The sequence below is a fragment of the Pseudomonas sp. B19(2017) genome (genome assembly GCF_002113165.1).
GTDB lineage: Bacteria > Pseudomonadota > Gammaproteobacteria > Pseudomonadales > Pseudomonadaceae > Aquipseudomonas.
This window is the reverse complement of record NZ_NEJR01000005.1, coordinates 1-229,322: the sequence shown is the minus strand read 5'-3', so window position 1 is coordinate 229,322 and position 229,322 is coordinate 1. Positions and strand designations below refer to the sequence as shown.

General features: G+C 64.0%; 200 protein-coding genes, 1 pseudogene and 2 riboswitches (1 of these 203 running past the window's edge). Of the genes and pseudogenes, 99 read left to right on the top strand and 102 right to left on the bottom strand.

Going from position 1 to position 229,322, the window contains the following annotated elements:
* From CAF70_RS10240 to CAF70_RS10220, 5 genes are all read right to left on the bottom strand, one after another.
* Nucleotides 1-298: the beginning of an MFS transporter gene (locus CAF70_RS10240; protein ID WP_085624607.1), read on the bottom strand. It extends 893 nt beyond the left edge of the window; the window shows 298 of its 1,191 coding nt (coding positions 1-298); its start codon is at nt 296-298; its stop codon lies off the left edge, out of view.
* Nucleotides 295-1,248 carry a TIGR03571 family LLM class oxidoreductase gene (locus CAF70_RS10235; RefSeq protein WP_085624605.1) on the bottom strand — a complete coding sequence of 318 codons (954 nt, stop codon included), beginning with the start codon at nt 1,246-1,248 and terminating at the stop codon, nt 295-297. Before CAF70_RS10235 ends, CAF70_RS10240 begins: the two co-directional genes overlap by 4 nt.
* Before the next feature lie 4 nt (nt 1,249-1,252).
* A complete protein-coding gene (gene dkgB / locus CAF70_RS10230) occupies nt 1,253-2,056 on the bottom strand; it encodes a 2,5-didehydrogluconate reductase DkgB (protein WP_085624603.1) in 804 nt (267 codons plus the stop codon).
* A gap of 353 nt (nt 2,057-2,409) precedes the next feature.
* Complete coding sequence (locus CAF70_RS10225) at nt 2,410-2,904, bottom strand: DUF934 domain-containing protein (protein WP_063914061.1); 495 nt, start codon at nt 2,902-2,904, stop codon at nt 2,410-2,412.
* On the bottom strand, nt 2,888-4,540 hold the full coding sequence (locus CAF70_RS10220; protein WP_085624601.1) for a nitrite/sulfite reductase: 1,653 nt from the start codon (nt 4,538-4,540) through the stop codon (nt 2,888-2,890). Before CAF70_RS10220 ends, CAF70_RS10225 begins: the two co-directional genes overlap by 17 nt.
* A 213-nt stretch (nt 4,541-4,753) precedes the next feature.
* Here CAF70_RS10220 and CAF70_RS10215 point away from each other — a divergent pair, with 213 nt between their 5' ends.
* A complete protein-coding gene (locus CAF70_RS10215; protein ID WP_085624599.1) occupies nt 4,754-5,830 on the top strand; it encodes an ABC transporter substrate-binding protein in 1,077 nt (358 codons plus the stop codon).
* A 277-nt stretch (nt 5,831-6,107) separates the two neighbouring features.
* Here CAF70_RS10215 and CAF70_RS10210 read toward each other — a convergent pair whose 3' ends face one another.
* Together CAF70_RS10210 and metH are read right to left on the bottom strand one after the other, a co-directional pair.
* Nucleotides 6,108-6,323 (bottom strand): DUF2970 domain-containing protein, encoded by a 216-nt coding sequence (locus CAF70_RS10210; RefSeq protein ID WP_085624597.1) that lies wholly within the window; start codon nt 6,321-6,323, stop codon nt 6,108-6,110.
* Nucleotides 6,324-6,489: 166 nt separating this feature from the next.
* On the bottom strand, nt 6,490-10,197 hold the full coding sequence (gene metH, locus CAF70_RS10205; protein ID WP_085624595.1) for a methionine synthase: 3,708 nt from the start codon (nt 10,195-10,197) through the stop codon (nt 6,490-6,492).
* A 179-nt stretch (nt 10,198-10,376) separates the two neighbouring features.
* Here metH and CAF70_RS10195 point away from each other — a divergent pair, with 179 nt between their 5' ends.
* The 5 genes from CAF70_RS10195 to CAF70_RS10175 all read left to right on the top strand — a co-directional run bounded on the left by CAF70_RS10195 (nt 10,377) and on the right by CAF70_RS10175 (nt 15,996).
* The gene (locus CAF70_RS10195; protein WP_085624591.1) at nt 10,377-12,677 is read left to right on the top strand and encodes a fatty acid cis/trans isomerase; all 2,301 of its coding nucleotides are present in this window, start codon (nt 10,377-10,379) and stop codon (nt 12,675-12,677) included.
* 209 nt (nt 12,678-12,886) lie between these two features.
* Entirely contained in the window at nt 12,887-13,921 is a 1,035-nt protein-coding gene (locus tag CAF70_RS10190; protein ID WP_085624588.1) for an acyltransferase, read from the top strand.
* A gap of 58 nt (nt 13,922-13,979) precedes the next feature.
* Nucleotides 13,980-14,564: a Fe-S biogenesis protein NfuA gene (gene nfuA / locus CAF70_RS10185; RefSeq protein ID WP_003250416.1), complete on the top strand. Its 585-nt coding sequence runs from the start codon at nt 13,980-13,982 to the stop codon at nt 14,562-14,564.
* A 340-nt stretch (nt 14,565-14,904) separates the two neighbouring features.
* Nucleotides 14,905-15,513 carry an SCO family protein gene (locus CAF70_RS10180; RefSeq protein ID WP_085624586.1) on the top strand — a complete coding sequence of 203 codons (609 nt, stop codon included), beginning with the start codon at nt 14,905-14,907 and terminating at the stop codon, nt 15,511-15,513.
* Entirely contained in the window at nt 15,514-15,996 is a 483-nt protein-coding gene (locus CAF70_RS10175; protein ID WP_085624583.1) for a copper chaperone PCu(A)C, read from the top strand.
* A 126-nt stretch (nt 15,997-16,122) separates the two neighbouring features.
* Here CAF70_RS10175 and CAF70_RS10170 read toward each other — a convergent pair whose 3' ends face one another.
* A complete protein-coding gene (locus tag CAF70_RS10170; protein WP_003250422.1) occupies nt 16,123-16,350 on the bottom strand; it encodes a hypothetical protein in 228 nt (75 codons plus the stop codon).
* A 506-nt stretch (nt 16,351-16,856) separates the two neighbouring features.
* Between CAF70_RS10170 and CAF70_RS10165 the strand changes: the two genes are divergently transcribed.
* The gene (locus CAF70_RS10165) at nt 16,857-18,074 is read left to right on the top strand and encodes an MFS transporter (protein ID WP_085624581.1); all 1,218 of its coding nucleotides are present in this window, start codon (nt 16,857-16,859) and stop codon (nt 18,072-18,074) included.
* A gap of 50 nt (nt 18,075-18,124) precedes the next feature.
* Here CAF70_RS10165 and CAF70_RS10160 read toward each other — a convergent pair whose 3' ends face one another.
* The 7 genes from CAF70_RS10160 to CAF70_RS10130 form a co-directional block, all read right to left on the bottom strand.
* Nucleotides 18,125-19,009, bottom strand: coding sequence for an AraC family transcriptional regulator (locus tag CAF70_RS10160; RefSeq protein WP_085624579.1), 885 nt, complete (start codon nt 19,007-19,009; stop codon nt 18,125-18,127).
* Entirely contained in the window at nt 19,006-19,320 is a 315-nt protein-coding gene (locus CAF70_RS10155; RefSeq protein WP_085624578.1) for an AzlD domain-containing protein, read from the bottom strand. Before CAF70_RS10155 ends, CAF70_RS10160 begins: the two co-directional genes overlap by 4 nt.
* Nucleotides 19,317-20,009: an AzlC family ABC transporter permease gene (locus CAF70_RS10150; RefSeq protein WP_085624755.1), complete on the bottom strand. Its 693-nt coding sequence runs from the start codon at nt 20,007-20,009 to the stop codon at nt 19,317-19,319. Before CAF70_RS10150 ends, CAF70_RS10155 begins: the two co-directional genes overlap by 4 nt.
* A gap of 232 nt (nt 20,010-20,241) precedes the next feature.
* A complete protein-coding gene (locus CAF70_RS10145; protein WP_371915945.1) occupies nt 20,242-20,928 on the bottom strand; it encodes a sel1 repeat family protein in 687 nt (228 codons plus the stop codon).
* Nucleotides 20,929-21,074: 146 nt separating this feature from the next.
* Nucleotides 21,075-22,157 carry a hypothetical protein gene (locus CAF70_RS10140; RefSeq protein ID WP_085624574.1) on the bottom strand — a complete coding sequence of 361 codons (1,083 nt, stop codon included), beginning with the start codon at nt 22,155-22,157 and terminating at the stop codon, nt 21,075-21,077.
* A 40-nt stretch (nt 22,158-22,197) separates the two neighbouring features.
* Entirely contained in the window at nt 22,198-22,824 is a 627-nt protein-coding gene (locus tag CAF70_RS10135; protein WP_085624572.1) for a LysE family translocator, read from the bottom strand.
* 2 nt (nt 22,825-22,826) lie between these two features.
* The gene (locus tag CAF70_RS10130) at nt 22,827-23,615 is read right to left on the bottom strand and encodes a YqcI/YcgG family protein (RefSeq protein WP_085624570.1); all 789 of its coding nucleotides are present in this window, start codon (nt 23,613-23,615) and stop codon (nt 22,827-22,829) included.
* A gap of 159 nt (nt 23,616-23,774) precedes the next feature.
* Between CAF70_RS10130 and CAF70_RS10125 the strand changes: the two genes are divergently transcribed.
* From CAF70_RS10125 to CAF70_RS10095, 7 genes are all read left to right on the top strand, one after another.
* Nucleotides 23,775-24,695 carry a LysR substrate-binding domain-containing protein gene (locus tag CAF70_RS10125; RefSeq protein ID WP_085624568.1) on the top strand — a complete coding sequence of 307 codons (921 nt, stop codon included), beginning with the start codon at nt 23,775-23,777 and terminating at the stop codon, nt 24,693-24,695.
* A 154-nt stretch (nt 24,696-24,849) separates the two neighbouring features.
* A complete protein-coding gene (locus CAF70_RS10120) occupies nt 24,850-27,210 on the top strand; it encodes a DNA polymerase II (protein WP_085624566.1) in 2,361 nt (786 codons plus the stop codon).
* An 81-nt stretch (nt 27,211-27,291) separates the two neighbouring features.
* Entirely contained in the window at nt 27,292-31,779 is a 4,488-nt protein-coding gene (locus tag CAF70_RS10115; protein ID WP_085624564.1) for an NEL-type E3 ubiquitin ligase domain-containing protein, read from the top strand.
* 195 nt (nt 31,780-31,974) lie between these two features.
* Nucleotides 31,975-32,529, top strand: a complete 555-nt coding sequence (locus CAF70_RS10110) for a DUF4174 domain-containing protein (protein WP_085624562.1) — start codon at nt 31,975-31,977, stop codon at nt 32,527-32,529.
* Nucleotides 32,530-32,692: 163 nt separating this feature from the next.
* Nucleotides 32,693-33,184 (top strand): hypothetical protein, encoded by a 492-nt coding sequence (locus CAF70_RS10105; protein WP_013971966.1) that lies wholly within the window; start codon nt 32,693-32,695, stop codon nt 33,182-33,184.
* A 76-nt stretch (nt 33,185-33,260) separates the two neighbouring features.
* Complete coding sequence (locus CAF70_RS10100) at nt 33,261-34,109, top strand: DUF692 domain-containing protein (protein WP_143491580.1); 849 nt, start codon at nt 33,261-33,263, stop codon at nt 34,107-34,109.
* Nucleotides 34,102-34,800: a DUF2063 domain-containing protein gene (locus CAF70_RS10095; protein ID WP_085624558.1), complete on the top strand. Its 699-nt coding sequence runs from the start codon at nt 34,102-34,104 to the stop codon at nt 34,798-34,800. Before CAF70_RS10100 ends, CAF70_RS10095 begins: the two co-directional genes overlap by 8 nt.
* A gap of 52 nt (nt 34,801-34,852) precedes the next feature.
* On the opposite strand, the gene CAF70_RS10090 is transcribed toward CAF70_RS10095, so the two are convergent.
* The 4 genes from CAF70_RS10090 to CAF70_RS10075 all read right to left on the bottom strand — a co-directional run bounded on the left by CAF70_RS10090 (nt 34,853) and on the right by CAF70_RS10075 (nt 38,245).
* Nucleotides 34,853-35,341, bottom strand: a complete 489-nt coding sequence (locus CAF70_RS10090; RefSeq protein WP_085624556.1) for a DoxX family protein — start codon at nt 35,339-35,341, stop codon at nt 34,853-34,855.
* Nucleotides 35,338-35,973, bottom strand: a complete 636-nt coding sequence (locus CAF70_RS10085; protein ID WP_085624554.1) for a ferric reductase-like transmembrane domain-containing protein — start codon at nt 35,971-35,973, stop codon at nt 35,338-35,340. Before CAF70_RS10085 ends, CAF70_RS10090 begins: the two co-directional genes overlap by 4 nt.
* Nucleotides 35,974-36,221: 248 nt before the next feature.
* Nucleotides 36,222-37,508, bottom strand: a complete 1,287-nt coding sequence (locus CAF70_RS10080) for a HAMP domain-containing sensor histidine kinase (protein ID WP_085624552.1) — start codon at nt 37,506-37,508, stop codon at nt 36,222-36,224.
* Complete coding sequence (locus tag CAF70_RS10075; protein ID WP_085624550.1) at nt 37,505-38,245, bottom strand: response regulator; 741 nt, start codon at nt 38,243-38,245, stop codon at nt 37,505-37,507. The genes CAF70_RS10080 and CAF70_RS10075 overlap by 4 nt, the downstream gene beginning before the upstream one ends.
* Nucleotides 38,246-38,727: 482 nt before the next feature.
* Here CAF70_RS10075 and CAF70_RS10070 point away from each other — a divergent pair, with 482 nt between their 5' ends.
* The 4 genes from CAF70_RS10070 (at nt 38,728) to CAF70_RS10055 (ending at nt 40,469) form a co-directional block, all read left to right on the top strand.
* The gene (locus CAF70_RS10070) at nt 38,728-38,985 is read left to right on the top strand and encodes a hypothetical protein (protein ID WP_085624548.1); all 258 of its coding nucleotides are present in this window, start codon (nt 38,728-38,730) and stop codon (nt 38,983-38,985) included.
* Nucleotides 38,986-39,036: 51 nt separating this feature from the next.
* Nucleotides 39,037-39,318, top strand: coding sequence for a hypothetical protein (locus CAF70_RS10065; RefSeq protein ID WP_085624546.1), 282 nt, complete (start codon nt 39,037-39,039; stop codon nt 39,316-39,318).
* A gap of 349 nt (nt 39,319-39,667) precedes the next feature.
* A complete protein-coding gene (locus CAF70_RS10060; RefSeq protein WP_085624544.1) occupies nt 39,668-39,943 on the top strand; it encodes a DUF2790 domain-containing protein in 276 nt (91 codons plus the stop codon).
* Complete coding sequence (locus CAF70_RS10055; protein ID WP_178076369.1) at nt 39,933-40,469, top strand: thioredoxin family protein; 537 nt, start codon at nt 39,933-39,935, stop codon at nt 40,467-40,469. The genes CAF70_RS10060 and CAF70_RS10055 overlap by 11 nt, the downstream gene beginning before the upstream one ends.
* Before the next feature lie 98 nt (nt 40,470-40,567).
* On the opposite strand, the gene CAF70_RS10050 is transcribed toward CAF70_RS10055, so the two are convergent.
* Nucleotides 40,568-41,416, bottom strand: coding sequence for a shikimate dehydrogenase (locus CAF70_RS10050; protein ID WP_085624542.1), 849 nt, complete (start codon nt 41,414-41,416; stop codon nt 40,568-40,570).
* The gene (gene aroQ, locus CAF70_RS10045) at nt 41,413-41,862 is read right to left on the bottom strand and encodes a type II 3-dehydroquinate dehydratase (protein ID WP_085624540.1); all 450 of its coding nucleotides are present in this window, start codon (nt 41,860-41,862) and stop codon (nt 41,413-41,415) included. Before aroQ ends, CAF70_RS10050 begins: the two co-directional genes overlap by 4 nt.
* A gap of 225 nt (nt 41,863-42,087) precedes the next feature.
* Between aroQ and CAF70_RS10040 the strand changes: the two genes are divergently transcribed.
* From CAF70_RS10040 to CAF70_RS10030, 3 genes are read left to right on the top strand one after another with little or no spacing between them, the layout of a single operon-like run.
* On the top strand, nt 42,088-43,341 hold the full coding sequence (locus CAF70_RS10040) for a TolC family protein (protein WP_085624538.1): 1,254 nt from the start codon (nt 42,088-42,090) through the stop codon (nt 43,339-43,341).
* Nucleotides 43,334-44,530: an efflux RND transporter periplasmic adaptor subunit gene (locus CAF70_RS10035; RefSeq protein WP_085624536.1), complete on the top strand. Its 1,197-nt coding sequence runs from the start codon at nt 43,334-43,336 to the stop codon at nt 44,528-44,530. The genes CAF70_RS10040 and CAF70_RS10035 overlap by 8 nt, the downstream gene beginning before the upstream one ends.
* Nucleotides 44,531-44,546: 16 nt before the next feature.
* Nucleotides 44,547-47,693: an efflux RND transporter permease subunit gene (locus tag CAF70_RS10030; RefSeq protein WP_085624534.1), complete on the top strand. Its 3,147-nt coding sequence runs from the start codon at nt 44,547-44,549 to the stop codon at nt 47,691-47,693.
* A 131-nt stretch (nt 47,694-47,824) separates the two neighbouring features.
* Here CAF70_RS10030 and CAF70_RS10025 read toward each other — a convergent pair whose 3' ends face one another.
* From CAF70_RS10025 to CAF70_RS10005, 5 genes are all read right to left on the bottom strand, one after another.
* Complete coding sequence (locus tag CAF70_RS10025; protein ID WP_085624532.1) at nt 47,825-49,162, bottom strand: MFS transporter; 1,338 nt, start codon at nt 49,160-49,162, stop codon at nt 47,825-47,827.
* 263 nt (nt 49,163-49,425) lie between these two features.
* On the bottom strand, nt 49,426-51,576 hold the full coding sequence (locus tag CAF70_RS10020; protein ID WP_085624530.1) for a TonB-dependent siderophore receptor: 2,151 nt from the start codon (nt 51,574-51,576) through the stop codon (nt 49,426-49,428).
* Nucleotides 51,577-51,644: 68 nt separating this feature from the next.
* Nucleotides 51,645-52,055 (bottom strand): DUF2946 family protein, encoded by a 411-nt coding sequence (locus tag CAF70_RS10015; protein WP_085624528.1) that lies wholly within the window; start codon nt 52,053-52,055, stop codon nt 51,645-51,647.
* A gap of 185 nt (nt 52,056-52,240) precedes the next feature.
* Nucleotides 52,241-53,812, bottom strand: a complete 1,572-nt coding sequence (locus CAF70_RS10010) for a sensor domain-containing diguanylate cyclase (protein WP_085624526.1) — start codon at nt 53,810-53,812, stop codon at nt 52,241-52,243.
* A gap of 78 nt (nt 53,813-53,890) precedes the next feature.
* Nucleotides 53,891-54,370 (bottom strand): hypothetical protein, encoded by a 480-nt coding sequence (locus CAF70_RS10005; protein ID WP_085624524.1) that lies wholly within the window; start codon nt 54,368-54,370, stop codon nt 53,891-53,893.
* A 188-nt stretch (nt 54,371-54,558) separates the two neighbouring features.
* Between CAF70_RS10005 and CAF70_RS10000 the strand changes: the two genes are divergently transcribed.
* On the top strand, nt 54,559-54,882 hold the full coding sequence (locus CAF70_RS10000) for a hypothetical protein (RefSeq protein ID WP_085624522.1): 324 nt from the start codon (nt 54,559-54,561) through the stop codon (nt 54,880-54,882).
* A 52-nt stretch (nt 54,883-54,934) separates the two neighbouring features.
* Here CAF70_RS10000 and CAF70_RS09995 read toward each other — a convergent pair whose 3' ends face one another.
* The 9 genes from CAF70_RS09995 to lpxO all read right to left on the bottom strand — a co-directional run bounded on the left by CAF70_RS09995 (nt 54,935) and on the right by lpxO (nt 65,437).
* Complete coding sequence (locus CAF70_RS09995; protein WP_085624520.1) at nt 54,935-56,275, bottom strand: OprD family porin; 1,341 nt, start codon at nt 56,273-56,275, stop codon at nt 54,935-54,937.
* A 16-nt stretch (nt 56,276-56,291) separates the two neighbouring features.
* Nucleotides 56,292-57,080 (bottom strand): ABC transporter ATP-binding protein, encoded by a 789-nt coding sequence (locus CAF70_RS09990; protein ID WP_085624518.1) that lies wholly within the window; start codon nt 57,078-57,080, stop codon nt 56,292-56,294.
* Nucleotides 57,077-58,093: an iron ABC transporter permease gene (locus tag CAF70_RS09985; RefSeq protein ID WP_085624516.1), complete on the bottom strand. Its 1,017-nt coding sequence runs from the start codon at nt 58,091-58,093 to the stop codon at nt 57,077-57,079. The genes CAF70_RS09990 and CAF70_RS09985 overlap by 4 nt, the downstream gene beginning before the upstream one ends.
* On the bottom strand, nt 58,093-59,103 hold the full coding sequence (locus tag CAF70_RS09980; RefSeq protein WP_085624514.1) for an ABC transporter substrate-binding protein: 1,011 nt from the start codon (nt 59,101-59,103) through the stop codon (nt 58,093-58,095). Before CAF70_RS09980 ends, CAF70_RS09985 begins: the two co-directional genes overlap by 1 nt.
* A gap of 109 nt (nt 59,104-59,212) precedes the next feature.
* Nucleotides 59,213-59,411: riboswitch (cobalamin riboswitch) on the bottom strand.
* Between the two features lie 28 nt (nt 59,412-59,439).
* Nucleotides 59,440-60,606 carry a DUF1624 domain-containing protein gene (locus tag CAF70_RS09975; protein WP_085624512.1) on the bottom strand — a complete coding sequence of 389 codons (1,167 nt, stop codon included), beginning with the start codon at nt 60,604-60,606 and terminating at the stop codon, nt 59,440-59,442.
* 203 nt (nt 60,607-60,809) lie between these two features.
* Nucleotides 60,810-62,936 (bottom strand): TonB-dependent siderophore receptor, encoded by a 2,127-nt coding sequence (locus CAF70_RS09970; protein ID WP_085624510.1) that lies wholly within the window; start codon nt 62,934-62,936, stop codon nt 60,810-60,812.
* Nucleotides 62,937-63,043: 107 nt separating this feature from the next.
* Nucleotides 63,044-63,252: riboswitch (cobalamin riboswitch) on the bottom strand.
* Between the two features lie 173 nt (nt 63,253-63,425).
* Entirely contained in the window at nt 63,426-63,995 is a 570-nt protein-coding gene (locus CAF70_RS09965) for a GNAT family N-acetyltransferase (RefSeq protein ID WP_085624508.1), read from the bottom strand.
* A gap of 78 nt (nt 63,996-64,073) precedes the next feature.
* Nucleotides 64,074-64,418 carry a carboxymuconolactone decarboxylase family protein gene (locus CAF70_RS09960; protein WP_013973174.1) on the bottom strand — a complete coding sequence of 115 codons (345 nt, stop codon included), beginning with the start codon at nt 64,416-64,418 and terminating at the stop codon, nt 64,074-64,076.
* A gap of 119 nt (nt 64,419-64,537) precedes the next feature.
* Complete coding sequence (lpxO, locus tag CAF70_RS09955; protein WP_085624505.1) at nt 64,538-65,437, bottom strand: lipid A hydroxylase LpxO; 900 nt, start codon at nt 65,435-65,437, stop codon at nt 64,538-64,540.
* Between the two features lie 158 nt (nt 65,438-65,595).
* Here lpxO and thpR point away from each other — a divergent pair, with 158 nt between their 5' ends.
* Nucleotides 65,596-66,141: an RNA 2',3'-cyclic phosphodiesterase gene (thpR, locus tag CAF70_RS09950; protein ID WP_085624503.1), complete on the top strand. Its 546-nt coding sequence runs from the start codon at nt 65,596-65,598 to the stop codon at nt 66,139-66,141.
* 118 nt (nt 66,142-66,259) lie between these two features.
* Here thpR and CAF70_RS09945 read toward each other — a convergent pair whose 3' ends face one another.
* Nucleotides 66,260-67,165, bottom strand: coding sequence for an AraC family transcriptional regulator (locus CAF70_RS09945; protein ID WP_085624501.1), 906 nt, complete (start codon nt 67,163-67,165; stop codon nt 66,260-66,262).
* Between the two features lie 180 nt (nt 67,166-67,345).
* On the opposite strand from CAF70_RS09945, the gene calA reads away from it, so the two are divergent.
* On the top strand, nt 67,346-68,398 hold the full coding sequence (calA, locus tag CAF70_RS09940; protein WP_085624499.1) for a vanillin reductase: 1,053 nt from the start codon (nt 67,346-67,348) through the stop codon (nt 68,396-68,398).
* Nucleotides 68,399-68,535: 137 nt separating this feature from the next.
* On the opposite strand, the gene CAF70_RS09935 is transcribed toward calA, so the two are convergent.
* Nucleotides 68,536-69,852: a hypothetical protein gene (locus CAF70_RS09935; RefSeq protein ID WP_085624497.1), complete on the bottom strand. Its 1,317-nt coding sequence runs from the start codon at nt 69,850-69,852 to the stop codon at nt 68,536-68,538.
* 207 nt (nt 69,853-70,059) lie between these two features.
* Between CAF70_RS09935 and CAF70_RS09930 the strand changes: the two genes are divergently transcribed.
* Nucleotides 70,060-71,274 carry a sugar transporter gene (locus tag CAF70_RS09930; RefSeq protein WP_085624495.1) on the top strand — a complete coding sequence of 405 codons (1,215 nt, stop codon included), beginning with the start codon at nt 70,060-70,062 and terminating at the stop codon, nt 71,272-71,274.
* Between the two features lie 155 nt (nt 71,275-71,429).
* On the opposite strand, the gene CAF70_RS09925 is transcribed toward CAF70_RS09930, so the two are convergent.
* On the bottom strand, nt 71,430-72,353 hold the full coding sequence (locus CAF70_RS09925; RefSeq protein ID WP_085624493.1) for a LysR family transcriptional regulator: 924 nt from the start codon (nt 72,351-72,353) through the stop codon (nt 71,430-71,432).
* A gap of 104 nt (nt 72,354-72,457) precedes the next feature.
* On the opposite strand from CAF70_RS09925, the gene nfsB reads away from it, so the two are divergent.
* The 3 genes from nfsB (at nt 72,458) to CAF70_RS09910 (ending at nt 74,117) form a co-directional block, all read left to right on the top strand.
* Nucleotides 72,458-73,111 (top strand): oxygen-insensitive NAD(P)H nitroreductase, encoded by a 654-nt coding sequence (gene nfsB / locus CAF70_RS09920; RefSeq protein WP_085624491.1) that lies wholly within the window; start codon nt 72,458-72,460, stop codon nt 73,109-73,111.
* 122 nt (nt 73,112-73,233) lie between these two features.
* Nucleotides 73,234-73,683, top strand: a complete 450-nt coding sequence (locus CAF70_RS09915) for an antitoxin Xre/MbcA/ParS toxin-binding domain-containing protein (RefSeq protein ID WP_013973163.1) — start codon at nt 73,234-73,236, stop codon at nt 73,681-73,683.
* Complete coding sequence (locus CAF70_RS09910) at nt 73,680-74,117, top strand: RES family NAD+ phosphorylase (protein WP_085624489.1); 438 nt, start codon at nt 73,680-73,682, stop codon at nt 74,115-74,117. The genes CAF70_RS09915 and CAF70_RS09910 overlap by 4 nt, the downstream gene beginning before the upstream one ends.
* A gap of 7 nt (nt 74,118-74,124) precedes the next feature.
* Here CAF70_RS09910 and CAF70_RS09905 read toward each other — a convergent pair whose 3' ends face one another.
* Nucleotides 74,125-75,279 carry a cysteine desulfurase family protein gene (locus CAF70_RS09905; RefSeq protein ID WP_085624487.1) on the bottom strand — a complete coding sequence of 385 codons (1,155 nt, stop codon included), beginning with the start codon at nt 75,277-75,279 and terminating at the stop codon, nt 74,125-74,127.
* A 193-nt stretch (nt 75,280-75,472) separates the two neighbouring features.
* A complete protein-coding gene (locus CAF70_RS09900) occupies nt 75,473-76,399 on the bottom strand; it encodes a LysR family transcriptional regulator (protein WP_085624485.1) in 927 nt (308 codons plus the stop codon).
* 140 nt (nt 76,400-76,539) lie between these two features.
* Here CAF70_RS09900 and CAF70_RS09895 point away from each other — a divergent pair, with 140 nt between their 5' ends.
* The 3 genes from CAF70_RS09895 (at nt 76,540) to CAF70_RS26575 (ending at nt 79,913) form a co-directional block, all read left to right on the top strand.
* The gene (locus tag CAF70_RS09895) at nt 76,540-77,769 is read left to right on the top strand and encodes an acyl-CoA dehydrogenase (protein WP_085624483.1); all 1,230 of its coding nucleotides are present in this window, start codon (nt 76,540-76,542) and stop codon (nt 77,767-77,769) included.
* Between the two features lie 358 nt (nt 77,770-78,127).
* Nucleotides 78,128-79,528 carry a PAAR domain-containing protein gene (locus tag CAF70_RS09885; protein WP_085624481.1) on the top strand — a complete coding sequence of 467 codons (1,401 nt, stop codon included), beginning with the start codon at nt 78,128-78,130 and terminating at the stop codon, nt 79,526-79,528.
* A complete protein-coding gene (locus tag CAF70_RS26575) occupies nt 79,521-79,913 on the top strand; it encodes a hypothetical protein (protein ID WP_133295872.1) in 393 nt (130 codons plus the stop codon). The genes CAF70_RS09885 and CAF70_RS26575 overlap by 8 nt, the downstream gene beginning before the upstream one ends.
* Nucleotides 79,914-79,918: 5 nt before the next feature.
* Here the strand turns inward: CAF70_RS26575 and CAF70_RS09880 are convergent, their stop codons facing one another.
* From CAF70_RS09880 to ribBA, 7 genes are all read right to left on the bottom strand, one after another.
* Entirely contained in the window at nt 79,919-80,983 is a 1,065-nt protein-coding gene (locus CAF70_RS09880; RefSeq protein ID WP_085624479.1) for a TerC family protein, read from the bottom strand.
* 293 nt (nt 80,984-81,276) lie between these two features.
* A complete protein-coding gene (locus tag CAF70_RS09875) occupies nt 81,277-82,584 on the bottom strand; it encodes a substrate-binding domain-containing protein (RefSeq protein WP_085624477.1) in 1,308 nt (435 codons plus the stop codon).
* A gap of 139 nt (nt 82,585-82,723) precedes the next feature.
* Complete coding sequence (locus CAF70_RS09870) at nt 82,724-83,872, bottom strand: ABC transporter ATP-binding protein (protein WP_085624475.1); 1,149 nt, start codon at nt 83,870-83,872, stop codon at nt 82,724-82,726.
* A gap of 17 nt (nt 83,873-83,889) precedes the next feature.
* On the bottom strand, nt 83,890-84,696 hold the full coding sequence (locus CAF70_RS09865; protein ID WP_085624473.1) for an ABC transporter permease: 807 nt from the start codon (nt 84,694-84,696) through the stop codon (nt 83,890-83,892).
* A 6-nt stretch (nt 84,697-84,702) separates the two neighbouring features.
* Nucleotides 84,703-85,620: an ABC transporter permease gene (locus tag CAF70_RS09860; protein WP_085624471.1), complete on the bottom strand. Its 918-nt coding sequence runs from the start codon at nt 85,618-85,620 to the stop codon at nt 84,703-84,705.
* A complete protein-coding gene (locus CAF70_RS09855; protein WP_085624469.1) occupies nt 85,617-86,642 on the bottom strand; it encodes a polyamine ABC transporter substrate-binding protein in 1,026 nt (341 codons plus the stop codon). Before CAF70_RS09855 ends, CAF70_RS09860 begins: the two co-directional genes overlap by 4 nt.
* Nucleotides 86,643-87,012: 370 nt before the next feature.
* Entirely contained in the window at nt 87,013-88,134 is a 1,122-nt protein-coding gene (gene ribBA, locus CAF70_RS09850) for a bifunctional 3,4-dihydroxy-2-butanone-4-phosphate synthase/GTP cyclohydrolase II (RefSeq protein WP_085624467.1), read from the bottom strand.
* A 78-nt stretch (nt 88,135-88,212) separates the two neighbouring features.
* Between ribBA and CAF70_RS09845 the strand changes: the two genes are divergently transcribed.
* Entirely contained in the window at nt 88,213-88,506 is a 294-nt protein-coding gene (locus tag CAF70_RS09845; RefSeq protein WP_085624465.1) for a DUF1330 domain-containing protein, read from the top strand.
* A gap of 126 nt (nt 88,507-88,632) precedes the next feature.
* Here CAF70_RS09845 and CAF70_RS09840 read toward each other — a convergent pair whose 3' ends face one another.
* Nucleotides 88,633-89,355 (bottom strand): pirin family protein, encoded by a 723-nt coding sequence (locus CAF70_RS09840; RefSeq protein WP_085624463.1) that lies wholly within the window; start codon nt 89,353-89,355, stop codon nt 88,633-88,635.
* Nucleotides 89,356-89,579: 224 nt separating this feature from the next.
* On the opposite strand from CAF70_RS09840, the gene CAF70_RS09835 reads away from it, so the two are divergent.
* Entirely contained in the window at nt 89,580-90,641 is a 1,062-nt protein-coding gene (locus tag CAF70_RS09835; RefSeq protein WP_085624461.1) for a polymorphic toxin type 44 domain-containing protein, read from the top strand.
* Nucleotides 90,625-91,017: a hypothetical protein gene (locus CAF70_RS09830; RefSeq protein ID WP_256573281.1), complete on the top strand. Its 393-nt coding sequence runs from the start codon at nt 90,625-90,627 to the stop codon at nt 91,015-91,017. Before CAF70_RS09835 ends, CAF70_RS09830 begins: the two co-directional genes overlap by 17 nt.
* A 40-nt stretch (nt 91,018-91,057) precedes the next feature.
* Here CAF70_RS09830 and CAF70_RS09825 read toward each other — a convergent pair whose 3' ends face one another.
* Nucleotides 91,058-92,077 (bottom strand): alpha/beta hydrolase, encoded by a 1,020-nt coding sequence (locus CAF70_RS09825; RefSeq protein WP_085624459.1) that lies wholly within the window; start codon nt 92,075-92,077, stop codon nt 91,058-91,060.
* A gap of 146 nt (nt 92,078-92,223) precedes the next feature.
* Here CAF70_RS09825 and CAF70_RS09820 point away from each other — a divergent pair, with 146 nt between their 5' ends.
* The 6 genes from CAF70_RS09820 (at nt 92,224) to CAF70_RS09795 (ending at nt 96,262) form a co-directional block, all read left to right on the top strand.
* Nucleotides 92,224-93,108, top strand: a complete 885-nt coding sequence (locus tag CAF70_RS09820) for a LysR family transcriptional regulator (RefSeq protein ID WP_085624457.1) — start codon at nt 92,224-92,226, stop codon at nt 93,106-93,108.
* A 26-nt stretch (nt 93,109-93,134) separates the two neighbouring features.
* A complete protein-coding gene (locus CAF70_RS09815; protein WP_085624455.1) occupies nt 93,135-93,536 on the top strand; it encodes a hypothetical protein in 402 nt (133 codons plus the stop codon).
* Between the two features lie 100 nt (nt 93,537-93,636).
* Nucleotides 93,637-93,858 (top strand): MbtH family protein, encoded by a 222-nt coding sequence (locus tag CAF70_RS09810; RefSeq protein WP_016711157.1) that lies wholly within the window; start codon nt 93,637-93,639, stop codon nt 93,856-93,858.
* A complete protein-coding gene (locus CAF70_RS09805) occupies nt 93,855-94,574 on the top strand; it encodes a thioesterase II family protein (protein ID WP_085624453.1) in 720 nt (239 codons plus the stop codon). Before CAF70_RS09810 ends, CAF70_RS09805 begins: the two co-directional genes overlap by 4 nt.
* 57 nt (nt 94,575-94,631) lie before the next feature.
* Nucleotides 94,632-95,183, top strand: a complete 552-nt coding sequence (locus tag CAF70_RS09800; RefSeq protein WP_085624450.1) for a hydrolase — start codon at nt 94,632-94,634, stop codon at nt 95,181-95,183.
* A gap of 26 nt (nt 95,184-95,209) precedes the next feature.
* Nucleotides 95,210-96,262 carry a DUF1615 domain-containing protein gene (locus tag CAF70_RS09795; protein WP_085624448.1) on the top strand — a complete coding sequence of 351 codons (1,053 nt, stop codon included), beginning with the start codon at nt 95,210-95,212 and terminating at the stop codon, nt 96,260-96,262.
* 302 nt (nt 96,263-96,564) lie between these two features.
* On the opposite strand, the gene CAF70_RS09790 is transcribed toward CAF70_RS09795, so the two are convergent.
* The 9 genes from CAF70_RS09790 to CAF70_RS09750 form a co-directional block, all read right to left on the bottom strand.
* Nucleotides 96,565-97,428 (bottom strand): metal ABC transporter solute-binding protein, Zn/Mn family, encoded by an 864-nt coding sequence (locus tag CAF70_RS09790; RefSeq protein WP_085624446.1) that lies wholly within the window; start codon nt 97,426-97,428, stop codon nt 96,565-96,567.
* A complete protein-coding gene (locus tag CAF70_RS09785; protein WP_085624444.1) occupies nt 97,425-98,324 on the bottom strand; it encodes a metal ABC transporter permease in 900 nt (299 codons plus the stop codon). The genes CAF70_RS09790 and CAF70_RS09785 overlap by 4 nt, the downstream gene beginning before the upstream one ends.
* Complete coding sequence (locus tag CAF70_RS09780; protein WP_085624442.1) at nt 98,324-99,070, bottom strand: metal ABC transporter ATP-binding protein; 747 nt, start codon at nt 99,068-99,070, stop codon at nt 98,324-98,326. Before CAF70_RS09780 ends, CAF70_RS09785 begins: the two co-directional genes overlap by 1 nt.
* A complete protein-coding gene (locus CAF70_RS09775; protein WP_085624440.1) occupies nt 99,067-99,969 on the bottom strand; it encodes a metal ABC transporter substrate-binding protein in 903 nt (300 codons plus the stop codon). Before CAF70_RS09775 ends, CAF70_RS09780 begins: the two co-directional genes overlap by 4 nt.
* Before the next feature lie 16 nt (nt 99,970-99,985).
* On the bottom strand, nt 99,986-100,555 hold the full coding sequence (locus CAF70_RS09770; protein ID WP_085624438.1) for a DUF6162 family protein: 570 nt from the start codon (nt 100,553-100,555) through the stop codon (nt 99,986-99,988).
* A complete protein-coding gene (locus tag CAF70_RS09765; RefSeq protein WP_085624436.1) occupies nt 100,552-100,872 on the bottom strand; it encodes a hypothetical protein in 321 nt (106 codons plus the stop codon). The genes CAF70_RS09770 and CAF70_RS09765 overlap by 4 nt, the downstream gene beginning before the upstream one ends.
* Complete coding sequence (locus CAF70_RS09760) at nt 100,869-101,408, bottom strand: thiamine pyrophosphate-binding protein (RefSeq protein ID WP_085624434.1); 540 nt, start codon at nt 101,406-101,408, stop codon at nt 100,869-100,871. The genes CAF70_RS09765 and CAF70_RS09760 overlap by 4 nt, the downstream gene beginning before the upstream one ends.
* On the bottom strand, nt 101,405-102,598 hold the full coding sequence (locus tag CAF70_RS09755; protein WP_085624432.1) for a PepSY domain-containing protein: 1,194 nt from the start codon (nt 102,596-102,598) through the stop codon (nt 101,405-101,407). Before CAF70_RS09755 ends, CAF70_RS09760 begins: the two co-directional genes overlap by 4 nt.
* Before the next feature lie 260 nt (nt 102,599-102,858).
* Nucleotides 102,859-104,193 (bottom strand): lysine N(6)-hydroxylase/L-ornithine N(5)-oxygenase family protein, encoded by a 1,335-nt coding sequence (locus CAF70_RS09750; protein ID WP_085624430.1) that lies wholly within the window; start codon nt 104,191-104,193, stop codon nt 102,859-102,861.
* A gap of 172 nt (nt 104,194-104,365) precedes the next feature.
* On the opposite strand from CAF70_RS09750, the gene CAF70_RS09745 reads away from it, so the two are divergent.
* Complete coding sequence (locus CAF70_RS09745) at nt 104,366-104,809, top strand: hypothetical protein (RefSeq protein ID WP_085624428.1); 444 nt, start codon at nt 104,366-104,368, stop codon at nt 104,807-104,809.
* A gap of 144 nt (nt 104,810-104,953) precedes the next feature.
* Here the strand turns inward: CAF70_RS09745 and pbpG are convergent, their stop codons facing one another.
* The 3 genes from pbpG to CAF70_RS09730 all read right to left on the bottom strand — a co-directional run bounded on the left by pbpG (nt 104,954) and on the right by CAF70_RS09730 (nt 108,002).
* On the bottom strand, nt 104,954-105,880 hold the full coding sequence (gene pbpG, locus CAF70_RS09740) for a D-alanyl-D-alanine endopeptidase (protein WP_063915020.1): 927 nt from the start codon (nt 105,878-105,880) through the stop codon (nt 104,954-104,956).
* A gap of 159 nt (nt 105,881-106,039) precedes the next feature.
* Entirely contained in the window at nt 106,040-107,170 is a 1,131-nt protein-coding gene (locus CAF70_RS09735; protein WP_085624426.1) for a sensor histidine kinase KdpD, read from the bottom strand.
* A gap of 157 nt (nt 107,171-107,327) precedes the next feature.
* A complete protein-coding gene (locus CAF70_RS09730) occupies nt 107,328-108,002 on the bottom strand; it encodes a polysaccharide lyase family 7 protein (RefSeq protein WP_085624424.1) in 675 nt (224 codons plus the stop codon).
* 231 nt (nt 108,003-108,233) lie between these two features.
* Here CAF70_RS09730 and CAF70_RS09725 point away from each other — a divergent pair, with 231 nt between their 5' ends.
* Nucleotides 108,234-108,557 (top strand): DUF1654 domain-containing protein, encoded by a 324-nt coding sequence (locus CAF70_RS09725; RefSeq protein ID WP_085624422.1) that lies wholly within the window; start codon nt 108,234-108,236, stop codon nt 108,555-108,557.
* Nucleotides 108,558-108,594: 37 nt separating this feature from the next.
* Here CAF70_RS09725 and CAF70_RS09720 read toward each other — a convergent pair whose 3' ends face one another.
* On the bottom strand, nt 108,595-109,419 hold the full coding sequence (locus CAF70_RS09720; protein WP_085624420.1) for a S24 family peptidase: 825 nt from the start codon (nt 109,417-109,419) through the stop codon (nt 108,595-108,597).
* A gap of 162 nt (nt 109,420-109,581) precedes the next feature.
* On the opposite strand from CAF70_RS09720, the gene CAF70_RS09715 reads away from it, so the two are divergent.
* The gene (locus CAF70_RS09715) at nt 109,582-109,947 is read left to right on the top strand and encodes a chemotaxis protein (RefSeq protein WP_085624418.1); all 366 of its coding nucleotides are present in this window, start codon (nt 109,582-109,584) and stop codon (nt 109,945-109,947) included.
* A 62-nt stretch (nt 109,948-110,009) separates the two neighbouring features.
* A complete protein-coding gene (locus CAF70_RS09710) occupies nt 110,010-110,495 on the top strand; it encodes a glycoside hydrolase family protein (RefSeq protein WP_085624416.1) in 486 nt (161 codons plus the stop codon).
* A gap of 75 nt (nt 110,496-110,570) precedes the next feature.
* Here the strand turns inward: CAF70_RS09710 and CAF70_RS09705 are convergent, their stop codons facing one another.
* The gene (locus CAF70_RS09705) at nt 110,571-110,753 is read right to left on the bottom strand and encodes a hypothetical protein (protein WP_085624414.1); all 183 of its coding nucleotides are present in this window, start codon (nt 110,751-110,753) and stop codon (nt 110,571-110,573) included.
* Between the two features lie 287 nt (nt 110,754-111,040).
* Between CAF70_RS09705 and CAF70_RS09700 the strand changes: the two genes are divergently transcribed.
* Nucleotides 111,041-111,862, top strand: coding sequence for a shikimate 5-dehydrogenase (locus CAF70_RS09700; protein ID WP_085624411.1), 822 nt, complete (start codon nt 111,041-111,043; stop codon nt 111,860-111,862).
* Nucleotides 111,863-111,979: 117 nt separating this feature from the next.
* Here CAF70_RS09700 and CAF70_RS09695 read toward each other — a convergent pair whose 3' ends face one another.
* The 3 genes from CAF70_RS09695 to CAF70_RS09685 all read right to left on the bottom strand — a co-directional run bounded on the left by CAF70_RS09695 (nt 111,980) and on the right by CAF70_RS09685 (nt 113,432).
* Nucleotides 111,980-112,222 carry a hypothetical protein gene (locus CAF70_RS09695; RefSeq protein ID WP_063914904.1) on the bottom strand — a complete coding sequence of 81 codons (243 nt, stop codon included), beginning with the start codon at nt 112,220-112,222 and terminating at the stop codon, nt 111,980-111,982.
* Nucleotides 112,223-112,319: 97 nt separating this feature from the next.
* The gene (gloA, locus tag CAF70_RS09690; RefSeq protein WP_085624409.1) at nt 112,320-112,847 is read right to left on the bottom strand and encodes a lactoylglutathione lyase; all 528 of its coding nucleotides are present in this window, start codon (nt 112,845-112,847) and stop codon (nt 112,320-112,322) included.
* A gap of 225 nt (nt 112,848-113,072) precedes the next feature.
* Nucleotides 113,073-113,432, bottom strand: coding sequence for a histone-like nucleoid-structuring protein, MvaT/MvaU family (locus CAF70_RS09685; protein ID WP_085624407.1), 360 nt, complete (start codon nt 113,430-113,432; stop codon nt 113,073-113,075).
* A 361-nt stretch (nt 113,433-113,793) separates the two neighbouring features.
* On the opposite strand from CAF70_RS09685, the gene CAF70_RS09680 reads away from it, so the two are divergent.
* Both CAF70_RS09680 and cobF read left to right on the top strand, forming a co-directional pair.
* Entirely contained in the window at nt 113,794-115,083 is a 1,290-nt protein-coding gene (locus CAF70_RS09680) for an OprD family porin (protein WP_085624405.1), read from the top strand.
* A 67-nt stretch (nt 115,084-115,150) separates the two neighbouring features.
* Nucleotides 115,151-115,900 (top strand): precorrin-6A synthase (deacetylating), encoded by a 750-nt coding sequence (gene cobF / locus CAF70_RS09675; protein WP_085624403.1) that lies wholly within the window; start codon nt 115,151-115,153, stop codon nt 115,898-115,900.
* Nucleotides 115,901-116,022: 122 nt separating this feature from the next.
* On the opposite strand, the gene CAF70_RS09670 is transcribed toward cobF, so the two are convergent.
* Complete coding sequence (locus CAF70_RS09670; protein WP_085624401.1) at nt 116,023-116,373, bottom strand: response regulator; 351 nt, start codon at nt 116,371-116,373, stop codon at nt 116,023-116,025.
* A 248-nt stretch (nt 116,374-116,621) separates the two neighbouring features.
* Between CAF70_RS09670 and CAF70_RS09665 the strand changes: the two genes are divergently transcribed.
* Genes CAF70_RS09665 through CAF70_RS09645 form a run of 5 tightly spaced genes read left to right on the top strand, consistent with a single transcriptional unit; the run spans nt 116,622 to nt 123,121 of the window.
* A complete protein-coding gene (locus tag CAF70_RS09665; RefSeq protein WP_085624399.1) occupies nt 116,622-120,089 on the top strand; it encodes a response regulator in 3,468 nt (1,155 codons plus the stop codon).
* Entirely contained in the window at nt 120,086-120,907 is an 822-nt protein-coding gene (locus CAF70_RS09660) for a protein-glutamate O-methyltransferase CheR (protein ID WP_085624397.1), read from the top strand. The genes CAF70_RS09665 and CAF70_RS09660 overlap by 4 nt, the downstream gene beginning before the upstream one ends.
* Nucleotides 120,904-121,479, top strand: a complete 576-nt coding sequence (locus CAF70_RS09655; protein WP_085624395.1) for a chemotaxis protein CheB — start codon at nt 120,904-120,906, stop codon at nt 121,477-121,479. Before CAF70_RS09660 ends, CAF70_RS09655 begins: the two co-directional genes overlap by 4 nt.
* On the top strand, nt 121,473-122,699 hold the full coding sequence (locus CAF70_RS09650; protein WP_085624393.1) for a hybrid sensor histidine kinase/response regulator: 1,227 nt from the start codon (nt 121,473-121,475) through the stop codon (nt 122,697-122,699). Before CAF70_RS09655 ends, CAF70_RS09650 begins: the two co-directional genes overlap by 7 nt.
* Before the next feature lie 44 nt (nt 122,700-122,743).
* Nucleotides 122,744-123,121, top strand: a complete 378-nt coding sequence (locus tag CAF70_RS09645; RefSeq protein ID WP_003256176.1) for a response regulator — start codon at nt 122,744-122,746, stop codon at nt 123,119-123,121.
* Nucleotides 123,122-123,230: 109 nt separating this feature from the next.
* On the opposite strand, the gene CAF70_RS09640 is transcribed toward CAF70_RS09645, so the two are convergent.
* The 3 genes from CAF70_RS09640 to CAF70_RS09630 are packed head-to-tail and all read right to left on the bottom strand — an operon-like array spanning nt 123,231 to nt 125,871.
* Entirely contained in the window at nt 123,231-123,812 is a 582-nt protein-coding gene (locus tag CAF70_RS09640) for a TetR/AcrR family transcriptional regulator (RefSeq protein WP_013973110.1), read from the bottom strand.
* Nucleotides 123,813-123,824: 12 nt separating this feature from the next.
* A complete protein-coding gene (locus CAF70_RS09635) occupies nt 123,825-124,673 on the bottom strand; it encodes a 3-hydroxybutyryl-CoA dehydrogenase (protein ID WP_085624391.1) in 849 nt (282 codons plus the stop codon).
* A gap of 13 nt (nt 124,674-124,686) precedes the next feature.
* Complete coding sequence (locus CAF70_RS09630; RefSeq protein ID WP_085624389.1) at nt 124,687-125,871, bottom strand: acetyl-CoA C-acyltransferase family protein; 1,185 nt, start codon at nt 125,869-125,871, stop codon at nt 124,687-124,689.
* Nucleotides 125,872-126,039: 168 nt separating this feature from the next.
* Between CAF70_RS09630 and CAF70_RS09625 the strand changes: the two genes are divergently transcribed.
* A complete protein-coding gene (locus CAF70_RS09625; protein ID WP_085624387.1) occupies nt 126,040-127,050 on the top strand; it encodes an AraC family transcriptional regulator in 1,011 nt (336 codons plus the stop codon).
* A gap of 130 nt (nt 127,051-127,180) precedes the next feature.
* Here the strand turns inward: CAF70_RS09625 and CAF70_RS09620 are convergent, their stop codons facing one another.
* Nucleotides 127,181-127,618 (bottom strand): carboxymuconolactone decarboxylase family protein, encoded by a 438-nt coding sequence (locus tag CAF70_RS09620; RefSeq protein ID WP_085624384.1) that lies wholly within the window; start codon nt 127,616-127,618, stop codon nt 127,181-127,183.
* A 198-nt stretch (nt 127,619-127,816) separates the two neighbouring features.
* Here CAF70_RS09620 and CAF70_RS09615 point away from each other — a divergent pair, with 198 nt between their 5' ends.
* Nucleotides 127,817-128,275 (top strand): nucleoside deaminase, encoded by a 459-nt coding sequence (locus CAF70_RS09615; RefSeq protein WP_085624382.1) that lies wholly within the window; start codon nt 127,817-127,819, stop codon nt 128,273-128,275.
* A complete protein-coding gene (locus CAF70_RS09610) occupies nt 128,272-129,468 on the top strand; it encodes a cyanate transporter (RefSeq protein WP_085624380.1) in 1,197 nt (398 codons plus the stop codon). Before CAF70_RS09615 ends, CAF70_RS09610 begins: the two co-directional genes overlap by 4 nt.
* On the opposite strand, the gene CAF70_RS09605 is transcribed toward CAF70_RS09610, so the two are convergent.
* From CAF70_RS09605 to glcD, 7 genes are all read right to left on the bottom strand, one after another.
* A complete protein-coding gene (locus CAF70_RS09605) occupies nt 129,461-130,894 on the bottom strand; it encodes a PLP-dependent aminotransferase family protein (protein ID WP_085624378.1) in 1,434 nt (477 codons plus the stop codon). The genes CAF70_RS09610 and CAF70_RS09605 overlap by 8 nt on opposite strands.
* Before the next feature lie 93 nt (nt 130,895-130,987).
* Nucleotides 130,988-131,326, bottom strand: a complete 339-nt coding sequence (locus CAF70_RS09600; RefSeq protein ID WP_085624376.1) for a hypothetical protein — start codon at nt 131,324-131,326, stop codon at nt 130,988-130,990.
* Between the two features lie 168 nt (nt 131,327-131,494).
* The gene (locus CAF70_RS09595; protein ID WP_085624374.1) at nt 131,495-133,666 is read right to left on the bottom strand and encodes a malate synthase G; all 2,172 of its coding nucleotides are present in this window, start codon (nt 133,664-133,666) and stop codon (nt 131,495-131,497) included.
* 152 nt (nt 133,667-133,818) lie between these two features.
* A complete protein-coding gene (locus CAF70_RS09585; RefSeq protein ID WP_085624372.1) occupies nt 133,819-134,217 on the bottom strand; it encodes a heme-binding protein in 399 nt (132 codons plus the stop codon).
* Nucleotides 134,210-135,445, bottom strand: a complete 1,236-nt coding sequence (glcF, locus tag CAF70_RS09580; RefSeq protein WP_085624370.1) for a glycolate oxidase subunit GlcF — start codon at nt 135,443-135,445, stop codon at nt 134,210-134,212. Before glcF ends, CAF70_RS09585 begins: the two co-directional genes overlap by 8 nt.
* A 9-nt stretch (nt 135,446-135,454) precedes the next feature.
* The gene (glcE, locus tag CAF70_RS09575) at nt 135,455-136,507 is read right to left on the bottom strand and encodes a glycolate oxidase subunit GlcE (protein WP_085624368.1); all 1,053 of its coding nucleotides are present in this window, start codon (nt 136,505-136,507) and stop codon (nt 135,455-135,457) included.
* On the bottom strand, nt 136,507-138,006 hold the full coding sequence (glcD, locus tag CAF70_RS09570; RefSeq protein WP_085624365.1) for a glycolate oxidase subunit GlcD: 1,500 nt from the start codon (nt 138,004-138,006) through the stop codon (nt 136,507-136,509). The genes glcE and glcD overlap by 1 nt, the downstream gene beginning before the upstream one ends.
* Before the next feature lie 195 nt (nt 138,007-138,201).
* Here glcD and glcC point away from each other — a divergent pair, with 195 nt between their 5' ends.
* Complete coding sequence (glcC, locus tag CAF70_RS09565; protein ID WP_085624364.1) at nt 138,202-138,966, top strand: transcriptional regulator GlcC; 765 nt, start codon at nt 138,202-138,204, stop codon at nt 138,964-138,966.
* A gap of 127 nt (nt 138,967-139,093) precedes the next feature.
* Here the strand turns inward: glcC and CAF70_RS09560 are convergent, their stop codons facing one another.
* Nucleotides 139,094-139,411 carry a DUF2388 domain-containing protein gene (locus CAF70_RS09560; protein WP_003260922.1) on the bottom strand — a complete coding sequence of 106 codons (318 nt, stop codon included), beginning with the start codon at nt 139,409-139,411 and terminating at the stop codon, nt 139,094-139,096.
* A gap of 178 nt (nt 139,412-139,589) precedes the next feature.
* Here CAF70_RS09560 and CAF70_RS09555 point away from each other — a divergent pair, with 178 nt between their 5' ends.
* Nucleotides 139,590-140,216 carry a glutathione S-transferase family protein gene (locus CAF70_RS09555; RefSeq protein WP_085624362.1) on the top strand — a complete coding sequence of 209 codons (627 nt, stop codon included), beginning with the start codon at nt 139,590-139,592 and terminating at the stop codon, nt 140,214-140,216.
* Nucleotides 140,217-140,358: 142 nt separating this feature from the next.
* Here CAF70_RS09555 and sfnR read toward each other — a convergent pair whose 3' ends face one another.
* From sfnR to mrdA, 4 genes are all read right to left on the bottom strand, one after another.
* Nucleotides 140,359-141,459, bottom strand: coding sequence for a sigma54-dependent transcriptional activator SfnR (gene sfnR / locus CAF70_RS09550; RefSeq protein WP_085624360.1), 1,101 nt, complete (start codon nt 141,457-141,459; stop codon nt 140,359-140,361).
* 9 nt (nt 141,460-141,468) lie between these two features.
* Nucleotides 141,469-142,656 (bottom strand): acyl-CoA dehydrogenase family protein, encoded by a 1,188-nt coding sequence (locus CAF70_RS09545; protein ID WP_085624358.1) that lies wholly within the window; start codon nt 142,654-142,656, stop codon nt 141,469-141,471.
* A 9-nt stretch (nt 142,657-142,665) separates the two neighbouring features.
* On the bottom strand, nt 142,666-143,226 hold the full coding sequence (gene msuE / locus CAF70_RS09540) for an FMN reductase (protein ID WP_085624356.1): 561 nt from the start codon (nt 143,224-143,226) through the stop codon (nt 142,666-142,668).
* 381 nt (nt 143,227-143,607) lie between these two features.
* On the bottom strand, nt 143,608-145,503 hold the full coding sequence (gene mrdA, locus CAF70_RS09535) for a penicillin-binding protein 2 (RefSeq protein ID WP_085624354.1): 1,896 nt from the start codon (nt 145,501-145,503) through the stop codon (nt 143,608-143,610).
* Nucleotides 145,504-146,062: 559 nt separating this feature from the next.
* Here mrdA and CAF70_RS09530 point away from each other — a divergent pair.
* The 3 genes and pseudogenes from CAF70_RS09530 to CAF70_RS09520 all read left to right on the top strand — a co-directional run bounded on the left by CAF70_RS09530 (nt 146,063) and on the right by CAF70_RS09520 (nt 149,754).
* Nucleotides 146,063-147,459 (top strand): annotated as a pseudogene (locus CAF70_RS09530) (MFS transporter).
* A gap of 103 nt (nt 147,460-147,562) precedes the next feature.
* A complete protein-coding gene (locus CAF70_RS09525) occupies nt 147,563-148,816 on the top strand; it encodes an OprD family porin (protein WP_178076368.1) in 1,254 nt (417 codons plus the stop codon).
* Nucleotides 148,817-149,040: 224 nt separating this feature from the next.
* Complete coding sequence (locus CAF70_RS09520; protein ID WP_085624351.1) at nt 149,041-149,754, top strand: GntR family transcriptional regulator; 714 nt, start codon at nt 149,041-149,043, stop codon at nt 149,752-149,754.
* A 6-nt stretch (nt 149,755-149,760) separates the two neighbouring features.
* Here the strand turns inward: CAF70_RS09520 and CAF70_RS09515 are convergent, their stop codons facing one another.
* The gene (locus CAF70_RS09515) at nt 149,761-150,711 is read right to left on the bottom strand and encodes a PDR/VanB family oxidoreductase (RefSeq protein WP_085624349.1); all 951 of its coding nucleotides are present in this window, start codon (nt 150,709-150,711) and stop codon (nt 149,761-149,763) included.
* A gap of 12 nt (nt 150,712-150,723) precedes the next feature.
* Entirely contained in the window at nt 150,724-151,791 is a 1,068-nt protein-coding gene (locus CAF70_RS09510) for an aromatic ring-hydroxylating dioxygenase subunit alpha (RefSeq protein ID WP_085624347.1), read from the bottom strand.
* 209 nt (nt 151,792-152,000) lie between these two features.
* On the opposite strand from CAF70_RS09510, the gene CAF70_RS09505 reads away from it, so the two are divergent.
* From CAF70_RS09505 to CAF70_RS09495, 3 genes are read left to right on the top strand one after another with little or no spacing between them, the layout of a single operon-like run.
* Complete coding sequence (locus tag CAF70_RS09505) at nt 152,001-152,666, top strand: ABC transporter ATP-binding protein (RefSeq protein WP_085624345.1); 666 nt, start codon at nt 152,001-152,003, stop codon at nt 152,664-152,666.
* Nucleotides 152,666-155,128 (top strand): ABC transporter permease, encoded by a 2,463-nt coding sequence (locus CAF70_RS09500; RefSeq protein ID WP_085624342.1) that lies wholly within the window; start codon nt 152,666-152,668, stop codon nt 155,126-155,128. Before CAF70_RS09505 ends, CAF70_RS09500 begins: the two co-directional genes overlap by 1 nt.
* A complete protein-coding gene (locus CAF70_RS09495) occupies nt 155,118-156,173 on the top strand; it encodes a lipocalin-like domain-containing protein (RefSeq protein WP_085624340.1) in 1,056 nt (351 codons plus the stop codon). The genes CAF70_RS09500 and CAF70_RS09495 overlap by 11 nt, the downstream gene beginning before the upstream one ends.
* 193 nt (nt 156,174-156,366) lie before the next feature.
* On the opposite strand, the gene CAF70_RS09490 is transcribed toward CAF70_RS09495, so the two are convergent.
* Entirely contained in the window at nt 156,367-157,113 is a 747-nt protein-coding gene (locus CAF70_RS09490; RefSeq protein WP_085624338.1) for an enoyl-CoA hydratase, read from the bottom strand.
* 102 nt (nt 157,114-157,215) lie between these two features.
* Between CAF70_RS09490 and CAF70_RS09485 the strand changes: the two genes are divergently transcribed.
* The 16 genes from CAF70_RS09485 (at nt 157,216) to CAF70_RS09410 (ending at nt 177,564) form a co-directional block, all read left to right on the top strand.
* Nucleotides 157,216-157,860 carry a TetR family transcriptional regulator C-terminal domain-containing protein gene (locus CAF70_RS09485; protein WP_085624336.1) on the top strand — a complete coding sequence of 215 codons (645 nt, stop codon included), beginning with the start codon at nt 157,216-157,218 and terminating at the stop codon, nt 157,858-157,860.
* Between the two features lie 74 nt (nt 157,861-157,934).
* Nucleotides 157,935-158,651 carry a response regulator gene (locus CAF70_RS09480; protein ID WP_085624334.1) on the top strand — a complete coding sequence of 239 codons (717 nt, stop codon included), beginning with the start codon at nt 157,935-157,937 and terminating at the stop codon, nt 158,649-158,651.
* The gene (locus CAF70_RS09475) at nt 158,648-159,424 is read left to right on the top strand and encodes an ABC transporter substrate-binding protein (protein WP_085624332.1); all 777 of its coding nucleotides are present in this window, start codon (nt 158,648-158,650) and stop codon (nt 159,422-159,424) included. The genes CAF70_RS09480 and CAF70_RS09475 overlap by 4 nt, the downstream gene beginning before the upstream one ends.
* A complete protein-coding gene (locus CAF70_RS09470) occupies nt 159,421-161,676 on the top strand; it encodes an ATP-binding protein (protein WP_085624330.1) in 2,256 nt (751 codons plus the stop codon). Before CAF70_RS09475 ends, CAF70_RS09470 begins: the two co-directional genes overlap by 4 nt.
* Nucleotides 161,677-161,893: 217 nt before the next feature.
* Entirely contained in the window at nt 161,894-163,300 is a 1,407-nt protein-coding gene (locus CAF70_RS09465) for an amino acid permease (RefSeq protein WP_085624328.1), read from the top strand.
* A 240-nt stretch (nt 163,301-163,540) separates the two neighbouring features.
* Nucleotides 163,541-164,335, top strand: a complete 795-nt coding sequence (locus CAF70_RS09460; protein WP_085624326.1) for an enoyl-CoA hydratase/isomerase family protein — start codon at nt 163,541-163,543, stop codon at nt 164,333-164,335.
* A 33-nt stretch (nt 164,336-164,368) separates the two neighbouring features.
* The gene (locus tag CAF70_RS09455) at nt 164,369-165,529 is read left to right on the top strand and encodes an acyl-CoA dehydrogenase family protein (protein WP_085624324.1); all 1,161 of its coding nucleotides are present in this window, start codon (nt 164,369-164,371) and stop codon (nt 165,527-165,529) included.
* A 17-nt stretch (nt 165,530-165,546) separates the two neighbouring features.
* Nucleotides 165,547-167,664: an acetate--CoA ligase family protein gene (locus CAF70_RS09450; RefSeq protein ID WP_085624322.1), complete on the top strand. Its 2,118-nt coding sequence runs from the start codon at nt 165,547-165,549 to the stop codon at nt 167,662-167,664.
* The gene (locus CAF70_RS09445) at nt 167,657-169,264 is read left to right on the top strand and encodes a 5-guanidino-2-oxopentanoate decarboxylase (protein WP_085624319.1); all 1,608 of its coding nucleotides are present in this window, start codon (nt 167,657-167,659) and stop codon (nt 169,262-169,264) included. The genes CAF70_RS09450 and CAF70_RS09445 overlap by 8 nt, the downstream gene beginning before the upstream one ends.
* A 34-nt stretch (nt 169,265-169,298) precedes the next feature.
* Nucleotides 169,299-170,528: an alanine racemase gene (alr, locus tag CAF70_RS09440; protein ID WP_085624317.1), complete on the top strand. Its 1,230-nt coding sequence runs from the start codon at nt 169,299-169,301 to the stop codon at nt 170,526-170,528.
* A gap of 23 nt (nt 170,529-170,551) precedes the next feature.
* Nucleotides 170,552-171,742, top strand: coding sequence for a pyridoxal phosphate-dependent aminotransferase (locus CAF70_RS09435; protein WP_085624314.1), 1,191 nt, complete (start codon nt 170,552-170,554; stop codon nt 171,740-171,742).
* Nucleotides 171,735-173,147: an aldehyde dehydrogenase family protein gene (locus CAF70_RS09430; protein ID WP_085624312.1), complete on the top strand. Its 1,413-nt coding sequence runs from the start codon at nt 171,735-171,737 to the stop codon at nt 173,145-173,147. Before CAF70_RS09435 ends, CAF70_RS09430 begins: the two co-directional genes overlap by 8 nt.
* Before the next feature lie 43 nt (nt 173,148-173,190).
* Nucleotides 173,191-173,892 carry an NAD(P)H-dependent oxidoreductase gene (locus tag CAF70_RS09425; RefSeq protein ID WP_085624309.1) on the top strand — a complete coding sequence of 234 codons (702 nt, stop codon included), beginning with the start codon at nt 173,191-173,193 and terminating at the stop codon, nt 173,890-173,892.
* Nucleotides 173,893-174,128: 236 nt separating this feature from the next.
* A complete protein-coding gene (locus tag CAF70_RS09420) occupies nt 174,129-175,232 on the top strand; it encodes a polyamine ABC transporter substrate-binding protein (protein ID WP_013973072.1) in 1,104 nt (367 codons plus the stop codon).
* Between the two features lie 35 nt (nt 175,233-175,267).
* Nucleotides 175,268-176,680, top strand: coding sequence for an aminotransferase (locus CAF70_RS09415; protein ID WP_085624307.1), 1,413 nt, complete (start codon nt 175,268-175,270; stop codon nt 176,678-176,680).
* 53 nt (nt 176,681-176,733) lie between these two features.
* Nucleotides 176,734-177,564 carry a LuxR family transcriptional regulator gene (locus CAF70_RS09410; RefSeq protein ID WP_256573280.1) on the top strand — a complete coding sequence of 277 codons (831 nt, stop codon included), beginning with the start codon at nt 176,734-176,736 and terminating at the stop codon, nt 177,562-177,564.
* Nucleotides 177,565-177,725: 161 nt separating this feature from the next.
* Here the strand turns inward: CAF70_RS09410 and CAF70_RS09400 are convergent, their stop codons facing one another.
* Nucleotides 177,726-179,060 (bottom strand): D-serine ammonia-lyase, encoded by a 1,335-nt coding sequence (locus CAF70_RS09400; RefSeq protein WP_085624301.1) that lies wholly within the window; start codon nt 179,058-179,060, stop codon nt 177,726-177,728.
* Complete coding sequence (gene catR / locus CAF70_RS09395; RefSeq protein WP_085624299.1) at nt 179,057-179,935, bottom strand: HTH-type transcriptional regulator CatR; 879 nt, start codon at nt 179,933-179,935, stop codon at nt 179,057-179,059. Before catR ends, CAF70_RS09400 begins: the two co-directional genes overlap by 4 nt.
* Nucleotides 179,936-180,070: 135 nt before the next feature.
* Between catR and CAF70_RS09390 the strand changes: the two genes are divergently transcribed.
* The 5 genes from CAF70_RS09390 to CAF70_RS09370 all read left to right on the top strand — a co-directional run bounded on the left by CAF70_RS09390 (nt 180,071) and on the right by CAF70_RS09370 (nt 184,455).
* The gene (locus CAF70_RS09390; RefSeq protein WP_085624297.1) at nt 180,071-181,192 is read left to right on the top strand and encodes a muconate cycloisomerase family protein; all 1,122 of its coding nucleotides are present in this window, start codon (nt 180,071-180,073) and stop codon (nt 181,190-181,192) included.
* A gap of 132 nt (nt 181,193-181,324) precedes the next feature.
* Nucleotides 181,325-181,615 carry a muconolactone Delta-isomerase gene (catC, locus tag CAF70_RS09385; protein WP_085624295.1) on the top strand — a complete coding sequence of 97 codons (291 nt, stop codon included), beginning with the start codon at nt 181,325-181,327 and terminating at the stop codon, nt 181,613-181,615.
* Nucleotides 181,616-181,658: 43 nt separating this feature from the next.
* Nucleotides 181,659-182,594 carry a catechol 1,2-dioxygenase gene (catA, locus tag CAF70_RS09380; RefSeq protein ID WP_085624293.1) on the top strand — a complete coding sequence of 312 codons (936 nt, stop codon included), beginning with the start codon at nt 181,659-181,661 and terminating at the stop codon, nt 182,592-182,594.
* Between the two features lie 223 nt (nt 182,595-182,817).
* Complete coding sequence (locus tag CAF70_RS09375; RefSeq protein WP_085624291.1) at nt 182,818-183,333, top strand: GNAT family N-acetyltransferase; 516 nt, start codon at nt 182,818-182,820, stop codon at nt 183,331-183,333.
* 243 nt (nt 183,334-183,576) lie between these two features.
* Nucleotides 183,577-184,455, top strand: coding sequence for a DMT family transporter (locus CAF70_RS09370; RefSeq protein ID WP_015270753.1), 879 nt, complete (start codon nt 183,577-183,579; stop codon nt 184,453-184,455).
* A gap of 106 nt (nt 184,456-184,561) precedes the next feature.
* Here CAF70_RS09370 and CAF70_RS09365 read toward each other — a convergent pair whose 3' ends face one another.
* Nucleotides 184,562-185,158, bottom strand: coding sequence for a hypothetical protein (locus CAF70_RS09365; protein WP_085624288.1), 597 nt, complete (start codon nt 185,156-185,158; stop codon nt 184,562-184,564).
* A 99-nt stretch (nt 185,159-185,257) separates the two neighbouring features.
* The gene (locus CAF70_RS09360; protein ID WP_085624287.1) at nt 185,258-186,163 is read right to left on the bottom strand and encodes a LysR family transcriptional regulator; all 906 of its coding nucleotides are present in this window, start codon (nt 186,161-186,163) and stop codon (nt 185,258-185,260) included.
* A 450-nt stretch (nt 186,164-186,613) separates the two neighbouring features.
* On the opposite strand from CAF70_RS09360, the gene katG reads away from it, so the two are divergent.
* Nucleotides 186,614-188,860, top strand: a complete 2,247-nt coding sequence (katG, locus tag CAF70_RS09355) for a catalase/peroxidase HPI (RefSeq protein ID WP_085624285.1) — start codon at nt 186,614-186,616, stop codon at nt 188,858-188,860.
* A gap of 84 nt (nt 188,861-188,944) precedes the next feature.
* Here katG and CAF70_RS09350 read toward each other — a convergent pair whose 3' ends face one another.
* Both CAF70_RS09350 and CAF70_RS09345 read right to left on the bottom strand, forming a co-directional pair.
* Nucleotides 188,945-189,340: a hypothetical protein gene (locus tag CAF70_RS09350; RefSeq protein WP_085624283.1), complete on the bottom strand. Its 396-nt coding sequence runs from the start codon at nt 189,338-189,340 to the stop codon at nt 188,945-188,947.
* Between the two features lie 88 nt (nt 189,341-189,428).
* Nucleotides 189,429-190,337 carry a LysR family transcriptional regulator gene (locus CAF70_RS09345; RefSeq protein WP_085624281.1) on the bottom strand — a complete coding sequence of 303 codons (909 nt, stop codon included), beginning with the start codon at nt 190,335-190,337 and terminating at the stop codon, nt 189,429-189,431.
* A 290-nt stretch (nt 190,338-190,627) separates the two neighbouring features.
* On the opposite strand from CAF70_RS09345, the gene CAF70_RS09340 reads away from it, so the two are divergent.
* From CAF70_RS09340 to CAF70_RS09330, 3 genes are read left to right on the top strand one after another with little or no spacing between them, the layout of a single operon-like run.
* On the top strand, nt 190,628-191,932 hold the full coding sequence (locus CAF70_RS09340) for an MFS transporter (protein ID WP_085624279.1): 1,305 nt from the start codon (nt 190,628-190,630) through the stop codon (nt 191,930-191,932).
* A 31-nt stretch (nt 191,933-191,963) separates the two neighbouring features.
* On the top strand, nt 191,964-193,205 hold the full coding sequence (locus CAF70_RS09335) for a Zn-dependent hydrolase (RefSeq protein WP_085624277.1): 1,242 nt from the start codon (nt 191,964-191,966) through the stop codon (nt 193,203-193,205).
* The gene (locus CAF70_RS09330; RefSeq protein ID WP_085624274.1) at nt 193,205-194,227 is read left to right on the top strand and encodes a histone deacetylase family protein; all 1,023 of its coding nucleotides are present in this window, start codon (nt 193,205-193,207) and stop codon (nt 194,225-194,227) included. Before CAF70_RS09335 ends, CAF70_RS09330 begins: the two co-directional genes overlap by 1 nt.
* A gap of 121 nt (nt 194,228-194,348) precedes the next feature.
* Here the strand turns inward: CAF70_RS09330 and CAF70_RS09325 are convergent, their stop codons facing one another.
* On the bottom strand, nt 194,349-195,773 hold the full coding sequence (locus CAF70_RS09325) for a PLP-dependent aminotransferase family protein (protein ID WP_063913751.1): 1,425 nt from the start codon (nt 195,771-195,773) through the stop codon (nt 194,349-194,351).
* A gap of 197 nt (nt 195,774-195,970) precedes the next feature.
* On the opposite strand from CAF70_RS09325, the gene CAF70_RS27855 reads away from it, so the two are divergent.
* Together CAF70_RS27855 and CAF70_RS09320 are read left to right on the top strand one after the other, a co-directional pair.
* Nucleotides 195,971-196,096: a hypothetical protein gene (locus CAF70_RS27855; protein WP_023661944.1), complete on the top strand. Its 126-nt coding sequence runs from the start codon at nt 195,971-195,973 to the stop codon at nt 196,094-196,096.
* A complete protein-coding gene (locus CAF70_RS09320) occupies nt 196,096-197,505 on the top strand; it encodes an amino acid permease (protein ID WP_085624272.1) in 1,410 nt (469 codons plus the stop codon). The genes CAF70_RS27855 and CAF70_RS09320 overlap by 1 nt, the downstream gene beginning before the upstream one ends.
* 3 nt (nt 197,506-197,508) lie before the next feature.
* Here CAF70_RS09320 and CAF70_RS09315 read toward each other — a convergent pair whose 3' ends face one another.
* On the bottom strand, nt 197,509-197,688 hold the full coding sequence (locus tag CAF70_RS09315) for a hypothetical protein (RefSeq protein ID WP_085624270.1): 180 nt from the start codon (nt 197,686-197,688) through the stop codon (nt 197,509-197,511).
* Between the two features lie 185 nt (nt 197,689-197,873).
* On the opposite strand from CAF70_RS09315, the gene tam reads away from it, so the two are divergent.
* Nucleotides 197,874-198,650, top strand: coding sequence for a trans-aconitate 2-methyltransferase (gene tam / locus CAF70_RS09310; RefSeq protein WP_085624268.1), 777 nt, complete (start codon nt 197,874-197,876; stop codon nt 198,648-198,650).
* Here tam and CAF70_RS09305 read toward each other — a convergent pair.
* Together CAF70_RS09305 and CAF70_RS09300 are read right to left on the bottom strand one after the other, a co-directional pair.
* The gene (locus CAF70_RS09305) at nt 198,640-199,011 is read right to left on the bottom strand and encodes a DUF2784 domain-containing protein (protein WP_085624266.1); all 372 of its coding nucleotides are present in this window, start codon (nt 199,009-199,011) and stop codon (nt 198,640-198,642) included. The two genes, tam and CAF70_RS09305, sit on opposite strands and share 11 nt — an antisense overlap.
* A 155-nt stretch (nt 199,012-199,166) precedes the next feature.
* Complete coding sequence (locus tag CAF70_RS09300; RefSeq protein ID WP_013972053.1) at nt 199,167-200,036, bottom strand: LysR substrate-binding domain-containing protein; 870 nt, start codon at nt 200,034-200,036, stop codon at nt 199,167-199,169.
* Between the two features lie 243 nt (nt 200,037-200,279).
* On the opposite strand from CAF70_RS09300, the gene CAF70_RS09295 reads away from it, so the two are divergent.
* The 5 genes from CAF70_RS09295 (at nt 200,280) to CAF70_RS09275 (ending at nt 206,494) form a co-directional block, all read left to right on the top strand.
* Nucleotides 200,280-201,596 carry an MFS transporter gene (locus tag CAF70_RS09295; protein ID WP_085624264.1) on the top strand — a complete coding sequence of 439 codons (1,317 nt, stop codon included), beginning with the start codon at nt 200,280-200,282 and terminating at the stop codon, nt 201,594-201,596.
* Between the two features lie 15 nt (nt 201,597-201,611).
* Nucleotides 201,612-203,003 carry an FAD-dependent oxidoreductase gene (locus tag CAF70_RS09290; protein ID WP_085624262.1) on the top strand — a complete coding sequence of 464 codons (1,392 nt, stop codon included), beginning with the start codon at nt 201,612-201,614 and terminating at the stop codon, nt 203,001-203,003.
* Nucleotides 203,004-203,100: 97 nt separating this feature from the next.
* Nucleotides 203,101-203,811 carry a YebC/PmpR family DNA-binding transcriptional regulator gene (locus CAF70_RS09285; RefSeq protein WP_085624260.1) on the top strand — a complete coding sequence of 237 codons (711 nt, stop codon included), beginning with the start codon at nt 203,101-203,103 and terminating at the stop codon, nt 203,809-203,811.
* Nucleotides 203,812-203,955: 144 nt separating this feature from the next.
* On the top strand, nt 203,956-204,900 hold the full coding sequence (locus CAF70_RS09280) for a LysR family transcriptional regulator (RefSeq protein ID WP_085624258.1): 945 nt from the start codon (nt 203,956-203,958) through the stop codon (nt 204,898-204,900).
* A gap of 181 nt (nt 204,901-205,081) precedes the next feature.
* Nucleotides 205,082-206,494, top strand: coding sequence for a DOPA decarboxylase (locus tag CAF70_RS09275; protein ID WP_085624256.1), 1,413 nt, complete (start codon nt 205,082-205,084; stop codon nt 206,492-206,494).
* A gap of 136 nt (nt 206,495-206,630) precedes the next feature.
* Here CAF70_RS09275 and CAF70_RS09270 read toward each other — a convergent pair whose 3' ends face one another.
* Complete coding sequence (locus tag CAF70_RS09270; protein ID WP_085624254.1) at nt 206,631-208,004, bottom strand: MFS transporter; 1,374 nt, start codon at nt 208,002-208,004, stop codon at nt 206,631-206,633.
* 286 nt (nt 208,005-208,290) lie between these two features.
* On the opposite strand from CAF70_RS09270, the gene quiC reads away from it, so the two are divergent.
* Complete coding sequence (gene quiC, locus CAF70_RS09260; protein ID WP_085624252.1) at nt 208,291-210,198, top strand: 3-dehydroshikimate dehydratase QuiC; 1,908 nt, start codon at nt 208,291-208,293, stop codon at nt 210,196-210,198.
* A 116-nt stretch (nt 210,199-210,314) separates the two neighbouring features.
* On the opposite strand, the gene CAF70_RS09255 is transcribed toward quiC, so the two are convergent.
* The 5 genes from CAF70_RS09255 to CAF70_RS09235 form a co-directional block, all read right to left on the bottom strand.
* Nucleotides 210,315-210,995 carry a bifunctional 2-polyprenyl-6-hydroxyphenol methylase/3-demethylubiquinol 3-O-methyltransferase UbiG gene (locus CAF70_RS09255; RefSeq protein ID WP_085624250.1) on the bottom strand — a complete coding sequence of 227 codons (681 nt, stop codon included), beginning with the start codon at nt 210,993-210,995 and terminating at the stop codon, nt 210,315-210,317.
* A 45-nt stretch (nt 210,996-211,040) separates the two neighbouring features.
* Complete coding sequence (locus tag CAF70_RS09250; protein ID WP_085624248.1) at nt 211,041-211,904, bottom strand: sensor domain-containing diguanylate cyclase; 864 nt, start codon at nt 211,902-211,904, stop codon at nt 211,041-211,043.
* Between the two features lie 108 nt (nt 211,905-212,012).
* A complete protein-coding gene (locus CAF70_RS09245) occupies nt 212,013-213,341 on the bottom strand; it encodes a TolC family outer membrane protein (protein ID WP_085624246.1) in 1,329 nt (442 codons plus the stop codon).
* A 1-nt stretch (nt 213,342) separates the two neighbouring features.
* On the bottom strand, nt 213,343-214,683 hold the full coding sequence (locus tag CAF70_RS09240) for an HlyD family type I secretion periplasmic adaptor subunit (protein WP_085624244.1): 1,341 nt from the start codon (nt 214,681-214,683) through the stop codon (nt 213,343-213,345).
* A 6-nt stretch (nt 214,684-214,689) separates the two neighbouring features.
* Complete coding sequence (locus CAF70_RS09235; RefSeq protein WP_085624242.1) at nt 214,690-216,426, bottom strand: type I secretion system permease/ATPase; 1,737 nt, start codon at nt 216,424-216,426, stop codon at nt 214,690-214,692.
* 494 nt (nt 216,427-216,920) lie between these two features.
* On the opposite strand from CAF70_RS09235, the gene CAF70_RS09230 reads away from it, so the two are divergent.
* Both CAF70_RS09230 and CAF70_RS09225 read left to right on the top strand, forming a co-directional pair.
* Nucleotides 216,921-228,425 carry a peroxidase family protein gene (locus CAF70_RS09230; protein WP_085624240.1) on the top strand — a complete coding sequence of 3,835 codons (11,505 nt, stop codon included), beginning with the start codon at nt 216,921-216,923 and terminating at the stop codon, nt 228,423-228,425.
* A gap of 302 nt (nt 228,426-228,727) precedes the next feature.
* Entirely contained in the window at nt 228,728-229,228 is a 501-nt protein-coding gene (locus CAF70_RS09225; protein ID WP_085624238.1) for an isochorismatase family protein, read from the top strand.
* Nucleotides 229,229-229,322: the final 94 nt, after the last annotated feature.

The following is a 229,322-nucleotide window of genomic DNA, read 5'->3' as shown; positions in this document are numbered from 1 at the left end:
AGTAGTCCGGCGACAGCGACGACAGCAGGTTACCGAGGGTGAAGATGGCCATCAGCGCCATCAGTGCGGCGCGCTTGCCGAAACGGCTGAACAGCAGAGTCATGATCGGCGCGCCGACCATCACACCAATGGCGTAGGCGGTAATCAGCATGCCGGCGCTGGGGATGCTGACGTCGACACCTTGGGCGATCACCGGCAGCAGGCCCATCGGAGTGAACTCGGTGGTGCCGATGCCGAAGGCACCGATGGCCAGTGCAAACAGGACGCGCCCGGCTTTCGTTGTGCATGCTCCTGTCATGGGGCGGCCTCCGTCAGTTGGGCTTTTGTCTCATGGAATTGTGGCAATACGTATTCGGCGATTTCGCGCAGGGTTTCGTCCAGGGGCCGCACGTTACGCCGCAGGTGCAGGCCAATATGGTCGACGCCCGCCGCTCGCAGGGCGCCCAGCTCGGCCGCCAGCGCCTTGCGGCCGCCGCGGAAACCGAAGCGCCAGCGTTGCAGCGGTTCGTCGGGGTTGTCCGCCAGGTCCAGGTGGATAAAGCTGCTGTAGGGTTTGTCGCCCGCCACCGCACGCCAGGCGGCGACCCGGTGTCGGTGGTCCTCCGGTGTGCCGGGGTAGGCCAGGCAGCCGTCCAGGTTGCTGCCGATCCATGCCGGGCTCTGCTGAGCCAGGCCGGCTACCAGCAACGGTAGCGGCGAGACGGTGCCAGGTAATACGGCCAACCCTTCGGGCAGGTGGCCATTGGCACCATCACGCAGCAGCGCGACCTGTTGGCGGAATGCGTTGCCGCGCCCCTCGAAATCCCGACCGAACAGCGGGTATTCCACCGGCCGGTCACCACTGGCCACGCCCAGCAGCAGGCGATTGCCGCTGAGGCGCTGCACGCTGTTGGCCGACTTCAGGGTCAGCAGTGGTTCGCGAATCGGCAGCACCACGGCAGCCGTGCCGAGCAGGATGTCGCGAGTTATCCCGGCCAGGTAGCCGAGGTAGGCAAACACCTCGAACACCTGGGCGGCGTCGCCGAACGACGGGTCGTACAGCGGCACATCGCGGACCCACAGCGCGCGGTAGCCCAGGCGGTCGGCCAGTTGTGCCAGTTCTGCGTGGCGGGCCAGGTCCGGCTCGCCGAACTGGCGGCCGTCGCGGCGCCGCGCCTGATCGCCGGCGGGCGTCCAGTCATGGTCCAGCGGCGCTTCCAGGCCGATACTGAAGCCGCCAGCGGTCAAGCGTTCGAGGGGCGTGGTCATGGCTTCAATCCCAGAGTGGCGCCAGGCCGTCAGGGCTGACTTCGCGGCCATTGCGCTCGAGCCTGGCGATGCGTGCCATGTCATCGGCGTCTAGCTTGAGGTCACGGGCGAGCAAGTTGCTGGCCAGGTTTTCGCGTTTGGTCGACGACGGGATCACCGCGTAGCCCAGCTGCAGGGCCCAGGCCAGGGCAACCTGGGCCACGGTGGCCTTGTGCTTGGCGGCGATGTCGGCCAGTACCGGGTCTTTCAGCACCTTGCCGTAGGCCAGGGTCATGTATGAGGTGACGGTGATGCCTTGCTCCTTGAGGAACGCAGTCAACTTGGCGTTCTGCAGGTACGGGCTGAGTTCGATCTGGTTGGTGGCGATTTCGCCTTTGCCGACCACTTCGATGGCCTGGCGGGTCAGGTCGATGTTGAAATTGGATACACCGATCTGGCGGGTCAAACCCAGCTTCTTGGCTTCGGCCAGGGCGGCCATGTATTCGGGCAGCTCAACGCCGTTGCCTGGGGCTGGCCAGTGGATCAGCAGCAGGTCGACGTAGTCGGTGCGCAGTTTCTGCAGGCTGTCGCGCAGGCTGGGGATCAGCTTGGCGGCGGCGTAGTTTTCGACCCAGATCTTGGTGGTGATGAACAGCTCGTTGCGCGGTACGCCGCTTTCGGCGATGGCCTGGCCGACGTCGGCTTCGTTCTGGTAGATCTGTGCGGTGTCGATGACCCGGTAGCCCAGCTCCAGGGCCGACTTGACCGAATCGATGACGGCCTGGCCGGTGAGGCGGAAGGTGCCGAGGCCGAAGGATGGAATGCTCATGGATCTGCTCCTGGTGAGTGAGGGGTGAGCCGAATAGAGCCTGGTCGCTCGGGTTCGATCGCTCTTCGTGTGGGCAGCAGTGTGCGGGTTTGAGGGGGATTGATTAAGGTGGGGTGGGGCCAAGGTCATTTGATTCACAGTCAAGAATCGGCGGGCAAGTCGTGACTGTGCTGCTGGAATATCGGTTTCGCCCTGTGCCGGCCTCTTCGCGGGCTTGCCCGCTCCCACAGGAATGCCACTGTCCTGGAAGCCTGAGGTGTACCTGTGGGAGCGGGCAAGCCCGCGAAGAGGCCGGGTCGGGAAACGAAACAGCCCGCCATATAGGCGGGCTGTCTGGCATTGCAAGATGACGATCAGCGGCGGCGGAACAGCGGCAGCGGCTCGTCGGTGGCGGCCTGGTAGGTCACCGAGAAGTCCTTCAGGCTTTGCAGCGCGTCTTCCGGGTCCTTGTCGGCACGGATGGCGAACGCATCGAAGCCGCAACGGGCCATGAAGAACAGCTGGTCGCGCAGCACGTCGCCAATGGCGCGCAGCTCGCCCTTGAACTTGTAGCGGTCACGCAGCAGGCGCGCATTGGAGTAGTTGCGCCCGTCGGTGAAGGCCGGAAAGTTCAGCGCGATGACCTGGAAGTGATGCACGTCCTCGCCGATTTCTTCCGCCTGCTCGTCGCTGTCCAGCCACACGCCCAGGCCGCCATCGCGGGCCTTGAGCACATGGGCATGGTCGCGCCACATCTGCAGCGGAACGATGTAGTCGTCGCAGTTGGTCAGCTCGTCAAAGGACGTTTCCTTGGGCAGCAGGTGCCAGGTTTCGTCGACGATCTGGTTGTTCTTAATGATTCGCTGCATAGACGCGTTCCTTGAAGGGGTCGATGCCGATACGCTGGTAGGTGTCGATGAAACGCTCTTCCTCGGTACGTTGCTCAACGTACACGGCGATCAGCTTCTCGATCACATCGGCCATGTCGTCCTGGGCGAAGGACGGGCCAAGGATCTTGCCCAGGCTCGCGCCACGTGCGGCATTGCCGCCCAGCGACACCTGGTAGAACTCTTCGCCCTTCTTGTCCACGCCGAGGATACCGATGTGGCCCACGTGGTGGTGGCCGCAGGCGTTCATGCAGCCGGAGATGTTCAGGTCGATTTCGCCGATGTCGAACAGGTAATCCAGGTCGTCGAAGCGGCGCTGGATGGATTCGGCGATCGGGATCGACTTGGCGTTGGCCAGCGAGCAGTAATCACCACCCGGGCAGCAGATGATGTCGGTCAACAGGCCGATGTTCGGGGTGGCGAAGCCGCTTTCGCGCAATTCCAGCCACAGCGCGTGCAGCTGGCGCTGCTCGACGTCGGCGAGGATGATGTTCTGCTCGTGTGAGGTACGCAGGAAGCCGAAGCTGTAGCGTTCGGCCAGGTCGGCCACGGCGTCCAGCTGCTTGTCGGTGAGGTCGCCCGGGGCAACGCCGGTGGGCTTCAGCGACAGGGTCACGGCCACGTAGCCAGGGCGCTTGTGGGCGCGAGTGTTGCGCGAGCGCCAGCGGGCGAAACCTGGGTACTCGGCGTCCTGGGCGGCGTAGTCGACGTTGTCCAGGGGCAGGTAGGCCGGGTCGACGAAGTGGCGCGATACACGCTGCACTTCGGCTTCGGTCAGGGTGGTGCTGCCGCCACGCAGGTGGACCATTTCGGCCTCGACCTTCTCGGCGAACACTTCCGGGGTAAGGGCCTTGACCAAGATCTTGATCCGCGCCTTGTACTTGTTGTCACGGCGACCGTAACGGTTGTACACGCGCAGGATGGCGTCGAGGTAGCTGATCAGGTCCTGCCATGGCAGGAACTCGTTGATGAACGAGCCCACCACCGGGGTACGGCCCAGGCCGCCACCGACCAGCACACGGAAGCCCAGTTCGCCAGCGGCATTGCGCACTGGCTCCAGGCCGATGTCGTGCACTTCGATGGCGGCGCGGTCTTCCTGCGAGCCGTTGATGGCGATCTTGAACTTGCGCGGCAGGTAGGCGAATTCCGGGTGGAAGGTGGTCCACTGACGGACGATTTCGCACCACGGGCGCGGGTCGACGATTTCGTCTGCGGCCACACCGGCGAACTGGTCGGTGGTGGTGTTGCGCAGGCAGTTGCCGCTGGTCTGGATCGCATGCATCTGCACGGTGGCCAGTTCGGCGAGAATGTCCGGGATGTCTTCCAGTGCCGGCCAGTTGAATTGCACGTTCTGGCGGGTGGAGATGTGGGCGTAGCCCTTGTCGTAGTCGCGGGCGATCTTGGCCAGGGTGCGGACCTGGGTGGCGTTGAGCTGGCCGTACGGCACGGCGACACGCAGCATCGGTGCGAAACGTTGGATATAAAGGCCGTTCTGCAGGCGCAGAGGGCGGAATTCTTCTTCGCTCAGCTCACCGGCCAGATAGCGGCGGGTCTGATCACGGAACTGCTTGACGCGGTCCTCGATGATCCGCTGATCGTACTCGTCGTATACGTACATAAAAGTCCTGTCTCAGGCATGCAGCTATTCGCGCGCACGGCCGCGCACTCCGCTTCGGAGCCGAGGAACGATAGCAGGTTGTGTTTATGCGCTAAAGTGATGTTTTTGCATATGAAAAGAACCATTTGGACTATGTGAGACTGACTGCCATTTGTGCGCTGGGCGTGGCCCGGCGTTTATAATCCTTTGTTTGCTTCGCAGGGATGTCAGCCCATGCTCAAGGCGTTGTGCCATAGCTTGTGTCTTGCCTTGCCACTGGCGGCAAGCGCGCAGCCGGCTTCGGTGGTTTTCATCAATCCGGGGCTGTCCACCGAGACGTTCTGGACCAGTTACACCCGCTTCATGCAGGCCGCCGCGGATGAGCTGGGCATGAGCCTGCGCGTGGAATACAGCGAGCGCCGCGCCGACCTGGCACTGACCCACGCCAGGTCGATCCTGAGCGGGCCGCAGCGGCCGGATTACCTGGTGCTGGTCAACGAGCAATACGTGGCACCGGAGATCATCCGCCTGTCGCGTGGCAGCGGGGTCAAGCTGTTTCTGGTCAACAACGGCCTTACTGCCAGCCAGGCCCGCAGCATCGAGGCCCAGCCCGACAAGTATGCCGAGCTGTTGGGCACCTTGACGGCCAACGACGAGCAGGCGGGTTTCCAGATGCTGCACCAGATGGTCGCGCAGTTGCCCCGCGACAGCGGGCCGGTGGACCTGGTGGCCTTCGCCGGGGTCAAGACCACGCCGGCCTCGCAGCTGCGCGAGGCAGGCATGCGCCGCGCCCTGGCCGATTTCCCCCAGGTGCGTCTGCGTCAAATGGTGTATGGCGGCTGGAGCCGCCAGCGCGCCTATGAGCAGGCGCAGCAGCTGCTGGAGCGCTACCCGGCCACTCGCCTGGTGTGGTCGGCCAATGACGAGATGGCCTTTGGTGCCATGCAGGCGTTCGAGGAGGCCGGGCGCAAGCCGGGGCGTGATGTGCTGTTCAGCGCCATCAACAGCTCGCCGGATGCCCTGCGGGCACGTATCGAGGGGCGCCTGAGCGTGCTGATGGGCGGGCATTTCACGCTTGGCGGTTGGGCCATGGTGATGCTGCACGATGACGCCCTGGGGCTGGCGGTGAACCGCGACGGCCTGCGCGAGCATCGCATGCCGGTGTTGCAGCTGATCGACCAGGACAGGGCAAAGCGTTGGCTGAAACTGCTGGAGCGGGCCGACTATGGCGTCGATTTCCAGCAGTACAGCGCTGAAGGGCGGCCGCCTGGCTATCAGTACCCCTTTCTGACGTCACCGATCAATTATTGAAAGACCCTGCTTGAGGGAAGGGCATTGCTCGTCTTAACTGCTTTGGGTGATGTGCATTCCCATAACCACTACAAGAGGCAATGCAATGGGAAACTCAACCAAGGTCCGCAAAGCTGACAGCAGCGTCGATGCCTGGGCGATCCTCTGCCTGATCGTTCTGGTGGTGGTCACTGCCGTTTATTGGGTCAGCCACCAGTAGACTTGTTTTCAAGACCATGAAGCAGCCAGAGCGCCTGCCGGAGGGAATCCCGCAGGCGTTTTTGCTTTGCCGGCACCGCTAGCGGGCAAGGTGCAGGGCCAACTGCACCAGGCCGATCAGCACGGCAATGAACACCAGGGTGAACAGCGTCCCCAGCGCAATGAAATGGCTGGCCTTGCCGTGGGTGAAGTCGCGGGCGCGGTTCTTGCCGCTTTGAACGCCGAAGGCGGCAGCGAGGATGCTTTGCAGCATCTGCCAGAAGGTAGGGGGCTTGCCCTGGCTGGAATCGTCCATGGTGGCTCCTGAAAAAAATCAGAGGCAATCAGGGACAGTGTAGGCAATGAGGTTGGCTTTGCCGGCCTCTTCGCGGGCTTGCCCGCTCCCACAGGTACTGCGCAGCCCTGAAGAGCAGGGCGGTCCCTGTGGGAGCGGGCAAGCCCGCGAAGAAGCCAGCGCCGATTTAGCTGTCGTAACCCAGGTTAGGCGCCAACCAGCGCTCGCTCACGCTCACATCCTGGCCCTTGCGCGCGCTGTAGCGTTCGATCTGGTCCTTGTCGACCTTGCCCACGGCAAAGTACTGCGCCTGCGGGTGGGCAAAGTACCAGCCGCTGACCGCCGCCGCCGGGAACATCGCGAAGTGGTCAGTAAGGAACACGCCGCTCGGCCCGGTCTCGCCGATGGCCGTGCCATCAAGCAGGCGGAACAGGGTTTCCTTCTCGGTGTGGTCCGGGCAGGCCGGGTAGCCAGGGGCCGGGCGAATACCGCGGTACTGCTCCTTGATCAGCGCCTCGTTGTCCAGGTGTTCGTCGCGGGCATAACCCCAGTGCTCTTTACGCACCTGCTCGTGCAGCCATTCGGCACAGGCCTCGGCCAGGCGGTCGGCCAGGGCCTTGACCATGATCGAGCTGTAGTCGTCGCCCTTGTCCTGGTAGGCCTTGGCCACTTCCTCGGCACCAATGCCGGCGGTGGTGATGAAGCCACCGACATAATCGGTGACGCCACTGGCCTTCGGCGCGACGAAATCGGCCAGCGACCAGTTGGGCTTGCCGTCCGGCTTGATGGTTTGCTGGCGCAGGTGGTGCAGGGTAGCCAGGGCCTGGCCGTCCTCGCCGTATACCTCGATATCGTCATCGGCCACCTGGTTGGCCGGCCAGAAGCCGAACACCGCGCGGGCGCTGATGAGTTTTTCGTCGATCAGCTTGTCGAGCATCTCGCGGGCATCCTTGTACAGCGCCGTGGCAGCCTCGCCGACCACTTCGTCGGTGAGGATGCGCGGGAACTTGCCGGCCAGGTCCCAGGAGATGAAGAACGGGGTCCAGTCGATGTACTCGGCCAGGGTGCGCAGGTCGATGTCTTCCAGCACCTTGACGCCGGTGAAGGAGGGCACCGCTGGCTGGTAGCCAGCCCAGTCGTACTGCGGCTTGGCGGCAATCGCCTGGGCATAGCTCAGGCGCTCGGTGCGGGCACTGCGGTTGGCGGTGCGCTCGCGTACTTCCTCGTATTCCTGGCGGGTCTTTTCGACGAAGCCGGCTTTCAGCTCCTTGGACAGCAACTGGGTGGCAACGCCCACCGCGCGCGAAGCGTCGGTGACGTAGACCACGGCGTCGTTGCTGTATTTGGGCTCGATCTTGACCGCCGTGTGTGCCTTGGAGGTGGTGGCACCGCCGATCATCAGTGGCAACTGGAAGCCCTGCCGCTGCATTTCGCGGGCAACGTGGACCATCTCGTCCAGCGACGGCGTGATAAGGCCGGACAGGCCGATGATGTCGCACTTCTCGTCGCGGGCGGTTTGCAGGATCTTCTCGGCCGGCACCATCACGCCAAGGTCGACGATGTCGTAGCCGTTGCAGCCCAGCACCACGCCGACGATGTTCTTGCCGATGTCGTGCACGTCACCTTTTACCGTGGCCATCAGGATCTTGCCCTTGGCTTCCGGCTTGTCGCCTTTCTCGGCTTCGATGAACGGGATCAGGTGTGCCACCGCCTGTTTCATAACGCGCGCCGACTTGACCACCTGGGGCAGGAACATCTTGCCCGCGCCGAACAGGTCGCCGACCACGTTCATGCCATTCATCAGCGGACCCTCGATTACCTCGATCGGGCGGGCGCACTGCTGACGGCACTCTTCGGTGTCCTCGACGATGAACGCGGTGATACCTTTGACCAGTGCGTGCTCCAGGCGTTTTTCCACCGGCAGCGAGCGCCATTCTTCGTTTTCCACTTCCCTGGTGGCGCCGCCGCCCTTGTAGTCGTCGGCAATCGCCAGCAGCGCGTCGGTACCGTGCGGGGTGCGGTTGAGCACCACGTCCTCGACCTTTTCACGCAGTGCTGCCGGGATCTCGTCGTAGATCTCCAGCTGGCCGGCGTTGACGATACCCATGGTCAGGCCGTTCTGGATCGCGTGGTAGAGGAATACCGAGTGGATCGCCTCACGCACCGGGTTGTTGCCACGGAACGAGAACGATACGTTGGACACACCGCCCGAACTCAGGGCGTAGGGCAGGTGGTCACGGATGTAGGCACAGGCCTCGATGAAGTCGACGGCGTAGTTGTTGTGCTCCTCGATGCCGGTGGCGACGGCGAAGATGTTCGGGTCAAAGATGATGTCTTCCGGCGGGAAGCCCACCTCATTGACCAGGATGTCGTAGCTGCGCTGGCAGATTTCCTTTTTGCGCGCGGCAGTGTCGGCCTGGCCGACCTCGTCGAAGGCCATCACCACCACTGCAGCGCCATAGCGCTTGCACAGGCGGGCGTGGTGCTTGAACTGCTCGACGCCTTCCTTCATGGAGATGGAGTTGACGATGCCCTTGCCCTGAATGCACTTCAGGCCGGCTTCGATGACGTCCCACTTGGACGAATCGATCATGATCGGCACGCGCGAGATGTCCGGCTCACCGGCGATCAGGTTGAGGAAACGCACCATGGCAGCCTGGGAGTCGAGCATCCCTTCGTCCATGTTGATGTCGATCACCTGGGCACCGGCCTCGACCTGCTGCAGGGCGACTTCCAGGGCTTCGGTGTAGTTCTCTTCACGGATCAGCCGGGCGAACTTGGCGGAACCGGTGATGTTGGTACGCTCGCCGACGTTGACGAACAGCGACTGGCGGTCGATGGTGAACGGCTCCAGGCCCGACAGGCGGCAAGCCTTGGCAATTTCCGGAATTTCTCGCGGCTTGTACTTGGCCACGGCCTCGGCAATGGCCTGGATGTGGCCCGGGGTGGTGCCGCAGCAGCCGCCGATGATGTTGAGGAAGCCGCTGGCGGCAAATTCCTCGACCACCACGGCCATTTCCGCCGGGGTTTCGTCGTATTCACCGAAGGCGTTCGGCAAGCCGGCGTTGGGGTGGGCCGAGACATGGGTGTCGGCCTTGGTCGCCAGCTCTTCCAGGTAGGGGCGCAGGTCCTTGGCGCCGAGTGCGCAGTTCAGGCCCACGGAAATCGGCTTGGCGTGGCGTACCGAGTTCCAGAACGCCTCGGTGGTCTGGCCCGACAGGGTACGGCCCGAGGCGTCGGTGATGGTGCCGGAGATCATGATCGGCAGTTCGATGCCGTCTTCCTCGAACACCTGCTGCACGGCGAAGATCGCCGCCTTGGCGTTGAGGGTATCGAAGATGGTCTCGATCAGCAGCAGGTCAGCGCCGCCTTCGATCAGGCCGCGGGTCGCCTCGATGTAATTCGTTACCAGTTCATCGAAGGTGACGTTGCGGTAGCCGGGGTCGTTGACGTCCGGGGAAATCGAGCAGGTGCGGCTGGTAGGGCCGAGCACGCCAGCGACGAAGCGTGGCTTGTGCGGGGTTTCCAGGGTCTTGGCATCGGCCACCTGGCGGGCGATGCGCGCACCCTCGACGTTCAGCTCGTAGACCAGCGATTCCATGCCATAGTCGGCCTGGGAAATCTGCGTGGCATTGAAGGTGTTGGTTTCGAGAATATCGGCACCGGCATCCAGGTAGGCCTTCTCGATGGCGGCGATCACGTCCGGGCGGCTGAGCAGCAACAGGTCGTTGTTACCCTTGACATCGCTTGGCCAATCGGCGAACCGCGTGCCACGATAGTCGTGTTCCTCGAGCCGGTAGCTTTGGATCATAGTACCCATGCCGCCGTCGAGGATCAGGATGCGCTCTTTGAGTGCGTTCTGGAGTGCTTGGAGACGAGCGCTGCGGTCGGACATAGGAACTACCTGGTCGGGCAAATTTCAGAAGGTGCAGAATCATAACAAAGCTGCGCGGTTTTTAGGCATATCGCCCATTTGCATGAAAATGGCTCATGTTGGGCGGGCGTCGAGCAGGGCACCCAAGGACGACCAGGCAACACATCGTGATGGCTTTCAATACCCAGGACTTTCCGCACATGGTGCATCGTATTCTTGCCGGCGTTTTCGCCCTGCTCCTCAGCAGTGTGGCGTTCGGGCAAGCCCCCCAGTCAAGCCCGGCTATTTCCTACACCCGGGACATTCAACCGATCTTCACCGAGAAATGCGTGGCTTGCCACGCCTGCAACGACGCCGCCTGCCAACTGAAGCTGGAAAGCCCTGAAGGCGCGGTGCGCGGGGCCACCAAGGTTCCGGTGTACCAGGGCGAGCGCAGCAAGGCAGTGCCCACCACGCGGCTGTTCTACGACGCCCACAGCGAGGGCGAGTGGCGCAAGAAGGGCTTCTACTCGGTGCTCGATAGCCAGGGCAGCCAGGCCGCGCTGATGGCGCGCATGCTCGAGCTGGGGCACAAGACCCCGCTCACGCCCAACGCCAAGCTGCCCGAGGAAATCGTCCTGGGCCTGAACCGCAACAACATGTGCCCGCTGCCGCATGAGTTCGATGCCTATGCCGGCGCCCACCCCAGGGAAGGCATGCCGCTGGCGGTTACCGGGCTGACCGACAAGGAATACGACACCATGCGCCGCTGGCTGGCCGCCGGTGCGCCGGTCGAGTACCAGCCGATCAAGCCGAGCGCGGCTGAAGCCAAGCAGATCGCCGACTGGGAAGAGCTGCTCAACCGCCCGGGTTCCACCGAAGCGCTGGTCGGCCGCTGGCTGTACGAGCACCTGTTCCTGGCGCACATCTACTTCGTCGGTGGCGAGCAGGGCCACTTCTTCCAGTGGGTACGTTCGCGCACGCCGAGCGGCCAGCCGGTCGACCTGATCGCCACGCGCCGCCCCAATGACCCGCCGGGCACCGACTTCTACTACCGGTTGATTCCGGTGCAGGGCGTGATCGTGCACAAGACGCACATCACCTACCCGATGGGGCCGCAGAAGCTCAAGCGGGTCAAGCAGCTGTTCTACGCCGGTGACTGGCATGCCACTGCGCTGCCAGGCTATGGCCCGCGCCACCGGGCCAACCCGTTCGAAACCTTCGAAGCGATCCCGGCAGTGGCGCGCTACCAGTTCATGCTGGATAACGCCGAGTACTTCGTGCGCACCTTCATCCGTGGCCCGGTATGCCGTGGGCAGATCGCCACCGACGTGATCCGCGACAACTTCTGGGCATTGTTCCAGGAACCGGCCCATGACCGCTACATCACCGATGCCGAGTACCGTGGCAAGGCCACGCCGTTGCTGGCCATGCCAGGGCAGATCGATGACGTGGGCAGCGTGCTGAGCCTGTGGCACGCCTACCGTGACAAGCGCAACGAGTACGAAAAACTGCGCCGCGAAGCCTATGCCGACATGCCGGCGCCGGGCTGGGCGACGCTGTGGGCCGGCAACGACAACGCGTTGCTGAGCATTTTCCGCCACTTCGACAGCGCCTCGGTCACCAAGGGCCTGATCGGTGACGTGCCGCTGACCGTGTGGCTGTTCGACTACCCGTTGTTCGAGCGCACCTATTACCAGCTTGCAGTCAACTTCGATGTGTTCGGCAACGTCTCGCACCAGTTGCAGACGCGCCTGTACTTCGACCTTATCCGCAACGGCGCCGAGATCAATTTCCTGCGCCTGATGCCGGCCGACCAGCGCCAGGCGATTCTCGGCGACTGGTACCAGAACAGCGGCAAGGTGAAGATGTGGATGGATTATGAAGACATCGACACCGATACCCCGAGCGGTATCCAGCTCGACGCTCGCGACCCGAAGCGTGACTTTGGCCTGAAGCTGTTGCAGCGCACCGGCAGCCTGAATGCCGCGCCTGACCCGATCAACCGCTGCCAGGGCGCATTCTGCTCACGGCCGCAGGAGAGTGAAGAGTTCCGCAATGCCGAGCAGTCGCTCAGCCGCCTGGTGTCGCGCCCGGCTGCCGGGTTGAAGGTGATCAACCAGCTGCCCGAGGCGACCATGCTGCGCATCGAAGGGCAGGGTGGCCAGCGCCAGGTGTACAGCCTGCTGCGCAACCGTGCGCACAGCAACGTGGCGTTCCTGCTGGGCGAGGCTTACCGCTACCAGCCGGGGCTGGATACCCTGACCCTGTATCCGGGCGTGCTCAGTAGCTACCCCAACTTCATCTTCAACATCCCGGCCAAGGATGTGCCGGAGTTCGTCGAGGACATGGAGTATGCGAAAGATGACCCGGCCAGGTTCGAGCGCATTGTCATGCGCTGGGGTGTGCGCCGCAGTCATCCAGAGTTCTGGCGCTACTTCCATGACCTGAACAGTTACATCAAGGAGACCGAGCCGGTCGAGGCGGGCGTGCTGGACATGAACCGCTACGAGAACCTCTGATCGGTCGGGCTGACCTTTCCGATTACCCTGCGGTCGGAATGGGTGGGTGGTCCGGGAGCTGCTGTGCAGCCCCATTCGCGGGCTTGCCCGCTCCCACAGGAATTGCAGTGCTTTCGGGCATGGCATGAGCCCTGTGGGAGCGGGCAAGCCCGCGAACGAGCGCGGTGCGCTCGCCGGGCCTCAATGCACCGGCAATTGCAGGGTACTCCATGCTGTATTCGCTTCAGGCACTGCGGGCGTTCGCCGCCTGGGTGGTGGTCTGCCACCATTTCATGCAGATCTTCTTCGACTTCCAAGCCTCGGGCCCCATCGGCCAATTGTTCACCGACCGCGGCGCCGCAGGCGTCGACATATTCTTCGTCATCAGCGGGCTGGTCATTTACCTGTCGACTTGCGACAAGGTCATCGAGCCCCGCCAGTTTTTGCTCAACCGGGCGTTGCGAATCGTCCCGGCCTACTGGTTCTATACGGCACTGATGGCAACCCTGCTGCTGGCCTGCAGCCAATGGATGCCGCACCAGGCATTCACATGGCATCACCTGCTGCTTTCACTGCTGTTCATCCCGGCGGAAAACCCCGGTGGCTATGGCTTGTACCCGACACTGAACGTAGGCTGGACGCTTAACTTCGAGATGTTCTTCTACCTGCTGTTCGGCGCTGCTTTCCTGGTGCGCCAACGTCATCACCAGCTGCTGGTCACCGCCGCGCTGCTGCTGGCGAGCGAGATACTGGGCCGGTTGGGCGTGCTCAGCCGCTTCTACAATAACGACATCATCTACGAGTTCCTGCTCGGCATCGGCTTGGGCGTGCTGCACCATCGCGGGCTGATCCACCAGGGCCGCTGGCTGCCATTGGCGTTGCTGGCGGTGGCAGGCCTTGCCATCTATCACCTGGACGCTTCCCGGCGCTTGCTGCACTGGGGCGTGCCGAGCGCAATGATCGTGCTGGCCTTCGTCGCACTGGAACCGGTGTTTCGCGGCAACCGGTTGCTCAAGGCGCTGGGCGACTGTTCGTATTCGGTGTACCTGGTCCATGTGCTGGTGCTGTACGCCGGCTGGTTCGCCAGCCAGCGCCTGCAATTGAACCCGTACCTGGTGTTCGCCCTGTGCGTGCCGTCCATTGGACTAATGTCGTGGTTCAGCTACCAGTGGCTGGAGCGCGGCCTGTACCGGCGCATGCAGGCCTGGCTGGCGGCGCCAAGAGGGCGGGCCCCTGAATATGCGCTTTCCCGAGTCAAATACTAGGACTTTGTTCGAAGGCCGGGTTGGCGTACACTTGGCCGCAAGTCTGTGAGGAACCTACATGAGCGCTATAACCATTACCGACGCCGCCCATGACTACCTGGCCGATCTGCTCTCCAAGCAGAATACGCCTGGCATCGGCATTCGCATTTTCATCACCCAACCGGGCACCCAGTACGCCGAAACCTGCATCGCCTACTGCAAGCCGGGCGAAGAGAAGCCTGACGACACCGCCGTGGGGCTGAAGAGCTTCACCGCTTACCTGGACGCAGTCAGCGTGCCGTTCCTGGAAGATGCACTGGTCGATTATGCCACCGACCGCATGGGTGGCCAGCTGACCATCAAGGCGCCGAATGCCAAGGTGCCGATGGTCAACGAAGACAGCCCGATCAACGAGCGCATCAACTACTACCTGCAGACCGAGATCAACCCCGGCCTGGCCAGCCACGGCGGCCAGGTGAGCCTGGTGGACGTGGTTGACGACGGCATTGCCGTGCTGCAGTTCGGTGGTGGTTGCCAGGGCTGTGGCCAGGCCGATGTAACCCTCAAGGAAGGCATCGAGCGCACCCTGCTCGAGCGTATTCCCGAGCTCAAGGGCGTGCGTGACGTGACTGATCACAGCCAGAAAGAGAACGCCTACTACTGAGGCTGACGCGCTCTGTCGTGTGTAGGAGCGGCCTTGCGTCGCGAAAGGGCTGCGGAGCAGCCCCGGGATATTTGCGGCGAAGCTGATATTGCCGGGGCCGCCGCGCGGCCCTTTCGCGACACAAGGCCGCTCCTACAGGGATCGCGTTGAACGTACTTCCTTAGCAACAAAGTGTTACTGTTTCAACCCCTGCGACAACAGGCCGCAGCCCGTATTCAAAGGGCTGCAGCCGGTCCTTGCCTTCGTCGGGTAGAACCCCTCGGGGTGTCGTGCCAGAATGCCCCGGTTTTTCGACCGGCCCGTCCCGAGGGCCGGCACCTTCCCTGTAAAGGATGGTTTCATGAATGATCTTTATACCCGGCGCGCAGTTGTCGCCGGGATGGGCGTTCTCGGGCTTGGCCTGCTGGCAGGCTGCAGCCCGGCCCGGGGGCTTGAGTTCAAGCACGGCAAGAACATGAGCAACGAGATCCTTGGGCGCAAGTTCAGCCTCAAGGACACCCAAGGCAATGTGCGCACCCTTTCGAGTTTCTACGGCAGCATGCCGATGATCTTCTTCGGCTTCACCCAGTGCCCGGCGGTGTGCCCGACCACTCTGGCGCGTGCGGCGCAAATCCGTCAGCTGCTGAAGGGCCGCGATCGCGACCTGTTCCAGGTGGTGCTGATCACCCTGGACCCGGAGCGTGATACCCCCGAAGTGCTCGATGCCTACGTCAAGGCGTTCGACCCGTCGTTCACCGCGCTGACCGGTACCCCCGAGGAAATCGCCGCGGTGGCCAAGGAATTCAAGGTGTTTTACGAGAAGGTACCGGCCGGCGATACCTATACCGTCTCTCACTCGTCCACCAGCTACGTCTACGATACGCGTGGCACCCTGCGCCTTAGCCTGGGCCATTCCCTGACTGCAAAGGAATGCGCCGAAGACCTGGTCACCCTGATGGAGATTTGCTGAATGTCGATGCAACCGATCAAACGCGGCTTGGCTGCCCTTGTGCTGATGGGGCTGGGGTTGCCGGCCCTGGCCCAGACGACGGTGAGTGATGCCTGGGTTCGTGCGACCGTGCCGCACCAGCAGTCCACTGGCGCCTTCATGACCTTGACTGCCAGCAGCGACAGCCAGCTGGTGGGCGTGGCGTCACCTGTGGCCAAGACCGTGCAGGTGCACGAGATGACCATGAACGGCGACGTTATGGGCATGCGTGAGGTCAAGGCGGTCGAGTTACCGGCCGGCAAGGCAGTGACCCTCGACCCGAATAGCCTGCATGTGATGCTGATGGGCCTGAACAATCAGGTGAAGGAAGGCGAGAAAGTACCACTGACCCTGACTATCGAAGATGCCAAGGGGGTCAAGGAAACCCTGGAAGTGCAGGCCGAAGTGCGTGCGCTCAACGCCGAAGCGGGCGCTGGGCATGATCACATGCACATGAAGCACTGATCAGGTTGAACCCTTTGGGGGCGCTTTGCGCCCCATCGCGACACAAGGCGCTCCTACAGGAGAACGCGTATCCCCTGTGCGAGCGGCCTTGTGTCGCGATGGGCTGCAAGGCAGCCCTCGGTTCAATCAGCTGCGAAACCTGGGCAGCGGCCTGTCGAGGGTCAGCGAGGTCAAGGTCTTGCGGACCTGCGCCTCATCAGCCTCCAGGGCCTTGAGACTTGCGCGGATCTTGCCGGCGGCGGGCACGTCGCCCTGCCGGTCGATCCAGTCGGCTATCTCCTTGCAGGCACTGCTCAGGCAGGCCTGGCGCTGGTTCATCAGCGACAGGAGGGTGGTGAGCTCTCTTTCGGACATGGCAGGATCCTCCATTCAGCCCTGTCAGTGTAGCAGAGGGCTGGCGCCGCACGGCTGTCATTGCAGCTGGGTAGAGGTAGCGGCAAATGGCTGCTTCTGAGGCGCTGCAATAACTCGTTACTTATAAACAACGTGTTTAAAGTCGGCTCCGTTGCGATGTATGCGGTATGCCATTTGGCGCTTGAAAGCGATGCGCTGAGGCGCTCTGTTTCGTAGGGTCGCACATTCAAAGATCTTCCCGCCTCATTAAGTGTACTTGTAGGAATGTTCTTGGGTCTGGTTCGAACCACGCCTCAGGCTGTGGCGCTGTTACAACCTGGATGTTGAGAGTGATGCTCGATTAGCCTTAGGTTGTAGTTGCCCAAGCGATACAAGGGAAATTCCAAATAGTCTGAAAAGAAGTTAGCACATGAAAGGAAACTGGCTTTCGAGCGGCTTGATGTGCCTGGGTGAGATATCACCGAGTATGAGTTGATTTATGCCACTGGCTGAGGAAAGCATGAGGTATGCAAGCGCTGAGTCTTAACTACGGAACGCGATCGCTGGCGTTTGGCTATGGATTTTCCAAATGTGGTGAATTTGCCTTTGAAGCTGCGTTTGCTGTGGCAATCGTGTCCCTCACCGATGCTGATCTGCTTCTGATTGGCATTGCCTATTTTTTTCGTTACTTGCCAAGTGTCGTGTTTTCGCCCTTGGGTGGGTGGTTGGCGGACAATACCGACAAAAAGAAAACCCTGTTGGCAGTCGAGGCTGCCAAAGGCCTTTTGGCGCTTGCCTTCTTTGCCTTGTTCGGCCTGTTTAAACCGGTATTACCCCTATTGGTTGGTCTTGCGATGGTCATGACGGCGCTCGAATGCCTCTATGCGCCGACATTTCGCGCGTACTTCCCGGAAATTGTCGCAAGGGAGCAGTTGGCCTCAGTCAATAGCGGTGTCCAGGTGATCGAGGATGCGGCCTCGATTATCGGTCCGCTGGTTTTTTCGGCCTGCGTGATACTGCTTTCTCGCGAAGCAACGTTCTTGTTTTTTGCGACGTGTCTGGTGCTGTCGGCCATTTCCATCCTTACCCTGGGGCCTGGCAGGCAAAGTGCCACGCAGGCCTTTGATGGGCGTGCCATCGTCCGCGATGCTGCGCGCAGTGTAAGCCAGCTAAGGGCCAGCAATGCGCCGTTGTTTGCCGTTATTGGTTGCACCACGGTCTGCGCGATGTTTGCGACGTCAGTGATTCGCTTCATCCTTCCGGCTTCGGTACTGGAGCATTTCATATCCGAAGCAGCGGTGGGTTACGTATTCTCATTGCTTGCATCCGGCACCGTTCTGGGGGGCGTGCTCTACACACGCTTCAATCCGCGCACAACCGCACGGTTGGTGCTGCGTTACTGGCTGCTATACGGCGCATTGTTTTTGGCCGCAGCAGTGGCGCTGCAGTTCAACAGCTGGCTGTTTCTGTCGGTTTTGTTCCTGGTCGGCTTCATCGGTGCATTTGTTGATATCGCTATCGTGACCAACATTCAGTGTTTGTCCAGTGAGCATGAAGTGGGCAGGAACTTTTCCCTTTACTACTTCACGGCCGTCATTGGTGATGCAGTTTCAGGTCTGGTTGCCAGTCTGGTGTTTGTGCTGGCGGGGCCGGCAACCTTCCTCTGGATGACGTCGATGCTGTTTATCGCGCCTGTGCGCTGGAACCTGAAAGGGAATGCGGATGACACCGACAATCGTATATAGCGTGGCGCTCGATGTTGACGCATGGGACTGCGTTGCCGAGGCCTGGAGGGCTATGAAGGGAAGCCCGAAGGTGTCCAGTCCTTGGAGGTGGTGGTTGGCACGGTCGAATGAACACATGCTTGCCGATAGGCCCCCGGCGACACACCGTATGCCTGCTTGAACTGCCTGCTCAAATGGCTCTGGTCGGCAAAGCCCAGGTCGAACGCTACCTCCGACGCCACCAGGCCGCTCTTCAGCATTTCCCGTGCGCGGGCCAGCCGGCGCTGCTTTAGCCAGGCATGCGGCGGCAGGCCGGTGGCCTGGCGGAACACCCGGGCGAAGTGGAACGGCGACAGGTTGACCGCAGCCGCCAGTGCTTCGAGCGAGGGCGGGTCGGCCAGCTGGCTTTCCAGCAGCTCACGGGCGCGGGCCACCGCCAGCGGTTCGTGGCCGGGGGCGGCAGGTTCGGCGCATTGCCCGTGCCGTTGCACCAGGGCCAGCACCGCCTGGCGCCAGGCGGTCTGCTGCTGCAGGGCACTGGCGCCGGCTTCGGACAGCTGGTGCAACTGGCTGAAGGCAAGCGCCAGGGCCGGGTCGTGGATCACGCTGTCCTTGAAGCTGGGCATGCCGTGGCGGCCCAGTTCCAGTTCGTCGAGCACCCCGGTTACCCGTTCATGTTCCGGGTAGAACCCGCGGTAGCGCCAGCCCGCTTCGTGGGCGGTGGCACCGGTGTGCAGCTCGTCGGGGTTGATCAGCACCATGCTGCCGACCGGCGCCAGGTGCTCGCTGCCGCGATGCCAGAAGCGCTGTGCGCCCGACTCGATCACGGTGAATACATAGCCTTCATGCACATGCGGGGCGAAGCGCTGCTGGAAATAGCGCGCGTGCAACATCTCGACGTCGCCCAGTGCCGGCGCCTGCCAGAGGTGTGTCTGCTCGCGCTGGGGCGGGCTCATGCCAGCCAGCTGCGCAGAAGGAAGAAGATCAACATGCTTATCAGCATGCTCAGCAACACGCTGCGGGTCAACAGCACCAGGGCGATGGCTACCAGCGAACCCAGCAGGTAGGGGTTGAGCAGGCTCAGGTTCAGTTGGTGCTCGGGCATGAAGATGATCGGGCCGCAGATCGCGGTAAGCATCCCCGGTACCGCAAAGCCGAGGAACTGCCGGGCGTTCGAGCTCAGGCGCAAGGGCAGGCGGGGCTCCAGGAACGCATAGCGGTTGAGGAATACGATGGCACCCATGGCGAAAATCAGGATCCAGGTCATGCGCGGGCTCCGGCGAACTTCTGGCAGATGAAACCGGCGCTCATACCCAGCAGGCCTGCGGCCACCAGGGCGGTTTCCCAGTGCCAGTGGCTGAACAGCACCGAACAGAACAGCGACACGGCTACGCACAACCCTGTGGCCAGGTTGCGCACCAGTGGGGCAATCAGCGCGACGAAGGTGGCGACGATGGAAAAGTCCAGGCCGAACTGGTCCAGGTGCGGAATGTTCTGGCCCAGCAGGATGCCGGCCAGGGTGAACAGGTTCCAGGCGACATAGAAGGTCAGGCCCACCCCCAGGGCGTACCAGCGGTTGAACTGCTGCTGGTCGTACTGGCTGGTGAGGGCGAAGAACTCGTCGGTCAGCAGGAAGCCCAGGCCCAGGCGCCAGCGCAGCGGCTGGCTGGACAGTACCGGGCGCATCGACAGGCCGTACAACAGGTGCTGCGAGGTCAGCAGCAGGGTGGTCAGCAGGATCGATGCCAGGTTGGCGCCGCCCTTGAGCATGCCGATGGCCACCAGTTGCGCGGCACCGGCGAAGACAATGGCCGACAGCCCTTGCCCTTCCCAGGCGCTGAGACTGGCCTCGATGGCCATGGAACCGGCCAGCAGGCCCCAGGGGGCGACGGCCAGGGACAACGGGAGAATGGCGATGGCGCCGTGGAGGAAGGCTTGGCGGGCGATGTGGGGCATGGTGGCTGCAGTGCGTGGACGTGGCAGGCCAGCATGCCAGACGGGGCGGGGGATGGCTTGAACGATCTTGCTGGTCTCGATCTTGTGGGAGCGGGTTCCCCCGAAGAAGACATCGCGGTGGATGGCACGGGCTTGGCCCGTGTTCGCGGGCAAGCCCGCTCCCACAGTGATCGCGCCAGCTTTTAGAAATTGAGCAAGACAGCTGCTCCCAGGGGTTCGCGACGGCTGATGGTCAGGGACGGCTGGTCAGGTGCTGCTGCGCCGTCACGCAGCCGTTGGTGTCCACGGCCTTCTGCAGCAGGCTCTGGCGGTGCTGCGGGTCCAGGTCGCCGAGCAGGCGGTACACCTCGGCCTGGTAGTCACGCTGGCGCCCCCATTGCATTTCCAGGCCTTGTGGCCGGCTGCGGTTGCAGGCCAGGCGCGTCGCCGGTTGCGGGTAGTACGGGGCATATACGGTGGCCATGCTGGGGATGGCCTCCAGCGCAGAACGGTACTCGTTGCTGACGTTATAGGGCGGGCACCAGGTGGCGATGGCCGGCGCCGGTGCGGCAAAGCCCTGCTTGAGGCTGGCTTCGAGCAATGGGCAGGCGGCATCCGGGATTTGCGCGGCCGGCAGGTAGGTCATGTAGTACAGTGCCAGGCGGTACTGTGCGACCGGGTGGCCCAGTTCCACCGACTTTTTCAGCAGGGCGACCGCGGTCGGCAGGGTATGGGCCATGGCCTGGCCCTGGCGGCTGAGTTCCGGGTCGCCGCCCACGGCGGTGCGCAGCGTACTGGCGCCGTCATCCTGGTTATCGGCCTGTTCCAGCAGGGGCAATGCCTGCCGGTAGAGCAGGTCGGCATGAGGGTCGATGCGCACTTCCAGCGCATGCGCCGCCAGTGGCATCAGGGCGATCAGCAGTGGGGGCAAGCGAAGCATGCGGTTCACAGGCAAGCCCCACGGGATGCGAGGTACTGATGGACGGCTTCGATGTTCATGGCGGTCAAGCGTGCGCCTCTGGCAGATCGGAACGACGGCCTATTCTAGCCACCCAAGGGGCCTGCCGGAAGACCACCCGGCAACTGTCAGACGAGCTTGATCGGCGTGACCTTGCGCTGGGCATGTTTTTCCTGGGCCAGGCCAAGCTTGGCGGTAATGACCTTGGCCAAGGCATTGTTGCCCAGATCGTTCAGGTGCAGGCGGTCGATGAACAGGTCAGCCCCGAACACCGGCGAGCTGCTGAGCATGCAGTTCATGTCGTAGCAGGGGACCGGGTCGGCCTGGCTCTTGATGCGGCGGAAAAAGGCCGAGTGCAACTGGCTGTCGAATGCGCCGTCCAGCAGACGGTCGAAGTTCGCCGGTTGCCGCTGCAGCGCGTCGAGCATGGCCTGCTCGCCAGCGGGCAGGCTATCCCGACACCAAGGCAGCAATGGCTGCAGGATGAAGGTGAGAGTGGAGTAGCTGTTTGCCAGCAGGCGATCCCATTGGCGCAAGGTCCGGCCAATGTTGTCGGCGGCACGGGCCAGGCGCTTTTCCGGGGGCGACAGCGTCCAGGTGGCAGGCATTGCGACCGGAGATGTGGCCAAGGCCTGGCCGATACGCTGCCATAGCGATTGCCGGCGCGGCGCCGCCGTGGCTTGTATGCCTTCGCTGAAACTGGTGAGAAAGTTTTGGTAGGCCTTGGCATGCTGCGGGCCATTCAGGCTGGCGAGCACTTCGCAGAGGGCTTCATGGGCCAGGCTGTTGAGGCCGCTGAGTACCACCACGTGGCCGAGCTGGCCAAGGCGGTGCTGATGGGTGAGAAACATCAGCAGCTCCTGGCTGGCATTGAGCCCACAGCCGGCCAGGCTCAGCCAGACTTCGCCGGTAAGCATCGACAGGTGTGAGGCCACCGTGTGTTCGTCGGAACTGGCACCGATGCCCAGGGCAGTGGAGCCGCCAACCAGCAGGTTGATGCGCGCTGCACTACCGCGTTCGGCCACCGAAAAGCGCTTGCCGGCACAGTGGCTGTAGCGCAGGCCCAGGGCATCGGTGTTGATGGTGCCGGAGCGGTAGCCGGTTTCGTGTACATGCACGGTGTGCGGTGCACGTTGGCTGCCCAGCAGCAGAAAGCGCTGGTAGTCCTGTTGCAACGGCGAAGGCGACGGGCTCGTGTCACGCGTGGTCATGGTCTCTCCTTCCTGTCGCCGCTGGCACTTTGCATCGCGTTCAGGCCGCCAGTTCCTTGAGGTTGTACAGCAGGCCACCGGCGGCGATCAGCAGCAGGGCGACCCCCGAGGCCAGGCTGATCATGCGGTTGCTACGCTGAGAGGCGATCTTGCCGATGGCGAAGATGTAGAGGCTGAGCACGGCAAAGTCGATGGCTACCCACAGCAGCGACAGCACCACCATGCTTTTGCCGAACGACTCGGTGATCTGGATGAACTGCGGGAAGAAGGCAATGAAGAAAATGATGTCCTTCGGGTTGGAAATACCCACCATGAAACCTTGCAGCAGCCCGCCGCGGCCCGGCTTGGCGAGCTCGCCCGGCGCCTCGGCGGCAGGCGCCTGCAGGGCGTCGCGCAGCGTGCCGACGGCGATGTAGCCGATGAACAGGCAACCCAGCAGGCTCATGGTGCTGAGCCAGGCCTTGTCGATGGCGGCGCTGGTGAGGATGATCCAGGCCGCCGCGCCGATCAGCACCAGCGATGCCCAGTTGGTGCCGACAGCGGTGAACATGGCCTTGCGTGAGCCGGAGGCAGCCGCGGTATTGACGATCAGTGCCACCACCGGGCCGGGTGTGGCAATCAGTAGCAGGACGGTAAGGGCATAGGTGGCAGTGAGTGCGGTATTCACGGTCAGTTCTCGATCAATATGTCGGGTGTTGCCGGGTGTGCGGCATGGGCGTGGAACGGGCAGCGGGACGGGTTGAGCGAGCCTGCTTCCTGCAGTTGGTACTGCTTCCACTCGTAGTTGTCGGCTTCGCCGAAGAAGCCAAGGGTGTCGGGCATGATGCCGTCGTTGTAATGGTGCACGCGCTCGCGGATGCGCTCACGAATACGTTTGCCGCTTTCGGTGTTGGCGTTGGCTACTTCGTCGAAGTTCGCCCGCGGGTTGATGACGAAGGTTATGTGTGGTCCCAGGTTGCGGCTTTTCATCTGCTGGTGGCCAGGGAAGTTCATGTTTATGAACAACGGCATGCCGGCAAAGCAGAACGACCAGGCGTTGTCGTCGGGATCGGTCGGGATGCTCTGCGGCCAGGGCTGCGGGTCGCGCGCGTGCACGCCACGCAACACTTTCCAGGCCAGCGCCTGTTGCTCGGCCAATGTGTAGTCGGCAGCGGTTTCGAGAAACACCACCAGCGGGCTGCCGATACGCTGTTTGGGTGGGACAGGTGCGACGGTGCGCACGTAGTCGGCCAGGCCCATGGCGATGTCATCGGCCAGCTGCCCGGCGCGGGCGAAGAGGATGTGGCAGGTTGCACCGTTTACCGCCTTGCGGCCGAACAGGCAGGGGAACTCGGGGTTGGCGAGAATACTGCGAAAATGTTCTACGGCTTTGAAGGTCCAATGTTGCGTGTTGCGGACATGTTCAGCGGCCAGCTCTAGCGCATCCAGGCGATAGCAAGTTCCATAACCCGTCGACATGATTTCCCCAGGCGTAAATTTGATGAACGTTCCAGACACATGCAGGCAGGATCTTGGTTATGTTTGTTATTTACCTGCATTTTCCAAGACGTACTTGACGTTGTAAAACGCGTGGAACTATGACCTACTATTAGTCTTATTCATGCTCAGGGCGTCGCCATGTCGGAACGGATTCAGGCTTTGCACGCGCTGCGTGCCTTCGAGGTGGCCTCTCGCTATGGCTCGTTTACCCGCGCCGCGGAAGAATTGGCCCTGACCCAGGGCGCTGTCAGCCACCACATCAAGACCCTCGAAGCCATGTTCGGCTGCGACCTGTTCGAACGTCGCGGGCCGAAACTGGCCCTGACCGAGCATGGTCGCCTGCTGGCGCAGGAGCTGAAGGTTGGTTTCAAGATCATCGAGAATGCTTGCGCCCTGCTGCGCCAGGATCGCTACGGCCTGCGCTTGAAGGCGCCGTCCACGCTCACCGTGCGCTGGCTGCTGCGGGCGCTGGACGGGTTCAAGAAGATCGAGGACAACTGCAGCGTGCAACTGTCCAGCGTGTGGATGGACATCGACAGTGTGGACTTCTATTCCGAACCCTACGACTGTGCAATCCTCCTGGCCAACGGGCGCTTTCCCGCCGATATCGAGAGTTTCAAGCTGTTCGATGAGTGGCTGATCCCGGTGTGCCACCCCGACTACATGGCCCAGGCACAACCGGATCTGGCCGACCTGGCCCAGTGCGAGTTCCTGCACCCGTCTCCCGACCGGCGTGACTGGCGGCGCTGGCTGGCTCGCATGGACGCACTGGACATCAGTATCGACCACGGGCAAGTGTTCGATACCCTCGACCAGGGCATCTCGGCCGCACAGCAAGGCTTGGGTATTTCGGTGGTCGACCTGGTGCTGGCCAGTGCCGACCTGGCGGCCGGCCGCCTGGTCACGCCGTTCAAGCATGCGGTGGCTACCGGTGACGGCTACTACATGACCTGGCTCAAGGCCAGCCCCAAGGCGCGGCAGATGCACAAGCTGCGCGAATTCCTGCTTGGCCAGGTGCCGCCGCTGGCCTGCAAGGACATCAACTACCTGTACGGTTGAACACGCGTTCCAGCATGCGGCCGGCCACCGGCAAGCGACCGGCGCTGTAAATGTTGCGACAAACACCGGTTGGCCCCAACAAAACGCGCTGCGACGGTGCATCGGCGGTAGAATCGCCGCAATCAGCACAACAAACGATTCAGAGGTCGACGCGGTGGAGTTGCAGCAGGGCTTTGTCCTGACCCGACACTGGCATGACACGCCCGAAGGCACCTGCGTGGAATTCTGGCTGGCCACCGACCAGGGGCCACGGCAGTTGCGCCTGGCGCCACAGGTATCGGTGGCATTCATCCCTCAGGCGCAGGAAGCGCACGCACGGGTGCTGCTGGCCAACGAACCCGCTGTCGAGCTGCGGCCACTGCAACTGAAGGACTTTGACCAACGCCCGATGCTGGGCCTTTACTGCCGTCAGCACCGGCAACTGATGCAACTGGAGCAACGTCTGCGTGCGGCTGGTATCGAGGTGTTCGAGGCCGATATCCGCCCGCCCGAGCGCTACCTGATGGAGCGCTTCATCACCGCCCCGGTGCAGTTCACCGGCCAACCGGATGCCCAAGGCGTGTTCTGCGAGGCCCAGCTCAAGCCAGTGTCGGGTTATCGCCCGCCGCTGCGCCTGGTGTCGCTGGACATCGAGACCAGCGAGCGGGGCGAGCTGTACAGCATTGCCCTGGAAGGCTGTGGCCAGCGCCAGGTATATATGCTCGGCCCGGCAAACGGCACGGCTGACTGCCTGGACTTCCACTTGCACTACTGCACCGACCGTGCCGAGATGCTGGCCTGCCTCAACCAGTGGATGGCCACGCATGACCCGGACGCAATCATCGGCTGGAACCTGGTCCAGTTCGACCTGCGCCTGTTGCATGAACACGCCAGGCTGCTGCAGGTACCGCTGGCACTTGGGCGCAATGGCGCGCCGATGACCTTGCGCAGCCATGCCGGTGGTGGCCATGTATTCGCCGATGCCCCGGGGCGGCTGCTGATCGACGGCATCGAGGCACTGCGCTCGGCGACCTGGAGCTTCCCTTCGTTCAGCCTCGAAAGTGTCGCCCAGACCCTGCTCGGTGAAGGCAAGGCCATCGACACGCCGTACCAGCGCATGGACGAAATCAACCGCCGCTTCGCCGAGGACAAACCGGCGTTGGCGCGCTACAACCTCAAGGATTGCGAGCTGGTGACGCGCATTTTCGCCCATACCCGCCTGCTCGAATTCCTGTTGGAGCGTTCATCGGTCACCGGCCTTGCCGTGGACCGCAGTGGAGGCTCGGTGGCCGCGTTCTGCCACTTGTACATTCCGCAGATGCACCGCCTGGGCTTCGTCGCGCCGAATCTCGGCAGCCGCCCTGACGAGGCCAGCCCCGGTGGCTTCGTCATGGATTCGCGCCCGGGCCTTTACGACTCGGTGCTGGTGCTGGACTACAAGAGCCTGTACCCGTCGATCATTCGTACCTTCCTGATCGACCCGGTGGGGCTGGTCGAAGGTTTGCGCCTGCCCGACGATGAACATTCGGTGGCAGGCTTCCGCGGTGCGCGTTTCTCCCGTAGCGAGCATTGCCTGCCAGCCATCGTCGAGCGGGTATGGCAGGGCCGGGAAGCGGCCAAGCGCGAGGGCAACGCGCCGCTTTCGCAGGCGCTGAAGATCATCATGAATGCCTTCTACGGCGTGTTGGGTTCGAGCGGCTGCCGCTTCTTCGACCCGCGCCTGGCTTCGTCGATCACCATGCGCGGCCACCAGATCATGCGCCAGACCCGCGCGCTGATCGAGGCCAGGGGCTATGAGGTGATCTACGGCGATACCGACTCCACGTTCGTCTGGCTCAAGGGCGCCCACGGCGAAGAGGCTGCAGCACGCATCGGCCGCGAGCTGGTAACCCAGGTCAACCAGTGGTGGCGCGAACACCTGCGCGAGCAGATGAACCTGGAAAGCGCGCTGGAGCTGCAGTTCGAGGTGCATTACCGGCGCTTCCTGATGCCCACCATCCGCGGCACGGACGAAGGCAGCAAGAAGCGCTACGCCGGGCTGGTGCAGCGGGCCGATGGCAGCGAGCAGATGGTCTACAAGGGCCTGGAGTCGGTGCGTACCGACTGGTCGCCTCTGGCCCGGCAGTTCCAGCAAGAGCTGTACGGGCGGATATTCCGTGGCCAGCCATACCGTGACTACGTGCGCGACTATGTGCGGCAGACGCTTGCCGGTGAGCTGGACGAGTTGCTGGTGTACCGCAAGCGCCTGCGTCGGCCACTGGCCGACTATCAACGCAATGTGCCGCCGCACGTGCGCGCGGCCCGGCTGGCCGATGACTACAACCACCACCTTGGCCGCCCGATGCAATACCAGCGTGGCGGCTGGATCAGCTATCTGATCACCGTGGCAGGCCCTGAACCTCTGGAAAACCTGCAAGCGCCGGTGGACTACGAGCATTACCTGACGCGGCAGTTGCAACCGGTGGCCGATGCCATCCTGCCTTTCGTTGGCGACAGTTTCGAAGGTTTGACCGGCCAGCAGCTGGCGCTGTTCTGAAGAGGTGGTACCTATCTAGCCTATCGCTTGGCAAGCCTGCGTCTAGTGTCGGGCCTTTGGATCAGCCCGAGGCGCAACAACGTGACTACACCCAGCCAGGAACTACCGCCAACCGTCGATACGCTGGCCATGGAGCAGGCCTATCAGGACGGCCTCATCGTCAAGCGGCTGCCCAGATGGATTCGCCGGCTGCGTATCGTATCGCCGACCGAGCAGAACATACCGGTCAACGGTTTGTATGAATCACAGCATGCTGCATTGCGCGATGCGTTGAAAGACAGCCTGGCCTGTCGACAGTGGCTGGCAAAGGAGCTTGCGCGAATCGAGGGTATCGACCATTTCGTCAAGCCGTTGCTTCAACGTGCCATGCAAAAAGAATTCGGCACCCAAAAAAATGTTGATGGCATGTTTTTCAGGCGTTGGTACACCTACACAGCTCCAAGCCAGGGCACTGTGTGGGGGCGTTACCCGGTGGCGGACAAGGACTATTTCGAAGTGCCGTTGATCGAGGCGGCACTGGACAACTTCACACCCGGCGAGGGGCGAAACGAACAGCACAAGGACAACTGCATCGTCGATAGCCTGTCGCAACGGCTCACCTCACCAACCGCACCTGCCTTCGCACGCTTGTGCCGTCAGCTGGATCTGGGCAGGCGCTATCAACAGCATCTGGACACCGTGCTCAAAGCGCCGAGCACCCAGGCGCGCGGCTGGCGCAACATGGCTTCGACGCTTGCCCAACTGTACAGCTCGGTCATGCTGATCGATGCGTGCAAGGCCAAAAGCGATGGAATACTGAGTGCCGCCGAACTGGAACTGGTGCTGGACCTGTGCAAGCAGGGACGCCCCGGCACATTCTACGAGTCGAAAGTCGTGGCCCGACAACTCAGTGCGTTCGGCTGTGATTTGCAACAGATCGTGATATTGGAAGTACTTCACGAAGGTTGGCTGTTCAACGCCAGCCGCAAGATCATTGTCTACATTCCCGATGACCCCAATGGCTCCTGGACGGTAAGCCCCGACCTTGAAAGCTTCACCCGCAAAGTACTGGGCCAGCGTCTGCGGGATACGCGCTACCAGTCGTTCTTCAGGCGTTTCGTGCGTCGGCGCGACAGCCAGCAGTTCTTTTCCAGGGTTGCAAAGGACCTGGTGGGTGTCGCCAGTTGGGCTACCCGGGAAATGGACCAGCACATGCGCGACTACCCGTTGCCGTTGTTCGAGCACCTTGCCTGGGCGCGCATCGAGCACATCAAGGACGATGCTGCACTGATTGCGACGCCAGTATCAGACCTCGACCGCAAGGCCCAGGAAGCCCATCGGCAAAGGCTGGTTGCCGAGGGTTGGACACTGGCAACAGTGGCTGGCGTGTTCATCCCGGCACTCAATGCACTGCTGCTGGCGGTAATGGTCTGGGACTTGCTGGGCGAGCTGTTCCAGGCCGTGGAGGACTGGCGCGAGGGCGATACCAGCGCAGCAATGGAACATGTGCTCAGCGTGGCCAAAGACCTGGCCGTGATCGGTGCCACTGCTGTGGTATGGCGGGAAGCGAGCCGGGCCTGGGCTGCAGTGGACCAGTGGGTGCCAGCGCGCCTGGAAGACGGTACCGAGAAACTCTGGAATGCAGACCTGGTGCCGTTTCGCAGTGCTGCCCCCCCTGCAAAGGAGGTAGCCGATGCAATGGGCATCTACCGTGCCCAGGACAGAAGCTGGATGAACATGGACGGCCATTATTATGAAATCGTCCAGCGCGCAGATGAAGAATGGCAGCTGGCGCCAAGAGGTGGCCATGGGCCTTTGTTGCGCCACAATGACGCCGGTGCCTGGCGGTTATGGACCGAGCAACCTGCCAGCTGGACAGACAAGCACAGGATGTTCCGCCGTCTGGGTGAGCGTTTTGCTCGCCTGGATGATGAACAGATTGACCAGGCCATGGCCATCCACGCACTGGATGCAGATTACCTTCGGGCATTGCATGTTTATGGTCGGCCGGCTGAAGCTGAGCTGGTCGATACCGTTGAACGCCTGCTTATCGACCGCCGGCTGCAGGCCTTGCTGGACGATTTGAAGCTTGGGCGGGTAGCGGATGACGCGCCGTTGCTGCTGAGGGCCCGCGCATTACCTGGCGTTACCGAGCATGAGGGGCCAGCATTGGCAGCGCAGCTGTCGACAAGACGTCGCCAACTGTTCCAACAGCTGTACGAAGAGCAGCAGGAACCAGACGACGCTGCATCGGCGACGTTGCGCCGCACATTCCCTAGCCTGCATCGCCTGGCTGCCCGCGAGCTTGTGAACGGGTTGTCACAGCATGGCGTCGATTTTCAGGCCCTGGCCAGCGGCAGGGTGCCGTTCCGGCTGGTCACCCGGGCCAGGTTGAGCGTACTGCGCATTCGTGTTGCGCGAGCCTGCGAAGCGTTGTTCATCCAGACGCCTCAGTCGCTGGACCAGGCCAAGGTAGCGCTGACGCTGCTTGATAACTTCGACACCAGGGAGATCAGGCCGCGCTGGCGGCTCTACGATGGCGATAGTCCGCGGCCGGTCATGACTACCAGTGGCAATGGAGCGAACTACAGGCTGGTGCATGAAAACGGGCTATTCGGGCTTGAGGACGCGCTGGGCGTCGAGTTGCGCGGCCCCGGCGAGCTGTTCGAAATACTGGTTGATGCGTTCGCCCCTGCAGATATTGCGGCCCTCGGCATCCATCAACCCTATGCCCAAGGCTTGAGAGAACTGCTGGCTCGGCAAGTGCAGGCGCACAGCAAAGTGCTCGTCCAAGCCTTGGGCAAAGATCCTCGACAGCCATGGTTGCTGACGCCGCTGCGGCTGGACGACGGCAGGATCGGCTACCCGTTGGGCGGCTGTCAGGGACGCTTTGCCCGGCCTGCGTCGCGACCCCGGGCGTTCGCGGCACGTCTACGCGACCTTTACCCGGATTACTCCGATGAAAAAATCGAAGACTGGCTGGCCAGGTTGCATGCATCTGGACGCGATACCGCCAGTGAGCTTGGCATACTCGAAGAGCAAGCACGCCGGCTGAGTGACCATCTGCGAAGCTGGGAGCGCCACGGGTTGATGGCCGGTGAAAGGGCTGAACGCAGGCGGTTTCGCAAAGCGATCATGCAATGCTGGCGGGAACGGGTGCCCGATCATGTTACCCCCGAGGGGCAACGGCGGTCGGTAATCTGGCAGTACAGCGGGCATGACCTGCAGTCGTTGCCAGAGCTGGGACCGCTGTTCACCTTCCCGCATGTTACCGAACTTTCCCTGCGCAGCCTGCTGTTGAAAGCGGTGCCGGCGCAGTTTCTGCTCTCATTCCCGAATCTGACATCTCTGGAGCTCGGCTACAACCAGCTGCGACATCTGCCAAGCAGCCTGTGGTTGCTTGGCAACCTGCGCATACTCGACGTGACCGGCAATCAGATTTCGCTGGACGCGCTTGAGGCCGAGATGCTGGCAAGTTGTCCGCAGTTACGCTACCTGAACCTGTCGAACAATCGCTTGCAAAGCGCGTTTTCGGTTGCACGGATGGAGCATTTGGCCGAACTGCGTTTGCGCAATACCGGGCTGGCCGCGCTTCCCGAAGGCACCATGGACTGCCAGAGTTTGTACATGCTCGACGCTTCCAACAACGCCATTGCGTCGCTGCCCCGCGATTTCACCCAGTCCCGTTTGTGGCAGAACGGCTACGTGGTGCTCTCGGGCAACCCGGTCCTGGAGCGCCAGGCTGCAGAGCTACAGGAAGCCTGGGAAATTCCGGAAACCAGCACAGTCCCTTATAAACTGCGCTGGCTGGACCGCCTGGACGGTGAACAGCGCGAGGATCTTGGTTGCTTGTGGATCAGTACCGAGCTGATGGATGGAGCGGAGAACTTCATGCGCTTGTTGGCGCAGCTCCTGCGCTCGCGGGACTTCCTCCACCCCCGGTATGGGGAGATGCTGGCTTCGCGGGTTTTGGCGATGATGCAAAAGATCGAGGATGCGCCGGCACTGGCCAAAGACATATTCGCCAGTGCCGTGATCGAGAACTGCGCGGACAATGCAATGGTGGTTTTCCAGCAGCTCGAAATCCGATGTCTCGTCTGGGATGCAGAGCAGGGGGCCCCTTCGCGTGACCAGGAGAGCGCGCTGGTGAAACTGGCGCGGCGGTTGTGGAGACAGCAGCAGGTCAACTTCATCGCGTTGCGCGAGGCCGAGGCGGTAGGTGCCGGGAACGAGTCGATCGAATGGGCGCTGGCTTATTCGATCCGCTTGCGAGACGACCTGGACCTACCGGTCAACACGCAGAGCATGCTCCATGAAGGGATTCCGAACCTGGACAATGCCGCGGTTGCGCGCGTGCGGAGTGAGGTGATGCAGAATGAAACTGCCGAATTGGTGGCAGTGTGGATGGTCGAACAACCGTTCTGGGAAAAGTATCTGCAGACCCGTTACGAGAAAAAGCTGTTGGTGCCGGAGAGCATGCAAACCGAGTTGGCCAGCCTTGCCGACGAAGTGGCCAAAGCAAAGGTCGAGCAGTGGACTGCAGATACCCGGTTGCAACTGACTACTGACGCTCTGCATCGCTGGGTGTAAGGGGCACATTGGGCTATTCTCAGGTCAAGGCCGAGCGCGAGGGGGCGTGAATGGAGCGGATGACAGGCTACGTCTGGTAATGGCCAGTTACTTTTCGTTGAAGCCCCGCAGCGCCAGGTTGGTTTACGCTCGCTTGTCGGATCTTTCTCCCTGATCTGTAGTCTTCTGGTTTATCGAGAGAATAAGGAGATACGCATGCTCGTCCGGTCATTGACCCTCGCCACCTTGCTCGCACTGGTCGGCCCTGTGTCCGCTGCCGATAGTGACGCGCCGCTGGCCAAGGAACTGGGCAAGGCCAGGCCCTTGGTCGTCATTGCGCCCAGCAGCGCCGACCCGACGTTGCGCGGCTTGAACGAAGCCCTCAAGGACCCGGCCACCCAGGCGGCCTTCAAAGAGCGCAACCTGGTGGTCTACAGCGTCGCCAACATGATGGGCAAGCGGGAGGACAAGAACCTGGAGCAGCAGACTACCATGGCCTTGATACGCGAGTTGAAGCTGGGTGCCAGCAAAGGCACCAAGGTGATCCTGGTGGGCAAGGACGGTGAACGGCACATGCTCAAGGACGATGAGGAGGGCGGGGCCATCGATCCGCAGGTTATTTTCAAGGCGGTCGATGAGCTGCCTGCCAGCGAAAAAGCCATGACGGCGCCCGAACCTGTGGCTGCAGCGGCACCGGAAGCCAAGGCCAAGGACAGCAAGCCAGCCAAGCCCGCCAAACCTGCCGCGCCGCCCAAACCGCTGGAAGACTGACCCCGCACGACGGCCCCGAGGCGCCTTGGGGCCGTCGTGTATTCCATTGTATCTGCCCACGCCGCAGACCCATTCCCATACAAAACCGCACCCCGCGCGATACATCCACGACATACCGCAACGGCCTAATGGCTCCACATTCCAACCACAGTGGAGCGACACCATGACACAAGTACGAAACACCCTCGGCCTGCTCGGCGCTGCCCTGATCGGTAGCATGGCATTGAGCAGCAGCGCCTTTGCTGTCGAGCCTTTGGCCCAGGGTTACCAGCTGGCTTCGGCCAAGGTGGCCGGCGAGGGCAAGTGTGGTGAGGGCAAATGTGGTGGCAGCGCCAAGGCCACCCAGGGCGAAGGCAAATGCGGTGAGGGCAAATGCGGCGCCAGCGCCAAGGCCGGTGCCGAAGGCAAGTGTGGCGAGGGCAAGTGTGGTGATGCCTCGTTCGCCAAGACCGACAGCAACCACGACGGCAAGGTCTCGCGCGACGAGTTCCTGGCGGTGGCCAAAGACCGTGCCGGTGACTTCGACAAGATCGACAGCAACCATGATGGTTTCATCTCCGAACAGGAGGCCGCGGATCACCTCAAGGCGATCTACCAGGCGAATGGCAAGGCCATGCCTGAAGGTTTGTTCAGTCACCTGACCGGCAAATCCTGACCCTCTACCCCATGAACCGCACAACGCCCCTCCTGCTGGTCAGGCGGGGCGTTGTGCCTGTTGCGGAGACCTGTTCATGCACTCCACATCTTTGTCCCCTTCATCTTTGCAGGCCGGGCTTGGCCTGCGTCGCGGCCTGTTGCCGGAACTGCTGGCCCTGGACGCTGGCACCGTGGACTTTCTCGAATGCGCACCGGAGAACTGGATTGCCGTGGGTGGTGCCTACGGCAAGGGCCTGGCGCAGTTGGCGGAGCGTTTTGCCATTACCTGCCACGGGCTGTCGTTGTCGCTGGGTGGCAGCGAGCCGCTGGACCGCCATTTCCTTGGCCAGACCCGCCAGTTTCTCGATCGCCACCAGGTGCACCTGTACAGCGAGCACCTGAGCTACTGCAGCGATGACGGGCACCTGTACGACCTGATGCCCATTCCGTTCACCGACGAAGCGGTGCGCCACGTGGCCGCGCGGATTCGCCAGGCCCAGGAACACCTGGAGCGGCGTATTGCCGTGGAAAACATCAGCTACTACGCCGCGCCGTACCAGGCGATGAGCGAACTCGAGTTCATCCGTGCGGTACTTGATGAGGCCGACTGCGACCTGCTGCTGGACGTCAACAACGTCTTCGTCAATGCCTGCAACCACGGGTACGACGCCCACGAATTCCTTGCCGGCTTGCCCCAGGCGCGGGTGGCCGGGATGCACGTGGCGGGCCATTACGACGAAGCACCGGACCTCAAGGTCGATACCCACGGGGCTGCGGTGAAGGAAGATGTGTGGGCGTTGTACGCGGTCGCCTGTGCGCGCTTCGGTGTGCAACCGACCGTGCTCGAACGTGATTTCAATTACCCGCCGCTGGCGGAACTGCTTGCCGAAACGGCGCGCATTCGTGCAGTGCAAAGTACCTCGGGAGGGCAGGCAAATGAATGAGACCTTGCGTGAGCAGCAGTACACCTTGGCCCGGCACCTGCGTGACCCGCAGCGGCATGCACCGCCACCGGGCGTGGAGGCCCGGCGCCTGAAGATATACCGCGAGTTGTTCTATGGTGCTATCGAAGGTTTGCTGGCCGGCAGTTTTCCGGTGATGCGCCAGGCGTTGGGTGAACGGCGCTGGCATGCCCGGGTGCGTGATTTCTATGCCAACTATCGCAGCCAGACACCGTTGTTCACCGAGCTTGCCGAAGCCTTCGTCGATTACCTGCAAGGCATCGAGCTGGATGCGCCCTGGCAGCTGGAGCTGGCGCACTATGAGTGGGTCGAGGCGCAGTTGTATCTGAGCGATGCCGAGGACCCGGCCCATGACCCGGCAGGTGACCTGCTGGAAGGGGAGCCGCTGTTGTCGTGTGTGGCGCGGGTGTTGGCCTATCGGTGGCCGGTGGAGCGTATCGGGGCGGATTACCAGCCAGCGGTCGCGCCAGCGGCGCCGACCTTGTTGCTGGTTTATCGCGATGCGGAGTTCAAGGTGCGCTTCGCGCGTCTGGCGCCGCTGGCGTACCGGTTGCTGGCGCTGGAGCAGGGCAGTGGGCGGGCGCGGCTGCAGGCGTTGGGCGGTGCTGTGGAGGAGGGGTTGGCCTTGCTGGAGGGGCTGCGCGAGCAGGGGGTCATCATCGGTACATGTTGAGTGCGGGTACGGGGGCGCCTTGCGCCCCTATCGCGACACAGCCCCGGCAATATCACCTGCAGAACCGCCCTCTGAGCCAATGATCCAGGCTCAACCGCCCAGCCCCTTTCAGCAGCAGTGGCAGCAACGCCACCAGGTAGATCAGCGGCAGCTTGTAATTGCCAAAGCCCTGGTCGGTAATGGCATAACCTTGGGCCAGTTCGGCCAGGCTCGACCAGTGCGCCGGCCAATGTACTGCGGCAATCGCCACCACGGTCACCACCATCAGCCCCAATGAGGCCAGCCGGGTACCCAGCCCCAGCAACAGCAGTAACGGCAGGATCAGCTCCGCCCACATCGACAGCTGCCAGTTCAGCTCTGCAGGCAGCAGGTTGAAGGGGAACGGGAAGTTCGCTTGCAGGTCGGCGAACCAGTTGCTGCCATTGAATTTCTCCCAGCCGGATTCGAAAAACTCCCAGGCCAGGAACAGCCGCAACGGCAGGTCGGCGCTCCAGGTACCGAAACGGTCGAAGGTGCTCAGGGTGCGGGTCAAGGTGGTCATGCTGGTTTTCTCTCTTCAGGAAGGGCACGGGCGTTACGGCGTTGCTGACGGGCCAGCTTGGCGGTGAGCTTGACGGCAATGGCGCTGAACATCAGGGCGAACGCCAGCGGGTACCAGCCCCCCATGGGGATGCGTTTGTAGAACGACAGGCAGAACACCGCGGCCAGTACCCACATGCCGCTGCTGTGCAGGGCCTGCCAGGCGCGGCCACCCAACAGGCGCATGGGGGCCTTGAACGAGGTGATGGTGAGCAGCAGCAGGAACAGGTAGCCGAGGGTACCGGGCAGGCTGGAGGTGAGCGTACGGCCGGCCCAGAACAGTTCGGGGAATTGCTGGGCATAGCGGTAGATCAGTACGCCATGCACGGTATGGGAAAAGGCGAATGCCAACCCCAGGTAGCGCCGCTCCTGCAGGATGCGGCGGCTGCTTGTGCCAGGCAGCAAGGTCACCAGCGACGAGGCCAGGAAGGCCAGCAGGAATAGCGCGAAGGAGCTGCGCGCAGTGGCACGGATCGCGCTGCGCAGGCCGTCCGGGTCAGGTTGGCTGGCCAGCACCACGGCGGTCATCGCCAGGGTCAGGCCGGCGAGCGTGGCGAACAGCTTCCAGCCGGTGGGAAGGGTGAGGGGTTTCATCAGGGAGGCTCCCGGTGTGTGGTTATGTGACCGGGAGTGTGTCGGGGTGGGGTATCTGCAGTGTGTCGGCGGTGGTGGGGTTGTGTATCGGATTGTAGAAGTCGCACAAGCGCCGCAGTCCCTGTAGGAGCGGCCTTGTGTCGCGATGGGCTGCGAAGCAGCCCCAGGTTTTCAACTTTGCCGCATGAATTGCCGGGGCCGCTTTGCGGCCCGATCGCGACACAAGGCCGCTCCTACCTGTGATTGCCTTACTTCAGCTCTATCTGCGCGCACAACCCGCCGCTTGCGCGGTTGCTCAGGGTCAGTCGACCGCCCATGGCCTGGATCAGCTGGTGGGCAATCGCCAGCCCCAGCCCGGTACCGCCGGTACTGCGGTTGCGTGAGCCTTCCACTCGATAGAATGGCTTGAGCACTTCATCCAGCTCGCCAGCGGGTATGCCTGGCCCATTGTCGAGTACGCGGATCACGGTCATCTCACCCTGGCGGCATACCTCCAGTTCGGCAGCGCCGGCAAACTTCAGGGCGTTGTCCACCAGGTTCACCAGCACCCGGCGCAGGGCATGCGGGCGGGTTTCCAGCAGGCTGGCGCTGCTGCCATGGCGCTCGACCCGGGCGCCACTGTCCTGGTAGTCGAATACCAGGCTGTCGAGAAAGGCATCAAGGTTGACCCGGCACGGTGTCTCGGTACTGGTGTCCATGCTGCGGGCATAGGCCACGCCTTCGCGCACCAGGTGTTCCATCTCGCCCAGGTCGCTCCACAGCTTGTCCTTTTCCACCCCTTCATCCATCACTTCGACACGCAACTTCATGCGCGTGATCGGCGTTTGCAGGTCGTGGGAAATGGCCGCCAGCAACTGCATGCGTTCCTTGAGGTAGGCAGCTATGCGCGCCTGCAGGGCATTGAAAGCCACGGCCGCGTAGCGTACTTCGCGCGGGCCGCTTTCATCCAGCTGCACGCCTGGTTTGTCCGGGTCCAGGTTGTCCACTGCCTGGGCCAGGCGGGTCAGCGGGCCGATCGCCAGGCGCACTGCCAGCCAGGTGCACAGCAACAGCACGGCCAACTGGATCAGCAACACCACCGGCAGCCAGCGGGCCACCGGCACCGGGGCCGGGGTTACGTCAATGGTCAGCGGTGCGCCATCGGCGAGCGTCAGGTGTGCCTGGAAGTGTGCATTCGGGCCGGGGATTTCCTGGAAGGTCAGGCGATAGTCGGCGCCAATGGCCTTGACGATCGAATCGGCGGCCATGGGTGGGTCGCTGCTCGGCATGGCTTCACCAGCCAGGCCCTGGTCCAGCCGGTAGCGGTAGGTACGCCGCTCCAAGCGCGGCAACCAGGCGGCGCGTTCGGCCGCAGGCAGGCGGTCGAGGATCGCCACCGAGGTGGCCACGTCCTGCTCCAGGGTGCTGAGCATCATCGATCGGCTGCTGATGTAACGTTCGTAGGCCTGCAGGCCGAACGACAGGCCGTAGGCCAGCACCAGGCAGGTGAAGAAGATCAGTGCCAGGCGCGAGGCCAGGGTACGTGGCCACTTCATGATGGCGACTCGAGCAGTTGCACCGGCAGCGAGAACACGTAGCCCTCGCTGCGCACGGTCTTGATGCAGCTGGGTTCGCGGGCGTCGTCACCCAGGCGCTGGCGCAGGCGGCTGACCAGCAGGTCGATGGAACGGTCGAAAATGTCGGCTTCGCGGCCCTGGGTCAGGTTGAGCAACTGCTCACGGCTGAGCACTCGCTGCGGGTGGTCGAGGAATACCCGCAGCAGGCGGTATTCGGCACCACTCAGGGCTACCAAGGTGCCTTCGGTGTCGAGCAGGTGGCGCGCAGTGGTGTCCAGCCGCCACTGGCCGAAACCGAGCAGGCGGCTGCTTTCGCTGATGGTCAGGTTTGGCGGCAGCATGCGCGTGCGGCGCAGCACGGCGTTGATACGGGCCAGCAGTTCGCGGGCCGAGAACGGCTTGGTCAGGTAATCGTCGGCGCCCATTTCCAGGCCGATGATGCGGTCGGTTTCGTCGTTGCGGGCGGTGAGCATCAGCACCGGGGTGTTGCGGTGCTTGCCGGCGCGCAGCTCGCGGCACAACAGCAGGCCGTCGTCGCCGGGCATCATGATGTCGAGGACGATCAGGTCGACGCTGTTGGCTTCGAGAAACGCACGCATCTGCCGGCCGTCAGCGACGATGCTGGTGCGCAGACCGTTCTTCTTCAGGTAGTTGCCGACCAGTTCGCGGATTTCGCGGTCGTCGTCGACGATCAGGATGTGATCGACATGTTCCATGCGCTGCGTTCCTGTGCAAGAGGGGATGGGCGCAGTGTACCGAGCGCGTTCGCGCTTGCCTGCGGGGCTTTGTATTGCAGTGTATCTGGCGTACATACGGCAAAATTCTTAACGCGCTGAATCTAAAGGGTTTTTCTTTTCTCCCCGAAGCATCCCCAATATCTCCCCAAAACTAAATTACAAACCTGAGCGACATCGATCCATGCAGAGCCCCGGCTGTCGAGATACATCTCGGCTTTCGCATCCCAGTGTAATGCTGGTACTGATCCTGAGCCTGGCCCCCGTCTTCGCCTGGACGCGCATTCCTCTGTCGCCAATCAAGCACTGACGTTGAACACATCTATGACCTGCCCACCCATCCAGCATGGATGGAAAGCCAGTAGCGACTTCAGTGGTGGCGTAGTACGGTCCGCCTTCAACAAACCGCCCGGTTCGTTGCCTCCAATCCCACGGACCGGGACTCTCATGACCTGGGAGGTCGAATGGAAGTCGCTCGAAAGATCAGCCAACAGGAATTGGATAACGCCCTGGTAGCCTTCGCCCGCTACAAAATCGGAGAAATCAAAATCTTCGACTTGGAGCAGGCAATGAGCTTCGAAGCGGGCGAAGCCTTATCCCAAAGCGGGCTGGTCCGGTTCTCAATAACCAGGATGGTGTCCGGACGGTATCGCATTAGCGATGAAGGGGAGAACGCCATCACACCGGCTGGTCGGGATCGCCTTGAGGTGATCCGCGCCTGACGCTAGGCAATCCTGGCAACGGCCGCAGACAGCTCCTGCGGCCATCTGAGCGTGAAGGGTGTGACCATCCCCTCCGATCAGCTCAGGAAGGTCCAGCCACTGCGGGCCGACATCCACATCGGCGATTACCATAGTGAGCCGCTGGGCCGGGTTTCGACCCAGGCCAGGGTGTTCAACCCGTCACCCGGTCCCGACATCATTCCCCGGCTGCACGACGCCAAGCTCAATGGCATGGCCCAGCTCGGCCTCAACATTACCGGAGTTGAGGAGGTCGACGGCGCCCTTCATGCGCAGTCATGGTGGTGCCGAGCAGTGGGTAATTATGGCAACTAAGCAGGGGGGGCGGCCTGAGGTCGATTTTTTCCGCTACTGCTGCATTACCGGAAGCTCATTCCGGTTAAGTAGCTCAAAAATCCTCCCCAAAATGCATCCGTAACCACCTGATTCTATTGTATCTATTTGTACAGAACTGACGCCTGTTTCGAGCATGTAATGTTGTTGTAACTGCCTGATTTTGCTTGGTTATTTGCGTTTTTGTAATGGGTGCCCGGCGCATGTGCAGACACAGGAGGAAGCACATCACAGCTTCGGGCGACACATCCGGGATACCTGGCCGGCGTGAAATGGCTCTCGACCGGGGAGCACGACTCCCCAACCTCAAGCGTTACACAGGAGAGATGCCATGAACTTCAAAACCTTCGCCCGTGCCAGTCTGTTCGCCGTGCTCAGCTTCGGCGCCATTGCCGCCCAGGCCTCCACCATGCCGATGGACGAAACCGGGGTCATGCAGTACCGCTACGGTGATCACCTGGACGTGAAGAAAGTGCTGTCGATACAGGATGACCAGAGCGACGCCTGCGGCCTGGTGAATACCCGCATGGACTACCTCGACTCCAAGGGCCAGCAGCAGAGCGTGCAGTATCGTACCTACGCTACCGGCGGTTGCCATGAGAATTGATCGTCGCTTGTTGTTGAAGGTGGGCGGCATTGCCCTTGCACTGTCCGGCCTGGGCCTGGCCGGGCACCTGATGGCTCGCGACAGCTATGGCGCCATGCCGTCGCTGTCAGGTGCCAGCCAGTGGCTGAACTCGGCGCCACTGGACGCCCCAGGACTCAAGGGCAAGGTGGTACTGGTGGACTTCTGGACCTGGGACTGCATCAACTGCCAGCGCAGCCTGCCGCATGTGAACGACTGGGCGCGGCGTTATGCTGACCAGGGCCTGGTGGTGGTCGGCGTGCACACGCCGGAGTACGACTACGAGCACGATGTGGGTACCTTGCGTGACAAGGTAGCCGGGCTGGGGATCGGTTACCCGGTGGCGGTGGATAACGACTACAAGGTGTGGAATGCCTGGGGCAACCAGTTCTGGCCGGCACACTACTTTGTCGACCGCAAGGGGCAGGTGCGCCATGTGCACTTTGGCGAGGGGGATTACAGTGGGCAGGAGCAGGTGATACAGGCGTTGCTGGATGAGAAAGGGTGATTGGCTGTGCCGGCACTCCCACAGGATTGCGTGATCAGTGAAGCTTTCGCAGTACCTGTGGGAGCGGGTTTACCCGCGAAGAAGCCAGCAACGATCTATCAGGTGAAGCTAGCGAAATGCGCCTGCATCCGTGCCGCATCCGCCTGGCGCCCGCTGAACAGCTCGAACGCCTTCACCGCCTGGAACACGGCCATGTTGCTGCCATCCAGGGTGCGGCAGCCCAGCGCCCGGGCGGCGCGCAGCAGTTCGGTTTCCAGCGGAAAATAGATGATCTCCGCCACCCACAGGCGCGCATGCAGCAGCTCCACCGGCAGTGGCGTGCCCGGCAGCTTGGCCATGCCCACCGGCGTGGTGTTGACCAACCCGTCCGCCTCGGCCAGGGCCGTGGCCAGGTCTGTGCCGAGCACCGCGCGGCCGGCACCGAAATGGGCATTCAGGTTGTCCACCAGGGCCTGTGCACGGGCTGCGTCCACTTCGAACAGTACCAGCCGCTCGACCCCTTCACCCAGCAGGGCATGGGCGACGGCGGAACCTGCGCCACCGGCACCCATCTGCACCACCTGGCGCCGTGCCACATCCGGCAGGCCGCGGCGCAAGCCTTCGGCAAAGCCCAGGCAGTCGGTGTTGTGGCCGACCCGCTTGCCGTCCTTGAGCACCACTGTGTTCACCGCGCCGATGCCGCGTGCTTCGTCCGATAGTTCGTCGAGCAGCGGCAGTATCGCCTGCTTGAACGGGTAGGTGATGTTGAGCCCGGTGAAACCGGTGTGCTGGGCAGCGTCGAGCAGGCCGGGCAGGGCGCTGTCGTCCAGTTGCAACTGGTCGGCATCGATCAGCCGGTACAGGTAGCGCAGCGCCTGGGCATCACCTTCGTGTTCGTGCAGGGCAGGGGTACGCGACAGCTGGATGCCGCGGCCGATCAGCCCGGCGAGGATGGCTTGCTGGCTCATGCGCTGCGGCCCTGCAACATTTCGGCGAAGTGGCTGATGGCCATGCGGTAGCCATGGCTGCCCAGGCCGCAGATGACCCCGACGGCGATCGACGATACGAACGACAGGTGGCGGAACGGTTCGCGCCTGTGCACGTTGGACAGGTGCACTTCGATAACCGGCACTTCGCCGGCCACCAGCGCATCGCGGATGGCCACAGAGGTGTGGGTCCAGGCACCGGGGTTGATCACGATGCCGGCGCAGCGGCCACGGGCAGCATGGATCCAGTCGATCAGTTCGCCTTCGTGGTTGGTTTGGCGGAATTCGATTTCCAGGCCGTGGGCATGGGCGGTATCGGCACAGCCCTGGGCCAGGTCGGCGAGGGTTTCGTGGCCATATTGGGCAGGCTCGCGGGTGCCCAGCATGTTCAGGTTGGGGCCGTTGAGTACGAGAATAAGGGGCTTCATGAGGGCATCGCTTTTTTGTTGTTGGATGCGTTTAGTTTTGTACCGCCTGGTTAGTTTAGTCAATTGGACTAAACCGCTGTACCTGGAAAGTGGGCGATTATCGAACCCTCAACACACCCTCTGCAGGAGCAGCTGGATTACGAAATTGTAATTTTCCCGCCACCGCCCCGATAAGCACGGCTTTCTACAGTCCCTCGTCAAAACTCGCCGACGAGGACCTGTTTCGTGCCCATCCCCCGCAACACCGCGTTGCTCTGCCTGTTGCTGGCCGGCGCCCCCAGCGCCCAGGCCAGCCAGAGCCTGAGCCTGCCCCAGGCGCTTGATGCCGCCTTTGCCCGAAACCCGGAGCTGGCTGCGGCCGGCCGGGAGATCGGCATTGCCGACGGCGAGCGGCGCCAGGCCGGGCTGATCCCCAACCCGGAACTGTCCTGGGAGGTGGAGGACACCCGGCGTGACACCAGCACCACCACTGTCACTCTCAGCCAACCGTTGGAGCTGGGCGGCAAGCGCGGCGCACGTATCGCCGTGGCCGGAGCCGGCCAGGCCATTGCCCAGCTCGACCTGGAGCGCCAGCGCAACGGCTTGCGCGCCGATGTGGTGCAGGCCTTTCATGCGGCCTTGCGCGCGCAGACCGCGCTGGAGCTGGCGCAGCAATCGCAGGCGTTGACCGAGCGTGGGTTGCGGGTGGTGCAAGGGCGGGTGAGCGCTGGCCAGTCATCGCCCGTGGAAGCCACCCGGGCCCAGGTGCAAATGGCCCAGGCCCAGGCCGAAGTGCGTCGCGCGCAAACCCAGCGCAGCGTGGCCTACCAGGCCCTGGCACGGTTGACCGGCAGCCCGTTGGCAAGCTTCGACCAGTTGCAGGCCGCCAACCCGTCCCCCGGTGATGCGCCCAGCGCTGATGCCCTGCTCAGCCAGGTCGAGCAGACGGTCGAATGGCGCCTGGCCGCTGCCCAGGTCGAGCGCGGCGAGGCGACCCTGGGCTCGGAAAAGGCCCTGCGCATTCCCAACCTCACCGTCAGCGTGGGCAGCCAGTACAGCCGCGAAGACCGCGAGCGGGTCAATGTGCTGGGCCTGTCAATGCCCTTGCCGTTGTTCGACCGCAACCAGGGCAACATGCTGGCCGCGGCCCGCCGTGCCGACCAGGCGCGTGACCTGCGCAACGCCGTGGAGCTGCGCCTGCGCAGTGAGACCCGCAGCGCCGTCAGCCAGTGGGCCACGGCCATGCAGGAAGTGCAGGCCTATGACCGAACCATCCTGCCTTCTGCGCAGCAGGCCGTGGACACCGCCACCCGCGGTTTCGAAATGGGCAAGTTCGCCTTTCTCGATGTGCTCGACGCCCAGCGCACGCTGATTGAGGCACGCGGGCTGTACCTCGAGGCACTGGCCTCGGCGACCGACGCGCGGGCGCAGGTCGAGCGGATTTATGGCGACCTCGACGGCCTGAGCAACAAATCGAACAGCAGGAGCAACAATGACTAATCCACGCAAGCTAGCCCTTCTGGCTGCCGCCATCGCCGCGCTTGGCCTGGGTGGCCTGGCCTGGACCGACAACCTTGGCAAGGCGTCGAGCACGCAAGCCCGGCACGACGACCACGGCGAAGACAGCCACGGCCACGGCGAGCAAGAGGCCGGCGCAGGCCACGAAGAAGAGGGCAAGCTGCACCTGTCCCCCGCCCAGATCGAAGCTGCCGGTGTGCAACTGGCCAAGGCCGGCCCTCGTGAGCTGGGTACCGCCATCAGCTTCCCGGGGGAAATCCGCTTTGACGAAGACCGTACCGCCCACGTCGTGCCACGCGTGCCCGGTGTGGTCGAGGCGGTGCAAGCCGAGCTGGGCCAGGCGGTCAAACGTGGCCAGGTACTGGCGGTGATCGCCAGCCAGCAGATTTCCGACCTGCGCAGCGAGCAACAGGCTGCTCAACGCCGCCTGGAACTGGCGCGCCTGACCTTCCAGCGTGAACAACAGCTGTGGCAGGAGCGCATCAGCGCCGAACAGGATTACCTGCAGGCCCGCCAGGCGTTGCAGGAGGCCGAGATTGCCTTGGCCAATGCTCGGCAGAAGGTCGCCGCCGTGGGCCCGGCCGGCAGCGGCAACCGCTATGAACTGCGCGCGCCGTTCGATGCAGTGGTGGTGGAAAAGCACCTGACCGTGGGCGAGGTGGTCGATGAGACCAGCAATGCCTTCACTCTGTCTGACCTGAACCGGGTCTGGGCCACCTTCGCCGTCGCCCCACGCGACCTGGACAAGGTGGTCACCGGCCGCAAAGTCACGGTCAGCGCGCCGGACCTGGGGGCCCGGGTCGAGGGCAAGGTCAACTACGTTGGCAGCCTGCTCGGCGAGCAGAACCGCGCTGCCACTGTCCGCGCCACCCTGGCCAACCCCAACGGCGCCTGGCGCCCGGGGCTGTTCGTCAATGTCGCGGTCAGCGTCGAGCGCTTCAATGCCACCGTGGTGGTGCCGGAAAGCGCCCTGCAAGCCTGGGAGCAGCAGACCGTGGTGTTTGCCCGCACCGAGGAGGGCTTCGAGGCCCTCCCCGTGAAGACCGGCCGCCGCGACGCAGGCCAGGTGGAAATCACCAGCGGCCTGGCCGCCGGAACCCAGGTGGCCGCCGCCGGCAGCTTTGTCCTCAAGTCCGAGCTGGGCAAGGGCTCGGCCGAACATAGCCATTGATCACGGGGACGCCTGCATGTTCGAACGCCTGATCCAATTCGCCATCGAGCAGCGCCTGGTGGTGATGCTGGCCGTTGTACTGATGGCCGCGGTGGGTATCCACAGCTACCAGAAACTGCCGATCGACGCTGTACCGGACATCACCAACGTCCAGGTGCAGATCAATACCGCCGCGCCCGGTTATTCACCGCTGGAGACCGAGCAGCGCATCACCTTCGCCATCGAGACCGCCATGGCCGGCCTGCCCGGGCTCAAGCAGACCCGCTCACTGTCGCGCTCGGGCCTGTCGCAAGTCACGGTCATCTTCGATGACGGCACTGACCTGTTCTTCGCCCGTCAACTGGTCAACGAGCGCCTGCAAGTGGCGCGAGAGCAGTTGCCCGACGGCATCGAAGCGGGCATGGGGCCGATTTCCACCGGGCTGGGTGAAATCTTTCTGTGGACGGTGGAAGCCGAGCAGGGCGCGCTGAAGGACGACGGCACGCCCTACACCCCGACCGACCTGCGGGTGATCCAGGACTGGATCATCAAGCCGCAACTGCGCAACGTGCCCGGGGTGGCCGAGGTCAACAGCATCGGCGGCCATGCCAGGCAATACCTGATTGCGCCGGAGCCCAAGCGCCTGGCGGCTTACAAACTCACCCTCAACGACCTGATCGCGGCGCTGGAGAGCAACAATGCCAACGTCGGTGCCGGCTACATCGAGCGCAATGGCGAGCAGTTGCTGATTCGTGCGCCAGGACAGGTCGCGTCGGCCGAGGACATCGCCAACATCGTCATTTCCAGTGTCGATGGCACGCCAATACGCGTCAGCCATGTCGCCCAGGTCGGCCTGGGCGAAGAGCTACGCTCGGGCGCGGCTACCGAAAACGGTCGGGAAGTGGTGCTGGGCACGGTGTTCATGCTGATTGGCGAGAACAGCCGCACGGTGTCCCAGGCGGTTGCCGCCAAGCTGGTGGAGATCAACCGCAACCTGCCCAAGGGCGTGGTAGCGGTGACGGTGTACGACCGCACCAACCTGGTGGAAAAGGCCATCGCCACGGTGAAGAAGAACCTGGTCGAGGGCGCCATCCTGGTCATCGCCGTGTTGTTCCTGTTCCTGGGCAATATCCGCGCTGCGCTGATCACCGCCATGGTCATTCCGTTGTCGATGCTGTTCACCTTCACCGGCATGTTCAGCAACAAGGTCAGTGCCAACCTGATGAGCCTGGGCGCACTGGACTTCGGCATCATCGTCGACGGTGCGGTGGTGATCGTGGAGAACGCTATCCGCCGCCTGGCCCATGCCCAGCAACGCCATGGCCGCATGCTGACCCGCGCCGAGCGCTTCCATGAAGTGTTCGCGGCCGCCCGTGAGGCGCGCCGGCCGCTGATCTACGGCCAGCTGATCATCATGGTGGTATACCTGCCGATCTTTGCCCTGACCGGGGTGGAAGGCAAGATGTTCCACCCGATGGCCTTTACCGTGGTCATCGCCCTGCTAGGTGCCATGATCCTCTCGGTTACCTTCGTCCCGGCGGCCATTGCCCTGTTCGTCACCGGCAAGGTCAAGGAAGAGGAAGGCCTGGTAATGCGCATGGCGCGTCAGCGCTATGCCCCGGTGCTGGCCTGGGTGCTGGGCCGACGCAAGCTGGCGTTCGCCGCCGCCGCTACCCTGGTGGTGTTGTCCGGGTTGATGGCCAGCCGCATGGGCAGCGAGTTCATCCCCAGCCTCAGCGAAGGCGACTTCGCGCTGCAGGCCCTGCGCGTTCCGGGCACCAGCCTGTCGCAGTCGGTCGTCATGCAGCAGCGTCTGGAGCAGGCGATCATCGCCCGGGTGCCGGAAGTAGAGCGGGTGTTCGCCCGCACCGGCACCGCCGAGATCGCCTCCGACCCGATGCCGCCGAACATTTCCGATGCCTATGTGATGCTGCGCCCGCGGGAGCAATGGGGCGACCCGGGCAAGCCGCGGGATGAGCTGATCGCCGAGGTACAACGTGCCGCTGCCAGCGTGCCAGGCAGCAACTACGAGCTGTCGCAGCCAATCCAGCTGCGTTTCAACGAGCTGATATCCGGGGTGCGCAGCGATGTGGCGGTGAAGCTGTTCGGTGATGACATGGACGTGCTCAACCGCACCGCCGCGCAGATCGCCAGCAGCCTGCAAGGTGTGCCGGGCGCGTCCGAGGTGAAGGTCGAGCAGACCACTGGCCTGCCGGTGCTGACCATTGATATCGACCGCGACAAGGCGGCACGCCATGGCTTGAACGTGGGTGACGTGCAGGACGCCATTGCCATTGCCGTGGGTGGCCGCAAGGCGGGCACATTGTACGAAGGTGACCGCCGTTTCGACATGGTGGTGCGCCTGTCGGAAACCCTGCGGACCGATGTCGACGGGCTGGCCAGCCTGCTGATTCCTGTGCCTGCCAGTGCTGCTGCGGGGGCCGGGCAGATCGGCTTCATCCCGCTGGCGCAGGTAGCCACGCTGCACCTGCAGCTGGGGCCGAACCAGGTCAGCCGCGAGGATGGCAAGCGGGTGGTGGTGGTCAGTGCCAACGTGCGCGGGCGTGACCTGGGTTCGTTCGTCGAGCAGGCCGAGCAGACGCTGATCGAGCAGGTGCGCATACCGCCGGGTTACTGGACACGCTGGGGCGGTCAGTTCGAGCAGCTGCAGTCGGCGGCCGAACGCCTGCAGGTGGTGGTGCCGGTGGCCTTGCTGCTGGTCATGGCGCTGTTGCTGATGATGTTCAACAACCTCAGGGATGGCCTGCTGGTGTTCACCGGCATCCCGTTCGCCCTTACCGGCGGGGTGCTGGCGCTGTGGTTGCGCGACATTCCGTTGTCCATTTCCGCAGGCGTGGGGTTCATTGCCTTGTCGGGGGTGGCGGTACTCAACGGGTTGGTGATGATCGCCTTTATCCGTGGCCTGCGAGAGGAAGGGCGCACGTTGCGGGCGGCGGTCGAGGAGGGTGCGCTGACGCGCTTGCGGCCGGTGCTGATGACGGCACTGGTGGCGTCGCTGGGGTTCATCCCGATGGCCTTGGCTACCGGGACCGGGGCCGAGGTGCAGAGGCCGCTGGCGACCGTGGTGATTGGCGGGATTCTGTCATCCACCGCACTGACCTTGCTGGTGTTGCCGGCGTTGTATCAGTGGGCGTATCGGCGCGAAGAGGTGCAGGAGGGTTGAGCCTCCGGGGCCGCGTTGCGGCCCTTCGCGGGCTTGCCCGCTCCCACAGGTGTGTCGCTGAACCCATGGTTTGCGCGATCCCTGTGGGAGCGGGCGAGCCCGCGAAGGGCTGCAAAGCAGCCCCAAAAATATCAAACGGTACTACGGGCTCCGGGCCGCGCACTCTCTGTTCCCGCCTCATCATGCAACGAAATCCGCGAAGTTTCCGGCAACGCCAACCCACCCACCAACGCCACCAGTGCTATCACTACCAGGTAGAACGCCGGGGCCAGGCTGCTGCCGGTCTGCCCGATCAGCCAGGTCGCCACCAACGGCGCGGTGCCGCCAAACAGCGTATAGGCCACGTTGTAGGTAATCGCCGAAGCGGTATAGCGGGTACGGGTGGGGAAGCTTTCCGACAGCAATGCCGCCGTGACCACACCACTGCACAATGCCCCCACCGCCAGCAGGACCACCCCTAGCAGCGCGCCGGACATCGAGCCGGAGCTGGCGAGCCAGTACGCGGGGAAAACGCACAGCATCACCCACAGGCAGGTAAAGCCGATGGTCTTGCGCCGCCCGACGCGGTCCGAGAACGCGCCGGCCAGCGGGCAGCCGACGGCGGCGAACAGCAGGGCCACGGTGGTCACCAGCAGCGATTGCGCGCGGGTCAGGTTGCCGACCAGTTGCAGGTAGGTGGCGAAGTAGGTGGTGAACATGTAGAACGACAGCGCGGTCAGAGAAATGAAGGCCCCCAGGTTGCGGATCGTTCGGCCATGGTTGCGCAGGGTTTCCTTGAGCGGTGAATGTTCATGCTCGTTGCCCTGGGCAATGGCTTCGCGGAACGCCGGGGTTTCTTCCATGCGCCAGCGCAGGTACAGGCCGACCAGTCCCAGCGGGGCGGCGATCAGGAACGGGATGCGCCAGCCCCAGGCATTCATCGCTTCGACCGACAGGCTGGCTTCCAGGCCATAGGCGATCACCGCCGCGCAGGCAAAGGCGGAAAAGGTCGAGACCGGTACGAAGCTGCCATAGAAGGCGCGCTTGTCGTTGGGCGCGTGCTCCATCAGGTAGGCGCAGGCACCTGCATACTCGCCACCGGCGGAAAAGCCCTGCAGGCAGCGCGCCAGGGTCAGCAGTGCGGGGGCTGCCAGGCCGATGCTGGCGTAGGTCGGCAGCAGGCCGATCAGGGTAGTGGAGCCGGCCATCAGCAGGATGGTCAGCGACAGGATACGCTTGCGCCCCAGGCGGTCACCCAGCGCGCCGAACACGATGCCGCCCAGCGGGCGCAGGGCGAAGGCTACGGCGAACACCGCAAAGGTCTTGAGCAAGGCCACACTGGCGTCTTCGCTGGCGAAGAACTGGCTGGCGATCAGGGTTGCGAGAAAGCCGTAGACGGCGAAGTCGAACCATTCGACGAAATTGCCGATGGCCGAGGCGGCGATCACCCGGCGCAGGGTGGCGGGGGATACCTCGTGAGGTGCGGGCATGCGAGAGCTCTCCGGTTCCATTGGCAGGCATGATGAAAGTGGCGCGGTCGGGCCGCGCCATCATTGTTGTAATTGCCAGTAGATCGCCGGGCGCTGGAGGCCGCTTTGTCGAGGGCGACCTCGGGATGCCTGATTCAACCGAACATGATGGGCTGTCCCTGATGGCCCTATCGCCGGCAAGCCAGCTCCCACAGGTACTGCACAAGCCTTGAGTGCGGTGCAAATTCTGTGGGAGCTGGCTTGCCGGCCATAGGGCCATGCGCTCAGAAACGCATGTCCAGCGCCAGTTCGAAGGTACGCGGTGGCCCCATGTAGTACTGGCTGTTGTAGGCCTGCTTGGCATACACCTCGTCGGTCAGGTTGCGTACCCGCCCGGTCAGCGTGGTGTGCTCATCCAGGCGGTAGCGGGCAAACGCGCCGAACAGGCTGTAGGCCGGGGCCTTCAAGCTGTTGGCATTGTCGGCGTACACCGAGCCCACGTAGCGCCCGTCAACCCCCACCGACCACGCCGGGGTCAGGCTGTAGGTCAGCCAGAGGTTGGCGACGTTGGCGGGTACGTTCACCGGTGCGTTGCCCTTGCGCGAAACCGATACGCCGTTGACTGCCTCGTTGAACGCGTCGTAATGCGCATCGACATAGGCATAGTTGGCCTCGGCCAGCAGCTTCGGCGTCACCTGCAGGCGCCCGGACAGCTCGACACCACGTGAGGTCTGCTGCCCGGCCTGGACCGTGAGGTTGGCGTCGTTGGAGTCGCGCACGGCAAAGTCCTTGCGCACGATCTGGTACAGCGCCAGCGTGGCCGCCCCGCGCCCGTCGAGAAAGTCGAACTTGCTGCCCACTTCCCACTGTTCGCCCTTGGACAGGTCGAACAGCCCGACGTTGGAGTAGGTCGCTGCTGCCAGCGAGCCGGCTGGCAGGTCGGCAGAGGTACTGTACTGCGCATAGACGCTGGCGGACGGCGTCAGCGCATAGGTCAGGCCGATACGCCCGGAAAGCGGTTCCCAGCGCCGTTCGAAGAACGCCGGCGAGGTTGGCGTTACCGCGCCGTAGTTGGTCACTTGCATGTCCAGGTAGTCGTAGCGCAGGGCAGTGAGCAGGGCCAGGCGTTCGGTGAGCTGCAGGCGGTTTTCGGCAAACAGCGCGCGGTTGGTCACCTCGTGGCGGCGTTGCTTGGTCAGGCCGGCATTCACCCCGGGGATGTCGTCGAAGCTGCCGGGGGCGAAGTGCTCGGCATCGACCACGTCGCTCCAGCTGCTCGAGGTGGGGTAGAGGGTCTGGCGCATGCGCGAGTACTCCAGCCCCAGCGACCACTGGCTGGCCAGGCCGAACAGCTGGTTGTCGTGGCGCAGCTCGATGCGGTCGCCCAGCAGGTTCTGGTCGTGGCGTTGCAGGTAAGGGCTGCTGCGCCGTACCTTGCCATCGTCGGTGTAGCTGTAGCGTTCGAGGTTGCGGTAATCACGTTGGGCGTTGTAGTGGTACAGCGTGTTGTGCACGCTGGTGCTGTCGCTGAGCTGGTAGTCAAGGATCGAGCGCAGCCAGCGTACCCGTTGCTCGTAGCGGCCGTCGCCGACGTTGTAGTTTTCAAAGCGGCGGCTGTTGGCGATTTTCATCGTGCTGCGCCCGGGCAGGATCGGCGAACCCCAGTAGGGGCTGTCTTCGCGGTCTTCCTGGTACTCCAGCGCCAGGGTGTGAGTGAGGTTGGGCGTGAGGTCGCTCAGCAACGAGAAGGCCAGGCTGTCGGTGTGCCGTTCGTTGCGGTCGACGTAGCCGTTGCCATGCCCGCGGCTGAAGTCCAGGCGCATGAAGTGGCGGGCATCGGCGGGGTTGCTGGCCAGTGCCTGGTTGATGCCGAACGCCACTTCGCTGTCGTCGAAGCTGCCAAGGCGGATACGGCCGTCGAGGGTTTGCTGATCGCGGCCGGCCAATTTGGTGATGTAGTTGATCGAGCCGCCCACCGCGCCCGCACCGTGCAGGAACGACGACGGCCCGCCAATCAGTTCGACGCGGTCGAGTACCCAGGCATCCACTGGCCGGGTGGCGCTGCTGTAGCCCAGGTTTATGCCGTTGTACAACTGGGTAACCTGGTTCTGGGTGAAGCCGCGATAGGCGACGAAGCCGCCGAAGCCAGGGTTGGCCGAGGCATTGACGCCGGTCATGGCGTTGATCACGTCCTGGCTGTCGTTGGCGCCGCGTTCTTCGATCAGGTGGCGGTCCGAGACACTGACCGAGGCCGGCGTTTCCCGCGCGGTAAGGCCCAGGCGCGAGCCGGTGCGGATCGGCTCGTCCAGTTGCACGCCGCTGGCGGCGTCGCGTTCACCGTCGATGGTGGTGGCGCTCAGTTCTACCGGGGCAGCGTCCGCCCAGGCAAGGTTGCAGGTGCCCATGAGCAGCACCAGGGAGGTATTGCGAAGCATGTTGAAGTGTCTTCCACGCAAAGGTCATGGCTGACCGCGAACGCGCAGTCAGGCGCGCCCGGCTCAGGTCAGGCGAAATGAAGTACGGCTGCGGGGAAGGTGGCAGGAGAGGCGCGGGGATTGAGTGCGGGGCGTTGATAGCGTGGCGGCGGTTGCGCCCAGCTGCGCACCACGATGGGCGAGCTGGCCACGGTTTGTGCCGGGGTGAACGACCAGCCGCTGCTGCTGAGCGGTACGGCCAGGCCGAACGAGGAGCACACCGGGCAGTCGAGCTGGGCCATGTGCTGATCGCTGCCGGCGCCATCCAGGTCGATGGCTACGCCGTGCTCGCTGTTGACCGAGCAGAAACCGCCTTCCAGGCCGGCCAGGCGCAGGCCACCCATCTGGCCATGGTGCAGGCCGCACAGCACAAGGCTGAACAGGACGCTGGCGTAGAGCGTCCAGGCGGTCAGCATGCGGGTGTGTCGGGTGGTTTTCATGGCGGCGAATCTACCATCCGGACGAACGGTCGGGTAGTGCTTCGGGCTCAAGATTTTGGGGCTGCCTTGCAGCCCTTTCGCGGGCATGCCCGCTCCCACAGGAACTCTGCTGCTCTCAAGGGTGGCGCATTACCTGTGGGAGCGGGCGTGCCCGCGAAAGGGCCGGTACAGGCGAGGCAAGACGTTCAGCCAACAACTACCCGATTACGCCCCTCCTGCTTGGCCCGGTAAAGCGCTTGGTCAGCTTCGCTCAACGCATCCCCCGGATCGCTCTCGGGCTTGCCATCCCAGTGCGCCACCCCCAGCGACACCGTCACCGCGCCCACCGGCTCCACCGGTGTATCCTGCACCGTCACGCGCAGCCGCTCGGCCACCACCGCTGCAACGTCCAGGCTGGCCCCCGGCAACAGCATCAGGAACTCTTCGCCGCCGGTGCGGCACAGCAGGTCGCCCTCGCGGCAGCAGCGGCGCATCAGCTCGGCGAGCCGGCGCAGTACCTGGTCTCCCACTTCATGCCCGTGGCAGTCATTTACCCGCTTGAAGTGGTCAACATCCAGCACGATCGCCGAAAACGACCGGCCCTCGGCTTCCAGCAACGACAGGCTGAACTCCAGGCTACGGCGGTTGCCCAGGCCGGTCAGCGGGTCGGTCTGGGCGTCGCGGTTGAGCCGGCCGATACGTTCCTGCAGCAGGTTGAGCCCAAACAGCAGCGCGCGCTTGAGCTCGGCCGCCTCGAAGTACCAGGCCGGTACCCGATGCAGGCGCTCGGCAGTGCCGGCACGGTCCATCGAGCGGGCGCCGGCGGCAAGCTGCCACAACGGCCGGGCAATGGTCATGGCCAGCCACCACAGCAGCACGCTGCCCACCAGCGCCAACGGTACGGAGGTGCCGACCACGTTGAGAATCAGGTTGCTCAGCGGCCTCAACGTCTGAGTCAGCGGCTGCTGCGCCACTACGCCCCAACCGGTGCTGGGCACGGTGGCGAACCCGGCGAGCATTTCCACGCCGAGGCTGTTGGTCAACTGCCGGGTGCCGCTGCCCAGGGTCGTCAGCTGGTCGATCAATGCGTTGCCTTCAACCACCGTACCCACGCGCTGGCTGTCGGGGTGGTACAGCAGACGGCGGTTGCGGTCGACCACGTACAGGTAGGAACCGTCCTTGTAGAAGTGCTCGCCCAGCAGGCTGTTGAGGATGTTGTGTTCACGCAGGTACAGGCTACCGCTGACATATCCCAGATAGCGGCCATTGCTGTCGAAAATGGGCTGCGACAGCGCCACCACCAGGTTGTTGGCCGCCGTCACGTAAGGCGTCGATACCAGTGGCCCGCGCGCCTGCAGCGCCGCTTGAACACCGGGCGACTGCATGTGCTTGCCGACCAGGTGCCGCAACGGGGCGGGGGAAATCGCCAGCAGCACCCCGTTGGCATCGATCACGAATGTGGAGTTGAAGGCCAGGCTCTGGTTCAGGACGCGCTCGGTCTCTGCCTGCAGGGCGACGGCATCACCGAGCTGCCGGCCTTGCACGCCAGCGCTGAACGACAGCTGCTGCAGGGCGTTGCCGATAAAGGTCTCGGTGATGGTGGCCAGCTTCATCGCATACACCCGGTTGGCTTCCAGGGCTTGGTCGATCAGCAGTTGGCGCTGCACCCGGTAGCTGGCGAAATAGCTGGCGCACAACATGACCACGGCGGTAAGGGCGCAGAGCACCAGAATGAGTGTGCGTAAATCCAGGCGCAATCCGTGCTTGGTGTGTGGCAATCCTGACCTCAAGTGATGTGAAAACAGCTATTGAACGGGCATAACCTTACGCGTTATGGCCGCAGTGGGGAACCGCGTTCAGGAGCCGGCCTTTTCCAGCGCGTCCAGTTCGTCCTCCACCTGTTGCATACGCTGCTCGGCCAAGGCCTGCACCTTCGCGTCGCGGGCGGTCTCGCGCATCAGGGCGGTAAGCTTGTCGCTCAGGCGCTTGCCGGCCTCGGTGTGTTCCATGGCACGGGCCTTGGCCGGGTCATGGGTGGCCTCGACGATGGAGGCGAACTCGGCATCGCTGAAGTTCTTCTCGCTGTACAGCCGGAACAGGTCCTGGCGCTGGTCCTCGACGGTCAGATGCTTGCGCAGCACACCCTGGATGGTCGCCTGCGACAGTTGCGGGTGCGTGCGGCCGAGCAGCACAGCCATGCGCTCGATGTTGTGCGCGTAGGCATCCTGGAGTGGCAGTTGGGCCAGGATCTGTTCTTCCCGGGAGGGTTTCTGGTCGCAGGCGGTGATAGCGGCAGTCAGCAGCAGGGGCAACAGCAACTTCTGGAAGCGAGGCATGGCGTGGCCTGGTTGGGCAGTGAATGCTACCGATTATACCGATGTCGGCAGGTATGGCTGCGCTGACAAGTCAGAAAGTGCCTACAACGGTGCCGCGCAGGTGATCGACGCGTTCATTTCAAAACCAGCCCGGCTTGCTTACCTTCCCAGGTGCTCGGATTTTTCAATGCAGCCAAGGGAGATTCACCATGACGCACATGGCCCTGTACAAACTCAAACTGCTGGACGAGTTCGAAGACCGCACAGACCTGTGGACCTTCGGTGATTTCGAGAACAGGTTGATGGACCTGTGGCGTGGGGCCACGCGGCATGACGCCAAAGGCATCATCAATACGGCACACAAGGAAAGGCGCTGGCCCAGGACCGTGAAGCGCTACCTGCTGACCAATTACCGGGCGTTTGGCAATGTCAGCGCGGAGCTGGAGCGGACCTTTGCAGAGGTGGTGGCGGCGCTGAATGCGCAGGAGCGGGCGGAGTGGGGGTTGAAGCCAGTTGGCAGTTCGGTCGCCTGATCGATTTTGGGGCCGCCATGCGGCCCCAAAGCCTTTCTGACCACGCGCTACCTCAGAACCCGCCCCCCAACGGCCATTCCACCGCCAACCGTATCTGGTCGCCATCCAGCTCCGCCTGCGCCGTATTGCCCCGATGCACGTCATGGCGCAGCGAAAACACGGTGCCTTTGGCCTTGCCATCCTGCACCACATACCGCGCCTCAAGGTCCCGCTCCCAATGTTTGCCGCCCTTGCCATACCCCAGGTACGCATACCCGCCCGCAGGGTCGACGTGGGTGCCGTCGATAGCGAAACCGCGCACATATAGTGCCGTCAGGTTCAACCCTGGCACGCCGTAGGCGCCCATGTTCAGGTCATAGCGCGCCTGCCACGATTTCTCGTTCGGCGCGTTGAAGTCCGACATCTGCACCGCGTTGGCGATGAAGATCGCCCCCCGCGTCACGTAGTCGAATGGCGTGTTGCCGTCCACTTGCTGCCAGCCCAGGCTGAAGCCGTGCGGCCCATGGTTATAGCGCGAGACCAGGCTCCAGGTGGTGTTGTCGATGCGCCCGGACAGCGCCTTGCCGGTGTCGGTGGTGCGGTACAGGTTGAGGTCGAGGCTGAGACTGCGGCGCTCGTCCAGGGCATGGCTGAGGGTGCTGCCCAGGTAGTGCTGGTTCCAGCTGTCCTGGTAGCGTGAGGTGTAAATGCTGCCGCTGAAGGCGGCGCTTGGGTTCCACGACACACCGGCCAGGTCGAAGCTGTTGCCCTGACGGCCGTTGGAGTAGTTGACCACGAAGCCCTGATCGTGGCTGGAGGCATTGCGGTCGGTACTCTCGTTGAAGTGTCCGGCCACCAGCTTGAGATTGTCGAATTCGTTGCTGGCGAGGAAGAAACCGGTGGCAGTCTCGGGCAGCAGGCGGCTGTCCGAGGAGCTGAACACCGGGGTCTTGACCCGTTGCTCACCGTAGGCCAGCACCGTATTGGACAGGCGCAGTTTCAGTGCCGCGCCGGCACGGCTGTATTCGTTTTTCGGGTGCCCCTCGTTATCCAGCCCGAGCAAGCGCGCCTTGCCCGCGCGCCCGCCGCCGCTGTCAAGTTGCACGCCGAGGTAGGCGTGGGCATCGACCCCGACACCGATCAAGCCCTGGGTGAAGCCGGACTGGAAGGTGCCCATCAGCCCATAGGCCCATTCCTCGGCCTTGCCGTTACGTTCATTGCGCGGCTTGTAAGCGTTGCGCGCGGCACTGTTGCGCCCGCCATGTTTGTAGTCGCGCTGGTCGAATACGCTGCGGTTGAGCAGGCTCCAGCGGCCATCTTCGACAAAACCGTTGCTTTGCGACTGGGCAGATTCGGCCAGCGCAGCCGGCGCTAGCAGGGTGCTGGCGAGCAGCAGGGCGACAGGGCGCGGCATGGGCGGAACTTCCTGTTCAGGGGGCGCGAAAACGCAAGATGCGCGCGCCGTCGAAGGGGTCGATGAGATAGTGGGCGTGCACGCCGAAGGTGCTCAGCAGGCGCTCGGGGGTGAGCACCTCGAGCGGTTTGCCGAGGGCGACCAGGCGGCCCTTGTCGAGCACCGCGATACGGTCGCAGGTAAGCGCCTGGTTGAGGTCGTGCAGGGCCACCAGGGTGGTCACCGGCAGGGCTTGCACCTGTTGCAGCAGGCCTAGCTGGTGCTGGATATCGAGGTGGTTGGTCGGCTCGTCCAGCAGTAGCACCTGGGGCCGCTGTGCCAGGGCTCGGGCGATGTGCACGCGCTGGCGCTCGCCACCGGACAGCGACCCCCACAAGCGTGTGCGCAGGTGCAGGGCGTCGAGGTCGGCCAGGGCTTGCTCGACGATCGCGCGGTCTTCCCGGGAGAATGGCGCCAGCGCCGACAACCAGGGCGTGCGGCCCAGGGCAACGGCGTCGAACACGCTGATCGCATCAAGGGTATCGGCCTGCTGTTCGACCAGCGCGAGGGCCTGGGCGACACGGCGGCGCGGTAACTGTGCCAGTGGCTCGCCCAGCAGCTGCACGCTGCCGCTGCCTGGCCTGCGCAGCCCGGCCAGCACCTTCAGCAGCGAGGATTTGCCGGAGCCGTTGGGGCCGACGATGCCCAGGGTTTCACCGGTGACAACACTCAGTTCGATGTCGCTGAGTACGGTATTGCCGGCCAGCTGCAGCCCCAGGCGCTGGCAACTCAAGGGGGCCACCCGTACCGCCGTCATGACTGTCATGGGCGCCCCCGGCGGCTGATCAGGATCAACGCGAAGACCGGTGCGCCGAGCAGTGCGGTGACTACACCAACGGGGATCACCTGGCCGGGGATCAAGGTGCGCGACAGGATGTCGGCGGCAACCAGGAACAGTGCCCCGCCCAGTGCGCTGGCGGGAAGCAGGCGGCTATGCCCGGGGCCGAGCAGCAGGCGCAGGGCATGGGGAATCACCAGCCCGACAAAACCGATGGCGCCGACGATGGATACCATCACCGCGGTCACCAGCGCCGCGCAGCTGATCAGCAGCAACTGGGTGCGCCGCACCGGGATACCCAGCGACGCCGCCGAGTCGGCACCGAAGGTGAAGGCATCCAGCACACGGCGGTGCCACAGGCACACCACCAGCCCGAACAGCGCCACTGGCACGGCCAGCCACACCGAAGGCCACCGCACGCCGCTAAGGTTGCCCAGCAGCCAGAACAGGATGCCGCGCGCCTGCTCGGCGGTAGCCGACTTGGTGATGAGAAGGGCGGTGAGGGCGTTGAACAGTTGCGAGCCGGCGATCCCGGCGAGAATCACCTGGGCGTTGTTGCTGCTGGGGCCGGCTGCGCGGGCCAGCACCAGCACCAGGGCAAACGCTGCCAAGGCGCCAATGAAAGCGCCGCCGGACATGCTCAGCGCCACGCTGCCAAGGCCCAGCAGGCCGACCAGCACCGCACCGGTCGAGGCACCGGCAGACAGCCCCAGCAGGTAAGGTTCGGCCAACGGGTTGCGCAACAGCGCCTGAAGGATCACGCCGCAGATGGCCAGGCCGGCCCCACAGGCCGCCGCAACCAAAGTGCGGGTCAGGCGGTAGTTCCAGATGATGCCGGCATCGATCGGGTCGACCGGGTAGCCGGCCTGCCACAGGTGGTTGGCCAGCACCTGGCCGACCACGCCGGGTGACAGGTTGCTCTCACCGATAGCGGTGCCGGCCAGCAGGGCTATCAACAGAGCGGCCAGGGCAACAGCGATGCAGGGGAACAGGCGCATCATCATTGGGCTGCTTTACCGCTGGCGAAGGCTGCGGACAGTGTCTGCAGGCCGCGGAACAGGCGAATGCCGGCCTGCATGGCGTCGGCGTCGAGGATGATGATGCGGTCGTGCTTCACCGCATCCATGTTGCGCGTTACCGGGTCGCTGCGCAGGAATGCCAGCTTCTTCCGGTAGTCGTCCGCGGGGTAGCGGCGGCGGTCCATGCGGGCGATGATCAGCCAGGTGGGGTTGGCCTTGGCCAGGGTTTCCCAGCCAACGGTCGGCCACTCTTCGCTGGATTCGACCACATTGCGCACGCCGAGGGTGCGCAGCATGAAATCGGCGACCCCCTGGCGTCCCGCCACGTAGGGGTCGATGTGCAGGTCGGCGCTGGAGAACCAGAACAGCGCCGAGGTGGTGGACAGGTCCTTGCCGGCCAGTTGCGCCTTGGCACTGTCCAGGCGGCCTTTGAGCTCGGCGTTCAGGGCCGTGCCACGGTCTGGCACGTCGAAGATTGCCGCCAGCTGGCTGACGCTCTTGTAGATGCTCTCGACCTGGAACGCCTGCAGGCGGGTGCCGTCGGCGCCCACCAGGTTGTCCTTGCCTTCGCAATCCGACGGTAACAGGTAGGTGGGGATGTTCAGTTCGTCGAACTGTTCCCGGGTGCCGACTGCGCCTTGGGCACCGACCATCCATTCGAACTGCACCGTCACCAGCTGCGGGCGCTTGCCTACCACCCCCTCGAAGCTGGGCTCATTGTCGGCCAGGCGCGGCACCTTGTCGTTCTGCGCCTGGTACTCGGGCAGCACATTGTTGAACCACAGCGAGGTGCCCGCCAGTTTGTCGCCCAGCCCCAGCGCGTAGAGCATCTCGGTACCGGCCTGGCCGATGGTGACCGCGCGCTGCGGTGCCTGGGCGAAGGTTTGCGGCTTGCCGCAGTTGTCGAGCGTCAGCGGGTAGTGGGTGGCAGCAGCCTGGGCCAGGCCGGTGAGGCCGAGGCCAGCGAGCAGGGTGGCTAAACGGGGCAGCATGCTGGGCGATCTCCTATCGGACAGTTCGGGTGAGGAACGCACGGACAGGCATCGCCGAGCCCCGCGGTTGGCAGGGGCAACACTGATGGCCAATCCCGGACACCCCGCCGGTTGGTGAATGTAGGCCGGCAGGTCTCCTGACTGGTGCGTCATGGCCTGGCTCCGGCCTTCCCGGGTTGCTGGCCCAGTGGCATCGATGGAGCAGGCTCGGCACCTACAGTTGCGGGGGCAGTTCCGTTTGGCCCGTCATGACGGGCCTGGGATTCCCTGTTAGTTCCGTGATGGAAACCGGCGGCCGGCATGGTAGACCATCGCGCCGCCGGGTGAAAACGCTTTTCAGAAGTACTTAAGCCAGCGGATGTCACGTCGCCGCGCCTTCAGCCGGGCGAACCAGCGCACCGGCAGGTACAGTGAAACCGCCAGCAACACGGCCCCCAGCCACACCGCGGCGATGCCGTCGAAGCCGAAGTAGTCGCCATGGTTGCGGCCGAACAGCGCCACGCTGGCCAGGTACAGCAGCTTCAGCACATACAGGTGCAGCAAATAGAAGAACATGGGGGCCGCGCCGAACACCGCCAGGGCGCTGATCCAGCGGGCCTGGCCAGCGCGTTCGAAGGCGCGCAGCAACAGCAGGCCGCAGCCCAGGGTCAGGGCCAGGAACAGCAGCGACGGTGGGTACTTGGTGATGTTGAAGAAGCTCATCAGGGTTTGCGTGAGGGTTGGGTAAGCGCTCCATGGCGCCTCGCCGTAGCCGTTGAGCAGGCGCAGCACGACAAAGCCCGGCAGCGCGATCAACCCGGCCAGCAGCAGGCGATGCTGGCGCTGGCCGGCATCGCTGCCACGGGCGAACCACGGGCCCAGACCATAGCCCAGGGCAATGACACCGACCCACGGCAGCACCGGGTACGAGGTGCGCAGGCGCAGGCTTTCGGAGAACGCCAGCCAGCCCCGGTCATGCAGTATCGCCCATGGCACATGCAGGGCGGATTCGGCGCCAAAGTGCAGGCCATCGAGCAAATTGTGGCCGGCGATGATGATGGCGCCCAGGGCGATCAGGGCGGCACGTGGCAACCAGACCAGCAACGACAGGGCGATCATGCTGACGCCGATGGCCCAGATCACTTGCAGGTAGATGACGCTGGGTGGCAGCTGGAAGGTCCAGGCGAAGTTGACCAGGGTGAATTCCAGCACCACCAGGAATAGCCCGCGTTTGAACAGGAACGCCGAGACATCGCTGCGGCCCTGGTGTTTCTCGCCGTACAGCCAGGCCGACAGGCCGGTCAGCATGACGAATACCGGCGCGCACAGGTGGGCCAGGGTGCGGCTGAAGAACAGCGAGGGCTCGGTGGTATCGATTGCCATCGGGTCGCTGACCTGACGGTGCAGGAAGAAGGTTTCGCGGACGTGGTCCAGGAGCATGAACAGGATCACCAGGCCGCGCAGGGCATCGATGCTCTGCAGGCGCTGGGTGAGCAGGGTGGGGGTGGCGGTGGCGCTTGTCATGAACGTTCGCTGGCAGGAATGGATGTCAAATGAAACGTTATCTTATAACTAATTGGTAGTGAGTTGGTAACTGTTTTTGTGGGGCCTGTACCGGCCCTTTCGCGGGCGTGCCCGCTCCCACAGGAATTTCACCCATGCTGAAATCGGTGCAGTACCTGTGGGAGCGGGCAAGCCCGCGAAGAGGCCGGTGCAGGCAGTTCAGGTCAGAAGCTGTAATCCACCGTCGCAAAGTACGACCGTGGCGTACCCATCAACCACTGCTGGCCACTGAACGCCGACTGCACATACTCACGGTCGAACAGGTTGTTCAACTGCAACCCCAGCCTTACATCCGGCAACACCTGCCAGCCGATGTTGGCATCGACCACGGTGTAGCCGGGGGCGCTCTGGGTGTTGGCGGTGTTGGCATAGCGCTCATCCACATAGCGCGCGCCAATACCGGCCTCCACCTGCTGGCCGAAGCCTTTGCTCAACCAAAGGTTGGCAGTACGCCGCGGTACGTTGGCCGGGCGATTGCCGGCACGGTCCTGTGCCACGCCGCCGACCATTTCATCGAAATCGTCATACCTGGCGCGCACGATCGCCGCGTTGGCCGACACCTGCCACTGGTGCGCCAGCGCCAGTTCCAGGGATGCCTCCAGGCCGTCGGAGGTCTGCTGGCCAGCCTGCTGCTTGTCGTGGGTGACCGGATCATCCACCAGCAGCTTCTTCTTGACGATGTGGTAGGCGGCCAATGTCCATTCGCCCCGTCCCTCCCAGAAGCGCTGCTTGAGGCCCACTTCGGTCTGCCTGGCCTCGGTCAGGTCGTAGTGCATCTGCTTGGCGTTCAGACTTACAAGGTTGTCGACCCCATCCTCGCTGGTGGCGTACTGGCCATACAACGACAGGTCGTCGCTGACCGCGAACACCAGCCCGGCACGCCAGTTGCCACCTTGCAGGCTCTGGTCGCTGCGGCTGTCGTCTGTCAGCTTTGCCTGGTCGATGTGGTTCTGGTCGCGGCGCACGCCGGTGACCAGTGACAAGCGTTCGCTCAACTGCAGGCGGTTTTCGGCGAACAGGGCGAAGGTGTGGGTGGTGGACAGCGTTTGCGGGCGCAGCGGCGAGGCGCTGTGGAACCAACCCGGCTGCGGCTGCCACGGGTCGACGTAGTCGCCGCCCACATCGTTGTAGGGCGCGTTGCTGTCGACGTTGAAACGGACCTTGTTGTACTCGGCGCCGACCACGGTCCTGCTGGCCAGGCCGAACAACGTGTGATCGAGGGTGAAGGCCTGGCGATCGCCGAACTGTTCCTGGTTGTGCTTGATTTCCAGGTAACTGCCGCGCAGCAACTGCTGGTGCTCGGCGTCCCAGCTGTAGTCCTCGGCGTTGCGCCAGTGACGGCGGCTCTTGATGTAGTACAGCTGGTTGCTGGTGCTGAGGTGGTCGTTCAACGTCCAGTCAGTGTTCAGGCGGGTCCATTCATCGACGTAATGCTGCACATCGTCCTGCACGTTGTAGTTCTTGTTGCGCAGGCTGCTGCGGTAGTGGCCGTCAATCAGCGGGGTGCCGTAGTAGTTGGCAGGCTTCGCATCGCCCCGGTCGTGGGCGAGGGTGAAGCTGAGATCGTCGCTGGCGTCGAAGCGCAGCGCGGCGCTTAGCGCCATGCTGCGTGACGGAGTGCGATCGACCCAACCGTTACCGGCTTGCTGGTTCAGGGCCAGGCGGTAGCTCAGGCGCTCGCCGAGGCTGCCGCCGCTGTCCAGGCCGAGCTGCTGGCGGTCCCACGAACCGTAGCCCAGGCGCAGGTGGTTGTGTACCTCGCCGGCAAACGGCTTTTTCGGTGTCACATTGACCACCGCCCCGGTGGCGCCTTCGCCATACAGCACCGAGGCCGGGCCACGAATCACATCGATGCGCTCGACCATCCAAGGGTCGACCGGGAACGTCTGGGTACCGGCACCGGTGTACAGGCGTGCGCCGTCGAACAAGGTCATCACCGAGCTGTGCCCGGTAAAGCCGCGGGCGGATAGGCCCGTGCCGCCGTCGCCCGGGGAACCCACATAGCTGATACCCGGTGAACGGGTCACCGCGTCCTGTACGGTGAGGTTGTTGCGCTGCTGGATCTGCTCGGCGCTGATGCTGCTGGTGCTGGCCGGTGTTTCCAGGGCGCTGAGGCCCAGGCGCGAGCCAGCCTGGGTCGGGGTGGCCAGGTCGATGGCGTGGCTGCCCTGGGTATCGGTGATAGCCGTGGAGGGCAGGGCCAGTGGCTCTCGGTCGAGGTCATCGGCCAGGGCCGGCAGGGACACGGCCAGGCAGGCCGCAAGGGGGTGAAGCTTGAAGGTACGGGACATGTCGTTCCACTACTGCAGGAATGAATGGATCCCGGTGGAAAACACGCAAAGGCACACCGTGCAGCAGGGGCGCACACGGATACCGGCCTGCGCCCGCCCACCGCGGGTTGCCAAGTGAAGCTCCAGGCCGGTCTCCGGGCTTGCGAGGGGCATGAAACCTTCACCTTCCCATGCAGGTGCACAGTGGTATCTCGAAGGGTTCGCTCGCTTACCGTTGCGGGGGCAGCGCCGGACTTGTCGTGGGCAACACGACGCACCGGCTTCCCGTTTCACCCTGCGCACGGCGGCGCAGGGCACCTGAAACTGGCGCGCATCTGACCATTGAAACGCGGGGGCGTCAAATTCGCTGGGGTTATTGGCGGGGTGGTGGGCAGGTCCGGCCTCTTCGCGGGCTTGCCCGCTCCCACAGGTACAGCGCTGCTCTCAGGCCTTGCGCAGTACTTGTGGGAACGGGCAAGCCCGCGAAGAGGCCAGGCCTGCGAGAGAAGGCTAGCGCCCGCGCCGCCGCGATACCCGCGCCTCGATATTCTTGCGCCCGATCAGCAGCGGTGGCTTCTCCACCACTGGCTCATCCGCCAGCCACTTGTACATCACCAGGCAGTCCACCAGCCCCAGGCGGGCGTGGCGATAGGCCTTGGGCAAGCGGCCAACGGTTTCGAAGCCCAGCTTGTGCCACAGCGCCACAGCCACCTCATTGGTGGCCACCACAGAGTTGAACTGCAGGGCCAGAAAGCCTTCCTGGCGCGCCTGTTTCTGTGAGTGCTCGCACATCAACTTCGCCACGCCCCGGCCGCGTGCCGACTCACAGACCATGTAGCCACAATTGCCCACGTGCCCGCCAGGCCCGGCGGCATTGGCCTTGAGGTAATAGGAACCCAGCAGCTTGCCGTCTTCCTCGGCCACCAGCGTGCGCATGGGCAGCTCCAGCCACAGCTGGCGAGCCTGATCGAAGCTCAGGTTCGGGTCGAATGCGTAGGTTTCACGGGCCTGGACAATGGCCTGGAAGGTGGGCCAGAAGTGTTTGAAATCTTCCGGGGTCATGGGGCGGATGTGGATCATGCGGGTTCCTGCAAGGGCTGGGCCGCCCAGTCTGGGTGGCGCGGCGCCGTCGCGCAAGGGCGGCGACGCCATTTGCATTCATCCGTTGGCCTTGCCCACTGCATCCATGGCCCGTGCCGAGTAGACCAGCGCGGCACCGGCGTTCATCGCCACGGCCACGCCGAGTGCCTCGGCGATTTCCTCGCGGCTGGCGCCGTGCTTGACGGCCTGCTGCGAGTGCACGGCAATGCAGCCGTCGCAGCGGGTGGTGACTGCCACGGCTAGGGAGATCAGCTCGCGGGTCTTGGCGTCCAGGTGGTTGGTCTTGGCCCCCGCGCCGCTGGCGGTCATATAGCCTGCCACGGTGTCAGGGGAAAGCTGCTTGAGATCGCCGATGCCGGCCATCAACTGCTTACGGTAGGCGTCCCAGTCCATCATGCTCATCGTCTTCACCTTGGGGAGGTTGCGAGTGGAGCTTTCAGGCTAGTCGAAGAGTGGGGAGTGTGAGACTTGTACTTTGGTTGGTTGCGCGCAGGCCCTTGGGCTGCGCGCTCCCACACCGGTCAGATGTAGATGAACACCAGCACCAATGCCGCGACGAACGCCCACTTCTCCAGGTAGTAGCGGGTGCGGTTGCGCTTCTTCAGCGCCTTGCCACGTTCGCGGATCTTGTAGATGCGGATGAACAGCCGGTTGATGCCACCGGTCTTGTCGCCGGCATCGTTGGGGGCGGCGGCAGCGGCCATGACGTTGCGGCTGAACCAGCGGTTGAACGCGGTTGCCCAGCGGTACTTGAGCGGGCGTTCGATGTCGCAGAACAGGATGATGCGGTTGTGCTCGGTGGTATTGGCCGCGTAGTGGATGTAGGTCTCGTCGAAGACCACGCCCTCGCCATCGCGCCAGGAGTACTTCTCACCATCCACGTCGATGTAGCAACCATCGTCGTTCGGCGTGTCCAGACCCAGGTGGTAGCGATAGGAGCCGGCATACGGGTCGCGGTGGCGTACCAGCTTGGCGCCCGGCGGCAGGGTGGCGAACATGGCGGCCTTGACCGTACCGATGCCTTTGAGCAACTCGGTGGTGCGTGGGCACAGAGTCATCGCCGACGGGTGGCTTTCGCCGTACCACTTCAGGTAGAAGCGCTTCCAGCCAGTCTTGAAGAATGAGTTGAAACCGACATCATCGTAATTGTCGGATTTCTTGATTTCGCCAACATGCAGCAGCTGCTGGGCTTCCTCGCGGATCTCCTTCCAGTGGTCCTGCAGTGTCTGCAGTTCGGGGAAGGCCTCCACTGGCAGATAAGGCTTGGCCGGGTGCCTGGAAAACAGATACAGAAAGCTGTTGACCGGGGCCAGGAAGCTGGAGTGGTCGCCCAGCTGACGGGTCAGCTTGTGGCGAACCCGACCGCGCAAGTGAACATAGGCGATCGAGAGGGCAAAGATGAGTACGAGTGCAATTTTCATGGACGTTTACTTGTCGAAAAATGGCCATGCGCCATGGCATGAGCCCGCCAGCATAAACAATCATGGGGGTAGTTTGTACTTATTGTTACGCAACGACGGGGCGACTTAGGTTTAATGCCCTGCAGCCTTGCGCAAACGTTTCATGTTCAGGAGTTCGTATGATTCAGGACGCACGCCCCAGCGGTACCCCCTTCAAGCGGCTGTTCTTCGCGTTGCCGGTCAGCGATGCCCAGCGCCGTGCCCTGGCCCAGTGGCGACGCGGTCTGAACCTGCGCAGCGGCAAGCCGGTGCCGGCCGCCAACTTCCATGTGACATTGCTATTCCTTGGTGATGTGGATACCGCCCAGGTGCCAGCAATTTGCGCGGCGGTCGATCAGCTGGCGCTGCCGGCGACGGCACCACGGCTATTGCTGGACCGCTTGCAGGCGTGGCAGCGGGCCAGCGCCCTGGTGCTGGAGGCGCAGCACACGCCACCAGCCCTGTTGCAACTGGTGTACAGCTTGCAGCAGGCGCTGCTGCCGTTGGGGGTGGAAGCGGCCGACCGCGAATATCGCCCGCACCTGACGCTGGCCAGGGACTACCGTGGCCAGCCGCCAGAGGCCGGCAGCGCGCCGGATTTCTACCTCGCTGCCCGCCATTTCACACTGTATGAGTCGCGCAAGGGCGCTTACTGGCCGTTGGCGCAATGGCCGCTGTCGAGCTGATTCAGGCCGTGACCTCGCTGCTGAAGACCCGCTCGACCCAGCCTTCTTGTGTCTTCAAGGTTTCTTAAACTCAGAAGGGTGAGAGCCGGTTTGCCGGAGATGGGGCCAGGGCAGGCGATCACACCGGCAGGCTCTGGTACGGCAACTCATCCCCCGGGCTGCGGGCGAACTGGCGCTTGTACTCGCGGCTGAACTGCGAGGTGCTCTGGTAGCCCACCCGGTGTGCGGTCTGCGCCACCCCCAGGCCTTCGCCGATCAGCATCTGCTGCGCCTTCAGCAGCCGCAGGCGCTTGAGGTACTGCATCGGTGCCATGTCGGTGCAGCGCTTGAAGTGCTCGTGGAAGGTCGAAACGCTCATATTGGCGCGCGCGGCCAGCGCTTCCACGCTCAGCGGCTCGGTGTAGTGTTCGCGCAGGTGGGCAAGGGCGGCCCCGATGCGGGCGAAGTGCCCCTGTTGCTCCACCAGCGCCCGCAACACGCCCGCCTGTGGGCCGCGCAAGGCGGTGTACAGCACCTCGCGTACCCGTGCCGGGCCCAGCACCTTGGCGTCCATCGGGTCTTGCAGGCAGCGCAGCAGCCGTTCCACGCATTCTCGCATCGGCGCATCGAGTGCAGCCGAGGTCATTGAATGCGGGGTTTGCGCCTGCACCGCGGCATCCGGCGCCAGGGCCATGCTTTGCACCAGTTCACCCAGCACGCCGCGGTCGATGTCTACCGCCACGCCCAGCAACGGTGCTTCGGGGGTGGCGAAGGTTTCACACATGAACGGCACCGACAATGCCTGCACCAGGTAATGCCCGGCGCCGTACTCCAGGGTGCGCGGCCCCAGGCGCGCCAGCTTGCTGCCCTGGGCCAGGATCATCAGGCTGGGTTCGTAGATCTGCGGGCTGCTGGCCACATAGTGGTCCCAGCTCAGCACCTGTACCTGAGGCAGATGCGTAGGCACGAAGCCCGGGCGCGTGGCAAGGCTGCGGATCAGTGTGCAAAGCGGCGCATTGGCGTCGACGTGTCGGGTCAGTTGCATGATGGACCTGGGCAGAGGATCAGACAGTCTAATCATCTCAGAATCAAGGCTTGGTGCCAGGTGCTGCGTGGTATCTTCGGAGAATCAGGCACGGATACCGGAGAATCAGCTGTGGGCGAGGCGGGGCATGGCGCGCAAAATGTGTCGCCTGAATCGTTTCACTTCATAGCGAGGCCCTGCATGTACACCGCCATCGGTTACGCCGCCCAGACCCCTGCCAGCCCCCTGGCTCCCATGACCTTCCAGCGTCGCAGCCCGCGCCCGGATGACGTCGCCATCGAGATCCTGTACTGCGGCGTGTGCCACTCCGACATCCACCAGGCGCGCAATGAATGGGGCATTGCCGTGTACCCGTTGATGCCAGGCCACGAGATCATCGGCCGGGTCACCGCAGTGGGCGACAACGTGACCACGCACAAGGTCGGCGACCTGGTCGGTGTTGGCTGCATGGTCGATTCGTGCCGCCGCTGCGAAGCCTGTGCCAAGGACCTGGAGCAATACTGCCTGGAAGGGCCGACCATGACCTATGCCACCCCGGATCGGGTCGACGGTAGCAACACCATGGGCGGTTACTCCAGCAGCATCGTGGTCAGCGAGCGCTTCGTGATGCGCATTCCGGCCGGCATGGACCTGCCCAGCGCCGCGCCGATCCTTTGCGCCGGCATCACCACCTATTCGCCGCTCAAGCACCACGGTGTCGGCCCGGGTCACAAGATCGGCATCCTCGGCATGGGCGGCCTGGGCCACATGGGTATCAAACTGGCCAAGGCCCTGGGCGCCGAAGTGACGCTGTTCACCCGTTCCCCGGCCAAGGCCGAGGAGGCCCGGCGCCAGGGTGCCGACCATGTGATCGTGTCTACCGATGCCGAACAGATGCGCGCCGCGGCGGGCCGTTTTGATTTCCTGCTCGATACCATCCCGGTGCAGCACGACCTTAACCCGTACCTGGAAACGCTCAAGTTCGATGGCGTGCATATCCTGGTCGGCCTGATCGAGCCGATCGATCCGGCGCTGCATGCGGCCAACCTGGTGCTCAAGCGCCGGGTGCTGGCGGGGTCGTTGATTGGCGGTACTGCCGAGACGCAGGAGGTGCTGGATTTCTGTGCCGAGCACGACATCCGATGTGATATCGAGTTGCTGGATATCCGCAATATCAACCAGGCGTATGAGCGGATGATCGCCGGGGATGTGAAGTACCGCTTCGTCATCGACATGGCCACTCTGCAGGGCTGATTGGTTACCTGTACCGGCCTCTTCGCGGGCACGCCCGTTCCCACAGGTAAATCACAGCTTCAGAAATCTGTGCAGTAACTGTGGGAGCGGGCGAGCCCGCGAAGAGGCCAGTACAGGGAATGAAGAAGCTGGATCTGTTACCACGCCAATGCCCTGTCCCAGCCTTTCCAGAACAACCATCGCCGTACCTCGCCATGTGCCCCGGTACCGATCTGCCAGGCTGGCCGCCCGCTGTCCAGGGCAATCACCGAAACGAACCCGGCATGGCTCGCCGCCACCAGCGTACGCCCGTCGGCACTGACATCCAGCGCACTGATGGTCGACCCCAGAAAGTGCTGCCAATGCTCCACGCCATCTTCGCCAAACGCCCGCAGGTAACCATAGGCATCCCCCACGATGTACTCGCCGTCGCGCGCCACCCCGGCATACACCCGTGCGCCATCCTGCACCAGCGGGGTACGCGGGTCCTGGCTGTAGTAATCGGTATCCAGCCCCGGCAAGTCGGCTACCCTGACGGCCAGCGTGGCACCACTGTAGAAATGACAGGCGTTGAGAAGCAGCTGGTCACCCTTGCGGTTGAACAGCGCGAAGTGCGGGTACTCGCTACCAGGGCCGATTGCCGCCACGGGCCTGAGCTGGTCGTCCAGCACCAGGTGACGGCTGCCTTGCTCGCCGATTACGATCAACCGGCCGTCCGCCGACACTGCGCCGTGCTCCATGCTCAGCCCGAGGCTGATGTCGTCCGGGTCGGTGCCTTCGTCCAGTTCGTCGAGCACCCGGGCCTGGTGCGGCAGCAGGCGGGTCGCACCGTGGCGGGTCAGCAGGAAAATACCTTCGGCACTCACCAGCAGTACCCGTTGGCCATCCGGGAAGGGGATCAGCGCGGTCGGCGCGGGCGGCAGGTCGAACGGCTCGAACGGGTAACCCGGCGGCAACCCCTCCAGCCCCGTGGGCCAGGCCAGGCGCAGCACCTGCGGGCCGCCCCAGCCATCGGTCACGCGCACGCCCTCGGCATTGGCCAGGGCGAAGTAGCGCCGGGCCGGGCAGCGGCCGAAGTGATCGACGCCGATCACCGGGGTCACCCCGTGACTGTCGATGTGCACCACCTGGCCTTTGTCATGCGGCATGCCGATGCGTGCCAGCAGGCTGCCGTCGTCCAGCAGCAGGACGTTGCAGATGCCTTGCCCGTGTTCCTCGATCAGCGCCAGCAATGGGTGGTGGGCGGGCGGCCAGGCTTCGCGGAAGGCTTGCTGCTCGAAGGCTTCGACACCAGGCCGGTTGGCGGCTTGCAAGGCTTCCAGCCAGGCATCGAGCAAGTGCTCGGTGGCTTGCGGCAGGGGTTCTTCGAGGTCATCCCAGCCTTGCGCGCGGCCCTGCGCGACATAAGCGTTGACGGCTTGGGCATAGGCGGTAACGGCCTGCTGCCACTGCTGCTGAGGGGGCTGCTGGTCCATGAGCGGATCGGGCTCCTTGTTGCTGCGTTCGCATTTCACACAAAGCGCGCATGGTACTCCTTCTGCTCGACTCGCGGTTGTGAGGCCCAGGCTTGACGCGTACCATGCCGGACATTCCTTCCAATAACAAAGCATGCGTCGACACCCCGGCAAGCGGGTGGGTGGCGTGCGCCCTGTTGCCTTGTCTGCGGAGAACCGGTTTCCCCCATGAACGGACCCACACCTACCAACATGCCACCCACGGCGGGTAGCGGCAGTTGGCTGAGCGTCATTGCCCTGGCTCTGGCGGCCTTTATCTTCAACACGACCGAGTTCGTCCCGGTGGCGTTGCTCAGCGACATTGGCCGCAGCTTCGACATGAGCACCGCCCAGGTCGGCCTGATGCTGACCATCTATGCCTGGGTGGTAGCGCTGGCCTCGCTGCCGATGATGCTGCTGACCCGCAACATCGAGCGGCGGCGCCTGTTGCTGTTCGTGTTCCTGGTGTTCATCGTCAGCCACTTGCTGTCGTGGTTGTCACAGAGCTTTGCCATGTTGCTGGTCAGCCGTATCGGCATTGCCCTGGCGCATGCGGTGTTCTGGGCCATCACGGCCTCCCTGGCAGTACGCGTGGCGCCGCCCGGCCAGCAGGCCAAGGCGCTGGGCCTGCTGGCGACCGGCACCACCCTGGCCATGGTCCTGGGCATTCCGTTGGGCCGTGTGGTGGGTGAAGCGCTGGGCTGGCGCGTCACTTTCCTGAGCATTGCCGGGGTAGCGCTGGCAACCATGCTGTGCCTGATGAAGTCGCTGCCGCTGCTGCCCAGCCAGAACTCGGGCTCGCTGCGCAGCCTGCCGGTCCTGTTCAAGCGCCCGGCGCTGGTGATCACCTATGTGCTGGTGACGCTGGTGATTACCGCGCAGTTCACCGCCTACAGCTACATCGAGCCGTTCGCCCTGCACGTGGCGCAGATCGGCGGGGAGCGCACCACGCTGTTGCTGCTGCTGTTCGGCGGTGCCGGGGTGTTCGGCTCGTTGCTGTTCAGCCGTTACAGCGACCGCTTTCCGCATGGCTTCCTGGTGGGCTCGATCGGCCTGCTGGCGGCGTGCCTGTTGCTGCTGCTACCGCTGTCGGGCAACTTCTATTTGTTCGCCGTGTTGAGCATGTTCTGGGGCGTGGCGATCCTCAGCTTCAGCCTGTCGCTGCAGTCCAAGACCCTGAAGCTGGCGTCCGATGCCACCGATGTGGCCATGGCGCTGTTCTCGGGTATCTACAACATCGGTATCGGCGGTGGCGCGTTGCTGGGCAGTATCGTCAGCAGCCAGTTGGACGTGGCGGATATCGGCCTGGTGGGCGGTAGCGTCGCGGTGGTCGGGTTGTTGCTGGCCGTTGCCAGCACCCGGCGATTCCGCGAAGCGCTGGGCGGGGTGCCTGGGCATTCCTGAGTGACCGTGCCGGTTTCTTCGCGGGCACGCCCGCTGCCACAGGTACTGCATCGCTCCTGAAATTGATGCAGTACCTGTGGGAGCGGGCGTGCCCGCGAAGAGGCCGGTACTGGCGATTGAATACTCAAACCAGTACTGCAGCCCCTGCCCGCCGTTCAGTCTGGGACGATTGTGCAGCCATTGGTCAGCGCCCGGTTGCGCAGTGCCTCGAAGCGTTCGCGCAGCCACAGGTGCAGTTGCGCCACAGCGGGCGTGAGTTGCTTGCGGTGCGGGCACACCAGGGTGACCGGGACGGGCTCACCGAGGTATTCGGGCAGGACGATTTCCAGTTCGCCGGCCACGATGTTGGCACTTACGTCCAGCCACGACTTGTAGACAATGCCTTCGCCCTGCAAGGCCAGCCGGCGGATCACGTCGGCATCGTCGCTGACCAGCGGCCCGCGTACCTGCACGGTACGGTTGCCCACCCGCCATTTGTCGTAGACCCGGTTGTACTGCATGTACAGCAGGCAGGCGTGCTGCTGCAGGGCATCGGGCGTGAGCGGGCGGCCGTGGCGAGCCAGGTAGTCGGGCGCGGCGACCAGCACCCGGCGGTTCCAGTCGGCCAGCGGCAGGGCAATGTAGTTGGCGTCCTGGTTGAGGCCATAGCGGATCGCCACATCCACCGGGTCGCGGTTGAGATCCGCGATCTGGTCGGACAGGAAGAAGCGCAGGTGCAGGGCCGGGTGCTCGCGGCGGAAGGCGCTCAGCCATGGCAGCAGCATATTGCGGCCGAGGTCGGACGGTGCCGACACCTGCAGGGTACCGCGCAGGGTGTTGGCGTTGCCATGCAGGTCTTCACGCCCTTGGCGCAAGCTCTCCAGCACGTTCAAGGCCGTCGGCAGGTACAACTCGCCTTCGGCGGTCAGGCGCAGGCTGCGGGTGGTGCGGGCGAACAGACGCACGTCGAGGTCGCGCTCCAGGCGCTTGATCGCGGCGGCCACCTGGCCCGGCAGCAGCTCGGCTTCGTGGGCGGCGGCGGTGAAGCTGCCTAGCACGCTGCTGCGGACGAACAGTTCGAGGTCGGCGATGCGCAGCATTTTCACTCCTGGGATGAAAGTGTTGCTGCATTGTGCCGGTTTTTCTTTTCTGCAGGAAAGATAAGATGCCGGGCAAATCCCTTGTTCATTCCCGGAGTCGTTGCATGGATACCGTCTCGCTGGCCAAGCGCCGTTACACCACCAAAGCCTACGATGCCTCGCGCCGTATTCCCCAGGCCACTGTCGATGCACTGCTCGAGCAATTGCGCCACAGCCCGTCCTCGGTCAACTCGCAGCCGTGGCATTTCATCGTTGCCGACAGCGCCGAAGGCAAGGCCCGGCTGGCCAAGAGCACCACAGAGCGCTATGCCTACAATTCGCCAAAGATCCTCGATGCCTCGCATGTGATCGTGTTCTGCACCCGTACCGAGATGACCGAAGCGCACCTGAATGCGGTGCTCGACCAGGAAGCTGCCGATGGCCGCTTCCGCGATGACCAGGCGCGTGCCGGGCAGAACCAGAGCCGCCGGCATTACGTCGACCTGCACCGTTTTGACCAGAAGGACGTGCAGCACTGGATGGAAAAGCAGACCTACCTGGCGTTGGGTACTGCCTTGCTGGGGGCTGCGGCACATGGGCTGGACGCTACGCCGATCGAAGGCTTCGACAGCAAGGTTCTCGATGCCGAACTGGGCTTGCGTGAGCGTGGGTTCACCAGCGTGGTCATTCTCAGCCTGGGCTATCGCAGCGAGACGGACTTCAACGCAGGCTTGAACAAGTCGCGGTTGCCGGCTTCGCAGGTGTTCACCTTCCTGTGAGGTGGGCGGGGCCGCCTTGCGGCCCCTTCGCGGCGCAAGGCCGCTCCCGCGCGGTCTCATGAACTGGCAAATATTCGGCATATGCCGCATACTTGTCGGCAAACGCCGGAAAGGAGAGCGCCATGCTTGCCGAAGTGCTTCGCGACAACGGTTACCACGAGTACCGGGCGCGCCTGCACGCATTGCTGGAAATCCCCGAACTCGCCAGTGATTTTGAAATCCACACCCGCATCACCCATGGCTTCGCTGCAACCTGGCTGGTGAAACTGACCGAACTCGGCGTGTTCACCCCCGTGGAGCGTGACCAGATCATTCCCCTGCGCACGCTGAAAACCCGCATCGAACGTGACCAGCCACTGACCGTGGAAGAAAGCGACCGGCTGTTCCGCTCGGCCCATATCACCGCCATGGCCGAAGCCGTGTTCGGTGAGGCGGGCAAGGCCAAGCGCTGGCTGTCCAAGCCCAAGGAGCGCTTCTCGGGGCTGACGCCGATGCAGATGCTCACCACCCAGCAGGGCACCACACAGGTCGAAGAGATGTTGCTGCAGATCGCCGAGGGCTTCGGCCTGTGATTCTGTGGCGTATCAGCGCCTATGCAGACTTGAGCGGAACGGGTGGCTTGCGTGTCAGCGGCCGCTGGCACCAGGCGGGCCGGCCAGTGGTGTATGCAGCCACCAGCCCGGCCGGGGCGATGCTCGAGGTGCTGGTGCACCTGGAGATCGACCCTGAGGATTTCCCCACCACCATGCGGCTGCTCCGTATCGAGTTGCCCGACACCGTTTCGCAAGCGCAGTTGCCCACTTTGCAGCCTGGCTGGTCGAGCCAGACCGAACTGACCCGGGGCCTGGGCAATCGTTTTCTCGATGAGTGCTCGGCATTGCTGCTGCCGGTGCCGAGCGCGATCATGCCCAGCACCACCAATTACCTGTTCAACCCGCGCCACCCGCAGGCAATCAGCGCCAGGCTCGAGGTCGAAGACTTCACCCCGGACAGCCGGCTGTTCTAGGGCAGCTTCACCAAAGTGCCGCTGATGCTGTTGTCAGCACTCTCCCAAACACTTCGAGGGCCTTGTCCACTTCAGCCTCGTTGCTGAAACGCCCGATGCTCAGGCGCACGCTGTTACGTGCCTGGCGTTCATCCAGCCCCAGCGCGAGCAGTACATGCGAGGCCGCATTGCTCGCCGAGTTGCAGGCCGAGGTGGTCGACAGCGCCAGCTCGCTGGCCAGCGCCGCACTGTTGAAACCCGTGCTGTCGATGCACAGGTTCAGCGTATGGGGAATGCGCTGCCTGGCGCAGCCGTTGAGGGTGACGCCGGGCAGGGCCAGCAGGCCTTCGCGCAGGCGCCTGGCCAGTTGCTCGAGGCGCAGGTGTTCGCTGTCGCCGGGCTGGCCGGCCAGGGCAAAGGCGGTCCCCATGCCGGCGATCTGGTGGGTAGCCAGGGTGCCGGAGCGCAAGCCTTGCTCATGGCCGCCGCCGTGCATCTGCGCACGCATCAGCATGCGGGCACGTGGCCCGACGTAGAGCGCACCGATGCCCTTGGGGCCATACACCTTGTGCGCCGAGAAGGACATCAGGTCCACGGCCATCGCGCTCAGGTCGATGGCCAGTTTGCCCACCGCCTGCGCCGCATCCACGTGCAGCAGGGCACCGTGGGCACGTACCTGTTCGCCAATGGCGGCAAAGTCGGTGATCGTGCCCAGTTCATTGTTGACCGCCATCAGTGACACCAGGCGGGTGTCGGCGCGCAACGCTGCCTGCACCGCGGCAGGCTGAATCAGGCCGCCGGCATCCGCTGCCAGGCGGGTAACGGCCCAGCCCTGGCGCTCCAGTTCGGCCGCCGTGTCGAGCACGGCCTTGTGTTCCAGCTGGCTGGTGATCAGGTGCCCGGGCTGGCCCAGTCCCTGGGCAATGCCCTTGAGCGCCAGGTTGTTGGACTCGGTTGCACCCGAGGTCCAGACCAGTGCATCGGCCTGCGCGCCAACGCATTCGGCCACTTGCTGGCGGGCCTGCTCCACAGCGTGGCGGGCTGCCTGGCCGAAGGCATGGCTACTGGACGCCGGGTTGCCGAAGTTGGCCTGCCTACCAAGGCAGGCAAGCATGGTTTCGATGACCCGGTCATCGACCGGAGTGGTGGCGGCGTAATCGAAGTAGAGCGGGGCGCTGGGCATTGGGGCGGGTCCGTGTCTGTCGCCGTGAAATCGGCAATCGTTGGAGCAAGCGTACCCGCAGTTTGAAAGATGATTTTCGCTTCCAGCAGCGTGCTTCTCACTTTTAGTAAGAAAAATTTCTCGGTATTCAGGTTTGAGTGGAACATTTTTCTACGCGTTGCGAGGGGCTTGTTGAACGCCCCTCGTAGCGTCTTCAGGCCGGCTCCACAGCCTTTTCTTCCTCGGCTACCACGCGCTCGCACAACTCGGTGATCTGCTCGCGCATCCAGCGGTTGGCCGGGTCCTGATCAGTGCTTTCATGCCAGTACAGGTGCGTTTCCAGCGCAGGCACCTCCACCGGCAGGGGCTGGTAGCGCAACTGATGGCGGCGGGCGAAGCGCTCGGGGACGGTCATCGCCATGTCGGTCTGCTGCAGCACCTGCGAGGCCATCAGGTAATGCTGCGAGCGCAAGGCAACCTTGCGTTGCACGCCCATCTTGCCCAGGGCCAGGTCGACATAGCCCAGGCCATTGCGCCTGCTGGAGATATGGATGTGGGTCATGCCCAGGTAGTTGTCCAGGGTCAGCTTGCGGTCGGCCAGCGGGTGGCCTTGGCGCAGGGCGCAGACATAGCGGTCTTGCATCAGTTTGACGTGGCGTACCTGCGGGTCGGTGTTCAACGGTGCGTCGATGGCGAAGTCCAGGCGGCCGGCGGCGAGTTCCTTGGTGGTCTCGCGGCGCTTGCACAGGAAGCTTTCGATCAGCACTGCCGGTGCCAGGCGGCGCAAGCGCTGGAACAGTGGCGGCAGGATCACCGCTTCGGTCAGGTCGGTCATGCTGATGCGGAAGGTTTTGTTGGCCTGTTGCGGGTTGAAGATGCGGCTTTCCTGCACTGACGTGCGAAGCAGCGCCAGGGCATTGCGCACCGGGCCGATGATGTTCTGCGCCATGGGAGTGGGCACCATGCCTTGCGCAGTGCGCACGAACAGCGGGTCGTTGAAGGTTTCGCGCAGCCGCGACAGGGCGTTGGACACTGCCGGCTGGGTAATGCCGACGATCTGCCCGGCGCGGGTCAGGTTGGCTTCGGTGTAGATCGCATCGAACACGATGAACAGGTTGAGGTCGACCTTGCTGAGGTTCATGGGCGCCGCTCTTTGTTGGAATTATGGGGCGATCATATATCGGTTATGAATGTTTATACACGCGGAAAATAGACTAGGTGGATTGGCCCGGGCTGCTCTAGGCTCTGGCCCATGTACTCCGAACCGTGAAGGTAGCCCCGATGGATTTCGCCTATTCGCCCAAGGTCCAGGCACTGCGCGAACGCGTCAGCGCGTTCATGGATGCCTATGTCTACCCCGCCGAGGCGGTGTTCGAGCGCCAGGTCGCCGAGGGCGACCGCTGGCAGCCCACTGCGATCATGGAAGAACTCAAGGCCAAGGCCCGCGCCGAAGGGCTGTGGAACCTGTTTCTGCCGGAATCGGAATACGGTGCCGGCCTGAGCAACCTGGAATACGCCCCGCTGGCGGAAATCATGGGCCGTTCGCTGCTCGGCCCGGAGCCGTTCAACTGCTCGGCGCCGGATACCGGCAACATGGAAGTGCTGGTGCGCTATGGCAGCGAGGCGCAGAAGCACCAGTGGCTGGAGCCGCTGCTGCGCGGGGAGATCCGTTCGGCGTTCGCCATGACCGAGCCGGACGTGGCCTCGTCGGACGCTACCAACATGGCCGCCACCGCCGTGCGTGACGGCGATGAGTGGGTGATCAACGGCCGCAAGTGGTGGACCTCCGGCGCTTGCGACCCACGCTGCAAGGTGATGATCTTCATGGGCCTGTCCGACCCTGAAGGGCCGCGCCACCAGCAGCACTCCATGGTGCTGGTACCCACCGATGCGCCCGGGGTGAAGATCGTCCGGCCGCTGCCGGTGTTCGGCTATGACGATGCCCCCCATGGCCACGCCGAGGTGCTTTTCGAGAACGTGCGGGTGCCGTATGAGAACGTGATCCTCGGCGAGGGCCGTGGCTTCGAGATTGCCCAGGGGCGCCTTGGCCCCGGCCGCATCCACCACTGCATGCGCTCGATCGGCATGGCCGAGCGCGCGCTGGAACTGATGTGCAAGCGCTCGGTGGAGCGTACGGCTTTCGGCCGGCCACTGGCGCGTCTGGGCGGCAATGTCGACAAGATCGCCGACTCGCGCATGGAGATCGACATGGCCCGGCTGCTGACACTGAAGGCGGCCTACATGATGGACACGGTCGGCAACAAGGTGGCCCGCAGCGAGATTGCGCAGATCAAGGTGGTGGCGCCGAACGTGGCACTGAAAGTGATCGACCGGGCGATCCAGATACATGGCGGGGCAGGGGTGAGTGGCGACTTCCCGCTGGCGTACATGTATGCCATGCAGCGCACCCTGCGCCTGGCCGACGGGCCGGATGAAGTGCACCGGGCAGCGATTGGCAAGTATGAGATCGGCAAGTATGTGCCGGCGGAGATGATGCGTAGCGGGCGCTAATTCGTCAGCCTGCAAGGGCCTTTTCGCGGGCTTGCCCGCTCCCACAGGGTCAGCGCAGCCTGATAGGCCCGTGCAATACCTGTGGGAGCGGGCAAGCCCGCGAAGAGGACGGCGCGGTGCATGGCACCATCTGTACAGAAACCTGGGCTTCGATTTCTACATTGGAAATGAGCAGAGAAAGATGGGCAGAAGTTGTGCTGTAGGAAGTCTGATACTCGCCAGTAAGAAATAGTTGATTTTGTTCAGGCGGCTAACTTAGGCTGGTTTGTAGGAAACATCTGAATTCGGATCCCGTCCATTTAAATTCCCCGTACGGATGTTAGGTTTTTGACCTCAACTATCTACAGGGAGTTTTTATATGCGCGCCAGTCTAGGGGGAAAAGCTCAGGCAGTAGATGGTGACGTCACCACAACGGGTGCTGTCTGTATAGCGACTGGGGCAAGCTATCTCGACGAGGGCCGCATGGTGCTGCGCGAAGGCGATCGCACCACGCCATGCCCACTGTGCGGGCAGGAGGGCACCGTCGCCGAAGGGGTGGACTTCTTCCTGTCAGAAGGTCGACGGGTCGCCACGGATGGTGCGTTGGTGCTCTGTGGCTGCTCGGTGGGCAGCAATAGGGTAGTTGCCCCGATGCACGAAGCTTTGCCGTCCAGGCATGCCATTGCAGAGCGCGCGAATACCCACTTTGCCGAGCCATCAACCCCCGTATACCCCGAGCGGTTTTCACAACCGACAGCAGTAGCGATGCCCGGAACCCTGGAGCCTGGGTTCTTCGTGATTCCGCGGCGCATGTCGTTCCCACAGGTGCTGCTGGAGTTGGCCGGGCACGATGCCACGTTGCCAATCTCCCGGCTGCAGCGGCTTAACCCGACGTTTGATCAAGGCTTCAAGGCAGGGGAAATCTTCGTCATCGGTGACCCAGACAATGGTGATGCCTGCACCCGCGAGGAAGGCCAGTTGATGGCTGCTGCGCAGCATGCACGCCGTGCGCTGGCGGTGCTCGATTTCGCCGAAGCGGACTTCATGATGCAGCACCAGGCCGAGATCGCAGGCTTGCTCGGCAACGCCAGCCAGTCCATGGGCGCGGGCAAGGACATGCTGGAGCAGGGGCTGAAGCAGGTCAGTCATACGCTGACCAGTATCGAACACCTGCATCAACGCGAGTTTATGCAGCATGGCCATCTGAACAGCCCAAGTTTCTTTGCCGAACGGCGAAAACTGCTCCAGCAGCTGGATGGACAGTTGAAAACGGCATTGCTTAACAAGCAGCTGAACCTAGGGAACTATGAACGGCTCAAGAAGAGCTTGAATATTTCGACCAAGAGCCTTGTGCACCACTGGTCAAAGGCCGGCGGGCCGGGGCAGATTCCGGGGTATGCGACGCATCTGGACAAGGTGGCGCGACTCAGCAAGTTTCTTGAGTACGGTGGCTACGCTGCGATTGGGTTGGGTGGGACTTCTTCGTATCTGAAAGTGCAAGAAGTTTGTCGGGCAGGGGAGACTGAAGATTGTAAAAAAGTCAGACTGACCGAGACGGGAGGTTTTGCTACTGGAACTGCCGGAGCAATGGCTAGCACTTTAGGAGCAAACCTCGTATCTGGAACAATTTGTGCCGCTGTTACAATGGGCTCGGCAGGTCTGGCTGCGCCGGTATGCGGCATTGTACTGGTGGGCGCGAGCGGCATGGCTGGGGGAGTGCTGGGCGGGACGCTCGGTGAATCCGTGGGCGAGTTTATTTACGAGGCAACCAGTGATTGACATTACTGGCTGGCAACCACTTGCTAAAGTGGCGCTTCTATTAAGTCCTTTTGCTATCGCCATACCAGGACTAGTCCTTAGTGCTGTTTCAACGTTGACCAAAGATTATGACGTCGCCTGCTCGGCCATCACCAGCAACCCCTATTTTGAAAGCATCAAGCGTTATTGGGGTTGTGGGTCATTCAAGTGGCGCTGGATGACGCTATGTACGGCAAGTGGGTTAGTGGCATTTCCGTGGCTAGCGCTGCGAATGGGTCAACTGGATGCTGGCGAGCTGAATGCGTTTCCGAAGAAGCTTAAACGCAGGTTGAAAATTTCAGCCTGGCTAAACATGACTGGGTGCATCTGGATGGTGATTGTATGGGCGTTATTTAAGTTCAAGTAGGGGAGTCAGACCCGCATCTGCGGGTCATCCTCTTTCTGGCCGACTGTACGATCGGCCTTTGCTGGTTGCTCGAGCGGCTGATCCACGACAGCCACCTTCTCCCCCCGCGTCTTGACCAACGAAACCACCACCCCACCCAGCAACAACCCGAACGTCACCCCCAGCGACAGCAACGCCGGCACCTTGCCGATCATCCCATGGTAGAAAATCTTGCAGCCAATAAAGATCAACACCAGCGCCAACGCATACTTGAGGTAGACAAACCGGTGCATCAACGCCGCCAGCGCAAAATACAGCGAGCGCAAGCCGAGGATGGCGAAGATGTTCGAGGTATAGACAATGAACGGGTCCTGGGTGATGGCGAAGATTGCCGGCACGCTGTCGACAGCGAACACCAGGTCCGCCAGTTCGATCAGTACCAGTGCCATGAACAGCGGGGTGGCATGGCGCAGTGCCTTGTGCTGCCCGGGCGGGGTCTGCTGTACGAAGAAGTGTGAGCCGTGTATCTGGTCGGTGACCCGCATGTGCCGGCGCACGAACTTCAGGACCGGGTTGTTGGCCAGGTCGGGACGGCTGTCCTCCTTCGACAGCGCCATCTTCACCCCGGTAAACAGCAGGAACGCACCGAAGATATACAGCACCCAGGCGAAGTTCTGCACCAGCGCCGCGCCCACGCCGATCATGATCGCCCGCAGGAACACCACCCCAAGGATGCCCCAGAACAGCACGCGGTGCTGGTAGCGGCGGGGGATGGCGAAATAGCTGAAGATCATAGCCATGACGAATACGTTGTCCATCGACAGCGACTGCTCCACCAGGAACCCGGTGTAGAACTCCAGCGCCGACTGCGCGCCAAGCTGGTACCAGACCCCGACGCCGAACAGCACGCCGACGCTGAAGTAGCCCGAATACAGCAGCAGGCTTTCGCGCATTTCGATTTCCCGGTCATGGCGGTGCAGCACGCCCAGGTCGAGTACCAGCAAACCGATGACGAGGGCCATGAACACCAGCCACAACCAGGTGCTGGTACCGAGGAACGGGGTGGTGAGGAATGCCTGTAGAGCTGACATGAGCCCCTCCTTGAATGTCGACGTTGCATGGCAACAGTGATCCGACATGGCGGCCTGGCAGCCGTCAGAGGGGCCCGGTATCACATGGGCTTGAGCCTAGACCCGTTTGCCGTCGATGCCGAATGGGGAGCTGTTACATTTCTTTGCCAGGCAAGGCCTGCAGTGTGCGCGCGTACTCTGTAGGAGCAGCCTTGTGCTGCGAAGAGGCACGTACGGCCAATACATTTGTGCAACGTTGACCGGCCTCTTCGCAGCACAAGGCTGCTCCTACAGGGATGTGGGCCGCTTTCGGATCAATGCACCCACACTTCGACCCGCCGGTTCCGCAACCGCCCTTGCTCCAGCTCGTTCCCTGCCACGGGCAGTTCATCCCCCATACCCGTCACTTCAAGCACCTCCACGCCATCGCGCGCCAGCTCACGACGCACCGCCTGGGCCCGCAGGCGGGAGAGCAGGGCGGCGCGACCGGGTGTCTCCTTGGGGTCGCCAAAGCCCACCAGCACCGCCTTGCGTTGCAACTTGCCTGTTTGGCGCAGGTAGTCTGCAACACGCTGCACATCGCGCAGGGCCTTGTTATCGAGGCTGGCGCTGCCTTCCTGGAAGCGGAAGTTGACGCTCAGCCGCTGCGCCTGCTGGGCCAGCGTACGGTAGCGCGGCGGCATGTCGGCCTGGGGCGCTACGGGTTGGGCCTTGATCTGCTGCGAAACGAAGCCCTGCTGGGCGACGATCGCCTGGCCCGCCGGACTCTGGGTGAAGTCGGCCAAGGCCTTGGCCTGGGGCTTGGGGTTGGCCGGCAGGTAGAAAAACAGGCGCCGCGACAGCGGGTAATCCTCGCTGGCCACCAGTGCACGCTCCGGCAGCATGGCCGGCGCGTCGCCCTCGGCCACCGCCAGTACCTTGGCCCCGTGCAGCACCGCCAGGCTGCTGAAACCGATGGCCTGGCGGTCGGCGCCCACTCGCGCGGCCAACTCGTCGCTGGACTCGAAGCGTTGGGCCTTGGGCGAAAGCTCGCCGTGCTGGGGTTCCAGCACCAGTGCCTTGAAGGTCTCAAAGGTACCGGAGCGGTCGTCACGGGCGTACAGGTGAATAGCCCCGCCACTGACGCCCAGTTGCTCCCAGTGCTGGATCTGCCCCGAGAAAACCTGCGCCAGTTGCCAGGTAGTGAGCTGCGGCAACGGGTTGTCGGGATGGACGATGACTGCGACGCCATCAAGGCCGATGACTTGTTCGGCGGCAGCAGCGCGCAGGTTGCCCAAAGCCTGCAGTTGGCGTGTTTCGCTGTCGTTGATCGGCCGCGAGGCGGCGGCCAGGTCGGCGTCGCCCTGGCCCAGGGCGACGAAGCCGGTGCTGGAACCGTGGGCGGCGATGTCGATGCGCAAAGGTTGGCCGTGCGCGTCACGTGCGGTGATAACGGTCTCGTTGGCCAACTCGCCCGGGTGTTGTTCGATGGCAGTAGCCTGCTGTGCGCGCAGTTGCCCTTGCACAAGCGCCGGCAACAAGGCCGCGCCAATGGTATTGGAGCCTTGCACGCGCAGGCGCGCGGGCTCGGCCAGGGTCGCCAGCGGCAGCAGAGTAAGCAGCAAGACAAGCAGGCGAGGCATGCCGGAAGGCCTATGGCATAGAGTTGCCCGGCAGATTACGACAGTGGCGTGATGATAATGTGACAGTCCATGGGGCAGTGAGCTTTGCCTGATGCCAGTCAGTTAGTGTCACTGGGGCCGCAAAGCGGCCCCGGCAATCTCAATGCGCCCCGGCAGACTTGCTCAGGTCACTCTCTGCCCACTCGGTATAGATGCACGCATCCGCCACCGCCCAGCGTACCTTCACGGTATCTCCCGGCTGCATCGGCATGCCCGCCGCCGACAGCGCCTTCACCGTCAGCTCGGTGCCACCCGCGGTGACCACATGGCAGGTCTGGCTCTCACCGAGGAACAGCACCTCGCCAACCTTGGCGCTGACTTCGTTCCAGCCCGCCGGCAGCGGCTCGCGCGTGGCCTGTTCGGTGGTCAGGGCCAGGGCCTTTTCCGGGCGCACCATGATCAGCGCATCCTGCGAGGCGACCAGGCCCGGGGTCAGGCGGATAGCCACCGGCTGGCCCTCGAAGCTGCCCGCGCCATTGCTGCTGGCCTTGATCCGCAGGAAGTTGGAGTTGCCCAGGAACGAGGCGACGAAGGCATTCGGCGGGTTCTGGTACAGGTCGTAACCGGTGCCCAGGCCGACGATCTTGCCGTGGCTGAAGATGGCAATACGCTGGGACAGGCGCATGGCTTCTTCCTGGTCGTGGGTAACGTAGACGATGGTAATGCCCAGGCGCCGGTGCAATTGGCGCAGTTCATCCTGCAGGTCTTCGCGCAGCTTCTTGTCCAGTGCGCCGAGCGGTTCGTCCATCAGCAGGATGCGCGGTTCGTACACCAGCGCCCGGGCTATAGCCACGCGCTGCTGCTGGCCACCGGACATCTGCGACGGCTTGCGGTGGGCGAACTTCTCCAGTTGCACCAGCTTGAGCATGGCGTCGACGCGCTTGCCGGTTTCGCTGGCGCCGAGCTTGCGAATGGCCAGCGGAAAGCCGATGTTGTCACGCACGTTCAGGTGCGGGAACAACGAATAGCGCTGGAACACCATGCCGATGTCACGCTTGTGCGGCGGCACGTTGACCAGGGACTGGCCATCGACCAGGATCTCGCCGCTGCTCGGCGTTTCGAAGCCGGCCAGCATCGACAGGGTGGTGGACTTGCCCGAGCCGCTGGAGCCGAGGAAGGTCAGGAACTCGCCGTCCTGGATTTCCAGGTCGAGGTTGTCCACGGCGGTGAAGTCGCCGTAGTGCTTGTTCAGGCCGCGCAGGCTGACCAGGGTCTTGCCGTGCGCGTTGTCTTTGATCACTGCACTCATTGTTGTTTTCTCCGCGCTCAGGCGTTTTCGGTGCGCCGGCGCAAGGCGGCGGCAATGAACATGACAAGCAGCGACAGGCCGATCAGCAAGGTCGAGGCCACGGCGATGACCGGGCTGAGGTCCTGGCGCAGGGTGGTCCACATCTTCACCGGCAGGGTCTGCAGGTCGGGGCTGGCCATCATCACGCTCAGCACCACTTCATCCCACGACACCAGGAAGGCGAACAGGCCGCCGGCGATCATCCCCGGGCGAATCGCCGGGAAGGTCACCTTGAAGATCGCCTGCAGGCGCGAGGCGCCGCAGATCACCGCGGCATCCTCGATCGACTGGTCGAACAGCTTCAGCGAGTTGATGATCGAGATGATGGTGAAGGGCAGGGCGACGATCACGTGGCTGACCACGAAGGCGAACAGCGTGCCGGTGTAGCCGAGCTTGAGGAACAGTGCGTACACCGCCACGGCGATGATCACCAGCGGCACGATCATCGGCATGGTGAATAGCCCATACAGCAGCTCGCGGCCGGGGAAGCGGCCACGCACCAGGGCGAACGCGGTGGGCAGGCCGAGCAGCACGGCGGCGATGGTGGTCAGCACCGCCACCTTCAGGCTGGCCAGCGCGGCATCCATCCACTCCGGGTTGGAGAAGAACTGGCCGTACCACTTGAAGGTCCAGCCCGGTGGCGGGAACACCAGCCACTGCGACGAGCCGAACGACAGCAACACGATGAACACCACTGGCAGCAGCAGGAAGGCCGCGATGACCCCGGTGGTCAGGTACAAGCCCGTACGCAGCGGGCGACCCATGGCATTGGGAGACAGGAGCATGGCGGTTTACCTCGCGTTGCCGACCGGGGATTCCGGCTGCAGCTTCAGGTACAGGTAGAAGAGTACAAGGGTGATCACCACCAGCAGTGCGGCGGCGGCGCTGGCCAGGCCCCAGTTGAGGAACGACTGCACCTGCTGGATGATGAATTCGGGCAACATCATGTTTTGCGCACCGCCCAGCAGGGCCGGGGTAACGTAGTAACCGAGCGACATCACGAACACCATCAGTGCCCCGGAGAACAGCCCCGAGCGGCACAGCGGCAGGAACACCTTCCAGAAGTTGGTCCAGGGGCTTGCGCCGCAGATCGAGCCGGCCTGCAGCACCATCGGGTCGATGGCGTGCATGGTCGCCTGCAGCGGCAGCACGATGAACGGGATCATGATGTAGCTCATGCCGATCACCACGCCGGTCAGGTTGTGCACCATTTCCAGCGGGGCATCGATGATACCCATGGCCATCAACGCCTTGTTGATCACCCCCGAGCTCTGCAGCAGCACCAGCCACGAGTAGGTGCGCGCCAGCAGGCTGGTCCACATCGACAGCAGCACGATGTTCAGCAGCCAGCGGCCCCAGCCCTTGGGCACCAGGGTTATTGCCCAGGCCAGCGGGAAGCCCAGCAGCACGCTGATCAGGGTGACCACGCCGGCCACCGAGAAGGTGTTGAACAGTACCCGCGCATAAGCCGAGTTGGCGAACAACTGCTCGTAGTTGCCCAGGCCTGGCGTTGGCTCCAGCACCCCGCGCAGCAACAGGCCGGCGAGCGGGGCAAAGAAGAACAGGCCAAGGAACAGCAGAGCCGGCAGCAAATTGCGGCTGCCTTTCCAGCGCTGGCTCAGGCTGATGCGGCGGGGGACCGCTCCAGGGGCGCCGGTGCCCGTGGGGGCACCTTGCGCGTTATGCAGGGCGTTGATGGCGACTTTCATTTGACCAACCACTCATTCCAGCGGGCTGCGATCGCCTGGCCGTTCTTGGCCCAGTAGGCGAAGTCGAGGGTGACCTGGTCCTGGGCGTAGGCGGTCGGCAGGTTCTGCGCGAGGTCTTTGTCCAGCTTGGCCACGCTGTCGACGTTCACCGGGGCGTAGGCGGTCTTGTTGGCGAACTCGGCCTGGCCTTCGGCGCTGCTGGCGTTGGCCAGGAACTTCATGGCTGCGTCCTTGTTCTTCGCACCTTTGGGGATGACCAGGAAGTCGGCCATGACCAGGTTCTGCTTCCAGCTCACGCCCACCGGTGCACCGTCTTGCTGCAAGGCGTAGACGCGGCCGTTCCAGAACTGGCCGAGCGAGGCTTCACCCGAGGCCAGCAGTTGCTGCGACTGGGCCCCGCCGCCCCACCAGACGATGTCCTTCTTGATGGTGTCGAGCTTTTTGAAGGCGCGGTCCAGGTCCAGCGGGTACAGCTTGTCGGGGGCTACGCCGTCAGCCAGCAGGGCCAGTTCCAGTACGCCCGGGCTGGGCCATTTGTACAGGGCACGCTTGCCGGGGTAGGTCTTGGTATCGAACAGTGCGGTCCAGTCCACCGGCTTGTTGGCGCCGAGCTTGCCTTCGTTGTAGCCGAGCACGAAGGAGAAGAAGAACGAGCCGACGCCATGGTCGGAGACGAAGCGCGGGTCGATCTTGTCGCGCTTGATCTGGGTGAAATCGAGGGGTTCGAGCAGCCCTTCGCTGGCGGCACGCAGGGCGAAGTCGGCCTCGACGTCTACCACGTCCCACTGCACGTTGCCGCTCTCGACCATGGCTTTGAGCTTGCCGTAGTCGGTGGGGCCGTCCTGGACGACTTTGATGCTAGTGGCTTTGGTGAAGGGGGCGGCCCACGCTTCTTTCTGGGCGTCCTGGGTGGTACCGCCCCAGCTGACGAAGTTCAGGCTGTCGGCGGCCTGGGTGGCCTGACATGCCAAGGTCAGCAGGCTGGCGGACAGCACTGCGGTTACACGTTTGCTCAACAGCATGGTTACGCCCTCGTTGCTTTTTGTTATTCGAGGCGGGGCTTGTGGTGCGCCCGCCAACAGTGTTCGGGGAGCAGCTAAAACAAAGTGTCTGGTGGCCGTTTGTGGTTGTAGGAAGCGGCCTGCAGATTCAAGGTCTACGGGATATCATATTATGGTATTCCAAACTTTTGGCAAGAGGTATGAGGCTACCGGCCATCACTCCGACCTGAGGTCTGGGTACATTGCTTACCAGGGGCAATCGATTTGAACGGGCTCTGAAAGCTTGCGCGGTCTCTGTGGGAGCGGGCGAGCCCGCGAACACGGGCGAAGCCCGTGCCATGCACCGCGGTGTCTGCTTCGCGGGCTCGCCCGCTCCCACAGGGTCCGTATATCAACCTGCAATTCCGGGCTCGAAGGGAATGCTCTGCACCACCTCCAGTTCATACCCGGCCAGCCCCGCATATTTCAGTGGCGGGCCCAAATGACGCAGTTTGCCCACGCCCAGGTCCTGCAGAATCTGCGCCCCGGTGCCTACCTCGGAGTACACCTTCGACTGCCCGCGCTGGTAAGGCCGCACCGGCTGGGTCAGCTGCGGCACGCGCTCCAGCAGTGCCTGCGAGGATTCATGGTTGGCGAGGATCACCACCACGCCGGCGCCTTCCTCGGCCACCCTCTGCAACGCTGCCCATAGCGTCCAGTTGGCCGGGCCTGCGTATTCGGCGCCGACCAGATCGCGCAGCGGGTCGATCACGTGCACCCGCACCAGGGTAGGCTGCTCGCGGCGGATGTCGCCCATGACCATGGCCATGTGCACACCACCTTCGATGCGGTCTTCGTAGGTGACCAGGCGGAAGGTGCCATGCACGGTCGGCAGTTCGCGTTCGCCGATGCGCTTGATGGTCTGCTCGGTGCTCAGGCGATAGTGGATGAGGTCGGCGATGGTGCCGATCTTGATGCCATGCCGGGTAGCGAACACTTCCAGGTCCGGGCGGCGGGCCATGGTGCCGTCGTCGTTGAGCACTTCGACGATCACCGAGGCCGGGGCGAATCCGGCCAGGCGGGCCAGGTCGCAACCGGCTTCAGTGTGCCCGGCGCGGGTCAGCACGCCGCCTTCGCGGGCGCGCAGGGGGAAAATGTGGCCGGGTTGCACCAGGTCTTCGGGGCGAGCATCGGGGGCCATGGCCGCCGCTACGGTACGCGCCCGGTCGGCAGCGGAAATACCGGTGGTAACGCCCGTGGCCGCCTCGATCGACACGGTGAAGGCGGTACTGAACACGCTGCCGTTGGCCGGTACCATCTGCTCCAGGCCCAGGCGTTGGCAATGTTCGTCGGTCAGGGTCAGGCAGATCAAGCCGCGCGCTTCGCGGGCCATGAAGTTGATGGCCTGGGCGTCGCAACGCTCGGCGGCGATCAGCAGGTCGCCTTCGTTTTCCCGGTCCTCGTCATCCACCAGCAGGACCATCTTGCCTTGCCGGTAGTCCTCGAGAAGTTCTTCGATGGTGTTGAAAGCCATGTTGCACGCTCACTGTGGCGGGGTGATTATTATGGTATACCATCATACACAGATATCGTCGTAACAGGAGAGCAGTGCATGAAGGCTTACTGGATCGCCCACGTAGACGTGACCGACCCCGAGCAGTACCAGCAGTACACCCAGCGCGCCCCGGCTGCCTTCAAGGCCTTCGGCGGCCGTTTCCTGGCCCGCGGCGGGCGTAGCGAGGCGATGGAAGGACGGCCTACCCCTCAGCGTAGCGTGGTGATCGAGTTCGAATCGTACGAGCAGGCGCTGGCGTGTTACCGGTCTGCGCTGTACCAGGAGGCTTGCAGTCATCGTCAGGGAGTGGCGAAGGCTGAGGTGATCATTGTCGAAGGGTTCGAGCCCTGAATTCGGGCAGATGGCCCTATCGCCGGCAAGCCAGCTCCCACTGGTACTGCACAGCTTCCGAGGTCTGTGCAGTACCAGTGGGAGCTGGCTTGCCGGCGATAGGGCCATGACTGTCAAAGCAGAAACTCAAGGCATACCTGGCAATTCATGCGGTCGCAGGTCAAACACCAGCACCTCGGCCTCCACCCCGTTGCCCAGCTCCAGCAGCTGTTCCTGCCTTACCCGCACCCCATCCCCTTCATTCAGCCGTTGCCCATTGAGCTCGACACTGCCCCGGGCCACATGCACATAGGCATGGCGGTTTTCCGGCAGGGTCAGGCTGGCGCGTTCATCACCGTCGAACAGGCCGGCATATACCCGCGCGTTCTGCCGTACCTGCAATGATCCTTCGGCGCCATCCGGCGAGATGATCAGGCGCAGCTTGCCGCGCTTTTCCTCGGCACCGAAATGCTGTTGCTGGTAACGCGGCGTGGCGCCTTGCACGTCCGGCACGATCCAGATCTGCAAAAAATGCACCGGCTGCACCTGGCTGTGGTTGAACTCACTATGTGCGACGCCATGGCCGGCGCTCATCAGTTGCACGTCGCCGGGGCGGATCACCGAGCCGGTACCCAGCGTGTCCTTGTGCTCCAGCGCGCCTTCCAGCACGTAGGAGAAAATCTCCATGTCGCGGTGCGGGTGCTGGCCGAAGCCCTTGCCAGGGATGACGCGGTCGTCGTTGATCACCAGCAGGTCGGAGAAACCTTGCTCGTCCGGGTTGCGGTAGTGGCCGAAGGAGAAGGTGTGGAAGGATTTCAGCCAGCCATGGAAGGCCAGGCCGCGGTCTTGGGCGTTACGGACGGTGAGCATGGTGAATCTCCTTGAATGCCGGGGCCGTTAGGGCTGCCGTGCTGTCTATGGAGATAATTTTACTGTCATCAAAAACTTTAAAAAACAATGTCTGACTGGAAAGACTGTCTCTAGATAAGTGACAGTAGATCGGGTGTTTGTAGGGCAATTCTGAATTCTCCGCCGCTCGGTCTCTGTCCGTTTTACCGGTGATAGCGTCGGGGTTTTCATACAGGGAGTTGCTCATGACACGTATATCGATAAATGGCAAAGGACAGGCATTCGACGGCGACCTCACTACCACGGGGGCGGTCTGCATAGCCAGCAATACCCACTACCGGGGGAACAACCAGCGTGCACTGCGCCTAGGCGATGCCACGACAGAGTGCCCGGCATGCAAGAAGCCCGGCGTAATTGTTGAAGGACAGCCTTTCTTCAAAATCGAAGGCAAACCAGCCGTGGTAGATGGGGCTATGGTCAAGTGTGGCTGTCCAGAGGGCAGTAACCGTGTCGTGGCCATGGGAGGACCTGGCTTAGCGGCAAGCCCCTCGGCGGCACAGCAGGTAAGCCAGGCGGCAACATCAGGTCAAGCCGGTTCAATTTCACCCATCAGAACTTCACTAGCAGGAAATAAGCCGCAGCCTGTGATCTGCAAAGATCCTGACATGATGGAGCAGGTGGCCAGATACATCGCCGAGGAAATGAACCGCAACATCAAACACCCATCCGTGCTGAAAATGCAGAAGCTGACCAGCTTTGACGCGGTAGAGGAACATGCAAAATTTAAAAAGCTCCCTTGGTATGCAAGTCTTTTACCGCCTGACTTTCAAGCAATGATGGTGGGTAATACTGCTGCTGCGATGGCGCTTTGGGCAGAGCGGGTTGGTCAGAACAGACCATGGGACCATAAGAAGGTCATCAGGCAACAATTCGGTGGGACTTGGCACAAACAAGGTGAAGTTGACTACTACTACGACATATGGTCGAACATCCACTACGGCTACGTAGGGCGGGCTGGTGGTCTGTCTGAAAGCGCTCTTCTGGACGGTGCCGGGCTTGAGCAGATTGCATCAGACACCATTCGGAAGATTGATGATTGGGATGAACAAGATGGGCCTCGTCGCTACGCAGACATCGACGGGATGCGTGCTTGGGATGATATAGGCGATCGTGTCTCAATCAGTATTGGTATCAAACTGCACAAGCAGCAACCAGACGGTGGGATTACGGCAAAGGTGCTTATGGATGAGGTACTAGCAGTGTCATTGTCAAGCTGGGGAGGTAGCGTACGTGACCATCTCTGCTAATAAACCGAAACGGCATTGCTGGCGCTGGGTGGTCGCGATTATGTTCAGCCCAATCGTCTTTTGGTATGTTGCCATACCGCGCGTGAGTTTTCATTTTTCTGACAAGGGGCAGGGGCGTCTTGGCTATATCTTGAACGTTCAAGATAACATTGCAAAAGGCGAGATTTACCCAGGTGAAACCACCGGCGGTGCCGGGCATATCTTCCCGAACGACCAGTTTTTCATGCAGCTTGATTGGAACAACCGTGGAAAGTGGCACTGCATTCGGGTCAAACCCAAGTGGCCGAGGGTCCATATCTACATCGGGGCGGACGGTGCCATCGATAGCCGTACCGATGGCAGATTCATAGAAGCCTGCGGGCCATTTCCGCAATAGCAGCAAAAGACCCGCCTAGGCGGGTCTTCTACTCATTGGCTTACTGGAGATGCACTTTAAGTTCGGTGCCCGCCTGACGCATTGCCGCTTTTACAGCCGGCACCTGGCTCAACGGGTTGAGCAGCCCATAGTCATGAATCATCCCGTTGTACCGCACCGAGGTAACCGTCACGCCAGCAGCATCAAGCTTGCGGGCATACGCTTCACCCTCATCCCGCAGTACATCGAACTCCGCCGTCTGCACCAGCGCCGGCGGCAAGCCTTTCAGCTGTTCAGTGCTGGCGCGCAGCGGCGAGGCGTAGATCTGTGCACGGGCACTGGTATCAGTGGTGTAGTTGTCCCAGAACCACTTCATCATCCCGGTGGTCAGGAAGTGCCCCTCGGCAAACTGTTTGTACGACGCAGTCTCGAAGCTGGCATCGGTCACCGGCCACAGCAGCAGCTGGAAGCGCAGGGCCGGGGTGCCGGCCTCTTTGGCTTTCAAGGCCACTACTGCCGCCATGTTGCCGCCGACACTGTTGCCGGCCACGGCCAGGCGCTTGCCGTCCACGCCAATTTCCTTGCCATGTTCGGCCACCCAGCGGGTGGCGGCGTAGGCCTGGTTGATCGCTGTCGGGTAGTGCGCTTCCGGCGACGGGGTGTAGTCGACATAGACGGCCACTGCGCCAGAGCCAACCACCAGGTCGCGGATCAGCCGCTGGTGGGTCGGGAAGTCGCCGAGCACCCAGCCGCCACCGTGGAAGAACATGAACACCGGCAGGTCACCCTGCGCGTTGGCCGGGCGCACTATTTGCAGTTTGATCGATTCGCCATTGGCCTGGATGGTGCGTGCCTTTACCTCGATACCGGAGAGGTCGACCTTGACCGAAGCCTGGGCGCCGGTCAGTACTGCGCGGGCATCTTCCGGGCTGAGTTGTTCCAGTGGCTTGCCGCCGCCTTGCTCCAGGGCTTCGAGGAAGGCCTGGGTATGTTGCTCGACACCTGGGCTACCTGCGGCGAAGGCGCTGGAAACAGACAGGGCCAGAAGGGAAGCGGTAAGGGTTTTGTGGACAATGTTCATGAGCGAATCCTTTTCCATGCAAGTGTTGGTAATGGGCGTCTTGCCTGGCCTGCTGGGCCATCGCTGCGACTTGTGCGTAGATTAGGGAGATGCATCGGCGGGAAAAAGCCGCTATAAAGCGTTTGACTGTCACTTTGAGCAAGACAATGAACCCTTACGAAGACATGCGTATCTTTGCCCAGGTGATGGAGGCCGGCAGTTTCACTGCCGCTGCCGACCGCCTGGGCATGTCCAAGCAATCGGTCAGCCGGCGCCTGATGCAGCTCGAGGAGCGCCTGGGTGTGCGCCTGCTCAATCGCTCCACCCGGCGCCTGGACGCCACGCCGCTGGGCCAGCACTACTACCAGTCGGCGCTGCGCCTGCTCGGCGAAGTGCAGCAGGTGGAGCACGACATCAGCGGCCAGGCTCAGGCCTTGCGCGGCACCTTGCGCCTGAGTGCGCCGCTGTCGTTCGCCATGGCGCACCTGGGCTGCCTGCTGACCGAGTTTCTGCAGTTGCACCCGCAGGTGGATGTGGAGGTGGACTTGAGCGACCGCGCCGTGGACTTGATCGGCGAGGGCTATGACCTGGCGCTAAGGATTGGTGCGCTGGAGGATTCCAGCCTGATTGCGCGGCGCATTGCCAGTGTCGAGCGGGTGTATTGCGCGAGCCCGGTGTATCTGCAAGCGCGGGGCGTGCCGGCCAGGCCGGAGCAGTTGGCCGGGCATGACTGCCTGCCCTATGGGCATTCACGGCAGGTACAGTGGCAGTTCAGTCAGGGCGGCAAGGCCCAGGCGCTCCAGGTGACCGGGCGCATGCGCGCGAACAATGGCGAGCTGCTAAGGGATGCAGCGATTGCCGGGATGGGGGTGACTTATCTGCCAACCTTCATCGTAGGGCAGGCGCTGGCGGATGGGCGGCTGGTGACAGTGCTGGACGAGTGGCGGCCGCCGGCGCTGCAGCTGTCGGCGGTGTACCCGCAGCACCGGCAGGTGGCGCGGCCGGTACAGGGGTTTGTGAACTTCCTGCGCGAGCGGTTGGCTCAGCTCTGAGCTTCGGTACAGGCTATGCTTGCACCATGAGCACACCACTCCCTTTGCGCCAACCTTGCCCTCCTGGCGCCTGCGACTGTGGCCGCGAACACCTGGCCGACCACCCGCAGGCAGCCCGGCGCATCCTCCTGCTGACCCGCCAGGAAGAAAAGCGCCTGCTCGAACGCCTGGAAAACCTCAAGGACCTGGAAGACCTGCAGCGCCTGCAGCAACGGATGTACGAAAACCTGGGTATCCGCGTGCATATCGCCCCTGGCTTCAATGAAGTACGGACCATGCGCGGCATCGTCATCGAACTGGACGACCAGCCCGGGCTGTGTCGCAAGACCCGGCAGTCGATCCCGGCGGCGATCCGTCGCGGGCTGGAGCGCAACCCGCAGGTGGCTTTCCGGTTGCTCGATACCCATGACCTGTTGCGGGATACCTGAATACCTGCCCGGCGCGCTCCTGCACGGGCCGCGTCAGCCCCACTAATTTTTTCGCCGCACGCTACGTCTACCTTGAATCCATCACTCAAGGAGACAGGCAATGACTTCCGTTTTCGACCGCGACGATATCCAGTTCCAGGTAGTGGTCAACCATGAAGAGCAATACTCGATCTGGCCCGATTACAAAGCCATCCCCAACGGCTGGCGTGCCGTAGGCAAGAGCGGCCTGAAGAAGGAATGCCTGGCCTACATCGACGAGGTCTGGACCGACATGCGCCCGCTGAGCCTGCGCCAGAAAATGGCCGAAGCCGCCGCCCAGTGACTGCGTTGAACCTGCTGTGCCTGCCCTATTCCGGGGCCAGTGCCATGGTCTATAGCCGCTGGCGGCGCAAGCTGCCAGCGTGGCTTCAGATACGCCCGGTGGAACTGCCCGGGCGTGGTGCGCGCATGGCCGAGCCATTGCACACCGACATGCAGGCCCTGGCCCGGCAACTGGCCACCGAACAGCGCCTGGCGGCCAGCACCCCCTACGCGCTGCTCGGCCATAGCCTGGGCGCATTGCTGGCCTTCGAGCTGGCCCACGAGCTGCAAGCGCTGGGCTGCCCGCCACCACTGTCCCTGTTCGCCTGCGGCACCGCAGCGCCAACCCGCCGTGAGGACTACGATGGCAAGAACTGGCGCGAGCCCAAGAGCGACGCCGAGTTGATCGGCGAGTTGCGCGAGCTGCAGGGCACCCCCGAGGAAGTGCTGGCCAACGCCGAGCTGATGAGCCTGACCTTGCCTACCCTGCGCGCCGACTTCCTGCTCTGTGGCACCTACGCCTACCGCCAGCGGCCGGCGTTGCAGTGCCCGCTGCACGTGTTGGGCGGTATGCAGGACCGCGCCAGCGACGAGCAACTGCAAGCCTGGCGCAAGGAAACCCACGGGGCATTCTCGCTGCAGATGTTTCCCGGCGGCCACTTCTTCATCCACGAGCATGAGGACCGGGTGCTCGCTGCGCTGACCGCGTCGCTGCAACCGCTTCGGCTGTCCGCCTGATTGACGTCACCGCTTGCCTGGTGGAGGCTAGGCCTTTTTCCAGGCAAGAGGCAGACAATGCTGATCGATCCCCACAAGGCCACGCTGTTGGTCGTCGACATCCAGGAAAAACTCATCGGCGCCATGAGCGACCCTGAAGGCACCCGTGCGCGGGCCCGCTGGTTGCTGGCGGCGACGAACGAGCTGGAACTGCCGACGGTAATTTCCGAGCAGTACCCCAAAGGCCTGGGCCATACCCTGGCCGAGCTGCTGGCCGCAGCGCCGGCCGCCGAGGTGGTGGAGAAAAGCCATTTTTCCTGCGTGGCGGCCGAGTGCCTGCCAGCGCGTTTGATGGCGCGTGAGCAAGTGATTGTCTGTGGCATGGAAACCCATGTCTGTGTGCTGCAGACCGTGCTCGGCCTGCTGGCGCTGGGCAAGCAGGTGTTCGTGGTCGAGGATGCATGCGACAGCCGAACCCCGGCGAGCAAGGCCGCAGGGCTGGCGCGCATGCGGGCCGCGGGGGCGCAGGTGGTAACCCGCGAAATGGTCTTGTTCGAGCTCATGGGCAGTGCCGGCCACCCGCTGTTCCGGCACATCAGCAAGACCTACCTGGTCGGTGAACAGCCCTGAACGGCCGGTTACTGGCTGCCGGGTTGATGGCTCTGGCGCTGCTGCAAGGCTGCGCCGGGCGTCGCGAGGAAGCACCCGAGACGGACCCGGCCAAGGTCCGCGCCCAACTGCTGCGGCTGTTACCCGCCCAGGCCAAGGACCGCGAGGGCTGGGCCCGGGACATTCAGGTGGCGTTCGAGGCCCAGCGTATTGCCCCCGGCAAGAGCAACCTGTGCGCGGTGCTGGCAGTGACCGAGCAGGAATCGACCTTCAATGCGGACCCGCAGGTGCCTAACCTGGGGCGTATCGCCCGGGAGGAAATCGACCGCCGCGCCGCGCGCCTGCACATCCCCAAGCTGCTGGTTGATGGTGCTCTGAAGACGCCGTCGGGTAATGGCAAGAGCTACCAGCAGCGCTTGCAGGCGGTGCGCAGCGAGAAGCAGTTGAGCGAGCTGTACGACGAAGTCATCGCTCGCGTGCCGCTGGGCAAAACCTTGCTGGGCGGGCTGAACCCGGTGCATACCGGCGGGCCGATGCAGGTCAGCATCGACTTTGCCGAAAAGCATGCGCGGGATTATCCCTACAGCCACGATGGCAGTATTCGCCAGGAAGTGTTCACCCGGCGCGGCGGCATGTATTTCGGTATCGCCCACTTGCTAGGCTATTCGACCAACTACGATCGCCAGCTGTACCGCTTTGCCGATTTCAACGCGGGCTGGTACGCCAGCCGCAATGCGGCATTCCAGGCGGCGCTGAGCAAGGTCACGGGGGTGACACTTGCGCTGGATGGCGACCTGGTGGCGCCGGGGTCGATCATGCCCGGGGCAACTGAAAAGGCGGCACGCAAACTGGGAACGAAGCTGGGCCTGCGCAACCCGCAGATCCGCAGCCAGCTGGAGGAGGGTGACAGCTTGGCCTTCGAGGACAGCAAGCTGTACAGCGGGGTGTTCGCCCTGGCCGATGCCGCGGCCGGCAAGCCGGTGCCACGGGCGGTGCTGCCGGGAATCCAGCTGAAAAGCCCCAAGATCACCCGCAAGCTGACCACGGCGTGGTTTGCCGGGCGGGTGGATGAGCGTTATCAGCGGTGCATGAAGCGCTAGCGGTCCATTGCTTGCACCGGCCTCTTCGCGGGCTTGCCCGCTCCCACAGAACTGCACATAACTCATTGAATTAGCAGGGACCCTGTGGGAGCGGCTTTAGCCGCGAACACCGGCGCAGCCGGTGCCATGCACCGCGTTGGATTCTTCGCGGCTAAAGCCGCTCCCACAGGGGTACGAGGATCGCTTGCGAATTCAGTTATCAGCGCGACAGCGTAGCCCAAAGGAGGTACCTCACTGTTCTCTGGCCCTGTGCTATCCCTGTGGGAGCGGGCAAGCCCGCGAAGAGGTCGGCACAGCCAACATCAGCTTTCGCCCAGAGCGGCAACCACCTGATCCACACTGGCCTTCAACCCCGCAAACGCATCCTCAGGGTCACTCTCCACCACCACCAGCTTGGCCCCGGACGCCTTGATCACCTCGGCCACAGCTGCCTCCGGCTGCCGGTGGTCCAGCACCAGCGCCACATCCTGCGCTTGCAGGTTATCCCCCAGCGCCTTCAGCGCAGCCGCATCCCACTCGGCCGGCAACGGTTGCTCGACCACGTCCAGGTTCAACCCACTGGCCAGATAACCCAGCCGCTCCGACAGGCTCACCACCGTCAGGTTGTCGACCTTTGCCAATCGTGTCTGGCTGCTGGCCGAAAGCTCCAGCAACTGGCGCTTTAGCCCCGCCAGGTTGCCCTGGATCTTCGCCTTGTCGTCCGGCGCCAGGCGCTCCAGGTCATTGGCTACCACGTCGGCCATGCGCCCGAAGTTGGTCGGGTTGAGCCAGGGGTAGGCGTCGTAGGCCTCGTCGCCGTTCAGCGCAATACCCGGCAGTGCGCCATCCACCGGCCGTGCGGCGTCGATCTCGACGATCCGGATATTGCTGTGCCGGGCCATCGGGTACAGCGGGTCGTCACGCCAGATCGAGCGCACGCCGATCACCGCGTCGGCCTGCAGCGCGGCCTTGCTCAGGCTGGCGCCACCCCGCCCACTGAAATAGGACGGCTGGCGGCTGGCCGGCAGGTTGGCGGGCGCTGCACGGGTGAGCTGTACCGCGGTGCCCTCGAGCAGCGCACTGGCCAGGCTGTGGGTGACGGGCAGGGTGGTCAGCACTTGTGTGGCGAAAGACAGCGACGGCAGGCCGGCCAGGGCCACCACCAGGGTAAGGCGTTTCAGGTTCATGCCGGGTTTCCTTGCAGGCGGGGAACGAGGGCACGGGCTAGTGCCGCCAGGGCGAAGCAGATGCCGGCCACCAGAATGATCGCCGCGCCGGATGGCACCGGCAGGTCGAAAACGATCGGCAGCAGGATGCCGAGCAGCGTGCTCAGCGTGGCGATCAGCACCGACAGAAAGAAAAACCCCTTCAGCGACTGGCTGACCAGGCGTGCGGCGGCAGCGGGAATCACCAGTAGCGCCCCGACCAGGATCGCCCCGATCACCTTCACCGAGGCCACGGTCACCAGGGTCACCAGCACCACGAACAGGTAGTCCAGGGTTTTAACGGCCACCCCGCGCACGGCCGCCAGTTGCGGGTTGAAGCTGGCCAGCATGATGCGGTTGTACAGCGGTACGGCCAGCGCCAGCACCAGTACCGCGACGATGCCCAGTACCATCAGGTCCTGGCCGCTCACGGTCAGCACCGAGCCGAACAGCACGTTCTCGAGGATGTGCACGTTGATCTTGCCGGCCAGCATCAGCAGTAGGCTGGCGCCCAGCGCCAGCGACACCGACAGGAACACACCGATCAGCGTGTCCGGCGACAGCCCGGTGCGGTTGCGCAGGAAGTTGAGCAAGATGCCGAACAGCAGGCAGTAGCCGAACAGGCTGCCGTAGGGGCCGGTGTAGGGCTCGCCCAGCAGGATACCGATGGCCACGCCGGTCAGCGCGGCATGCCCGACCGCCTCGGAAAAGAAGGCGAAGCGCTTGACCACCACGAGGGTACCCAGGCCGCCGAGTACCGGGCCGATCATCAAACCGGCCAGCAAAGCGTTGACCACGAAGCCGTAACCCAGGGCCTCGGGCAGGTAGCCGGCAGAGGCCCAGTCCTGGACCGTTTGCCGAAAGATTTCAAAACTCATCAGGCAAGGCTCTCGTTACGCGGGTGAACGGAAAACAGGCCGAGCAGGCGCTGCGGGGTAAGGGCCTGCGCGGGCGGGGCGTCGAACAGCACCTGGCGGCTCAGGCCGGTAACCCTGTCGGCCAGGCGCATCACGGCCGCCAGGTCGTGTTCGATCCACAGCACGGTGGTGCCGGCCTGGCGCCAGCCCTGCAGCAGTTGTTCGAACACCTGGATGCCGGCTTCGTCCAGGGCCGACATCGGTTCGTCCAGCACCAGCAGTTGCGGCTCGGGGATCAGGCCCTGAGCCAGCAGCACCCGTTGGCGTTCGCCACCGGACAGCGCGCCCATGCGCCGTTTGCGCTTGTCGAGCATGCCGACCCGCGCCAGCGCCGCGTCGATGGCAGGCTGCACGCGGCGCGACAGGCCAAGAAAGGCGGGGCGGCGCTGGCACATGGCAGCCATGAAGTCGTCCACGGTCATCGGCAGGCCACGGTCGAACTCCAGCGCCTGCGGCACATAGCCGATCACTTCGCGTTCGCCGGGCCAGTGCAGGGCCAGCTGGCCCTGGTGCGGCATCTGCCCGAGCAGGGTCTTGATCAGCGAACTCTTGCCGCCGCCGTTGGGGCCGACGATGGCATGCACGCTGCCGGCGGCGACGTTGAAGCTGACCTGTTCGAGGATGCGGGTGCGGCCCAGGGTCAGGTCGATGTCGGCGAACTCGATGCGTGGCCCGCAGGCTGTCACCAGGTTGGCGGCGGCGGTCATGCGCGGTTCTCCTGGATGGCGCGGACCACGGTGTCAAGGTTGCGCTTCATCTCCACTTCGTACTTGTCCTTGGTGTATTCGCCGTAGGAAATGTGCGTAAGCGGGTACAGGCGCACGCCGGATTCACGCTGGATGGTTTCGACATAGGCCGACGGGAAGTCCATTTCCGAGAAGATCACCCGCACGTCCAGCGCCTTGAGCTGGTCGATGGTCTTCTTCAGCTGGGCCGGGCTGGGTTCGATACCATGGGCTGGCTCGACCACCGCGGTCACCTCCAGGCCGAAGTCGCGTACCAGATAGTCGTAGGCGGCATGGATGGTGGCGACCCGGAAAGTGGCGCTGGGCGCTTCGGTGACCTTGGCCAGTGCGTCGGCACGCAGGGTGCGCAGGCGCTTGGCATAGGCGCGGGCGTTTTGCGTGTACAGCCTGGCGTTGTCCGGGTCGAGCTTGCCCAGCTCGCGGGCGATATTGTTGACCTGGGCAATGGTGGTGCTGATCGACAGGAAGGTGTGCGGGTTGACCACCTTGCCGGCGCCACGGGCGGCAATGCCGGTGGCCGCCAGCAACGGTACGTTCTGGTTGGCCTCGATGGTGTTGATGCCGGGTTTTTCGCTGGCGGCGATCATGCGGTCGGCGAAATCGTCATGGCCGACGCCGTTGAGTACCACCACGTCCAGGGTGCCGATGCGCTTGATGTCCTCGGCCCGTGGCTCGTAGGCGTGAGGGTTGAACCCTGCCGGAATCAGCGGCACCACTTCGGCCTTGTCGCCGACGATGTTGCTCACGTAGCTGTAGTACGGGTGCAGGGTAATGCCGATACGCAGGGGCTTGCCGTTATCGGCCATGGCCAGTGCCGGCAGGGCAAGGGCCAGGAGCAGGGTGAGGGCGGAGCGGAGCATGGGGGATTCCTTGGCTTCAGTGACGGTGTTCGCGGGTGACCCCGGCGTCGTAATGGCTGACCACCTGCTGCCAGCCGGCGGCGATCAGGGCGGCCTGGCCAAGGTCGTCCGGGGGCACGGCGGCGCTGTCGCGGCGCAGCCAGACATCGGCCTGGCCGGTGCTGTCGGCCGGCAGGATCAGCAGCAGGCTGCCGGCCACTGCCGGGGCCTGGCTGCGGCCGAGGTAGGCCCCGGGTTCCAGCCACGACCATTGGTGGCTGCCGCGGCTCTGGCTGCCGGCATCGTCCACGAACGGCGGCAGGCCTTCCTCGGCCAGTGCCTGCACGCTTGGCACGGCGGCGTTTTCCTCATGCAGCAACTGGATTTCGTCGAAGGCCACCCGCAGGTCGGTGTACAGGCCTTGCTCGGCGGCGGTGAGGTCGCGACGGGCATCGATCTGGTGGCTGGCGATGGTCTGTTCATCCTTGCGTTCGCCGCGCAGCAGCACCACGCTGCTGGCGAGCACCACAATCAGCAGGCTGACCAGCAGCACGTAGAGGGTTTCGTGCCCGGCACCGGCCGGGCGAATCACTTGGGCGCGGCTCATGGCTGGGCGATATCGGCGTAGTCGACTTCCACCACGTGCCCGGGGCCGGCATCGAACAGCACATAGAATTCGCCGTCCGGTCGCTTGAAGGTCAGGGTCGAGTCAGCTCCGAGCTTGCCGCCGACCAGCACCTGTTCGTCGTAGCCGATCACATCGAGGGTTACCCCGGGGGCACCGCTGCCGTCCGAGAAGCCACCGGTGCACCTGACCTGGCCACCAGGCAATTCTTCGCATTCGCACATCGGGTTGTGCGCCAGGGCCGGGCCGGCGACCAGCACCAGTAAGGGCAGGGCGAAGGTGCGCATCAGGTGTTTCATTTCTTGCCTCCTTGTTTCTCGAGCCAGGCCACGGTGGCTGGCGATGCCTTGGCCAGGGGGACCAACGCCTGGTGCATGCTGCCGTCCCAGCCTTCCAGGGTGATCCAGACTTGCGCGTCTGGCCTGGTGCGTGGCGGGATCGGCAACGAAGTGCCCATGTTGTACGGCGCACCGAAGAAAATCGTGCCGGCGGCGCGCAGGCTGCGCGGTTTGCCGATGCGCAGGTAGGCCGCCTTGACGCCGTTGACGCAGGCCTTGCACAGCGATGCATTGAAAACCTTGAAATGGCCGGCCGGGCCGTCGGCGCGGGGGGGCTCGTCACGCATTTCGGCCAGGTCCAGGGTGTAGGGGCCGACCTGGATGTCGTTGATCACGTTGGCGCCAAGCCCCGCTTCGCCGCGAAACAGCCTGGCGTCGGCGAAGTACTTGGGCATGAAGCCCAGCGGGATGAGGATCAGCAGGATGTTCAGGTGAAAACGCCACTTCAGCCATCGTTGCTTGAGCGGGCTGGCGGGCACGGCTTGGACCTGGCTCATGGGCGGATCTCCACGGGGGTTTCATTGCGCGTCCTGCGCGGCGCACGCTCACTGCGCTTGAGGGCGGCGGCGGTGGCCTGGGCGGTGCGTTTGGTCCAGATCAGCAAGCCGCTGAACACCATCAGGGTGAGGACCAGGCCGAAGAAGAACCACACCAGCTTGATCGGCAGGCCGCCGAAATCGCCGGTGTGCAGCGGGCGCATGGACTCGGTGACGAACTCCAGGGCGGAGCGGTCGCTGATCAGGAACTGGCTGTCGACGTTACGCGTGTACGGGTTCACCGAGGCGCTCTGGAACATCAGCGGGTACCAGCCTGGCCCCGCCAGGGTGATATGGCTGTAGGCGGTGGCTGGCAGCGAGATGAAGTTGATCTCCAGCCCCGGGACCGCCAGGCCGGCGATGCGGGCTGCTTCATCCAGGTCGATGCGTGCTGCCGGGCTGCCATTCGGGGTTTGCGGTACATCCTCACGGGCGATCACAGGCACGATGGGCCGGCTGGAAATGGTGATGTGGTTGTCCGCCAGGATCGCCTGGATCAGGAACCAGGTGCCGGTGATGGAAATGACTGCAATGAACCAGATCGACCAGACCCCGGCCAGGCGGTGCAGGTCGCCCCAGAAAATCCGCGAACCGTGGCCGGTGCGCACCGGCTTGAAAAAGCCCTTCCAGAACTTCTTGTACACCACCAGGCCGGTGACCAGCGAAGCCAGCATGGGCAGGCCGAGCAGCGAGACCAGGTACCAGCCCCAGCTGAAACCATTGGTGAACGGCACCAGCCACCAGCCATGCAGGGCGCGGGTGAAGGCTTCGAAGTTGAAGTCCGGGGTCTTGCCCTGGATGGCCCCGGTGTAGGGGTTTACATACAGCGTCGGGCTGGTGCCGTCAGGCAGGGTGACATTGGCTTTGACTGCGAAGTGCGAACCGTCGGGCTGGTTGAGCCGCTCCACCACCATGTCCGGCTCGGCTTTGTGCAGGGCGTCCAGTACCTGCTGGAAGCTCAGGCGTTCGGCGTCGGCGTCGGGCTTGTTGGCGCGCACGGCCGGGTCGGCCAGCCAGACGATTTCCTGGCTGACCACGGCGAGCATGCCGGTGAAGCAGACGATCAGGACAAAGAACCAGATCGGCAAGGCGAGCCAGCTGTGGACCAGGAACCACAGCCTGGATTTGGATTTTTTCGGTGATTTGGCCATCTGACGGTCTTCTGCATTGGGGTGTCGAGCGTGTGCCCAGCCAAAGAGGGGCTGTATTGATAAGGACGAATGAGAATCAAAAACCTGCCGTTTTAAATGCAAGCAAATGTTTCAGGGTGCAGAGCTGGCACGAACCTGCAGGAGCAGCCTTGTGCTGCGAAGAGGCCAGTACAGGCAACACAGGTGCGTTGTCAGTACTGGCCTCTTCGCAGCACAAGGCTGCTCCTACAGGTCCTGTTACATGCCTTGAGGGCGAGGGATCAGGCGCGGGTCAGGGCTACCGCCGGTTGCGGCTTGCCGTGCAGCTGGGCGAGGTCCTGGTACAGCGCGCGGCCAATTTCCGCGGCGCGTGCCGGTAGCACCGAGAGCAGGGTGTCGCTCAGGCCGTGGCTGTTTTCGCAGAAACCCTGCAGGTACACCGAGGCCTGCAGATCGGGGCTGGCCAGCATGCGGTAGTTGCGGTCGACGCTGAAATCGTCCAGGTAGCCGGCCAGGGGGGCCAGCAAGTCGCGGTGCGAGCGACGTTCGTAGCCGGTGGCGAGGATCACTGCGTCGTAGCGATGGGTTTGCTGCTGGCCGGTTGCAAGGTCGCAAAGGGTCAGCTCCAGGCCTTCGCGAGTGGCCACCACGGCTTCTACCTGGCGCCGGCACAATACGTTGTGACGGTACTGGTGGGCGACCTTCTGCCGGTAGAGGATGCCGTAAATGCGTTCGATCAGGTTGAGGTCGACTACCGAATAGTTGGTGTTGTGGTATTCGCCCAGCAGCTTGCTGCGCTGGTCGGCCGGTTCGTTGTAGACCAGGTCGGTGTAGTCCGGTGAGAAGATCTCGTTGACGAACGGGCTGTCGTCGGCAGGCTTGAGGGCCGAACCGCGCAAAATCATGTCGACCTTGACCGACGGGTAGCTGTCGTTGAGGTCGATGAACGCCTCGGCGGCGCTCTGGCCCGAACCGATCACGGCAATGCGCATCGGCTTGCCGGCGGTGCACGGCAGCTTGTTCAGGCTGCTCAGGTACTGGGAGTGGTGGAATACCCGCGGGTCGTCCTTGAAGGCGCCGAACTTTTCCGGGATTTTCGGCGTGCCGCCGGTGCCGACCACCACCGAGCGGGTGCGGCGGCTGTATTCGCGGCCTTGGGCATCGCGCGAGACCAGGCGCAGGTGCTCGACCCGCCCCGCCTGCACCTCCGGCTCGATGCGCAGTACCTCCTCCCCGTATGCCGCCTGGGTGGCAAAATGCTCGGCGGCCCAGCGCAGGTAGTCATTGTACTCGAGGCGGCAGGGGTAGAAGGTGCCGAGGTTGATGAAGTCGGCCAGGCGCTGCTTCTGGTGCAGGTAGTTGACGAAGCTGTAAGGGCTGGTGGGGTTGCGCAGCGACACCAGGTCCTTGAGGAACGAGATCTGCAGCTCGCTTTGGGTGGCCAGGGTTTCGCCGTGCCAGCGGTAGTCCTGCTGCTTGTCGATGAACAGCGCGTCGAGGGCGTGGCCCTGGGACTCGGCAAGTTCTTCCAGGGCAATGGCCAGGGCCAGGTTGGAAGGGCCGAAGCCCACGCCGATCAGATCTTTGATGGTTTCCCGCTGTGAGGGCTGGCTCATGGCTGCGATTCCCTGAATGGTCGAATTTGGACGCCCGCCGGGGCTCCGGCTCCTGCGCTAGTACATGAGTGGGAACGAGCCAGCCGAGGGGGAATTTAAGCGGGCTAAAGAACTGCGTGTGGCGGCCGATAGGGGGGACGATAAGGACTCAACTTTCTGACAGGGAATCGATATGACCGGAATTACGGCAAGCAACCTGATGATCAATGGCGTTTCAGCGCAGACGCTGAGCGCGAACGCAGCCAGCGAACGCGCACAGGCAAACCAGGCCGGTGAGGCACTGGGCCCATTGCGTATCGGCAGTGACGTCATGAAGGCCTCAGCGGGTAGCCAGGCGCAATCCACCGACAGTGGAGACAGTGGCGGGTCGGCGGTGACCGAGCTGCGTCAACTGATCAAGAACCTGCAGAAGCAACTGGCGGAGGAGCAGAAGCAGTTGGCCGTGTTGCAGAACAGCAAGATGGACGAGGCTGCCAAGGCAGCTGCGGTGGGTGCCAAGCAGGCGAGCATCGCCACCATCAACGGGCAGATCCTGGCGGCCACGGCACAGTTGCTGGAGCTGTTGCAGCAAGAGGGCGGCAGCAGTGCGGGCGGGATGGTCAGCGCCACGGCCTGACGAACCTGGGGCTGCTGTGCAGCCCATCGCCGGCAAGCCGGCTCCCACATGTACCGCGCAGGGCAGTTGCTCTCGCATGCCTGGTGCTGTCACTGTGGCTTGCCGGCGATAGGGCCGGTGCGGGCCCCATCATTCCGGCTCCGGTTACTCGGCCGCCAGGCGCCCTTTGTTCTGCCGCTCGGCCTTGTACTGCATGGCCACCGCCGGCGCCGGCTTGGCGGCACCGGTTTCCAGCCACTGGCGCATGCGGCTGGCATCGGCGAAGTGGGTGTACTTGCCAAAGGCATCTAGGATCACCATGGCCACCGGGCGATTGTCCATGCGGGTCAGCAGCACCAGGCAGTGACCGGCTTCATTGGTGAAGCCGGTCTTGGTCAGCTTGATGTCCCAGTTGCTCTTGTTCACCAGGTGGTCGGTGTTGCGGAAGCCCAGGGTGTAGTTGGGCTTGCGGAAGGCCACGGTCTTCTCGCGAGTGGTCGACAGTTCACTCAGCATCGGGTACTTGCGCGAGGCCATCAGCAGCTTGGCCAAATCGCGGGCGCTGGACACGTTCTGCGTCGACAGGCCAGTCGGCTCGACGTAGCGGGTGTGCGCCATGCCCAGGCTGCGGGCCTTGGCATTCATGGCCTTGATGAACGCCGGGTAGCCGCCGGGGTAATGGTTGGCCAAGGTGTTGGCCGCACGGTTTTCCGATGACATCAGGGTAATCAGCAAGGTTTCGCGGCGGTCGAGCTGGCTGCCCAGGCGCACGCGCGAATACACGCCTTTCATTTCCGGGTTGTTGGCAATGGTCATGGTGAGCATCTCATCCATGGGCTGTTTGGCGTCCAGCACTACCATCGCCGTCATCAGTTTGGTCACCGAGGCAATCGGTACCACGCGGTCGGCGTGGCTCGAATACAGCTCCTGGTTGGTGTTCAGGTCGATCAGCAAGGCGCTGCCCGAGGCGAGATGTAGCTTGGACGGGTCACGTTGAACCTGGGCCGGGGGTTGTGCAGCAGCGGTCGACGGAAGGGTCGCAGTACCTGTGAGCAACAGCAGCAGGCTGAGGATGGACAGGGATGTTTTCACGTTGAGGCTCACTAAAAGTTGGTATGTCGTTGGCTGTGCAAGGGTTTTCCCCCAAAAACCGCTGCATTCTGGAGTATGGCTGATTGGCTGTCGAATGCCTTATGACTAAAGGGCACAACGTGAACGAAATTTAATCCTGTACCCATTCTGTGCCAATCATCACTCTGCCGAAGCCGACAGAACAACCTCGAAGGTCGTCCCTTGCTCTTCGGTCGACACCACGTCAATTCTGCCGCCGTGCTTCCCAACGATCTCCGATGCGATGAACAGGCCAAGGCCGAGCCCCGCTGCAGAGCCCCGCTCTCCGGAAGAATAGCTCGAGTATCTGCCTTCCGGCTTGAAGATGAAGGGCATCACTTCGGGTGGAATCGGTTCTCCGGAATTCTGTACGCTGACCCGTGGAACACCCTCCACCCTGGCCAGCGTGACCTTGACCGGTGCCGTCGCATCTCCATGGCGCAGGGCATTGCCAATCAGGTTGGAGAACACCTGAGCGATGCGGTCAGGGTCGAATTGACCGGTGATCTGCGCCTGCTCGTCGAGGATGATCCGTGCATGCGGGAATGCCGTGCGTAGTTCGTCAATGACAGCCCGGCAGATTGGATTCAAGTCCACCTTGCGCAAGCCTACTGGAATACCAGTCCCCAGATTGCAGCGGGCCAGATCCAGCAGATCGTTGATCATGGAGTTTGCCCGCTGTGCGCTGGTACAAACCTGGATTGCCAGTACCTTTCCCTTTTCATCCAGCCCCGCCTGCCGCTGGATCAGCCCGCCAGCCATCAGTATCGCGCCCAAGGGTGAACGCAGATCATGACCGAGCACGGCAAGCACCATTTGCCGGGTCGACTCGACTGCTGTTCCATAGGCAGCGATCGACTCTACGAGCGCCTGGTCAATCGCTTCATTGAACCGGATCATGTCCTGGACATGATCCGCCTCTGTGAACGATTCCTGGGTAAGCCAGAGTGACAGAACGCTTGCGCGCAAAGCCCGGTATTCGGACACCATCTGGTCCATCGAGAACCCGGCTACCAAACGCGCGACCGCGTGGGTCTGCGCTGCTGTTTCGCTGGAAGCCCTGGGGCCTCTCCCTTGGGCCTTCTCGGACTGCTGTTGCCTGCTCTGCGGCCTTCTCATGTCTGCGGCCACGGTGCGCAGCATTTTCTCGGCATGGTCGCGCAAGCCGGTCGAGTCCTGTTTCGGCAGCTCTGTTTCAACCGAGCGGGCGTAGTTTTCCCAAGCCTGCAGAATCGCTTCCATACCGTTATCAATGAAATCGGACAGTCTCATGGCGTCTGACCCTGATCGGAAAAAAAGACATCCGGATAGATTAGTCCATCCCGGAAACAGGTCGTTCAAGCGCCAGCCACCCATGGCCACCTGGAGCGATCCCGATGCAACCTGCGCCGTGATACAGGGCATCGGGATGCGTGCCGGTTGCCTGGGGTCAGGCATGGATCAGCGAGAGGTCGCTGATGATGCAGATCGAGCCGTCATCGACGGGCGTCGTATCGGTGTAGTCCACCTGGTTGTAGACCCCGCCGTGGAACTCGAACAGCCGTGAAGCCCAGCTGCTGTCGAACTGCAGGTCGCCGGACGAACCGGTCACCCCGTTGCACCTGGCCGTCACGTTGACCACGCCTGCCGAGGTGGCGTGGATGCTGACCTCGAACTTCGCCCCCAGTGGAACCCCCTTGAGCACCGTCGAATTCACAGGATCTACCTGGTTGTAGGTCTGCCGAAACCCAAGGGTGATGTCGCCCTTTTTCCAGAACACCTTCACGGGCGGGCTGTCGTCTGCGTAAACGTGCATTTGCGCGATGACCACCTTTTGCGCCCAGTTCACCTTGGTCAGCGTCATTTCCTGGCGATTCCAGTGATCCTGAGCGCTGGCCAGCGTCCAGTATTGCGGCTCCGACCACTCGCAGCGGGTCCTGCGGGTGCTTTTGCTCGAAGCGCCTTTGGTGGGGGCGAACAACTGGACCGAACCATCGCTGAGCACTGTCACGTAGTCCGGGTATTGGGCAATGGCTTCGGCGCCTGTGAGTTCAGTCGCTACAGCGTTGACTGACGATACGGCTACCGGAACGGCGATTGTGAGGTTGCTGATATCTACGCTCATGGGGAACTCCTGAATATGATGATGGTGTGCCTGCAGCAGCGCGGAGGCAGCTGCTGGATTTAAATTAGCTTTGCGCTAAATCATCGTCAATAGCCAGAAGCTAAATTTATTTCGCCAGGCGGCAAATTACCTGTTGGCGAAATTTTTTGCAGCGGGGCTTTACGCTTGATTTGTCGGTGCGATAAGCTTTCCTTGAGCACTGTACGAATATACAGCTATCAGGATAAGAATATGTCTAACCACATGAAATCCCTACCCAATCAGCGCCAGGAAATGACCGGAATAGAGCGCCTTGGCTTGCGGGTGTCAGCGATGATCAACCACCCGGTAGCCCAGACGCAGCGCTGGGTGACGGTGCATCGCCTGGATACCGACGGCGATGCCGAGTGGGAAGCGGTGATTGGCCTGCTGGCCGAAACACCCGAACTGGAACTCACCTTCAACGACGACGAGAGCGTGACGGTGCGCTGGGAGCGCGGCAGCGTGGAGGAGCGCGACGACTTTGTCGTCGAGCGGGGCAGCGAGCAGCAGGTGGAGCAAGCGGCGCCTTTCTGAAAGTCAGAAAAAAGCCCGCCGGGTGGCGGGCTTCGCTTTACACAAGGTGTGCGTTCCACACCAGCAGTACCCTGGCCTGGATGTAGGTTTCTTCCCGGCGAATCATGCGGTCCTTGTGCCGCGAGTTGTCGGAGATCATCTCGAAATGGTCTTCGTCGGCAATCTGCAGCCGCTTGATGTAGATGTGGTCGCCCCAGGAGAAGAAGTAGATTCCATCGCCGACGAACTCGCGGATGCTGACGTCCACGATCAGCGGGTCGCGGTGCCTGATGGTCGGTTCCATCGACTGGCCCCAACCGGTCACCATCTTCAGGTGGTGGTGCTCGCTGAACTCCACACCCAGCTCGCGCAGATGGCTTGGGCTGACGCGAACGTCCTTGAACATCTCGGGGTAGTCGTGCGGGATCTGCCCGCCGCCCATGGCCGCCCGGACGTCGTAGTGGGCAATCCATACTTCGTCACCTACCAGGCCTGGCCGGCCAGGTTCGGCCTTCAGCAGCGTCGAGTCTGCCGGTTCCTCGGCGGCGGCCAGCAGCCTTTGCCGGGTTTCCTCGGGGATACCCCGGCCGCTTCTGGCAAGCATCTGTTTGACCAGATCGGCCGCGGAAAGCTTGCTGTCGATGGCTTCGACGGGGGGGGGCGGCTGGTCGCCCGCTGCCATGGCGTCGAACCAGCCCCGTGGCAAACCTTCGATGCCCTCGATTCTGCGGGCCACATCATCGCCCAGGTTTTTCGCTGTCTTGTCCGAAAGGATCTGGCTCAGGTGCGCAGGCGCCATCCCCCAACGCTCTGCGCAGGATCCCTTTCTCTGGCTGCCGATCAGCTTGACCAGGTTGTGCTTGCGAATTTCGTAGATGTCCATGGAACGAAGCATGCCAGTGTTTAGCTTGCTGCTAAATGTGCGCAAAGCTAAATTTCCCTTGTCATGAGATTAGCTGAAGGCTAAATTAAATGTGCAAGCAAGGGAAGCCATCGAGAAGCTGTTCTCCAGGCTTACGACATCACCATCGGTAATGAGGTTTTCATGGATCCGACTGACCTCGGCCCAGGCACCATCACCTGGCTGGGCGGAACAGGCACGGTGTTGCTGGGCGCATTCCTCTGGCTGCGCAAGTGGCTGTCCAGGGATGCCGCTGACCGCGCCATGGACAACGCTGATATTGGCGTGGTCCGGCGCCTGAACGAGCTGCTCGATATCGAGCGTGACGCCCGAAGAGAAGCGCAGGCCAGAGCCGATCAATTTGCCAAGGAGCGCAATGAGCTGGTGGTCACCGTAGGGCGCCTGGAAGGCAAGATCGAAGCGCTGACCAGTCGCGGTGGCCATCCTCCCCGGCAGGTCATCGTTCAGGGCGAGGGGATAGCCCGCCCACGCGGGAAGCAAGGTGAGTGAGGCAGCCCGCAAGACAATTCTGTTCACGCCCATGCGTATGGGCTTTTCTGTAGGGAGACAACATGGCTCGACTGGTTTCTGCCGCTGCCGGCGGCGCGAACGTGCTCGCATTCCTGGACGTGCTGGCGTGGGCCGAAGGTACTTCGACCATCGTTGCCAGTGACGACGGCTACAACGTGCTGGTCGGCGGCCAATTGTTCACGGACTACAGCAGGCACCCGAAGCAGAAGGTGTGGTTGCCCAGCTACGGCATCCACAGCTCTGCGGCGGGGCGCTACCAGATTCTGGCGGGTACCTGGGATGCCATCGTGAGGGCTTATGGCTTCAATGGCCGGTTTACCCCTGAGGCCCAGGACCTGGCGGCAATCAAGTTACTGAACGAGTGCGGCGCGCTGGCACTGATAAAGGCCGGCCGCATTGCCCAGGCGATCGCCAAGGCCGCGCCTGTCTGGGCTAGCCTGCCTGGCGCGGGTTATGGCCAGCGCGAACACGAGATGGCCGCATTGTTGGAGATGTTCATTACCTGCGGCGGTGAGATGCAGGCGTAACGCCCCGGCAAAAAAAAAGACCCGCCAGGTAGGCGGGCCAGAAGGGCGTAGGGAGCAACGCACAACAAATACGGGTCAGGCGACCAAGGTGCCTGGTTGCAACTGCTCGACCAGGGCCTGGGCCGAGGCGAGGGTGGGCATGGGGCCGCTTACGGCTTCGCCGTTGCGCACCAGGTACCAGCACGCCAGCAGGCCCTTCTCACGCAGCGAAGCGGGGACGGCACTGCCGACGACGGACATGATCTGGATAGTGGCCATGTGGACCTCCTGTAAAACATGGCCCTACCTTACGCAGCAGCCGGGGCGGTTTGAAATCAACTTCTTCAATAGTGGTCATTGCTTCTATCAACATTTACCCAGCAGGGTGATTCCGGGAATGTGGCGGTTGAAGCCCTCGCGAGAACACCTCAAGTGTGGGGTCCTACTACCATGACTCCACTCTGCGTCAGCTGAGCACGGGGGAACGGTAAAGGTTGTGTAAGGACGACCAGCGTTTACCTCTGTTACGCTGAACAAACGTTTCAGTCATGACAAAGGAGCAGGTTATGTCGACAATTCCCAGCAGAGATACGGTGCTGTGCATCTCCCTGGCCGGCCGCCCCGGCACCTTCGGTGTGCGCTTCCATAACCACCTGTACCAGCAGCTGGGCCTGGACTTCTACTACAAGGCCATGCGCACCGATGACCTGCCGGCGGCGGTGGCGGGCATCCGTGCTTTGGGGATCCGTGGTTGCGGGGTATCGATGCCGTACAAGGAGGCCTGCATGGCCCTGGTCGACGAGATCGACCCGTCGGCGGCAGCCATCGAGTCGGTCAATACTCTGGTCAATACCGATGGCCACCTGAAAGCCTACAACACCGATTACCTGGCCGTGCGCCAGTTGCTGGCGCAGCACCAGGTCGACCCGGCCACGGCGTTTGCCTTGCGCGGCAGTGGCGGTATGGCCAAGGCGGTAGCCAGTGCCTTGCGTGATGCCGGGTTCGCCGAAGGCATCATCGTTGCGCGCAACGAGCAGGCCGGGCGGCAGCTGGCGGATGTATGTGGTTATCGCTGGGTCCCGGAGCTGGGCGACCTGTGCCCACCCATGCTGGTAAACGTGACGCCGGTCGGTATGGCGGGCGGCCCCGAGGCCGAGGAGCTGGCGTTTTCCGAAAATGCCATCGCCGCAGCGGCGCGGGTGTTCGATGTGGTGGCGATGCCGGAGAACACACCGTTGATCAGACGGGCGCGGGCGCTGGGCAAACCGGTGATCACCGGGCTGGAAGTGATTGCGCTGCAGGCGCTGGAGCAGTTCGTGCTGTACACCGGGGTGCGGCCGACACCGGCGCAGGTGGAGGCGGCGGTGGCATACGCCCGGGATATCTGATTATTCCTGTGCCGGCCCTTTCGCGGGCTCGCCCGCTCCCACAGGTACTGCACAGATTTCAAATTCCCTGTGGGAGCGGGCAAGCCCGCGAAGAGGCCGGCACAGGCATTGACAAGGTCAGAACACCTTGTGCCCTTCATCCAGTTGCTGGTCCACCAGCGCCCGGCCATGGGCCAGCGACACATGCTGTGCGTTCTCAAGGTCGGAGAAGAACTTCATCGGCATCGACATGCGCTTGCTGGTGTGCCCGTCAGGGTCGGTGATCAGGCAGCCGGCGGCATAGGGCAGGGGGGAATCGGGGTGGGGCATCACGCTGGCGGTGATGGTGTGCTTGCGGTATTCACAGTGAAGAGATTGCATCGTCCTTACCTCGCTGTGGCATGTGAAGCAGTTACCTTCATATACCACAGCAAGGGGCCGGGAGTTCCCGGCCCGACGAGCGAGCCGCAAGGAACGCTCAGCCTTTGAGCTCGGTCGGCTGGATGACTTCGACCCAGTAGCCGTCAGGGTCCTTGATGAAGGCCAGGTGGTTCATGCGCCCGTCCTGCAAGCGCTTCTGGAACGGCACATCCAGTGCCTCGAAACGCGCGCAGGCGGCGCGTACGTCCGGTACCGAGACGCAGATGTGGCCAAAGCCGCGCGGGTCGGTGTTGCCATCGTGGTAGGCAAATTCGGCATCGTTTTCGGTGCCGTGGTTGTGGGTCAGCTCCAGCACGCCAGGGATCGATTTCATCCACTGGTGGCGTTCGTGGTCATCGGCAGGGATCTGCGCCGGGTCGACCAGGGCCAGGAAGTACAGGCTGAAGGCAGCTTCGGGGAAGTCGCGCTTGTCCACCAGGCGGAAGCCCAGCACGCGGGTGTAGAAGTCCAGGGACTTCTCGATGTCCTTGACCCGCAGCATGGTGTGGTTGAAGACGAACTGGGCGGTGGCGGCGTCCGGTTGTGCGGTGACGCCAGGCAGGGTTTGCAGATCGTGCAGGCTCATGGGAACTCCTGAGACGGGGCCGGGCGCAGGGCACCGGCAAAACAGACAGGCTGGCCATGATACGGCAGTGCGCCGATTGCGCAAATGAAAGCGCCCTGCACGAGGCAGGGCGCTGGAATTAGAGGCCCGCATGTGCGGGCGCGTGATGGGGTCGCTAGTCCTTTAGCTGTCTCGATACTGAGCCAGCCCTTGTGAAAAAAGTGTGAAGTGCGTGTGGACGTTTCATCAGCGTGCCCAGCTTTCTACCGTGGCGGCCCCATACTGTTCTTTCCAGGCCTTGAGGCCGCGGTGGTTGCCGCCTTTGGTCTCGATCCGCTCACCGGTGTGCGGGTTGGTGTAAACCTTCACCACGCGCGGGCGGCGCTGTTGCTTGGGCGCTGCACTGGTAACCCGGGCCACGGCCTTCGGGTCGAGGATGGCGATGATATCGCGCAGGCTCTTGTCATAGCTCTTCATCAGGCCGACTAGTTTCTGCTCGAATTCGATTTCGCGTTTTAGGCCGGCATCCTTTTTCAACGCTTCCAGTTGCGCCATCTGTTCCTGGAGCGCTTTTTCGGCAGCACGAAACTCTGCAAGTCTGGACACTGTAATCACTCCTGTACGTCGGTCGTGGCAGGGCGTGACGAACATTGAAGAAAAATAAAACGCCGGCCACGCGGGTGGGTTCCGCTGTTCGCTGATATCGAGTGTAGTCATTCGTGGGTACTGGGTAAACTGCAAACTTTTTGTAAGTAAGCCGGGAACTTTCCTAGTTTTGCGTGCGGTATTTGCCCGTTTTTCCGCGGTTGCCTTTTGGCGCGCTTAGACCATGGTCCAATGGCCCGTGCCAGAGCCATTGCGCGATCATCGTCAGATGATGGCCGGCTATTGTTCGGTCCCCTCGCAGTACCGTGGCCAGCACGTGCCACAGGTTGTTTACCCGCCTTGATTCTGGATGTTTTCTCGCATGTTTGCCCCTTTCCCCCGCGCCCCCGGGCGTCGTGTTGCCGGCCTGTTCCTGTTGTGTGCCGGCGTCAGTGCCCAGGCCGCCGGTTTTCTTGAAGACAGCAGTGCCAAGGTCGAAGCACGCAATGTCTATTTCAACCGGGATTTTCGTGACGGCCACAGCAGTTCCAGCCAGGGCGCGTCCAAACGCGAAGAATGGGCACAAGGCTTCATCCTCAATGTTCAGTCGGGTTATACCCAGGGGCCGGTAGGTTTTGGCGTGGATGCGCTGGGCATGTTCGGCTTCAAACTTGACTCCAGCCCGGCGGACAGTAACAGCGGCCTGTTGCCGTCTTCCGGTCACGACCCGCGCCACTCGGCGGACCAGTACGCGAAGATGGGCCTGGCGGCCAAGGCCAAGGTTTCCAGTACCGTGCTCAAATACGGTTCGATGATGCCGGATGTGCCGCTGCTCAAGTACAACGATGGCCGCCTGCTGCCGACCCTGTTCCATGGCGCCATGCTCACCTCCGAAGAAGTGCGCGACCTGAAGTTCACCCTGGCCCGCCTGGACAAGTACACCGCACGGGATTCCACTGATCGCCAGGATATTCGCGTGCACTGCAAGAACAAGCGCTATGCCTGTGATATCGAGGCTGACCACTTTGACCTGGCCGGTGTCGATTACCGTTTCAACGAGCGCTTCAGCGCCCAGTATCAGGTGGCCAGGCTGGAGAACATCTACCGCCAGCATTTCCTCGGCCTGGTGGCCAGCCAGCCATTGGCGCTGGGCAGCCTGTCGGCCGACCTGCGCTTGATAAAAAGCGATGACATCGGCAATGCCCGCGCCGGCGAAATCGACCATCGCGCGTTCAGCGGCATGCTCGGCTACAGCCTGGGTGGTCACAAGTTCAGTGCCGGCTGGCAGCGCATGTATGGCGACAGTGCCATGCCCTATCTGGATGGCACCAACCCGTACCTGGTCAACTATGCCCAGGTCAACGACTTCGCCGCCGCCAAGGAGCGCTCCTGGCAGGTGCGTTACGACTATGACTTCAAGGCTCTGGGCGTGCCCGGCCTGACCTTCTTCACCCGTTACATCAACGGTGACAATATCAAGGTACCGGGCAGTACGGCCGAAGGCAAAGAGTGGGAGCGCGACACCGAGTTCAAGTACCAGGTGCAAAGTGGCACGTTCAAGGACGTCAGCGTGCGCCTGCGTAATTCCACTTACCGCAGCAACTATGAAAGGTGGGCCCGCGATATGGATGAGACGCGGGTCATTGTCAGCTACAACTTCTCCATCTTCTGACGGGGCGCTTTGCCAAATGCCGGCAGCCACCTGACAATGGCTGCGGGTTCCCGCAAAGGGCAGGGCAATGAAAGACCTGTTGTTGATCGGTATCGGCCCGGGTGACCCGCGTCAGGTCACCTACGAGGCGGTTGATGCGCTGCGCCAGGCCAGCGTGTTCTTCGTGCTCTGCAAGGGCAGCGACAAGGACGAACTGGTGCGCCTGCGCCAGGCCATCCTGCAACGCTACCGGCCCGAGGGCGGCTACCGCCTGGTGCAGGTCGCCGATCCTGCCCGCGATGGCCAGTCGGATGACTACCTGGGGGCGGTGCAAGATTGGCACCGGCAGCGTGCGGCGCTGTATGCCCGGCTGATCGAGCAGGAAATTGGCGTTGGCGAAACCGGTGCCTTTCTGCTCTGGGGCGAGCCAACGCTTTACGACAGCACGCTACGCATTCTTGACCTGGTTCGTGAGCGCGGTGTGGCGATGCGGCTGCAGGTCATTCCGGGCATCAGCAGTGTGCAGGCATTGGCAGCGCGTCATCAGGTGCCGCTCAATCGTATCGGTGAACCGTTGATCGTGTTGCCGGGGCGGCGCCTGGCCGAGCAGGGGCAAATCGACAATGTGCTGGTGATGCTCGACGGGCAGTGCGCGTTTGCCCGGCTTGATGACCCGGGGTTGATGATCTACTGGGCCGCGTACCTGGGGACCGCCGATGAGGTGCTGATCGCCGGGCCATTGCAGGCGGTGAAGGCACAGATACTGGAAGTGCGTGAGCGGGAGCGGGCGCGCAAGGGGTGGATCATGGATAGCTACCTGTTGCGCCGGGAGCTGTAGTCAGTTGCAGCTTGTGCCGGCCTCTTCGCGGGCTTGCCCGCTCCCACAGGTATTGCACTGCACTCGGCGCCTGTGGCAAACCTGTGGGAGCGGGCGAGCCCGCGAAGCAGGCGGCGCCGGTTTCAAGGTTTACCCAGGATGGCCTGCACCTTGTCCCGCAGCTGGTCGATACCGAACGGCTTGCCGATCAGGTGCATGCCCTCCGGCACATCGACGCTTTCGGCATAGCCACTGGCGAACAGCACCGGCAGCGCCGGCCGCAGTTCGCGCGCCCTGGCTGCCAGCTCTTCGCCGCGCATGTCTGGCAGCCCCACATCGGTCATCATAAGCGCCAGCTGCTGGTCCGGGTCCTCAAGAATGCATAGCGCTGCGCTGGCATGTTCCGCCTCGATGACCGTATAGCCCAACTCGTCGAGCACTTCGACCATCAGCATGCGTACGATGTCGTCGTCTTCGACTATCAGAAGGTGCATGGTCAGGATCCTGTGCGAATGAATGTCTTTAATCTGTGCTCCGGATGGCAGCAGAAGTTCCCGAGGATACCGGGCCCTGCAATCAGATGGAACGATTGGCGCACGCTACCTTCAAATACTGGCTAAATGCCCTGCCAGACCCGGCAAAGCTGGTTAGACTCGCTTAACAGGACGACGCAGTGGCAGCTACTGACAAAAACCGATTTGCCACTCCTTTCAATGGACTTTTCTAGCTCGGGCGTTTTCACATGATTCAAGCAGCCTCGATGGACCAGCGAAGCTTCCGCAAGCTGTTGAGCCGCAACATCGGCCTCCCCTTGGGGGTAGGTCTGCTGGGGGCCGTGGCCTTCGTCGCGGTTATCAACTACCTGCTTTCGGCCTTGCAGTGGGTCGAGCACACCGACCGGGTGATCGGCAACGCCAACGAAACGGTCAAACTGTCGATCGACATGGAAACCGGCATGCGCGGCTTCCTGATCACCGGCGACGAGCGTTTCCTCGACCCTTACGAGGTGGCCAAGCCGCGCATTATCGACAGCCTGCAGAGCCTGCGCGGCATGGTCGGCGATAACCTGCAACAGGTTGAACGTATCGACCGCCTGATCGCCTTGCAGCAGGCCTGGAATGCCTTTGGTAGCCAGATGATCGAGCTGCGCCGCAGCGAGGGTGATTACCGTGCCCTGGTCGGCAACGGCCGCGGCAAACGCCTGACCGACGAGATCCGCAAGGAGTTCGACAACCTGATCAGCAGCGAACAACAGTTGCGCATGACGCGCAACGAGCGGGTCAACAGTGTGACTGTCACGGTCATGTCGTCCTTCGTGCTGTTCATCGTCGGCCTCAGCGCCTTGCTGGCCTACCTCGGGCGACGCGACCTGCTGGCGCTGTCGGCGAGCTATGACGAAAACCTCAAAGCCCAGCAGCGCGCGGCCGAGCGCCTGGAGCACCAGGCCTGGCTGCGCAACGGGCAGACCCAACTGGCCGAGCAGGTGCTGGGCCAGCTGACCCTGCCCATGCTCGGTGACAATATCCTGCGTTTCTTCGCCAGTTACCTGGGCAGCGTGGTCGGCGCGTTGTACGTGCGTGACGAGCATGGCCGCCTGGTGCGTGTGGCCAGCTATGGCCTGGATGCCGAGGAGCAGGCGCGGGAGCAGGTGCTGGGTGACCACGAGGGCCTGCTGGCCCAGGCCGTGCGCGAAACACGGCTGCTGCGCCTGGAAGACTTGCCCGAGGACTATTTCCACCTCAGCTCCGGCCTGGGCCGAGGCCTGCCGCGCAGTGCACTGCTTATGCCAACGGGCGACGATGGGCAGGTCAATGGTGTGCTCGAGCTGGGCTTCCTGCGGCCGCTGCGGGCGCAGGACGAGGAGATGCTGCAACGGGTCAGTGGCAACCTCGGCATCTCCATCGAAAGTGCCCGCTACCGGCAGCGCCTGCAGGAGGTGCTGGCCGAGACCCAGCAACTGAACGAAGAGCTGCAGGTGCAGCAGGAAGAGCTGAAAACCGCCAACGAGGAGCTGGAAGAGCAATCCCGCGTGCTCAAGGAGTCCCAGGCCCATCTGGAAACCCAGCAGGCAGAACTGGAGCAGACCAACGAGCAGCTGTCCGAGCGCACCGAAGCGCTGGACCGCAAGAACGACGAGCTGCTGCACGCCCAGGACGAACTGCAGGCGCGCGCCGATGAGCTGCAGCGTTCGAGCAAGTACAAGTCCGAGTTCCTTGCCAACATGTCCCACGAACTGCGCACGCCGTTGAACAGTTCGCTGATCCTGGCCAAGCTGCTGGCGGAGAACGGCGAGGGCAACCTCAGCGACGAGCAGGTCAAGTTCGCCGAATCCATCTACTCGGCCGGCAACGATCTGCTTAACCTGATCAACGATATTCTCGACATCGCCAAGGTGGAGGCCGGCAAGCTCGAAGTGCGCCCCGAAAGCACCCAGGTGGAGCGCCTGGTCGAAGGCCTGCGCGGCATGTTCGAGCCGCTGGCCGGGCACAAGGGCCTGGCCTTCGAGGTGACCACCGAGGCGCAGGTGCCGGCCACGCTGTTCACCGACCGCCAGCGCCTGGAGCAGATTCTCAAGAACCTGCTGTCCAACGCCATCAAGTTCACCGAGCGCGGCCAGGTCAGCCTGAACATCAGCTACCAGCCCGACCACGGTATCGTCTTTGCCGTGCGCGATACCGGTATCGGCATTGCTGTCGACCAGCAGGAGGCGATATTCGGTGCCTTCCACCAGGTCGATGGCACCAGCAACCGCCGCTATGGCGGCACCGGCCTGGGGCTGTCCATTTCCCGCGACCTGGCGCACCTGCTGGGCGGGCAGATCAGTGTCGACAGCAGCCCCGGCCAGGGCAGCGTGTTCAGCCTGATCCTGCCGGAGCGCTATGAGCGCGTGGCGCAGGACATCGAGCCGCTCAGCCTGCGCCCGGCGGTCGATACCCTGCCACCCGCGCCGCAGGTGCCGGCGGCGGCAACGCCGAAACGGCCGCAGCCGGCGTTTGCCGATGACCGCGAGCAAGCACCGTTCGGCAACCGCTGCATCCTGGTGATCGAGGACGAACCGAACTTTGCCCGCATCCTCTTCGACCTGGCCCACGAGCTGGGTTACAGCTGCCTGGTGGCGCAGGGCGCCGACGAGGGCTTCGAGCTGGCCGCCCAGTACATCCCCGATGCCATCCTGCTGGACATGCGCCTGCCCGACCATTCCGGCCTGACCGTGCTGCAGCGCCTGAAGGAACAGGCCAATACCCGGCATATACCGGTGCATATCATTTCCGTGGAAGACCGGGTCGAGGCGGCCATGCACATGGGCGCCGTCGGTTATGCGGTCAAGCCCACCAGCCGCGAAGAGCTCAAGGAAGTGTTCGCTCGCCTGGAAGCCAAGCTCACCCAGAAGCTCAAGCATATCCTGCTGGTGGAGGATGACGACCTGCAGCGCGAAAGCATCGCCCGCCTGATCGGCGACGACGATGTCGAGATCACCGCCGTGGCCATGGCCCAGGATGCCCTGGCGTTGCTGCGCGAGAACATCTACGACTGCATGATCATCGACCTCAAGCTGCCGGACATGCTCGGCAACGAGCTGCTCAAGCGCATGACCGGGGAAGACATCCGTGCCTTCCCGCCAGTGATCGTGTACACCGGGCGCAACCTGACCCGCGAAGAAGAGGCCGACCTGCTCAAGTACTCGCGCTCTATCATCATCAAGGGCGCCCGCTCGCCGGAGCGCCTGCTCGACGAAGTGACGCTGTTCCTGCACAAGGTCGAGTCGCAGCTGTCCAACGAACGCCAGCGCATGCTCAAGACCGCGCGTAGCCGCGACAAGGTATTCGAAGGGCGCAAGGTGTTGCTGGTGGACGACGATGTGCGCAACATCTTTGCCCTGACCAGCGCGCTGGAGCACAAGGGCGCGATCGTCGAAATCGGCCGCAACGGCCGCGAGGCCATCGAGCGCCTGGAGCAGCATGACGACATCGACCTGGTGCTGATGGACGTGATGATGCCGGAGATGGATGGCTTCGAGGCCACCCGGTTGATCCGCCAGCAACCGCGCTGGCGCAAGTTGCCGATCATTGCCGTGACCGCCAAGGCGATGAAGGATGACCAGCAGCGTTGCCTGCAGGCTGGCGCCAACGATTATCTGGCCAAGCCGATCGACCTGGACCGCCTGTTCTCGCTGATCCGTGTGTGGCTGCCGCAACTGGAGCGAATTTGACTAGCGAACGTAACACCGACATCGAAATCCGCTTGCTGATCGAGGCCATCTACCTCAAGTACAGCTACGATTTCCGCAACTATTCCGGCGCGTCGATCAAGCGCCGGATCCTGCATGCGCTGCGCCAGTTCGACTGCCTCACGGTGTCGGCGCTGCAGGAGCGCGTGCTGCACGACCCCGGCATGTTCATGCAGTTGCTGCAGTACCTGACGATCCCGGTCAGCGAGATGTTCCGCGACCCAGGGCATTACGTGGCGCTGCGCAACGAGGTGGTACCGCTGCTGCGCACCTGGCCGTCGATCAAGGTGTGGATTGCCGGCTGCAGCACGGGCGAGGAGGTGTATTCGATGGCCATCCTGCTGCGCGAAGAAGGCCTGCTGGAGCGCACCATCATCTACGCCACCGACATCAACCCGCATTCGCTGGACAAGGCCAAGCAGGGCATCTACTCGATGCAGAGCATGCGCGAATACGCCGAAAACTATCGCCTCGCCGGTGGCCGGCGGGACTTTGCCGAGTACTACACGGCGGCCTACGGCAACGCCATCATGGACAGCACCCTGCGCGACAACGTGACCTTCGCCGACCATAGCCTGGCCACCGACAGCGTGTTTTCCGAAACCCAGCTGGTGTCGTGCCGCAACGTGCTCATCTATTTCAACAAGGAGCTGCAGGATCGTGCCCTGGGCCTGTTCCACGAGTCCCTGTGCCACCGCGGCTTCCTGGTGCTGGGCAGCAAGGAATCGGTGGATTTTTCCGCTTACAGCGAGCGCTTCGAGTCGCTGGTCAAGCCCGAACGGATCTACCGCAAGTCATGAAAGGCGTGCACGCGATGGTGATCGGCGCCTCGGCGGGCGGTGTGACGGCGCTGTTCAGCGTGCTGGGCGCGTTGCCGGCCGGCTTCGCCATTCCGGTGATATGCGTACTGCACCTGCCGGACGACCGCCACAGCCAGCTGGCCGAGGTGCTGCAGCGCCGCCTGCGACGGCCGGTGTGCGAGGCCCGTGACAAGCAGCCGCTGCGCGCCGGGCAGATCTACGTGGCCGGGCCCGGTTACCACCTGTCGGTGGAGCGTGACCTGACCCTGTCGTTGAGCCAGGAGCCGCCGGTGCATTTTTCCCGGCCGGCGATTGACTACCTGTTCATGTCGGCGGCCGATGCCTACGGTGCCGGCCTGCTGGGCATGCTGCTCACCGGGGCCAATGAGGATGGCGCCGAAGGCCTGGCCTATATCAAGCACAATGGGGGCCGGACCGTGGTCCAGGACCCTTGCGACGCACAGGTGGCGCTGATGCCGGAGGCCGCCCTGGCCCTGCACCAGCCCGACCATATTCTTTCTCTGAGCGGCATCGAGCGATTGCTCGCGGCCCTGGAACCCAGCGCATGCTAAGCCACACCATCGCCAAACTGCTGATCGTCGACGACCTGCCAGAAAACCTGCTGGCCCTCGACGCCCTGATCCAGGGCCAAGACCGCGAGGTGCACCAGGCCCAGTCAGCCGAGGCAGCGTTGTCGCTGTTGCTCGAGCACGAGTTCGCCCTGGCCATCCTCGATGTGCAGATGCCGGGCATGAACGGTTTCGAACTGGCCGAGCTGATGCGCGGCACGGAAAAGACCCGCAACATTCCCATCGTGTTCGTCACGGCCGCCGGACGCGAGATGAACTACGCGTTCAAGGGCTATGAAAGCGGCGCGGTGGACTTTCTGCACAAGCCGCTCGACACCCTGGCGGTGAAGAGCAAGGTATCGGTGTTCGTCGATCTGTACCGCCAGCGCAAGGTGCTCGACCGCCAGTTGCAGGCCCTGGAGCGCAGCCGCCAGGAGCAGGAACTGCTGCTGGCCCAGCTGCAAACGGCACGCAGCGAACTGGAGCATGCCGTGCGCATGCGCGATGACTTCATGTCCATCGTGTCTCACGAAGTGCGCACCCCGCTCAATGGCCTGATCCTGGAAACCCAGTTGCGCAAGCTGCACCTGGCGCGCGGCAACCTGGACGCCTTCAGCGGCGACAAGCTGCAGGCCATGGTCGAGCGCGACGAGCGGCAGATCAACAGCCTGATCCGCCTGGTCGAAGACATGCTCGATGTATCGCGCATCCGCACCGGCAAACTGTCGCTGCGGCCCAAGGCGTTCGACCTGAGCCTGCTGGTGCGTGGCCTGGTGGAGAACTTCGCTGCCCAGGCCAGCGCACTGGACACCTGTATCGAGTTGCAACGCTGCGAGCCGCTGCAGGGCGAGTGGGACGAGTTTCGCATCGAGCAGGTGCTGGCCAACCTGTTGTCCAATGCCTTGCGTTATGGTGAGCGCAAACCGGTGCAGGTGCGGGTGTTCGAGCAGGACGGCCTGGCCTGCGTGCAGGTGCAGGACCATGGCATCGGTATCGGCGTGGCCAACCAGCAGCGCATCTTCCAGCAGTTCGAGCGGGTCGCCACCCAGCAGGCCAGTGGTGGGTTGGGCCTGGGGCTGTACATATCGGAGCAGATCGTCCAGGCACACGGCGGGCGCATACTGGTGGAGAGTGAAGAGGGCAAAGGCGCCACCTTCACCTTGCAATTGCCACTGGCAACCTGCGAACAACAAAACGACCAGGCACGGGCAACCTCTGCATGAGCCTGGGGTCTGATGGCCAGTTGTAAGTATTTCAAGGCGTTGACATGAGTGAAGATGCACAAGATGTAGTGCTGGTGGTCGAGGACGAACCGGCGATTCGCATGATCCTGCGTGATTACCTGGCGGGCGAGGGCTACCACGTGCTGGTGGCCGAGGATGGCGAGCAGGCGTTCGCGATTCTGGCAAGCAAGCCGCACCTCGACCTGATGGTAACGGACTTCCGCTTGCCGGGCGGGATTTCCGGGGTGGACATTGCCGAGCCGGCGGTGAAGTTGCGGCCGGACCTGAAGGTGATCTTCATCAGCGGCTACCCGGCGGAGATTCTCGAGTCGGGCAGCCCGATCACCCGCAAGGCACCGATCCTGGCCAAGCCGTTCGACCTGGATACCTTGCACGAGCAGATCCAGTCGCTCCTGCGCTGACTGTGTTTGCCTCTTCGCGGGCGCGCCCGCTCCCACAGGTTCTGTGCAGACCTTGAAGCCTGCGGGTTTCCTGTGGGAGCGGGCAAGCCCGCGAAGAGGCCGGTGCAGGCTAGCGCAAGGTCCGCTCCAGCCCACCCACCAGCATGCTTTCCATCAACCCCAGCCCCTGTTCCTCGGGCAAGGCCTTCAGCAACCCCGGCAACTGGTTAAGCAGTGTCGCCACCACATGCGCCGTGGCCACCAGGGCCTCACCCTGCAACTTCGCCTGCGGTGCGATCAACCTCAGCAACCCCGCCTCATAGCGCTTGCGCAACAAGGCCAGGCGCGCCTGCTGGTCGTCGCTCAGGCAACAGAAGTCGCGCTCCGCCAGGCGAAACTGCATGGGCCGCTCGGCATGCAGTTGCCAGTGCGCGGCAATCAGGCAGCTCAACGCCGATGCGCCGCGCGCCATGGCCCGGCGCCCCTGGTCGAGGGTGGCCTGCAACTCCTCGTACAGCTCCTCGATCAGGTCGTACAGCAAGTCCTGCTTGCTGGGGAAGTGGTGGTACAGCGAGCCCGCGGTAAGGCCCACATGGGCCGCCAGCTCGCGCATGCTGACCTGACCGAAGCCCTTTTCGGCAAACAGCGCCATGGCCCGGTCACGTCGCTCTTCAAAGTTGGCACAGCGCATCGCGGCATTGACCGGGGGCATGGCATTCGCTCCTCAGTAGGTGAAGAAACCGCGGCCGCTCTTGCGCCCCAGCCAACCGGCCGCGACCATTTCCTTGAGCAGCGGGGCAGGGCGGTACTTGCTGTCGTTGAAGCCTTCATGGAAGGCCTCCATGATCGCCAGCAGGGTGTCCAGGCCGATCAGGTCGGCCAGGGCCAGCGGGCCGATCGGCTGGTTGCAGCCCAGGCGCATGCCGGTGTCGATGTCCTCGGCACTGGCCAGGCCCTCCTGGCGAACGAAAATCGCTTCGTTGATCATCGGCACCAGAATACGGTTGACCACGAAACCCGGGCGGTTGCCGGCAGTGATCGGGGTCTTGCCGACCTTTTCGCTCACCACCAGTGCCTGGGCGTAGGTGCTGTCGCTGGTCTGCAGGCCGCGAATGATCTCGACCAGCGCCATCATCGGCACCGGGTTGAAGAAGTGCACGCCAATGAAGCGCTCGGGGTGCTCGATGCTGGCCGCAAGCTGGGTGACCGACAGCGACGAGGTATTGGTGGCAATCAGGCAGTCGGCGGCGACGTTGGCGGCTACCTGCTGCAGGATGCGCTGCTTGAGCTGCAGGTTTTCGGTGGCAGCCTCGATCACCAGCTGCGCGCCGCGCAGCTGGGCATAGTCGGTGCTGGTGCGAATGCGCGTGCGTGCAGCAGCCGCCTTGTCGGCGTCGAGGGTGCCTTTGTTGACCTGGCGCTCGAGGTTCTTGCTCAAGGTAGCCAAGCCGCGCTCCAGCGCAGCGTCGGAAACGTCCACCAGCAGCACCTGGTAGCCAGCCACCGCACACACCTGGGCAATGCCGTTGCCCATGGTGCCGGCGCCGATCACGGCAATCTGTTCAATGCTCATGTGTCAGTCTCCTTCAGACGCGCTCGAAGACCACGGCGATGCCTTGGCCACCGCCAATGCACATGGTGGCCAGGGCGTAGCGGCCCTGGATGCGCTGCAGCTCATGGATGGCCTTGGTGGCGATGATGGTGCCGGTGGCGCCCACCGGGTGGCCAAGCGAAATGCCCGAGCCGTTGGGGTTGACCTTTTCCGGGTCGAAGCCCAGTTCGCGAGCCACGGCGCATGCCTGGGCGGCGAAGGCTTCGTTGGACTCGATCACGTCCAGGTCCTGCACTTTCAGGCCGGTCTTCTCCAGCACCTTGCGGGTGGCCGGGATCGGGCCCAGGCCCATCAGTTCAGGCTCGACGCCGGCATGGGCATAGCCCACCAGGCGTGCCAGCGGCTTCAGGCCCAGGCGGCGCACCGCATCACCACTGGCCAGTACCAGGCCGCCAGCGCCGTCATTGATGCCACTGGCATTGCCGGCGGTAACGCTGCCGTCTTTCTTGAACACTGCCTTCATCCCTGCCAGTTGCTCGGCAGTCACCTCGCCACGCACATGCTCGTCAGTGCTGAACTGCACGCTGCCCTTGCGGGTTTTCAGTTCCAGCGGGACGATCTGGCTGGCGAAGCGGCCTTCGGCAATGGCGCGGGCAGCGCGGCGCTGGCTGGTCAGGGCCAGTTCGTCCTGCATTTCACGGGTAATGCCGTGCCTGGCCGCAACGTTCTCGGCAGTGATGCCCATATGGAAGTGTTCGAACGGGTCCTGCAGCACGCCGACGGTGTAGTCGATGCCTTGCAGGTCACCCATGCGTGCGCCCCAGCGTGCCTGTGGCAGCAGGTACGGGCCACGGCTCATGGATTCGGCGCCGGCCGCCACGGCCACGTCGGTGTCGCCCAACAGCAGGCATTGGGCCGCCGAGACGATGGCCTGCAGGCCCGAGCCGCACAGGCGGTTGACGTTGAAGGCCGGGGTTTCCTTGGGAATGCCGGCGTTCATTGCCGCTACGCGGGCCAGGTAGGCGTCACGCGGTTCGGTGGGGATCACCGTGCCCATCACCAGGTGGCCGATCTGCTCGGCGGCCACGCCCGAGCGCTCGATGGCGGCACGGGTGATGGCGCTGGCCAGGTCGGCCAGCGGCAGGTCCTTGAGGGAACCGCCAAAGCCACCAATGGCTGAACGGACGGCACTGACGACGTAGATTTCTGCGCTGCTCATAGGGGCTCCGATTGCGAAGGCATGGCGGGACCGGGCCAGGCTCTGCGAGAATGGCCGGCAATCCCGGAGTGGGACCGAGTCTAGGCAAAGGCTCTGTTGCAGCCTATGCCGTAACTGTTCAGACAACCTGGCACTTTTTGCCACTCAGCATAGACAGCGAAAACCGCCATGCGCGATAGCGATTCGGTCGCCGTGTACTTCCTCAATGCCATGCTCCATGCCCTGCGCGACTGCCCCGGCGAACGCGATGTGCAGCTGCGTGCGGTGGGCATCGACCCGCAACTGCTCCAGCAACCCCAGGCCCGTGTTCCGGCCAAAGCCTTCGCCCAGCTGTGGCTGGCGCTGATCCAGCGCCTGGACGACGAGTTCTTCCGCCTCGATAGCCACGGCATGCCGCCGGGCAGCTTCGCCCTGATCTGCCGGGGCCTGATCCTGGAGCCGAACCTGGAAAAAGCCTTGCGCCAGTGCATGGCTGGTTTCGGCCTGTTCCTGCGTGACCTGCGCGGCAACCTGACGGTGCGTGGCGGGCGGGCGCTGATCAGCGTGCAGTCGAGCATCGCCGACCCGCTGACCCGGGTGTATGCCGAGGAAACCTACCTGGTGCTGATGATCGGCATGCTGTGCTGGCTGGCCGGGCGGCGGATCGCCATCGACCGCACCGAGCTGGCGGTGTCGCGCCCGGCCCAGGAGGACGACCTGCTGCTGTGGGGGCCGGACCTGCGCCTGGGCAGCGGGCGCACCGAGGTGGAGTTCGACAGTGCCTACCTGCGCCTGCCGGTGGTGCAGGACCTGGCGGCCCTGAAGACCTTTCTGCGCAGCGCGCCGCAGGGGTTGGTGATTCGCTTTCGCAACCAGAACGGGCTGGTGGCCGAGGTGTACCGGCACCTGCGGGCGCGGCGCTATGGTCAGTGGCCGACGCTGGCGGCACTGGCGCAGCTGCAGGGGGTCAGTGCCAGTACGTTCCGTAGGCAGCTGGAGCGGGAGGGGCGTTCGTACCAGCAGATCAAGGATGAAGTGCGCCGGGCAATGGCCTTCGAGCGGCTGCGCGAAGGGGAGTTGAGCATTGCCGAGATTGCCGAGCAGACCGGGTTCCAGGAGCCCAGTGCGTTTCACCGGGCGTTCAAGAAATGGACCGGGCAGAGCCCTGGGAGCTACCGGGCGCGGTTGGCCGGACGGTAGCGTTTACCTGCACCGGCCCTTTCGCGGGCTTGCCCGCTCCCACAGGTGCAGCACAGCTTTCAGGCCCTGTGAGATCCCTGTGGGAGCGGGCAAGCCCGCGAAGAGGCCGGTGCAGGCGACCGATCAATGATCAGGCCGGCACCATGGCAAACCCGACCCCGAAACGGTTCCAGGCATTGATGGCGGCAATTGCCAGGGTCAGGTTGGCCACTTCGGCCGGCTCGAAGTGTGCCTGCAAGGCTTCATATTCCGCCTGCGGCGCGCCGTGCTCGGGCAGCCGGGTCAGGCTCTCCACCCAGGCCAGTGCAGCACGTTCGCGTGGTGTGAAGTAGGCGGTTTCCTGCCAGACGCACAACGTCTGCAGGCGTGCCTCGGTCTCACCGGCCTTGCGCGCGTCGTTGGCGTGCAGGTTCACGCAATAGGCGCAGCCGTTGATCTGCGAAGCCCGCAGTCGCACCAGCTCCAGCAGGGAATTCTCCAGTCCGCTCTTGGCCAGGGCTTGCTCCAGGCCGACCATGGCCTTGTAGGCCTCGGGGGCGTGCTTGGCCCATTCGATACGGTTGTGCATGGCTGTCTCCAAAGGGTGTGTGATGGGGATGGCGTTACTGTAGCGCCGCCCGTTGGCCGCCCCGATAGCCAATCGCGCGCATAAGCGGGAGGCCAATCGACCATTTGCGAGGCCACTGACAGGCATCCAATCTCTTCATTTCTGCCAGGCCGCCCAAGCCCGGATAATGGCCAGCTCTTGCAACAGGAGCACCGATTCATGTCCGAAGAACGCTACATGCGCGAAGCCCTCGAGCTGGCCCGCGCCAACATTCAGGCCGGTGGCCGGCCCTTCGGCGCCGTGCTGGTGTACCAGGGGCAGGTACTGGCGCGTGCAGTCAACGAGATTCACAGCACCCAGGACCCGACCGCCCACGCCGAGATGCAGGCCATCCGCAAGGCCAGCCACGCCTTGGGCCAGGCGCGCCTGGATGGCGCCGAAATCTACGCCAGCGGCCACCCGTGCCCGATGTGCCTGGCAGCCATGCACCTGTGCGGCATCGAGCGGGCCTGGTTTGCCTACGATAACGCCGAGGGCGAACCGTACGGTTTGTCCACCGCGGCGGTATACGCGCAGATGGCTCGCCCACCCCAGCAGCAGAGCCTGCCGCTGCGCGCCCTGAAACCCAGCGGCGAAGCCGGTCTGTACCATGAATGGAAACAGGCCAACGCACAATGAGAGCAGCATTGAACCTGTTGCTGGTCATGCTGCTGGCCCTGAACCTGCGGCCGATCCTGACCAGCATCGGCCCTTTGCTCGAACCCATGCGCGCCAGCACCGGCCTGGGTTACCAGCAGGCGGCCTTGCTGACGGCGTTGCCGGTGCTGTGCATGGGCCTGGTGCCGTTGCTGCAACCCTGGTTGCGGCGCTGGATCAATGAACATGGCGGCATGCTCGCTGGCCTGGCGGCCATCGCCCTGGCCTGCCTGTGGCGCCTGCAACTGGACAGCGCCTGGGCGCTGATTGCCAGTGCGGTGGTCGCCGGCCTGGGGGTAGCGGTAGTGCAGGGCATGATGCCGGGGCTGGTCAACCGCTGGTTCCCCGGCCGCCTGGCGGGGGCGATGGGCCTGTATTCGGCAGCGCTGATGAGCGGCGGCGGCATGGCCGCCGTGCTCGGGCCGCACATCAGTGGCTACTTCGGCCACTGGCAGGTCGGCCTGGGGGTGTGGGCGACCCCTGCCGTGCTGGCGCTACTGGCCTGGGCCGTGCTGCGGCCACGCCAGCAGGCGCCGAAGCTGGGCGGTGCCACCGGCGGGCACTGGTTCGGTACGCGCCGGGCCTGGTTGCTGGCGTTGTACTTCGGCTTGATCAACGGCGGCTACACCAGCATGGTGGCCTGGTTGCCGGCCTATCACCTGGAGCATGGCGGCAGCGCCCAGGGTGGTGCCGACCTGGTGGGCCTGATGACCATCTTCCAGGTGGCCGGCGCACTGGGCCTGCCACTGTTGTTGCGGCGCTGGGCAGACCGGCGCCCGGGCCTGTGGCTGGCCTTGGCGATCCAGCTGGTGGGTTTCCTCGGCCTGCTGCTGGCGCCCACGCTGGCCTCGGGACTGTGGGTGGCGATGATCGGTTTCGGCCTGGGCGCCTGCTTCAGCCAGAGCCTGACGCTGACCCTGGAACACCTGAAGACGCCAGCCGAGGCCGGCAGCCTGGCGGCGTTCGTGCAGGGCATCGGCTTCATCATCACCGGCATCGTGCCGTACATCACCGGCTGGCTGCGCGATGTGAGCGGCGATTTCCAGGCCTCATGGATGCTGCTGACCGTGACCGTGGTGGCGATGTTGCTGGTTACCGCGTGCTTCAACCCTCGCGGTTATGCCGCGGCCATTGCCCGCCCGGTTGTCGGGGCCAAGCCTGCGCCCGTCAACTGAGGCGCTGCAGGGTGTCGCGCACCCGGTCCAGTGCCGGGTCGATGTCCAGCAGCTCAATGGCGCCGAAACCCAGCAACAGCCCTGGGCGCACTGGCGCTTCGCTGAAGAACGGTGCCAGCGAGTACAGGCCGACCTCCACCTTGCGCGCGAGGTTGGCCAGCAGCTCGACATCGACTCCAGGTCTGGCCAGGGCGCTGAGGTGGAAGCCGGCGCTGGCCGGGATGGCGCTGAACCATGGCGCCAGGTCGCCACCCAGCCGTGCGAGGATGCGTTCGCGACGGGCGCTGTAGACTTCGTGGCAACGACGGATGTGCTTGTTCAGGTGGCCTTCGCCGATAAACCGCGCCAGTGCCCACTGCAACAGGGTCGGGCTGTGCCAGTCGCTTAGGTGCTTGGCCACGCAGGCGGCCTTCAACACGGCGGGCGGCAGGATGGCGTAGCCCAGGCGCAACTCGGGCAGCAAGGTCTTGGAAAAGGTCCCCACATAGGCCACCAGGCCATGCCGGTCGAGGCGCTGCAACGCATCCGCGGCTGGCCCGTGGTAGCGGAACTCGCAGTCGTAGTCGTCTTCGATGATCAACGCGCCCAGCTCGGCGGCCCGCGCCAGCAGGGCGTGCCGGCGTGGCTCGCTCATCGGCATGCCCAGCGGGAACTGGTGCGAGGGCGTCACATAGATCAGCCGGGTGCCGTCGGCGATCTGCTCCACGCACAGGCCTTCATCGTCCACCGGTACCGATTGCAGGCGCGCGCCCAGGGCCAGGAAGAGTTGCCGCGCCGGCGGGTAACCGGGGTCTTCCATGGCCACCTGGCAACCTGACTCGACCAGCACCCGGGCGATCAGGTCCAGTGCCTGCTGGGCGCCGTTGCATACCAGCAGGTCGGCGGCGCTGCAGTGCACGCCGCGGGCATAGGCAACGTGATGGGCGATGGCCTCGCGCAGCTCGGGCAGGCCCTGGGCCGGGAACTGTCGCTCCGGGTGGCGCTGGCTGCGGCGCAAGGCATGGTTCAGGCAACTGCGCCACTGGTCGAACGGGAACTGCGCCTTGCTCGAGGCCCCGCCGATGAAGTCATAACGCGAGGGTGCCTGCAGCTGACGTTGGCTCAGCACGGTAGCGCGCTGCTGCCAGCGCTCGAGGGACGCGGCAGCGGCCAGGGGAATGGCGGTTGATTCGCTGCTGCGCAGCGGCTGGCGCGGGGTGATGAAGGTGCCACGGCCGACCACGCCGCTTAGCAGGTTGTCGTAGGTCAGCCGGGAGTAGGCCTCGGCCACGGTCTTGCGCGATACGCCCAATTGCTCCGCCAGCAGGCGGCTTGGCGGCAGTTGGGTGCCGGCGGCCAGGTGGCCGCTGTCGATGCCGGCGCGCAATTGCTGGTAAAGCTGGTCGGCAAGGCCTTTGCGGCCTTCCAGGCGAATGTGCAGTTCCATGGTGCGGTCCGGAGCGGGGAAGTGCTCAGGATAGCGGATTGACCGCAGACGGGCATGGGGCCGCAAAGCGGCCCTGAAACAGGCAGTCGGTGATCAGAACCTGGCAGTGCTCACCGTGATGTAGCCCTTGTCCGCCAGGGCGATGCGTATCACCGTCTCGTCCGCCGGTGCCTTGCGGTTGCGCTTGATGCGCACGCCTTCCACCGCCGCCGCTTTCATCTGCTCGGAAATGGCCCGCCCGTTCGGGTCGAAGAACACTTCGCTGGCCAGCAACTCGATACGCTCGATCAGTTGCCGGGAGCGTTCATCGGTAGCGCAGAAGAACATCACCCCCGACAGGTGCGGGTCGTCATCGGGGTTGTTCATGTCATGGGCCAGCAGTTCGCGCAGGGTACTGCGCAATTCGGCGGTGGGGCGGGCGTACAGGTGCATGCGGAAGCTCCTCTGGATCGCGACCTTGCGTCATCCAGTGCCGATCATGTTTTCCGGGGACAGGAGCTACAAGTAGGACGCTTCCGTGCGTCGCGTAGGAAGTTTCCGAAGATGTCGGAATGCCAGGTGTTTTCATGCGGTTGGGCCGCATAGCGGCCCTTGTCAGCATCAGCGCCCGACTTCCTGCTTGAAACGCAAGCGCCAGCCATGCAGCAACGGTTCGGTATAGCCACTGGGCTGCTGCCGCCCCTTGAACACCAGTTCACGCGCAGCGCGGAAGGCATGCGATGCCTCGAAACCGGCCGCCATCGGTCGATACGCCGGGTCCCCGGCATTCTGCTGGTCGACCACGCTGGCCATGCGCTGCAAGGTCGCCTCGACCTGATCGGCATCGACCACCCCGTGATGCAGCCAGTTGGCAATGTGCTGCGCCGAAATCCGCAGGGTTGCGCGGTCTTCCATCAGGCCTACGTCATGGATATCCGGCACTTTGGAACAGCCGACCCCTTGCTCGACCCAGCGCACCACGTAACCGAGGATACCCTGGCAGTTGTTGTCCAGTTCGGCCTGGATGTCGGCTGCGCTCCAGGGCCGCTCGGGGCTGACCGGGACACTGAGCAGGTCATGCAGCAACTCGGCACGCTGGGCATTCAGGTCAATCTGCTCCAGCGTTTGCTGCACGGCCGCAACATCCACCTGATGGTAGTGCAGCGCATGCAGCGTCGCGGCTGTGGGCGAGGGTACCCAGGCCGTGTTGGCGCCGGCCCTGGGCTGGGCGACTTTCTGTTCGAGCATGGCCGCCATCAGGTCGGGCATGGCCCACATGCCTTTGCCGATCTGCGCCTTGCCGCGCAGGCCACAGGCCAGCCCCACCAGTACGTTGCTGCGCTCGTAGGCCTGGATCCAGGCGCTGCCTTTCATGTCGCCCTTGCGTAGCATGGCGCCGGCTTCCATGGCTGTGTGCATCTCGTCGCCGGTGCGGTCGAGGAAGCCGGTGTTGATGAACACCACTCGTGACGCGGCGCTGGCGATGCAGGCCTTGAGGTTGACGCTGGTACGTCGTTCCTCGTCCATGATGCCCATCTTCAGCGTGTGTGCAGGCAGGCCGAGCAGCGCTTCGACGCGGCCGAACAGCTGGTCGGCAAAGGCCACTTCGGCGGGGCCATGCATCTTCGGCTTGACGATGTACAGGCTGCCCTCGCGGGAATTGCCGCGGCGCTTGAGGTCGTGCAGACCGATCAGGCTGGTGACCACGGCATCGAGGATGCCTTCCGGGATTTCCCGGCCATCGCGGTCGTGGATGGCGGGGTTGGTCATCAGGTGGCCGACGTTGCGGATGAACAGCAGCGAGCGGCCTGGCAGGGTCAGTGGCTGGCCGTCTGCGCCGTGGTAATGGCGGTCATCGGCCAGGGTGCGGCTGAAGGTTTTGCCACCCTTGCTGACCTGCTCGCTGAGGTCGCCTTTCATCAGGCCCAGCCAGTTGCGGTAGACGTTCACCTTGTCGTCGGCGTCCACCGCTGCTACCGAGTCTTCGCAGTCGATGATGGTGGTGAGCGCAGCCTCCAGCAGGATGTCCTTGACCCCTGCCGGGTCCTGCTGGCCGATGGCGTTGGCCGGGTCGACCTGGATTTCGAAATGCAGTTGGTGATGCTGCAGCAGAATCGCCGTTGGCGTGTTCGGCTCACCTTGGTAGCCCCGCAGTTGCGTCGGGTGCCTGAGGCCGACCTGGCGACCATCCGCCAGGGTTACCTGTAGCGTGCCCTGGTCGATCGCGTAGGCCTTGGCATCATTGTGCGACCCGCCGTCGAGAGGGGCAGCGGTGTCGAGGTACTGCCTGCCATAGGCGATCACCTTGGCGCCGCGTCGCGGGTTGTAGCCCTGGCCACGTTCGGCTCCATCGGTTTCGGCGATGGCATCGGTGCCGTACAGGGCATCGTACAGCGAGCCCCAGCGGGCGTTGGCGGCGTTGAGGGCGTAACGGGCGTTGCTCAGTGGCACCACCAGTTGCGGGCCGGCCTGTACGGCAATCTCGCGGTCGACGTTGCGGGTGCTGACCTGCACGCTGGCCGGAGGCTCCACAAGGTAGCCGATGGCTTGCAGGAACTGCTGGTAGGCGGCCATGTCACGGATCGGGCCGGGGTGCTGGCGGTGCCAGTTGTCCAGTGCTGTCTGCAGGCGCTCGCGTTCGGCGAGCAGGGCGAGGTTCTGCGGCGCGAGGTCGTGGACCAGGGTGCTGAAGCCTTGCCAGAAGGAGCGGGCTTCGATGCCGGTGCCGGGGAGGACTTCGTCTTCGATGAAACGTTGCAGGGTCGGGGCGATCTGGAGTGGATGGTTTGGCATTGTCTGTTCGCTCGATGTTCAGTCTTCTGGAAAGTTTTTGCCTGTGCCGGCCTCTTCGCGGGCTTGCCCGCTCCCACAGGTACTGCACAGGTCTCACGTCTTGTGAAAGCCCTGTGGGAGCGGGCAGGCCCGCGAAGAGGTCGGCACAGGACTCAGAGGGCAGCCGCCCCGGCCTTGGCCACCTGGGCATCCTGCTCGGACTTGACCCCGGACACGCCGATCGCCCCCACAACCTGCCCATCCACCCGCAGCGGCACGCCACCTTCAAGGCTGGTCAGCAGCGGCGCGGTGACGAAAGCGGTACGGCCGCCATTGACCATTTCTTCGTAATCCCGCGTCTCCTTGCGCCCCAGTGCGGCGGTGCGGGCCTTTTCCATCGCGATGTAGGCACTGGCCGGCGCGCAGCCGTCCAGGCGCTCCAGGGCCAGCGGGTGGCCGCCGTCGTCGACCACGGCAATGGTCACGTTCCATTGTTGCGCCTGGGCTTCCTGGCGCGCGGCGCTGAGCGCGCGGGCGACTTCGGCCTGGCCGATCACGGGCTTGTTATGCATGGTGGTTCTCCGGATTCAAGGCTGCTTCGACGATTTCGATCCAGTGCCGCACCGGTGTGCGCCCGGCCCCGTCGAGGTGGGCCTGGCAGCCGATATTGGCGGTGGCGATGACTTGCGGTTTGCCGCTTTCCAGGGCGTTGAGGCGGTTGTCGCGCAGTTGTAGCGACAGCTCAGGCTGGGTCAGCGAGTAGGTGCCCGCCGAGCCGCAGCACAGGTGGCCGTCCGGCACCTGGGTCAAGGTGAAGCCCAGGCGCGTCAGCAGCGTCTCCACCGCACCGCCCAGTTTCAGCGCGTGCTGCAGGGTGCACGGGCAATGGAACGCCAGGCGCTGTTCGGCGCACAGGCCCAGTTGTTCGACCGGCTCGTCGCGCAGCACTTCCACCAGGTCGCGGGACAGGGCGCTGACCCGTGCGGCCTTGGCGGCGTAGCGCGGGTCCTTCTCCAGCAGGTGGCCGTAGTCGCGCACGAACGCGCCGCAGCCGCTGGCGGTTTGCACGATGGCCTCGGCGCCGGCTTCGATGGCTGGCCACCAGGCATCGATATTGCGCCGTGCCCGTTGCAGGCCTTGTTCCTGGGCATTGAGGTGGTAGTCCACCGCGCCACAGCAGCCGGCCTGCCGGACCGGCACCACGCTGATGCCCAGGCGGTCCAGCAGGCGTGCGGCGGCGGCATTGGTGTTGGGTGAAAGGGCCGGTTGCACGCAACCTTCCAGCATCAGCACCCGACGCGCATGGTGCGGTGCGGGGCGTTGGCCGGGGGCGTTGACCCGCGCCGGCAGCTTGCGCTTGAGCGTGGCCGGCAACAGCGGGCGCAAGGCCTGGCCGCTGCGGGTCAAGGCCTTGAACAGCGCGGGGCGTGGTACCACTGCTCGCAGGCCCTGGCGCAACAGGCGCTGGCCAAGCGGGCGCGGCACCTGCTGGTCGACCACGGCGCGGCCGATGTCCAGCAGGTCGTGGTACTTGACCCCGGAAGGGCAGGTGGTTTCACAGTTGCGGCAGGTCAGGCAGCGATCCAGGTGCAACTGGGTGCTGGCGGTGATCGGCGCGCCTTCGAGCATCTGCTTGATCAGGTAGATGCGCCCGCGTGGGCCGTCCAGTTCATCGCCCAGCAGCTGGTAGGTGGGGCAGGTGGCGGTGCAGAAGCCACAGTGCACGCAGGAGCGCAGGATGCTTTCGGCCTCGTCGGCGCGGGCCAGGTGCCGGGCGGTTTCGCTCAGGTTGGTTTGCATGGTCTGGCCTCACAGGTCCGGGTACAGGCGACCAGGGTTGAACACCCCCTGGGGATCGAGTTGCTGCTTGAGCGCACGGTGGTAGCGCATCAACGCGGCGGGCAGCGGCGGGCTGCTGGCAGCGCCAGGGGCATGGCAGGTGGCGTGGCCACCGACCTTTGCGACCTGCTCGCGAATGTCCTGCGCCGCTGCCGTGGACTTGAGCCAGCGCTGGGCGCCACCCCAGTCGATCAGTTGCTGGCCGGGCAGGTCCAGCTCGCCGGTGGCAGGGGGCACGGACAAGCGCCACAGCGTTGCCGGGGCAGCAAAGAACGCCAGGCGCTGCTCGCGCAGGTCGCTCCAGAAGCTGCTGTCCAGTGTCTCGCCGCCCAGGCGCTGGCGCGCCGACTGTACCGAGCCTTCGCCGCCTTCCAGGCGCAGGTACAGCGCGTCGCCGTCGTGGCAGGCCGCGCTGATCGGCAGCGGCTGCTGGCCCCATTCGGCCAGCTCAGCCAACGCCTGGTGGCGGCCCATCGGCAGGCGCAGGCTGAGGCACTGGCGCGGGCGCGGCAGTACTTTCAGCGACACTTCGGTGAGCAACCCGAGGCAGCCGAAGCTGCCCGCCATCAGCCGCGACACGTCATAGCCCGCGACGTTCTTCATCACTTCGCCACCAAAGCGCAGCAGCTTGCCGTGGCCGGTGATCACCCGCGTGCCCAGCACATAGTCGCGTACCGACCCGGCCCAGGGCCGCCGTGGCCCCGACAGCCCGGCTGCGACCATGCCACCCAGAGTGGCGTCGGGGCCCAGGTGCGGTGGTTCGCAGGGCAGCATCTGGCCAGCTTCGTGCAGTGCCGCCTCGATCTCGCGCAGCGGTGTACCGGCGCGGGCAGTCAGCACCAGTTCGGTCGGGTCGTAACTGACGATGCCACGGTGGCTGCGAGTGTCGAGCACCTCGCCGGCCACCGGGCAGCCGAGCATGGCCTTGCTGTTGCCGCCCTGGATACGCAGTGGCGTGGCCTGGTTCAGCGCCTGGTTGACCTGCTCCAGCAGGGCCTGGCTGATATCGCGGTCCATGCTCATCAGAAACGCTCCAGTTCGGGAAAGGGCAGTTGCCCATGGTGCACGTGCATGGCGCCGAATTCGGCGCAGCGGTGCAGGGTGGGGATGTTCTTGCCGGGGTTGAGCAGGCCCTGCGGGTCGAAGGCGGCCTTGACCGCTTGGAACAGGGTGATTTCGTCGCTGTTGAATTGTGCGCACATCTGGTTGATCTTCTCGCGCCCCACGCCGTGCTCGCCGGTGATGCTGCCGCCCACGGCCACGCACAGTTCGAGGATCTTGCCGCCGATGGCTTCGGCACGTTCCAGCTCGCCAGGCAGGTTGGCATCGAACAGGATCAACGGGTGCATGTTGCCGTCGCCGGCGTGGAACACGTTGGCCACGCGCAGGCCGTATTCGTTGGACAGTTCGCTGATGCCCTTGAGCACCCGCGGCAGTTCGCGACGCGGGATGGTGCCGTCCATGCAGTAGTAGTCCGGGGAAATGCGCCCCACCGCCGGGAAGGCATTCTTGCGCCCGGCCCAGAAGCGCACGCGCTCGGCCTCGTCGCAGGCCAGTCGCACATCACGCGCGCCGGCCTGGGCCAGCACGGCGGCGACCCGTTCGCAGTCGTCGTGCACATCAGCCTCGACACCATCCAGCTCGCACAGCAGGATGGCCGCCGCGTCCACCGGGTAGCCGGCATGGATGAAGTCCTCGGCGGCGCGGATCGCCAGGTTGTCCATCATTTCCAGGCCGCCGGGGATGATCCCGGCAGCGATGATCTCGGCCACTGCCCGGCCGGCGTCCTCGACACTGTCGAAACTGGCCAGCAGCACCCGCGCCACCTGGGGTTTGGGCAGCAATTTGACGGTGACTTCGGTGACGATGCCAAGCATGCCTTCGGAGCCGGTGAACAGTGCCAGCAGGTCGAAACCAGGGCTGTCCAGCGCATCGCTGCCGAGCGTCAGGCGCTCGCCCTCGACCGTGAGGATTTCCACCTTGAGCAGGTTGTGCACGGTCAGGCCGTACTTGAGGCAGTGCACGCCACCGGCGTTCTCGGCGACATTACCGCCGATGGAGCAGGCGATTTGCGAGGACGGGTCCGGCGCGTAGTACAGGCCGTGGGGCGCGGCCGCCTGGGAGATGGCCAGGTTGCGCACGCCGGGTTGCACTCGGGCGAAGCGGCCCTGCGGGTTGACTTCGAGAATGCGGTTGAAGCGCGCCATCACCAGCAGGATGCCTTTGGCCAGTGGCAGGGCGCCGCCCGACAGGCCGGTACCGGCGCCGCGTGCCACCACCGGCACGCCACGCTGGTGGCAGAGCCTGAGTAGCGTCTGTACCTGTTCCAGGCGCTCGGGCAATACCACCAGCAGCGGCACCGTGCGATAGGCCGAAAGGCCGTCGCACTCATAGGGCTTGAGGTCTTCCTCGCGGTGCAGGATCTCGAGGTCCGGCAGGGCAGTGCGCAGCGCCTGCAGCAGCGCCGCTCGGTCCACGTCGGGCAGCGCGCCATCGACGCGTTCGTCGTACAGGATATTCATCGGCTTACTCGGCAACGGTTCTTGTTGTGGTTGGCGAAGCGCTCACCCTTGCAGCCTGCGCGTGGCAGCGGCCGCGGTCGAGTATGAAAGGAACTGGTCCTACCAGTTTTTGCCGAAGGTACTGGTTATTGACTGCTGCGCCCGGCTAGATTGAGGCAGGTGGTTCAAGTGGTCCTACCAGCAAGAGGGTACGCAGTGGGTACTGAAGGCAAGGCCAAGGTCGCCGACCAGGTGGCCGAACGGGTCGAGCGGCTGATCGTCGAAGGGGTGCTCAAGGTGGGCCAGGCCCTGCCGTCGGAGCGACGCCTGGTGGACAAGCTCGGCTGTTCGCGCTCGGCGCTGCGTGAAGGCCTGCGCATACTGCGCGGGCGCGGCATCATCGACACCGAGCAAGGGCGCGGCTCGTTCGTCGCCGACCTGACGGGGCAGGCGGGCGTCACGCCGTTGATGCACCTGTTCAGCTCGCAGCCGCGCACGTTGTTCGACCTGTTGGAGGTACGGGCATTGCTGGAGGCCGAGTCGGCGCGCCTGGCAGCGTTGCGGGCTACCGAGGTTGACCGTTTGCTGATCCGTCGGCGTTATGAAGAAATGCTGGCTGCGCACGAAGCCCCTGAAGCGATCGATGCCCGTGAACATGCCCGCCGCGACCATGCCTTTCACCGGGCGATCAGCGAGGCGTCGCACAACCCGGTGCTGGTGCATACCTTGCAATCGCTCAGTGACCTGACCTTGAGCACGGTGTTCGCCTCGGTCAACAACCTGTATTGCCGGCCGGCACAGAAGCGCCAGATCGACCGGCACCATGCGCGGTTGTATCACGCGGTGATGGAGCAGTTGCCCGAGCAGGCGCAGCGGGCGGCGCGCGAGCATATCAACGGGATCCGCGACAGCTTGCGGGAGATAGAGCAGGAAGAGCAGCGGCTGGTGCGAGCGACCATGCGCATGGATGGCTGGGGTTGAGGTTTTGCCTGTGCCGGCCTCTTCGCGGGCTTGCCCGCTCCCACAGGTACTGCACAGGCATCAGACCCGGTGCGGTCCCTGTGGGAGCGGGCAAGCCCGCGAAGAGGCCGGTGCAGGATTACCTCAATCAATGATCGGCTATGCGGTCATCCTGCGAGAGGAGGGCCCGGGCCAGTTCTTCATCATTGGCCTGCAGGCCAGGGTTGTCCTTGCGGGCTTGTTCCAGCGCCGACTCCACATAGGCGCCACGGATTGCACCACCGCTGGCGACGTAAGCCGAAAGCTCGTCACGCGCCGGGATGATCCGTTTGTCGTCCTTGAAGGTCGAATAAAGCGAGGCGGAAACACCGGCCGAGGTTGCGACGTCGCCTGCGTCGACGTCAGCCAGGGCAGCACCGGCAGGCAGCAGGAGCAGCAGCGCAGGGGCGAGGAGTAGGTGGCGCATGGTGAGTTCTCCAGTAGCGTGAAGCCCAAGTAATTGAACCACTCAGTGTTTAAGAAAGCGCAGGTGGGGTGGTAGTTCCCTTGTTCGTCGCGGCAGCAGGCATTGACCATGTCGAGCCGGGCGTGATCTGCTCGGGCTGATGGCCCAATCATTCAATGGATACTGAAGGTTCTCACCCATGCCCGACTACAAGCTGCATTGTTTCGCCGAATCCGGTAACGCCTACAAGGCGGCGCTCATGCTCGAACTCACCGGCCAGGACTGGCAGCCGGTGTTCGTCGATTTCTTCAATGGCCAGACGCGCGGACAAGCCTGGCGCGACGAAGTAAACGAGCAGGGTGAGGTACCGGTGCTGGAACACGCCGGCAAATCCTTCACCCAGTCTGCGCTGATTCTCGATTACCTCGCGGAGCAAACCGGGCAGTTCGGCCCCCGCGACGATGACGAAAAGCGCGAGATCTGGCGCTGGATGCTGTTCGACAACCACAAGTTCACCAGTTACTACGCGGCCCTGCGCTTTCTGTTCTGCCTGAAGAAGACCGGTGAAACGGACGTGACCCGGTTCCTGCGTGATCGTGCCACGGCGGCCTACCGTATCGTCGACGCGCACCTGGCAAAGACGCCGTTCATGGTCGGTGGCCGGCTGACTATTGCTGACCTGTCGTTGGCGGGGTATGTGTTCATGCCGGAGGACACTGGCATTGCGTTGGCGCAGTTCACCCACATCGAGGCATGGAAGGCGCGGATCCAGGCGTTGCCAGGGTGGAAGCACCCGTATGAGTTGATGCCGCGCACGGCCTCCTGACCCATCCGAGCAATTTGGCTGCCTGCACCGGCCTCTTCGCGGGCACGCCCGCTCCCACAGGTATCGCGCCGCTTTCAAGGTTGGCGCGGCACCTGTGGGAGCGGGCGTGCCCGCGAAGAGGCCCGAACAGGCCATACACCCTTCAGATCGACAACCGCACCACCCGGTTATCCAGCACCTGCTGCTCCTGCCCCCGGCGTTTGTTCACCACCAACTCGCCAATCGCAATCAGCCGCGTACGGGTGATGTTGCGCGATAGCCCCAACAACTGTGCGGTATGCACCTGGTTGTAATGGCAGAACCGATACGCCGACCGCAGCAGGGCATTTTCCACCTTCTCGTACAGGTCGCCCGGCTGCTCTTCGTACAAGCGGCTGAACGCCCGCTGCAGCAAGTCCTCCACAGCATTGCCCGCCGGCTCTTCCTCCTGCCGTTCGATACGCAGATTGGAAAGGCGCAGGTCCTGCGCCTGCACCGTACCGTCGCCACAGGTCAGCAAGCTGTGGTGAATCACATTCTCCAGCTCGCGGATGTTGCCCGGCCAGCTGTATTCCACCAGCTTGGCCTGGGCCTTGGCGCTCAGGTCCACCGGGCCGTAGCCCAACCGGTCGCTGTAGCTACGGATGAAATGCCGGGCCAGCGGCAGGATGTCGCCCGGGCGATCGCGCAATGGGTGCAACTGCAAGGTCACCACATTCAGCCGGTAGTACAGGTCTTCGCGAAAATGCCCGGCGTTAATGGCCTTTTCCAGCTGCACGTTGGTCGCCGCCAGCACCCGCACATTGATCGGAATGCTCTTGCGTGACCCCAGCCGCACGACTTCGCGCTCCTGCAGCACGCGCAGCAGCTTGACCTGGATCGGCAACGGCAGGTCGCCGATTTCGTCGAGGAACAGGGTGCCGCCGTTGGCCTCCTCGAACCAGCCGGCCTTGGCCGCCAGGGCACCGGTGAAGGCGCCTTTCTCATGGCCGAACAGCTCCGCCTCGACCAGCGACTCGGAGAACGCACCGCAGTTGACCGCGACGAACGGGCCGTTGCGCCGGCCGCTGAGGTTGTGGATGTGGCGTGCGACCAGCTCCTTGCCCGTGCCGGTTTCGCCGATGATCAGCACGCTGGCCTCGCTGGGGGCGACTTGTTGCAGGTGGGCGAGCAGCGCCTGCGACCTGGGGTCTTCGAAGACCTGTGCGGTCGCCCGGATCGAGGTGGCCAGTGTCGGGGACGGGGGGAGGGTCAGCAGTTGCATGGGCAATCCTCAGGAATAGAAGGATGGGGCAGGGCGCTTGTCGTTGAGGGCCCACTCGCCGAGTTCGTGAATGCGGTAGTCCACCGGGTCGTGCAGGGTTTGCGTGCGCAGGTTGCGCCAGTGGCGGTCGAAGCGCAGCGAAGCATGGGTGGCGCGGGCGCCGGTGACCTCGAACAGCCGGTTGCAGATGTCCAGGCCATGGCGGCTGGCAGCGACCTTGGCGGTGCCGATGGCCAGGGCCAGGTCGCCGCGCTCTTGCGCCGTGAGGGCGTGTTCCTTGGCCCAGGCGGCATCGAGCTGGTGTGCGGCCCGTTCGATCAGCAGGCGCACGCTTTCCAGAGCGACCCAGAATTCGCCGTAATGGCGCAGCACGTATGGGTCTTCGGCGCTGCTGGCGGCGCTGGAGCGGAACCACGGCCGGCTTTCCTTGAGGGTGTACTGGCGGGCCTCCTCGAACGCCCCTTCGGCAATGCCGAGGAACAGGTTGGCGAAGTGCAGTTGGGCAATCAGCGGGCGCAGGGCGGCGAACGGCGTGCTCAGCGGGCCAGGGTCTAGCAGCAGTTCGTTGCGTTCCACCCGTACCCGCTCGAAGGTGGCGCTGCCGCTGTCGGTCTGGCGCTGGCCGATGTTGTTCCAGTCGCTGTGCAGGCTTATGCCGGTACGGCCACTGGGGATGGCCGCGATCAGCAGCTTGCCGCCAGCACGTTCGTCCACCGCCGAAGCGATGAGCATTTCCGAGTCGCTGGCGCCGGAGCAGAAGCTTTTCTTGCCGGAGAACTCGCACCAGCCATCGAAGTGCTTGACCACGGTGCGGGTGTCCAGCGGGTTCAGGGCATTGCCCCAGAACCACTGCTTGCGGGCGGTCTGTTCGAACCACGGTTGCCATTGCTCCGGGCGCGAGAACAGGCGCACGGTGGCCAGCATCAGGTGATGGAAGCCGAATACGTGGGCGATGGAGCTGTCGACCCGGGCGAACTCGCGCACCACCGCGAAGGTGTCGTACCAGCTGGCGCCCTGGCCACCGAAGGCCTGCGGGATCACCAGCGACAGCAGGCCGCTGTCACGCAGGGCGTCGCGCTCGGCTTTTGGCGTGCCGCCGCGCTCATCACGTTCGACCGCGGTCTGGGCAAACTGCCCGGCCAGTTCGCGGGCGATGGCCAGGGCTGGGCGTGGGGGCGTATTCACAGGTGCATTCATGGCCGCTCCTCAGGCGCTCTTGCGCAGCGCGTAATGGGCACCGAACAGCGGCACGGCGCGCTCGGCGGCCAGGCGGATACGGGCGGCGAGGGCTGCGCTGGAAACCCGGTAGTCGGCCATTTCCGCCTGGCTGGCGAACACGCCGATGGGCAGGGTCAGGGCTTGCAGGAAGCTGAACAGTGGACGCAGCTGGTGGTCGAGCACCAGCGCGTGACGTTCGCTGCCGCCGGTGGCGGCGAGCAGCACCGGGGTGTCGACCAGGGCGTCCTGGCCGATCAGGTCGAACAGATGCTTGAAGTGGCCGGTGAAGCTGCCGCGGTACACCGGCGTGGTCACCACCAGCAGGTCGGCTTTTTCCACCAGGCGCAGTTGCTGTTCGACGGCCTCGGGCAGTTCGCTGCGCCACAGGGCGCTGCCCAGCGGGCGGGCGATCTCGCCCAGCTCGATCAGGTGCGGCTTGATGTGCAGGTGCTCGGCCAGTTCGGCGAGGATCGCCTCGGTCAGGGCCAGGGTGCGCGAGGGACGGGCAGTGCCGCCAGACAGGGCTACGACGTTCAGTGGGGTGCTCATGGGCAGGTCTCCGGTTCGGGGTGAGCGGGGGACTTTGCTTGAGCAATCGTCGTGCCGGATTTTAATGTTCTTCTATTTCAACTGGTTAGCGCATTTTTGGTGCTTGCAGCGCTGTTGCCGTGTGGGCGTTGCCTGTTGATCCTGTGTTGCGCTGCAGACAGTTGGCCGGGTGTTGGCGGCTGTGCAGTTGGGGATTTATAGAAGATTTCGGACTGATTAAAAAGGAATAAGATTTTATATTCTTATTCCTGATTTTGATTTTTTATGGGCTGGGGCTGCTTCGCAGCCCTTTCGCGACACAAGGCCGCTCCTACACGCGGACGCGGTCTCTTGCAGGAGCGGCCTTGTGTCGCGATGGGGCGCGAAGCGGCCCCAAAGATCCTAAGTGTGCGGCACGCTCCGAGGTACTACTCCGCCCGCATACTGCGGCTTCAGATGCCCATGCTCATCCAGCAGGTAGGCATCCATCACCTCCCGCACCACCGGTCCAGCCACCCGCCCACCGGCTTCACCGTTCTCGATCATCACCGCCACCACGACGCTCGGGTGATCTGCCGGAGCAAAGCCGACGAACAGGGCATTGTCGCGGTGCCGCTCCAGGGTCTTGTCGCGGTTGTAGCGTTCGCCCTGCTTGATCGCCACCACCTGCGCGGTGCCGCTCTTGCCGGCAATCCGGTATTGCGCACCGGCCGCGGCAGCGCGGGCGATGCCGCGCGGGTCGTGCATGACCATCTGCATGCCCTGGCTGACCTGGTCCCAGGCGTGCCTGTCGTGCAGCACGATATCGGGCATCGGGTTGGGGTCGACCGGCGCATCGCCACCCACGGTCATGGCCAGGTGCGGGCGGTGCCACACGCCCTTGCTCGCCAGCAGGCTGGTGGCCTGGGCCAACTGCAGTGGGGTGACCTGCATGTAGCCCTGGCCGATGCCCAGGATCAGTGTCTCGCCCGGGAACCAGGCCTGGCGCCGGGTGGCGCGCTTCCACTCGGCCGACGGCATCAACCCGGGCGCTTCCTCGAACATGTCCAGCGACACCTTCTGGCCCAGGCCGAACTCGGCCAGGTAATCGTGCAGGCGGTCGATGCCAAGCTTGTGCGCCAGATCGTAGAAGTAAGTGTCGTTGGAACGCATGATGGCGGTGTACATATCCACCCAGCCATCGCCGCTGCGGTTCCAGTTGCGGTACTTGTGGTCGTAGTTGGGCAGTTCATAGTAACCCGGGTCGAACACCCGGTTGCCCGGGGTTATCACGCCGCTGTCGAGGCCGGCGATGGCCACCTCCGGCTTCACCGTCGAACCGGGGGCATACAGGCCGCGCAGCACGCGGTTGAACAGCGGGCGGTCGATGGAATCGCGCAGGGCCGCGTACTGTTTGAAGCTGATGCCCTTGACGAACAGGTTGGGGTCGAAGCTGGGGTTGCTGACCATCGCCAGCACGTCGCCATTGGCCGGGTCGAGCACCACCACCGAGCCGCGGCGGTCGCCCAGGGCCTTTTCCGCGGCCAGTTGCAGGTGGGCGTCCAGGGTCAGGACGATGTTCTGGCCCGGGGTCGGGGCCTTGTGGTTGAGCACGCGCATTACCCGGCCCTGGGCGTTGGTCTCGACTTCCTCGTAACCCACGTGGCCGTGCAGCTGGCTTTCGTAGAAGTGCTCGATGCCGGTCTTGCCGATCGATTGGGTGCCCCGGTATTCGGTGCTGTCGAGGGCCTTGGCCTCTTTCTCGTTGATGCGCCCCACATAGCCCACCGAGTGGGCGAAATGCTCGGCCAGCGGGTACTCGCGGATGAACTGTGGTTCCACCTCCAGGCCTGGCAGGCGGAACTGGTTCACCGCCACCAGGGCAATCTGCTCTTCGCTCAGGCCGACCATCAGGGTCACCGGCTCGAACGGCTTGCGCCCACGGCGCAGGTCCTTGTCGAACTGCTTGCGGTCGTCTTCGCCAAGGTTCAGCACCTGGGCTAGCGTGTCGAGCACCTTGGCCGTGTCGCCGCCGGCCCGCTCGCGGGTCATGGTCAGGTCGAAGCTGGGCTTGTTGTCGGCCAGCACCACGCCGTTGCGGTCGTAGATCAGCCCGCGTTCGGGGGCGATGGGCAGCACGTGAACGCGGTTGTTTTCCGACACGGCAGTCTGCTGGTCGTGCTGCAGCACCTGCAGCACATAGAGCCGGCCCACCAGGACGGCACACAGGCTGAACACCAGGGCGGCGCAGGCCAGAAGCCGGCGGTTGACCAGGTGCTTTTCCTTTTCGTGGTCCTTGAGAGGGATAGGTTGCGGCATCAGGAGCTCTTTTCTACGGGGTCGCCTTGGCCGTGCGGGCGCGCGAACGGGCGGGGGATGCTACGCAACACGCTACGCAGCCTCAAGGCGAGTGCCAGCTGGCGATGGCGTGGCATCGGCTGTGTGCCCCGTGATCAGGGCGCTGGCGGGCAATATGAAGATTTGTTCATGGCTGGCCCTTCGTGAACGGTGAATAGAGGTTTTCCGTGCCTCTATGGATCCATAGCGCAACTTCGTTCGATAACCGAACATTAAATGCTGGCTCATGAGAGCCAATAAACTATTGAAATACATCAATAAATATTTAATAGATCGATCGTTTAGTAGCGTTTCGCCAAGGAGGCCTGCGCTTATTGAGTCTTCAGTGATTGTTTGTGGATCCATTATCTGGTTGATTAGCGCCTGACAACGGCCGGAAACCTCCAGCCGTATGCGACAACAATTACAAAAAGGGTCCAGTCATGAATGGCTTTTCAAGGGTGTGGAACCGTCAGGGTTCCTTGCGCTTTGCCTGCGCGTGCGCATCTGTTCTCTCACCTGTGAACCGGCGGGTGAGCCCATGAACCCTGACCTCAAGCAACGTCTGGACACCGACCCGATGGGGCGCTTCCAGTGCCTGGCCATTGGTATCTGCATCATCCTCAACATGATCGACGGCTTCGATGTACTGGTCATGGCCTTCACCGCTGCCTCGGTGTCTGCCGAGTGGCGCCTGAGCGGGGCGCAGGTGGGGTTGCTGCTCAGCGCCGGCCTGTTCGGCATGGCGGCTGGGTCGCTGTTCATCGCGCCATGGGCCGATCGCCTGGGCCGACGCCCGCTGATCCTGTTGTGCCTGGCGCTGTCCGGCGTTGGGATGTTGCTCTCGGCGCTGAGCCAAAGCCCGCTGCAACTGGCACTGTTGCGTGGACTGACCGGTTTGGGGATCGGCGGCATCCTGGCCAGTAGCAACGTGATTGCCAGCGAATACGCCAGCAAGCGCTGGCGTGGCCTGGCGGTCAGCCTGCAGTCCACCGGCTATGCGCTGGGCGCGACCTTGGGCGGTCTGCTGGCAGTATGGTTACTGGGGCACTGGGGCTGGCGCTCGGTGTTTCTGTTCGGCGGCATCGTCACTGTCCTGGTAATTCCGCTGGTGTTGTTGTGGTTGCCGGAGTCACTGGACTTCCTGCTGGCACGCCGGCCAGCCAATGCCCTGGCACGGGTCAACCGCCTGGCAGCGCGCCTCGGCCAGCCGACACTGGTGCAACTGCCAGCAACGGCGGCAAGGGAGCAGGGCGCAGCCAGCGGTTTCAAGCAGCTGCTGGCACCGGCCATGCGCCGCACCACGTTGGTGATCTGGTTGTTGTTCTTCCTGGTCATGTTCGGCTTCTACTTCGTCATGAGCTGGACGCCGAAGCTGCTGGTGGCCGCTGGGCTGTCGGCCGAGCAGGGCATCACTGGCGGGGTGCTGTTGAGCGTTGGCGGCATCCTCGGCGCGGCGCTGATCGGCGGCCTGGCTTCGCGCTGGCCACTGACCCGCGTGCTGGCGCTGTTCATGCTGATTACCGCGGTGCTGCTGGTGCTGTTCGTGGCAAATGGTGCCTCGGTCAGCGCGGCGTTGGTATTGGGGTTGTTGATCGGGCTGTTCTCCAACGGCTGCGTGGCCGGGCTGTATGCCCTGTCGCCGGTGGTCTATGGCGCTTCGGTGCGCGCCACTGGTGTGGGCTGTATGCCCTGTCGCCGGTGGTCTATGGCGCTTCGGTGCGCGCCACTGGTGTGGGCTGGGGCATTGGCATCGGCCGCATGGGCGCGATCCTGTCGCCGACGGTGGCTGGTGTGCTGCTCGATGGCGGCTGGCAACCGTTGCACCTGTACGGGGTGTTCGCCAGCGTGTTCGTGCTGGCCGCAGGTTGCCTGCTGTTGCTGCGGAGCGGAACCAGGCCGGCTCCAGGCTTGGCTAGCGACGCACTGAGCCACTGAGTACTGCCCGGCCAGGTCGGGCACCTGAATGCAGCTTGTCGCCTTGTGCCCATGCCGGCACGAGGTGGTCGGCTGCGCCTACGAAAAGCGGAGAACAATAATAATGATGCACACGACTTGCACGCTGACCCGTTCGGCCCTGGCGGTTTCGCTGGCGCTGGGCCTGGGGTTGCCGGCCTGGGCCGAAGAAGCGGGCTTCTTCGAGGATGCCAAGGCCGGGTTGACACTGCGCAACTACTATTTCAACCGTGATTTTCGCGACCCAGGGGCGGCCAAGAGCAATATTGAAGAATGGGCCCAAGGCTTCATCTTCAAGTTCAGTTCAGGCTACACCCCAGGGTTGATCGGTTTGGGCCTGGACGGCATCGGCATGTTCGGCGTTAAGCTGGACAGTGGCCGCGGTACCAGCGGCTCCGAATTGCTGCCGGTGCATGATGACGGCCGCGCGGCTGACAACTATGGGCGCGTCGGGTTGGCGGCGAAGCTGCGCGTTTCGGCCACCGAGTTAAAGGTCGGTGAACTGCTGCCGGACATTCCATTGCTGCGCTACGACGATGGCCGCCTGTTGCCGCAGACCTTCCGCGGCGCTATGTTCGACTCACGCGAGATCGAAGGCCTGAGCTTGCAGGCTGGCCAGTATCGTGAGGTAAGCCTGCGCAATTCGTCTGACATGCAGGACCTTTCTGCCTGGGCTGCGCCAGGAGTGACTTCGGACGGTTTCAACTATGCCGGTGCCGAGTACCGTTTCAACCAGCAGCGTACTTTGATCGGCGCCTGGCATTCGCAGCTGGAGGATATCTACCAGCAGAGCTACTTCAACCTGTTGCACAGCCAGCGGGCTGGGGAGTGGACGCTGGGTGCGAACCTCGGTTACTTCATCGACCGGGACGATGGCCAGGCGCGCATCGGCGATATCCAGAGCCGTACCGGCTACGCCTTGCTGTCTGCCGCGCGCAGTGGTCACACGTTGTACCTGGGGCTGCAGAAGGTGAGTGGTGATAGCCAGTGGATGTCGGTGTACGGCAGTAGCGGGCGGACCTTGGGCAACGACATGTTCAACGGCAACTTCAGCAATGCTGACGAGCGCTCATGGCAAGTGCGTTACGACTACAACTTTGCCGCGTTGGGCGTGCCAGGCCTGCTGGCCATGGTGCGTTACGGGCATGGCGAGAACGTGAGCACGGCGGCAGCCAGCAATGGCAAAGAGTGGGAGCGCGATACCGAGGTCAACTACACCTTCCAGAGCGGGCCATTGATGAACCTCAATGTCCGGCTTAACAACGCGACCAACCGGCGTAGCTTCAGTGGTGACTTTGACCAGACACGCTTGATCATCACCTATCCGCTGACGCTGTAGGCGCGTCGCATCGTTGAAGTTGTGGGAGTGGGCGTACCCGCGAACGCCGGCAAAGCCGATCGCATGCCCCGCATAGTCTGCTTTGCGGCCATACCCGCTCCTGCATCTACAGCGCATGGCTTGAAGCGGGGGCGTTGTCATGCAGACCGGCCAACCCGAACAGACCAGCAACAACCTCTCGGCTTGCGCTAAGATGCCCGCTCATGTCTCTGGAAGCTGCCTGGATGAGCAAACCCGGTCAAATGGTGCTGGTCGCGTTGCGCAAGATGATCGCCTCGGGCGAGCTGGCGGCCGGCGAGCGCTTGATGGAAGTCCCCACCGCAGAATTGTTCGGTGTCTCACGCATGCCGGTGCGCATGGCGTTCCGTACCCTCGAACAGGAAGGCTTGCTGGTGCGCTTTGGTGGCCGGGGGTTCCAGGTGCGTTCAGTCAGCGCCGATGACATCGCTGGTGCGGTCGAGGTGCGAGGCGTGCTGGAAGGATTGGCTGCCCGCCAGGCCGCCGAACGTGGCTTGTCTGCGCAAATACGCGGGGCCCTGCAACAATGCCTGGTCGATGGCGACCAGCTGTTCGACAAGGGCTTCGTGACCGAAGCAGACCTGCAGGCCTACCACGATCTCAACATGCGTTTCCACCAGGTGATCATCGAGGCCAGCCACAACCCGGCCATTGCCGTAGCTCTGGCACGTAACGACCACCTGCCGTTCGCTTCTGTCACCGCGCTGGCTGTGGATCGCCATAACCTGGCCCGCGAGTACCGGCGCTTCAACTTCGCCCACATGCAGCACCATGCGGTGTTCGATGCCTTGATCAACCGCCAGGGTGCCCGCGCCGAAGCGATAATGCGCGAGCATGCCAATGCCACCCTGCGTTACGCCGAGACCTTCGGTGGCGCTGCAGCAGACCCGGGCATGAAGGTCATCCTGCCGACTTCGTGAGCCGGCTCAGATATCCAGAACCAGCAACGGCGTTTTCGACCGCGAGCAACAAGGCGTGAACTGATCGTTCAGGGCTTGCTCTTCCTCGGTGAGGAACATGTCGCGATGGTCAGGCGTACCCCCTAGCACACGGGTCAGGCAGGTACCGCAAATACCTTGCTCGCACGACATCGCGATCTCGATGCCGTTCTGTTCCAGCACCTGCACCACGGTCTGGTCGGCCGGCACCTCGAACACTTGCCCGGTACTGTTGACCTGCACCGAGAAAGTACCGTCGTTACTGGCATCCACTGGCGCCGCTGCAAAGTACTCGCGGTGCAGGTTGGCTTCCTGCCAGCCCAGCTCCTTGGCATTCTCGAGCACATGCTGCATGAAACCACCTGGCCCGCACACATACAGGTGCATATCGCCTTGTGGGTTACCCAGCACATGAGCAATGTCCAAAGCGGTTTCCGGCTGCTCGTCAAAATGCGCGATCAGCCTATCGGCAAACGGCGCATTGCGAATACGCTCGACAAACGCCGCACGCTCGCTGGAGCGGGCGCAGTAGTGCAGTTCGAAATCATGGCCACGGTGGGACAACTGCTCGGCCATGCACAGGATCGGGGTAATGCCAATGCCTCCGGCGAACAGTAAACTGCGCCGTGCCTCCTCGGCCAGCGGGAACAGGTTGCGCGGCGCGCTGATACGCAGCCGGGCGCCGGCCTGCACCTTCTCGTGCAGGCTGCGTGAACCGCCCCGCGAGGCCGGGTCGTTGAGCACGCCGATCAAGTAGCGGTGGCGCTCTTCGGGGTGATTGCACAGCGAATACTGGCGCACCAGCCCGTCGGGCAGGTGCACATCGATGTGCGCACCAGCGCTGAACGCCGGCAGCAGGCTGCCATCTGCCGCCGCCAGCTCGAAACTGCAGATACCCTGGGCTTCATCGTTACGGGATACCACTACGACATCGATCATGTTGGCAGTTCCTCAGGCAGGGGTGGCGCTGGTTGCGATCAGTTGTGGCTGGGGAGTGCGTTCTTTGGCGATGAGTCGCTCCAGTACCTTGCGCGACTGCACGCCGCCGGCATCGATGTTCAGCTTCAGCAGGTTGCGCTCGGGGTTGGCCAGCAGGTTTTGTTGCTGGCGTTCTAGCATCTCCAGGTCTTCGCTGAAAATCTTGCCCTGGCCCTCGCGAATGTTGTCTGTCAGGGCCTGGTCGTGCGCCGCGAAATTGCGCGCCATGCCCCAGAAGTACCAGATCGAGGTATCGCTTTCCGGGGTGATGAAGTCGACCACGATGCTCGACGCCTTGTGCTGCGCCTCGGCGTGGTAGCCACCTTTGCCAGCATGCGCCACGCCGACTTCGATCAGCACATGGCTGGGCGGTGTGAAGCGGCAGATCTGCCAGCGGTCCACTGGCACATCGTCGGCCAGGCCGTTGCCGCGCAGGGCCATGCGCCAGAAGGGCGGGGCCATGATGTTTTCCATGTGCCGGGCGGTGACTACTTCGTCGCCGGTGACGGTAGTGACCGGTGGCGCCTCGTCGATCTCTTTCTGGCCGATGCTGGAGGCGTGCACGTAGGTTTCGTGGGTCAGGTCCATCAGGTTGTCGATCATCAAGCGGTAGTCGCAGCCGATGTGGAAAAGCCCACCTCCATAGGCCCACTCATCACTCACCGCCCATTCCAGGTGCGGGATCAGCGCCGGGTCGGCCTGCACCTGATCGCCGGGCCAGACCCAGATGAAGCCATAGCGCTCGACTGCAGCAAAGGTCTTGTTGCAGGGGAAGCCCCGTACCCGCTGGCCCGGCATCGACACGGTCTTGCCGTCGCAACCCATGACCAGGCCGTGGTAGCCACATACCAGATTGCCGTCCTCGACATAGCCCAGCGACAACGGCGCACCACGGTGCGGGCAAAAGTCTTCGACGGCTGCTACGCGGTTTTCGCGGCCACGATAGAACACGATTTTCTCCCCGCAGATCTGTCGGCCCAGGGGCTTGGTGGCGATTTCGTCGGGGGTGCAGGCGACGTACCAGGTGTTCTTGGGGTACATGGGTAGGGCTCTCCGGGTGTTGTTTTTATTTAATGGATCCATTAGAGCCATATGAGTCCACGGGGTCAACATAAATAGCCTATGTTTTAAGGGTTTTGTGCGGTAATCGGATTATTATGGATCCATTGGTGGTGGGTGTAGGTAGCTTCATGCCCAACAGCGCTTGACCTGCTATTACTAGACAGACACCTCACCACCAAGGCCTCTCGATGCTGGTCATCGAAAACCTCTACAAATCGTTCCCTTCCCCCCAAGGCCCAATCCCGGTTTTGCAGGGCGTTGACCTGCGCCTGGCGCGCGGCAGCAGCCTGGCGCTGATGGGCGAGTCGGGCAGCGGCAAGAGCACCTTGCTGCATCTGGTGGCCGGCCTGGACCGTGCCGACAGTGGCCGCATCCTGATTGACGACGCCCCGCTCGACAGCCGTTCAGAGGCGTCGCTGGCGCTGTGGCGGCGGGAGGGCATAGGCCTGGTGTTCCAGCAGTACAACCTGATCAGCAGCCTGGATGTGGAGGCCAATCTTGCGTTTCAGGCCCGGCTGGCCGGTCGGCATGATCCCGATTGGCTGGCCTACCTGGCGCAGCGCCTGGGGCTGGCGGATTTGCTGGCGCGTTATCCGGAGCAATTGTCAGGCGGCCAGCAACAGCGGGTAGCCATTGGCCGCGCCCTGGCCGGGCGCCCGGCCTGGTTGCTGGCCGACGAACCCACTGGCAGTCTCGACGAAGGCAGCAGCGACGAGGTGTTGAGCTTGCTGCTGCAACTGGTCGCCGAGGCTGGCAGTGGTGTCCTAATGGTGACCCACAGTCGCCGGCTGGCGGCGCACCTGCAGCAGCGTTGCTACTTGCAGGCTGGGCGCGTACAGGCAGAGCAGGACTGATGAGACTGTTGTCGCTGGCCCTGCTGGCGCTGCTCAGCCATTGGCGACGCCATCGCGTGCAGTTCTTCAGCATCCTCACCGGCCTGTGGCTGGCCACGGCACTGTGGACCGGGGTGCAGGCGCTGAACAGCCAGGCACGCAGCGACTATGCCCGGGCCAGTGCGGTACTGGCGGGGCCGCTGCAGGCGCAACTGCTACCGCGCCATGGCGAGCGCTTCGACCAGGCGCTGTACGTGCAGTTACGCAGGTTGGGCTGGGCAGTGTCCCCAGTGCTGGAAGGGCGCTTGCGCCTGCCGGGCGAGCCGGCGCGCAGCGTGCGCTTGATCGGCATCGAGCCGTTGAGCCTGCCGCCGGCCAGCAGCATTGCCGGCATTCAGCCGCAGGCATTCGACCTGCAGGCGTTCATCGGCATGCCCGGGCAAGCCTTGGTTGGGCCAGACACCTTGCAGCAATTGAACATCAACGCCGGGCAGGTAGCACACGATAGCGAAGGGCAGTCGCTGCCTCCGTGGATATTGCAGCCTGAATTGGCGCCCGGAGTGATCGTGGTCGATATCGGCCATGCGCAGGCGTTGCTGCAAGCTCCTGGGCAGTTGTCGCGATTGCTGGTGGCCGATAACCCTGGGCGTTTGCCAACAGATGTCGAGGCATACCTTGAACTGCAACCGAAGGAGGACGACGGCGGTTTGCAGCGCCTGACCGACAGTTTCCACCTCAACATGACTGCCTTGGGCTTGCTGGCGTTCGTCGTTGGCCTGTTCATCGCCCATGCGGCGATCGGCTTGGCGCTGGAGCAGCGGCGGGGGTTGATTCGCAACCTGCGCGCCTGTGGCATCAGCTTGAAGACCCTGTCATGCGCACTGGTGCTGGAGCTGGGCCTGTTCGCGCTGCTGGGCGGGATCGCCGGAGTGGCCAGTGGTTACGGGTTGGCTGCGTGGTTGCTGCCCGATGTCGCTGCCAGCCTGCGGGGCCTTTATGGCGCGCAGGTCGCTGGCACGTTGAGCCTGCCTGCGGGTTGGTGGCTGGCAGGGCTGTTGGTGAGCGTGCTCGGTGCATTGCTGGCAGGGCTGAGCAGCGTTCTGCGGGCAGCACGGTTGCCATTGCTGGCACTGGCGCAGCCGCAGGCCTGGCGAGTGGCGCTGGGGCCGTGGTTGAAGCGTCAGGCTTCAGTGGCGGGCCTGTTGCTGTTGCTGGCTGTGGGTTGTGGCGTGCTTGGCGATAGCCTGCCCAGCGCTTTCGCCATGCTGGCCGCGTTGCTGCTGGCGGCGGCGCTGTTGCTGCCGGCCTTGCTCGACCGGGTGCTGGCCTGGTTGGCGTGTCGTTGTCGGCGGCCCTTGTCGCAATGGTTTGTCGCCGACAGCCGCCAGCAATTGCCGGCCCTGAGCCTGGCGTTGATGGCACTGTTGCTGGCGCTGGCCGCCAGTGTCGGCGTGGGCAGCATGACCGAGGGCTTTCGCAAGACCTTTGTCGGCTGGCTTGACGTGCGCCTTTCCGCCGACCTGTATGTCACGCCAAGGGACACCGCCCAAGGCTTGCAGATGGCCGAGTGGCTCGGGCAGCAACCTTCGGTGCGTGTGGTACTGCCCGGCTGGCGTGTGGAAACACAGCTGCAGGGCTGGCCGGTGCAGCTCCAGGGCATCGTCGATCATCCCGTCTATCGCACTCGCTGGCCATTGCTGGCGCAGCAAAAGCAGGCCTGGGAGCAACTGGCCGCCGGGCAGGCCGTGATGCTCAGTGAACAGCTGGCCAGGCGACTGAAGCTGCAACTGGGCGATCACTTGAGGCTACCCGCAGGCACTTCGCCAGCCCTGAGCGTTGTGGGCATCTATGCCGATTACGGCAACCCCAAAGGGCACATGCTGGTCAATGCCGGCTGGCTGCGCGGGCACTGGTCACAGGCAACCCTGACCGGGTTGAGTGTCGATCTGGCGGTCGAGCAGGTGTCAGCGCTCAAGGCCGCCTTGCAACAGCGCTTTGCCCTGGACGACAGCCGCGTGGTCGAGCAGGCGCGTCTCAAGCGCTGGTCCACCGAGGTGTTCAACCGCACCTTCGCCGCCACCGCCGCGCTCAACAGCCTCACCCTTGGCGTGGCTGGCGTGGCGCTTTTCATCAACCTGCTGACCCTGGGTCAGACCCGCCTGGGCCAGTTGGCGCCGCTGTGGGCACTGGGCGTGCGGCGCATGCATCTGGTGTGGCTAAGCCTTGGGCAGACACTGTTGCTGAGCAGCCTTACCGTGCTGCTGGCGATCCCGCTGGGTATCCTGCTGGCCTGGTGCCTGGTCGCGGTGGTGAACGTGCAGGCATTCGGTTGGCGCTTGCCACTCTACGTGTTCCCTGCACACCTGCTGCAACTGGCCGTGCTGGGCATGTTGACCAGCCTGTTGGCCAGCGCCTGGCCACTGTGGCGGCTGGCACGTCGCCAGCCGCGCGAACTGTTGAGGCCGTTTGCCGATGAAGCGTAGCGCGTGGCTGTTGCTGTGCGGGTTGCTGGGCGGCTGTGATCAGCCCGCCGAGCAAAGCTATGCCGGGCTCGGGCAGCAGGCGGGCGAATTCAGCCAGGTAAGCCGCGGCCATCGCCTGGAATTTCCGCGTGACCACGGGGCCCACGATGGCTTTCGTATCGAATGGTGGTATGTCACCGCAAACCTCCAGGACGCCCAAGGGCGTGACTGGGGTGCGCAGTGGACGCTGTTCCGCTCGGCCCTGCGCCCCGGCCCCGAGACTGCCGGCTGGAACAGCCCGAACCTGTGGATGGGGCACGCGGCGCTGACCGGCCCGGGCGCTCATCAGTCTGCCGAAACCCTGGCGCGCGGGGGTATCGGCCAGGCGGGCGTGGAGGCCCAGCCGTTCCGGGCGTGGATCAATGACTGGTCGTTGCAGGGCAGCCGTGGCATCGAGCAGCTGCAAATGGTCGCCAGTGGTGAAGGCTTTCGCTATGACCTGCAACTGCACAGCGATCGGCCCTTGGTGCTGCACGGGGATCAGGGTTACAGCGAGAAGTCCGGCAAGGGGCAGGCTTCGTACTATTACAGCCAGCCGTTCTACCAAGTGAGTGGGGAGGTGCAACGTGACGGCCAGTGCATTGCGGTCACCGGCCAGGCCTGGCTGGACCGGGAATGGAGCAGCCAGCCACTGGCCGCCGGGCAGACGGGATGGGACTGGTTTTCCCTGCACCTGGACAGTGGCGCCAGGCTGATGCTGTTCCAGGTACGCGAGGCGCAGGGGAAGGCGTATCGCGCTGGGACCTGGGTTGGCACGCAGGGCGCGGTGGTGGCGCTGCAGGGTGCGCAGGTCCAGCTGCAGGCGCTGGCCTGGGCCCGGCAGAAGAATGGCAAAAAGGTGCCGACGCGGTGGCGGGTGCAGGTGCCGGGGCAGGGGGTGGATGTGCAGGTCGAGGCGGTGGAATGGCAGGCCTGGATGGAGACGCGGTTCCCGTATTGGGAGGGGCCGGTGCGCTTGACCGGGAGTGCGGGGGGACGGGGGTATCTGGAGATGACCGGGTATTAGCGATTCAGGCATTTCTGCGCTTTCATGGGGCTGCTCTGCAGCCCATCGCCGGCAAGCCAGCTCCCACAGGGATTGCGCATGGCTTGAGTCCAGCGCGGTCGATGGGAACAACTTTCTTGTTCAATTTCTAAAAGCTGGCGCGATCTGTGGGAGCTGGCTTGCCGGCGATGGGCCGCATCGCGGCCCCGGCTTTTCAATCCTTGATCAGTCCACGCAGTACTGCCCGCGCTTCTTCGGTGCGCAAGCACTCGATGAACAACCGGCTTTCCCGCGCCACTGTCGCCTCTAGCTCGGCCCGTTGGCCGTCCTTGAGCAGCCGCTTGCTGATACGCAGCGCCGCCTGTGGGTAGCCTTGCAGCTGTCGCGCCAGCTTGCGGGCTGCAGCCAGGCACTGTTCGCCATCCTCATGCAGTTCATTGGCAAGCCCCCAGGCCAGCATCTGTTCGCCGTCGAGCAACTCGTTTGCCAGCAGCAGGCGAGCGGCATGGGCATGGCCAAGCAAACGCGGCAGCAGCAGGCTGGAACCAAACTCCGGGCACACGCCCAACGGCGCGAAAGGGATGCGCAGCTTGGTCGTACGGCTGACCAGCACTTGGTCGCAATGCAACAGCAAGGTGGCACCGATGCCGATCGCCGCACCACTGACCGCGGCAATCAGCGGCTTGTCCAGGCCCATCACCACCCGCATCAGGCGGAACACCGGGCTGTCCAGGTCGGCGGGCGGGTTGTCGAGGAAGTCGCGCAAGTCATTGCCAGCGGTAAAGCAGTGCGGCCCACCGGTAACGATGATGGCATCGACATCAGGGTCTTCACCTGCCGCCAGCAACAGGTCGCCCAGCTGTTGGTACATGGCGGTGTTCAAGGCGTTGAGCTTGTCGGGGCGGTTGAAGGCCAGGGTCAGCAGGCCCTGGTCCAGGTCACGTGTGATCAGGTCGTTCATGGCAGCCGCTTTTGTTGTTGTGGGCTAGGGTGCCAAGGGTTTATCACGCAGTCTGGCTTGTTGTACAGTCGTTCAGTCCAACCCCTAGCCCGAGAGCCGCCGATGAACCAGGAAGCCCGCTACCACCGCATGCTACCGGAATTGCGCAAAGCCAACCTGGTCGAGGCGACCCTGGCATGCCTCAAGCGCCATGGCTTCCAGGGCGCGTCGATCCGCAAGATTTCGGCCGAGGCCGGGGTTTCGGTCGGGTTGATCAGCCATCACTATGCCGGCAAGGATGAGCTGGTGGCCGAAGCCTACATGGCGGTCACCGGCCGGGTGATGGGCCTGCTGCGCGAGGCCATGGCCCAGGCCGCGCCCAATGCCCGCGAACGGTTGTCGGCGTTCTTCCGCGCCTCGTTCTGCGCCGAGTTGCTCGACCCGCAATTGCTTGACGCCTGGCTGGCGTTCTGGGGCGCGGTGAAGACCGCCGAGGCGATCAACCAGGTGCATGACCATTCTTATGGAGAATACCGCAACGAACTGAGCGGGCTGCTGGCCACGCTGGCCGGGGAGGAGGGCTGGCAGGGCTTCGATGCCGACCTTGCGGCCATCAGCCTGAGTGCCTTGCTCGACGGCCTGTGGCTGGAGTCGGGGCTCAACCCCGGTACATTCACCCCCGAGCAGGGCGTGCTGATCTGCGAGGCCTGGGTCGATGGCCTGCAGGCCGGTGGCCGGCGCCGCTTCAGTCTGCCGGAGGGTTGTTGATCGCCTGTTCAGTAACGAGTACGCTGCTGTCGCGAGTGTGTAGAACAAACCAATAAAAAAAGAGACGACACGCAATGACGCCTCGGGTATTGATCGTCGATGACGATCCGCTTATTCGTGACTTGCTGCAGGCCTATCTGTCCCGGGAAGGCTATGACGTGCACTGCGCCGACACCGCGGAACAGGCCGAAGCCCTGCTCGGCAGCCAGGATGTCGACCTGGTGCTGCTGGATATCCGCCTGCCCGGCAAGGACGGCCTTACCCTGACCCGCGAGCTGCGGGTACGCTCGGAGGTGGGCATCATCCTCATCACGGGGCGCAACGACGACATCGACCGCATCGTCGGCCTGGAATGCGGCGCCGACGACTACGTGATCAAACCGCTCAACCCCCGCGAGCTGGTATCCCGCGCCAAGAACCTGATCCGCCGCGTGCGCCATGCCCGTGAAGTACACCCGGCACCGGCCTGCGCGCAATCGCTGAAGCAGTTCGCCGACTGGGCGCTGGACACCGACCGCCGGCGGCTGATCGACGCCCGTGGCGGGCAGACACTGCTGACCCATGGCGAGTTTCAGCTGCTCAGCGTGTTTCTGCGTAACAGCGGCCACACCCTCAGCCGCGACCAGTTGATGGACCAGATCCGCAACCGCGAGTGGGTGCCCAACGACCGCTCCATCGACGTGCTGGTCGGCCGCTTGCGGCGCAAGCTGCATGACGACCCGGCCGAGCCCCAACTGATCATCACCATCCACGGCACCGGTTACCTGTTCACTGCCAGTGTGGCGGCATGACCCGCAGCGCCTGGGTGCTGGCCTTGGCATTGTTCGCCGTGCAAGCCAGCGCAGGGCAACCGGTGCGCTACTGCGACTACCCGGTGTACCCGCCGATTTCCTGGAGTGACGGCCACCAGGTGCGCGGCCTGGCCCCCACCGTGGTGCGAGAGCTGTTCGCGCGCATGGGCCATGAGGTGCAGACCGTGGTGCTGGGCAACTGGAAGCGTTGCCTGTTGGACGCCGCCGCCGGGCGAGTGGACGTGGTGCTGGCCTATAACAGCGACCAGCGTGACCAGCGCATGCGCTTTTCCACGGTGCCGGTGGTGCGCGAGGAAGTGGCGGTGTTCTACAACCGCCTGCGGCCGGTGCAGTTCCAGCGCCTTGAGGACCTGGCCGGCTACCGCGGCGGCCTGCTGTACGGCGAAAGCTACGGCGCCGAGTTCGACCGCTTCGTCGCCCGCCACCAGAACATCGAACGGGTGTCGTCCAGCCAGCAGAACTTCGGCAAGCTGATCCGTGGGCGCATCGCCTACGTGATCCAGGAGCGGCGCACCGGCCAGCTGTTCATCGAAAACCTGCCCGGGGCGCAGGACATCCGCGTATTGCCCACGGCCCTGAGCGTGGACTACCTGCGCGTTGCAGTATCACGGCAATCGCCGTTGAGCCAGCATATGGATGAAATCGACGCGCAGCTGCGGCGCATGAACCAGGCCGGCGAGATCGAGCGCTGGCTGGAACAAAGCGAAGTGACCTACCGCGACATGATCAACCTGCCGGCGGATACCCGATGAACCGCCGGCGCACCGATGGCCTGCTGCGCCGCCTGCTGCTGTTCATCCTGCTGTTCAGCCTGTGCTTCACGGTGCTGGCCAGCTCGGTGCAGCTGTACTTTGAATACCGCCGCGAAATGCGCGATATCGAGGCGCGCATGGCATTGATCCGCGCCGGCTACCTGGCCAGCCTTGAGCGCAGCCTGTGGGACCTGGACGAGGCCCAGCTGGATACGCAACTGCGCGGCCTGGTGGACTTTTCCGATGTCGCCCGGGTGCGCCTGGTCAGCGACGATTTCCAGCTGCTGCGCGGTGCCGCCGAGCCCAAGGGCCCGCTGCGCATCGAACGCTTCCCGCTCGATTACCAGCCGCCCTCGGGGCCGGCCAGGCACCTGGGCGAGCTGGAAGTGAGCATCGACCTGGGCGCAGTGCACCGGCGGCTGTATGCCACGGGCCTTGCCAGCCTGCTGTGGATGGGCGTGTTCCTGTGTGGCCTGGCGGTGGCGTTGTCGGGGCTGTTCTACCGCCTGGTCACCCGCCACCTGCAAGTGATGGCCGAGTTCGCCCGCCGTATTGGTGCCGGCCAGTGGCAGGAACCGTTGCGCCTGGGGCGCCGCGCGTCGACGCGCCCGGACGAGATCGACACCGTGGCCAATGCCCTGGATGACATGCGCCGCGCCATTCTCAGCGACATCGAGCGCCGCGAGCGCGACCGCCTGGCGCTGCAGGACAAGCGCGACGAGCTGCAGGCCATGGTCGAGCGGCGCACCGCCAGCCTGGCCCGGGCCAAGGACGAGGCCGAAGCCGCCAACCTGGCCAAGTCGCGCTTCCTGGCGACCATGAGCCACGAGCTGCGCACACCGCTCAACGGCATTCTTGGCATGGCCGAGCTGCTGCGCGGCGGCCGGCTGGAGGTGGCCGATCGCCAGCGCGTCGAGGCCTTGTACAAGGCCGGCGAGGGGCTGTTGGCGATTCTCAATGAAGTACTGTATTTCGCCCGGCTGGAGGAGGGCGAGAGCCGCGCCGAGCTGGTCGGTTTTTCCCTGCGCCAGTTGTGCCAGGAAGTGCTGGCGCTGCTCGAACCCATGGCCAGGGACAACGGTGACACCCTGCAACTGAATATCGACGAGCAATTGGCCGAGTACCAGCACGGTGCCGAACAGTACCTGCGCCAGGTGCTCAGCAACCTGCTGGCCAACGCCATCAAGTTCACCGAACACGGCCAGGTGCGGCTTGCGGTGCAGGTACTGGCCAATGACCCGGGATCGCAGCGCTTGCGGGTGTCGGTCAGTGACAATGGCATCGGCATCGAACCGGCGGTACAGGCGAGGATATTCGACCGTTTCGTCCAGGCCAGCGAGGCAGTGGCCCGGCGCTATGGCGGCACCGGCCTGGGCCTGGCGATCTGCAAGCACCTGGTGGAAAAACTGGGGGGTAGCATTGGCCTGGACAGCGTGCAGGGGCAGGGCAGTTGCTTCTGGTTCGAGCTCGACCTGCCCCGCGGGCAGCCAGCGCTGGCCAGTTCGCCAGCGCCTTCGCCCCTGGCCAGCCTGGATATCCTGGTGGTCGAGGACGTGGCGTTGAACCGCGAGGTAGCCGGCGGGTTGCTGCTGCGCGATGGCCACAGGGTGAGTTTTGCCGAGGATGCCGGGCAGGCCCTGCAGGCCTGCGCAAAGCGGCGCTTCGACCTGATCCTGCTCGACGTGCACCTGCCCGGCATGAGTGGGGTGGAATTGTGCCGGCAATTGCGTGCCACGCCCGGGCCGAACCGCCACAGCCGGGTCCTGGCGCTGACGGCCGGTGTGCAACCGGGGCAGGTGCCGGGTTATCTGGACGCTGGCATGCAGGGGGTGCTGGCCAAGCCCCTGCGGCTGGAAAACCTGCGCCAGGCGCTGGCCGAAGCGGCGGCGCCCACCGAAGTGGCTGGTGTTGATGGGACAATGGACTGGTCGTTGCTGGACACCCACCGCTCGCTGCTGGGTGAGCAGAAGCTGCAAGGCCTGTTGAAGGTGCTGCGCCAGTCGCTGGAGCAGCACGCCACGGCTTTGGCCGAGGCGCTGCCAGCCCAGGACTTTACCGAAGTGCTGCACCTTGCCCACCGCCTGGCCGGCGGTTGCGACTCCCTGGGTTTTTCTGGCCTGGCTGAATTGTTGCGTCGCCTTGAAGACGCTGCCAGGCAGCACGACGAACAGGCATTGAAAGCGCTCGGCGAGCTGCTGGCCACCCAGCTTGCCCAGGCCCACGCCACCCTGGAACAGCTGATCCAGAGCTGACGTACAAAAAACTTACGACTTTTTACATCTTCGATCCGTTCGTACAACGGCACCTTACATCCGTTTCCAATAATCCATGGCAACCGTGTTGCACGCGGTCCATGAGGCTTATTGGAGACAAGAATAATGACATGCCGTAGCGCTCAGCCCCTCCTTCCCAACACTCCGCGCGGCACCCCCGCGTGGCCAGGCACCGGCCGCAAAGGCGAGGTGCGCCATGACTGACAACCGCGAAAAGATCCAGCTCACCCGCGCACTGAAAAGCCGGCACATCTTCATGCTGTCGCTGGGCGGGGTGATCGGCACCGGGCTGTTCATGGGCTCGGGTGTGACCATCAACCAGGGCGGCCCGGTAGGCGCGATCCTGGCGTACCTGGTCGCAGGTTTGCTGATGTACCTGGTGATGGTCTGCCTTGGCGAGCTTTCGGTGCAGATGCCGGTGTCCGGCTCGTTCCAGGCCCACGCCACCAAGTTCATCGGCCCTGCCACCGGCTTCATGATCGGCTGGGTGTACTGGATGAGCTGGGCCACCACCGTGGGCCTGGAGTTCACTGCCGCCGGCATGCTGATGACCCGCTGGTTCCCGGAGGTGCCGATCTGGTACTGGTCGGCGCTGTTCGTGGTCGTGCTGTTCGGGCTCAACGCCCTGGCCACCCGCGCCTTCGGCGAGGCGGAGTACTGGTTCTCGGGGATCAAGGTGGCGACCATCGTCGGCTTCATCATCATCGGCCTGCTGGTGATCTTCGGCGCCATCCCGCTGAGCAGCGGGGCGCCGGCACCGATGCTGGACAACCTGGTGGGCGAGTCGCTGTTCCCCCATGGCCTGTCGGCGGTGTTCGCGGTGATGATGACGGTGGTCTATGCCTTCCAGGGTTGCGAGATCATGGGGGTGGCCGCTGGCGAGACCGAGCACCCGGAAAAGAGCATCCCGCGGGCTGTGCGCAACGTGGTGTTCCGCGTGCTGATCTTCTACGTGCTGGCGATTGCCGTGCTCTCGGCCATCGTGCCGTTCGAACAGGCCGGGCTGATGGAAAGCCCGTTCGTGCAGGTGTTCGACATGGTCGGCATTCCCTTTGCCGCCGACCTGATGAACTTCGTGATCCTCACCGCCATCCTTTCGGTGGGCAACTCCGGGCTGTATGCCTCCACGCGCATCCTGTGGGCCATGTCGAAGAGCGGCATGGCGCCGAAGAGCCTGTCGCCGCTGAGCAAGCGTGGCGTGCCGTTGCGGGCGCTGAGCATCACCCTGTGCTTTGCGCTGATTTCGCTGATGACCAGTTTCATTGCCGCCGACACCCTGTTCATGGTGTTGATGGCGGTGAGTGGCATGTCCGGCACCGTGACCTGGATCGTCATTGCCCTGGCGCAGTACCGCTTCCGCAAGGTCTACCTGCGTGACGGTGGGCAGCTGCAGGACCTGAAGTACAAGGCGCCGCTGTACCCGCTGGTGCCGCTGCTGTGCATCACCCTGTGCAGCTCGCTGTTCGTGTTCCTGGCGCTGGATGAAACCCAGCGGCCGTCGTTGTACTGGGGCTTTGGCTTCATTGCCCTGTGCTATGCGGCGTACTTCTTCGTCAACCGCCGTCGGCAGGGGGCCTTCGAGCCTAGTGCGCCGGGGGTTTGATACCGTGGGGCGTTGGTTGTAAGTGTTTGGCGAAGCATTTTTATTGCCAGGGAGATCGAGCGCCGCCCGCGCGGCGCTCGATCTCCCTGGCAACGAAAATGCCATGCCGAAACAAAGCCGCGTAACAACAGAAACCGAGTTGTGCGAAGTTGTAACAGCCCATCCCGCCTTGCTGAACACTCGTTTAGTATCTCGCTCATCAAGCCCTCCCAAAACCATCACAACAACACCGAGGCCCCCATGACCACCCCGTCGTCGTCACTGTTGAGCAAGGTCGAAGCCGGCGTTGCCTGGATTACCCTCAACCGCCCCGAGCAGCGCAATGCGCTGGACATCCCCACCCTCAAGCAACTGCACGCCCTGCTGGAAGCCTGCAACAGCGACCCGGCCGTGCGCGTGGTGGTGCTGACCGGCAGCGGCCGCAGCTTCTGCGCCGGTGCCGACCTGGCCGAATGGGCCGCGGCCGAAGCCCAGGGGACGCTGGAAAGTTACGGCTGGACCGAAACCGCCCACGCCCTGATGTTGTGCCTGCACAGCCTGGACAAGCCCACCATCGCCGCCATCAACGGTACCGCCGTGGGCGGTGGCATGGACCTCAGCCTGTGCTGCGACCTGCGCATCGCCGCGGCCTCGGCGCGCTTCAAGGCCGGCTACACCAGCATGGGCTACAGCCCCGATGCAGGTGCCAGCTGGCACCTGCCACGGCTGATCGGCAGCGAGCAGGCCAAGCGCCTGTTGTTCCTCGATGAGCTGTGGGGTGCCGAACGTGCCTTGGCGGCCGGGCTGGTCAGCGAAGTCTGCGCCGACGAGCAACTACCCGCCGTAGCCGCCGAGCTGGCCGGGCGCCTGGCCAACGGCCCCACATTTGCCTACGCGCAGACCAAGCGGCTGATCCGCGATGGCGCGCTGCGCACCCTGGCCGAGCAGCTGGAAGCCGAGCGCCAGGCCGGCCTGCTGTGTGGCCGCAGCCAGGACGGTGCCGAGGCGTTGCAAGCGTCGGTGGAACGCCGCGCACCCCGTTTCACCGGCCAGTAACCCGATAACCGACCCTCACCAGGACCTTCGCAGATGAATTTCCAACTGACCCAAGAACAAGAAATGTTGGTGGAAGCGGTACGCAGCTTTGTCGTCAAGGAGCTGCTGCCCCATGAGGAGGCGGTGGATCGCGCCGATGCCGTATCGCCCGAGCTGGCTGCGCAGATCCGCGGCAAGGCGATCGCTGCCGGGTTCTATGCCTTCAACATGCCCGAGGAGGTCGGCGGCGGTGGCCTGGATTACCTGTCCCAGGCGCTGATCGAGCGCGAGCTGTCCAAGGTGTCCTGGGCCCTGCACGTGTTCGTTGCGCGGCCGTCGAAAATCCTCATGGCCTGCAAGGACGAGCAGGTCAACGACTACCTGTTGCCCTGTGTGCAGGGCGAGAAGATCGACTGCTTTGCCCTCACCGAGCCGGGTGCCGGCTCCGATGCCAACGCCATCAAGACCCGCGCTGTGCGCCAGGGTGACGACTTCTTGATCAACGGCAGCAAGCACTTCATCAGCCATGCCGGCCACGCCGATTTCGCCATCGTCTTCGCTGTCACCGATACCTACGAGCACAACGGGCGCAAGCGCAATGCGGTAACGGCCTTCCTGGTCGACCGTGGCACGCCGGGCATGACCATTCGCCGCGGCCCCAAGTGTGTGAGCAACCGTGGCTACCACACCTACGAGCTGTTCTTCGACGACTGCCGGGTACCGGCCAGCAAGGTGCTGGGCGAGGTCGGCAAGGGCTGGGAGGTGGCCAACGCCTGGCTCACCGCCGGCCGGGTGATGGTCGCCGCCAACTGCGTGGGCCAGGCCCAGCGTGCCCTCGACCTGTCGCTGCAATGGGCCGCCGACCGCAAGCAGTTCGGCCAGGCCATCGGCAGCTATCAGGGTGTGTCGTTCAAGCTGGCCGACATGGCCACGCAGATTCGCGCCGCGGAAATGCTCACCCTGCACACCGCCTGGAAGATGGACCAGGGCAGCATGACCGACGGCGAGGCCGGCATGGCCAAGCTGTTCGCCAGCGAGGTGCTGGGCAAGGTTGCCGACGAAGCCGTGCAGATCTTTGGCGGCATGGGCCTGATGGATGAAGGGCCGGTCGAGCGCATCTGGCGCAACGCACGCATCGAGCGCATCTGGGAAGGCACCTCGGAAATCCAGCGGCACATCATCGCCCGCGAACTGCTGCGCCCGCTGCTGCGCTGAGCGCCAGGAGAACACCCATGTCGCATTCGATTCGTGACAACCTCAAGCGCCTGCTGGCACCTCGGCACCTGGCTTTCGTCGGCGGGCGCAGCATGGCGCGGGCGCTCAAGCGCTGCGCCGAAGGGGGCTTTGGCGGCGAGCTGTGGCTGGTCAACCCGCAGCATGCCAGCCTCGAAGGCATCCCCTGTGTGGCGCGGGTGGCCGACTTGCCCTGTGCCCCGGACGCTGTGTTCATCGCTACCAACCGCGAGCTGACCCTGCAGTGCGTTGCCGAGCTGGCCGCACGCGGCGCCGGTGGTGCCATCTGCTACGCCTCGGGCTTTGCCGAAAGCGGCGAGGAAGGCCGTCAGTTGCAGCTACGCCTGCTCGCTGCCGCCGGCAACATGGCCTTGCTCGGCCCCAATAGCTACGGCCTGCTCGACTACCTGCACGGCGCTGCCCTGTGGCCGGTGGCCCACGGTGGCCAGCAGGTGGAGAAGGGCGTGGCGATCCTCACCCAGAGCGGCAACTTCGCCTACAACCTGTCGATGAGCGACCGCTCGCTGCCGGTGGCCTACATGGCTTCGGTCGGCAACCAGGCGCAACTGGGCGTGGCCGAGCTGATGGACGTGCTGCTCGACGACCCCCGGGTAACCGCCATCGGCCTGCACCTGGAAGGCCTGAAGAACGTGCCCGGTTTCGCCCGTGCCGCCTGCAAGGCATTGCAGCAGGGCACGCCGATCATTGCGCTGAAGACCGGCGTGTCGCAGATCGGCGCTGAACTGGCGCTCAGCCATACCAGCTCGCTGTCCGGCTCCGATGCCTTGTACGACAGCCTGTTCCAGCGCCTGGGGGTGATTCGCGTCAGTGGCCCGGTGAGCTTTGTTGAAACCCTCAAGGCCGCCGCCTGTGGACGCTTGCCGGTGAATGGCGAGCTGATCGCCCTGGCTTGCTCCGGTGGCGATGCCGGCTTGATCGCCGACTATGCCGAGCGCAACCAGCTGGTCCTGCCGAAGCTCGAACACGGGCATGTGGCACAGTTGGCCGAGGTGTTGCCGGCCTATGCCAACCTGGTCAACCCGCTGGATTTCACTACCGCCATCTGGGGTGATGCAACGGCCCTGCAACGCATGCTCGACAGCACCCTGAGCGGCGCAGCCGACGCGGCCATGCTGGTACTGGATTACCCGGCGGCGTTCACCGGCGAACGCAAGGAATGCGACCTGTTGCTGGCGCTGTACTGCGATGCACTGGAACGCCACGGCAAGATCGGTTTCGTCACCTCGGCATTCCCCGAGCTGTTGCCCGCCTGCGCGCGCGCGCGCTTGCACGCGCGTGGCATCGCCGCCCTGCAGGGCGTGGAGGATGGCCTGGCAGCTTGGGGCCGCATCGTCGCCTACCAGCGCAACCGCCAACGGCTGCTGGAACAGGGCGAGGCTGCGCGGGTGCCACTGTGCCCGCAGGCTCTCCCAGGCGAGAGCCGCCTGCTGGACGAGTGGCAGTCCAAGCAAGCCCTGCGCGCCTTCGGCCTGCCGGTACCGGCCGGGGTGTTGAGCACACCCGAGCGCGCCGTGGCAGACGCCGCCCGCGTTGGTTACCCGCTGGTATTGAAGGCGGTCAGCGCGCAACTGCCGCACAAGACCGAAGCCGGTGCGGTAGCGCTGAACCTGCGCGATGCAGCCGCCCTCGAGCATGCGCTGATGCAGATGCGCCAGCGCATCGCCGTCTACGCCCCGCAGGTAGCGTTCGATCAGGTGCTGCTCGAGCCGATGGCCGAGCCGCCGCTGGCCGAACTGATCGTCGGCATCAAGCGCGAGCATGACTTCGCTCTGGCTTTGGTGATTGGTGCCGGTGGGGTGCTGGTCGAGCTGCTCAAGGACAGCGTCAGCCTGTTGCTGCCGACCACCGACAATGCCATCCGTGCCGCACTGCTCAGCCTGCGCAGCGCCAGCCTGCTGCAAGGCTTCCGTGGCCGCCCGGCTGCCGACCTTGACGCACTGGTTGCGGCAATCCGCGCGGTGGCCGACTACGCCTGCGAAAACGCCGGGCAACTGCTGGAGCTGGATGTGAACCCATTGATGGTCGGTGCCCACGGCACCACCGCGGTCGACGCGCTGATCCGCCTCGGCCAGGCGCAAGGAGAACGACATGAATAAGCACACCTGGACCGCCGGCCAGGCATTGGTACGCCTGCTGGCCAACTACGGCGTGGAAACGGTATTCGGCATCCCCGGCGTGCACACCCTGGAGCTGTACCGCGGCCTGCCGGGCAGCGGCATCCGCCATGTGCTGACCCGCCACGAGCAGGGCGCCGGCTTCATGGCCGACGGCTATGCCCGGATAAGCGGCAAACCGGGGGTGTGCTTCGTCATTACCGGCCCGGGCGTGACCAATGCCGCCACCGCCATCGGTCAGGCCTATGCCGACTCCATCCCGATGCTGGTGATTTCCAGCGTCAACCATACTGCCAGCCTGGGCAAGGGCTGGGGCTGCCTGCACGAGACCCAGGACCAGCGCGCCATGACCGCGCCGATTACCGCCTTTTCCGCCGTGGCCCTGCGCGGCGACGACCTGCCCGAACTGATTGCCCGCGCCTGGGCCGTGTTCGACAGCGAACGGCCGCGCCCGGTGCACATTTCGGTGCCGCTGGACGTACTGGCCGCGCCGGTCAGCCGTGACTGGAGCGATGAGGTGGTGCGCCGCCCCGGCCGTGGCCAGCCGTGCCGCGACATCCTCGACCAGGCCGCCGTGAAGCTGGCCGCCGCCAAGCGCCCGATGATCATTGCCGGTGGCGGGGCATTGCACGCGGCCGAGCAGCTGCAGCAACTGAGCGCCCGGCTGGCAGCCCCACTGTTCACCAGCGTGGCCGGCAAGGGCCTGCTGCCAGCGGACGCGCCGCTGAATGCCGGCGCCAGCCTGTGCGTCGAACCCGGCTGGCAACTGATCAGCCAGGCCGATGTGGTGCTGGCAGTGGGTACCGAAATGGCCGATACCGACTTCTGGCGCGAGCGCTTGCCGATCAGCGGCGAGCTCCTGCGGGTGGACATCGACCCGCGCAAGTTCAACGACTTCTACCCATGTGCCATTGCCCTGCATGGCGATGCCCGGCAAACCCTGGCCGGCCTGCTCGAGCACCTGCCAGCGCTGAACCGCGACCCGGCCCAGGCCAGCGAAGCAGTGGCCAACCTGCGCCAGGCCATTCGCAGCGGGCATGCGCCGCTGCAGGCCATGCATCAGGCAATCCTCGACCGCATTGCCGCCGTGCTGCCCGACAATGCCTTCATCAGCAGCGACATGACCCAGTTGGCCTACACCGGCAACTACGCTTTCGCCAGCCGGGCGCCGCGCAGCTGGCTGCACCCCACCGGCTACGGCACCCTCGGCTACGGCCTGCCGGCCGGCATCGGCGGCATGTTCGCCAGCGACCAGCGCCCAGGCCTGGTACTGGTAGGCGATGGCGGCTTCCTCTATACCGCCCAGGAACTGGCCACGGCAGTCGAGGAACTGGAGCGACCGTTGGTCGTGCTGTTGTGGAACAATGACGCCCTCGGCCAGATCCGCGACGACATGCTCGGCCTGGACATCGAGCCGGTCGGCGTACTGCCGCGCAACCCGGATTTCATCGGCCTGGCCCGCGCCTTCGGTTGCACGGTGCGCCAGCCGCGTGACCTGGACGCGCTGCAGGCCGATCTGGCCAGCGGTTTCGCCACCCCCGGCGTCACCTTTATCGAACTCAAACACACCTGCGTCTGCTAAACCGCAGACACCACGAACAACAAGAGAAACCACCATGCCATTTCGCCGTACCCTCCTGGCTGCATCCCTCGCTCTGCTGATCACCGGCCAGGCCCCGCTGTACGCCGCACCGCCCCTGTCGATGGACAACGGCACCACGGCCCTGACCGTGCAGAACAGCAACGCCTGGGTCGAAATCAGCGCCGGCGCGCTGCAACACAACATCCGTACCTTGCAGGCCGAGCTGGGCGGCAAGTCCAAGCTGTGCGCGGTGCTCAAGGCCGACGCCTATGGCCACGGTATCGGCCTGGTCATGCCGTCGATCATCGCCCAGGGCGTGCCCTGCGTGGCGGTGGCCAGCAACGAGGAGGCGCGCGTGGTCCGCGCGAGCGGCTTCACCGGGCAACTGGTGCGGGTACGTCTGGCCAGCGTCAGCGAAGTAGAAGATGCCCTGCAGTACGACATGGAAGAGCTGGTCGGCAGCGCCGAGTTCGCCCGCCAGCTCGATGCCATCGCCGAACGCCACGGCAAGACCCTGCGCATTCATTTGGCGCTCAACTCCAGTGGCATGAGCCGCAACGGCGTGGAAATGACCACCTGGTCCGGCCGGGGTGAGGCGCTGCAGGTCACCGACCAGAAGCACCTCAAGCTGGTCGCGCTGATGACCCACTTCGCCGTGGAAGACAAGGACGATGTGCGCAAAGGCCTGGTAGCGTTCAACGAGCAGACCGACTGGCTGATCAAGCACGCGAAACTTGATCGCAGCAAGCTCACCCTGCACGCCGCCAACTCCTTCGCTACGCTGGAAGTGCCGGAAGCGCGCCTGGACATGGTGCGCACCGGCGGCGCGCTGTTCGGCGACACCGTGCCGACGCATACCGAATACCAACGTGTCATGCAGTTCAAGTCGCACGTGGCTGCGGTGCATAGCTACCCGGCAGGCAACACCGTCGGCTATGACCGCACCTTCACCCTGGCGCGTGATTCGCGCCTGGCCAACATCACCGTGGGTTACTCCGATGGTTACCGCCGGGTGTTCACCAACAAGGGCCATGTGCTGATCAACGGCCACCGAGTGCCAGTGGTGGGCAAGGTGTCGATGAACACCTTGATGGTCGATGTCACCGATTTCCCCGATGTGAAGGGGGGCAACGAAGTGGTGCTGTTCGGCAAGCAGGCCGGGGGGGAGATCACCCAGGCCGAGATAGAAGAAATCAACGGCGCGTTGCTCGCCGACCTCTACACCGTATGGGGCAGTTCCAACCCGAAGATTCTCGTCGACTGAAACCGCCATGAAGGGAGATTGCCATGCGCTACGCCAAGCTCACTCAACGCATCGCCGGCGACGGGGCTGCCGCCTGGGACATCCACTACCGCGCCCTGGCGCTGCAGGCCGAGGGCAAGGATATCCTGCTGCTGTCGGTGGGTGACCCGGACTTCGACACCCCCGCGCCGATCGTCGAGGCGGCCATCGACAGTCTGCGCGCCGGCCATACCCATTACGCCGATGTGCGCGGCAAGCTGGCGCTGCGCCAGGCAATCGCCAACCGCCACTTCCAGCGTAGCGGCCAGGCCGTCGATGCCGACCAGGTGACGGTGCTGGCGGGGGCCCAGTGTGCGCTGTACTGCGTGGCCCAGTGCGTGCTCGACCCGGGTGACGAGGTGATTGTCGCCGAGCCCATGTACGTGACCTACGAGGCGGTGTTCGGGGCCTGTGGCGCCAAGGTGGTGCCAGTGCCGGTCAAGCCGGAGAACGGCTTTCGGGTGTGCCCGCGTGACGTGGCTGCGTGCATCACCCCGCGTACCCGCGCCCTGGCCCTGAACAGCCCGCACAACCCCTCGGGGGCGAGCCTGCCGCGCGCTACCTGGGAGGCGCTGGCCGAACTGTGCATCGCCCACGATCTGTGGCTGATCTCCGACGAGGTGTACAGCGAGCTGTTGTACGACGGCGAGCATGTCAGCCCTGGCAGCCTGCCGGGCATGGCCGAGCGCACCGCCACCCTCAACAGCCTGTCGAAGTCGCATGCCATGACCGGGTGGCGGGTGGGCTGGGTGGTAGGTTCGACCGAGCTGGCCGCCCACCTGGAAAACCTCGCCCTGTGCATGCTGTACGGTTCGCCGGACTTCATCCAGGATGCCGCCGTGGTGGCGCTGGAGCAGCAACTCCCGGAACTGGATGTTATGCGCGAAGCCTATCGTCAGCGTCGCGACCTGGTGTGCGAGCAGTTGGCCGACTGCCCGGGCATCAAGGTGCTCAAGCCCGATGGCGGTATGTTCGTGATGGTCGATATCCGTGAGACCGGCGTATGTGCCCAGACCTTTGCGGACTACCTGTTGGACAGCCAGGGCGTGTCGGTGCTTGCCGGCGAAGCGTTCGGCCCCAGCGCTGCCGGGCATATCCGCCTGGGCCTGGTGCTGGGCAATGCGGCGCTGATCGATGCCTGCCGACGCATCGCCTGCTGTGCCGACGAACTGAAACGGGACTACGGCCATGCGTGAGTATGCGCGGCTGTACATCGACGGCGCCTGGCAGGTGCCGAGCGGGCAGGGCATGGCCGAGGTGATCGATCCGGCCACCGAACAGGCCATCGGCCGGGTGCCGCTGGGCGCCGAGGCCGATGTCGAACGGGCGGTAATGGCTGCGCGGCGGGCCTTCGATGGCTGGTCCCGCACACCGTCCAGCGTACGCGCCGGGTACATAACGGCGCTGGCCGCACAGCTGAAAAGCCGCGCGGCGGAAATGGCCTCGCTCATCACCGACGAGCTGGGCATGCCGGTGCAGTGGTGCCAGGCGGTACAGGTCGAGGGCCCGATCGCCGGGCTGGAGCAGTACGCCGAACTGGCCGGGCTGATGGAGCAGGTGCGCGAAGTCGGCAACTCGCTGGTGTACCGCGAGGCCGTTGGCGTGTGCGCCTTCATCAACCCGTGGAACTACCCGCTGCACCAGATGATCGGCAAGCTGGCGCCGGCCCTGGCCGCCGGCTGCACGGTGGTGGTCAAGCCCAGCCAGGAAACGCCGCTGCATGCCTTCATGCTGGCCGAGATGATCGAGGCCATCGGCTTGCCGGCCGGGGTGTTCAACCTGGTCAGCGGGCCGGGGGCCAAGGTGGGTGAGGCCCTGGCCCGGCACCCGCAGGTGGACATGGTGTCGTTCACCGGCTCCACCGGTGCCGGGGTGCGCGTGGCCCAGGCGGCCGCGCCTACGGTGAAACGGGTGTGCCTGGAGCTGGGTGGCAAATCACCCCTGCTGATCACTGCCGACGCCGACCTGCACGCGGCGGTGCGCCATGGGGTGCAGGATGTGATGGTCAATTCGGGGCAGACCTGCACGGCCCTGACCCGCATGCTGCTGCCGGCCAGCCGCTACGCCGAGGCGCTGGAGATCGCCGAGGCCGAGACCCGCGCGCTGGTCATGGGCGACCCGCGTGACCCGGCCAGCTTCCTCGGGCCGATGTGTTCGGCAGGCCAGCGGCGCACCGTGCTCGACTACATTCGCCTGGGGCAGGAGGAGGGCGCGCGCCTGCTGTGCGGCGGTGATGCAGCCGGCTTCGAACGCGGCTTCTATGTGGCGCCGACGTTGTTCGCCGATGTCGACAACCGCATGCGCATCGCCCAGGAGGAAATCTTCGGCCCGGTGCTGTGCCTGATCCCTTATGCCGACGAGGCCCAGGCGCTGGCCCTGGCCAACGATTCGCCGTTCGGCCTGTCCAGCGCGGTGTGGGCCGGCAGCCGCGAGCACGGCCTGGCCCTGGCACGGCAGATACGCGCCGGGCAGTGCTTCATCAACGGTGGCGGGTTCAACTACCAGGCACCGTTCGGTGGCTACAAGCAGTCGGGCAACGGGCGCGAGTGGGGCGAGGAGGGGCTGGCGGAGTTCGTCGAGGTGAAAGCGGTGCAGTGCTGAGCCACAGCTGGAAGACAACCTGTTTTGTGTGAGGAGAAAGTTTGTGAATGTACTGATCGTCCACGCTCACCCCGAGCCGCAATCGTTCACTGCTGCCCTGCGTGACCAGGCCGTGGAAACCTTCCGCGCCCAGGGCCACCAGGTGCAGGTCAGCGACCTGTACGCCATGGGCTGGAACCCGGTAGCCAGTGCCGATGATTTTAGCCAGCGCGAGAACCCCGAATACCTGGTGTATGCCCTGGAGCAGCGCCAGGGGGTCAAGCGCGGGGCCATTGCCGCGGACATCCAGCAGGAGCTGGACAAGCTGCTGTGGGCCGATTTGCTGGTGCTGAACTTCCCGATCTTCTGGTTCTCGGCGCCGGCCATGCTCAAGGGCTGGATCGACCGGGTGCTGGTGTCGGGGGTGTGCTATGGCGGCAAGCGCTTCTACGACCAGGGCGGGTTGGCGGGCAAGAAAGCGCTGGTGACCGTGACCCTGGGCGGGCGCGAGCACATGTTTGGCGACGGGGCGATTCATGGGCCGCTGGAGGACATGCTGCGGCCGATTTTGCGCGGCACGCTGGCCTATGTCGGCTTCGAGGTGCTGCCGCCGTTCGTGGCCTGGCATGTGCCATATATCAGCGACGAGGCGCGGCAGGCGTTTTTGCAGCAGTACCGGCAGCGCCTGGAGCAGCTTTCGGAGGATCAGCCGTTGGTATTCCCGCGCCTTGAGCAGTTCGACGAGGCACTGTACCCACTGGCGTGATTGCCTGTACTGGCCTCATCGCCGGCAAGCCAGCTCCCACAGAGAAAATCACAGGGCTTCAGGACTGTGGAGAACCTGTGGGAGCTGGCTTGCCGGCGATTGGGCCTGTGGCCTTGATACAAATTTCACCTGGCAAAAAACGACCACCCACACATTCGGGGTATGTTCCCCTTCGGCAAATCCCTCGATAGTGCCCCCATCGGCTCGATCCCGAGCACTCACACGATGGAGTTGCCATGCGCAAGGTACTGAAGGTGATTGGCGGTCTGCTGCTGGCGTCTGGCGCCAGCCTGGCCCAGGCGGCAGAGGTGGACAGCGGTAACACGTTGCGGTTGTACAACTGGACCGATTACATCGGCGAAACCACCCTGGCCGACTTCGAGAAGGCCACCGGCATCAAGGTCATCTACGACACTTTCGACGGCTACGAAACGGTACAGACCAAACTGCTCACCGGCCGCTCCGGCTACGACCTGGTGATGCTCAACGCTTCCCTGGTACCCCCGCTGATCAGCGCCGGGGTGTTCCAGGCGCTGGACAAGCAGCAATTGCCCAGCTGGCATAACCTCGACCAGCAGGTGGTGAACAACCTGCAAGGCTACGACCCCGGCCTGAAATACTCGGCGCCCTACACCTGGGGCAGCTCGGGGGTGACCTACAACGTCGACAAGATCACCGCACGCATGCCCGACGCCCCCATCGGCTCGCTGGCCATGTTGTTCGACCCAAGGATCGTCTCGCGCTTCGCCGACTGCGGCGTCACCCTGATGGACGCACCGACCGAAGTCATCCCGCTGGCCTTGCAGTACCTGGGCAAGGACCCCCGCAGCGCATCGCCGGCCGACCTCAAGGCGGCCGAACAACTGCTGCTGGGCATTCGCCCGTACATTCGCAAGTTCGACTCGGTCAACTACCTCACCAGCCTGCCCAATGGCGATGTCTGCCTGGCCCTGACCTGGTCCGGTGACTACGCCACCGCCCAGGCCCGCGCGGTGGAAGCGAAGAAGGACATCAAGCTGTCGTTCTTCATCCCCCAGGAAGGCTCGCTGATCTGGTTCGACAATCTGTACATCCCCAAGGATGCGCCGCACGCGGCCAACGCCCACCGCTTCATCGAGTTCCTGCTGCAGCCGCAGACCATGGCCAAGGTCACCGACTACATCCACTACGCCAACAGTAACGCCGCCGCCACTGCGCTGGTGCGGGACGAGATCCGCCAGGACCCGGCCATCTACCCCGACGCGCAAACCCGCGAGCGCCTGTTCGCGCAGAAAACCCAGAGCCCGAAGGACATGCGCGCCATCACCCGGGTCTGGAGCACGGTCAAGACCGGTTTCTGAACACTGCCCAACGATCACTGCCAAGGAGCTGCCCCATGGCCACCCCAAGCAAAGCATCCAGCGTTGCCCACGACCCGCTGGTGGAAGCCGACAAGGCCCACTACATGCATGGCTACCATGTGTTCGACGAGCACCGCGAGCAAGGCGCGCTGAACATCGTTGCCGGCGAGGGCGCCTACATCCGTGATACTCACGGCAACCGCTTCCTCGATGCCGTCGGCGGCATGTGGTGCACAAACATCGGCCTGGGGCGCGAGGAAATGGCACTGGCCATCGCCGACCAGGTACGCCAGCTGGCCTATTCAAACCCGTTCTCCGACATGGCCAACGATGTGGCCATCGAGCTATGCCAGAAGCTTGCGCAGCTGGCACCGGGCGATCTCGACCATGTGTTCCTCACCACCGGTGGCTCGACCGCGGTCGACACCGCCTACCGGCTGATCCAGTACTACCAGAACTGCCGTGGCAAGCCGCACAAGAAGCACATCATCGCCCGCTACAACGCCTACCACGGCTCCACCACGCTGACCATGTCGATCGGCAACAAGGCCGCAGATCGGGTGCCGGAGTTCGATTATCACCACGACCTGATCCACCACGTTTCCAACCCCAACCCGTATCGTGCGCCGCACGACCTGGACGAGGCCGAGTTCCTCGACTTCCTGGTGGCCGAGTTCGAGGACAAGATTCTCTCGCTGGGGGCTGACAACGTGGCGGCGTTCTTCGCCGAGCCGATCATGGGTTCGGGTGGGGTGATCATTCCGCCCAAGGGCTACTTCCAGCGCATGTGGCAGCTGTGCCAGACCTACGACATTCTGTTCGTCGCCGACGAAGTGGTGACCTCGTTCGGGCGCCTGGGCACCTTTTTCGCCAGCGAGGAACTGTTCGGCGTCACCCCCGACATCATCACCACGGCCAAGGGCCTGACCTCGGCCTACCTGCCGCTCGGGGCGTGCATCTTCTCCGAGCGCATCTGGCAGGTGATCGCCGAGCCGGGCAAGGGCCGCTGTTTCACTCACGGCTTCACCTACAGTGGCCACCCGGTGTGCTGCACTGCGGCGCTGAAGAACATCGAGATCATCGAGCGCGAGCATTTGCTGGCGCATGTCAAGGACGTCGGCGGCTACCTGGAGCAGCGCCTGCAAAGCCTGCGCGAGCTGCCGTTGGTGGGGGACGTGCGCTGCATGAAGCTGATGGCCTGTGTCGAGTTCGTTGCCGACAAGGCCAGCAAGGCGCTGTTCGCCGACGAGGTGAACATCGGCGAACGCATCCACAGCAAGGCCCAGGCCAAAGGGCTGCTGGTGCGGCCGATCATGCACCTGAACGTGATGTCGCCGCCGTTGATCATCACCCATGCGCAAGTGGACGAGATCGTCGAAACCCTGCGCCAGTGCATCCTCGAAACCGCGCGCGAACTCACGGTGCTTGGCCTGTATCAGGGGCGATGAAGCTGGCGCAAAGGGCTGTGCGCGGGCGTGCCTGGCAGGCTAGACTGCCGGGCATGACCCAGGCCTCTCCCGACACTCCGCTTACCCTTTCAATGGGCGCGCTGCAGCAATGGCATGCGGCGCTGCAGCGCGCATTGGCCCACAGCGAAACGCCCGAGGCGCTGGCGCATGTGGCGGCCGCCATCGGCCAGCTGGTGCAGGTGGAATCGATGATGATCAGCCTCGAGTGCCAGGGGCGGGCACCGCAACTGCTGTACCAGCAAGGCATCCCCGAGCTGCACCGCGCCGCCGTGCTGGAGCGCTACTTCAGTGCCGGCTACCTGCTCGACCCGTTCTGCCTGGCCGTGCAGAGCGGCCTGGCCGAGGGCTTCTACCACTTGCAGGAAATCGCCCCGGACAACTTCTTCGATAGCGACTACTACAAGGCCTACTACCTGGGTACCGGTTGCAGTGAAGACAGCTACTACATCGTCGACCTCAGCGCTGGCCGCAAGTTGTCGTTGAGCCTGTTCCAGGGTTGTAGCGGCACGCGCCTGAGCGCCGGGCAGATCGACCTGCTGCGGGCACTGGAACCGATGGTGCGTGAACTGCTGGGGCGCTACGCGCGGCATCATCTGCAGCCCGGCCCGGCGGCCGAGCGTGGCAGCCTGCAGGCGGCGTTCGACAGTTTCGGCTGCCAGGTACTGACCGACCGTGAGCGGGAGGTGGCGCACATGATCCTGCGGGGGCATTCGGTGAAGTCCACCGCGCTGGAGCTGGGCATCTCGCCGGAAACCGTGCGCATGCACCGCAAGAACCTGTACCTGAAGCTGGAGATAAACTCGCAGTCGGAGTTGTTTGCGCGGTTTATCGACTGGCTGCGCGGTGATCACCTGGCGGTCTAGCAGCAAAGGAGCAACTGTCTTGCTCAATATCTGAAAGCTGTCGCGATCCCTGTGGGAGCGGGTTCACCCGCGAAGGAAGCGACGCGGTGCATGGCACCGGCTTCGCCGGTGTTCGCGGGTAAACCCGCTCCCACAGGTACAGCGCTGCCCCTCAATAATTCTCAGCGCCTTCCTTTAACCACATAGGCCGCAAACTCCGCCTCCGGCACCATGCTGCCGCCGGTCCCCCACACCAGGTGCGTGGCCCGGCCCATGCGCTCAGCCGACAGGCCCATGCGCGCCAGGTACTCAGGTGATTCAAGCACCCTGACCATGCCCGGCATTCCCGCCAGTGCCGAAGGCTCCAGCCGCGCGTTCTCCAGGTCATGGGCCAGCACCAACAGCCGGTACAGCGTCTCGTCACTGACCGTGTAATAACCATCGAGCAAACGCTGCATCGCCTTGCCGACAAAGCCGGAAGGGCGGCCCACCGCCAGGCCGTCGGCGGCGGTCAGGTTGTCGATGCCGAAATCCTGCACGCTGGTGGCGTCATGCAAACCGCTATACACCCCCAGGAACATGCAGGGCGAGTGGGTGGGCTCGGCGAAGATGCAGTGCACATGGTCGCCCCAGATCAGCTTCAGGCCGAACGCCACACCACCGGGGCCACCGCCGACCCCGCAGGGCAGGTAGACGAACAAGGGGTGCTCGGCATCTACCTGGATACCTGCAGCCTCGAACTGGGCGGCCAGCCGCTCGGCCGCCACGGCATAGCCGAGGAACAGGTGTGGCGAGTTCTCGTCGTCGACGAAGTAGCAGCCCGGGTCCGCCGCCGCCTGCTGGCGCCCTTGCTCCACCGCCACGCTGTAGTCGCTTTCGTACTCGACCACGCTCACGCCATGGGCGCGCAGTTTGTCCTTCTTCCACTGGCGGGCATCGGCCGACATGTGCACGGTGGCCTGGAAGCCCAACCGGGCGCTCATGATGCCGATCGACAGGCCGAGGTTGCCGGTCGAGCCGACCGCAACCTTGTACTGGCTGAAGAATTGCCGGGCCTGGTCGCTGGCCAGTGCCCGGTAATCGCTGTCGAGGCGGATCAGGCCGGCCTCCAGGGCCAGGTCTTCGGCGTGCTTGAGCACTTCATGAATACCGCCGCGGGCCTTGATCGAGCCGGAGATCGGCAGCTCGCTGTCCGCCTTGAGCCAAAGTGAACCGCTGGCAGGCAGGCCCGCTGCCTGCAGCAAGGTGGCGTGCAGGTTGGGCAGCGGGCGCAGTGGCGACTCGATGATGCCGCTGGTGGCGGCGGTGTCCGGGAAAACGCTGGCCAGGTAGGGGGCAAAGCGTGCCAGGCGGGCACTGGCGGCACTGACATCGGCGGCGCTCAAGCCGACATCGGCCAGGGCCTGGGCGGCAGGAGCAATGTGCGGGTTGAACCAGTTGGTTTCGCGCAGGGCCACCAGGTCTTCGATCAGGGGGTGGGAGCTGCACCATGCTTGTAGTGTCTTGCCGTGGATCATGCTGGTTTTTCCTGTTGTGCAATCAATGTCAGGCAGCGCTGCACGATCGGGCTCACATCGCCCTTGCGCCGGCTGAGGATGATCGGGCTGACGGCGCCGCTGTCGAGCAGGCCGACATATTCGATATCGGTGCGATGCTGCTGTTGCACCGACGCCGGCACCAAGGTTACGCCCACGCCGACAGCCACCAGGCCAATGGCGGTCTGCAGTTCGTTGGCCCACTGGCTGACGCGGATACTCATGCCGTGGTGGGCGAACAGCGCCAGCACGTGGTCGGCATAGCTGGGCCTCGGGTTGGCCGGGTAAAGAATGAACGCCTCGCCAGCCAGCTGGGCAAGGGTAAGCGGGCTGCTCGCCAGCGGGTGGCCCTTGGGTAGCACGGCCACCAGCGGGTCTTCGCACAGCACTTGCTGGTGAATGGCCGGGTCATCGATGCGAATGCGCCCGAAGGCGATGTCGATGCGCCCGCTTTTCAGCGCTTCCACCTGCTGCAGCGTGGTCATCTCGTTCAGGCCCAGTTCCAGCTCGCTGTCCTGGCGCAGCTCGCGGATCAGCTCCGGCAGCACCTTGTACAGGGTCGAGGGAGCAAAGCCGATCCCCAGCCACTGGCGCTGGCCCTGGCCGATGCGGCGGGTGTTGTCGCTGATGTTTTCCAGTTGCTGCAGCACGGTGCAGCTCTGCTCGTAGAAGAAGCGACCCGCCTCGGTCAGCCGCAGCGGGCGCTCGCGCACCACCAGCAAGGTACCGAGCTGGTCCTCGAGTTGGCTGATCTGCCGGCTCAGCGGTGGCTGGGCAATGTGCAACAGCTCGGCGGCGCGGGTGAAGTTCAGGGTTTCGGCCAGGACCTTGAAGTAACGCAGGTGGCGCAGCTCCATCAGACCTCCAGGGTATGGTGGGAGATTCATTCGATATTGGACGGCTATCAGGTTCTCGCGCAATCCTTGGACATGCAAGTAAATGCATCACTCCGGGCTGCGGCTGGCAGCCAGAAACAACGGGACCTGGCAACAATGACAAGCGCGCTGATTGAACGTATCGAGGCAATTATCGTCGACCTGCCGACCATTCGCCCGCACAAGCTGGCGATGCATACCATGCAGCAGCAGACCCTGGTGGTATTGCGTGTTCGCTGCAGCGATGGCGTGGAAGGCATCGGCGAGGCCACCACCATCGGCGGCCTGGCCTATGGCTACGAAAGCCCCGAGGGCATCAAGGCCAATATCGATGCGCACCTGGCGCCTGCGCTGATCGGCCTGCCGGCAGGCAACATCAACGCCGCCATGCTCAAGCTGGACAAGCTGGCCAAGGGCAACACCTTTGCCAAGTCCGGTATCGAAAGCGCCTTGCTCGACGCCCAGGGCAAGCGCCTGGGCCTGCCGGTCAGCGAGCTGCTGGGTGGCCGCGTGCGCGACAGCCTGGAAGTGGCCTGGACCCTGGCCAGTGGCGACACCACCCGCGACATCGCCGAAGCCCAGCATATGCTGGAGATTCGGCGACATCGGGTATTCAAGCTGAAGATCGGTGCCAACCCGCTGACCCAGGACCTCAAGCACGTGGTGGCGATCAAGCGTGAGCTGGGCGACAGCGCCAGCGTGCGGGTCGACGTCAACCAGTACTGGGACGAGTCCCAGGCCATCCATGCCTGCCAGGTGCTTGGCGACAACGGCATCGATCTGATCGAGCAACCGATTTCGCGCATCAACCGCAGCGGCCAGGTGCGCCTGAACCAGCGCAGCCCGGCGCCGATCATGGCTGACGAGTCGATCGAAAGTGTCGAGGACGCCTTCAGCCTGGCTGCCGACGGCGCGGCCAGCATCTTCGCCCTGAAAATTGCCAAGAATGGCGGCCCGCGCGCCGTACTGCGCACCGCGCAAATTGCCGAGGCTGCCGGCATCGCCCTGTATGGCGGGACCATGCTCGAAGGCTCGATCGGCACCCTGGCTTCGGCTCATGCCTTCCTTACCCTGCGCCAGCTCACCTGGGGTACCGAGCTGTTCGGGCCGCTGCTGCTGACCGAAGAAATCGTCAACGAGCCACCGCAGTACCGCGACTTCCAGCTGCACATTCCAGGTACCCCAGGGCTGGGCCTGACCCTGGACGAGCAGCGCCTGGCGCGTTTCGCCCGGCATTGAAAACACACGCCCCCTGTGGGAGCGGGCGTGCCCGCGAAGCATGCGACACGGTGGAGGGCACGGGCTTCGCCCGTGTTCGCGGGCATGCCCGCTCCCACAGTGTTCGCGCCAAATCAGAAAAAGGAGACCCCCATGCTGTTCCACGTGAAGATGACCGTGAAACTGCCGGCCGACATGGACCCGGCCAAGGCCGCCCGGCTCAAGGCCGATGAAAAGGAACTGGCCCAGCGTCTGCAGCGCGAAGGCACCTGGCGCCACCTGTGGCGCATTGCCGGGCACTACGCCAACTACAGCGTGTTCGATGTGCCCAGCGTCGAGGCGCTGCACGACACCCTGATGCAGCTGCCGCTGTTCCCGTACATGGACATCGAGGTCGACGGCCTGTGCCGGCACCCCTCGTCGATCCACAGCGACGACCGCTGAGTCGCACCTGTCTACCTGACAAGAACAAGATGAGGTAAGCACGATGACCGTGAAAATTTCCCACACTGCCGATGTTCAGGCATTCTTCACGCAAGTGGCCGGCCTGGGCCATGCCGAAGGCAACCCACGCTTCAAGCAAATCATCCTGCGTGTACTGCAGGACACTGCACGCCTGGTCGAGGACCTGGAAATCACCGAGGACGAGTTCTGGCATGCCGTCGATTACCTCAACCGCCTGGGTGGCCGTAACGAAGCCGGCCTGTTGGCAGCAGGCCTGGGCATCGAGCACTTCCTCGACCTGCTGCAGGACGCCAAGGACGCCGAGGCCGGGCTGAGCGACGGTACCCCGCGCACCATCGAAGGCCCGCTGTATGTGGCGGGGGCGCCACTGGCGCAAGGCGAAGCGCGCATGGACGACGGCAGCGACCCGGGTGTGGTGATGTTCCTCCAGGGTAAGGTGTTCGATGCCGACGGCAAGCCGTTGGCCGGCGCCACTGTCGACCTGTGGCATGCCAACACCCAAGGTACTTATTCGTACTTCGACTCCAGCCAGTCCGAGTACAACCTGCGCCGACGCATCATCACCGATGCCGAAGGGCGCTACCGCGCGCGTTCCATCGTGCCGTCGGGGTACGGCTGCGATCCGCAGGGGCCAACCCAGGAATGCCTGGACTTGCTTGGCCGTCACGGCCAGCGCCCGGCGCACGTGCACTTCTTCATCTCGGCACCGGGGCACCGCCACCTGACCACGCAGATCAACTTTGCCGGCGACCAGTACCTCTGGGATGACTTTGCCTACGCCACCCGTGACGGGTTGATCGGCGAGCTGCGATTTGTCGAGGACGCCGCGGTGGCACGTGACCGCGGCGTACAGGGCGAGCGCTTTGCCGAGCTGGCGTTCGACTTCCACCTGCAGGCGGCCAAGGCGCCGGACGCCGAGGTGCGCAGCCAGCGCCCGCGTGCGTTGCAAAACAGCTGAACCCTGACGGGTACCACTGTGGGAGCGGGCGTGCCCGCGAAGCAGGCACCGCGGTGGCTGGCACCGGCTTTGCCGGTGTTCGCGGGCATGCCCGCTCCCACAGGGTCCCTTGCCCATCGATGACGGTTTTTTGCCTGGGCCTTTCCGTGCGGGGAGGGCCTGGGCTTTTTGTTGCCAGGGGTAATTGGTCTAGAATCCGCCTTTTTACCCGAGCCCCCGCACCATGCTGCCCATCGAACTGCTGGCAACCACTGCCGACCAGGCCTCGCTGATTCGCAACCTCTACCAGTTCTACGCCTACGAGTCCTCCGACTGGGAGCAGGAAGACGTCGAAGTGGATGGCCGCTTCTATATCCATGACCAGCACCTGCAACGTTACTGGCAGGCGGATGGCTGGGGGGCGTACCTGGTGCTGGCAGACGGCTTCATCGCCGGTTTCGTGCTGGTCGAGCGCAGCGAACTGCCGGGCATCGACGCCTTCGAGCTGGCCGATCTGTTCATCCTGAAAAAGTACCGCCGCCAGGGCATCGGCCGGGCGGTGGCGTTGCAGCTGCTGGGCGGCGAGGGCGACTGGCTGTTGCGCTGTTACGCACAGGACGCGCCTGCCGTGGGCTTCTGCAATGGCGTATTGGCCGCATTGCCGCGCCCTTCGCGGGCCATAGCCCTGGATGACGAACCGGGCTTGCTGAATTTCCTGGTGACGGGCGCTCCCGCAGAGAGCCTGCCAGCTTCCATGTAAATTCCTTGCAGGGGGTGAAGGGTTCGCACTCGATGGTCGGCGATCAGCATGGCTCGGGCCATGCGCGCGGGGTAGAAAGTGGTCGATCAGCGAACAGAAAATGCTGTCGGCCTTGGCGAGTGGCAATTGAACTTCCTTATCCTCGGGCATCTCTTCTAGAATCCGAGCTGTTGCATCCGCCAGGCAACGCCTGTGCGGCCTTCCCTGGGCGCTGCATCCAGCCGCGCCGTCATCGAGAGTGCCATGAGTTCCAGCACACCGCTGTCCGGAGTCAACCAACCCCTGCGCGGCATCGCCCTGGTGGTAGTGGCGACGTTCCTGTTCGCCAGTCACGATGCCCTGTCCAAGTTCCTCGGCGGCCTGTACCCGATCATCATGGTGGTATGGGCGCGGTATGTGGTGCACACGCTGCTGATGGCCGGCATCTTCCTGCCCAAGGCCGGGCTCAACGTGCTGCGTACCCGCCGGCCGTTGTTGCAGACGTTACGCGCCCTGAGCCTGCTGAGTACCAGCCTGCTGTTCACCACTGGCTTGCAGTACCTGCCGCTGGCCGAGGCCACGGCGGTCAACTTCCTTGCCCCGGTGCTGGTCACCGCGCTGTCGGCGCCGTTGCTGAAGGAGCGGGTGACGGTGGGGCAGTGGGTGGCGGTGGTGATGGGCTTCATCGGTGTGCTGGTGGTGGTGCACCCGGGCGGGGCGATGTTCACCCCGGCCATCCTGTATCCGTTCGGTTCGGCGCTGGGCTTCTGCTTCTATCAGTTGCTGACGCGCATCCTGGCTGCGCATGACAGCCCGACTACCAGTAACTTCTATGCGGGGTTGTGCAACACCCTGGCGATGAGCGCGCTGGTGCCGTTCTTCTGGGAAATGCCGCGCTGGGACCATGCGCTGCTGATGCTGGCGCTGGGTGGGTTTGGCATGACCGCGCACCTGCTGCTGACCCAGGCCTTCCGCCATGCGGCACCGGCCTTGCTGGCGCCGTTCAGCTATTGCCAGATCGTGTTTGCCGGGTTGCTTGGGTTGGTTGTCTATAGCCAGGTGCCGGATACCTTGAGCCTGGTGGGCATCTCGGTGATCTGCCTGAGTGGGCTGGGGGCGGCGTGGATGCAGCGGGGTAAGTGACAACCTGTATTAGCCTCTTCGCGGGTAAACCCGCTCCCACAGGTACAGCGCCCTGCCCGAGGACTGCGCTGTACCTGCGGGAGCGGGTTTACCCGCGAAAGGGCCCTCAAACCCGACCCTTCAACAACGCCTGCAACGAGTGGTCAAAGTCCCGCAGCGCATCCGCCTGTACCGCCCGCTCATCCTCCACCACCCGCGCCACATCGCCCAGGCGCTTGCTGGCTCGCCCTTCGGCCCGGCCGATATAGGTCAGCTGGTCGTCGAAGAACCGCGCCACCACCCGGCTTTCGATTCCTGCACTGGCCAAACGGCTTTCGGTATCCAGCAGCACGATTACATCCGGGTGGTCACCCAGCAGCGTGTCCAGGTCGTCATAGAACGTCACGTCGGCAAACTGCTGCGCCAGTGACCGCGCCAGCCAGTCATACGCCTGGCTCTCGCTGCGCAGGGTAGCCACCGGGACGCGCTGGCCCTGGACCGGCGCCGCAGTCTGGTGGCGATGGCTGTCGAGGTATTCGAGGGTGGCCTCGGCGTCACGCCCCAGCAGTACCGCCACACGTTGACCGGGGGCCAGGGCGACACTGGAAATGGCCGTGGCCGAATAGAAGTGCCCGTAGGGCTGCGTGTCGGTAGCGGCCTGGCCGGCACAACCGCCAAGGGCGGCCAGCAAGGCGAGCAGGGCAGCGATCATGCCGGTTTTCATGGGATGCCTCATCAATCAGTGAATGCCGCTATCTTCCGCCCGGGCCGGCCTTGGCGGAACTTGATGGGATTCATGGTGGCTATTGACGAGGTCGATGCATCACTGCGTAGCCATGAACTGCAGGATGCGTTCGCGCAGCCAGCGCTCGGCCGGGTCGTTGTCCTGGGCGCCGCTCCAGACCATCGACAGTTCGGCTTCGGTAATGTCGAACGGCGCCGGGTCGGCGCGCAGGCTACCGTCGTCGGCCAGGGCGCAGGCAGCGTAGTCCGGCACTGTGGCGATCAGCTCGGTGTTGCGCAGCAGGGCGCGCAGGCTGCCGAACTGCGGCACCGCCAGCACCACCTTGCGGCAGCGGCCGATGCGCGCCAGGTCAAGGTCGATGTTGCCGCTCATGTCGCCGGAGAACGACACCATCACATGCGGGCGGGCGCAGTATTCGTCGAGGGTCAACGGGCCCGGGCGGTCATCGGCGCGCAGCACCCGCACGCCGATGTTGCGCAGCTTGCGGCGCTTGGCGGTGGCCGGCAGGTCTGTGGTGTAGCTCACGCCTACCGAGATCTCGCCGCTGGCCAGCAGCCCCGGCATCAGCAGGAAGTTGGCCCGGCGCACCACCACACTGATGTCCGGGGCCTCTTCGCGCAGGGCCTGTAACAGGGCCGGGAACAGGCCGAACTCGGCATCGTCCGACAGGCCCAGACGGAACACGTTGCAGCTGTTGGCCGGGTCGAACTCGCGGGCGCGACTGATGGCGGCGGAAATCACGTCCATGGCCGGCCCCAGTTCGGCGAAGATCTGCATGGCCCGTGGCGTAGGCTCCATGGCCCGGCCGTTGCGGATCAGCAGCGGGTCGTCGAACAGTTCGCGCAGGCGGGCGAGGGCGGCGCTGACGGTGGGCTGGGTGATGAACAGCTTTTCGCCGACCCGGGTCAGGTTGCGTTCGATCATCAGGGCTTCGAACAGTACCAGCAGGTTCATGTCGACGCGGCGCAGGTCGTTGCGGTTCATGAGGGGGCGGGTTCCGGAGTAGAGGGGGTGGCGGCGTATTGAAGCATGTGGCCAGCCTGATTGCCTTGTATGGATGTGCCGGCCTCTTCGCGGGCATGCCCGCTCCCACAAGTAATGCACCGCTCTCGAGACCTGAGGAGGTCCGGTGGGAGCGGGCGCGCCCGCGAAGAGGCCAGTACAGGAATGACCCTGACAGAGCCAACCTATCACCCCCCAATAGCCGCTCTATTAGAACTCTGTCCAGGCTCGGCTAGTCTTTCCCGTGGCCCTGCGAGTTCCGCGAGCGAGCGGCGTGTCAGCACCTGCGTGCAAGACCGCAGCAACCCCGTCGTGACAGCTTCGCACGCCCCGTGTAGACCTGATAAGGGGTAGCACGAGCCCACGCGCTCGGCTGAAAGAACACCTGGCATAGACCGGAAATCTGGATAACCGACCCAAAGGTACCCGCAGATGTCGAACGAATCGAAATGCCCGTTCCATCAAACCGCAGGTGGCGGCACCACCAACCGTGACTGGTGGCCTGACCAGCTCAACCTGAGAATTCTTCACCAGCACTCCTCCAAGTCCGACCCGATGGACCCGGGTTTCGACTATGCCAAGGCGTTCAAGAGCCTCGACTTCCAGGCCCTGAAGAAAGACCTGACCGCCTTGATGACCGACTCCCAGGACTGGTGGCCCGCCGACTTCGGCCACTACGGCCCGCTGTTCATCCGCATGGCCTGGCACAGCGCCGGGACCTACCGTATCGGCGATGGCCGGGGTGGTGCAGGCTCTGGCCAGCAGCGCTTCGCCCCGCTCAACAGCTGGCCGGACAACGTCAGCCTGGATAAGGCTCGGCGCCTGCTGTGGCCGATCAAGCAGAAGTACGGCAACAAGATTTCCTGGGCCGACCTGATCGTGCTCACCGGCAACGTTGCCCTCGAATCCATGGGCTTCAAGACCTTCGGCTTCTCCGGCGGGCGTGCCGATGTGTGGGAGCCGGACGAGGATGTGTATTGGGGATCGGAAAAGGTCTGGCTGGGCGGTGACACCCGCTACGGCAAGGCCCAGCCGCCTGGCAAGGGCGACCTGGTGGCGGAGCCGGCCAAACACCCCGAGGAGCAGGGCCGTACCCTGGAGGGCGAGCGCAACCTGGAAAACCCCTTGGCCGCCGTGCAGATGGGCCTGATCTACGTGAACCCGGAAGGCCCGGAAGGTAACCCTGACCCGGTGGCCTCGGGCAAGGACATCCGTGACACTTTCGGCCGCATGGCGATGAACGATGAAGAAACCGTTGCCCTGATCGCCGGTGGCCACGCTTTTGGCAAGACCCACGGTGCCGGCCCTGCCGACAACGTCGGCCCGGAGCCGGAAGCTGCAGGCCTGGAGCTGCAGGGGTTGGGCTGGGCCAACAAATTCGGCAGCGGCAAGGGTGGCGATACCATCACCAGCGGCCTGGAAGTGACCTGGACTTCCACCCCCACCCGGTGGAGCAACGAGTACCTCAACAACCTGTTCAACTTCGACTGGGAACTGACCAAGAGCCCGGCCGGTGCCCACCAGTGGCGGCCGAAGGAGGGCAAGGGGGCAGGCACCGTGCCGGATGCCCATGACCCGGCCAAGCGCCATGCGCCATCCATGCTCACCTCCGACCTGGCGTTGCGCTTCGACCCGATCTACGAGCCGATCGCCCGTCGTTTCAAGGACAACCCTGACCAGTTGGCGGACGCCTTCGCCCGCGCCTGGTACAAGCTGATTCATCGTGACATGGGCCCATTGGCGCGCTACCTGGGCCCGGAAATGCCCAACGAAGAGCTGCTGTGGCAAGACCCGCTGCCAAAAGTCGATCACCCGCTGGTGGGCGAGCAGGACATTGCCGCGCTCAAGGCCAAGGTGCTGGCGGCGGGCCTGAGCGTTGGCGAGCTGGTGGCCACTGCCTGGGCAGCGGCGTCGACCTTCCGCGGTTCGGACAAGCGTGGTGGCGCCAATGGCGGCCGCCTGCGCCTGGCGCCGCAGAAAGACTGGCCGGCGAACCAGGGCACAGGCAAAGTGCTGGCGGCACTCGAGAAGATCCAGGCCGAGTTCAATGCCGGTGGCAAGAAAATCTCCCTGGCCGACCTGATCGTTCTGGCCGGTAGCGCCGCAGTGGAAAAGGCTGCCAAGGACGCCGGGCACAACGTCAGCGTGGCGTTCCGACCAGGGCGTACCGATGCCTCCCAGGCGCAGACCGACGTCGAGTCGTTCGCCGTGCTGGAGCCGCTGGCCGATGGTTTCCGCAACTTCACCAAGGCCCGCTACAGCGTCAAGGCCGAGAAGCTGCTACTGGACAAGGCCCAGTTGCTGACCCTGACCGCGCCGGAAATGACCGTGCTGATCGGCGGCCTGCGTGTGCTCGGAGCCAACCATGGCGGCAGCCAGCAGGGCGTGTTCACCGACAAGGTCGGTACCCTGAGCAACGACTTCTTCCGCAACCTGCTGGACATGGGCGTGGAGTGGAAGCCGACCTCGGCGGATAACGAAACCTTCGAAGGCCGCGACCGCAAGACCGGGCAGGTGAAGTGGGCCGCTAGCCGGGTTGACCTGGTGTTCGGCTCCCATGCCCAGTTGCGGGCGTTGAGCGAGGTATATGGCAGCGCTGATGGCGGTGACAAGTTCGTGCGCGACTTTGTGGCGGCCTGGCAAAAAGTGATGGAGCTTGACCGGTTTGATTTGAAGTAGCAGTGTTTTCGGGGCGCTCACCACAGGTACGGCACATGCAGGCTGTACCTGTGGCGGCGCCCAGATCCGCCTGGCCCTTCGTTGCTATTCCATCAGGATCACCGCGTTGGCGTACTTTTCCTGGTCCGGTGTAAAGGTGGTCAGCATGCCGGTGTAATTACAAGTCAGGGTCAACTCTGTACGTGTATTGATGAACAGATCTTCGCCGCGAAGGCCCTGCCATTGCGCCAGATACTTGAACGAACCGTACTTCATCGGTTTCTTCAATGCGCGATCATGACCACCTTTCCAACCTAGCACCGGGAGTGCGCCATCGACACAGTGGCGGGCAAGTTCTGGTTGGGTCAACGCCCGCTCACGGCCAATCTCCCAGCAGCGGATCAAGCCCTCGTCGGGCCCCTTCCAGGCTTCTTCCCAGGTGACAAAGGGGCGGATGGGCTGATGGATAGGGCGCTTGATGATCCCGGTGGTGCGATCCATGACTGAGATTGTCCGTAATGTTCAGTTGGTCTCGATGCTACTAATTGGCCATCATTGTGTCCAGTGCCTGCCCGATTCACCTCCGGGTTCAGTCAAGGCGCTGCTGCAACGCCTCTATGAACACCTCTTCGGCACGGCTGAAACGCTGGTCCCTGTTCCACAACAGGTGGATGTCCACATCGGCAATCCCGTCCTGCGGTGGCAGTTTCCACAGCAAACCGGCGTCCACATCCGGCGCCACGACATGCTCGGGCAGGCAACCGATGCCAAACCCGGCAATCACCAGCCGGCGCACTTCTTCAAGGCTGGGTGACGAGGCCACGATTCGCCCGGCAAACCCTTGCTGATCGCGAAAAATGGTCAGTGGAGACAGCATGCCGCCAATCTGGTCACTGGTGAAACTGACGAAATTTTCCCGCTGCAGGTCGCCTTCGGCTTGCCCAAAAAGGGCATGGTGCTTGCCACAGAAGAACGCATAGCGCTGGCGCAGGAACAGCCGTTGCTCCAGCCGTGGCTGCGCACGCCGGTTCAGGCTGAGGCCCGCGGTGGCGGTTTTTTCCTGCAGGGCAGCGACGATGTCGGAGCTGCGCATCACGTCGATCTCCAACTCCACCCGCGGGTGCTGGCGGTGGAAGTCGGCAAGGAAGTCGTCGAACTGTTCGTTGACGATGCGGCTGATCATCAGCAGGCGGACCTTGCCCACCAGTTCGTCCACCGGCTGCTCCAGCAAGCCGCCGATCTGCGACATCTGCCCATAGATCTCGCCGGCCAGCTGGAACAGCTGCTCGCCCATTTCCGTCAGCACGAAGCGCGGCCCGCGTCGGGCGATGAGCTGGCGACCGAGCTGTTCCTCCAGGCGCTTGAGCGCCTGGCTTACGGCTGGCTGGGTGAGGTGCAGGCGGGCGGCAGCGCGGCTGATGGACAGCTCCTGGCCGATGACCCGGAAGGTGCGCAGCAGGTTCCAGTCGAGGCGGTCGTTGAGCAGGCGGTCGGGCATGGCGGGGCTCGATAATAAGCAAGGCTAATAGTGCGAATAATAAATAGAAAATTGACTAATCATAGCCCCAGGCCGATAAATCGCAGGTATCGAGGCCTGCGGAGTCGGTGTTGGCTTCTTCGCGGGCTCGCCCGCTCCCACAGGTACTGCACAGCATTCAAAACTTGCGGTGATCCTGTGGGAGCGGGCAAGCCCGCGAAGAAGCCAACACCGATTCAACAAGCCAAGCGCCACCAGAGCGCCCCGTACCCCCGACAACTCCTGCCAGAACAACAAGCAAAGGAGCCCTCATGAAGCCCACCGCTTCCGCCCAGCCACGCCGTGCCGCCGCCGCCGCGTTCATCGGCACAATGATCGAGTGGTACGACTTCTACATCTACGCCACCGCCGCCGCCCTGGTGTTCGGCGCGCTGTTCTTCCCCTCCGACAGCAGCCTGTTCAGCACCATGGCAGCGTTCGGCACCTTCGCCGTCGGCTTCTTTGCCCGGCCGCTGGGTGGCATCGTCTTTGGCCACGTGGGCGACCGTATCGGCCGCAAGAAATCGCTGGTCATCACCTTGCTGATGATGGGCATCGTCACCGTGGGCATCGGCCTGCTGCCGACCTACGCGCAAATCGGCGCCACCGCGCCAGTACTGCTGATCCTGTTGCGCATCGTCCAGGGCATTGCGGTGGGCGGCGAGTGGGGCGGGGCGGTGCTGATGGCCGGCGAGCATGCACCCAAGGGCCGGCGCAACTTCTTCGCTTCGTTCGCCCAACTCGGCAGCCCGGCGGGCCTGATCCTGTCGCTGCTGGCCTTCGGCGCGGTCACCCGCCTGCCCGAGGAGGACCTGATGAGCTGGGGCTGGCGCGTGCCGTTCCTGGCCAGTGCACTGTTGCTACTGGTGGGCCTGGCGATTCGCCTGGGGGTGAATGAGTCGCCCGAGTTCATCGCCAGCCGCGAGCAGGCGGAAAAGGCCCGGCGCAAGGAGCAGGCTCCGGTATTCGAAGTGCTGCGCACGGCCTGGCGCCCGCTGTTGCTGTGCATCGGTGCCAATACTCTGGGCATTGCCGGGGTCTACTTCACCAACACTTTCATGATCAGCTACACCACCCAGCAGCTGCACCTGGAGCGTTCGCTTATCCTGGAGTGCCTGTTCTTCGTGGCGATCATCCAGTTCTGCGTGCAGCCGCTGGCCGCCTGGCTCTCGGAAAAGCTCGGTGCCACCCGCTTCCTGGCCCTGGTTGCATTGCTGGCCATGGCCTCGCCCTACCCGATGTTCGTGCTGGTCAGCTCCGGCAAAGGCCCGCTGATCGTGCTCGGTATCGCACTGGCCGCAGCCTGCATGGCTTCCTTCTACGCGGTGATCGCCGGCTACGTCAGCGGCATGTTCGACACCCGTGTGCGCTACACCGCCATTTCCCTGGCCTACCAGATCTGCGGTGCCATCGCGGGCGGCCTGACCCCGCTGATCGGTACCTGGCTGGCCCACTCTTTCACCGGCCAATGGTGGCCGATGGCAGTGTTCTACACCCTGATCGCAACCATTTCGCTGGTGTGCGTGCTCGCACTGGCGCGCCAGTACGCCCGCAGCCAACGCCTGGAACTGGCTTGATCGAACCGTTTTTTTTCTGGAGTACCCGCACATGTTGAAATGCAATGGCGAACGCTTGTGGGCGAGCCTGATGGCCATGGCCGAAATCGGCGCCACCGCCCGCGGCGGTAGCTGCCGCCTGGCGCTTAGCGACGAGGACAAGGCGGGCCGTGAGCTGTTCAGCCACTGGTGCCGCGAGGCCGGCCTGACGCTAACGGTGGATGCGATCGGCAACCTGTTCGCCCGCCGCGCCGGCAGCGACCCGGATGCGGCGCCGGTAATGATGGGCAGCCACCTCGACACCCAACCTGAGGGCGGCCGTTTCGATGGTGTTTATGGTGTGCTGGCGGGCCTTGAAGTGGTGCGCCGGCTCAATGACCTGAATATCCAGACGCGCAAACCGCTGGAAATCGCCGTATGGACCAACGAGGAGGGCGCGCGCTTCACCCCGGCCATGTTTGGATCGGCGGTGTTCACCGGTACCCTGGCACTGGACGAAGCGCTGGCTATTCGCGACACCGATGGCATCAGCGTCGCCGATGAACTGCAACGCACCGGTTACGCCGGCCAACGCCCGCTGGGCAGCCAAGTGGATGCCTATTTCGAAGCGCATATCGAGCAAGGCCCCATCCTTGAAGACAACGCCAAGGCCATTGGCGTAGTCAGCGGCGGGCAGGCCATTCGGTGGCTTGATGTGACTGTGGAAGGCATGGCTGCACACGCAGGCACCACGCCGATGCTGCTGCGCAAGGATGCCCTGTACGGTGCGGCACGGATGGTCCAGGCGGTCGAGCAGTTGGCAACGGACTTTGCCCCTGAAGGCCTGACCACCGTGGGTGAACTGTCCATCGTCAAGTCCTCGCGCAACACCATTCCGGGGCTGTTGCAGTTCACCGTCGACTTGCGTCATCACCGGGATGAAGCCATCGAGGCGATGGAGCGCGACCTGACGTTGAAGCTGCAAGCCATCGCCAGTCAGCGCGGGTTGCAGGTGCGTATCGAGCGCCACTGGGTCAGCCCGGCCACGCCATTCGATGCCGATTGCGTAGCCGCCGTGCAGCAGGCGGTGGACGGCCTCGGCTATGCCCAACAGTCGATTGTCAGCGGTGCCGGCCACGACGCCATCCTGCTGGCCCGCTACTGCCCGACGGCGATGGTGTTCATCCCCTGCGTCGGCGGCCTGAGCCACAACGAAGCCGAAGATGTGCTGCCCGAGGATGCCCGCCAGGGCGTCGACGTACTGCTCAACGCCGTGCTGGCCCGCGCCGGCCAAGTCGAACAAGGAGAAGCCTGATGCGTTGCTACTTCCACCCCGAACAATTGCTGCACCACCCGCGCAGCTACTACTCGCGCGGCGCCATGCGCACCCCGCAGGAAGTCCCCGAGCGCGCCGTGCGCCTGTTGCAGGCGGCCAGGGATCTCGGCTTCGACATCCGCCAGCCTGTCGATGCCGGCCTGGCCCCGCTGAAGGCGGTGCACGGCGAGGCCTACCTGGCCTTCCTCGAAGAGGCTCATGCGCGCTGGAAGGAAGTGCCCGAGGACTGGGGTGACGAGGTCATGTCCAACATCTTCGTGCGCGAGCCCAACGCCCTGCGCGGCATCCTCGCCCAGGCCGGGCGCTACCTGGCCGATGGCAGCTGCCCTGTGGGCGAAAACACCTGGCGCTCGGCCTACTGGTCTGCGCAAAGTGCAGTGGCCGGTGCCAAGGCCATTCTTGACGGCGAGCCGGCGGCCTATGCCCTGTGCCGGCCGCCAGGCCACCATGCGCGCTTCGATGCAGCCGGTGGTTTCTGCTACCTCAACAACGCCGCAGTCGCTGCCCAGGCCTTGCGCAGCCGCTACAGCCGCGTGGTCATCCTCGATACCGACATGCACCACGGGCAGGGGATTCAGGAGATCTTCTACGATCGCCGGGACGTCCTGTACGTGTCGGTGCATGGCGACCCGACCAACTTCTACCCCGGTGTGGCCGGGTTTGCGGACGAGCGTGGTAGCGGTGCGGGGGAGGGGTACAACCTCAACTTGCCGATGGCGCATGGGGCTAGCGAAGCCGACTTCATGGGCCAGTTGGAGATCGCGCTGGCTGCGGTGAAGGACTTTGGTGCCGAGGTGCTGGTGTTGTCGCTGGGGTTCGATATCTACGAGCTGGACCCGCAGAGCAAGGTGGCAGTCACCACTGAAGGGTTTGCCGTGTTGGGCGAGCGGATTCGGGCGTTGCGCTTGCCGTGCCTTATAGTGCAGGAGGGGGGGTATCACCTGGAGAGCCTGGAGGCGAATGCGCGGGCGTTCTTTGCCGACGAGGTGGATTGGCGATAAGTAGTGTCGGGGCCGACAGGTGCTTGCCATGACAGTTTCAGCGCCTATGAGATCGAGCGCCGCGCGGGCGGCGCTCGATCTCACAGGCGCTGAAAGTGTTGTGGCGAACACCCCGCACCCGTTACACCCCACCCCGCCGCACATGCTTCACCAACACCTTCTCCAGCAACTCCCACATCGCCGGCTCCGTACTGAACGCCACATTGAACCGCATCCACCCGGTCGCCTTGGCGTCGACCATGAACAACTGCCCAGGCCCGAGCATGATGCCTTTCTCCAACGCATCATCCAGCAACGCCGCACTGTCCGGAATCGCGGGGTGCCGGGTCCAGATATACATCCCTTCATCCGACTCGATGAACAGCTCGAAGCCCAACCGATGCAGGTGTCGGCCAACTTCCTGGTGCGCCTCGGCCAAGCGCTGGCGCAGGCGCTTGAGGTGCTTGCGCCAGCGCCCGTCGATGATCGCGGCGTACACCACGCGCTCCATCACCTGCGAGGTGGTCAGGCCCGAGCGCATCTTCAGGTGCAGCAGCTTCTGCATCAGCTCGGGGTTGGCCAGCATGTAGCCGACCCGCACATTGGGCGAAATGCTCTTGGAGTAGCTGCCCACGTAAACCACCTGCTGCAGGTGATCGAGGCTGGCCAGGCACGGCTGTGGTTCGGCGACCATGTCGGCGTACAGGTTGTTCTCCACCAGGCGGAAGCCGTGCTGGCTGGCCAGTTGCAGCAAGCGGTGCAGCTGCGGTAGCGGCGTACGTGAGCAGGTCGGGCTGTGCAGGTGCGGTTGGGTGAAGAACGCAGTGGGGCGATGATGGCTGAGCAACTGCTCCAGCTGGTTCAGGTCGTAGCCGGCCGGTGTGCGCGGCACGCCGACCAGGGTTGCGCCCTGGGTACGCAGGATGCTCATCAGGTTCGGGTAGCCGGGGTCGTCCACCAGCACCACGTCGCCCGGGCGCACCAGCGTACGCGCGGCCAGGTCCAGGGCCTGGCTGGCGCCGTGAGTGAGCATCAGCTGCGCCGGATTGGCGACGATCGACAGCTCCTGCTGCAGGTTCTGCGCGGTCAGCGCGCGCAGCTCCGGCAGGCCCATGGGGTCGCCGTAGCCCGACAGCTCCAGCGGGCTGCCGGCCACCTGGCGCAGGCCGCGGCGCAGGCCGTCTTCGTACATCCAGTCGTTTGGCAGCCAGCCGCACCCCGGCTTGAACGGCAACTGGCGGATTTCGAAGATCTGCTGCAAGTACCATTCGGAGTTGAACGTTGGTCGACTGGTGTCGGCCTCGGCATTGTGCTGGTCCAGCAGTTCGCCAGCTGCCCGGTTGACGAAGAACCCTGCGTTGCCACGGCTTACCAGCAGGCCCTGGGCGACAAGGCGGTCGTAGGCCTCGACCACGGTGAAGGTGCTCACCGAATAGCTCGCGGCAAAGGCGCGGATCGAGGGGACCTTGGCGCCTGGCTTGAGGGTCTGGTTGTCGATCAGCTCGCGCAGCCCGTCGATGATCTGGTTCACCAGCGGGGTCGAGGAGTCTGGATGTAATTCGAACATTCGGGGCCTTCAGGGTGCGTATCGCCCGGCGTTTGCAAGGTGTATTGCAAGGGCGACCTGTACAGTGCAGTGCGAGTTTCATGCCACTGTGCATGGCTCTCTGCGTCGGACATTTTTACATTAGGTGTCAGATATCGCCACCTAAAGCATGTTCAGTTCGCCCCAGGCGCCGCCCTGGGGCGCGTCAGCAGGCCGCCATGGAAGGCCTGCGTGTGTTCGCTCACACCATCCTGCGCGCATTAGCACTGATGTACGTGAAACCGCCAGCCATCGGGGTTTCACAGTTTTCCTTGGATAAAAAGAAGCACGGGGTACACAACTGATGGACGCAACATCCACAACCACCACCGCGAAAAGCGGGCACGAGAGCAAGCTCAGTGCCTCGCTCAAGTCTCGCCACCTGACGATGATGTCGATCGCCGGGGTTATCGGCGGCGCCTTGTTCGTCGGCTCCGGCAGCGTGATTCACAGCGCCGGCCCAGCCGCTGTGCTGGCCTACCTGGCAGGCGGCATCCTGGTGGTACTGATCATGCGCATGCTGGGTGAAATGGCGACTTCCTCGCCAGACACCGGTTCGTTCTCCACCTACGCCGATCGCGCCATCGGCCGTTGGGCCGGTTTCACTATCGGCTGGCTGTACTGGTGGTACTGGGTCATTCTCATGGCCTGGGAAGCTTATGTGGCGGGCAAGATCCTGCATGGTTTCTTCCCCGATGTCAGCGTCAACGTGTTCGTGCTGGCCACGACCCTGTTGCTGATCACCGTCAACTTCTTCAACGTCAAGCACTACGGTGAGTTCGAGTTCTGGTTCGCCTTGATCAAGGTGATCGCGATCGTCTGCTTCCTGATTGTGTGTACCGCTGCCGTGCTGAATATCTGGCAGTTCGGTGAGGTGCGTGGCATCAGCCATCTCACCGCCGAAGGTTTCATGCCCAACGGCATCACCACCGTGATCGGTGCCTTGCTCGGGGTGATGTTCGCCTTCCTCGGCGCGGAAATCGTCACCATCGCCGCTTCCGAAGCCAAGGACCCGGCCGCGCAGATTGTCAAGGCGACCAACTCGGTGGTCTGGCGTGTGTGCCTGTTCTACGTCGGTTCGATCTTCCTGATCGTCTGCCTGGTCCCGTGGAACGATCCGCACCTGGGCGTTTCCGGTTATGGCGCCTACCGCCGCACCCTGGAGCTGCTGGGCGTGCCGTATGCCGAGCTGCTGATGAACTTCGTGGTGCTGACCTCGGTGAGCAGCTGCCTGATCTCCGGCCACTACACCGCTTCGCGCATGCTGTTCTCCCTGGCCCAGCGTGGCGACGCGCCGTCGTTCTTCAAGATCACCCGCGCCGGCACCGGTGTACCGGTATACGCGATCATGGGTTCGTGCGCCGTGGCCGTGGTGTGTGCGCTGATCAACTTCAGCGAGACCCTGCGCCCTAAAGACGTGCTGGAAACCCTGATGAACACCACCGGCATGATCGCCCTGCTGGTGTACCTGGTGATTGCCTTCTCGCAGCTGCGCATGCGTCGCAAGCTGATTGCCGAAGGCAAGGAAGTGCGCCTGAAGATGTGGCTGTTCCCATGGCTGACCTACCTGGTGATCGCCTTCATCGTGGCCGCCCTGGTGACCATGGCCTTCATGCCTGACTACCAGATCCTGGTGATCTCCACCGGTATCGCTGCGGCAATCGTGGTGGCGATGGGTGTGGTGCACCAGATCCGTTCTGGCAAGCAGCACTAAGCGTCACTCGCTTCTCGAAACGGCCGGCTCCCTCGGGGACCCGGCCGTTTCGCTTTGTTGGGCATGGTTTTTTTCCGCTGGCATGTGAAAGCGTTGGTTCATCCAGGGCGAGCCGAGCAGGGCGGCAGTGGCGATCAGGGCCAGGATGGCGAGGGCGATGAAAGTTTTCATGGAGGGGCGCATACATGGACGGACAGCAGGCATAGGTAGTCAGTTCCGGCCCTATCGCCGGCAAGCCAGCTCCCACAGGGACCGCACCGATCTCAAGCCATGCGCAGTACCTGTGGGAGCTGGCTTGCCGGCGATAGGGCCCTCAAAGCCGACAGATGGCATATGCTGAACACATTGCCCGCCCAAAGGAGCTTCACATGGCCTGGTCCGCCACCCAGTATTCCCAGTTCGAAGACGAACGCACCCGCGCCGTGCGCGACCTGCTCGCCGCAGTGCCGCCACGCCCTGTACGCCACGCCACCGACCTGGGCTGTGGCCCTGGCAATTCCACCGAGGTACTGCTGCAACGTTACCCGGATGCCCAGGTGACAGCCCTGGACAGTGACCCGGACATGATCGACAAGGCCCGCGAGCGCAAACGGCTGTGCATCCCCCGCGTACGCACGGCCATCGCTGACATTGCAGGCTGGTCCGCCCCAGAGCCACAGGACCTGATCCTGGCCAATGCCTCGCTGCAGTGGCTCCCCGACCACGCTTCGCTGTACCCGCACCTGGTGCGCCAGCTGAGCGAAGGTGCCAGCCTGGCCGTGCAGACCCCGGACAACCTCGACGAACCGGCCCACCGGCAACTGCGGGATATCGCCAACCAGGGCCCTTGGGCGGCGAAATTCGCCGATTTTCAATTGCCCCCACGGCACAACGCGGCGTTCTACTATGACCTGCTCACTCCGCTGTGCACGCGGGTGGATGTGTGGCGCACCACTTACCACCACCCGTTGGCCGGCGGCGCTGAAGCCGTAGTGGAATGGTTCAAAGGGTCGGCCCTGCGACCCTACCTGGCGCGGTTGGAGGGGCAGGAGCAGGCGGATTTCCTGCAGATGTACCTGCAGGCCATGCAGCGCGACTATCCACCGGCCAGCGATGGCAAGGTGCTGTTGCCGTTCCCGCGGCTGTTCGTGATCGCTACCCGCTAGGTCGCCGCCAGCACCAGGCCACGTAGGCGTAGATGCCGAGGTTGAGCAGCAGCACGAAAGTGCCCAGCAGCAGCTGGATGTGCGGAGTCAGCCCGTCGGGGTAGATCAGCGGCCAGATGTAATGCTCGACGAAGCCGCCCTGGTAGCCTGCGTCACCGGCCGCGATGCGCATGCGGTTTTCCCAGGTGGTCAGCGGGCAGCCCAGGTGCAGGCACTCCACCGCCAGGCCCCAGGCCAGCGCAGGCAGGTGCAGCAGCAGGGCAGGGCGCCAGCGCAGCACCAGCAGGCCGCCGAACAGCACCAGCAGGATGAACAGCAGGTGCAACAGGACCAGGCTGTCGGCGGCAAGGCGGTAGAGCATGGGTGTGTGCCGAGGGTTGAGGTCACCCCAGCATAGCCGGGTTGCCTGTACCGGCCTCTTCGCGGGCTTGCCCGCTCCCACAGGATCACCGCAGTTTTTGAATACTGTGCAGTACCTGTGGGAGCGGGCAAGCCCGCGAAGCGGCCGGAACAGGCTTACAACCCTTCCTCCACCATCTGCAGGAAGGTCGCCACCACCCGCCGCGTGCGCTGCTCGCTCAGGCACACCAGTGTCTCGGTCAGGTGCCGCTGGCAATCGACGATCGGCAAGGCACACACCCGTGCATCCGCACCAAACTCAGCCGCCGACACCACCCCCACGCCAATCCCCACCACCACCGCTTCCCGAGCCGCTTCCCGGCCTTCCACCTGGATCGCCGGGCGAATCCGCAGCCCGGCCCGTTGCATCTCTTCTTCCAGCGTCTGCCGCGTCACCGACCCGGGCTCGCGCAGCACCAACGGCGTATCGTCCAGGTCCGCCAGGCTTATGGCGCCACGGCTGGCCCACGGGTGCTGGTGGGAAACAAACGCCACCATCGGGTCGCGGCGCAGCGGCAGGCAGTGCAGCCGCTCATCGTCGACGTCCCGTCCCAGCAGCGCAAGGTCGGCCTGGTAGCTGAACAGCCGGGCCAGCGACTCGTCTGTGTTGCCAGTCTCGATCTTCACCTGGATACCCGGGTAGCGCTGGCAGAAACGGGCGATCTGCGGCAACACGTGCACCGGCGCATCCACTGCCAGGACCAGGCTGCCGGTGTGCAGTGCACGCGAATCCTGCAGCAGTTCATGGGCCTCGGCTTCGCAGGCGAACAGGCGCTGGCTGATGCCCAGCAGGCGCTCGCCGAGGTCGGTGAGCTGCACCGAGCGCTTGTTGCGGTGGAACAGCAACACGCCGAAGCGCTCCTCCAGTTTGCGCACCTGGTCCGACACCGCAGGCTGGGTCAGAAACAGCTTTTCCGCGGCGCGGGTGAAGCTGCCGTGCACCGCCACGGCATGAAAGGCTTTGAGTTGGGCGTGGGAAACCGACATGGCCACCTCAGTAACAAGCTGAGCTTATGTGTGAAATACGATAAATCGATTTTATTTATCTTAGCGCAACTGTTTCCATGCATGTCAGCCCGACGCTGGTACCACAAGTGCCGCCAGGGCCATGGCACCCACACGGCGCCATCTGACCCGATGACAGCCTCGTCATCGCTGTGCGTAACACAAGAACAAGACAGGCGTTTCTTCACATTCTGCCGGCACACTTGAGCAAGAGGTCAGACTTACATGAACCAATCCCTAGCCGCGTTCAAACGCTGGCGTATCCAGATTTTCGCCATTACCTGGCTGGCCTACGCCGCCTTCTACTTCACCCGCAAGGCCTTTTCGGTGGCCAAACTGGGCATCGCTGAAGACCCAGGTTTCATGCTCGACAAGGCCGCCATGGCCAACCTCGATGCCATCTACCTGGCTGCGTACGCCGTGGGCCAGTTCACCTGGGGCATGCTCGCCGATCGCTTCGGCCCGCGCGTGGTGGTGCTCGGCGGCCTGCTGATTTCTGCTGCCGCTGCGGTGGTGATGGGCAGTTACGCCACTTTCCCGATCTTCGCCACCTGCATGCTGGTGCAGGGCCTGGCGCAATCCACCGGCTGGGCCGGGTTGTGCAAGAACATTGGCAGCTTCTTCCCGGCGTCGCAGCGTGGGCGGGTGCTGGGGCTGTGGAGTTCCTGCTATGCCTTTGGCGGCCTGGTGGCCTCGCCGTTTGCCGGCTGGTGGGCCTATACCCTGGTCGGTACCTGGCACGCGGCGTTCTTCTCCAGTGCCGCGGTGGTGGCGCTGGTGGCCGTGCTGTTTTTCTTCCTGCAGCGCAACAAGCCTGAAGATGTCGGCCTGCCGGCGGTGGAGCCCGAGCCACAGAGCATGGCCCCGGCCGGCAACCTGTGCAGTGTGTGGGCGCCGCTGAAAGAGATCTTGCGCAATCGCACGGTGCTGACCCTGGGGCTGGCGTACTTCCTGTTGAAGCCGGCGCGCTACGCCATCCTGCTGTGGGGGCCGGTGATCGTCTTCGAGCAGATGCCCTCGGTGGGCAAGGTGGGTGCAGCGATCATCCCGACAGCCTTCGAACTGGCGGGGCTGCTCGGCCCGATCATCATCGGCCTGGCCTCCGACAAGCTGTTCGGCGCCCGGCGCATGCCGGCCTGTGTCATCAGCCTGGTGCTGCTGACCATGGCCTTGGCGGCATTCATGGCGGCCATGCACACCGGCAGCGTGATCCTGGTGGTGGCCCTGTTGTTCGTCATGGGCCTGACCCTGTACGGGCCGGACTCGATGATCAGTGGCGCCGCGGCCATCGACTTCGGCACCGCCAAGGCCGGCGCCACCGCAGCGGGCTTCGTCAACGGCTGCGGCTCGGTGGGGGCGGTGCTGGGCGGGTTGCTGCCAGGGTACTTCGATGGCGTCACGGTGTTCATCGTGTTCGCCGGCTGCGCGCTGTTCTCGGCGCTGGTGCTGCTGCCGCACTGGAACAGCCGCCCGGCCAGCGCTGCGCAAAGCAGCGACGTGGCACCGAATACCAGCATGGCAATCAAGCCACTGCGTACCTGAAAGGAAAGCGAGCGAATGAGACCCTTCTGGCTGCAACAGGCCCTGGATTCGGCGCATGAGGCAATGTGCCCGCCGCTGCAAGGCGATACCCGTTGCGATGTGTGCATCGTCGGTGGCGGCTATACCGGCCTGTGGACCGCACTGATGCTGAAGGAAGCGGTGCCGGCCCTGGATATCGTGCTGATCGAGGCCGATATCTGCGGTGCCGGTGCCAGTGGCCGCAATGGTGGCTGCGTGTTGTCCTGGTCGGCCAAGTACTTCACCCTCGAGCGGCTGTTCGGGGTGGCCGAGGCGGTGCGCCTGGTGCGCGAGTCGGAGCGCAGCATCGGTGAAATCGGTGCGTTCTGCACGGCCAATGGCATCGACTGCGACTACCGCCTGGACGGCACGCTGTACACCGCCACCAATACCGCCCAGGTCGGTACCACCGATGCGGTGGTGGCCGCGCTGGAGCGCAAGGGGATCAATTCGTTCAGCCGCCTGCCGCTGGAACAGGTGCAGCGCCTGGCCGGCTCGGCGCGGCACCTGGAAGGCTGGTTCTCGCCGGCCGCGGCCACCGTGCAGCCGGGCAAGCTGGTGCGTGGCCTGCGCCGGGTGGCCTTGCAGCGCGGGGTACGTATTTTCGAAGGCACCGCCATGACCGCCCTGGAACATGGCGCCCCGGTGCAGGTGCGCACGGCCAGCGGTACCGTGCGCGCCGACCGCGTGGTGCTGGGCCTCAACGCCTGGATGGCGCGGGCCTTTGCGCAGTTCGAGCGCAGCGTGGCGATTGTGTCCAGCGACATGGTGATTACCGAGCCTTGCCCCGAATTGCTGGGCCAGATCGGCCTGGACAGTGGCATCAGTGTGCTCGACTCGCGGATCTTCGTGCACTATTACCACAACACTTCCGATGGCCGACTGATGCTGGGCAAGGGCGGCAATACCTTTGCTTACGGCGGGCGCATGCTGCCGGTGTTCGACCAGCCGTCGCCATACCGGCCATTGTTGCGTGAAAGCCTTGGCGGGTTTTTCCCGGCGCTGGCCGAGGTGCCGCTGGCGGCCAGCTGGAACGGGCCGTCGGACCGCTCGGTAACCGGCTTGCCGTTTTTCGGCAAGCTGGACGGGCAGGGCAATGTGTTCTACGGCTTTGGCTATTCCGGCAGCGGTGTGGGGCCGTGCCACATGGGCGGGCAGATCCTGTCGTCGCTGGCACTGGGGCTGGACAACCCGTGGACCCGTTCGCCGCTGGTCAAGGGGCCGCTGGGGCTGTTCCCACCCGAGCCGATCCGCTACCTGGGCTCGCTGATGGTGCGCAATGCCATCCGCCGCAAGGAGCGGGCCGAGGACCAGGGTTTGCGTCCGCGCCGGCTGGATGTGCGCTTGGCGCGGTTTGCCGCGGCGGCAGGCAAGGCGGATAAAGGCTGATGAGATTTCTTGTCGAACAGCGGCCTCTGGGCGTATAAACTGCACCCTCTTTTGGCCGGTCGCTTCCTGAACCGGCCGCTGAAACAAGAGAGTCGACATGGGCGCACAGTGGAAAGCCAAACATAAAGAAGCCGCGGCCAACGCCAAAGGCAAGATCATGGGCAAGCTGTCCAAAGAGATCCAGATCGCAGCCAAGTCCGGCGCCGACCCGGACATGAACCCGCGCCTGCGCCTGGCCATCGAGCAGGCCAAGAAGGCCTCGATGACCCGCGAGACCCTGGAGCGCGCGATCCGCAAGGGCGCGGGCCTGGACGGCGATGCCGTGCAGTACTCGGCGGTAAGCTACGAAGGTTTCGCCCCGCACCAGGTACCGCTGATCGTCGAGTGCCTGACCGACAACGTCAACCGCACCGTCGCGCAAATCCGCGTGCTGTTCCGCAAGGGCCAGCTGGGTGCCAGCGGTTCGGTGGCCTGGGACTTCAACCACGTTGGCCTGATCGAAGCCACCTCGAACGGTGACGCTGATCCGGAAATGGCAGCCATCGAAGCCGGTGCCCAGGACTTCGAGGAAGGCGACGAAGAGGGTTCGACCCTGTTCATCACCGACACCACCGACCTCGACGCGGTGCAGAAAGCCTTGCCGGAGCATGGCTTCACCGTGACCTCGGCGAAGATCGGCTACACCCCGAAGAACCCGGTGAGCGCGGCCAGCCTGAGTGCCGAGGCACTGGCTGAGGTTGAAGCGTTCCTCGAGGCCATCGACGAGAACGATGATGTACAGAACGTTTATGTCGGTCTGACTGACTGATCTGCTTCTCTGGGGCCGCTTTGCGGCCCAATCGCCGGCAAGCCAGCTCCCACAGGTACAGCACAAGCCCCGATGGTTGTGGTGACCCTGTGGGGGCTGGCTTGCCGGCGATTGGGCCGGTCGATCCCCTGGAAGGGAGCCTGTATGAACCCCGCTTTCGCGTCCCTCAGCCTCGCCCACCTGCGCACCCTCGACTACCTGCTGCAGCTGAAGAACCTCAGCCATGCCGCCGAGCGCCTGGGCGTCAGCCAGTCCGCCCTCAGCCGCCAGCTGGCCCACCTGCGCGAAGCCTTCGACGACCCGTTGCTGGTGCGCCAAGGCCGTGGCTACGTACTTAGCGAACACGCCGAAGCCCTGGTCGAACCGCTAAGGCAAGTGCTCGAAGAATTGCACGCCCTGCGTCAGCCCGCGGTGTTCGACCCGGCGCGCTGTGAGCGGCGCTTCTGCCTGGCAGCCTCAGACTATGTGGCCGAGCACATGCTGCCGCTGCTGGTCGCTGCACTGGAGCACGAAGCACCCGGCGTATCGCTGGAATACCGCACCTGGCAGGCCGGCCAGTATGCTTTGCTGGCCAGCGGCGAGATCGACCTGGCCACCACTTTGTTCGACGAGTCGCCACCCAACCTCCACGGGCGCCTGTTGGGCGAAGACCGCGCGGTGTGCCTGATGCGCCACGACCACCCGCTGGCCGCCCACGACACGCTCAGTCAGGCCGACTACCTGGCGCACAAGCATGTGCGTATTTCCGGCGGTGGCGACAAGGACAGCTTCATCGACCGCCACCTGCGCGCCCAGGGCCTGCAGCGGCGGGTCAGCCTGGAAGTGCCGTTCTTCTCCGCCACCGTGCAGGTGATCGCCAACAGCCAGGCGCTGGCTACCGTCCCCGAGCATATCGCCCGGCAGCTGTGCCGCCTGCATGACCTGGCCTGGCGGCCGCTGGGTTTCATCGAGCACAGCCAGCGCTACTGGGTGGTGTGGCACCAGCGCCTACAGGCCTCGGCCGAGCACCGCTGGTTGCGCAACCGGGTGTTCGAGTTGTGGCGCCGGTCGCAGTTCGGCGTGCAGGGCGGGCATGCGGGTCTGCCATAGCAGGTATGCGCAAGGCGGGGTTATTCGCCTGCGGATAGGTGCCTAGACTGGGGGCATTGTGTTGCCTGTGCTGGCCTCTTCGCGGGTAAACCCGCTCCTACAAATGATGCAGTACCTGTGGGAGCGGGCGTGCCCGCGAAGAGGCCGGTACAGGCAGAAGATAACCCACAGGAGACCCCAGGTGACCCCCGAACAATTCCGCCAGTACGGCCACCAACTGATCGACCTGATCGCCGACTACCGCCAATCCGTCGGCGAGCGCCCGGTCATGGCGCAAGTCGAACCCGGCTACCTCAAGGCCGCCTTACCCGCTCAAGCCCCCCGGCAAGGCGAGCCTTTCGAAGCGATCCTCGACGACGTCAACCAGTTGGTCATGCCGGGCCTGTCCCATTGGCAGCATCCGGACTTCTACGGTTACTTCCCTTCCAACGGCACCCTCTCGTCGGTCCTCGGTGATTTCCTCAGCACCGGCCTGGGCGTGCTGGGCCTGTCGTGGCAGTCCAGCCCGGCCCTGAGCGAGCTGGAGGAAACCACCCTTGACTGGCTGCGTCAGTTGCTCGGGCTGTCTGGCCAATGGAGCGGGGTGATCCAGGACACCGCATCCACCAGCACGTTGGTAGCGCTGATTTGCGCGCGGGAACGCGCCAGCGGCTATGCACTGGTGCGCGGCGGCCTGCAAGCCCAGGCCAGGCCGCTGATCGTCTATGTCAGCGCCCATGCCCACAGCTCGGTGGACAAAGCCGCACTGCTGGCCGGTTTTGGTCGCGACAACATCCGCCTGATCCCGACCGACGAACGCTACGCCCTGCGCCCGGAAGCACTGCAGGCGGCGATCGAGCAGGACCTGGCCGCTGGCAACCAGCCTTGCGCGGTGGTCGCGACCACCGGCACCACCGCCACCACTGCGCTCGACCCGCTGCGCCCGATCGGCGAGATCGCCCAGGCCCATGGGTTGTGGCTGCATGTGGACTCGGCCATGGCCGGCTCGGCGATGATCCTGCCGGAATGCCGCTGGATGTGGGACGGCATAGAACTGGCCGATTCGCTGGTGGTCAACGCGCACAAGTGGCTGGGCGTGGCTTTCGATTGCTCGATCTACTACGTGCGCGACCCGCAGCACCTGATCCGGGTGATGAGCACCAACCCCAGCTACCTGCAGTCGGCGGTGGATGGCGAGGTGAAGAACCTGCGTGACTGGGGGATTCCGCTGGGCCGCCGGTTCCGGGCGTTGAAGCTGTGGTTCATGCTGCGCAGCGAAGGGGTGGAGGCGTTGCAGGCACGGCTGCGGCGAGACCTGGACAATGCCCAATGGTTGGCCGGACAGGTGGCGGCCGCTGAGGGGTGGGAGGTGCTGGCGCCGGTGCAGTTGCAGACCCTTTGCATTCGCCATCGACCGGCGGGGCTGGAAGGGGAGGCGCTGGATGCGCATACCAAGGGCTGGGCCGAGCGGCTGAATGCGTCCGGGGATGCCTATGTGACGCCAGCTACGCTGGACGGGCGGTGGATGGTGCGGGTGTCGATTGGCGCGTTGTCGACCGAGCGGGAGCATGTCGAACAGCTTTGGGCGCGCCTGCAGGAAGTGGTCAAGGGCTGAAACTGCCGGGGCCGCGCTGCGGCCCATTCGCGGGCAAGCCCGCTCCCACAGGGACTGCATCGGCCTAAGGCTTGATGCGACCCTGTGGGAGCGGGCTTGCCCGCGAATGGGCTGCAGAGCAGCCCCCTGCAATCGATCAGTGGCTCACTGCCTGAAAGCTCCCTTTACGGCTAGCGTCATACGCAGTTTTGTCCATCGGTTTGGCATTAGGGTTGCCCAGGTCTTCCATCGTCAGGCGATGGGTTTCCGGGGCAATGTACGCCGCCAGGGCGCACACGCAAGTAATGAAGAACGCCAACCCACCGACCACCAGCGGAATGTTGTCCGAACCGGGTGGGGCAACCAGGGCGAACAGCGCCGGCAGCATGGCGGTCAGCATGGTGCCGATGTTCTGTGCGATGGCCATGGCGGAAACGCGATAACGGGTGTGGAACAGCTCTGGGTAGAAGCTTGGGAACACCGCGTTGTAGCCCTGGTACACCATGCCCCACATCACGATCGACGAGGCGAACGCCAGCGGTACGTTCTGGATGCTGATCGCGTACAGGTAGACGAAGGCCAGCAGGCCCGAGCCCAGGCAGCCGGTGATCATGGTCGGGCGACGGCCGATCTTGTCGGACAGGTTGCCGACAAACGGGATCACCAGCACCGCGACGATGTTGCCGACTACCGGAATCCACAGGTACACGCTCTTGTCGAAGCCGATGCCATAGGCTGGCTGTACCGCGTAGGCCGCACCGAAGATGGTGGCCACCACCGGGATCACGTTCATCAGGGCCATGAACATCACCAGCACCATGTGCTTCCAGCTGTGGCGGAAGGCTTCGCTGATCGGCGACTTGGCGACCTTGTCCTGCTTCTCTTCCTTCACGAATGCCGGGGTTTCGTGCACTTCCTTGCGGATGATGAAGCCGGCAATCAGCACGAAGGCGCTCATCAGGAACGGAATGCGCCAGCCCCAGTCGTTGAAGGCTTCGCTGGGCATGAAGTAGGCCAGTGGCAGGAACACGGCCGCCGCCAGCACCTGGCCAGCCTGCACGCCTTGCAGCGTGAAGCTGGCGTAGTAGCCCCGTCGGCCGAACGGCGCGTGCTCCATGATCATCGAGCTGGCACCGGAAATTTCCCCGGCCACGGCAAAGCCCTGGACCAGGCGCAGCAGCACCAGCAGGGCCGGGGCGAGCAGGCCAATGTCATGGTAGGTAGGCAGCAGGCCAACGGCCATGGTCGACAGGCCCATCAGGAACATGCACAGCAGCAGTACGTTCTTGCGGCCGCGGGTGTCACCCCAGTGGCCCAGCACGAAGGCGCCGACCGGGCGCGCCAGGTAACCCACGCCGTAGGTGGCCAGCGAGGCAATGATGGCCATTTTCGGGTCGGTGTTGGGGAAGAAGATCTGCGGGAAAATCAGCGCAGCGGCCTGGGCGTAGATGAAGAAGTCGTAGTACTCGAGTGCCGAGCCTATCCATCCACTGGCGGTCGCTTTCTTGGCTTGAGAGCTGGAGTGAGCCATCGTTGTCTCCGTTGTTATTGTTGTTTGCACAGGTTCCGCCGGAGATTCACCAAGGCAGGAGGCGAGGGTCGGTATGCCTGTGTCTGTGGTTCATGTTGACCACGGGCCAGTGGGCTGGCAATTCGCTAAAACGGGTTTCGTGCGATAATCGAACGCAAAACTAACCATTCCGTACAAAGAGATTGAAGCCACGACTTTACCTGCGAATAATCGATCGTGCCAAGAACTGTGGCTCTGATTTCCAGGCCTGGCCTCTGTAATCCTCCAACAACAAGGAACTCCCGCCATGCAGCGTTCGATCGCTACCGTGTCCTTGAGCGGCACCCTGCCGGAAAAGCTCGAAGCCATCGCCGCCGCCGGTTTTGACGGCGTCGAGATCTTCGAAAACGACCTGCTCTACTACGCTGGCAGCCCTCGCCAGGTGCGGCAGATGTGCGCCGACCTGGGTATTGCCATAACCCTGTTCCAGCCGTTCCGCGATTTCGAGGGTTGCCGCCGCGACCGCCTGCAGAAGAACCTCGACCGCGCCGAGCGCAAGTTCGACCTGATGCAGGAACTGGGCACCGACCTGGTGCTGGTGTGCAGTAACGTCCAGGCCGATGCCCTGGGCGAAGAACAGCTATTGGTCGACGACCTGCGCCTGCTGGCCGAGCACGCCGGCAAACGCGGCCTGCGCATTGGCTACGAAGCGCTGGCCTGGGGCCGCCACGTCAACACCTACCAGCAAGTCTGGAACCTGGTGCGCCAGGCCGACCACCCGGCCCTCGGGGTGATCCTCGACAGCTTCCACACCTTGTCGCTCAAGGGCGACCCGAGCGCGATCCGCGACATCCCCGGCGACAAGATCTTCTTCGTGCAAATGGCCGATGCGCCGATCCTGGCCATGGATGTGCTGGAGTGGAGCCGCCACTTCCGTTGCTTCCCGGGGCAGGGCGAGATGGACATGGCCGGTTTTCTGGCGCCAATCCTCGCCACCGGCTACCGCGGGCCGCTGTCGCTGGAAATCTTCAACGATGGCTTCCGCGCCGCACCGCCCCGGCAGAATGCCGCTGACGGCCTGCGTTCGCTGCTGTACCTCGAAGAGCAGACTCACCTGCGCCTGGAACAGGAAGGCACGCCGATCGAACCCGGAGTGCTGTTCACCCCACCGGCGGCCAGTGCCTATGACGGGGTGGAGTTCCTTGAATTCGCGGTCGACGAAGCCGTCGGCGCGCGCCTGGCCAGCTGGCTGAAGCGCCTGGGCTTTGCCGAAGCCGGCAAGCACCGCAGCAAAGAGGTGCAGTTGTTGCGCCAGGGCGATATCAACATTGTGCTGAACGCCGAACCCTATTCCTTCGGCCACAACTTCTTCGAGGCCCACGGGCCGTCGCTGTGCGCCACCGCGCTGCGGGTCAAGGACCAGCAAGCCGCCCTGAAGCGTGCCACCGCCTACCGTGGCCAGCCGTTCCGTGGCCTGGTCGGGCCTAACGAGTGCGAAGTGCCGGCGGTACGTGCGCCGGATGGCAGCCTGCTGTACCTGGTGGAGCAGGGCACTGCTGGCCAGACCCTGTACGACACAGACTTCAGCCTGGACAAGAGCGCCATGGCCACTGGCGGGCTGCGCCGTATCGACCACATGGCCCTGGCGCTGCCGGCCGAGTCGCTGGACAGCTGGGTCTTGTTCTACAAGAGCCTGTTCGATTTCGCTGCCGACGACGAGGTGGTGCTGCCGGATCCTTACGGCCTGGTCAAGAGCCGCGCCCTGCGTAGCCAGTGCGGCACCTTGCGCCTGCCGCTGAACATCTCGGAAAACCGCAACACCGCCATCGCCCATGCATTGTCCAGCTACCGCGGGTCGGGGGTGCACCACATTGCCTTCGATTGCGACGACATCTTCCGCGAAGTGGCACGGGCCAAACTGGCTGGGGTACCGCTGCTGGAGATCCCGCTGAACTACTACGACGACCTGGCGGCGCGTTTCGATTTTGACGACGAGTTCCTCAGCGAACTGGCTTACTACAACGTGCTGTACGACCGCGACGCCCAGGGTGGCGAGTTGTTCCACGTGTACACTGAGCCGTTCGAAGAGCGTTTCTTCTTCGAGATCATCCAGCGCAAGGGCGGGTATGCCGGTTACGGTGCGGCCAACGTCGCAGTGCGTCTGGCGGCGATGGCCAAGGCCCGCAGCGGGGCGGTGCGCAAGCCGGTCCTGTAATCGCTTGCCTGTACCGGCCTCATCGCCGGCAAGCCGGCTCCCACAGGTACTACACAGGCCTATCGAACCGCAGTGATCCTGTGGGAGCTGGCTTGCCGGCGATGAGGCCGGTAAAGTCACAGCACTTCAGCGCCCCCCTCAGCCACCAGCAGCAGCGACTGCGGCAGCGCACTCTGCGGGTGCTGTGGTTCCTGCAAACTCACCAACCGCAACCCCGCCATGTCCAGCGCATTCAGCCAGCTGGCCAGGGTGCGGAAGTACCACGGCATCACCTGCCAATCCCCGGCGAACCCGGCAAACGACTCTTCCCGCCAGCCATCCTGGTAATCGCCATCCGCCACGCTCCATGGGTGCAGGGTCTGGATCACCAGCGCACCGCCGGGCGCCAGCAACGCATTCATCGCTGCCAGCAGCGGGATGATGTCCTGCTGCAACAGGGCGAAGTTGGCACAGATAAGGTCATAGTCCTTGCCAACATAGGCCTGGGCCGCGGCCAGCTGTGCATAGCTGGCCAGGTGCACCTCGGCGGAACCTGCAGCGCGCGCGGCATCCACCAGCGCCCGGTCACCGTCCACACCTACCGCCTCGACACCCCGGTCGCCCAGCGCGCGCAGCAGCCAACCTTCACCACAGCCCAGGTCGAGCACCCGTTCGGGCTGGCGGCCCAGGATGGCCAGCAGGATGGCCTGGTCGGTGACCTGGCGACGGCTCTCGATACTGCCGCTGCGCACCGCATCGATCCAGGCCTGGGCGTTGTGCTGCCAGCTGACGAGCAAGGCGTCTTCAGGGTTGTGCATGGTCATCTCCGTTGTGCTCGATTCCGCCTGCGGCCGCCAGAGCGCTCAGCCGGTTGCAGTGCGCTGTCGCTTGATCCGGTACATATCGCCATCGGCATGGCGCAGCAGCATGTCGGCATCGTTGCCGTCCTCGGGGAACCGGGCCACGCCAATGCTGCAGGACGGCGCTCCGATACCGGCAAACTCGGCACCGAGTGGTTCGGCCATGGCTGCCAGGATGCGTGCCACCTGCTCGGCAATGGCCTCTGGCGAGGCGTAGTCGGTCAACAGCACGGTGAACTCGTCACCGCCCATCCGCGCCACCGTATCGGTCGCCCCTACGCAGCCTTCCAGGCGCCGCGCCAGGATGCACAGCACCCGGTCACCCACGCTGTGGCCGTGGTTGTCGTTGATATCCTTGAAGTCATTGATATCGATGAACAGCAACGCCAGCGGGTGGTTGTGATGGCGGGCCGCGGCGAGAGCAGTATCCAGCCGCTCGTTGAACATGGCCCGGTTGGCCAGGCGGGTGAGGGGGTCATGGTGGGCCAGGAAGCGCAGTTCTTCCTCGGCCTGGCGTTGGGCGGTGATATCCCGCGCCACACCGATGCGGGCATCGGCCTCGTCGGACCAGCAGGCCGCCCACAGGATATGCACGATACCGCCATCCTTGCGGATATAGCGGTTGCGGAAGTCGTAATGGGGATGGCCGCTCATCACCCGGACGATCGACGCGCGGGTGATCGCCAGGTCGTCAGGGTGCATATAGTCGGTGATCGGGGTGCCGATCAGTTCGCAGGCCTGGTAACCGAGCAGCGCCTCGCAGGCATCGCTGACGAAAACGATCTGGTTGTCCCTGTCGACCACGAACACCGTGTCCAGCATCAGGTGGATCAGCCTGGGGTATAACGCTTGCAGGTCTACGGGCATGGGGCAGGGCGTCCGCGTCGGGGTCACCGATCATAGCCTGAAATGGAACAAAATGCGGTAGCGCCGCTGTGGGAGCGGGCATGCCCGCTCCCACAGGGCCGCCGATAGTCAGTTGCTTACTACCAGTTCCGGCCCGAGGTAATCGTTGATCTGCTCGATATCATCATCCCCCAGGCTACCCACCGATGACGCCAGGCGCAGCCGCGACATCAGATAGTTCAACTTCGCCTCGAACAGGTCGTGGCGGGCGTCATACAGCAATTCTTCGGCATTGAGCACATCCGAGTTGGTGCTGGTGCCGCCTTCCTTGAAGCCCTTGCGGGCCGAAAGCAGCGAGCGCTCGTTGGAGGCCACGGCCTTTTCCAGCGCCTGTATGCGCAGCGCGCCACTCTGTACGCCGCGGTACTCGCGAGTGGTACCGGAAATCACTTCCTGGCGTGTGGCGTCCAGTTCATCCAGGGCCTTGGAACTGTTGGCGCTGGCCTGGCGGGTGAGGGCGCTGGTGCTGCCACCGCTGTACAGCGGAATGTTCAGCTCAAGCCCGATCGAGCTGTAGTGGTTGCGCTGGTTCAGTTCGGAAATCGACTGGCTGCTGCCAGCGGTATAACCCGCCACGAAATCCAGGGTCGGCCAGTGCCCGGCGCGGGCGCGGTTGACTTCTTCTTCGGCCAGCTCGTAGCTGTGCCGGCGCGCATGAATCAACGGGCTGTCGGCCTGGGCCTTGACCAGCCAGTCCTGCAGGTTGCCCGGTATCAGCGGCGGGGTGTTGAAGCCTGGCTGCAAGGTGGTCAGCGACTGCGGGGTTTCACCGATGTATTCCTCCAGCTTGCGGCGGGCGTTGACCAGGTTGTCCTCGGCTTCGATCAGGTCGGCTTCGGCCAGGTCGCGGCGGGCCACCGACTCGTCGACGTCGGTGATGGTGCCGGCACCCAGCTCCTTGCGCCGTTTCGCCGACGCCAGCTGCTCTTCGAAGGCATTCAGCTTGGCCTCGGCCAGGGTGATGGTTTCGCTGGCCAGCAGCACGTCGAAGTAGGCGTCGGCCAGGCGCACCGCAGCATCCTGGCTCTTGGCGTCGAACACCGCCACGCTGTAGTCGGCACGTTGCTGGCCCTGGCGGTATTCGGCCATCTTCTGCTTGTTGAACAGCGGTTGGCGCAAACGCACGTTGGCGCCCTTGGAATCATAATCCAGGTCGCTGTCGCGGCCATTCTGCCGTTGGCTGCCATTGACCTTGTTGAAGTAGCCCGCCGCGTTGATCTGCGGCAGCAGGCCGGCCTGGCCGATGGCGCGGTTCTCGCTGCCGGCTTCTTTTTCATGCACCGCGGCGCGGTAGATCGGGCCTTGGTACTGCAGCAGGTCCCAGGCTTGCTTCAGGTCCATGGCACTGGCCTGTGCGGACAACCCCAACAGGCACAACATCAGGCACGGGCGATTCATGTCATTGCTCCTTGAACGAGGCGTCCACGCGTTCGAGCATCGGCTTGAGCAGGTAGCTGAGCAGGTTGCGCTCGCCGGTCTTGATGGTGACGGTGGCCGGCATGCCGGGGCGGATATGGTTGCTGCCCAGTAGCGCCATGCCGTCCTGCGTCACTTCCACCTGGGCCAGGTAATACGGCTGCTTGCTTTCTTCATCCATCAGGCGGTCGGCGGAGATGGTCTTGACCCGCCCCGGGATATTCGGCGTCTTCGCATGGTTGAAGGCCGGGAAGGCGAGGTCCACGTTCAGGCCGGGGACCATCTTGTCGATGGCCTGTACCGGGATCATCGCGTCCACCTGCAACGGCTGGTCCAGCGGCACCACCTCCATGATCCTGGCCCCGGGCTGGATGATGCCGCCGACCGTGGCGATGCTCAGGGCCTGGACCATGCCGTCGATCGGCGAGCGGATTACCGTGTGGGTCACTTCGTAGTCCAGCGCGCGCAGGCGATCGGCCAGGGTTGTGTTCTCCTTGGCAGTATCGGTCAGCTGCGACTCCACTTCCTTGAGGTAGTCGTGCTGACGTTGCAGCATGCGCAGCTTGATCTCGGTGGCCTGGCTGCGCGTGCGGGCAATGTTGTTGAGGTTCTCGGCCTGGCCGGCGGACAGGTCGGCATTGTTGCGCTCCAGCTCCAGCAGGCGGTTGCGTGGCACATAGCCTTCGGCGGCCAGCACGCGGGTGCCTTGCAGTTCCTGGCTGAGGAAGCCGATCTGCGAAGCGCGGGCGCCGTACACCTGCTGCAGGCCCTTGAGCTGCACCGCCGTGGCGGCGAGGTTTTCCTCGAGAATGCTCAGTTCACCGGCAAGGCCCGCACGGCGGGTATCCAGCAGGCGCTGTTGCAGGTCCATGGCTGCCAGCAGGCGCGGGTCGTTGCCGTAGTGCTTAAGCAGGGCAGGGTCGAAGGTGACCGTGTCGCGGCCATCGCGTTCGGCTTCCAGGCGGTTTTCCACGGTCTTGCTGACGATGTACTGGGCACTGACCGCACCCTGTTCGGCTACCGCCCGCAGGGCGTCGAGGCGTACCACCTCCTGGCCTTTTTTCACCACATCGCCTTCGCGCACCAGGATCGCCTCGACCGTGCCGCCGGTCAGGTGCTGCACCGCCTTGCGGTTGCTGGTGACCTTGACCGTGCCGGTGGCGACTACCCCGGCATCCAGCGGCGCCAGGCACGACCACAGCAGGAAACCGCCAAAGCCGGCGATGACCATCCAGACACCCCAGCGTGCCGGCCGGCGCATGTCCAGGTCGATGCCGTCGAGGGCGTCGGCGGGAATCAATTCGGTGTGTTGGGTCATCTGCATGATCGGTCACTCCCGTACTTTTACCGAAGCCAGCGGCGCCGCGGTCGCTGTCGGGATCACGCTGGCCTTGCGCAGCGCCGCGAACACTTCGTCGCGGCTGCCGAGCATGTGCACGGCGCCGTCACGCAGCATCAGCACCTTGTCGACCGCACAAAGCACATTTGGCCGGTGGGAAATCAGGATTACCGTGGCCCCGCGCGCCTTGAGTTCGGCCAGTGCATCGACCAGAGCCTTTTCGCCAACGTCATCGAGGTTGGCGTTGGGCTCGTCCAGCACCACCAGGTTCGGCTCGCCATACAGCGCACGGGCCAGGGCGATGCGTTGCTTCTGGCCACCGGACAGCGGGCTGCCGTCGGCTGCCAGACGGGTGTCATAGCCCTGCGGGAAGCGCAGGATCATGTCGTGCACGCCGCTGCTGCGGGCAGCGCGGATCACCGCTTCGCTGTCCACTTCGGCAAAGCGTGCGATGTTTTCGGCGATGGTGCCCTCGAACAACTCCACATCCTGCGGCAGGTAGCCGATCCACGGGCCAAGTTCGGCCTTGTTCCAGGTGAAGATGTCGGCGCCGTCCAGGCGCACCTTGCCGGCCTGGGTCGGCCACACGCCTACCAGCAGGCGGGCGAGGGTGGATTTGCCCGAAGCCGACGGGCCGATGATGCCCAGGCTTTCACCCGGGACCAGGCTGAAGCTGACCCCGCGCACGATGCTGTTGCTGGTGCCGGGAGCACCGGCGACCACGTTTTCCACGGCCAGCATGCCCATTGGCCGTTGCAGCGACATGCTCGGTGGCCGCTGCGGGTAGTCGTGCAGCAGATCGTTGAGCCGGCCCCAGGCCGACCTGCAGCCGAGCAGTTGCTTCCACGAAGCGATCACCTGCTCCACCGGGCCCAGGGCGCGGCCGGTGAGGATCGAGCAGGCGATCATCATGCCGGGGGTGATCTTGCCTTCGATTGCCAGCAGCGCCCCTGCGCCGAGAATCACCGACTGCAAGGTGATACGCACGAAGCGCCCGGTGCTGCTGATCAGCGCGGCGCGGTCGGAGGCCAGGGTCTGCATCTGCAGGATGCGCAGGTGGCCCTGGTACCAGCGCTTGCCGATCGCCGGCAGCATGCCCATGGCCTCGATCACTTCGGCGTTGCGCAGGTTGTTGTTGGCATAGCTCGCCGACGACAGGGCTGCCTGGTTGGCTTCGGCCAAGGGTTTCTGCGTGGCTTTCTCGGTGAGGTAGGCCAGGGCCACCAGGATCAGCGAACCGATCAGCGTGACCAGCCCCAGCAACGGGTGGATCAGGTAGGCAACCAGCAGGTAGATCGGCGTCCAGGGCGCATCGAAGAAGGCGAACAGGGCGTTGCCGGTGAGAAACTGCCGGACCTGCGCCAGGTCCTGCAGGGCCTGGGCCGGGTTGCCGCCAGCGCGGCTCAGGTTGCGCTCGAAGGCGGCACTGAAGATGCGGCGGTTAAGGTCCATGTCGATGAAGTTGCCAACCCGGATCAGCACGCGGGTGCGGATCATTTCCAAGGCCGACATCAACAGGAACAAGCCGATGACCAACAGTGTGAGCATGGTCAGGGTGGTGACGTTGCGGCTGACCAGGGCGCGGTCGTACACCTGCAACATATAAATAGATGGCGTCAACATCATGACGTTTATCACGCCGCTGAACGCGGCCAAGGCAAAAAAGCTGCGGCGCAGGCGAAACAACACATCGACCAGCTCGGAACGCGTGCGTGGTGGCTTGTGCATCGGGGCCTCCCTTTATCGCAAATCGGGGAAGCTCTTGCGGCGCCCCGTACAGCGGTAGTCGTGGCTTCTGGTTGGCTCGCAGGCGGATCGCTCTTGTGGCGAATGGTCCAAAACGCTGCGCTGCTCCCACATGCTGGAGCGTAGGTTGCAGCGACATGGACGGTAATATCGTTTCGCTCTATTGCGTCTTTGAAGTTTTCATAAGTGTCAATAAAACAGCTATTTGCATCGCATTATCATCGGAGGCGGTTTTTTCGACGAAATATTGACAAGCTTTTAACCTACGACTTTAGTCTGAAGTATTCGGGCCCTGTGCGAGCTGGGGTCGATGCATGTGCGTTACAGCTGTATCGCATGCTTAACAAGGCCCCCAGGCAGTGGGTGCCGGCTTGCGATGGAACACAGAACCATATCTGCGCACGTCAACACTGACTGGGCGCGGGAAGGACCCTGTTGCCCCGTGTCATCTCCCGACAGATCGAGGGCAATTTGAAATGGCCAATTTCAGCAAGTCGGACCTTGAATTCATCCTCCAACAGATTTTCATTGCCGAAGCGCACGCCGATGGTGCCAGCCTGATCGACCTGCTGCCCAACAGCCAGGTACCGTTCGGCCTGCGTACCGTAGATGGCAGCTACAACAACCTGGTGACCGGGCAAAGTGAATTCGGTGCCGCCGACAACTCGTTCCTGCGGTTGCTCAGCCCCTCTTTCAGCGGCGATTATGCGGGCACCGGCACGGTCACCGATTCGCAACCGCGCACCATCAGCAACCTGATCGTCGACCAGACGGCGAACAACCCGGCTGCGGTGGAGGCCAATGGCGGCGCTGCCCCGGTGATCAGCCCCGGTATCGACGGGGTGTTCGGCACTGCTGACGACACCGAAGTGTTCTTCATCCCCAACGTGTCGCCCGACGTCGGCCTGACCGCCGGCTTCAACGCCTGGATGACTTTCTTCGGCCAGTTCTTCGACCACGGCCTGGACCTGGTCACCAAGAGCAGCACCGACATCGTGTTCATCCCGCTGCAGCCGGACGACCCGCTGTTCGACCCCAACAGCCCGACCAACTTCATGGTGCTGCCGCGCGCCGTGCGTACCGCTGGCGCCGATGGCGTGGTGGGCACCGCCGACGATGGCCAGAGCAACACCACTTCGCCGTTCGTCGACCAGAGCCAGACCTACAGCTCGCATCCTTCGCACCAGGTGTTCCTGCGCGAATACACGCTCAACGCCGCGGGTGACCCGGTAGCCACCGGGCGGCTGATCACCAACCGCGACCTGGGCCCCGATGGCCGCTTCGGCACCGCCGACGATGGCAATGGCGAAAGCGGTGGCATGGCCACCTGGGCCGTGGTCAAGGCCCAGGCCCGCGACCTGCTCGGTATCAACCTGACCGACGCCGACGTACACAGCGTGCCGCTGCTGGCCACCGACCCCTACGGCAACTTCGTGCGCGGGCCCAACGGCATGCCGCAGGTGGTGATGCGCGTGAGCAATGGTGCCGACGGCATCGCCGGTACCGCCGACGACGTCACCACGCTGGTCGAAGGCAACCGCGATGCGCCGATCAGCCTGGCCAATGCCGTCAGCACCGGGCACGGCTTCCTTGACGACATCGCCCACAACGCCGCGCCGGTGATCGTGAACGGTGTGCTGCAGGCCGACGCCGACACTGCCGTGGGCAACGCACAGCCGGTGGGGCCGGGTGGCAACAACCTGACCTACGACAACGAACTGCTCGACGCCCACTACATCGCTGGCGACGGCCGGGTGAACGAGAACATCGGCCTGACTGCCGTGCACCATGTGTTCCACTCCGAGCACAACCGCCTGGTGCAGCAGACCAAGGACACCCTGCTGGCCTCCGGCGACCTGGCGTTCCTCAACCAGTGGCTGATCGATGATGTCGCTGCCATCCCCACCACGCCCGCCGAAATCGCCGCGCTGGTCTGGGACGGCGAGCGGCTGTTCCAGGCTGCCAAGTTCGGCACCGAGATGCAGTACCAGCACCTGGTGTTCGAAGAGTTCGCCCGTACCATCCAGCCGCAGGTCGATGCGTTCCTGGCCCCCAACGGCTACGACACCTCGATCGACCCGGCCATCCTCGCCGAGTTCGCCCATGTGGTTTACCGCTTCGGCCACTCGATGCTGACCGAAACCGTCGACCGCTTCGACCCGGCATTCAACCCGATCTCCGGCGACCCGGCCAACCCCGACCAGCAGCTTGGCCTGATTGCTGCCTTCCTCAACCCGCTGGCCTTCGCCGGCAGTGGCGCCACTGCCGACGAAGCGGCCGGCGCGATCATTCGTGGCGTCACCCGCCAGCTGGGCAACGAAATCGACGAATTCGTCACCGAAGCCCTGCGCAACAACCTGCTTGGCCTGCCGCTCGACCTGCCGGCGCTGAACATCGCCCGTGGTCGCGACACCGGCATCCCCACACTGAACGAGGCGCGCCGCGAGTTCTACGCTGCAACCGGCGACAGCCAGCTCAAGCCGTACATCAGCTGGGCCGACTTCGCCGACCACCTCAAGCACCCGGCGTCGCTGATCAACTTCATCGCTGCCTACGGCACCCACAGCACCATCACCGGGGCAACCACCGAGGCCGAAAAGCGTGCCGCCGCCGTGGCACTGGTGCTGGGCGGTGACGGTGCGCCGGCTGATCGCCTGGACTTCCTCAACGGCACTGGTGCCTATGCCAACGTGACACTGGCCGGTGCCGACGGCATCGCCGGCACCGCCGACGACATCACTGGCGTGACCGTGACGGGTGTCGATGACATCGACTTCTGGGTCGGTGGCCTGGCCGAGAAGAAAATGCCATTCGGCGGCATGCTCGGTTCCAGCTTCAACTTCGTCTTCGAAACCCAGCTGGAAGCCCTGCAGAACGGCGACCGGTTCTACTACCTGTCGCGTACCGCGGGCATGAACTTCGGCACCGAGCTGGAGAACAACTCCTTCGCCAAGCTGATCATGGCCAACTCGGATGTGACGCACCTGTCCAACACCGTGTTCCTCACCCCGACGTTCACCCTCGAGGTGAACCAGGCCAACCAGTTCACCGGGCTGGGCGCCGATGGCCGGGCCGACCCGACGGGGGGGATCGAGATCAACGGGGTGGAGATCGTCCCGCTGGTGATTCGTGACAACCCGGATACCGTGGGCCCCGACAGCAACTTCCTGCACTACACCGGTGAAGACCATGTGGTGCTGGGCGGCACCGCCGGCAACGACATCATCATCTCCGGCGAGGGCGACGATAGCGTCTACGGCGATGCCGGCAACGACACCCTGGAAGGTGGTGCCGGCAATGACGCCGTGCTCGGTGGTGCCGGTGACGACATCATCACCGACTCGTTTGGCGACAACCGCCTGGAAGGCAATGCCGGTAACGACGTGATCGTCGCCGGCAGCATGCTGGTGGGTGGCAACCTGATCCTGGGTGGCGACGGCCAGGACTTCATCATCACCACCGAAGACATCAGCACCACCTTCGGTGGCCGGGGTGACGACTTCATCCTCGGCGCCAAGACCAACCTGCCACCTACCGGCAACGAGGGTGACGACTGGATCGAGAAGGGCACCCAGGACGGTGCGCCCGGCGACAACTTTGCGCCGCTGCTGGGTGATGAAGTGGTCGGCAACGACATCTTCGTCGGTGGCGGTGGCTTCGACGAGATGATCGGCGAGGGCGGCGACGACATCTTTGTCGGCAGCGACGCCCAGGACAAGATGGACGGCATGTCCGGTTTCGACTGGATTACCAACAAGAATGACCAGGTTGGCGTCACCGTCGACCTGACCCTGGCCGCCCTGGCTCAGCCGCATGGCAACGCACCGAACCAGAACGCCGGCGTGTTCAACCCGGTCGGTGCCTCGCCGGCTTCCATCCTCGACCGCTTTGCCGAGGTCGAGGGCGTGTCTGGTTCGAACTTTGCCGACGTGCTCAAGGGCGACAACGTCGATGCCGTGACCATCCTCAACCATGGCGGTGCCACCGGCAGCGCCTTGACCAACGTCGCGCTGATCCGCGGCCTGGAACAGTTCCTGGCCGATGCCGGGTTGCCGACCACCGGCTTTGCCACGGGCAACATCATGCTCGGCGGCAATGGCAGCGACCTGATCGAAGGCCGTGGCGGTGATGACCTGATCGACGGCGACAAATGGCTCAACGTGCGCATCGCGGTGTATGCCGCCGATGACGTCAACCATACCGGCCCTGAAATCGCCAGCTTCGACAGCATGGTCGACATGATTCCGTTCATGCTCGACCGTACCTACAACCCTGGCCAGCTGAAGGCCGTGCGCGAAATCCTGCCCGGCACCTCGACGGGGGGCGCGGCGTTCGACACGGCAGTGTTCTCGGGCGTGCAGAGCGAGTACACGGTGACGCAGAACACCAAAGGTACGCTCGACACTGCCGATGATGTGTGGACCGTGACCGACAACGTGGCTGGCCGCGACGGTGTCGATACCCTGCTGCACATCGAACGCCTGCAGTTCGCCGATAGCCAGCGCGTGCTGGTGGAAGGGCTGAATGCGCAGCCCACCGGCAGCCCGGCCATCACCGATGGCAACGGCGGCGCGATTACCGTGGGTGATGTGCTTACCGTAAACGTGGCCGGTGTGCTGGATGCCGACAACATCAGCGCCAATAACCCGCTGGGTACGCTCGCCGACCGTTCGGTGTCGTACTACTGGCAGTTCGAGGCCACGCCCGGCAGCGGAGTGTTCGAGGACATCATCCTGCTGCCGGCCGGCGACCTGGCGTTCCAGAGCGCCGACGGCACCACGTTCAAGGTGTCGCCAGACCTGGCCGGGTTGTCCCTGCGCGTCAAGGCGATGTACCAGGACGCCCATGGCACCACCGAAGTGCTGTTCTCCCAGCCCACCACCGTGGTGCAGCCGGGCGCGCCAGTGGTGCCGACGCCTGCTACGCCGGTGGTGGATGCCACGGCAGGTGGTGCCGGCCTGCACATGGTGCGTTCCGACCTCAACTTCATCCTGGCCCAGATCAAGATCGCCGAAGCCGACGCCAACGGCGCAGACATCCTCTCGCTGCTGCCCAACATCCGTGCGCCGCTGGGCCTGCGGGCGGTGGATGGCTCGAACAACAACCTGATGAACCTGAACGGTATCGACAACACCCAGTACGGTGCTGGCGACAATGTCTTCCCGCGCCTGACCGACCCGGTGTTCAACCCGGCCGAAGGTGCGCCTGCCGGCTTCTTCGGCCCAGGCTCGCCGGCCATTCCGGGCTCGTCGTACCAGCAGACCAGCGGCCCGGTGTTCGACTCGCAGCCGCGCACCATCAGCAACCTGATCGTCGACCAGACCTCCAACAACCCGGCGGCCTATGCCACCGCGTACGACCCGGGTGCCGACGGCGTGCTCAACTTCGGCGCTGTGGGCAACGACGACGTGCTCAAGGACGGCGTGCGCATCGTCGCCAGCCCAGGCCTGGACGGCCAGTTCGGCACCGCTGACGACCACGACGTGTACCTGTTCGAGAACACCGCCGCCGATGCGGGGCTATCCGCGCCGTTCAACGCCTGGATGACCTTCTTCGGGCAGTTCTTCGACCACGGCCTGGACCTGGTCACCAAGGGTGGCTCGGGTACCATCTTCATCCCACTGCAACCGGATGACCCGCTTTATGTGCCGGGCGGGTCCAGCAACTTCATGGTGGTGACCCGGGCCACCAACCTGCCCGGTGCGGACGGCGTGCTTGGCACGGCCGACGATATTCACGAGCACACCAACACCACCACGCCATTCGTGGACCAGAACCAGACCTACAGCTCGCATCCTTCGCACCAGGTGTTCCTGCGTGCCTACGTGCTGACCGATGACGGGCCCATCGCCACGGGCCGCTTGATCACCAACCGTGATCTGGGGGCCGATGGCCGCTACGGTACCGCGGACGACACCGAGATCGGCGGCATGGCGACCTGGAAGGTGGTCAAGGCGCAGGCCCGCGATGTGCTCGGCATCAACCTGACCGATGCCGACGTCGACAACGTGCCGCTGCTGGCAACCGATGCCTACGGCAACTTCATCAAAGGGCCCAACGGCTACCCGATGGTGATCATGAAAGGCGCCGACGGCATTGCCGGCACGGCCGACGACCAGCAGGTCGAAGGCAACCCGCTGGCACCACTGGACCTGACCAACGCCGTGCGCACGGGGCACCAGTTCCTCGCCGACATTGCCCACAATGCCGTGCCGGTGTTCAACGCCGGGGTGCTGGCGCCGGATGCCGACGACGTCGCAGGCAATGCCGTGCCCGTCAACCCGCAGACCGGGGCCAACCTGGCCTACGACAACGAGCTGCTGGACGCCCACTACATCGCCGGTGACGGCAGGGTCAACGAGAACATCGGCCTGACTGCCGTGCATGCAATCTTCCACTCCGAGCACAACCGGCTGGTGGCGCAGACCATGGACACCGTGCTCGACTCGGGGGACCTGGCCTTCATCAACGAGTGGCTGCTCAACCCGCTGACCGCGCTGCCGGCCAACCAGGCCGAAATCGACGCGCTGGTGTGGAATGGCGAGCGGCTGTTCCAGGCGGCCAAGTTCGGTACCGAAATGCAGTACCAGCACCTGGTGTTCGAGGAGTTCGCCCGTACCGTGCAACCACGGGTCGACCTGTTCTTTGCCCCGACCCAGGTGTACGACGTTGACCTCGATGCATCGATCGTGGCCGAGTTCGCCCACACCGTGTACCGCTTCGGCCACTCGATGCTGACCGAGACCGTCGACCGCTTCGATGTCGATTTCAATGTTATCAAGGACCCGGCCAGCGCCAACCCGGACCAGCAACTGGGCCTGATCGCGGCGTTCCTCAACCCGCTGGCATATGCCGCCAGCGGCGTCACCCCTGAGGATGCCACCAGTGCCATCGTGCGCGGGGTCACCCGCCAGGCCGGTAACGAAATCGACGAGTTCGTCACCGAGGCGCTGCGCAACAACCTGCTCGGCCTGCCGTTGGACTTGCCGGCGATCAACATCGCCCGTGGCCGCGATGTCGGCATCCCTTCGCTGAACGCTGTGCGCCGCGACATCTACGCGCAAACCGGCGATACCCAGCTCAAGCCGTACACCAGCTGGGTCGACCTGGTGCAGCACCTGAAGCATCCGGAGTCGCTGATCAACTTCATCGCCGCCTACGGCACCCACAGCACCATCACCGGGGCCACCACGTTGCTGGAGAAACGCGCGGCGGCCATGGCCCTGGTGTTCGGCGGTGACGGTGCGCCAGCCGATCGCCTGGACTTCCTCAACAGCACGGGTGCCTATGCCAACGTCACCCTGCCTGGCAAGGATGGCGTGCTGGGTACCGCCGATGACTTGAGGGCGGTAACCGTGACCGGGGTCGATGCCATCGACTTGTGGATCGGCGGCCTGGCCGAAGCGAAAACCCCGTTCGGCGGCATGCTCGGCACCACCTTCAACTTCGTGTTCGAGAACCAACTGGAGAAACTGCAGGACGGCGACCGCTTCTACTACCTGGAACGCACCGCTGGCCTGTCGATGAACGCCGAGTTGGAAAGCAACTCGTTCGCCAAGCTGATCATGGCCAACACCTCGGCTACGCACCTGCCGGCGCTGGTGTTCTCGGACCCGGGCTTCTACCTGGAAGTGGACCAGAGCAAGCAGTACAACGAGGGCCTGGGCAACGCCGACCCGCTGGGCGAAAACGGCCAGCAGGTGGTGTTCCGCGACAGCCCGCTGACGGCCGGCCCGGACACCAATTACTTGCGCTATGCCGGTACCGAGCACGTCGTGCTCGGCGGCACCAACGGTGACGACATCCTGGTGTCCAGCGAGGGTGACGACACGATCTGGGGCGATGGTGGCAACGACCGCATCGAAGGTGGCGATGGCAACGACCAGCTGCGTGGTGGTGCCGGCGACGACATCATCAGCGACATGGGCGGTGACGACAACATCCAGGGCGGCGACGGCAACGATGTGCTGCACGGCGGTAATGGCGTCAACCTGATCATCGGCGGTTTCGGCAACGACTTCATCGTTACCGGTGAGGACGCCTCCGAAGCCATTGGCGGCCAGGGCAACGACTTTATCCTGGGCAGCAAGGCCAACGAACAGGACATGGGCAACGAAGGCGACGACTGGATCGAGAAGGGCACCTCGGATGGTGCACCTGGCGACAACTTCGACCCGCTTGGCAACGACCCGATCATCGGCAACGACGTGTTCATCGGTGGTAACGAGAACGACAAGTTCAACGGTGAAGGCGGCGACGACATCATGGTCGGCAGCCTGGGCTTCGGTGACCGCTACATCGGTGGCTCTGGCTACGACTGGGCAACCTTCAAGGACCTGGCCCAGGGCGTGACCATCGACTACAGCGACCGCTTCTTCGATGTGCCGCCGGTACCGGGGTCGGGAGCGTCCGCGCTGGTGCGTTTCGACATCATGGAAGGCCTGTCGGGTTCTGCCCATGGAGACTTCCTGCGCGGTGACAGCGAAACCGCTGCCACCTTGCCGACCAATGGCGCAAACGGCAGTGTGCTGACCAACATCAACCTGATCGACGGCCTGGCCGGCCTGCTGGCTGCCGGGGCGACGTTCTACGATGGTGGCAACATCATCCTTGGCGGCAGCGGCAGCGACCTGATCGAAGGCCGTGGCGGCGACGACATCCTCGACGGTGACAAGTGGCTGAACGTGCGCATCAGCGTGCGCGCCAACAGCGACGGTACCGGCCCGGAAATCGCCAGCTACGACAGCATGGCGCCGATGGTGCCGCTGATGCTCAATGGCACCTACAACCCGGGCCAGCTGGTGATCATCCGCGAAATCCTCAACGGCACCGACAGCTACGACACGGCGGTGTTCTCGGGGGTGTCCACCGACTACAGCGTGGTGGTCGACGGCAATTCGGTGATCGTCACCGATCTGGTGGCCGGGCGTGATGGTGTCGACCGTCTGACCGGCATCGAACGCCTGCAGTTCTCCGATAGCTCCCAGGCCTCCGGTGTGGGCACTGCAGTGAACGTCGGCCCGACGGGCCACCTGGCGATCCTCGACGCGGTCACCGGGCTGCGTAACGACACATCGGTCAGCGGCCAGCTGCTGCGGGTGAGCAACGTGGCGGTGCACGATGCCGATAACGTCAGCGCCAGCAATGCGAGCGGCGCGGTCAACGGCCCGATTGCCTACTACTGGCAGGTCGAGCGCCTGCCGGGCTCGGGGGTATACGAAGACATCACCTTCGTCGCCGCCGGCGAGGTCTCGCGGGCGATCGGCAGCACCTACCGGGTGACCGATGATGTAGCGGGCCTGAACATCCGCGTACGTGGGGTGTACCAGGATACCAAGGGCACGCTGGAAATCGTCGATTCGTCGCCGAACAGCGCACCGACCGCCGGGCCGACCGTGACCGGGCTACTGGTGCAGAACCAGACCCTTACCGCCAACACGGCGACCATCGTCGATGCCGACGGGCTGAGCAACCCGCAGTTCACCTTCCAGTGGCAATCCAACCGGGGGCTCGGCTGGGTCAATATTGCCGGCGCCATCAGCAGCACCTTTGTCCTGACCCAGGAACAGGTGGGGCAGAACATGCGGGTGGTGGTGAGCTATGTGGATGACATCGGCGTGCATGAAAGCGTCGCCTCCGACATCCTCGACCCGGTGGCCAACGTCAACGATGCGCCTACCGGTGCCGTGCTGATCAGCGACACCACGCCCGTTCAGGGGCAGACGCTGACGGCACTTACCGGGACTATTGCCGACCTGGACGGGCTGGGTACATTCAGCTTCCAGTGGCAGCAAGGTAGCGGCGGTATCTTCATCGACATCGTGGGCGCCACTGCAGCCACCTTCACCCCGGGGCTCGCCCAGGGAGGCCAGCAACTGCAGGTGATCGTGCGCTACACCGACGCCTTCGGCGCGCAGGAGACACTCACCTCGGCGCCAACTGCTGCAGTGCCAGGCTTGACGCTGGTTGGCACCAACGGTGCCGACATCCTGATCGGCAGCGCGGGTAATGACGTGATCTCTGGCCTGGACGGTGCCGACCAGCTGTTCGGCGGGCTTGGCAACGACATCCTCGACGGCGGGCTTGGCGCAGATGCCATGAACGGCGGTGGTGGCAACGACACCTTCGTGGTCGACAACATCGGCGACACGGTAAGCGAAGCGCTTAACGGCGGAGTCGACCTGGTGCGGACCAGCCTGGCCAGCTATACCCTGGGTGCCAATGTCGAAAACCTGACCTTTACCGGGGTGGGTAACTTCATCGGTGGCGGTAATGCGCTGGATAACGTCATTACAGGCGGCGCTGGCAATGACTTGCTCAATGGTGGTGCAGGTGCCGACCGCCTGGTGGGTGGTCTGGGCAATGACACTTACGTAGTGGACAACGCCGGGGATGTGGTGGTCGAGGCTACGGGGGCCGGTACGGATACTGTGCGTACCACGCTAGCCAGCTACGGCTTGGCCAGCAACGTCGAAAACCTGACCTTTACCGGGGTGGGTAACTTCATCGGTGGTGGTAATGCGCTGGATAACGTCATTACAGGCGGCGCTGGCAATGACTTGCTCAATGGCGCTGCGGGTGCCGACCGCCTGGTGGGTGGTCTGGGCAATGACACCTACGTGGTAGATAACGCCGGGGATGTGATAGTCGAGGCCACGGGGGCCGGTACGGATACCGTGCGTACCGCGCTAGCCAGCTACGGCATGGCCAACAACGTCGAAAACCTGACCTATACCGGGGTGGGCAACTTCGTCGGTGGTGGTAATGCGCTGGACAACATCATCACCGGCGGCGCAGGCAACGACTTGCTCAATGGCGGTGCAGGCGCCGACCGCCTGGTGGGTGGTCTCGGCAACGACATCTACGTGGTGGATAACGCCGGAGATGTGGTGGTCGAGGCCGCGGGCGCCGGTACGGACACCGTGCGTACCACGTTAGCCAGCTACGGCATGGCCAACAACGTCGAAAACCTGACCTATACGGGGGTGGGCAACTTCGTCGGTGGTGGTAATGCGTTGGACAACATCATCACCGGCGGCGCAGGCAACGACTTGCTCAATGGCGGTGCAGGCGCCGACCGCCTGGTGGGTGGTCTAGGCAACGACATCTACGTGGTGGATAACGCCGGAGATGTGGTGGTCGAGGCCGCGGGCGCCGGTACGGACACCGTGCGTACCACGTTAGCCAGCTACGGCATGGCCAACAACGTCGAAAACCTGACCTATACGGGGGTGGGCAACTTCGTCGGTGGTGGTAATGCGTTGGACAACATCATCACCGGCGGCGCAGGCAACGACTTGCTCAATGGCGGTGCAGGTGCCGACAGCCTGGTCGGTGGTCTAGGCAACGACACCTACGTGGTGGATAACGCCGGGGATGTGGTGATCGAGGCCACGGGGGCCGGCACGGATACCGTGCATACCACGCTGGCCAGCTACACCATGACCAGTAACGTCGAGAACCTGACCTACACCGGGGTGGGTAACTTCAGCGGTACCGGTAACACGCAGGCCAACGTCATCACTGGCGGTAGTGGCAACGACAGCCTGGACGGCGGTCTTGGCAACGACATCCTCAACGGTGGTGCAGGCAGTGACACGCTGTTCGGTGGTGGAGGCAACGACACGCTGATTGGCGGCAGCGGCAACGACTTCCTCAACGGCGCAGCAGGCGATGACACGGTCAACGGCGGCGCGGGCGATGACACCATGATGGCCACTGATGGCAATGATGTCTTCCAGTTCGCCGCAGGCTTCGGCAATGACCTGATCATCAACTTCGACAGTAACGCAATCGGCGGCCAGGACAGGCTGGATATCACCGCCTTCAACATCACCGCAGCCACCTTTGCTGCCAACGTCACCATCGCCGATGTTGGCGACGATACGCTGGTCAGCATCGGTGCCACCGACTCCATCCGCCTGGTAGGGGTGGCGGATGCGACCACAGTGACTGCAGCGGACTTCAACCTGGCAGGTTGAGGGCCTCGGAGGTACGCTGCAAGGGCCGCTTCGCGGCCCATTCGCGGGCACGCCCGCTCCCACAGGGATATCACCGCCTTCAGGCTTGGTGATGTCCCTGTGGGAGCGGGCGTGCCCGCGAAGCATGTAGCGTGGTCGATGGCATCGGCTGCGCCGGTGTTCGCGGCTAAAGCCGCTCCTACAGGTTGAACATGGCTCGAGGTCCAGGTGATCGGGCTGGGGTCGCCTGTTTCGCGGGCTTGTCCGCTCCCACAAAGGAGCGCGTTATACTCCGCGCCTTTGCCCATGCCCGGAATCCGCCCATGCGCCAGCTTTTGCTCATCGTCGATGTCCAGTCCACCTTCAGCCCGCCCGAGTGGCTGGTCGATGGCTTGCGCCGGTTGTCGGCGAACATCCCCACCATCGCCTCGGTCGAGTTGCACGATGAGCAGGTCACGCCGTTCGAGCGGCAGCTTGGCTGGCACCCGGCGGCCGAGGACGAAAGCCTGGTCGAGGCCGATCAGGTGTTCGTCAAGCATGGCTACGGGCAGAGCGCCGAGGCCATCGACTACATCAGGCAATTGGGTGTGGAGCGCGTGCTGGTATGTGGGCTGCAGACCGAAACCTGTGTGCTGGCCGCCGGCTTCGCCCTGTTCGATGCGGGGCTGATGCCCACCCTGGTCACCGACATGACGGTAGGTTCTTCGCTCGACAGGTCGGGCAAGCTGGGCATCGACCTGTGGAAGCATCACTTCCGCCAGGTCACTACCTCGGTCGAGGTGCTCGCCGAACTGGCCGCACAAGGCCAGAACCGCAGCCTGTAGATACTCTGTTGGCGGTCAAGCTTTTCTGAGGTGTTCAGAGCTGAAAAGCTTGGCCGTATCAAATGGCTCATCCCCGCGCATGCATGCCCAGATG

Coding starts and splice junctions, on each gene's coding strand:
- CAF70_RS10235 (WP_085624605.1), bottom strand. CDS start 1,248: ATGACCACGCCCCTCGAACGCTTGACCGCTGGCGGCTTCAGTATCGGC.
- dkgB (WP_085624603.1), bottom strand. CDS start 2,056: ATGAGCATTCCATCCTTCGGCCTCGGCACCTTCCGCCTCACCGGCCAG.
- CAF70_RS10225 (WP_063914061.1), bottom strand. CDS start 2,904: ATGCAGCGAATCATTAAGAACAACCAGATCGTCGACGAAACCTGGCAC.
- CAF70_RS10220 (WP_085624601.1), bottom strand. CDS start 4,540: ATGTACGTATACGACGAGTACGATCAGCGGATCATCGAGGACCGCGTC.
- CAF70_RS10215 (WP_085624599.1), top strand. CDS start 4,754: ATGCTCAAGGCGTTGTGCCATAGCTTGTGTCTTGCCTTGCCACTGGCG.
- CAF70_RS10210 (WP_085624597.1), bottom strand. CDS start 6,323: ATGGACGATTCCAGCCAGGGCAAGCCCCCTACCTTCTGGCAGATGCTG.
- metH (WP_085624595.1), bottom strand. CDS start 10,197: ATGTCCGACCGCAGCGCTCGTCTCCAAGCACTCCAGAACGCACTCAAA.
- CAF70_RS10195 (WP_085624591.1), top strand. CDS start 10,377: ATGGTGCATCGTATTCTTGCCGGCGTTTTCGCCCTGCTCCTCAGCAGT.
- CAF70_RS10190 (WP_085624588.1), top strand. CDS start 12,887: ATGCTGTATTCGCTTCAGGCACTGCGGGCGTTCGCCGCCTGGGTGGTG.
- nfuA (WP_003250416.1), top strand. CDS start 13,980: ATGAGCGCTATAACCATTACCGACGCCGCCCATGACTACCTGGCCGAT.
- CAF70_RS10180 (WP_085624586.1), top strand. CDS start 14,905: ATGAATGATCTTTATACCCGGCGCGCAGTTGTCGCCGGGATGGGCGTT.
- CAF70_RS10175 (WP_085624583.1), top strand. CDS start 15,514: ATGTCGATGCAACCGATCAAACGCGGCTTGGCTGCCCTTGTGCTGATG.
- CAF70_RS10170 (WP_003250422.1), bottom strand. CDS start 16,350: ATGTCCGAAAGAGAGCTCACCACCCTCCTGTCGCTGATGAACCAGCGC.
- CAF70_RS10165 (WP_085624581.1), top strand. CDS start 16,857: ATGCAAGCGCTGAGTCTTAACTACGGAACGCGATCGCTGGCGTTTGGC.
- CAF70_RS10160 (WP_085624579.1), bottom strand. CDS start 19,009: ATGAGCCCGCCCCAGCGCGAGCAGACACACCTCTGGCAGGCGCCGGCA.
- CAF70_RS10155 (WP_085624578.1), bottom strand. CDS start 19,320: ATGACCTGGATCCTGATTTTCGCCATGGGTGCCATCGTATTCCTCAAC.
- CAF70_RS10150 (WP_085624755.1), bottom strand. CDS start 20,009: ATGCCCCACATCGCCCGCCAAGCCTTCCTCCACGGCGCCATCGCCATT.
- CAF70_RS10145 (WP_371915945.1), bottom strand. CDS start 20,928: ATGCTTCGCTTGCCCCCACTGCTGATCGCCCTGATGCCACTGGCGGCG.
- CAF70_RS10140 (WP_085624574.1), bottom strand. CDS start 22,157: ATGACCACGCGTGACACGAGCCCGTCGCCTTCGCCGTTGCAACAGGAC.
- CAF70_RS10130 (WP_085624570.1), bottom strand. CDS start 23,615: ATGTCGACGGGTTATGGAACTTGCTATCGCCTGGATGCGCTAGAGCTG.
- CAF70_RS10125 (WP_085624568.1), top strand. CDS start 23,775: ATGTCGGAACGGATTCAGGCTTTGCACGCGCTGCGTGCCTTCGAGGTG.
- CAF70_RS10110 (WP_085624562.1), top strand. CDS start 31,975: ATGCTCGTCCGGTCATTGACCCTCGCCACCTTGCTCGCACTGGTCGGC.
- CAF70_RS10105 (WP_013971966.1), top strand. CDS start 32,693: ATGACACAAGTACGAAACACCCTCGGCCTGCTCGGCGCTGCCCTGATC.
- CAF70_RS10100 (WP_143491580.1), top strand. CDS start 33,261: ATGCACTCCACATCTTTGTCCCCTTCATCTTTGCAGGCCGGGCTTGGC.
- CAF70_RS10095 (WP_085624558.1), top strand. CDS start 34,102: ATGAATGAGACCTTGCGTGAGCAGCAGTACACCTTGGCCCGGCACCTG.
- CAF70_RS10090 (WP_085624556.1), bottom strand. CDS start 35,341: ATGACCACCTTGACCCGCACCCTGAGCACCTTCGACCGTTTCGGTACC.
- CAF70_RS10085 (WP_085624554.1), bottom strand. CDS start 35,973: ATGAAACCCCTCACCCTTCCCACCGGCTGGAAGCTGTTCGCCACGCTC.
- CAF70_RS10080 (WP_085624552.1), bottom strand. CDS start 37,508: ATGAAGTGGCCACGTACCCTGGCCTCGCGCCTGGCACTGATCTTCTTC.
- CAF70_RS10075 (WP_085624550.1), bottom strand. CDS start 38,245: ATGGAACATGTCGATCACATCCTGATCGTCGACGACGACCGCGAAATC.
- CAF70_RS10070 (WP_085624548.1), top strand. CDS start 38,728: ATGGAAGTCGCTCGAAAGATCAGCCAACAGGAATTGGATAACGCCCTG.
- CAF70_RS10060 (WP_085624544.1), top strand. CDS start 39,668: ATGAACTTCAAAACCTTCGCCCGTGCCAGTCTGTTCGCCGTGCTCAGC.
- CAF70_RS10055 (WP_178076369.1), top strand. CDS start 39,933: ATGAGAATTGATCGTCGCTTGTTGTTGAAGGTGGGCGGCATTGCCCTT.
- CAF70_RS10050 (WP_085624542.1), bottom strand. CDS start 41,416: ATGAGCCAGCAAGCCATCCTCGCCGGGCTGATCGGCCGCGGCATCCAG.
- aroQ (WP_085624540.1), bottom strand. CDS start 41,862: ATGAAGCCCCTTATTCTCGTACTCAACGGCCCCAACCTGAACATGCTG.
- CAF70_RS10035 (WP_085624536.1), top strand. CDS start 43,334: ATGACTAATCCACGCAAGCTAGCCCTTCTGGCTGCCGCCATCGCCGCG.
- CAF70_RS10030 (WP_085624534.1), top strand. CDS start 44,547: ATGTTCGAACGCCTGATCCAATTCGCCATCGAGCAGCGCCTGGTGGTG.
- CAF70_RS10025 (WP_085624532.1), bottom strand. CDS start 49,162: ATGCCCGCACCTCACGAGGTATCCCCCGCCACCCTGCGCCGGGTGATC.
- CAF70_RS10020 (WP_085624530.1), bottom strand. CDS start 51,576: ATGCTTCGCAATACCTCCCTGGTGCTGCTCATGGGCACCTGCAACCTT.
- CAF70_RS10015 (WP_085624528.1), bottom strand. CDS start 52,055: ATGAAAACCACCCGACACACCCGCATGCTGACCGCCTGGACGCTCTAC.
- CAF70_RS10005 (WP_085624524.1), bottom strand. CDS start 54,370: ATGCCTCGCTTCCAGAAGTTGCTGTTGCCCCTGCTGCTGACTGCCGCT.
- CAF70_RS10000 (WP_085624522.1), top strand. CDS start 54,559: ATGACGCACATGGCCCTGTACAAACTCAAACTGCTGGACGAGTTCGAA.
- CAF70_RS09995 (WP_085624520.1), bottom strand. CDS start 56,275: ATGCCGCGCCCTGTCGCCCTGCTGCTCGCCAGCACCCTGCTAGCGCCG.
- CAF70_RS09990 (WP_085624518.1), bottom strand. CDS start 57,080: ATGACAGTCATGACGGCGGTACGGGTGGCCCCCTTGAGTTGCCAGCGC.
- CAF70_RS09985 (WP_085624516.1), bottom strand. CDS start 58,093: ATGATGCGCCTGTTCCCCTGCATCGCTGTTGCCCTGGCCGCTCTGTTG.
- CAF70_RS09980 (WP_085624514.1), bottom strand. CDS start 59,103: ATGCTGCCCCGTTTAGCCACCCTGCTCGCTGGCCTCGGCCTCACCGGC.
- CAF70_RS09975 (WP_085624512.1), bottom strand. CDS start 60,606: ATGACAAGCGCCACCGCCACCCCCACCCTGCTCACCCAGCGCCTGCAG.
- CAF70_RS09970 (WP_085624510.1), bottom strand. CDS start 62,936: ATGTCCCGTACCTTCAAGCTTCACCCCCTTGCGGCCTGCCTGGCCGTG.
- CAF70_RS09965 (WP_085624508.1), bottom strand. CDS start 63,995: ATGATCCACATCCGCCCCATGACCCCGGAAGATTTCAAACACTTCTGG.
- CAF70_RS09960 (WP_013973174.1), bottom strand. CDS start 64,418: ATGAGCATGATGGACTGGGACGCCTACCGTAAGCAGTTGATGGCCGGC.
- lpxO (WP_085624505.1), bottom strand. CDS start 65,437: ATGAAAATTGCACTCGTACTCATCTTTGCCCTCTCGATCGCCTATGTT.
- thpR (WP_085624503.1), top strand. CDS start 65,596: ATGATTCAGGACGCACGCCCCAGCGGTACCCCCTTCAAGCGGCTGTTC.
- CAF70_RS09945 (WP_085624501.1), bottom strand. CDS start 67,165: ATGCAACTGACCCGACACGTCGACGCCAATGCGCCGCTTTGCACACTG.
- calA (WP_085624499.1), top strand. CDS start 67,346: ATGTACACCGCCATCGGTTACGCCGCCCAGACCCCTGCCAGCCCCCTG.
- CAF70_RS09935 (WP_085624497.1), bottom strand. CDS start 69,852: ATGGACCAGCAGCCCCCTCAGCAGCAGTGGCAGCAGGCCGTTACCGCC.
- CAF70_RS09930 (WP_085624495.1), top strand. CDS start 70,060: ATGAACGGACCCACACCTACCAACATGCCACCCACGGCGGGTAGCGGC.
- CAF70_RS09925 (WP_085624493.1), bottom strand. CDS start 72,353: ATGCTGCGCATCGCCGACCTCGAACTGTTCGTCCGCAGCAGCGTGCTA.
- nfsB (WP_085624491.1), top strand. CDS start 72,458: ATGGATACCGTCTCGCTGGCCAAGCGCCGTTACACCACCAAAGCCTAC.
- CAF70_RS09915 (WP_013973163.1), top strand. CDS start 73,234: ATGCTTGCCGAAGTGCTTCGCGACAACGGTTACCACGAGTACCGGGCG.
- CAF70_RS09905 (WP_085624487.1), bottom strand. CDS start 75,279: ATGCCCAGCGCCCCGCTCTACTTCGATTACGCCGCCACCACTCCGGTC.
- CAF70_RS09900 (WP_085624485.1), bottom strand. CDS start 76,399: ATGAACCTCAGCAAGGTCGACCTCAACCTGTTCATCGTGTTCGATGCG.
- CAF70_RS09895 (WP_085624483.1), top strand. CDS start 76,540: ATGGATTTCGCCTATTCGCCCAAGGTCCAGGCACTGCGCGAACGCGTC.
- CAF70_RS09885 (WP_085624481.1), top strand. CDS start 78,128: ATGCGCGCCAGTCTAGGGGGAAAAGCTCAGGCAGTAGATGGTGACGTC.
- CAF70_RS09880 (WP_085624479.1), bottom strand. CDS start 80,983: ATGTCAGCTCTACAGGCATTCCTCACCACCCCGTTCCTCGGTACCAGC.
- CAF70_RS09875 (WP_085624477.1), bottom strand. CDS start 82,584: ATGCCTCGCCTGCTTGTCTTGCTGCTTACTCTGCTGCCGCTGGCGACC.
- CAF70_RS09870 (WP_085624475.1), bottom strand. CDS start 83,872: ATGAGTGCAGTGATCAAAGACAACGCGCACGGCAAGACCCTGGTCAGC.
- CAF70_RS09865 (WP_085624473.1), bottom strand. CDS start 84,696: ATGCTCCTGTCTCCCAATGCCATGGGTCGCCCGCTGCGTACGGGCTTG.
- CAF70_RS09860 (WP_085624471.1), bottom strand. CDS start 85,620: ATGAAAGTCGCCATCAACGCCCTGCATAACGCGCAAGGTGCCCCCACG.
- CAF70_RS09855 (WP_085624469.1), bottom strand. CDS start 86,642: ATGCTGTTGAGCAAACGTGTAACCGCAGTGCTGTCCGCCAGCCTGCTG.
- ribBA (WP_085624467.1), bottom strand. CDS start 88,134: ATGGCTTTCAACACCATCGAAGAACTTCTCGAGGACTACCGGCAAGGC.
- CAF70_RS09845 (WP_085624465.1), top strand. CDS start 88,213: ATGAAGGCTTACTGGATCGCCCACGTAGACGTGACCGACCCCGAGCAG.
- CAF70_RS09840 (WP_085624463.1), bottom strand. CDS start 89,355: ATGCTCACCGTCCGTAACGCCCAAGACCGCGGCCTGGCCTTCCATGGC.
- CAF70_RS09835 (WP_085624461.1), top strand. CDS start 89,580: ATGACACGTATATCGATAAATGGCAAAGGACAGGCATTCGACGGCGAC.
- CAF70_RS09825 (WP_085624459.1), bottom strand. CDS start 92,077: ATGAACATTGTCCACAAAACCCTTACCGCTTCCCTTCTGGCCCTGTCT.
- CAF70_RS09820 (WP_085624457.1), top strand. CDS start 92,224: ATGAACCCTTACGAAGACATGCGTATCTTTGCCCAGGTGATGGAGGCC.
- CAF70_RS09815 (WP_085624455.1), top strand. CDS start 93,135: ATGAGCACACCACTCCCTTTGCGCCAACCTTGCCCTCCTGGCGCCTGC.
- CAF70_RS09810 (WP_016711157.1), top strand. CDS start 93,637: ATGACTTCCGTTTTCGACCGCGACGATATCCAGTTCCAGGTAGTGGTC.
- CAF70_RS09800 (WP_085624450.1), top strand. CDS start 94,632: ATGCTGATCGATCCCCACAAGGCCACGCTGTTGGTCGTCGACATCCAG.
- CAF70_RS09795 (WP_085624448.1), top strand. CDS start 95,210: ATGGCTCTGGCGCTGCTGCAAGGCTGCGCCGGGCGTCGCGAGGAAGCA.
- CAF70_RS09790 (WP_085624446.1), bottom strand. CDS start 97,428: ATGAACCTGAAACGCCTTACCCTGGTGGTGGCCCTGGCCGGCCTGCCG.
- CAF70_RS09785 (WP_085624444.1), bottom strand. CDS start 98,324: ATGAGTTTTGAAATCTTTCGGCAAACGGTCCAGGACTGGGCCTCTGCC.
- CAF70_RS09780 (WP_085624442.1), bottom strand. CDS start 99,070: ATGACCGCCGCCGCCAACCTGGTGACAGCCTGCGGGCCACGCATCGAG.
- CAF70_RS09775 (WP_085624440.1), bottom strand. CDS start 99,969: ATGCTCCGCTCCGCCCTCACCCTGCTCCTGGCCCTTGCCCTGCCGGCA.
- CAF70_RS09770 (WP_085624438.1), bottom strand. CDS start 100,555: ATGAGCCGCGCCCAAGTGATTCGCCCGGCCGGTGCCGGGCACGAAACC.
- CAF70_RS09765 (WP_085624436.1), bottom strand. CDS start 100,872: ATGAAACACCTGATGCGCACCTTCGCCCTGCCCTTACTGGTGCTGGTC.
- CAF70_RS09760 (WP_085624434.1), bottom strand. CDS start 101,408: ATGAGCCAGGTCCAAGCCGTGCCCGCCAGCCCGCTCAAGCAACGATGG.
- CAF70_RS09755 (WP_085624432.1), bottom strand. CDS start 102,598: ATGGCCAAATCACCGAAAAAATCCAAATCCAGGCTGTGGTTCCTGGTC.
- CAF70_RS09750 (WP_085624430.1), bottom strand. CDS start 104,193: ATGAGCCAGCCCTCACAGCGGGAAACCATCAAAGATCTGATCGGCGTG.
- CAF70_RS09745 (WP_085624428.1), top strand. CDS start 104,366: ATGACCGGAATTACGGCAAGCAACCTGATGATCAATGGCGTTTCAGCG.
- CAF70_RS09735 (WP_085624426.1), bottom strand. CDS start 107,170: ATGAGACTGTCCGATTTCATTGATAACGGTATGGAAGCGATTCTGCAG.
- CAF70_RS09730 (WP_085624424.1), bottom strand. CDS start 108,002: ATGAGCGTAGATATCAGCAACCTCACAATCGCCGTTCCGGTAGCCGTA.
- CAF70_RS09725 (WP_085624422.1), top strand. CDS start 108,234: ATGTCTAACCACATGAAATCCCTACCCAATCAGCGCCAGGAAATGACC.
- CAF70_RS09720 (WP_085624420.1), bottom strand. CDS start 109,419: ATGGACATCTACGAAATTCGCAAGCACAACCTGGTCAAGCTGATCGGC.
- CAF70_RS09715 (WP_085624418.1), top strand. CDS start 109,582: ATGGATCCGACTGACCTCGGCCCAGGCACCATCACCTGGCTGGGCGGA.
- CAF70_RS09710 (WP_085624416.1), top strand. CDS start 110,010: ATGGCTCGACTGGTTTCTGCCGCTGCCGGCGGCGCGAACGTGCTCGCA.
- CAF70_RS09705 (WP_085624414.1), bottom strand. CDS start 110,753: ATGGCCACTATCCAGATCATGTCCGTCGTCGGCAGTGCCGTCCCCGCT.
- CAF70_RS09700 (WP_085624411.1), top strand. CDS start 111,041: ATGTCGACAATTCCCAGCAGAGATACGGTGCTGTGCATCTCCCTGGCC.
- CAF70_RS09695 (WP_063914904.1), bottom strand. CDS start 112,222: ATGCAATCTCTTCACTGTGAATACCGCAAGCACACCATCACCGCCAGC.
- gloA (WP_085624409.1), bottom strand. CDS start 112,847: ATGAGCCTGCACGATCTGCAAACCCTGCCTGGCGTCACCGCACAACCG.
- CAF70_RS09680 (WP_085624405.1), top strand. CDS start 113,794: ATGTTTGCCCCTTTCCCCCGCGCCCCCGGGCGTCGTGTTGCCGGCCTG.
- cobF (WP_085624403.1), top strand. CDS start 115,151: ATGAAAGACCTGTTGTTGATCGGTATCGGCCCGGGTGACCCGCGTCAG.
- CAF70_RS09670 (WP_085624401.1), bottom strand. CDS start 116,373: ATGCACCTTCTGATAGTCGAAGACGACGACATCGTACGCATGCTGATG.
- CAF70_RS09665 (WP_085624399.1), top strand. CDS start 116,622: ATGATTCAAGCAGCCTCGATGGACCAGCGAAGCTTCCGCAAGCTGTTG.
- CAF70_RS09655 (WP_085624395.1), top strand. CDS start 120,904: ATGAAAGGCGTGCACGCGATGGTGATCGGCGCCTCGGCGGGCGGTGTG.
- CAF70_RS09650 (WP_085624393.1), top strand. CDS start 121,473: ATGCTAAGCCACACCATCGCCAAACTGCTGATCGTCGACGACCTGCCA.
- CAF70_RS09645 (WP_003256176.1), top strand. CDS start 122,744: ATGAGTGAAGATGCACAAGATGTAGTGCTGGTGGTCGAGGACGAACCG.
- CAF70_RS09640 (WP_013973110.1), bottom strand. CDS start 123,812: ATGCCCCCGGTCAATGCCGCGATGCGCTGTGCCAACTTTGAAGAGCGA.
- CAF70_RS09635 (WP_085624391.1), bottom strand. CDS start 124,673: ATGAGCATTGAACAGATTGCCGTGATCGGCGCCGGCACCATGGGCAAC.
- CAF70_RS09630 (WP_085624389.1), bottom strand. CDS start 125,871: ATGAGCAGCGCAGAAATCTACGTCGTCAGTGCCGTCCGTTCAGCCATT.
- CAF70_RS09625 (WP_085624387.1), top strand. CDS start 126,040: ATGCGCGATAGCGATTCGGTCGCCGTGTACTTCCTCAATGCCATGCTC.
- CAF70_RS09620 (WP_085624384.1), bottom strand. CDS start 127,618: ATGCACAACCGTATCGAATGGGCCAAGCACGCCCCCGAGGCCTACAAG.
- CAF70_RS09615 (WP_085624382.1), top strand. CDS start 127,817: ATGTCCGAAGAACGCTACATGCGCGAAGCCCTCGAGCTGGCCCGCGCC.
- CAF70_RS09610 (WP_085624380.1), top strand. CDS start 128,272: ATGAGAGCAGCATTGAACCTGTTGCTGGTCATGCTGCTGGCCCTGAAC.
- CAF70_RS09605 (WP_085624378.1), bottom strand. CDS start 130,894: ATGGAACTGCACATTCGCCTGGAAGGCCGCAAAGGCCTTGCCGACCAG.
- CAF70_RS09600 (WP_085624376.1), bottom strand. CDS start 131,326: ATGCACCTGTACGCCCGCCCCACCGCCGAATTGCGCAGTACCCTGCGC.
- CAF70_RS09595 (WP_085624374.1), bottom strand. CDS start 133,666: ATGCCAAACCATCCACTCCAGATCGCCCCGACCCTGCAACGTTTCATC.
- CAF70_RS09585 (WP_085624372.1), bottom strand. CDS start 134,217: ATGCATAACAAGCCCGTGATCGGCCAGGCCGAAGTCGCCCGCGCGCTC.
- glcF (WP_085624370.1), bottom strand. CDS start 135,445: ATGCAAACCAACCTGAGCGAAACCGCCCGGCACCTGGCCCGCGCCGAC.
- glcE (WP_085624368.1), bottom strand. CDS start 136,507: ATGAGCATGGACCGCGATATCAGCCAGGCCCTGCTGGAGCAGGTCAAC.
- glcD (WP_085624365.1), bottom strand. CDS start 138,006: ATGAATATCCTGTACGACGAACGCGTCGATGGCGCGCTGCCCGACGTG.
- CAF70_RS09560 (WP_003260922.1), bottom strand. CDS start 139,411: ATGCGCCACCTACTCCTCGCCCCTGCGCTGCTGCTCCTGCTGCCTGCC.
- CAF70_RS09555 (WP_085624362.1), top strand. CDS start 139,590: ATGCCCGACTACAAGCTGCATTGTTTCGCCGAATCCGGTAACGCCTAC.
- sfnR (WP_085624360.1), bottom strand. CDS start 141,459: ATGCAACTGCTGACCCTCCCCCCGTCCCCGACACTGGCCACCTCGATC.
- CAF70_RS09545 (WP_085624358.1), bottom strand. CDS start 142,656: ATGAATGCACCTGTGAATACGCCCCCACGCCCAGCCCTGGCCATCGCC.
- msuE (WP_085624356.1), bottom strand. CDS start 143,226: ATGAGCACCCCACTGAACGTCGTAGCCCTGTCTGGCGGCACTGCCCGT.
- mrdA (WP_085624354.1), bottom strand. CDS start 145,503: ATGCCGCAACCTATCCCTCTCAAGGACCACGAAAAGGAAAAGCACCTG.
- CAF70_RS09525 (WP_178076368.1), top strand. CDS start 147,563: ATGATGCACACGACTTGCACGCTGACCCGTTCGGCCCTGGCGGTTTCG.
- CAF70_RS09520 (WP_085624351.1), top strand. CDS start 149,041: ATGAGCAAACCCGGTCAAATGGTGCTGGTCGCGTTGCGCAAGATGATC.
- CAF70_RS09515 (WP_085624349.1), bottom strand. CDS start 150,711: ATGATCGATGTCGTAGTGGTATCCCGTAACGATGAAGCCCAGGGTATC.
- CAF70_RS09510 (WP_085624347.1), bottom strand. CDS start 151,791: ATGTACCCCAAGAACACCTGGTACGTCGCCTGCACCCCCGACGAAATC.
- CAF70_RS09505 (WP_085624345.1), top strand. CDS start 152,001: ATGCTGGTCATCGAAAACCTCTACAAATCGTTCCCTTCCCCCCAAGGC.
- CAF70_RS09500 (WP_085624342.1), top strand. CDS start 152,666: ATGAGACTGTTGTCGCTGGCCCTGCTGGCGCTGCTCAGCCATTGGCGA.
- CAF70_RS09495 (WP_085624340.1), top strand. CDS start 155,118: ATGAAGCGTAGCGCGTGGCTGTTGCTGTGCGGGTTGCTGGGCGGCTGT.
- CAF70_RS09490 (WP_085624338.1), bottom strand. CDS start 157,113: ATGAACGACCTGATCACACGTGACCTGGACCAGGGCCTGCTGACCCTG.
- CAF70_RS09485 (WP_085624336.1), top strand. CDS start 157,216: ATGAACCAGGAAGCCCGCTACCACCGCATGCTACCGGAATTGCGCAAA.
- CAF70_RS09480 (WP_085624334.1), top strand. CDS start 157,935: ATGACGCCTCGGGTATTGATCGTCGATGACGATCCGCTTATTCGTGAC.
- CAF70_RS09475 (WP_085624332.1), top strand. CDS start 158,648: ATGACCCGCAGCGCCTGGGTGCTGGCCTTGGCATTGTTCGCCGTGCAA.
- CAF70_RS09470 (WP_085624330.1), top strand. CDS start 159,421: ATGAACCGCCGGCGCACCGATGGCCTGCTGCGCCGCCTGCTGCTGTTC.
- CAF70_RS09465 (WP_085624328.1), top strand. CDS start 161,894: ATGACTGACAACCGCGAAAAGATCCAGCTCACCCGCGCACTGAAAAGC.
- CAF70_RS09460 (WP_085624326.1), top strand. CDS start 163,541: ATGACCACCCCGTCGTCGTCACTGTTGAGCAAGGTCGAAGCCGGCGTT.
- CAF70_RS09455 (WP_085624324.1), top strand. CDS start 164,369: ATGAATTTCCAACTGACCCAAGAACAAGAAATGTTGGTGGAAGCGGTA.
- CAF70_RS09450 (WP_085624322.1), top strand. CDS start 165,547: ATGTCGCATTCGATTCGTGACAACCTCAAGCGCCTGCTGGCACCTCGG.
- CAF70_RS09445 (WP_085624319.1), top strand. CDS start 167,657: ATGAATAAGCACACCTGGACCGCCGGCCAGGCATTGGTACGCCTGCTG.
- alr (WP_085624317.1), top strand. CDS start 169,299: ATGCCATTTCGCCGTACCCTCCTGGCTGCATCCCTCGCTCTGCTGATC.
- CAF70_RS09435 (WP_085624314.1), top strand. CDS start 170,552: ATGCGCTACGCCAAGCTCACTCAACGCATCGCCGGCGACGGGGCTGCC.
- CAF70_RS09430 (WP_085624312.1), top strand. CDS start 171,735: ATGCGTGAGTATGCGCGGCTGTACATCGACGGCGCCTGGCAGGTGCCG.
- CAF70_RS09420 (WP_013973072.1), top strand. CDS start 174,129: ATGCGCAAGGTACTGAAGGTGATTGGCGGTCTGCTGCTGGCGTCTGGC.
- CAF70_RS09415 (WP_085624307.1), top strand. CDS start 175,268: ATGGCCACCCCAAGCAAAGCATCCAGCGTTGCCCACGACCCGCTGGTG.
- CAF70_RS09410 (WP_256573280.1), top strand. CDS start 176,734: ATGACCCAGGCCTCTCCCGACACTCCGCTTACCCTTTCAATGGGCGCG.
- CAF70_RS09400 (WP_085624301.1), bottom strand. CDS start 179,060: ATGATCCACGGCAAGACACTACAAGCATGGTGCAGCTCCCACCCCCTG.
- catR (WP_085624299.1), bottom strand. CDS start 179,935: ATGGAGCTGCGCCACCTGCGTTACTTCAAGGTCCTGGCCGAAACCCTG.
- CAF70_RS09390 (WP_085624297.1), top strand. CDS start 180,071: ATGACAAGCGCGCTGATTGAACGTATCGAGGCAATTATCGTCGACCTG.
- catC (WP_085624295.1), top strand. CDS start 181,325: ATGCTGTTCCACGTGAAGATGACCGTGAAACTGCCGGCCGACATGGAC.
- catA (WP_085624293.1), top strand. CDS start 181,659: ATGACCGTGAAAATTTCCCACACTGCCGATGTTCAGGCATTCTTCACG.
- CAF70_RS09375 (WP_085624291.1), top strand. CDS start 182,818: ATGCTGCCCATCGAACTGCTGGCAACCACTGCCGACCAGGCCTCGCTG.
- CAF70_RS09370 (WP_015270753.1), top strand. CDS start 183,577: ATGAGTTCCAGCACACCGCTGTCCGGAGTCAACCAACCCCTGCGCGGC.
- CAF70_RS09365 (WP_085624288.1), bottom strand. CDS start 185,158: ATGAAAACCGGCATGATCGCTGCCCTGCTCGCCTTGCTGGCCGCCCTT.
- CAF70_RS09360 (WP_085624287.1), bottom strand. CDS start 186,163: ATGAACCGCAACGACCTGCGCCGCGTCGACATGAACCTGCTGGTACTG.
- katG (WP_085624285.1), top strand. CDS start 186,614: ATGTCGAACGAATCGAAATGCCCGTTCCATCAAACCGCAGGTGGCGGC.
- CAF70_RS09350 (WP_085624283.1), bottom strand. CDS start 189,340: ATGGATCGCACCACCGGGATCATCAAGCGCCCTATCCATCAGCCCATC.
- CAF70_RS09345 (WP_085624281.1), bottom strand. CDS start 190,337: ATGCCCGACCGCCTGCTCAACGACCGCCTCGACTGGAACCTGCTGCGC.
- CAF70_RS09340 (WP_085624279.1), top strand. CDS start 190,628: ATGAAGCCCACCGCTTCCGCCCAGCCACGCCGTGCCGCCGCCGCCGCG.
- CAF70_RS09335 (WP_085624277.1), top strand. CDS start 191,964: ATGTTGAAATGCAATGGCGAACGCTTGTGGGCGAGCCTGATGGCCATG.
- CAF70_RS09330 (WP_085624274.1), top strand. CDS start 193,205: ATGCGTTGCTACTTCCACCCCGAACAATTGCTGCACCACCCGCGCAGC.
- CAF70_RS09325 (WP_063913751.1), bottom strand. CDS start 195,773: ATGTTCGAATTACATCCAGACTCCTCGACCCCGCTGGTGAACCAGATC.
- CAF70_RS27855 (WP_023661944.1), top strand. CDS start 195,971: ATGGAAGGCCTGCGTGTGTTCGCTCACACCATCCTGCGCGCATTAGCA.
- CAF70_RS09320 (WP_085624272.1), top strand. CDS start 196,096: ATGGACGCAACATCCACAACCACCACCGCGAAAAGCGGGCACGAGAGC.
- CAF70_RS09315 (WP_085624270.1), bottom strand. CDS start 197,688: ATGCGCCCCTCCATGAAAACTTTCATCGCCCTCGCCATCCTGGCCCTG.
- tam (WP_085624268.1), top strand. CDS start 197,874: ATGGCCTGGTCCGCCACCCAGTATTCCCAGTTCGAAGACGAACGCACC.
- CAF70_RS09305 (WP_085624266.1), bottom strand. CDS start 199,011: ATGCTCTACCGCCTTGCCGCCGACAGCCTGGTCCTGTTGCACCTGCTG.
- CAF70_RS09300 (WP_013972053.1), bottom strand. CDS start 200,036: ATGTCGGTTTCCCACGCCCAACTCAAAGCCTTTCATGCCGTGGCGGTG.
- CAF70_RS09295 (WP_085624264.1), top strand. CDS start 200,280: ATGAACCAATCCCTAGCCGCGTTCAAACGCTGGCGTATCCAGATTTTC.
- CAF70_RS09290 (WP_085624262.1), top strand. CDS start 201,612: ATGAGACCCTTCTGGCTGCAACAGGCCCTGGATTCGGCGCATGAGGCA.
- CAF70_RS09285 (WP_085624260.1), top strand. CDS start 203,101: ATGGGCGCACAGTGGAAAGCCAAACATAAAGAAGCCGCGGCCAACGCC.
- CAF70_RS09280 (WP_085624258.1), top strand. CDS start 203,956: ATGAACCCCGCTTTCGCGTCCCTCAGCCTCGCCCACCTGCGCACCCTC.
- CAF70_RS09270 (WP_085624254.1), bottom strand. CDS start 208,004: ATGGCTCACTCCAGCTCTCAAGCCAAGAAAGCGACCGCCAGTGGATGG.
- quiC (WP_085624252.1), top strand. CDS start 208,291: ATGCAGCGTTCGATCGCTACCGTGTCCTTGAGCGGCACCCTGCCGGAA.
- CAF70_RS09255 (WP_085624250.1), bottom strand. CDS start 210,995: ATGCACAACCCTGAAGACGCCTTGCTCGTCAGCTGGCAGCACAACGCC.
- CAF70_RS09250 (WP_085624248.1), bottom strand. CDS start 211,904: ATGCCCGTAGACCTGCAAGCGTTATACCCCAGGCTGATCCACCTGATG.
- CAF70_RS09245 (WP_085624246.1), bottom strand. CDS start 213,341: ATGAATCGCCCGTGCCTGATGTTGTGCCTGTTGGGGTTGTCCGCACAG.
- CAF70_RS09240 (WP_085624244.1), bottom strand. CDS start 214,683: ATGCAGATGACCCAACACACCGAATTGATTCCCGCCGACGCCCTCGAC.
- CAF70_RS09235 (WP_085624242.1), bottom strand. CDS start 216,426: ATGCACAAGCCACCACGCACGCGTTCCGAGCTGGTCGATGTGTTGTTT.
- CAF70_RS09230 (WP_085624240.1), top strand. CDS start 216,921: ATGGCCAATTTCAGCAAGTCGGACCTTGAATTCATCCTCCAACAGATT.
- CAF70_RS09225 (WP_085624238.1), top strand. CDS start 228,728: ATGCGCCAGCTTTTGCTCATCGTCGATGTCCAGTCCACCTTCAGCCCG.